195 protein-coding genes, 4 tRNA genes and 5 pseudogenes (1 of these 204 cut by a window edge) are annotated in these 230,083 nt (G+C 72.2%); 116 read left to right on the top strand and 88 right to left on the bottom strand.

Annotated elements, in window-relative coordinates:
- Together OG370_RS16635 and OG370_RS16630 are read right to left on the bottom strand one after the other, a co-directional pair.
- Window positions 1-370, bottom strand: partial view of a carbohydrate ABC transporter permease gene (locus tag OG370_RS16635; protein WP_328464993.1) — the start only. The gene continues 527 nt to the left of window position 1, outside the view; 370 of the gene's 897 nt are visible here — the first part of the coding sequence; it begins with the start codon at window positions 368-370; its stop codon lies beyond the left edge, outside the window.
- An 11-nt stretch (window positions 371-381) separates the two neighbouring features.
- Window positions 382-1,356, bottom strand: a complete 975-nt coding sequence (locus tag OG370_RS16630) for a carbohydrate ABC transporter permease (protein ID WP_328464992.1) — start codon at window positions 1,354-1,356, stop codon at window positions 382-384.
- A 466-nt stretch (window positions 1,357-1,822) separates the two neighbouring features.
- Here OG370_RS16630 and OG370_RS16625 point away from each other — a divergent pair, with 466 nt between their 5' ends.
- The 4 genes from OG370_RS16625 to OG370_RS16610 all read left to right on the top strand — a co-directional run bounded on the left by OG370_RS16625 (window position 1,823) and on the right by OG370_RS16610 (window position 4,506).
- Complete coding sequence (locus OG370_RS16625; protein ID WP_328464990.1) at window positions 1,823-2,083, top strand: DeoR family transcriptional regulator; 261 nt, start codon at window positions 1,823-1,825, stop codon at window positions 2,081-2,083.
- A gap of 206 nt (window positions 2,084-2,289) precedes the next feature.
- Window positions 2,290-2,700 carry a GntR family transcriptional regulator gene (locus OG370_RS16620; protein WP_328474175.1) on the top strand — a complete coding sequence of 137 codons (411 nt, stop codon included), beginning with the start codon at window positions 2,290-2,292 and terminating at the stop codon, window positions 2,698-2,700.
- A complete protein-coding gene (locus OG370_RS16615; protein ID WP_328464988.1) occupies window positions 2,678-3,592 on the top strand; it encodes an ABC transporter ATP-binding protein in 915 nt (304 codons plus the stop codon). The genes OG370_RS16620 and OG370_RS16615 overlap by 23 nt, the downstream gene beginning before the upstream one ends.
- Window positions 3,589-4,506 (top strand): hypothetical protein, encoded by a 918-nt coding sequence (locus OG370_RS16610; RefSeq protein WP_328464987.1) that lies wholly within the window; start codon window positions 3,589-3,591, stop codon window positions 4,504-4,506. Before OG370_RS16615 ends, OG370_RS16610 begins: the two co-directional genes overlap by 4 nt.
- Window positions 4,507-4,649: 143 nt before the next feature.
- On the opposite strand, the gene OG370_RS16605 is transcribed toward OG370_RS16610, so the two are convergent.
- Both OG370_RS16605 and OG370_RS41490 read right to left on the bottom strand, forming a co-directional pair.
- Window positions 4,650-5,219 carry a 2-deoxy-5-keto-D-gluconate 6-phosphate aldolase domain-containing protein gene (locus OG370_RS16605; protein WP_328474173.1) on the bottom strand — a complete coding sequence of 190 codons (570 nt, stop codon included), beginning with the start codon at window positions 5,217-5,219 and terminating at the stop codon, window positions 4,650-4,652.
- Between the two features lie 64 nt (window positions 5,220-5,283).
- A pseudogene (locus OG370_RS41490) lies at window positions 5,284-5,637 on the bottom strand (2-deoxy-5-keto-D-gluconate 6-phosphate aldolase domain-containing protein); the annotation flags it as partial.
- 183 nt (window positions 5,638-5,820) lie between these two features.
- On the opposite strand from OG370_RS41490, the gene OG370_RS41485 reads away from it, so the two are divergent.
- The 3 genes from OG370_RS41485 to OG370_RS16590 all read left to right on the top strand — a co-directional run bounded on the left by OG370_RS41485 (window position 5,821) and on the right by OG370_RS16590 (window position 7,221).
- On the top strand, window positions 5,821-6,045 hold the full coding sequence (locus OG370_RS41485; protein ID WP_443060687.1) for a hypothetical protein: 225 nt from the start codon (window positions 5,821-5,823) through the stop codon (window positions 6,043-6,045).
- Between the two features lie 167 nt (window positions 6,046-6,212).
- Window positions 6,213-6,467 (top strand): hypothetical protein, encoded by a 255-nt coding sequence (locus tag OG370_RS16595; protein WP_328464985.1) that lies wholly within the window; start codon window positions 6,213-6,215, stop codon window positions 6,465-6,467.
- A 136-nt stretch (window positions 6,468-6,603) separates the two neighbouring features.
- Window positions 6,604-7,221 (top strand): cupin domain-containing protein, encoded by a 618-nt coding sequence (locus OG370_RS16590; RefSeq protein WP_328464984.1) that lies wholly within the window; start codon window positions 6,604-6,606, stop codon window positions 7,219-7,221.
- A 165-nt stretch (window positions 7,222-7,386) separates the two neighbouring features.
- Here OG370_RS16590 and OG370_RS16585 read toward each other — a convergent pair whose 3' ends face one another.
- The 6 genes and pseudogenes from OG370_RS16585 to OG370_RS16560 all read right to left on the bottom strand — a co-directional run bounded on the left by OG370_RS16585 (window position 7,387) and on the right by OG370_RS16560 (window position 11,608).
- A complete protein-coding gene (locus OG370_RS16585; protein ID WP_328464982.1) occupies window positions 7,387-7,725 on the bottom strand; it encodes a hypothetical protein in 339 nt (112 codons plus the stop codon).
- Between the two features lie 27 nt (window positions 7,726-7,752).
- Window positions 7,753-8,640, bottom strand: a pseudogene (locus OG370_RS16580) (cytochrome c oxidase subunit I); the annotation flags it as partial.
- Window positions 8,641-9,060: 420 nt separating this feature from the next.
- Window positions 9,061-9,801, bottom strand: a complete 741-nt coding sequence (locus OG370_RS16575; RefSeq protein WP_328464980.1) for a PIG-L deacetylase family protein — start codon at window positions 9,799-9,801, stop codon at window positions 9,061-9,063.
- A gap of 29 nt (window positions 9,802-9,830) precedes the next feature.
- Entirely contained in the window at window positions 9,831-10,814 is a 984-nt protein-coding gene (locus OG370_RS16570) for a glyoxalase (protein WP_328464978.1), read from the bottom strand.
- 167 nt (window positions 10,815-10,981) lie between these two features.
- Window positions 10,982-11,392 (bottom strand): annotated as a pseudogene (locus OG370_RS16565) (isochorismatase family protein); the annotation flags it as partial.
- 12 nt (window positions 11,393-11,404) lie between these two features.
- The gene (locus tag OG370_RS16560; RefSeq protein ID WP_328464977.1) at window positions 11,405-11,608 is read right to left on the bottom strand and encodes a hypothetical protein; all 204 of its coding nucleotides are present in this window, start codon (window positions 11,606-11,608) and stop codon (window positions 11,405-11,407) included.
- Window positions 11,609-11,833: 225 nt separating this feature from the next.
- On the opposite strand from OG370_RS16560, the gene OG370_RS16555 reads away from it, so the two are divergent.
- Window positions 11,834-12,331 (top strand): MarR family winged helix-turn-helix transcriptional regulator, encoded by a 498-nt coding sequence (locus OG370_RS16555; protein WP_328464976.1) that lies wholly within the window; start codon window positions 11,834-11,836, stop codon window positions 12,329-12,331.
- A gap of 308 nt (window positions 12,332-12,639) precedes the next feature.
- Here the strand turns inward: OG370_RS16555 and OG370_RS16550 are convergent.
- The 6 genes from OG370_RS16550 to paaA form a co-directional block, all read right to left on the bottom strand.
- A tRNA-Arg gene (locus OG370_RS16550) sits at window positions 12,640-12,712 on the bottom strand.
- Window positions 12,713-12,900: 188 nt separating this feature from the next.
- Window positions 12,901-14,022, bottom strand: coding sequence for a 1,2-phenylacetyl-CoA epoxidase subunit PaaE (gene paaE / locus OG370_RS16545; protein ID WP_328464975.1), 1,122 nt, complete (start codon window positions 14,020-14,022; stop codon window positions 12,901-12,903).
- Window positions 14,022-14,543 (bottom strand): 1,2-phenylacetyl-CoA epoxidase subunit PaaD, encoded by a 522-nt coding sequence (gene paaD, locus OG370_RS16540; protein WP_328464973.1) that lies wholly within the window; start codon window positions 14,541-14,543, stop codon window positions 14,022-14,024. The genes paaE and paaD overlap by 1 nt, the downstream gene beginning before the upstream one ends.
- Entirely contained in the window at window positions 14,537-15,451 is a 915-nt protein-coding gene (paaC, locus tag OG370_RS16535; RefSeq protein ID WP_328464972.1) for a 1,2-phenylacetyl-CoA epoxidase subunit PaaC, read from the bottom strand. The genes paaD and paaC overlap by 7 nt, the downstream gene beginning before the upstream one ends.
- 26 nt (window positions 15,452-15,477) lie before the next feature.
- Window positions 15,478-15,744, bottom strand: coding sequence for a 1,2-phenylacetyl-CoA epoxidase subunit PaaB (paaB, locus tag OG370_RS16530; protein WP_328474171.1), 267 nt, complete (start codon window positions 15,742-15,744; stop codon window positions 15,478-15,480).
- Between the two features lie 98 nt (window positions 15,745-15,842).
- On the bottom strand, window positions 15,843-16,877 hold the full coding sequence (paaA, locus tag OG370_RS16525) for a 1,2-phenylacetyl-CoA epoxidase subunit PaaA (protein WP_328464970.1): 1,035 nt from the start codon (window positions 16,875-16,877) through the stop codon (window positions 15,843-15,845).
- Window positions 16,878-17,194: 317 nt separating this feature from the next.
- Here paaA and OG370_RS16520 point away from each other — a divergent pair, with 317 nt between their 5' ends.
- Window positions 17,195-18,322, top strand: coding sequence for an LLM class flavin-dependent oxidoreductase (locus OG370_RS16520; protein WP_328464969.1), 1,128 nt, complete (start codon window positions 17,195-17,197; stop codon window positions 18,320-18,322).
- On the top strand, window positions 18,319-18,972 hold the full coding sequence (locus tag OG370_RS16515) for an FMN reductase (protein ID WP_328464968.1): 654 nt from the start codon (window positions 18,319-18,321) through the stop codon (window positions 18,970-18,972). The genes OG370_RS16520 and OG370_RS16515 overlap by 4 nt, the downstream gene beginning before the upstream one ends.
- Before the next feature lie 86 nt (window positions 18,973-19,058).
- Here OG370_RS16515 and OG370_RS16510 read toward each other — a convergent pair whose 3' ends face one another.
- On the bottom strand, window positions 19,059-20,357 hold the full coding sequence (locus tag OG370_RS16510) for a hypothetical protein (protein ID WP_328464966.1): 1,299 nt from the start codon (window positions 20,355-20,357) through the stop codon (window positions 19,059-19,061).
- 850 nt (window positions 20,358-21,207) lie between these two features.
- Between OG370_RS16510 and OG370_RS16505 the strand changes: the two genes are divergently transcribed.
- Complete coding sequence (locus OG370_RS16505; RefSeq protein ID WP_328464964.1) at window positions 21,208-22,737, top strand: MFS transporter; 1,530 nt, start codon at window positions 21,208-21,210, stop codon at window positions 22,735-22,737.
- A gap of 111 nt (window positions 22,738-22,848) precedes the next feature.
- Window positions 22,849-23,673 carry an ABC transporter ATP-binding protein gene (locus OG370_RS16500; protein ID WP_328464963.1) on the top strand — a complete coding sequence of 275 codons (825 nt, stop codon included), beginning with the start codon at window positions 22,849-22,851 and terminating at the stop codon, window positions 23,671-23,673.
- A gap of 96 nt (window positions 23,674-23,769) precedes the next feature.
- Here the strand turns inward: OG370_RS16500 and OG370_RS16495 are convergent, their stop codons facing one another.
- A complete protein-coding gene (locus OG370_RS16495) occupies window positions 23,770-24,246 on the bottom strand; it encodes a MarR family winged helix-turn-helix transcriptional regulator (RefSeq protein ID WP_328464962.1) in 477 nt (158 codons plus the stop codon).
- A 202-nt stretch (window positions 24,247-24,448) separates the two neighbouring features.
- Here OG370_RS16495 and OG370_RS16490 point away from each other — a divergent pair, with 202 nt between their 5' ends.
- Window positions 24,449-25,102 carry a TetR/AcrR family transcriptional regulator gene (locus tag OG370_RS16490; RefSeq protein WP_328464961.1) on the top strand — a complete coding sequence of 218 codons (654 nt, stop codon included), beginning with the start codon at window positions 24,449-24,451 and terminating at the stop codon, window positions 25,100-25,102.
- Between the two features lie 241 nt (window positions 25,103-25,343).
- Window positions 25,344-26,852: an MFS transporter gene (locus OG370_RS16485; RefSeq protein WP_328464959.1), complete on the top strand. Its 1,509-nt coding sequence runs from the start codon at window positions 25,344-25,346 to the stop codon at window positions 26,850-26,852.
- 245 nt (window positions 26,853-27,097) lie between these two features.
- Here OG370_RS16485 and OG370_RS16480 read toward each other — a convergent pair whose 3' ends face one another.
- Together OG370_RS16480 and OG370_RS16475 are read right to left on the bottom strand one after the other, a co-directional pair.
- Window positions 27,098-27,883, bottom strand: coding sequence for a dioxygenase family protein (locus OG370_RS16480; protein ID WP_328464958.1), 786 nt, complete (start codon window positions 27,881-27,883; stop codon window positions 27,098-27,100).
- 110 nt (window positions 27,884-27,993) lie between these two features.
- Entirely contained in the window at window positions 27,994-28,503 is a 510-nt protein-coding gene (locus OG370_RS16475; protein WP_443060686.1) for a GNAT family N-acetyltransferase, read from the bottom strand.
- A gap of 217 nt (window positions 28,504-28,720) precedes the next feature.
- Between OG370_RS16475 and OG370_RS16470 the strand changes: the two genes are divergently transcribed.
- Window positions 28,721-29,716, top strand: coding sequence for a sigma-70 family RNA polymerase sigma factor (locus tag OG370_RS16470; protein ID WP_328464954.1), 996 nt, complete (start codon window positions 28,721-28,723; stop codon window positions 29,714-29,716).
- Between the two features lie 116 nt (window positions 29,717-29,832).
- Complete coding sequence (locus OG370_RS16465) at window positions 29,833-30,600, top strand: VIT1/CCC1 transporter family protein (RefSeq protein WP_328464952.1); 768 nt, start codon at window positions 29,833-29,835, stop codon at window positions 30,598-30,600.
- Between the two features lie 117 nt (window positions 30,601-30,717).
- Here OG370_RS16465 and OG370_RS16460 read toward each other — a convergent pair whose 3' ends face one another.
- Entirely contained in the window at window positions 30,718-31,854 is a 1,137-nt protein-coding gene (locus OG370_RS16460; protein WP_328474169.1) for a PLP-dependent cysteine synthase family protein, read from the bottom strand.
- Between the two features lie 131 nt (window positions 31,855-31,985).
- Between OG370_RS16460 and OG370_RS16455 the strand changes: the two genes are divergently transcribed.
- Entirely contained in the window at window positions 31,986-32,234 is a 249-nt protein-coding gene (locus OG370_RS16455; RefSeq protein ID WP_328464951.1) for a hypothetical protein, read from the top strand.
- Between the two features lie 58 nt (window positions 32,235-32,292).
- Here the strand turns inward: OG370_RS16455 and OG370_RS16450 are convergent, their stop codons facing one another.
- The 5 genes from OG370_RS16450 to OG370_RS16430 form a co-directional block, all read right to left on the bottom strand.
- Window positions 32,293-32,640 carry a hypothetical protein gene (locus OG370_RS16450; RefSeq protein ID WP_328464949.1) on the bottom strand — a complete coding sequence of 116 codons (348 nt, stop codon included), beginning with the start codon at window positions 32,638-32,640 and terminating at the stop codon, window positions 32,293-32,295.
- Between the two features lie 844 nt (window positions 32,641-33,484).
- Window positions 33,485-34,339 (bottom strand): S-methyl-5'-thioadenosine phosphorylase, encoded by an 855-nt coding sequence (locus tag OG370_RS16445; RefSeq protein WP_328464947.1) that lies wholly within the window; start codon window positions 34,337-34,339, stop codon window positions 33,485-33,487.
- A gap of 104 nt (window positions 34,340-34,443) precedes the next feature.
- Window positions 34,444-34,758, bottom strand: a complete 315-nt coding sequence (locus OG370_RS16440) for an FmdB family zinc ribbon protein (RefSeq protein WP_328464945.1) — start codon at window positions 34,756-34,758, stop codon at window positions 34,444-34,446.
- Window positions 34,759-34,824: 66 nt separating this feature from the next.
- On the bottom strand, window positions 34,825-35,991 hold the full coding sequence (locus OG370_RS16435) for an MFS transporter (protein WP_443060685.1): 1,167 nt from the start codon (window positions 35,989-35,991) through the stop codon (window positions 34,825-34,827).
- 376 nt (window positions 35,992-36,367) lie between these two features.
- On the bottom strand, window positions 36,368-37,861 hold the full coding sequence (locus OG370_RS16430; protein ID WP_328474165.1) for a potassium/proton antiporter: 1,494 nt from the start codon (window positions 37,859-37,861) through the stop codon (window positions 36,368-36,370).
- 179 nt (window positions 37,862-38,040) lie between these two features.
- On the opposite strand from OG370_RS16430, the gene OG370_RS16425 reads away from it, so the two are divergent.
- Complete coding sequence (locus OG370_RS16425) at window positions 38,041-40,782, top strand: penicillin acylase family protein (protein ID WP_328464943.1); 2,742 nt, start codon at window positions 38,041-38,043, stop codon at window positions 40,780-40,782.
- Here OG370_RS16425 and OG370_RS16420 read toward each other — a convergent pair.
- Window positions 40,772-41,386 carry a 5-formyltetrahydrofolate cyclo-ligase gene (locus OG370_RS16420; protein ID WP_328464941.1) on the bottom strand — a complete coding sequence of 205 codons (615 nt, stop codon included), beginning with the start codon at window positions 41,384-41,386 and terminating at the stop codon, window positions 40,772-40,774. The two genes, OG370_RS16425 and OG370_RS16420, sit on opposite strands and share 11 nt — an antisense overlap.
- An 81-nt stretch (window positions 41,387-41,467) precedes the next feature.
- Here OG370_RS16420 and galU point away from each other — a divergent pair, with 81 nt between their 5' ends.
- The 9 genes and pseudogenes from galU to OG370_RS16375 all read left to right on the top strand — a co-directional run bounded on the left by galU (window position 41,468) and on the right by OG370_RS16375 (window position 49,070).
- Window positions 41,468-42,376, top strand: a complete 909-nt coding sequence (gene galU, locus OG370_RS16415) for a UTP--glucose-1-phosphate uridylyltransferase GalU (protein ID WP_328464939.1) — start codon at window positions 41,468-41,470, stop codon at window positions 42,374-42,376.
- Window positions 42,373-43,695, top strand: coding sequence for a molybdotransferase-like divisome protein Glp (glp, locus tag OG370_RS16410; protein WP_328464937.1), 1,323 nt, complete (start codon window positions 42,373-42,375; stop codon window positions 43,693-43,695). The genes galU and glp overlap by 4 nt, the downstream gene beginning before the upstream one ends.
- 88 nt (window positions 43,696-43,783) lie before the next feature.
- On the top strand, window positions 43,784-44,266 hold the full coding sequence (moaC, locus tag OG370_RS16405; RefSeq protein ID WP_328464935.1) for a cyclic pyranopterin monophosphate synthase MoaC: 483 nt from the start codon (window positions 43,784-43,786) through the stop codon (window positions 44,264-44,266).
- Window positions 44,263-44,829, top strand: coding sequence for a MogA/MoaB family molybdenum cofactor biosynthesis protein (locus OG370_RS16400; protein WP_328464933.1), 567 nt, complete (start codon window positions 44,263-44,265; stop codon window positions 44,827-44,829). Before moaC ends, OG370_RS16400 begins: the two co-directional genes overlap by 4 nt.
- Complete coding sequence (locus OG370_RS16395; protein WP_328474163.1) at window positions 44,826-45,446, top strand: GNAT family N-acetyltransferase; 621 nt, start codon at window positions 44,826-44,828, stop codon at window positions 45,444-45,446. The genes OG370_RS16400 and OG370_RS16395 overlap by 4 nt, the downstream gene beginning before the upstream one ends.
- A gap of 128 nt (window positions 45,447-45,574) precedes the next feature.
- A complete protein-coding gene (gene sepX, locus OG370_RS16390; protein ID WP_328464931.1) occupies window positions 45,575-46,660 on the top strand; it encodes a divisome protein SepX/GlpR in 1,086 nt (361 codons plus the stop codon).
- A 70-nt stretch (window positions 46,661-46,730) separates the two neighbouring features.
- A tRNA-Ala gene (locus OG370_RS16385) sits at window positions 46,731-46,804 on the top strand.
- A gap of 1,050 nt (window positions 46,805-47,854) precedes the next feature.
- On the top strand, window positions 47,855-48,085 hold the full coding sequence (locus OG370_RS16380; RefSeq protein ID WP_328464929.1) for an eCIS core domain-containing protein: 231 nt from the start codon (window positions 47,855-47,857) through the stop codon (window positions 48,083-48,085).
- Window positions 48,086-48,138: 53 nt separating this feature from the next.
- Window positions 48,139-49,070: pseudogene (locus OG370_RS16375) on the top strand (IS5 family transposase).
- A 90-nt stretch (window positions 49,071-49,160) separates the two neighbouring features.
- On the opposite strand, the gene OG370_RS16370 reads toward OG370_RS16375, so the two are convergent.
- Window positions 49,161-49,601, bottom strand: a complete 441-nt coding sequence (locus OG370_RS16370) for a hypothetical protein (RefSeq protein WP_328464927.1) — start codon at window positions 49,599-49,601, stop codon at window positions 49,161-49,163.
- Window positions 49,602-49,631: 30 nt separating this feature from the next.
- Window positions 49,632-50,201, bottom strand: a complete 570-nt coding sequence (locus OG370_RS16365; protein ID WP_328464925.1) for a hypothetical protein — start codon at window positions 50,199-50,201, stop codon at window positions 49,632-49,634.
- An 840-nt stretch (window positions 50,202-51,041) separates the two neighbouring features.
- Here OG370_RS16365 and OG370_RS16360 point away from each other — a divergent pair.
- From OG370_RS16360 to OG370_RS16345, 4 genes are all read left to right on the top strand, one after another.
- Window positions 51,042-51,914: a putative RNA methyltransferase gene (locus tag OG370_RS16360; RefSeq protein ID WP_328464923.1), complete on the top strand. Its 873-nt coding sequence runs from the start codon at window positions 51,042-51,044 to the stop codon at window positions 51,912-51,914.
- 183 nt (window positions 51,915-52,097) lie between these two features.
- Complete coding sequence (locus OG370_RS16355) at window positions 52,098-52,733, top strand: GTP cyclohydrolase II (protein ID WP_328464921.1); 636 nt, start codon at window positions 52,098-52,100, stop codon at window positions 52,731-52,733.
- 261 nt (window positions 52,734-52,994) lie between these two features.
- Entirely contained in the window at window positions 52,995-53,594 is a 600-nt protein-coding gene (locus OG370_RS16350; RefSeq protein ID WP_328474161.1) for a TetR/AcrR family transcriptional regulator, read from the top strand.
- A 192-nt stretch (window positions 53,595-53,786) separates the two neighbouring features.
- A complete protein-coding gene (locus OG370_RS16345) occupies window positions 53,787-56,006 on the top strand; it encodes an MMPL family transporter (protein ID WP_328464919.1) in 2,220 nt (739 codons plus the stop codon).
- A gap of 112 nt (window positions 56,007-56,118) precedes the next feature.
- Here the strand turns inward: OG370_RS16345 and OG370_RS16340 are convergent, their stop codons facing one another.
- From OG370_RS16340 to OG370_RS16320, 5 genes are all read right to left on the bottom strand, one after another.
- On the bottom strand, window positions 56,119-56,643 hold the full coding sequence (locus tag OG370_RS16340) for a methylated-DNA--[protein]-cysteine S-methyltransferase (protein ID WP_443060684.1): 525 nt from the start codon (window positions 56,641-56,643) through the stop codon (window positions 56,119-56,121).
- The gene (locus OG370_RS16335; protein ID WP_328464915.1) at window positions 56,640-58,175 is read right to left on the bottom strand and encodes an AlkA N-terminal domain-containing protein; all 1,536 of its coding nucleotides are present in this window, start codon (window positions 58,173-58,175) and stop codon (window positions 56,640-56,642) included. The genes OG370_RS16340 and OG370_RS16335 overlap by 4 nt, the downstream gene beginning before the upstream one ends.
- A 166-nt stretch (window positions 58,176-58,341) precedes the next feature.
- Window positions 58,342-58,659: a GNAT family N-acetyltransferase gene (locus OG370_RS16330; protein WP_328464913.1), complete on the bottom strand. Its 318-nt coding sequence runs from the start codon at window positions 58,657-58,659 to the stop codon at window positions 58,342-58,344.
- The gene (locus OG370_RS16325; protein WP_328464911.1) at window positions 58,656-58,922 is read right to left on the bottom strand and encodes a DUF2630 family protein; all 267 of its coding nucleotides are present in this window, start codon (window positions 58,920-58,922) and stop codon (window positions 58,656-58,658) included. Before OG370_RS16325 ends, OG370_RS16330 begins: the two co-directional genes overlap by 4 nt.
- 71 nt (window positions 58,923-58,993) lie before the next feature.
- Entirely contained in the window at window positions 58,994-59,869 is an 876-nt protein-coding gene (locus tag OG370_RS16320) for a MerR family transcriptional regulator (RefSeq protein ID WP_443060683.1), read from the bottom strand.
- Window positions 59,870-60,092: 223 nt separating this feature from the next.
- Here OG370_RS16320 and OG370_RS16315 point away from each other — a divergent pair, with 223 nt between their 5' ends.
- The 4 genes from OG370_RS16315 to OG370_RS16300 all read left to right on the top strand — a co-directional run bounded on the left by OG370_RS16315 (window position 60,093) and on the right by OG370_RS16300 (window position 63,812).
- On the top strand, window positions 60,093-61,616 hold the full coding sequence (locus OG370_RS16315) for a flavin-containing monooxygenase (RefSeq protein ID WP_328474157.1): 1,524 nt from the start codon (window positions 60,093-60,095) through the stop codon (window positions 61,614-61,616).
- On the top strand, window positions 61,613-62,581 hold the full coding sequence (locus OG370_RS16310) for an alpha/beta fold hydrolase (RefSeq protein ID WP_328464909.1): 969 nt from the start codon (window positions 61,613-61,615) through the stop codon (window positions 62,579-62,581). The genes OG370_RS16315 and OG370_RS16310 overlap by 4 nt, the downstream gene beginning before the upstream one ends.
- Window positions 62,578-63,480 carry an SDR family oxidoreductase gene (locus OG370_RS16305; protein WP_328464907.1) on the top strand — a complete coding sequence of 301 codons (903 nt, stop codon included), beginning with the start codon at window positions 62,578-62,580 and terminating at the stop codon, window positions 63,478-63,480. Before OG370_RS16310 ends, OG370_RS16305 begins: the two co-directional genes overlap by 4 nt.
- A gap of 107 nt (window positions 63,481-63,587) precedes the next feature.
- Window positions 63,588-63,812, top strand: coding sequence for a hypothetical protein (locus tag OG370_RS16300; protein WP_328464905.1), 225 nt, complete (start codon window positions 63,588-63,590; stop codon window positions 63,810-63,812).
- Between the two features lie 237 nt (window positions 63,813-64,049).
- Here OG370_RS16300 and OG370_RS16295 read toward each other — a convergent pair whose 3' ends face one another.
- Window positions 64,050-67,718: a S41 family peptidase gene (locus OG370_RS16295; protein WP_328464903.1), complete on the bottom strand. Its 3,669-nt coding sequence runs from the start codon at window positions 67,716-67,718 to the stop codon at window positions 64,050-64,052.
- Window positions 67,719-67,903: 185 nt separating this feature from the next.
- Window positions 67,904-69,592, bottom strand: coding sequence for an FAD-binding dehydrogenase (locus tag OG370_RS16290; RefSeq protein WP_328464900.1), 1,689 nt, complete (start codon window positions 69,590-69,592; stop codon window positions 67,904-67,906).
- A gap of 693 nt (window positions 69,593-70,285) precedes the next feature.
- On the opposite strand from OG370_RS16290, the gene OG370_RS16285 reads away from it, so the two are divergent.
- The 3 genes from OG370_RS16285 (at window position 70,286) to OG370_RS16275 (ending at window position 74,342) form a co-directional block, all read left to right on the top strand.
- Window positions 70,286-72,064 (top strand): glycoside hydrolase family 6 protein, encoded by a 1,779-nt coding sequence (locus OG370_RS16285; RefSeq protein WP_328464898.1) that lies wholly within the window; start codon window positions 70,286-70,288, stop codon window positions 72,062-72,064.
- Between the two features lie 174 nt (window positions 72,065-72,238).
- Window positions 72,239-73,549: a serine hydrolase domain-containing protein gene (locus tag OG370_RS16280; protein ID WP_328464896.1), complete on the top strand. Its 1,311-nt coding sequence runs from the start codon at window positions 72,239-72,241 to the stop codon at window positions 73,547-73,549.
- A 4-nt stretch (window positions 73,550-73,553) separates the two neighbouring features.
- Window positions 73,554-74,342 (top strand): SDR family NAD(P)-dependent oxidoreductase, encoded by a 789-nt coding sequence (locus OG370_RS16275; RefSeq protein ID WP_328464894.1) that lies wholly within the window; start codon window positions 73,554-73,556, stop codon window positions 74,340-74,342.
- A 117-nt stretch (window positions 74,343-74,459) separates the two neighbouring features.
- Here OG370_RS16275 and OG370_RS16270 read toward each other — a convergent pair whose 3' ends face one another.
- Complete coding sequence (locus OG370_RS16270; RefSeq protein WP_443060870.1) at window positions 74,460-76,169, bottom strand: dolichyl-phosphate-mannose--protein mannosyltransferase; 1,710 nt, start codon at window positions 76,167-76,169, stop codon at window positions 74,460-74,462.
- Window positions 76,170-76,541: 372 nt separating this feature from the next.
- Here OG370_RS16270 and rsmI point away from each other — a divergent pair, with 372 nt between their 5' ends.
- The 11 genes from rsmI (at window position 76,542) to galK (ending at window position 89,505) form a co-directional block, all read left to right on the top strand.
- Window positions 76,542-77,408 (top strand): 16S rRNA (cytidine(1402)-2'-O)-methyltransferase, encoded by an 867-nt coding sequence (gene rsmI, locus OG370_RS16265; protein WP_328474155.1) that lies wholly within the window; start codon window positions 76,542-76,544, stop codon window positions 77,406-77,408.
- A gap of 300 nt (window positions 77,409-77,708) precedes the next feature.
- Window positions 77,709-78,134, top strand: coding sequence for a hypothetical protein (locus OG370_RS16260; protein ID WP_443060682.1), 426 nt, complete (start codon window positions 77,709-77,711; stop codon window positions 78,132-78,134).
- 107 nt (window positions 78,135-78,241) lie between these two features.
- Entirely contained in the window at window positions 78,242-79,126 is an 885-nt protein-coding gene (locus OG370_RS16255) for a TatD family hydrolase (protein ID WP_328464890.1), read from the top strand.
- 47 nt (window positions 79,127-79,173) lie between these two features.
- Entirely contained in the window at window positions 79,174-80,043 is an 870-nt protein-coding gene (gene rsmA / locus OG370_RS16250; protein WP_328464888.1) for a 16S rRNA (adenine(1518)-N(6)/adenine(1519)-N(6))-dimethyltransferase RsmA, read from the top strand.
- A 78-nt stretch (window positions 80,044-80,121) separates the two neighbouring features.
- The gene (locus OG370_RS16245; protein ID WP_328474151.1) at window positions 80,122-81,042 is read left to right on the top strand and encodes a 4-(cytidine 5'-diphospho)-2-C-methyl-D-erythritol kinase; all 921 of its coding nucleotides are present in this window, start codon (window positions 80,122-80,124) and stop codon (window positions 81,040-81,042) included.
- Between the two features lie 257 nt (window positions 81,043-81,299).
- Window positions 81,300-83,141, top strand: a complete 1,842-nt coding sequence (locus OG370_RS16240) for an ABC-F family ATP-binding cassette domain-containing protein (protein WP_328464886.1) — start codon at window positions 81,300-81,302, stop codon at window positions 83,139-83,141.
- A gap of 168 nt (window positions 83,142-83,309) precedes the next feature.
- Window positions 83,310-85,058: an outer membrane protein assembly factor BamB family protein gene (locus OG370_RS16235; protein ID WP_328464884.1), complete on the top strand. Its 1,749-nt coding sequence runs from the start codon at window positions 83,310-83,312 to the stop codon at window positions 85,056-85,058.
- 240 nt (window positions 85,059-85,298) lie between these two features.
- Window positions 85,299-85,976, top strand: a complete 678-nt coding sequence (locus OG370_RS16230; RefSeq protein ID WP_328464882.1) for a helix-turn-helix transcriptional regulator — start codon at window positions 85,299-85,301, stop codon at window positions 85,974-85,976.
- A 351-nt stretch (window positions 85,977-86,327) separates the two neighbouring features.
- Window positions 86,328-87,371: a galactose-1-phosphate uridylyltransferase gene (galT, locus tag OG370_RS16225; protein WP_328464880.1), complete on the top strand. Its 1,044-nt coding sequence runs from the start codon at window positions 86,328-86,330 to the stop codon at window positions 87,369-87,371.
- The gene (galE, locus tag OG370_RS16220) at window positions 87,368-88,366 is read left to right on the top strand and encodes a UDP-glucose 4-epimerase GalE (RefSeq protein ID WP_328464878.1); all 999 of its coding nucleotides are present in this window, start codon (window positions 87,368-87,370) and stop codon (window positions 88,364-88,366) included. Before galT ends, galE begins: the two co-directional genes overlap by 4 nt.
- Window positions 88,363-89,505 carry a galactokinase gene (galK, locus tag OG370_RS16215; protein WP_328464876.1) on the top strand — a complete coding sequence of 381 codons (1,143 nt, stop codon included), beginning with the start codon at window positions 88,363-88,365 and terminating at the stop codon, window positions 89,503-89,505. Before galE ends, galK begins: the two co-directional genes overlap by 4 nt.
- A 68-nt stretch (window positions 89,506-89,573) precedes the next feature.
- Here galK and OG370_RS16210 read toward each other — a convergent pair whose 3' ends face one another.
- From OG370_RS16210 to OG370_RS16200, 3 genes are all read right to left on the bottom strand, one after another.
- A complete protein-coding gene (locus OG370_RS16210) occupies window positions 89,574-90,041 on the bottom strand; it encodes a hypothetical protein (protein WP_328464874.1) in 468 nt (155 codons plus the stop codon).
- Window positions 90,042-90,160: 119 nt separating this feature from the next.
- The gene (locus OG370_RS16205) at window positions 90,161-90,763 is read right to left on the bottom strand and encodes a TetR/AcrR family transcriptional regulator (protein WP_328474149.1); all 603 of its coding nucleotides are present in this window, start codon (window positions 90,761-90,763) and stop codon (window positions 90,161-90,163) included.
- A gap of 88 nt (window positions 90,764-90,851) precedes the next feature.
- Window positions 90,852-91,856, bottom strand: a complete 1,005-nt coding sequence (locus tag OG370_RS16200; RefSeq protein ID WP_328464872.1) for an acyl-CoA desaturase — start codon at window positions 91,854-91,856, stop codon at window positions 90,852-90,854.
- A gap of 289 nt (window positions 91,857-92,145) precedes the next feature.
- Between OG370_RS16200 and OG370_RS16195 the strand changes: the two genes are divergently transcribed.
- The 6 genes from OG370_RS16195 to OG370_RS16170 all read left to right on the top strand — a co-directional run bounded on the left by OG370_RS16195 (window position 92,146) and on the right by OG370_RS16170 (window position 97,049).
- Window positions 92,146-92,217, top strand: a tRNA-Gln gene (locus tag OG370_RS16195).
- A gap of 80 nt (window positions 92,218-92,297) precedes the next feature.
- Complete coding sequence (glmU, locus tag OG370_RS16190) at window positions 92,298-93,761, top strand: bifunctional UDP-N-acetylglucosamine diphosphorylase/glucosamine-1-phosphate N-acetyltransferase GlmU (protein WP_328464870.1); 1,464 nt, start codon at window positions 92,298-92,300, stop codon at window positions 93,759-93,761.
- A 145-nt stretch (window positions 93,762-93,906) separates the two neighbouring features.
- Window positions 93,907-94,884, top strand: coding sequence for a ribose-phosphate diphosphokinase (locus tag OG370_RS16185; RefSeq protein WP_328464868.1), 978 nt, complete (start codon window positions 93,907-93,909; stop codon window positions 94,882-94,884).
- Window positions 94,885-95,096: 212 nt separating this feature from the next.
- Window positions 95,097-95,714, top strand: a complete 618-nt coding sequence (locus OG370_RS16180) for a 50S ribosomal protein L25/general stress protein Ctc (protein WP_328464866.1) — start codon at window positions 95,097-95,099, stop codon at window positions 95,712-95,714.
- Between the two features lie 156 nt (window positions 95,715-95,870).
- Window positions 95,871-96,464, top strand: coding sequence for an aminoacyl-tRNA hydrolase (gene pth, locus OG370_RS16175; RefSeq protein WP_328464864.1), 594 nt, complete (start codon window positions 95,871-95,873; stop codon window positions 96,462-96,464).
- 93 nt (window positions 96,465-96,557) lie between these two features.
- On the top strand, window positions 96,558-97,049 hold the full coding sequence (locus OG370_RS16170) for a hypothetical protein (RefSeq protein WP_328464862.1): 492 nt from the start codon (window positions 96,558-96,560) through the stop codon (window positions 97,047-97,049).
- A 117-nt stretch (window positions 97,050-97,166) separates the two neighbouring features.
- Here the strand turns inward: OG370_RS16170 and OG370_RS16165 are convergent, their stop codons facing one another.
- Together OG370_RS16165 and OG370_RS16160 are read right to left on the bottom strand one after the other, a co-directional pair.
- Window positions 97,167-97,532, bottom strand: coding sequence for a VOC family protein (locus OG370_RS16165; RefSeq protein WP_328464860.1), 366 nt, complete (start codon window positions 97,530-97,532; stop codon window positions 97,167-97,169).
- Entirely contained in the window at window positions 97,529-98,368 is an 840-nt protein-coding gene (locus OG370_RS16160; protein ID WP_328464858.1) for a trans-aconitate 2-methyltransferase, read from the bottom strand. The genes OG370_RS16165 and OG370_RS16160 overlap by 4 nt, the downstream gene beginning before the upstream one ends.
- A 132-nt stretch (window positions 98,369-98,500) precedes the next feature.
- Here OG370_RS16160 and OG370_RS16155 point away from each other — a divergent pair, with 132 nt between their 5' ends.
- Window positions 98,501-98,998 carry a MarR family winged helix-turn-helix transcriptional regulator gene (locus OG370_RS16155; RefSeq protein ID WP_328464856.1) on the top strand — a complete coding sequence of 166 codons (498 nt, stop codon included), beginning with the start codon at window positions 98,501-98,503 and terminating at the stop codon, window positions 98,996-98,998.
- On the opposite strand, the gene OG370_RS16150 is transcribed toward OG370_RS16155, so the two are convergent.
- Both OG370_RS16150 and ppc read right to left on the bottom strand, forming a co-directional pair.
- The gene (locus OG370_RS16150) at window positions 98,966-99,760 is read right to left on the bottom strand and encodes a response regulator transcription factor (protein WP_328464854.1); all 795 of its coding nucleotides are present in this window, start codon (window positions 99,758-99,760) and stop codon (window positions 98,966-98,968) included. The genes OG370_RS16155 and OG370_RS16150 overlap by 33 nt on opposite strands.
- Window positions 99,761-100,183: 423 nt before the next feature.
- Window positions 100,184-102,916: a phosphoenolpyruvate carboxylase gene (gene ppc, locus OG370_RS16145; protein ID WP_328464852.1), complete on the bottom strand. Its 2,733-nt coding sequence runs from the start codon at window positions 102,914-102,916 to the stop codon at window positions 100,184-100,186.
- Between the two features lie 198 nt (window positions 102,917-103,114).
- Between ppc and OG370_RS16140 the strand changes: the two genes are divergently transcribed.
- Window positions 103,115-104,485, top strand: coding sequence for a sensor histidine kinase (locus OG370_RS16140; RefSeq protein WP_328464850.1), 1,371 nt, complete (start codon window positions 103,115-103,117; stop codon window positions 104,483-104,485).
- 129 nt (window positions 104,486-104,614) lie between these two features.
- On the opposite strand, the gene OG370_RS16135 is transcribed toward OG370_RS16140, so the two are convergent.
- The 5 genes from OG370_RS16135 to OG370_RS16115 all read right to left on the bottom strand — a co-directional run bounded on the left by OG370_RS16135 (window position 104,615) and on the right by OG370_RS16115 (window position 111,398).
- Window positions 104,615-105,517 (bottom strand): DivIVA domain-containing protein, encoded by a 903-nt coding sequence (locus tag OG370_RS16135; RefSeq protein ID WP_328464848.1) that lies wholly within the window; start codon window positions 105,515-105,517, stop codon window positions 104,615-104,617.
- A gap of 176 nt (window positions 105,518-105,693) precedes the next feature.
- Window positions 105,694-108,336 (bottom strand): SUKH-4 family immunity protein, encoded by a 2,643-nt coding sequence (locus OG370_RS16130; RefSeq protein ID WP_328464847.1) that lies wholly within the window; start codon window positions 108,334-108,336, stop codon window positions 105,694-105,696.
- Between the two features lie 8 nt (window positions 108,337-108,344).
- Window positions 108,345-109,355 (bottom strand): SMI1/KNR4 family protein, encoded by a 1,011-nt coding sequence (locus tag OG370_RS16125; protein ID WP_328464846.1) that lies wholly within the window; start codon window positions 109,353-109,355, stop codon window positions 108,345-108,347.
- Window positions 109,356-109,535: 180 nt separating this feature from the next.
- On the bottom strand, window positions 109,536-110,219 hold the full coding sequence (locus tag OG370_RS16120) for a hypothetical protein (RefSeq protein ID WP_328464845.1): 684 nt from the start codon (window positions 110,217-110,219) through the stop codon (window positions 109,536-109,538).
- A gap of 288 nt (window positions 110,220-110,507) precedes the next feature.
- The gene (locus OG370_RS16115; RefSeq protein WP_328464843.1) at window positions 110,508-111,398 is read right to left on the bottom strand and encodes a hypothetical protein; all 891 of its coding nucleotides are present in this window, start codon (window positions 111,396-111,398) and stop codon (window positions 110,508-110,510) included.
- Between the two features lie 329 nt (window positions 111,399-111,727).
- Here OG370_RS16115 and OG370_RS16110 point away from each other — a divergent pair, with 329 nt between their 5' ends.
- Both OG370_RS16110 and OG370_RS16105 read left to right on the top strand, forming a co-directional pair.
- Window positions 111,728-112,237 (top strand): YwqJ-related putative deaminase, encoded by a 510-nt coding sequence (locus tag OG370_RS16110; protein WP_328464841.1) that lies wholly within the window; start codon window positions 111,728-111,730, stop codon window positions 112,235-112,237.
- Complete coding sequence (locus tag OG370_RS16105; protein WP_328464839.1) at window positions 112,234-112,731, top strand: SUKH-3 domain-containing protein; 498 nt, start codon at window positions 112,234-112,236, stop codon at window positions 112,729-112,731. Before OG370_RS16110 ends, OG370_RS16105 begins: the two co-directional genes overlap by 4 nt.
- Before the next feature lie 153 nt (window positions 112,732-112,884).
- On the opposite strand, the gene OG370_RS16100 is transcribed toward OG370_RS16105, so the two are convergent.
- Window positions 112,885-113,640 (bottom strand): SDR family NAD(P)-dependent oxidoreductase, encoded by a 756-nt coding sequence (locus OG370_RS16100; RefSeq protein WP_328464837.1) that lies wholly within the window; start codon window positions 113,638-113,640, stop codon window positions 112,885-112,887.
- Between the two features lie 204 nt (window positions 113,641-113,844).
- On the opposite strand from OG370_RS16100, the gene OG370_RS16095 reads away from it, so the two are divergent.
- The 3 genes from OG370_RS16095 to OG370_RS16085 all read left to right on the top strand — a co-directional run bounded on the left by OG370_RS16095 (window position 113,845) and on the right by OG370_RS16085 (window position 118,129).
- The gene (locus OG370_RS16095; protein ID WP_328464835.1) at window positions 113,845-114,450 is read left to right on the top strand and encodes a TetR/AcrR family transcriptional regulator; all 606 of its coding nucleotides are present in this window, start codon (window positions 113,845-113,847) and stop codon (window positions 114,448-114,450) included.
- 335 nt (window positions 114,451-114,785) lie between these two features.
- Window positions 114,786-115,562: an ABC transporter ATP-binding protein gene (locus OG370_RS16090; protein ID WP_328464833.1), complete on the top strand. Its 777-nt coding sequence runs from the start codon at window positions 114,786-114,788 to the stop codon at window positions 115,560-115,562.
- Entirely contained in the window at window positions 115,559-118,129 is a 2,571-nt protein-coding gene (locus OG370_RS16085; protein WP_328464831.1) for an ABC transporter permease, read from the top strand. The genes OG370_RS16090 and OG370_RS16085 overlap by 4 nt, the downstream gene beginning before the upstream one ends.
- A 158-nt stretch (window positions 118,130-118,287) precedes the next feature.
- On the opposite strand, the gene OG370_RS16080 is transcribed toward OG370_RS16085, so the two are convergent.
- Window positions 118,288-121,515, bottom strand: a complete 3,228-nt coding sequence (locus OG370_RS16080) for an N-acetylmuramoyl-L-alanine amidase (protein WP_328464829.1) — start codon at window positions 121,513-121,515, stop codon at window positions 118,288-118,290.
- A 224-nt stretch (window positions 121,516-121,739) separates the two neighbouring features.
- Here OG370_RS16080 and mfd point away from each other — a divergent pair, with 224 nt between their 5' ends.
- Window positions 121,740-125,336, top strand: coding sequence for a transcription-repair coupling factor (gene mfd / locus OG370_RS16075; protein ID WP_328464827.1), 3,597 nt, complete (start codon window positions 121,740-121,742; stop codon window positions 125,334-125,336).
- Window positions 125,337-125,425: 89 nt separating this feature from the next.
- Here mfd and OG370_RS16070 read toward each other — a convergent pair whose 3' ends face one another.
- Window positions 125,426-127,108, bottom strand: coding sequence for a DUF2079 domain-containing protein (locus OG370_RS16070; protein ID WP_328464825.1), 1,683 nt, complete (start codon window positions 127,106-127,108; stop codon window positions 125,426-125,428).
- A 380-nt stretch (window positions 127,109-127,488) separates the two neighbouring features.
- Between OG370_RS16070 and OG370_RS16065 the strand changes: the two genes are divergently transcribed.
- The 6 genes from OG370_RS16065 (at window position 127,489) to OG370_RS16040 (ending at window position 133,347) form a co-directional block, all read left to right on the top strand.
- Window positions 127,489-128,244, top strand: coding sequence for a hypothetical protein (locus OG370_RS16065; RefSeq protein ID WP_328464823.1), 756 nt, complete (start codon window positions 127,489-127,491; stop codon window positions 128,242-128,244).
- The gene (locus tag OG370_RS16060; protein ID WP_328464821.1) at window positions 128,241-129,773 is read left to right on the top strand and encodes a serine/threonine-protein kinase; all 1,533 of its coding nucleotides are present in this window, start codon (window positions 128,241-128,243) and stop codon (window positions 129,771-129,773) included. The genes OG370_RS16065 and OG370_RS16060 overlap by 4 nt, the downstream gene beginning before the upstream one ends.
- A gap of 69 nt (window positions 129,774-129,842) precedes the next feature.
- Complete coding sequence (locus OG370_RS16055) at window positions 129,843-130,583, top strand: HNH endonuclease family protein (RefSeq protein ID WP_328464819.1); 741 nt, start codon at window positions 129,843-129,845, stop codon at window positions 130,581-130,583.
- Window positions 130,584-130,750: 167 nt separating this feature from the next.
- Window positions 130,751-131,428, top strand: coding sequence for a SurA N-terminal domain-containing protein (locus OG370_RS16050; RefSeq protein WP_328464817.1), 678 nt, complete (start codon window positions 130,751-130,753; stop codon window positions 131,426-131,428).
- Between the two features lie 132 nt (window positions 131,429-131,560).
- Window positions 131,561-132,646 (top strand): nucleoside triphosphate pyrophosphohydrolase, encoded by a 1,086-nt coding sequence (locus tag OG370_RS16045; protein WP_328464815.1) that lies wholly within the window; start codon window positions 131,561-131,563, stop codon window positions 132,644-132,646.
- A gap of 5 nt (window positions 132,647-132,651) precedes the next feature.
- The gene (locus OG370_RS16040) at window positions 132,652-133,347 is read left to right on the top strand and encodes an endonuclease V (RefSeq protein WP_328464813.1); all 696 of its coding nucleotides are present in this window, start codon (window positions 132,652-132,654) and stop codon (window positions 133,345-133,347) included.
- A gap of 13 nt (window positions 133,348-133,360) precedes the next feature.
- Here the strand turns inward: OG370_RS16040 and OG370_RS16035 are convergent, their stop codons facing one another.
- A complete protein-coding gene (locus OG370_RS16035) occupies window positions 133,361-133,999 on the bottom strand; it encodes a Uma2 family endonuclease (protein WP_328464812.1) in 639 nt (212 codons plus the stop codon).
- A 168-nt stretch (window positions 134,000-134,167) separates the two neighbouring features.
- Here OG370_RS16035 and OG370_RS16030 point away from each other — a divergent pair, with 168 nt between their 5' ends.
- The 9 genes from OG370_RS16030 (at window position 134,168) to OG370_RS15990 (ending at window position 144,374) form a co-directional block, all read left to right on the top strand.
- Window positions 134,168-135,460, top strand: a complete 1,293-nt coding sequence (locus tag OG370_RS16030; RefSeq protein ID WP_328464810.1) for a cytochrome P450 family protein — start codon at window positions 134,168-134,170, stop codon at window positions 135,458-135,460.
- Window positions 135,461-135,631: 171 nt separating this feature from the next.
- On the top strand, window positions 135,632-136,678 hold the full coding sequence (locus OG370_RS16025) for a transglycosylase family protein (protein ID WP_328464808.1): 1,047 nt from the start codon (window positions 135,632-135,634) through the stop codon (window positions 136,676-136,678).
- A gap of 504 nt (window positions 136,679-137,182) precedes the next feature.
- Window positions 137,183-137,890: a transglycosylase family protein gene (locus tag OG370_RS16020; protein WP_328464806.1), complete on the top strand. Its 708-nt coding sequence runs from the start codon at window positions 137,183-137,185 to the stop codon at window positions 137,888-137,890.
- A gap of 198 nt (window positions 137,891-138,088) precedes the next feature.
- Window positions 138,089-139,369 carry a phosphopyruvate hydratase gene (gene eno / locus OG370_RS16015; protein ID WP_202234004.1) on the top strand — a complete coding sequence of 427 codons (1,281 nt, stop codon included), beginning with the start codon at window positions 138,089-138,091 and terminating at the stop codon, window positions 139,367-139,369.
- Window positions 139,370-139,544: 175 nt separating this feature from the next.
- Entirely contained in the window at window positions 139,545-140,054 is a 510-nt protein-coding gene (locus tag OG370_RS16010) for an FtsB family cell division protein (RefSeq protein WP_328464799.1), read from the top strand.
- Between the two features lie 104 nt (window positions 140,055-140,158).
- Window positions 140,159-140,674, top strand: a complete 516-nt coding sequence (locus OG370_RS16005) for a DUF501 domain-containing protein (RefSeq protein ID WP_328464797.1) — start codon at window positions 140,159-140,161, stop codon at window positions 140,672-140,674.
- Window positions 140,671-141,624 (top strand): Ppx/GppA phosphatase family protein, encoded by a 954-nt coding sequence (locus tag OG370_RS16000; RefSeq protein ID WP_328464795.1) that lies wholly within the window; start codon window positions 140,671-140,673, stop codon window positions 141,622-141,624. Before OG370_RS16005 ends, OG370_RS16000 begins: the two co-directional genes overlap by 4 nt.
- 310 nt (window positions 141,625-141,934) lie before the next feature.
- Window positions 141,935-143,155 carry an acetyl-CoA C-acetyltransferase gene (locus OG370_RS15995; RefSeq protein WP_328464793.1) on the top strand — a complete coding sequence of 407 codons (1,221 nt, stop codon included), beginning with the start codon at window positions 141,935-141,937 and terminating at the stop codon, window positions 143,153-143,155.
- A gap of 340 nt (window positions 143,156-143,495) precedes the next feature.
- A complete protein-coding gene (locus OG370_RS15990) occupies window positions 143,496-144,374 on the top strand; it encodes a hypothetical protein (RefSeq protein ID WP_328464791.1) in 879 nt (292 codons plus the stop codon).
- A 63-nt stretch (window positions 144,375-144,437) separates the two neighbouring features.
- On the opposite strand, the gene OG370_RS15985 is transcribed toward OG370_RS15990, so the two are convergent.
- Window positions 144,438-144,764, bottom strand: coding sequence for a hypothetical protein (locus OG370_RS15985; RefSeq protein ID WP_328464789.1), 327 nt, complete (start codon window positions 144,762-144,764; stop codon window positions 144,438-144,440).
- 134 nt (window positions 144,765-144,898) lie between these two features.
- On the opposite strand from OG370_RS15985, the gene OG370_RS15980 reads away from it, so the two are divergent.
- The gene (locus OG370_RS15980; RefSeq protein WP_328464787.1) at window positions 144,899-145,132 is read left to right on the top strand and encodes a DUF4287 domain-containing protein; all 234 of its coding nucleotides are present in this window, start codon (window positions 144,899-144,901) and stop codon (window positions 145,130-145,132) included.
- Between the two features lie 74 nt (window positions 145,133-145,206).
- Here OG370_RS15980 and OG370_RS15975 read toward each other — a convergent pair whose 3' ends face one another.
- Both OG370_RS15975 and OG370_RS15970 read right to left on the bottom strand, forming a co-directional pair.
- Complete coding sequence (locus OG370_RS15975; RefSeq protein ID WP_328464785.1) at window positions 145,207-145,995, bottom strand: Bax inhibitor-1/YccA family protein; 789 nt, start codon at window positions 145,993-145,995, stop codon at window positions 145,207-145,209.
- A 118-nt stretch (window positions 145,996-146,113) separates the two neighbouring features.
- On the bottom strand, window positions 146,114-148,129 hold the full coding sequence (locus tag OG370_RS15970; RefSeq protein WP_328464783.1) for a tetratricopeptide repeat protein: 2,016 nt from the start codon (window positions 148,127-148,129) through the stop codon (window positions 146,114-146,116).
- 341 nt (window positions 148,130-148,470) lie between these two features.
- Here OG370_RS15970 and OG370_RS15965 point away from each other — a divergent pair, with 341 nt between their 5' ends.
- A complete protein-coding gene (locus tag OG370_RS15965) occupies window positions 148,471-149,343 on the top strand; it encodes a bifunctional DNA primase/polymerase (protein WP_328464781.1) in 873 nt (290 codons plus the stop codon).
- A 38-nt stretch (window positions 149,344-149,381) separates the two neighbouring features.
- Here OG370_RS15965 and OG370_RS15960 read toward each other — a convergent pair whose 3' ends face one another.
- From OG370_RS15960 to OG370_RS15930, 7 genes and pseudogenes are all read right to left on the bottom strand, one after another.
- A complete protein-coding gene (locus tag OG370_RS15960) occupies window positions 149,382-150,116 on the bottom strand; it encodes a hypothetical protein (RefSeq protein WP_328474898.1) in 735 nt (244 codons plus the stop codon).
- A gap of 108 nt (window positions 150,117-150,224) precedes the next feature.
- A pseudogene (locus OG370_RS15955) lies at window positions 150,225-150,371 on the bottom strand (helix-turn-helix domain-containing protein); the annotation flags it as partial.
- A gap of 6 nt (window positions 150,372-150,377) precedes the next feature.
- Window positions 150,378-150,908 (bottom strand): NUDIX hydrolase, encoded by a 531-nt coding sequence (locus OG370_RS15950; protein WP_328464779.1) that lies wholly within the window; start codon window positions 150,906-150,908, stop codon window positions 150,378-150,380.
- A 373-nt stretch (window positions 150,909-151,281) separates the two neighbouring features.
- A tRNA-Leu gene (locus OG370_RS15945) sits at window positions 151,282-151,367 on the bottom strand.
- Window positions 151,368-151,591: 224 nt separating this feature from the next.
- Window positions 151,592-153,055: a cyclopropane-fatty-acyl-phospholipid synthase family protein gene (locus tag OG370_RS15940; protein ID WP_328464777.1), complete on the bottom strand. Its 1,464-nt coding sequence runs from the start codon at window positions 153,053-153,055 to the stop codon at window positions 151,592-151,594.
- A 358-nt stretch (window positions 153,056-153,413) separates the two neighbouring features.
- The gene (locus OG370_RS15935; RefSeq protein WP_328464775.1) at window positions 153,414-154,823 is read right to left on the bottom strand and encodes an NAD(P)/FAD-dependent oxidoreductase; all 1,410 of its coding nucleotides are present in this window, start codon (window positions 154,821-154,823) and stop codon (window positions 153,414-153,416) included.
- A 518-nt stretch (window positions 154,824-155,341) separates the two neighbouring features.
- A complete protein-coding gene (locus tag OG370_RS15930; RefSeq protein WP_328474147.1) occupies window positions 155,342-156,403 on the bottom strand; it encodes an SGNH/GDSL hydrolase family protein in 1,062 nt (353 codons plus the stop codon).
- A gap of 236 nt (window positions 156,404-156,639) precedes the next feature.
- Here OG370_RS15930 and OG370_RS15925 point away from each other — a divergent pair, with 236 nt between their 5' ends.
- A complete protein-coding gene (locus OG370_RS15925) occupies window positions 156,640-158,028 on the top strand; it encodes a cystathionine beta-synthase (protein ID WP_328464773.1) in 1,389 nt (462 codons plus the stop codon).
- Window positions 158,029-158,464: 436 nt separating this feature from the next.
- Here the strand turns inward: OG370_RS15925 and OG370_RS15920 are convergent, their stop codons facing one another.
- Window positions 158,465-158,884 (bottom strand): hypothetical protein, encoded by a 420-nt coding sequence (locus OG370_RS15920; protein WP_328464771.1) that lies wholly within the window; start codon window positions 158,882-158,884, stop codon window positions 158,465-158,467.
- Window positions 158,885-158,973: 89 nt separating this feature from the next.
- On the opposite strand from OG370_RS15920, the gene OG370_RS15915 reads away from it, so the two are divergent.
- The 4 genes from OG370_RS15915 to OG370_RS15900 all read left to right on the top strand — a co-directional run bounded on the left by OG370_RS15915 (window position 158,974) and on the right by OG370_RS15900 (window position 164,557).
- Window positions 158,974-160,332, top strand: coding sequence for an acyl-CoA synthetase (locus tag OG370_RS15915; RefSeq protein ID WP_328464769.1), 1,359 nt, complete (start codon window positions 158,974-158,976; stop codon window positions 160,330-160,332).
- 219 nt (window positions 160,333-160,551) lie between these two features.
- Complete coding sequence (locus tag OG370_RS15910; RefSeq protein ID WP_328464767.1) at window positions 160,552-162,735, top strand: MMPL family transporter; 2,184 nt, start codon at window positions 160,552-160,554, stop codon at window positions 162,733-162,735.
- A 233-nt stretch (window positions 162,736-162,968) separates the two neighbouring features.
- Window positions 162,969-163,460: a hypothetical protein gene (locus OG370_RS15905; RefSeq protein ID WP_328464765.1), complete on the top strand. Its 492-nt coding sequence runs from the start codon at window positions 162,969-162,971 to the stop codon at window positions 163,458-163,460.
- 65 nt (window positions 163,461-163,525) lie between these two features.
- Window positions 163,526-164,557 (top strand): MurR/RpiR family transcriptional regulator, encoded by a 1,032-nt coding sequence (locus tag OG370_RS15900; protein ID WP_443060681.1) that lies wholly within the window; start codon window positions 163,526-163,528, stop codon window positions 164,555-164,557.
- 91 nt (window positions 164,558-164,648) lie between these two features.
- Here the strand turns inward: OG370_RS15900 and OG370_RS15895 are convergent, their stop codons facing one another.
- Window positions 164,649-166,271 carry an LPXTG cell wall anchor domain-containing protein gene (locus tag OG370_RS15895; protein ID WP_328464761.1) on the bottom strand — a complete coding sequence of 541 codons (1,623 nt, stop codon included), beginning with the start codon at window positions 166,269-166,271 and terminating at the stop codon, window positions 164,649-164,651.
- Window positions 166,272-166,479: 208 nt separating this feature from the next.
- Here OG370_RS15895 and OG370_RS15890 point away from each other — a divergent pair, with 208 nt between their 5' ends.
- On the top strand, window positions 166,480-167,022 hold the full coding sequence (locus OG370_RS15890) for a hypothetical protein (RefSeq protein ID WP_328464759.1): 543 nt from the start codon (window positions 166,480-166,482) through the stop codon (window positions 167,020-167,022).
- 30 nt (window positions 167,023-167,052) lie between these two features.
- Here OG370_RS15890 and OG370_RS15885 read toward each other — a convergent pair whose 3' ends face one another.
- Window positions 167,053-168,399, bottom strand: coding sequence for a diaminopimelate decarboxylase (locus tag OG370_RS15885; protein WP_443060680.1), 1,347 nt, complete (start codon window positions 168,397-168,399; stop codon window positions 167,053-167,055).
- A gap of 153 nt (window positions 168,400-168,552) precedes the next feature.
- On the opposite strand from OG370_RS15885, the gene hutU reads away from it, so the two are divergent.
- The 4 genes from hutU (at window position 168,553) to hutI (ending at window position 174,315) form a co-directional block, all read left to right on the top strand.
- Window positions 168,553-170,217: a urocanate hydratase gene (hutU, locus tag OG370_RS15880; RefSeq protein WP_328464755.1), complete on the top strand. Its 1,665-nt coding sequence runs from the start codon at window positions 168,553-168,555 to the stop codon at window positions 170,215-170,217.
- A 107-nt stretch (window positions 170,218-170,324) separates the two neighbouring features.
- The gene (locus OG370_RS15875) at window positions 170,325-171,524 is read left to right on the top strand and encodes an allantoate amidohydrolase (protein ID WP_328474145.1); all 1,200 of its coding nucleotides are present in this window, start codon (window positions 170,325-170,327) and stop codon (window positions 171,522-171,524) included.
- On the top strand, window positions 171,515-172,918 hold the full coding sequence (locus OG370_RS15870; protein ID WP_328464753.1) for a formimidoylglutamate deiminase: 1,404 nt from the start codon (window positions 171,515-171,517) through the stop codon (window positions 172,916-172,918). The genes OG370_RS15875 and OG370_RS15870 overlap by 10 nt, the downstream gene beginning before the upstream one ends.
- A gap of 200 nt (window positions 172,919-173,118) precedes the next feature.
- A complete protein-coding gene (gene hutI, locus OG370_RS15865; protein ID WP_328464751.1) occupies window positions 173,119-174,315 on the top strand; it encodes an imidazolonepropionase in 1,197 nt (398 codons plus the stop codon).
- Window positions 174,316-174,400: 85 nt separating this feature from the next.
- On the opposite strand, the gene OG370_RS15860 is transcribed toward hutI, so the two are convergent.
- Window positions 174,401-174,982 (bottom strand): TetR/AcrR family transcriptional regulator, encoded by a 582-nt coding sequence (locus tag OG370_RS15860; protein ID WP_328464749.1) that lies wholly within the window; start codon window positions 174,980-174,982, stop codon window positions 174,401-174,403.
- Between the two features lie 218 nt (window positions 174,983-175,200).
- Here OG370_RS15860 and OG370_RS15855 point away from each other — a divergent pair, with 218 nt between their 5' ends.
- Window positions 175,201-177,507, top strand: coding sequence for an MMPL family transporter (locus OG370_RS15855; RefSeq protein WP_328464747.1), 2,307 nt, complete (start codon window positions 175,201-175,203; stop codon window positions 177,505-177,507).
- A gap of 66 nt (window positions 177,508-177,573) precedes the next feature.
- Here OG370_RS15855 and OG370_RS15850 read toward each other — a convergent pair whose 3' ends face one another.
- On the bottom strand, window positions 177,574-177,939 hold the full coding sequence (locus OG370_RS15850; RefSeq protein WP_328464745.1) for a DoxX family protein: 366 nt from the start codon (window positions 177,937-177,939) through the stop codon (window positions 177,574-177,576).
- Between the two features lie 130 nt (window positions 177,940-178,069).
- Between OG370_RS15850 and OG370_RS15845 the strand changes: the two genes are divergently transcribed.
- Complete coding sequence (locus OG370_RS15845) at window positions 178,070-178,447, top strand: winged helix-turn-helix transcriptional regulator (RefSeq protein ID WP_328464743.1); 378 nt, start codon at window positions 178,070-178,072, stop codon at window positions 178,445-178,447.
- Window positions 178,448-178,501: 54 nt separating this feature from the next.
- Here OG370_RS15845 and OG370_RS15840 read toward each other — a convergent pair whose 3' ends face one another.
- A complete protein-coding gene (locus tag OG370_RS15840; RefSeq protein WP_328474143.1) occupies window positions 178,502-179,425 on the bottom strand; it encodes an RNA polymerase sigma factor SigF in 924 nt (307 codons plus the stop codon).
- Between the two features lie 261 nt (window positions 179,426-179,686).
- Here OG370_RS15840 and OG370_RS15835 point away from each other — a divergent pair, with 261 nt between their 5' ends.
- A complete protein-coding gene (locus OG370_RS15835; RefSeq protein ID WP_328464741.1) occupies window positions 179,687-180,055 on the top strand; it encodes an STAS domain-containing protein in 369 nt (122 codons plus the stop codon).
- 142 nt (window positions 180,056-180,197) lie between these two features.
- Complete coding sequence (locus tag OG370_RS15830; protein WP_328464739.1) at window positions 180,198-180,701, top strand: ATP-binding protein; 504 nt, start codon at window positions 180,198-180,200, stop codon at window positions 180,699-180,701.
- Window positions 180,702-180,780: 79 nt separating this feature from the next.
- Here the strand turns inward: OG370_RS15830 and pdxR are convergent, their stop codons facing one another.
- Window positions 180,781-182,283, bottom strand: coding sequence for a MocR-like pyridoxine biosynthesis transcription factor PdxR (gene pdxR / locus OG370_RS15825; RefSeq protein ID WP_328464737.1), 1,503 nt, complete (start codon window positions 182,281-182,283; stop codon window positions 180,781-180,783).
- Window positions 182,284-182,329: 46 nt separating this feature from the next.
- On the opposite strand from pdxR, the gene OG370_RS15820 reads away from it, so the two are divergent.
- Window positions 182,330-182,890, top strand: coding sequence for a carboxymuconolactone decarboxylase family protein (locus tag OG370_RS15820; RefSeq protein ID WP_328464735.1), 561 nt, complete (start codon window positions 182,330-182,332; stop codon window positions 182,888-182,890).
- A 143-nt stretch (window positions 182,891-183,033) separates the two neighbouring features.
- Here the strand turns inward: OG370_RS15820 and OG370_RS15815 are convergent, their stop codons facing one another.
- The 3 genes from OG370_RS15815 to OG370_RS15805 all read right to left on the bottom strand — a co-directional run bounded on the left by OG370_RS15815 (window position 183,034) and on the right by OG370_RS15805 (window position 185,973).
- Window positions 183,034-184,221, bottom strand: a complete 1,188-nt coding sequence (locus OG370_RS15815; protein ID WP_328464733.1) for a dipeptidase — start codon at window positions 184,219-184,221, stop codon at window positions 183,034-183,036.
- Between the two features lie 74 nt (window positions 184,222-184,295).
- Complete coding sequence (gene purE, locus OG370_RS15810; protein ID WP_328464731.1) at window positions 184,296-184,829, bottom strand: 5-(carboxyamino)imidazole ribonucleotide mutase; 534 nt, start codon at window positions 184,827-184,829, stop codon at window positions 184,296-184,298.
- Window positions 184,822-185,973: a 5-(carboxyamino)imidazole ribonucleotide synthase gene (locus tag OG370_RS15805; RefSeq protein WP_443060679.1), complete on the bottom strand. Its 1,152-nt coding sequence runs from the start codon at window positions 185,971-185,973 to the stop codon at window positions 184,822-184,824. The genes purE and OG370_RS15805 overlap by 8 nt, the downstream gene beginning before the upstream one ends.
- Window positions 185,974-186,168: 195 nt before the next feature.
- Here OG370_RS15805 and OG370_RS15800 point away from each other — a divergent pair, with 195 nt between their 5' ends.
- The gene (locus tag OG370_RS15800) at window positions 186,169-186,708 is read left to right on the top strand and encodes a GtrA family protein (protein WP_328464729.1); all 540 of its coding nucleotides are present in this window, start codon (window positions 186,169-186,171) and stop codon (window positions 186,706-186,708) included.
- A gap of 62 nt (window positions 186,709-186,770) precedes the next feature.
- Here the strand turns inward: OG370_RS15800 and OG370_RS15795 are convergent, their stop codons facing one another.
- The 4 genes from OG370_RS15795 to OG370_RS15780 form a co-directional block, all read right to left on the bottom strand.
- Window positions 186,771-188,039, bottom strand: a complete 1,269-nt coding sequence (locus OG370_RS15795; RefSeq protein WP_328464727.1) for an ATP-binding protein — start codon at window positions 188,037-188,039, stop codon at window positions 186,771-186,773.
- Window positions 188,040-188,051: 12 nt separating this feature from the next.
- On the bottom strand, window positions 188,052-188,726 hold the full coding sequence (locus tag OG370_RS15790; RefSeq protein WP_093784848.1) for a response regulator transcription factor: 675 nt from the start codon (window positions 188,724-188,726) through the stop codon (window positions 188,052-188,054).
- A gap of 67 nt (window positions 188,727-188,793) precedes the next feature.
- On the bottom strand, window positions 188,794-189,909 hold the full coding sequence (locus tag OG370_RS15785) for a lysylphosphatidylglycerol synthase transmembrane domain-containing protein (RefSeq protein ID WP_328464723.1): 1,116 nt from the start codon (window positions 189,907-189,909) through the stop codon (window positions 188,794-188,796).
- 206 nt (window positions 189,910-190,115) lie between these two features.
- The gene (locus OG370_RS15780; protein WP_328464721.1) at window positions 190,116-190,484 is read right to left on the bottom strand and encodes a VOC family protein; all 369 of its coding nucleotides are present in this window, start codon (window positions 190,482-190,484) and stop codon (window positions 190,116-190,118) included.
- A gap of 156 nt (window positions 190,485-190,640) precedes the next feature.
- Between OG370_RS15780 and OG370_RS15775 the strand changes: the two genes are divergently transcribed.
- Entirely contained in the window at window positions 190,641-191,198 is a 558-nt protein-coding gene (locus OG370_RS15775) for a CGNR zinc finger domain-containing protein (RefSeq protein WP_328464719.1), read from the top strand.
- 111 nt (window positions 191,199-191,309) lie between these two features.
- On the opposite strand, the gene OG370_RS15770 is transcribed toward OG370_RS15775, so the two are convergent.
- Window positions 191,310-192,650: a UDP-glucose dehydrogenase family protein gene (locus OG370_RS15770; protein ID WP_328464717.1), complete on the bottom strand. Its 1,341-nt coding sequence runs from the start codon at window positions 192,648-192,650 to the stop codon at window positions 191,310-191,312.
- Between the two features lie 333 nt (window positions 192,651-192,983).
- On the opposite strand from OG370_RS15770, the gene OG370_RS15765 reads away from it, so the two are divergent.
- From OG370_RS15765 to OG370_RS15750, 4 genes are all read left to right on the top strand, one after another.
- Window positions 192,984-193,994, top strand: coding sequence for an LCP family protein (locus tag OG370_RS15765; protein ID WP_328464715.1), 1,011 nt, complete (start codon window positions 192,984-192,986; stop codon window positions 193,992-193,994).
- 136 nt (window positions 193,995-194,130) lie between these two features.
- A complete protein-coding gene (locus OG370_RS15760; protein ID WP_328464713.1) occupies window positions 194,131-195,294 on the top strand; it encodes an acyl-CoA dehydrogenase family protein in 1,164 nt (387 codons plus the stop codon).
- Window positions 195,295-195,643: 349 nt separating this feature from the next.
- Window positions 195,644-196,294: an LAETG motif-containing sortase-dependent surface protein gene (locus OG370_RS15755; protein WP_328464711.1), complete on the top strand. Its 651-nt coding sequence runs from the start codon at window positions 195,644-195,646 to the stop codon at window positions 196,292-196,294.
- Between the two features lie 144 nt (window positions 196,295-196,438).
- On the top strand, window positions 196,439-196,861 hold the full coding sequence (locus tag OG370_RS15750; RefSeq protein ID WP_328464709.1) for a hypothetical protein: 423 nt from the start codon (window positions 196,439-196,441) through the stop codon (window positions 196,859-196,861).
- A 71-nt stretch (window positions 196,862-196,932) separates the two neighbouring features.
- On the opposite strand, the gene OG370_RS15745 is transcribed toward OG370_RS15750, so the two are convergent.
- Window positions 196,933-198,141, bottom strand: coding sequence for an LCP family protein (locus OG370_RS15745; protein WP_328464707.1), 1,209 nt, complete (start codon window positions 198,139-198,141; stop codon window positions 196,933-196,935).
- A gap of 237 nt (window positions 198,142-198,378) precedes the next feature.
- Here OG370_RS15745 and OG370_RS15740 point away from each other — a divergent pair, with 237 nt between their 5' ends.
- Entirely contained in the window at window positions 198,379-198,861 is a 483-nt protein-coding gene (locus OG370_RS15740) for an acyl-CoA thioesterase (RefSeq protein WP_328474139.1), read from the top strand.
- Between the two features lie 84 nt (window positions 198,862-198,945).
- On the opposite strand, the gene OG370_RS15735 is transcribed toward OG370_RS15740, so the two are convergent.
- The gene (locus OG370_RS15735; RefSeq protein ID WP_443060869.1) at window positions 198,946-200,421 is read right to left on the bottom strand and encodes an LCP family protein; all 1,476 of its coding nucleotides are present in this window, start codon (window positions 200,419-200,421) and stop codon (window positions 198,946-198,948) included.
- Window positions 200,422-200,873: 452 nt separating this feature from the next.
- On the opposite strand from OG370_RS15735, the gene OG370_RS15730 reads away from it, so the two are divergent.
- Entirely contained in the window at window positions 200,874-201,923 is a 1,050-nt protein-coding gene (locus OG370_RS15730) for a glycosyltransferase family 2 protein (protein ID WP_328464703.1), read from the top strand.
- Window positions 201,924-202,033: 110 nt separating this feature from the next.
- Here the strand turns inward: OG370_RS15730 and OG370_RS15725 are convergent, their stop codons facing one another.
- From OG370_RS15725 to OG370_RS15710, 4 genes are all read right to left on the bottom strand, one after another.
- Complete coding sequence (locus tag OG370_RS15725; protein WP_328464701.1) at window positions 202,034-203,947, bottom strand: LCP family protein; 1,914 nt, start codon at window positions 203,945-203,947, stop codon at window positions 202,034-202,036.
- Between the two features lie 476 nt (window positions 203,948-204,423).
- Window positions 204,424-206,160, bottom strand: a complete 1,737-nt coding sequence (locus OG370_RS15720; protein ID WP_328464699.1) for an LCP family protein — start codon at window positions 206,158-206,160, stop codon at window positions 204,424-204,426.
- A gap of 48 nt (window positions 206,161-206,208) precedes the next feature.
- Window positions 206,209-207,783 carry an LCP family protein gene (locus OG370_RS15715; protein ID WP_328464697.1) on the bottom strand — a complete coding sequence of 525 codons (1,575 nt, stop codon included), beginning with the start codon at window positions 207,781-207,783 and terminating at the stop codon, window positions 206,209-206,211.
- Window positions 207,784-207,978: 195 nt separating this feature from the next.
- Window positions 207,979-208,746 (bottom strand): TIGR03089 family protein, encoded by a 768-nt coding sequence (locus OG370_RS15710; RefSeq protein WP_328464695.1) that lies wholly within the window; start codon window positions 208,744-208,746, stop codon window positions 207,979-207,981.
- A gap of 127 nt (window positions 208,747-208,873) precedes the next feature.
- Here OG370_RS15710 and OG370_RS15705 point away from each other — a divergent pair, with 127 nt between their 5' ends.
- Window positions 208,874-210,010 carry an NDP-sugar synthase gene (locus tag OG370_RS15705; protein ID WP_328464693.1) on the top strand — a complete coding sequence of 379 codons (1,137 nt, stop codon included), beginning with the start codon at window positions 208,874-208,876 and terminating at the stop codon, window positions 210,008-210,010.
- Between the two features lie 116 nt (window positions 210,011-210,126).
- A complete protein-coding gene (locus OG370_RS15700) occupies window positions 210,127-211,116 on the top strand; it encodes a DNA-3-methyladenine glycosylase family protein (protein WP_443060678.1) in 990 nt (329 codons plus the stop codon).
- A gap of 50 nt (window positions 211,117-211,166) precedes the next feature.
- Here the strand turns inward: OG370_RS15700 and OG370_RS15695 are convergent, their stop codons facing one another.
- The 3 genes from OG370_RS15695 to OG370_RS15685 are packed head-to-tail and all read right to left on the bottom strand — an operon-like array spanning window position 211,167 to window position 214,041.
- Window positions 211,167-212,537 carry a coenzyme F420-0:L-glutamate ligase gene (locus tag OG370_RS15695; protein WP_328464691.1) on the bottom strand — a complete coding sequence of 457 codons (1,371 nt, stop codon included), beginning with the start codon at window positions 212,535-212,537 and terminating at the stop codon, window positions 211,167-211,169.
- Window positions 212,534-213,490, bottom strand: coding sequence for a 2-phospho-L-lactate transferase (gene cofD / locus OG370_RS15690; protein WP_328464689.1), 957 nt, complete (start codon window positions 213,488-213,490; stop codon window positions 212,534-212,536). The genes OG370_RS15695 and cofD overlap by 4 nt, the downstream gene beginning before the upstream one ends.
- A 50-nt stretch (window positions 213,491-213,540) precedes the next feature.
- Window positions 213,541-214,041, bottom strand: a complete 501-nt coding sequence (locus OG370_RS15685) for a cysteine dioxygenase (protein ID WP_328464687.1) — start codon at window positions 214,039-214,041, stop codon at window positions 213,541-213,543.
- Window positions 214,042-214,721: 680 nt separating this feature from the next.
- On the opposite strand from OG370_RS15685, the gene OG370_RS15680 reads away from it, so the two are divergent.
- From OG370_RS15680 to OG370_RS15670, 3 genes are all read left to right on the top strand, one after another.
- On the top strand, window positions 214,722-214,985 hold the full coding sequence (locus OG370_RS15680; protein WP_031519519.1) for a WhiB family transcriptional regulator: 264 nt from the start codon (window positions 214,722-214,724) through the stop codon (window positions 214,983-214,985).
- A gap of 233 nt (window positions 214,986-215,218) precedes the next feature.
- Window positions 215,219-219,226, top strand: coding sequence for a glycosyltransferase (locus tag OG370_RS15675; RefSeq protein ID WP_328464684.1), 4,008 nt, complete (start codon window positions 215,219-215,221; stop codon window positions 219,224-219,226).
- Window positions 219,223-220,692 (top strand): DUF5719 family protein, encoded by a 1,470-nt coding sequence (locus tag OG370_RS15670; protein WP_328464682.1) that lies wholly within the window; start codon window positions 219,223-219,225, stop codon window positions 220,690-220,692. The genes OG370_RS15675 and OG370_RS15670 overlap by 4 nt, the downstream gene beginning before the upstream one ends.
- Window positions 220,693-220,853: 161 nt before the next feature.
- Here the strand turns inward: OG370_RS15670 and OG370_RS15665 are convergent, their stop codons facing one another.
- A complete protein-coding gene (locus OG370_RS15665; RefSeq protein ID WP_328464680.1) occupies window positions 220,854-221,306 on the bottom strand; it encodes a metallopeptidase family protein in 453 nt (150 codons plus the stop codon).
- 338 nt (window positions 221,307-221,644) lie between these two features.
- Between OG370_RS15665 and OG370_RS15660 the strand changes: the two genes are divergently transcribed.
- The 8 genes from OG370_RS15660 (at window position 221,645) to OG370_RS15625 (ending at window position 229,867) form a co-directional block, all read left to right on the top strand.
- Window positions 221,645-222,070: a DUF3499 domain-containing protein gene (locus OG370_RS15660; protein ID WP_328474135.1), complete on the top strand. Its 426-nt coding sequence runs from the start codon at window positions 221,645-221,647 to the stop codon at window positions 222,068-222,070.
- Between the two features lie 76 nt (window positions 222,071-222,146).
- Complete coding sequence (locus tag OG370_RS15655; protein WP_328464678.1) at window positions 222,147-223,532, top strand: phosphomannomutase/phosphoglucomutase; 1,386 nt, start codon at window positions 222,147-222,149, stop codon at window positions 223,530-223,532.
- A 248-nt stretch (window positions 223,533-223,780) separates the two neighbouring features.
- Window positions 223,781-223,960, top strand: a complete 180-nt coding sequence (locus OG370_RS15650) for a Trm112 family protein (RefSeq protein WP_328464676.1) — start codon at window positions 223,781-223,783, stop codon at window positions 223,958-223,960.
- Between the two features lie 36 nt (window positions 223,961-223,996).
- A complete protein-coding gene (locus tag OG370_RS15645) occupies window positions 223,997-225,136 on the top strand; it encodes an SIS domain-containing protein (RefSeq protein WP_328474133.1) in 1,140 nt (379 codons plus the stop codon).
- Window positions 225,137-225,141: 5 nt separating this feature from the next.
- The gene (gene manA, locus OG370_RS15640; protein WP_328464674.1) at window positions 225,142-226,368 is read left to right on the top strand and encodes a mannose-6-phosphate isomerase, class I; all 1,227 of its coding nucleotides are present in this window, start codon (window positions 225,142-225,144) and stop codon (window positions 226,366-226,368) included.
- Window positions 226,369-226,500: 132 nt separating this feature from the next.
- Window positions 226,501-227,460, top strand: coding sequence for a cation diffusion facilitator family transporter (locus OG370_RS15635; RefSeq protein WP_328464672.1), 960 nt, complete (start codon window positions 226,501-226,503; stop codon window positions 227,458-227,460).
- A 229-nt stretch (window positions 227,461-227,689) separates the two neighbouring features.
- The gene (gene ahcY / locus OG370_RS15630) at window positions 227,690-229,141 is read left to right on the top strand and encodes an adenosylhomocysteinase (protein ID WP_328464670.1); all 1,452 of its coding nucleotides are present in this window, start codon (window positions 227,690-227,692) and stop codon (window positions 229,139-229,141) included.
- A 111-nt stretch (window positions 229,142-229,252) separates the two neighbouring features.
- A complete protein-coding gene (locus tag OG370_RS15625) occupies window positions 229,253-229,867 on the top strand; it encodes a hypothetical protein (protein ID WP_328464668.1) in 615 nt (204 codons plus the stop codon).
- The last annotated feature ends 216 nt before the right edge of the window (window positions 229,868-230,083 follow it).

The raw sequence follows: 230,083 nt of genomic DNA, 5'->3' as shown, positions 1-230,083 counted from the left end.
GGCCCCGGAAGCGCAGCCGGGCGAGCGCGTAGCCGGCCATGGCGCAGCAGAACGTCTGGACGGTCGCGATCAGCGCGCAGTAGATCAGGGAGTTGCGCAGGTAGAGCAGGAAGTTCAGTTGGGCGCCCGACCCGCCGGCGGCCTGGTTCTGGGCCAGGCTGGTCAGGCCGATCACCCGCTTGAAGTTGATCAGCGTGGGGTGGTGCGGCCACAACCCGGAGTTGTCGGCGAGCAGTTGGTGGGCCGGGGTGAGCGCGGTGCGCAGCATCCAGTAGAATGGGAACACCGTGACCAGCAGGGCCAGGATCAGCACGGCCCAGGCGAGGGTACGTCCGGTGGGCAGGCGCGGGGAGAGGGAGCGGCGGGGCATCGTCGGGACTCCTAGGCCAGGTCCGAGCGCGATGCGCGCAGCAGCCGCATCTGCACCATGGTCAGCACGCCGAGGATGAGGACCAGCGTCATCGCGACCGCGCTGGCGTAGCCCATTTCGAAGTGTTTGAAGGCCAGTTCGTAGATGTAGTAGTAGATGACGCGGGTGGAGTTGACCGGGCCGCCGGGACTGGGCGTGATCGCGACCGTGTCGAAGATCTGGAACGAGCCGATCACCGACACGACCAGCACCAGCGCGAGGACCGGCCGGATCAGCGGCAGGGTGAGCCGGAAGAACATCCTGATCTCGCCGGCGCCGTCCAGCAGCGCGGCCTCGTAGATCGGGTCGGGGATCTGGAGCATGCCCGCGTACAGCAGCAGCGCGGTGTAACCGGTGTAGGCCCAGGTGTTGGTGAGCGCGATCGTCGGCATCGACCAGGTGGTCGAGGAGAACCAGCCGTGCGTGCCGACGCCGACCGAGCTCAGCACGTGGTTGACCAGTCCGAGGTCGGCGTCGAACAGCCACAGGAAGAGCAGCCCCACGGTGACGTTCGGCACCAGCCAGGGCAGCAGCAGCATCACGCGGATGGCCACCGACCGGGTCAGCCGGAACATCAGCCCCGCCAGCACCACCGCCAGCACCGTCTGCGAGCCGACGTTGAGGACCACGTAGTAGGCGCTGACCTTCAGCGAGTTCCAGAACAGCGGATCGTGCAGCAGCGTCGAGTAGTTGGCCGCGCCCACGCCGTGCGGAGCGGAGAGCAGGTTGTAGTCGGTCGTGGAGAAGTACGCGCCGCGGATCGCCGGGTACACGTAGAACACCGCGAAGCCGAGCAGCACCGGCGCCAGGAACAGCAGCGCGACGGGTCCGTCCCCGCGTCGCCGGGGGCCGGGCCGCGGTCGGTGCCCCGTACGGTCCCGGGCTTCGGCTCGCGCCTCTCGCGCTGTTCCCGCCCGTTCGCGGGTCTGCGACGCACCACCGGCCACGGAGACTCCTTCAGTACGACTTTCCATAACTTTCTCTTCTCATCGCTTGGAGAGAAGTAACGACCTTCGGCCCGGCGTTGTCAAGGCTCTCGTCGGCAACGATCGCCGAAGTTCCGGTGCGGCGGAGGGGTTTGCCGGGATCGGGGTGAACGGCGGGGGAGCGGCGCCGCGGTCACGGGGGCGGCGCCGGCCGGATCGGTTCTGGCAGGCGTCCGAGCTGGCACTTTGTCGGTGCGTCAATGTTCTTGGCGGCAGCGCTAGTTCGCGGGGGCTGCGGGCGGACGACCGGCGGTGGGGTGGGCGTGCGCACGCGGGCGGGCGCCGCCTTCCAAGGGCCCGGGGGTGGGTCCCTTCGGGGTGGCCTCATGTCCGCATCGGAAGGCCTCGCCGACCCTTGACTTTCTAAAACTTTCCATCGATGCTCCCTGCGAGGCGTTTGCCCCGTCCCCGGATGAGAGTCGAGCCGATGCCAGAACAGCGCGCCGCGGCCCTGGCCGGCGGCCAGATCCACCCCGTCCCCGACGCACCGGCGCACGCCCGCGGCGCGCTGCTGCCGATCCAGCGCAAGCGCGCCATCCTGGCCATCCTGGCCGCCGATCGTGCGGTCGAGACCGCGCGCCTGGCCGCGCGCTTCGGCGTCTCGACCGTCACCATCCGGCGCGACCTCGGGCAGCTCCACGAGGAGGGGCGGCTGGAACGGGTCCGCGGCGGGGGCCGGCCGCGCTGACCGTACGGCGCCCCCTCGCCGCCGCCCCCGCCACGGTCCCACCGCCGTCCACGCCGCCGACCCGCCGACGTCCACGCCACCGCCCACCGCTGCCCCGCCACCGCCCCACCACCGCGCTCGCGCAACCGTGAGGTGCCGTTTGACGTGCGCGGAAGGCCCGTGCATGATTCCACTACTTGATTAGTGGAATGAGGGGTGCGGTGGCGATGTTCGCCTTCCGGATCGACCGGCAGAGCGGGGTCGCCAGCTACCTGCAGATCGTCCAGCAGGTCCAGCAGGCCCTGCGGTTGGGCCTCCTGGAGCCGGGCGACCGCCTGCCCACCGCCCGCGCGGTGGTCGAGGCGACCGCGCTGAACCCCAACACCGTGCTCAAGGCGTACCGCGCACTCGAGTCCCAGGGCCTGGTCGAAACCCGACGCAGGCACGGGACGTTCGTGGTGGGCACCCTCGGCGCCTCAGGCGCCGACTCACCCTGGCGGGCCGAACTCGCCGAGGTGGCCGCACGTGCCCATGCGGCCGGACTGGAACGCGACGACCTCGCCGCGCTGTTCGCCGCCGTACTCGACGATCTCCATCCACCGAAGGATTCCGGCCTTGTTCCCCACCAGCAGCGCTGACCCGGCGCTCACCGCGCGCGGCGTCACCAAGAGATATCGGCGCAGAGGCCCGGACGCGCTCGGCGGTTGCACCTTCAGCATCCCGGCCGGCGCCGTCTGCGCCCTCGTCGGACCCAACGGCGCGGGCAAGTCGACCCTGCTGGAGATCGCGGCCGGGTTCGAGCAGCCCGGCGCCGGCACCGTCGAGATCTTCGGGAAGCCGGCCAGGGCCGGCCATCCGCGAGTCTCCTACCTGGCCCAGGACCGGCCGTTGTTCCCCCGGCTCACCGCCGCGGACACCCTGCGCTTCGGCGCGCTCGCCAACAGCGCCAACTGGGACCGCGAGCTGGCCGAGCGGGTCGCCGACCTGGCGCGCTACGACCGCGACGACCGGATACGTGACCTGTCCGGCGGCGCGCGCGCCCGGATCGCGCTGGCCGTCGCCCTCGGCAAGCGCGCCGACCTGCTGCTGCTGGACGAGCCGATGGCGGAGGTGGACGTGCTCTCCCGCCGGGAGCTGATGGGCCTGCTGCTGGCCCACGCCGCCGAGACGGGCGGCACCGTGGTGATGTCCTCGCACATCATCTCCGACCTCGCCGACACCTGCGACCACCTGCTGTTGCTCGACCGCGGCCGGGCCCGCCTCTGCGGCGACATCGACGACCTCACCGCGTCCCACGCGATGGTCACCTACTCCGGGGGCGCCGATCGGCTCGCCGGCCACACCGTCGTCGAGTCCCGCCCGGCCGGCCGCGGCACCAGCGCGCTGATCCGCCCGGGAGCCGCGATCCCCGCCGACTGGGAGGTCCGGCAGCCCACGCTGGAGGAACTGGTGCTGGCCCACCTCGCCGCCCCGGACGCCCCCGACCTCGTACTCGCCCAGCAGCCCCACCCCGAGGAGTCCGCCGCGTGAGCGCCGCCACCGACACCGTGACGATGACCAAGTCCCGCCCCCGTGGGGAGCGGTGGCCGCTCACCCGGATCGTCTCGCGCCAGATGTGGCCCGTGGCCGCCCTGCTCCTGCTGGTCGCGCTGCGCATCGGCGCCTACCTGGTGTTCCACTACTTCGGCTGGTCCCACGCCGTGCACCTGCGCGCACGCATCGGCAAGCAGGAGTACGACTTCGGGCGGCACCCGGGCGACGCGCACGTCCGGACCGCCCAACTGCTCCAGGACGGCGCGCGCCTCGCCTTCCAGCCGGCCCTGTACGCCGCGGCGCTCACCGGTGTGGTCACCGGCCGCGAATGGCAGTCCCGCCGGGTCGCCCTCACCCTCGCGCAGTCCGTCTCCGCGCGGCGCTGGTTCGCCGCCCGCTGGGCCGGGCTGGCCGCGGTGGTCCTGGTCCTGGTCCTGCCGCTGGTGGTGCTGTACCGGCACAGCACCGTGCACGCCGTCCACCTCGACCTGCTGACCCACGGAATCGACCGGCACACCGCCTACTTCACCATCGGCCCGGTCACCGTCGCCTACGTGCTGCTCGGCGTCGCCGCCGGCGCCCTGACCGGAACCGTGCTGCGCCGCACCGTGCCCGCGCTGATCGCCGCACCCGCGCTGACCTGGCTGCTGACCGCCCTGCTGGTGCGCTCGCGGGTGGCACTGCTGATCGACTTCCCGGCCTGGTCGCGGGTCGGCGGATGGCACGCCGGCGGTGTGCTCGGCCTGCAGTTCTACGACGTGCTCCCGCAGGACACCTTCCTCGTCGACTCCCTGAAGCCGGGAGACTACTGGCCTTACCAGATCGCCCAGAGCGCGGTCGTGCTCGCGGTGGCGGCCGTGCTGACCTGGGCTGCGCTGCGCGTCCTGCGCCGCCGTACCGCGGGGTCCTGACCGCGCGGCCGCCGGGCCGGGCCGGACACATGCCGTCGAGTGCCCGGTCCGCCCGCCGCTCGGCGGAGCCGGTCACAGGGTCCGGCGGACTCCGCGCTGCCGCTCGATGTCCCCCGTGGCGGCCGGTCGTCGGCTGCCCGCTGTCACCAGAACCGGCCGCTGGTGCCGGGCAGTTCGCCGTCGCGTGCCATCAGGTAGCAGCGGGCGAAGTCGAGGTAGTTGGCGGTGATCCGCCGGCGGGCCTCACGGGCGGTGGAGCGGTGCCGCAGGTGTGCGTGCAGCGGGTCCCACCAGATGCTGCGGCCGATCGCGAACCCGACGAACCCGGCGACGGATGCCGCGACCTTCAGCCAGTGATCGAGCCGGTCGTGCGGTGCGTGCCGCCCGAGCACGATGCACTCGGCGTTGCGGCCGCCTCGGCGGGCGGCGGCCGGCACGGCCTCGGTGTCCTCGTGGCGTTCGAGTCCTTCGATCTTCCAGATCGCCGGCTGCACGCCGTGGTCCTGCAGGTACTCGATGACGGCGACCGTGAGGCCGGGGCGGATCTCGGCGTCGTACCGGTCGGTGTCGTCGCCCACGGCCTGCCGGTCGGAGTCGCTCGCCGGGACGAGCAGTTCCAGGATCAGCGGCCGGCCGGCGTCCTCGGCCCAGGAGGAGACCTGGGCCAGGTCGGCGGCCTGCTGGGCGCGACGGCCCGGGTCGAACCCCGGGATTGTCGCGGACCAGGACCTTCGCGTGGTCGGCGGGAAAGAACTCCGTATGCCGCCGCCACTGCTCGCCGTAGGCGAACTCGAACCAGTCGCTCCCGCTGGCCTCGATCGGCACGGACAGGTTGATCGCGCCGTCCGAGCGGCTCGCGAGTTCGACGACCGCCGCGCCGTACTGCCCGTCGATGAGGATGCCGGGCTGCGGGCCGGCCGGGAGTTCGCCCGCGGCGTCCAGCAGGGCCTGGTAGATCAGGAGCTTGTCGGCGCTGATCCGGGCCGCCTGAGCCGGTTCGGGGGGCCCGCCGAGCTGGTAGAGGTCCCGTTCCAGGCTGTTCCTGTGATCCGCCGCGAGAATGAGCAGCGCCTTCCCGTCGGGCGTGGCCGCTGCCGATTTCTCCGGCTCGGCGAGAGGAACGTCGGACATGGTGACCTCCCTGCGGCGGATCGCGATCGGCTACGCCACGGCGATGGGGCCGCTCGCCATCGCCCCGACGCTTTCGGCGGCGTTCGGTGCCGGCTTCCTGGCGGGCGTGGCACCATCTTCTTCCTGTCCACCGGCAACGCCACCGTCCAGCTCGCCTCCAACTCCCGTTACCGGGGGCGGGTGATGGCCCTGTGGTCGATCGCGCTCGTCGGCAGTACCCCGATCGGGGCCCCGATCATCGGCGCCGTCTCCCAGGGGCTCGACCCGCGCGTCGGCGTCGCTCTCGGCGCGCTCTCCTGCCTGGCCGCGGCAGCCGTCGGCCGCACCCCGCGGGCCCAGCGGCCGCCACGGGGCGCCGCGGCGACGATGACAGCTCCCGCACCAACCCGGCGGCCCTGGCGCAGGTGACGGCGCGGTGACGCGTCGGTGATCCGATCGTCCCAGGCTCTTCGTAGTGCCCCGGTACTCCGGTGCCGGGGGACGGCACACGCGACGAGAGGGGAAACCGTGTTCGCCCACCACTCCGCGTCCTCCCGGTCGTCCTGCCGGTATGCGGAACGCATGCCGTCGGGTCGATGCGGACGTTTCGGCCACTTCAGCCCCTTCGGCTCCTCCGGCCGATTCCGGCGCCCCTCCACTCCCTCCTTTCGCGCTGGATCTACGACGCGATCCTGCTGTCCGCCGTCGTGCTGGCGGCAACACAGCACGTGCTGGCCCGAGGAGCGGTCGTCGCCGCCTTCCTCGTCTACCGCGTCGCCGCCCGCCTGGTCATCCGTGGCTGGCGCACGCTGTCCGCACCCGGCCGCCCGGGCGCGGAGCCGCGTCGGTGACGGCCGGACGTGACTCCGCACCCACCCCGTCGACCACCCCGTGGACCGTCCACTGCCCGCACTGCCCGCACTGCCCGCACTGCCCGCACTGCCCGCACTGCCTGCACCGCCTGCACTCCCTGAAAGGACTTCCGTCATGACCCAGACCACCCGGTGCAGCACACCGCAGCCCATCCGTGACGGTCAAGGCGGCGCCGACCCCGGCCCCCGCAACACCCTCATGGACCTGCAGAACCCGGACGTCCTGGTCCCCCCGGCAACCGACGCCGGCACCATGCCCAGCCTGAAGTACCCCTTCGGCCAAGCCCACATGCGCCTGGACGCCGGTGGCTGGGCCCGCGAGGTCACCCAACGCGAACTGCCCATCGCCACCACCCTCGCCGGCGTCAACATGCGCCTCGAGCCCGGCGGCATCAGGGAACTCCACTGGCACCCCAACAACGACGAATGGCAGTACTACATCTCCGGCCAGGGCCGCATGGGCGTCTTCGCCAACTCCGGTCACAACCGCACCTACGACTTCCAGCCCGGCGACGTCGGCTACGTCCCCTTCGCCATGGGCCACTACATCGAGAACACCGGCGACACCCCCCTGAAAATGCTCGAGTTGTTCCGCGCACCCCGCTTCGAAGACGTCAGCCTCGCCCAATGGATGGCACCCACCCCGCGTGAACTCGTCCAGCACCACCTCAAAGTCGGCGACAACGTCATGAACTCCCTCCGCCGCGAGAAGCAGCCCATCTTCCGCCCCTGAACAACACAGGGGCGAACCCCAAGGGGTGAACGACAAGGGAAGCGACTGAACACCCCGCGCACCCCGTACACCCCGCCTCCGGCGACCGGACCCACCACCCGGCCGCCGGGCCGCCCCGTGCCGGTACCCTCGCCGCCCGAACGGACCTGCCCGGCAAGCCGGTTGTCACCGCAGCTTGAGCGCGAGCGTGCCGACGCCGGCGAGCAGGAACGTGCCGGTGGCCGTCACCGCCACGCAGCGCGCTTTGAGCCGCAGGTAGCGTTCCGCGTACTCGGCCCGCAGTTCGGCGGCGCGATCGCAGATCCGCTGGAACATCGCGTGCGCGGCGGCGGTGCGCTCGACGACGTAGACCCGCTCGACCTCCTCGCGCTGGGCGGTGGTGAGCCAGGGCAACTGGTCAGTGAAGGAGCGGGCCTGGCTGCGGGCCCGCTCCACCTCCGCGTGGCCCATGAGGTATCCCTCGATCCGCCACAGCCCGTGGTCGTCGTTCTTGTCCGGCTGCATGGGCGTGCCTTCGGTGGTCGGCGCGGGTTATCCGCGGCTGTCGCCGGAGGCGGCGGCTGTCGACGTGCGGGGGCGGTGGGCCTCGTCGTCGGCGGCAGCGATCTCCGGGTGGTGCAGGTCGAACGCGGGGGATTCGGAGCGCATCCGGGGCAGGGTGAGGAAGTTGTGCCGCGGCGGCGGGCAGGAGGTCGCCCACTCCATGGAACGGCCGTATCCCCAGGGGTCGTCGACCTCGACCTTCTTGCCGTACTTCGCGGTCTTCCAGACGTTGTAGAGGAACGGCAGCATCGACAGGCCGAGCAGGAACGAGCCGATCGTGGAGACCGTGTTCAGCGTGGTGAAGCCGTCGGCCGCGAGGTAGTCCGGGTAGCGCCGCGGCATTCCGATGACACCCAGCCAGTGCTGGACCAGGAAAGTGCCGTGGAAGCCGAAGAACAGCGTCCAGAAGGTGATCTTCCCGAGCCGCTCGTCGAGCATCTTGCCGGTCATCTTCGGCCACCAGAAGTGGAATCCGGCGAACATCGCGAACACCACCGTGCCGAAGACCACGTGGTGGAAGTGCGCGACCACGAAGTACGAGTCCGAGACGTGGAAGTCCAGCGGCGGCGCCGCGAGGATGACACCGGTCAGCCCGCCGAAGAGAAACGTGATCAGGAAGCCGATGGACCACAGCATCGGCGTCTCGAAACTCAGCGAGCCCTTCCACATGGTGCCGACCCAGTTGAAGAACTTCACCCCGGTCGGTACCGCGATCAGGAAGGTCATGCAGGAGAAGAACGGCAGCAACACGGCCCCGGTGACGTACATATGGTGTGCCCACACCGTCACCGAGAGGGCGGCGATCGAGATCGTCGCGGCGGCCAGCCCGATGTAGCCGAACATCGGCGTGCGAGCGAACACCGGGATGATCTCGGAATCGCACGCCAACTCGGCGTCCCTCCCGACCACCCCGCGGTCGCCATCTGCGGCGGCGCCATCGGCAATGCACTCGGCGTGTACATCGGCGCGGTTGCCAAGGAAGGCCCCGACGAGAACCTGCGCCGCTGGTTCCTCGACCTTCTCACCGCGACGCTCCGCGACGCGGGCTCACCGACCTGACGCCGCAGTCGACCTGACGCCGCAGCCGCCATGCCGGCGCGGGCTGCCTGCCGGACACCACCGGGCTCGGTGCCGCCTTCGGTCCGCATGCGCCCGCGGGCGGACGGCCCATCCCGCAGACCGTCGAGCCGGGCCCGGACCCGACCGCCAACGTGGACGGAAATCCTGCCCAGATGACGGCTGACGTGGGCCCGGCACCGCCGGCCGAGCGGACCTGAGCGCTGCAGTCGCCCGTGGTCAGCCCAGCCGGAGGACCTCGAAGGCTGACGCGTAGGTCACGCCCAGCCGGCTCCCGGCCGTCCGGCCGGACGACTCCAGGAATCCCTCGGCGTCGGCCATGTCCCCGCCCAGCCCGGCAAGGTAGGTCCGGTGTGCTTTGAGCGAGGCGACACCGCTCGCGAAGTGGCCGGTGATGTCGACCGCGTGCGCTGCCTCCGGCGAGCCCGCCGCGAGGACCATGCGAACGCCGTTCCAGGAGGGGTGGCCCTCGTCGGCGAGTTCCCGGAACACCCAGCCGTTGCCCGCGTCCCTGACACCGTCGAGCACCGCGCGGCCGACGGCGATGTGGTCGGCCTGGTTGGGAAACGACCCGCCGTAGGTGTCCCGGAAGTTCGTGGTGATCACGACCTCGGGCCGATGCCGGCGGACGCAGCGGGCGATGTCGCGGCGCAGCGGCAGCCCGTACTCGACCACGCCGTCAGGGTGGCCGAGGAACTCCACCACGTCGACGCCCACCAGCGCCGCCGACGCGATCTGCTCGGCCTCCCGAAGGGGGCCGCACTCGGCTGGGTCGAGGGAGGCGATCCCGGCCTCGCCGCTGGTGACCATGACGTAGACGACCGTCTTGCCCTGCGCCGTCCAGCGGGCCGCGGCCGCGGCCGCACCGTACTCCATGTCGTCCGGGTGGGCGACGATCGCCAGGGCGGTGTGCCAGTCCTCGTCGATCGGTTGGTGGCGCGTCGGCGCCTGCTCGGCCATCTGTTCCCGTCCTGTCGAAGTCCTGCTGGTCAGCGCAGGGTGCCGTCGTGGATTTCGGTGACGAAGCCTCCGGGGAAGCGGACCATGGCGCTGTGCCCGCCCTGACCGGCGTACGGGCCCCACAGGACGGTGGCGCCGTTGGCCCGGGCCTTGGCCAGGGTGGCGGTCAGGTCCGGCACGTCGATGCCGCTGACCTCGCCCCCGAAGGGGTAGTTGAAGTAGCCGTCCTTGGTCGAGATGACGACGGTGTTGCCGTACGCCGAGGTGATCGCGATGCGGTGGTAGGTGGTGCCCGGCTTGTCGATCTGGGCGCCGTCGGCGTGCGGGTCGTCCAGGACGACGCGGCCCTTGGTGAAGGCCAGGTAGGACTTCAGGAAGGCGGGGAGGGTGTCGCCGGGAACGTAGACCCGGTTGTCGGGCACCGTCGTCAGAGCCGGGAAGGGGTCGGGCGACAGCGTGGTCTCGTGCCAGAGCTGCGTGTCGATGCCACCGGGGAACTGGATGACGCTGTCGTGGCCGATCGGGTCGGGGAGGGTCGCGACCAGCGAGCCGGCTCCGGCCGCCTGGGCCTGCCGGGTTGCCGCGGCGGTGTCGGTGACGCCCCACCCGGTGCGTTCCTGGCCGAAGGGGTAGGGCACGGGGGTCGTGAAGTCGAACACCGAGAGCAGGGCCACGGGCGAGAAGACCTGGGTGGCCGGGGCGGAGCTGGGCGTGGGGGTGAGCTGCGTGGTGAACGGTTTGACGTAGCTGCCGCCGAACGTGCCCACCCAGCTCTTGGCGAAGGCTTCCAGCTGTCCCGGCTGCACGTAGACGTGGACGGCGCTGTACTGCGGGCCCAGTGCCACGGCCTTGGCCGGCGCCGCGACCCCCGAGGACTCCGGGGCCGCATGGGCCGGGGTGTGGGCGGAGGCCGCGGTCGATCCCGGGGCTCCCAGCACCCCCGCGAGGACCGCCGTGGCTGCGGCGCCCACCGAGATGATCCTGCCGTGCCTGCCGTATGACCTGACTCTCATGTCTGACCTTCCTAGTGGATGGGGGAACCCCGGCAGCGCGGACCGGTGGCAGCTGCCGGGGCACCCAAGCGGGTGGCTGATCGTGCTTGCCCTCAGGTCACCGCCGCGCCTCCCGCGCCGGTGCGCGTCGGAGGGGCGGCGGCCGGTGTGGGGGCGGCCTGTGGGCCTTATGCCTGGTAGGCGGCGGAGATCTGGCCGACCAGGACGGCGAACGGCATGTCGAGGGCGGCATAGAGGGCGCCGGACTCGGGAGCGGCGTTGTCGGCCAAGGCCTCGACCATGAGGGTGGCGTAGTCGCTGACCATGACGCCCGCCTGCTGCATCCGCAGCAGTCCGGCTTCCCGCTTGGTCCGGCTGAAGGTGCCGGAGGCGTCCACGGTGACGTACGCGTCGTACCCTGCGGCCGTCGCGGAGATCGCGGGCAGTGCCGCGCACACCTCCAGCGACACCCCGGCGATGATCAACTTCTGCCGGCCGGTGGCCTCGACGGCCTCGCGGACCCGGTCGTCGTGCCAGGCGTTGACCGTGCTGCGGTCAATGATCTTCTGCCCGGCGGGCAGCGCTTCGACCAGTTCGGGAGTGGTCGGCCCTCACATGCTGTCGGCCGCGGTGGTGGTGACGACCAGCGGGATGTCCAACACGGTTGCTGCCCGGGCCAGTGCCACCACGTTGTGCTTCAACTCGCCGACCGGGATGTCCCGGACGCCGGACAGAAGGCCCACCTGGTGGTCCACCAGCACGACGGCGGCGTTCTCCCTGGTGATCGACTCCTGGAACTTGCTGCGCTCGCTCATCATCCGCTCCTTCAGGGTTGGGCCGTGGTTCTCATTGGTCACCAAAATTGATAGTCAAACTTGGTGACTACTTTGACGCTATGCCTCGTCCCCCTGGGGTGCAAGCAATGGTCGGGAAGGGCAGCCCGGAATCCGGGGCGACGTCCGGGCCCACCGCGGGCGGACATCGCTAGAATCGCTGGTCACACACCACGGTGGCGGACGAGCGCCACGACGGGAGAGACGTTGACAGGACACCCGGCCCCCGAACCGGACCTCGGCGTGCTCGCCGCCCGGGTCCTGTTGTCCGTTCAGCGCGAGCTGTTCACCACGCTCGCCGAGCAGGGTTTCGACGACATCCACCCCCGCACCGGTGCCGTCCTCGCCCACCTGTGTGCCGACGGCATCCGCGCCAGCGAACTCGCCCGCGCCTCCGGACAGCACAAGCAGGTCATCGGCACCCTCATCGACGACCTCGAACGCATGGGCTACGTCGAACGCAAACCCGATCCCGCGGACCGCCGTGCCAAGCTGATCTACCCCACCGAGCGCGGCCTGCTCCAGATGGAGGCGGCCGCCTCCATCATGCGCGCCATCGAGGAGCGCCACGCGGCGGCACTGGGCGCGCAGGAGTACGCCGCCTTCAAGGCCGCCCTCCATCGTGTGGCCGAACTCCAGCGCGAGACCCAGCGCAACAGTCAAGGCAGCGGGACGTCAACAGGGCAGCCGAGCGACCCCATGTGAAGAGCAACTCGCCTCCGCCGAGGCCACGTTGCAGCACCCCAAGCTTGCCCGCGAGACCGCGCCGGACCCCCGCCGTCGGGTGCGTAGCCGCCGAACAGGCCCACATGGCGCTTGGCTTGAGGGATTCCACCGCTCTCGGGTGACCACGTGTGAGCGGGGGTCCGCGTGGAACTCCCGGACCTGCTCCAGCCCGGCGGCGGCCATCGCCGCCCGGGAGGCGGCGCCGGCCGCAGCCATGGCGTGGGCCCAAGATTGCGTAATCGACTGTCGGGCCGACAAAGATGCAGGTCAGAACTGGTCTGACGTTGTGCCCCAGGCAGGATTCGAACCTGCGACACCGGCTTTAGGAGAGCCGTGCTCTATCCCCTGAGCTACTGGGGCGGGGATGTGCGCACCACCGAAGTGGTGCGGTGACACTGTACCGGTTGCCGGCGGGTCGCCGCGGAGCCGTACGGACCTCGCGGTGCGCCTCGCGGTACGGGACCGCGCGGGCAGCCGGCCGCGCGGGGGCGGGGCCGGGCGTACGGCGGGGGTGGGCCCGTACGGCAGGGGCGGCTCGCTCCCGCGGATCAGGCGTCGTAGTCGACGGTGAGCGTGTCCGACGCGGGGAAGGACTGGCAGGTCAGCACGTAGCCGGCGTCGACCTCGGCGGGTTCGAGGGCGAAGTTGCGGCGCATGTCGGCCCGGCCCTCGGTGATCTTGGCGCGGCAGGTGCCGCAGACGCCGCCCTTGCAGGCGAAGGGCAGGTCGGGGCGGGTGCGTTGGGCGCCGTCGAGCAGCGTCGTGCCGATGGGCAGGGCGGTGGTCGTGGTGCGGCCGTCGAGGATGAGGGTGACCTGGCTGACCGGGCCCTCGACGGTGTCGTCCGCGTGGCGCAGGGGCGTGATCGGCTCGTCGTCGGCGAAGAACAGCTCCTGGTGGACGCGCTCGTCGGGTATGCGCAGCCGCGCGAGCAGGTCCCGGGCGTCGGTGACCATGCCGTGCGGGCCGCACAGCCACCAGTGGTCGACGCTCGGCACGTCGACCAGGCCGTCGATGAGCGCGGCGAGCCGGTCCGCGTCCAGGCGCCCGGACAGCAGTTCCGCCTCGCGCGGCTCTCGCGACAGCACGTGCCCTATCTGGAACCGCGCCGGGTGGACGTCCTTCAGGTCGGCCAGCTCGTCGGCGAACATCACCGTGTCGCTGCGGCGGTTGCCGTAGAAGAGGGTGACCTGCGAGACGGCGTCGGCGGCGAGCACGGACTCGGCGATGGACAGCATCGGGGTGATGCCCGAGCCGGCGGCGATGAGCACATGATGCCCCGGAGTGCCGAGGTCGGGGGTGAACGCCCCGCTGGGCGCCATCACCTCGACCCTGTCGTCAGGGCGCAGGTCGTTCACCAGCCACGAGGAGAACAGCCCGTCGGGCACGACGCGTACCCCTATACGGGGCGCCTCGCCCGCGGGCGAGCAGATCGAGTAGGAGCGGCGCTCGTCGCGCCCGTCCACCATCCGCCGCAGGGTCAGCGACTGCCCGGGCCGGTGGGCGAACTCCTCGGCCAGCTCGGCGGGTACGTCGAAACCGACGGTCACGGCGTCCTCGCACAGCGGCCGCACCTCGCTCACCCGCAGGGAGTGGAACGCGGGTCGCCGCCGCGCGCGTACGGTCCCGCCCGCCGTGTCGGCGGCGGCCGTGCCGGTGGTGGGGGCCATCACAACTCCTTGACGTGCTCGAAGGGTTCCAGGCAGCCGCGGCAGCGCCACAGCGAACGGCAGGCGGTCGCCGAGAAGCGCGACGTCTGTTCGGTGTCGGTGCTGCCGCAGCGCGGACAAGGGACGGCCTGCCGGGTGGCGCCGAGTACCAGCGGCACCGGCCCTGCCGCCCTGCGCGGCGCCGGGCCGGGTGGCGCGATGCCGTGCTCGCGCAGCTTGCGCCGGCCTTCGGGGCTGATCCGGTCGGTGCTCCACGGCGGGTCGAGCACCGTGCGGATCTCGACATGCGCGAACCCGGCCGCGTGCAGCCGCGCCGCCACGTCGGCCCGCATCTCCGCCAGTGCGGGGCAGCCCGAGTACGTGGGTGTGAGGCTGGCGACCACCGTGCCGTCCGGCGTGGTGCGCACCTCGCGCAGCACCCCGAGATCGGCGAGGGTGAGCATCGGCAGCTCGGGGTCGGGGGCCTCCGCCGCGATCCTGCGGGCCCGCTGCTCGTCGAGGCGGGTGGGTGCGGTCACCATGTCGCCTCCGGGTGGGCGCGGGCCACGCTCTGCAACTCCTCCAGCAGCGGGGCCAGATGTTCGGTGTGCTCGCCGTGCCGGCCCCGGTACGGTGCCGCGGGCCGCTCGGGCAGGTCGAGCCCGGCAGCCACCACCACCTGCCGCAGTACGCCCAGCGTCTCCTCGCGTACGGGGCCGGAGATCTGTACGGCGTCGGCATCGGCGGCCGGGGCGGCCGGGGCGCCTCGGACGGCGGTGCCGGTCGCGGCGAGGACTTCCTCGACGTACGGCGCGAGGTCCTCCAGGGCGGCGCGCATCCGGCGGTGCGACTCCTCGGTGCCGTCGCCGAGCCGCACCACCCAGTCGGCGGCGTACTGCCGGTGGTAGGTCAGCTCGGGCACCGCCTTGGCCGCGATCGCGGCGAGCACCGGGTCGGGGCCGGCGGCGAGGCAGCCGAGCAGCGCGAGCCGCCAGGTCGCCAGGACCAGCAGCCGGGCGACGGTGAACGCGAAATCCCCGTTGGGCAGTTCGGCGAGCGCCACGTTGCGGAAGTCGCCGGGATCGCGGAAGTAGGCGTACGCGTCCTCGCCGCGGTCGGTGCCGTCGACCTGGCCGCAGCGCGCGTACAGCATCCGGGCCTGGCCGAGCAGGTCGAGGCCGATGTTCGCGAGCGCGACCTCCTCCTCCAGCTCCGGAGCCCTGGTGCACCACTCGGCCAGGCGCTGGGCGGCGACCAGTGCGTCGTCGCCCAGGGCGAGGCAGACCGCGGCGAGTTCGGCCGCGTCCACGCCGTCGGGCAGCGTGGTGTCGACGCCGTGCAGCGGGTCGGCGAAGCCGGTGCCGAACGCCCAGCGGGTGTCCGTGTCGCCGTGCTCCTCGGTCAGGGAGAGGTAGACGTGGTCGTCGTCGGCCGTCTCGGTGCGGTCCATGCGGTCTGCCTCCTTTCGGGTGCGCTTCAGATGTGGGGGACGTCGTCGGGGATGTCGTAGAACGTCGGGTGGCGGTAGACCTTGTCGGCGCTCGGCGCGAAGAACGGGTCCTTCTCGTCGGGGGTGGACGCGGCGATGTGCGAGGAACGGACCACCCAGATCGACACCCCTTCGTTGCGACGGGTGTAGAGGTCACGGGCGTGCGTGAGCGCCATCCTGTCGTCGGCGGCGTGCAGCGATCCGACATGGACGTGGTTCAGCCCGCGCTTGCCCCGCACGAACACCTCGTACAGCGGCCAGTCGCCCTTGCCGGCGGGCGCCGCACCGGCGGCTTCGCCGGGCCCGCCGGAGCCGGAGCCGCTGTCGACGCCGTTGCCGTTGTCCGTGCCGCTCATGCTGCTGCCCCTTCGCGTTTCGTCCCCGCGGCCGCCCGCTCGGCCCGCTCGGCCTGCTTCGCCGCGTGGGCGGCGGCCGCCTCGCGTACCCAGGCCCCTTCCTCATGCGCGGCCGCGCGGCGCTCGATCCGCTCGGTGTTGCACGGTCCGTTGCCGGCTATCACCCGCTGCAACTCCGACCAGTCGGGCGTGCCGAAGTCGTGCCGCCCGCGCTCCTCGTTCCACCGCAACTGCGGGTCGGGCAGGGTGACGCCGAGCTTCTCCGCCTGGGGGACGGTCATGTCGACGAACCGCTGGCGCAGCTCGTCGTTGCTGTGCCGCTTGATCTTCCACGCCATGGAGGCGGCCGAGTTGGGCGAGTCGCCGTCGGGCGGCCCGAACATCATCAGCGAAGGCCACCACCAGCGGTCCACCGCGTCCTGCACCATGGCGCGCTGCGCCTGCGTCCCGCGCATCATCGTCAGCAGCAGCTCGTAGCCCTGGCGCTGGTGGAAGGACTCCTCCTTGCAGATCCGCACCATCGACCGCGCGTAGGGACCGTACGAACTGCGGCACAGCGGCACCTGGTTGCAGATCGCCGCGCCGTCCACGAACCAGCCGATCACCCCGACGTCGGCGAACGTGGGGGTCGGGTAGTTGAAGATCGACGAGTACTTCTGCCGGCCGGAGATCAGCCGCCCGGTCAGGTCCGCCCGGTCGGCGCCGAGGGTCTCGGCCGCGGAGTACAGATACAGCCCGTGGCCGGCCTCGTCCTGCACCTTCGCGAACAGGATCGCCTTGCGTCGCAGCGACGGCGCTCTCGTGATCCACTCACCCTCGGGCTGCATGCCGATGATCTCCGAGTGCGCGTGCTGCGCGATCTGCCGGACCAGCGTCCGGCGATACCCCTCGGGCATCCAGTCGCGCGGCTCGATCCGCTGATCCCTGTCGATCGTCGCGTCGAAGCCGGCCTGGAACCGCCGGCCCTCGGGGTCCCGGTCCCGGTCCCGGCCTTCGTCCTGGTCCGCGGCGCGCGCGGGTCCTGCGGTCATCGCTGCCTCCCAACCGACCATTCGTTCGGTTCGAGTCTCGCTGATTCCGGCGGCCCGCGCAAGCACGGGAGGGCGGACCTGTGGACAACTGCGGAGCTGTGGACAACCGCGGGAGTCGGCCGCGGCGGGTGGCGGTGGCGGGGGCGGGGGCGGCTGGAGCCTAGGCGCGGAGCGGTGGCCGGGTGGCGCGGCCGGCGGGCAAACGGGCCCGGCGGGCCGGCGGGCCGGCCGTGGGGGTGGGGGCGGCGGGGAATAGCGCGCTGTGGTGGAATGTTCGTGTGGTTGAACAATCAACCAGATGGGACGGTGGGACAGAGATGCAGTTCGGAATCTTCACGGTCGGCGACGTCACGACCGACCCGACCACGGGCCGTACGCCGAGCGAGCACGACCGGATCAAGGCGATGGTCGCGATCGCGTCGAAGGCCGAGGAGGTCGGGCTGGACGTCTTCGCGACCGGCGAGCACCACAACCCGCCGTTCGTGCCGTCCTCCCCGACCACCATGCTCGGCTACATCGCCGCGCGGACCGATCATCTGATCCTGTCCACGTCCACCACCCTCATCACGACCAACGACCCGGTGAAGATCGCTGAGGACTTCGCGATGCTCCAGCACCTCGCCGGCGGCCGCGTCGACCTGATGATGGGGCGGGGAAACACCGGCCCGGTCTACCCGTGGTTCGGCAAGGACATCCGCCAGGGCATCCCGCTCGCGGTCGAGAACTACGCACTGCTGCACAAGCTGTGGCGCGAGGAGTCCGTGGACTGGGCCGGCCGCTTCCGCACCCCGCTGCAGTCCTTCACCGCCACGCCCAGGCCGCTGGACGGCGTGCCCCCGTTCGTCTGGCACGGCTCCATCCGCAGCCCGGAGATCGCCGAGCAGGCCGCGTACTACGGCGACGGTTTCTTCGCGAACAACATCTTCTGGCCCAAGGACCACTTCAAGCGGCTGATCGGCCTGTACCGCGACCGCTTCGCCCACTACGGACACGGCACGCCCGAGCAGGCGATCGTCGGCCTGGGCGGTCAGGTGTTCATGCGGAAGAACTCGCAGGACGCGGTGCGCGAGTTCCGCCCGTACTTCGACAACGCGCCCGTCTACGGGCACGGCCCGTCCCTCGAGGAGTTCACCGAGCAGACACCGCTCACCGTCGGCTCGCCGCAGGAGGTCATCGACAAGACGCTGACCTTCCGCGAGTCCTTCGGCGACTACCAGCGGCAGCTCTTCCTGATGGACCACGCGGGCCTGCCGCTGAAGACGGTCCTCGAACAGCTCGACATCCTCGGCGAGCACGTCGTTCCCGTGCTGCGCGAGGAGTTCGCCAAGGGGCGCCCGGCACAGGTTCCGGACGGCCCCACCCACGACGCGCTGGTCGCACGCCGCGACCAGGGCGGCCAGGACCCTGCCGGCGCCCCGGCCGACACCCAGGAGGTGCGGGCATGACGAAGCAACTGGTCGTGGTCACCGCGGGCCTCGGCAAGCCGTCGTCGACCCGGCTGCTCGCCGACCGCCTGGCGGCCGCCACCGCGCGGCACGCCGACGTCGACGTCCAGGTGATCGAGCTGCGCGAACTCGCCACCGACATCGCGCAGAACATGGTCACCGGCTTCCCCTCGCCGCCACTGAGCGACGCCGTCGAAGCCGTTACCTCCGCCGACGGTCTGATCGCCGTCACCCCGGTGTTCACCGGCTCCTACAGCGGACTGTTCAAGTCGTTCTTCGACGTCATCGACAAGGACGCCCTCACCGGCCTGCCCGTGCTGGCCGCGGCGACCGGCGGAACCGCCCGGCACTCCCTGGTGCTCGAGCACGCGATGCGGCCCCTGTTCGCCTACCTGCGGGCAGTGGTCGTACCCACCGCGGTGTACGCCGCCTCCGAGGACTGGGCGTCGGACGGCGACGGCGCACTGGCCGCCCGCGTCGACCGTGCCGCGGCCGAACTCGCCGCGCTCCTGGGTGCCCGTCCCGGCCGGCCGCTGCACCCGGCCGACGGGACGGAGCACCTGGGGGAGCCGCGGGAGCCGGCCCGGGCGGACGGCATGGAAGTGGTGCCGTTCGCGCAGCAGCTCGCCGCGCTCGCCGTGGAAGGTTGACGTCTTCGGACGGAAGATGACGCGCGTCTTCGAAAGGGTGACTTCTCCGGCGGCGGGTTGACGGCGGAAGGCCACGAAGGCGCGCGCTAAGGGGCGGTGGCCTTCGGGCCGCTTCCGCGACGGCGGTCGTCCAGGAACTCGACGACCGCCAGCGCCGCGAGCGCCGCAAGCGCGATCCAGAAGATGACCATCCCGGTCGGGTACGACCACAGGAGAAGGACGACCACCGCCACCAGGACCACCAACCAGTGCAGCAGGTGGCGATACCGGTGCACCCACGGCCCCACCGGCCCCAACGACACCCCTGTGGCATCCCTGGCCGCCGCGAGCCCCGACTCCCACGCCGACCTGACCCGCGCCGCCCACCGCCCGGCCCCGCTCAGCCACGCGCCGAGGGCCACGACCACCCCCAACACGATCACCGTGCGCACCGTCTCCCGCAGAAAGTGCACGATCTGGTCGTAGACCACGCCCGCCGCCCGCTCGTCGACGTCCGTCGGAAGGTGGTCCAGGTAGACGATCCGGAAGACCGTCAGGCCGATCCCCAGCACCGCCGCCCCCGCGGCGATCGCCAGCGCCGCGGTCACCAGCGCCCGCCGCCGGCGTGCCGCCAGCAGCACCCCGACGCCGGCCAGCAGCACGGTGACCACGGGCAGCCAGTTCCCGGCCAGTTGCAGCACCCGGAACCCCGTTCTAGCCCGTTTGACGTCATCCGACTCCAGCAGCGTGAAGTCCGTGTGCACCGGCGGAATGTGCGACGCCACCGTCAGCCCGCGGTCCACCAGCCGCTGCTTGACCTGCTCGACGACCGGCGCCAGGTCGAGCGTCACCGCGTCACCGTTGATCCGCACCGCGCTGTCGCTGTTCCCGGTGAGCGCGCCGATGAAAGCGGCGTGCGTGCGGCGGTTGAGCTGCGTCCACAGGGTCTTGAAGGCGTCGCTCGCCACGAAGGAGGCGACCGTCTGGTGCACGAGGTCCCTGATGCCTTGGGTGATCGGACCGCCCAACGCGCCCAACGCCGCCTTGACGCCGGGCCGCTTGTCCGGCGCCACCTGCGACAGCAGGGTGTCGATGTCGATCCGCCGCATGACCGCATCAGTGACGGTGGTGGCCACTGCCGCCTGGACTTCGGGTTTCGACGCCAGTGGCCCGACCGTACGCACATAGCGGTCGGTGTTCGCCATGTCGTCCGCCACCCACACGGCGACCGCGCTCAGCGGCGCCAGCAGCGCGGCCAGGATGATCAGGACGGCTGACAGCGCCGACCGCAGCCTGTGGCGCGCGGGGCGACCTGCGCGCAGGGCGTCGAGTTCCGCCCGCTCCCCGGAGCCGAGCGGTGCCTGGCTCGCGCCTTCGGAGTGCGTGCCGTCCGCGTCGCCGGCCATCCGCACCCTCCCCTCGCCACCTCGCCGAACCGCTCGGGCACTCCGTCCCTCCGACCCCAGAAAACGGCCTCGGCGCACGCACCGCGCGCGGTGTTAGTGCGTACGTGAACAGCCGCGGTCGTTTCACGTGCGGGTGACCGTCGATCACGCGGATCTGCTGATCGGCGGACCATCGCACCGGCGCACGGCAACCCGGGAGCGCCGTACACCGCCGTGCGCCGATGTGCTCATCGGGCCGCGCCATCCGGGTGACACGGCGTTAGCCGCACGGAGCCCTCGGATAAAGATCGTTTTGTCGGTGCCGCACACCCGGTGAAGCACGGGTCGCGTGGCGGTCGGTCACACGAAGGGCACGCCGGTGGACGTTCGTCTGCTGCTCAGGGCACGCAGGGCTGTGACAGGACCGGCCCCGTCGAGCGGCACCGCGGGCCGCCCGCCCGCCGTGCCGCCGGCTCGCAACCCGCTCGCGCGCCCCGCCGACCACCGCGCGGCCGACCGCTCCGTGACCGTCATCGCCTCCCGGGACGGTCGCCCGATGGCGGTCGCGGGTGATCTCCGGTTCCCCGCACCGGCACCAGGCGGCGAATCCGGGGACGGAGGATCTGCCCCCACGCCCGGGACGGGGCCCGGGCGCGGGCGGCCCCCCGAATCCGCTCCGCCCCTCACCGCACCCGCGCCGCCGCCCACCTGACGCGAGCCGCGCGCAAGGGCCGGTCCCCGGACCACGAGTCGGAGGACCGGCCCTGCAGACCTGGGCGCGGTGGCGCTCCCACGTGGCAGCCCTTCCGACCTGCGCCTAGCGTGGGACCGACCTCGGGGGGTGCGCCACTCGCGCTAAGGAGACCACCTCATGGCCCGTGGCACCCAGGGAACCTCTGCGGGCTCGGACGTGGGCAGCGGCACGAAACGGCCTCGGCGTCCGAGCGTCGTCGACTCCTCGAACCACCGCTGGTGGGTGCTGGGCGTCGTCGCCCTGGCCCAGTTGATGGTCGTCCTGGACGCGACCATCGTGAACATCGCGCTGCCCTCCGCCCAGACCGCACTGGGCTTCAGCAACGGCAACCGGCAGTGGATCGTCACCGCCTACGCGCTCGCGTTCGGCTCCCTGCTGCTGCTGGGCGGCCGGCTCGCCGACCTGATCGGGCGCAAGAGGACGTTCCTGATCGGTCTGATCGGTTTCGCCGTCGCGTCGGCCATCGGCGGTGGCGCGCCGAGCTTCGAAGTGCTGGTCGCGGCCCGCGCCCTGCAGGGCATGTTCGGGGCGCTGCTCGCCCCCGCGGCTCTGTCGCTGCTGACGACGACGTTCACCGACCCCGGAGAGCGCGCGAAGGCGTTCGGCATCTACGGCGCCATCGCCGGTGCGGGCGGCGCGGTCGGCCTGCTCCTCGGCGGCCTGCTCACCGAGTACCTGAACTGGCGCTGGTGCCTGTACGTCAACCTGATCTTCGCCGTCATCGCCTTCATCGGCGGCATGCGCCTGCTGCGCGCGGGGACCCAGCCCGACCGACCCACCCTCGACCTGCCCGGCGCGATCCTGGTCTCCGGCGGTCTGTTCTGCATCGTCTACGGCTTCTCGAACGCCGAACGCCACCCGTGGAGCGCCCCGAGCACCTGGGGTTTCCTGCTCGTCGGGGTCGTGCTCCTCGTCGCCTTCGTGTGGTGGCAGGGGCGGGCACGCCAACCGCTGCTGCCGCTGCGCGTGGTGGGCGACCGCGACCGGGGTGCGTCGTTCCTCGCGATGTTCATCTCGGGCGCGGGCATGTTCGGCGTGTTCCTGTTCCTGACCTACTACCTGCAACGGACGCTGCTGTACTCGCCGGTGAAGACCGGCCTGGCGTTCCTGCCGATGGTCGCCGTCATCATGATCGTGTCAGTGACCACGACGAACCTCCTCGTGCCGCGCTACGGCGCGAAGCCGATCGTCCCGACCGGCATGCTGCTGTCCGCCGGCGCGATGGCGTGGCTGACGGCGCTCGACCGCAACAGCACCTACGCGGCCCATGTGCTGCCCCCGCTGCTCGTCCTGGGTGTGGGCCTGGGCATGATCTTCGCCACCGGTATGAACCTCGCCACGGCGGGCGTCAAACCCCGCGACGCGGGCGTGGCCTCGGCGATGGTGAACACCTCGCAGCAGGTCGGCGGCTCCATCGGCACATCACTGTTCAACACCCTGGCCACCAGCGCCGCGACCCGATACGCGGCGGGCAAGCCGCCGTCCGCCGCGGTCGCCGCCCAGGCGCAGTTGCACAGCTACTCGGTCGCGTACTGGTGGGCCTCCGGGTTCTTCGCCGTCGGTTTCGTGGTCACCTTGCTGCTGTACCGGCGTGGTGTGCCTGCGAGCCTGTCGGACCCGACCGCCCAGGGCGGCGCCGCGATGTGAACCGGGCGGCTGGGCCGGCGGCCGCCTGCCGATGCACGTGCCGCGACGCGGCGGTATCCACATCGCGGAATGCCCGTGCGGGCAGTTGGTGCCTACAGCTAGCGTTTCGCCATGGCAGCGAACGGCAAGGACACGACCGGTCCCACGCAGCCGGTGGTCGCGGCTCTCGACGCGGTCAGCGTTCGCCGGTACACCACCGGCCAGGTCATCCTCGACGACATCGACTGGACCGTGCGCTCCGGTGAGCACTGGGCACTGCTGGGCGCCAACGGTGCCGGCAAGACGACCATGCTCCGGTTGATCGGCGCCCTCATGCACCCGACGACCGGTTCGGTCGAGGTGCTCGGCCACCGTCTGGGCCGCGTCGACATGCGAGAGCTGCGCGCCCACATAGGTCTGGTGTCCTCCGCGCAGAAGGTCCCGCGGGACGCGACGGCGCACACCATCGTGCTGACCGGCCACACCGGCACCGTGCAGCCGCTGTGGCGCAAGTACGACGACGAGGTGCGGGAGCGTGCACAGGCCTTGCTGGCCGAGTTGGAGATCAAGGAACTCGCCGACCGCGCCTTCGGCGTGTGCTCCGGCGGTCAGCGGGCGCGCATCCTGGTGGCGCGGGCGCTGATGGCCGACCCGTCGCTGCTGCTGCTCGACGAACCGTTCAACGCGCTCGACCTGCCCTCCCGCGAGGACCTCATCGACGCCATGCACCGGCTCGCGACCATCCGCACCGCCCTGGCCACGATCACCGTCACGCACCACCTGGAGGAGCTGTCACCGGCCATCGGGCACGTGCTGCTCCTCAAGGAGGGCCGGGTGCTCACCGCGGGTCCCGCCGGGGACGTCCTCACCGCGGAGCGGATGAGCGAGTGCTTCGGCCGGCCGATCGAGGTCAGCCGGCACGAAGGCCGGTGGCTGGCCCGCTCAGGGCGTCGCTGACGGCCTGCTGGACCCGAGAGGCTCCCGGAGGTCGAATTCGGGACGAAAGCGCCGCAGACGGCCGCTCGGCGGCTTGTGGCGGGGTCGGCTGCGCGCTCAGCGGAGCCAGGGCAGGTCCGCGCCCTGCGGGTGGTGCAGGCCGTCGGCGATGATCCGGGAGATCTCCCCGAGCTGCTCGGTCTGCTCCGGGCTGAGCCGTTCGAAGATCGCCGTGCGAACCGCGGTGACGTGCCCGGACGCGGTGCGCACCAGCTCTTCGTATCCGGCGTCGGTCAGCACCGCGAGCTGCCCGCGGCGGTCGGAGGGGCAGTTCTCGCGGCGCAGCCAGCCGTTGCCCTCCAGGCGCGCGACGGCGTGCGAGAGCCGGGAGCGGGTGATTTTGGTCCGCTCGGCGAGATCGGTCATCCTCATCCGGCGCTGGGGCGTCTCGGAGAGCGCGCTGAGCAGTGCGTAGTACATGTGCGGCATGCCCGCGTCCCGTTGGAGCTGGCGGTCGAGATGGTCCTCCAGCAGGGTCGTGGCCTGCAGGAAGGCCCGCCAGGTCGCCTGCTCGTCTTCGGTCAGCCACTTCATGGGCCCATCGTAGGGCCCCTCATTGAAGCTTCAATAAAAACGGATCATCGGATGTGACGCGCATCACTTATACGCGGGAAATATCCGGGGATCGACTCCCCGTTTAACCCTGCGTACGGAAACGGGGAGACCCTCCGCTTCGCCACCGGCCCTCCCGGGCCCACCAGACACCGGCACCCAGACCGCCGAAAGGAGCTTGGTCGTGACGCTCGACATCGGCACCGCCGCCAAGCCGCGCACCGCGAGGCTGCGTGCGGACGCCACCCGCAACCGCGAGCGGATCGTCGAAGCCGCCCGCGAGGCGATCGTGGAGTTCGGCCCCGACGTTCCCCTGGACGAAGTGGCGCGTCGCGCCGGCGTCGGCAACGCCACGCTGTACCGCCACTTCACGGACCGCACCGAACTGGTCCGCCAGGTCGCCCTGTCGGTGATGGCCCGTACCGCGCAGCGCGCCGAGGACGCACTCGCCGAGGAGCCCGACGCCCTCTCGGCACTCCAGCGGTTCGCCTTCGAGGCCGCTGAAGAACGCATCGGCGCCCTGTGTCCCATGCTGTCAACCGCGTTCGACCGCGCCGAGCCCGCGGTGGACCACGAAGCACGCCGCATGGAACGCGCGATCACCGCGATCATGGACCTGGCCCAGTGCTCCGGCCAGATACGCGGCGACATCGCGGTCGGCGACCTCATGGTCGCGCTGACACAGCTCACCCGGCCGCTGCCGGGCACCGGCTGCATCGGCTTCGACCGCTTCATGCGACGGCACCTGCAACTCTTCCTCGACGGACTGCGCGCCCCCGCGCGGTCGACGCTCGAGGGGACCGCCGCGACCCTGGAGGATCTGCAAGGCTGCCATTAACCGTTCGCTCGTCACCCCGGGCGGGTATTAGCGTGGGCGACTTCGCCGCGCCGTCGATCACTCCACGGATCGCGACCCGCACGCAACGGCCGACCAGTACGGCGGCTGACCGGCGCCACAGAAGACCGCTCGTCTCCCCCGTGCGCCGGAACCGGGTTGAGGACGCCCATCCCACCCGGACCACTTGCTGACACACGTCCCCACGTCCTGTCACTCCGCAACTCGTTTTGTGAGACCACACATGCCTGAACAGCTCCAACCTGATCCGAAGCGCTGGACAGCGCTCATATTCATCGCGCTCGCCCAGCTGATGGTCGTGCTCGACGCGACCGTCGTGAACATCGCACTGCCATCCGCCCAGAAGGCGCTGGGCATCTCCGACGGCAACCGCCAGTGGGTCATCACCGCCTACACCCTGGCCTTCGGCGGCCTGCTCCTGTTCGGTGGCCGCATCGCCGACCTGTGGGGACGCAAGAACGCGTTCGTCGTCGGCCTGCTCGGTTTCGCGGCCGCCTCCGCCATCGGCGGCGCGGCGGTCAACCCGGCGATGCTCTACGGCGCCCGCGCCCTGCAGGGTGCCTTCGGCGCGCTGCTCGCGCCCGCCGCCCTGTCGCTGCTCGCGGTCATGTTCACCGACGCCAGGGAACGCGCGAAGGCGTTCGGCGTCTACGGCGCCATCGCCGGCGCCGGCGCGGCCGTCGGCCTCATCCTCGGCGGCGTCCTCACCCAGTACCTGAACTGGCGCTGGGTGCTCTTCGTCAACATCGCGTTCGCCGTGGTCGCCGTCATCGGTGCCGTCACGTACATCCACGAGCCCGCCAAGGGCCGCAACCGCAACCGCCTCGACACCCCGGGTGTGGTCCTCGCAAGCGCCGGCCTGATCGCCCTGGTCTACGGCTTCAGCCGCGCCGAGGCCGACGGCTGGACCTCCAGCATGACGATCGGCCTGTTCGTCGCCTCCGTGGTGCTGCTGGGCTCGTTCGCCTACGTCGAGGCGCGCGTCCGCAGCCCCCTGCTGCCGCTGCGCGTCGTCACCGACCGAAACCGCGGCGGTATCTACCTCTCGCTGGGTCTCGCCGTCATCGGCATGTTCGGCCTGTTCCTGTTCCTGACCTACTACCTCCAGCAGGTCAAGGACTACTCGGCGCTCAAGTCCGGCTTCGCCTTCCTGCCGATGGTCGGCGGCATGATCGTGGGCTCCACCCAGATCGGTGCGCGACTGATGCTGCGGGTCCGCCCGCGGCTGCTGATGGCGCCCGGCTTCCTGGTCGCCGCGATCGGCATGGCCATCCTCGCCCAGATCAAGGTCGACTCCAGCTACGCCGAGGTGCTGCTGCCCGGCCTGGTCCTCATGGGCCTGGGCATGGGTACGGCGTTCATGCCGGCCATGAGCCTGGCGACATACGGGGTGCGGCCGGAGGACGCCGGTGTCGCGTCCGCCATGGTCAACACCTCGCAGCAGGTCGGCGGCTCCATCGGCACCGCGCTGCTGAACACCCTGGCGGCCAGCGCGACCACCTCCTGGGCCGCCAGCCACATGCACAGTGCGGCTGACAAGACGAACCCGCTGCTGATCAACGAGGGCGCGGTCCACGGCTACTCCGTCGCCATCTACGTGGCGATGGGCATCCTGCTCGCGGCCTCGGCCATCGCGTTCACCTTCCTGAACGCCGGTGTCCAGAACACGGGCACCCGTGCCGACGGCGACGACTCCCTCGAGGACATCGCCATCCCGGTCGTCGCACACTGACGATCGACCGCCGCGCCCCAGGCGCCGACGCGTAAACGGCAGGTCCCCGTCGCCCCGGGTTTTCCCGGATGCGACGGGGACCTGCCGTTCGTGTCCGCCGTGTCCGCCTCGGTGCCGGCCTTGCTCGACGAGGCACCGAAGCCGGAGCCGTTCGACCCGCAAGCCCGGCACCGAGGCCGCCCCGGCCGGTACGGCCAGGCCCTTCGCGATACGTCGAATCCGCAGGGGTATGCGCGTCTTGCTGTTCAGCCGAACTGGACGGAACGCTTGGCCAGCCCCATCCAGAAGCCGTCGATGATGCTGCGCTGACCGCCGATCTCGGACTCGGCGGCGCCGAGCGTGACGAACAACGGCGCGAAATGCTCGGTACGCGGATGCGCCAGCCGCCCCGAAGGGGAGGCGTGCTCGAAGTCCAGCAGCCCGTCGATGTCCTGGGCTCCCAGAGCCCGATGCCCCCAGTCGTCGAACTCGGTCGACCAACTCGGCGGCCCGTCGCCCGCATGCCGCAGTGCCGCCAGGTTGTGCGTGAAGAAGCCGCTGCCGACGATCAGCACGCCCTCATCACGCAGTGGCGCGAGCCTGCGCCCGATCTCCATCAGCTGCTGCGGCTCCAGTGTCGGCATCGACACCTGGAGCACCGGGATGTCGGCAGCCGGGAACATCTCCACCAGCGGCACGTACGCCCCATGGTCCAGGCCGCGCTCAGGGACGTCCTGCACCGGCCGCCCGGCGCCGCGCAGCAACTTGCGCACATCCTCGGCGAGTGCCGGGGCGCCAGGGGCGTCGTACGTCACCTGGTAGTAGTGCTCGGGGAAACCCCAGAAGTCGTACACCAGGGGCACGCGGCCGGTGGCGCCGATCGCCAGAGGCGCCTCCTCCCAGTGCGCCGAGACGATCAGGATCGCCTTCGGACGGGGCAGAGCAGCCGCCCAGGCGGCGAGTTCCCCCGGCCACACGGGGTCGTCCGCCAGCGGCGGCGCGCCGTGCGAGAGATAGAGCGCGGGCATGCGCTCCGGTGCCGCCGTGGTCATCGCGCCTCCTTGAAGTTTCAACCGTATGCCTTGACGGTATCCCATGAGATTGAAACTTCAAAGAGTCGTCTCGGGTGGTCCGCGCCCTGGAGGCCTGGTAGGGCGCGATGTCAGGCGAGCCGCTTCTCGAACCACGCCACGTCGTGGTACTCACCGAACTTGCGGCCCACCTCCTCGTACAGCCCGACCTGCCGGAACCCGAACCGCTCATGGATGCGCACCGACGCGTCATTCGGGAGAGTGACGCCCGCGTACGCCCGGTGGACGTCCTCGGCTGCCAGTGCTTCGAAAAGCCGCTCGTAAAGCAGAGTCCCGATGCCGCGCCCGCCGACATCGGACGCCAGGTAGACGCTGGTCTCCACCGACGTCGCGTACGCGGCCTTCGGACGGAACGCGCTACTGGTCGCATAACCGAGAACCCGCCCGTCCGAACCGGGTATCCGAGCAACCATCAGCCGATGAGGGCCGTCTTCCGGATGGGAGAGCAGCCACGGACGGCGTTCGCCGGGCGTGAGGGGAGTGACGTCGAACGTGACAGCCGTCTCGCGGACGTAGTGGTTGTAGATGTCCGTCAGGGCTGCCAGATCGGCCTCGCCGCCGGGGTCGACCTGCACGTTCATACGATCTGCCACCATGTGGCCTCTCTGTGTGGCGGAACAGGGTACTGCATGATCATAAAAAACAGGTGACGACTTGGGAATTGTGTCCGTATTCCAGTCGTTATCCAGAACGGATGGGGCAGCCGCAGAACTAAGGAAGCCGCACACGGCGGAAGCCGACGAAGCGACCGTACCGATCCGACAAACAGACCGACCGCACCTTCGAAAGGGAGCACGCATGGCAACCCGTGCCGTCGCCCGTCGTCACGCAGGCGGGACCAGCAGCGTTCGCGCCGCAGGCGGGGAAGTCGCCGACCGCGACCTCGTCGGCATGTACCTGGACGAGATCGCGCGCACACCGCTGCTCGACGCCGCCAGGGAGGTTGAGCTCTCCCGCGACATCGAAGCAGGCGTCTATGCGGAGCGCATACTCACCGCCGACGCCGAACTGCCCGCGTCCGCGGGCAGCGACGCCAAGCGCGAGGAACTCGAAGCGCTCGTCGCCGCAGGCGAACGCGCCAAGGACATCTTCATCCGCTCCAACCTGCGCCTGGTCGTCGCCGTCGCCCGACGCTACCCGCGCAGCGGTCTGCCGCTGCTCGACCTGATCCAGGAGGGGAACGCCGGCTTGGTCCGCGCCGTCGAGAAGTTCGACTACGCCAAGGGCTTCAAGTTCTCCACCTACGCGACCTGGTGGATTCGCCAGGCCATCACACGCTCCATCGCCGACCAGTCCCGCACCATCCGGCTGCCCGTCCACCTCGTCGAGGAACTCGGCAGGATTCGCCGTGTCCAGCGCGAATTCAACCGTGAGAACGGCCGAGACGCCGAACCCTCCGAGATCGCCACCGAACTCGGCTCCACCCCCGAGCGCGTCTCCGACGTCCTGGATTGGGCCCGCGACCCGGTCTCGCTCAACATGTCGGTCGACGCCGAAGGCGAGACGGAATTCGGTGACCTCGTCGAAGACGGCGCCGCACCCTCCCCGGAGGACTCGGTCCTCGTCATGTTGCGCCGCGAGGAACTCGACGGCCTCATCGACCGCCTCGACGACCGCACCGCGTCCATCATCCGGGCCCGCTACGGCATCGTGGACGGCCGCGAACGCACCCTCACCGAGGTCGGTAAGGAACACGGCCTCACTCGCGAACGCATCCGCCAGATCGAAAAGCACGCCCTCGCCGACCTCAAGCGCATGGCCCGCGCCACCGGCCTGGACTACGAAGCGGCATAACCCACCGCCACGCAACCCGTGGCCCCAAGACCCGAGCCCCGGTGCATCCCCCCCCGCGCCGGGGTTCGGCCTGTCCTGCCACCGCCTGCAGGGCGCGGAATGAGACGCTGCCTGGCATGAGCGACGACCGCGCCGGCAACAGCGACAGACCCGACGCACGTGACCTGGCGGACCACCCCGGGGAACGCCCCGACGAGCCGCACCACAACGGCCTCGGCACCCGCCTGAACTGGCTGCGTGCCGCCGTCCTCGGCGCCAACGACGGCGTGGTCTCCACCGCCGGCATCGTCGTCGGCGTCGCCGGAGCCACCGACTCCCGCTCCGCGCTCCTCACCGCCGGACTAGCCGGACTGCTCGCCGGCTCCCTGTCGATGGCCGCCGGCGAGTACGTCTCCGTCAGCACTCAGCGCGACTCCGAGCAGGCCGCCCTCGCCGTCGAACGCGAAGAACTCGCCGCCACCCCCCAAGCCGAACTCGCCGAACTCACCGGCCTGCTCGAAGAACAAGGCATCACCCACGAACTCGCCCATGAGGTCGCCAAGCAACTCACCGCCCGCGACGCCCTGGGCGCCCACGCCCGTGTCGAGCTCGGCATCGACCCGAACGAACTCGCCAACCCCTGGCACGCCGCCTGGGCGAGCTTCGTCTCCTTCACGGCCGGCGCCTTGCTGCCGCTGCTCGCCATCGTGCTGCCACCCCACGGCTGGCGCCTGGCTGTCACCGTCGTGTCCGTGCTCGTCGCGCTCGTCACATGCGGTCGGGTCAGTGCCCTTCTCGGCAACGCCCCGGTACGCCCAGCCGTCGTCCGTAACGTCGCAGGCGGCGTCATCGCGATGGCCGTCACCTACGCCGTCGGCACGCTCCTTGGCGCCACCGGGGTCTGAGGCAGATCCGGCCCACACTCAGGAACCGGCGAACGCTGCCTCCGGATCACCAGATGACGAAGGAGACCAGTACAGCACGCAGAAGAGGGCGGTGCGGCCCATCCGGAGCTGCCCCGCTTACGGCCCCTCCAGTCGCCCGGTGGCCAGGAACCGCTCCAGACACTCCAGATACGGCGCGATGTCCAGTCCCTGCTCCAGCAGCCACGCGTCCGCGTAGTACTTCTCCACGTACCGCTCGCCCGGATCGCACAGCAGCCCGACGACGCTGCCACGCTCGCCGCGCTCACGCATCTCGGAGATGATCCGGAACGCCGCCCACAGGCCGGTTCCCGTCGATGCCCCCGCCCGCCGTCCCAGCAGCTTTGCCAGGACGCGGACGGCGGCGACCGAGGCCGCGTCCGGTACTCGCATCATCCGGTCGATCGCACCCGGCACGAAACTCGGCTCCACCCGCTGCCGGCCGATCCCTTCGATCCGCGAACCCGTCGCGGTCGTCGCGCTCGGGTCGTTGTCCCGCCAGCCCGGGAAGAACGCCGAGTTCTCCGGATCGGCCACGCAGATACCCGTCGTCGCCTGCGCGTAGCGCACGTATCGGGCCAGAGTCGCCGAGGTGCCCCCCGTCCCGGCCGTCGCCACGATCCAGGTCGGGATCGGATGGCGTTCCGCGGCCATCTGCCTGAAGATCGACTCCGCGATGTTGTTGTTGCCCCGCCAGTCCGTCGCCCGCTCCGCGTACGTGAACTGGTCCATATAGTGGCCGCCGGTCTCCTTGGCCAACCGGGCAGCCGCCTCGTACACCTCGCTCGGATTGTCGACCAGATGACATCGGCCGCCCTGGAACTCGATCAACTCCACCTTCGCCCGTACCGTTCCGCGGGCCATCACAGCCACAAAGGGGACACCGATCAGACGGGCGAAGTACGCCTCCGAGACCGCCGTCGACCCGCTCGAAGCCTCGATCACCGGGCGCCCCGGCCTGATCCATCCGTTGCACAGGGCGTAGAGGAACAGTGAGCGGGCCAGCCGGTGCTTGAGCGAGCCCGTCGGATGGGTCGACTCGTCCTTCAGATAGAGGTCGACGCCCCAGTCCGCCGGGAGCGGAACTGACAGCAAATGGGTATCGGCGGACCTGTTGGCGTCGGCATGGACCTTCGCCACAGCAGTGCTCAACCAGCGACGGTACGCGTGGTCGCTTCGGTCGAGGTCCAGTACCTGCACGAGTCCGCTTGCGGGCGGTGGCGCTGGGGACGGCATCGGCTTCGGGGTGTCCATGAGGCCAGGTATATCCGGCCGGGTGCCTCAAACGGACACTTGGGGTATCTCCGTACACCTTCTTGGGTGGGGACGGCTCCCACGAGCCCTGTGCGGCGCCGTACCCTGGTGCCATGACCACAGGTGACGAGACCGGACGCGAGCCCGCGACATCGGGCCCGGGACCCTCCGTCCGCCCCACCACGGGCGGCCGGCCTTCGGTCGGGGTGCCGTCCTCCGCGGCTGCCGGGTTGGTCTTCGACGACCCGCTCGACCGGCCTGCGGCCGATGACACCGACCGGGTCTGGGGCGATTCCCCTTCGGGAGGGGCGGACGACGACTTCACGCGGTTCCTCAACGAGAAGCCACCGCACCACATCTGAAGCAGGTCCCGGCCGCCGACCCTGTCACCGTTCCCACGGACCGCGTTCGCCGCACCGATCAACTGTCGGCACCAGCGCTGCGAGCGGCGGTCACGTCCCTGACGTCCCTCAGCGGCACGGTCTCGTCGCCCTTGCCGTTCACCATGCACGGCCTTGTGCGACAGGACGAGTGCCCAGCGGGGTCCGTCATACCGAATGCACCGACGAGCGGACCGATGAACTCGCCCGCCGCCGAGTTCGCGATATTGCTGAACACGGCACCGGTGAGCGCCACGACGATGAGACCGATCATATTGCCGCGTGTGAGGAGTTCCTTGGACCTGGCCGGCAGGTTCGGATTGCCCTTGCCGCACAGTGTTGTGCGTCTCCTCGGCTCCCGCTGCGGCGGATTGATGTGTGCCGTCATGAGGGGTGCTGGGGCCCGTGGCAGTCCGATTGCTTTTCGTGAGCGGGTGGTTCAGCACAGCGTCACCCCCAGGGGCGACGTCGCGGCGGCTCCGGACAGTGCCGCGGCCGTGCGACGCGGCACGGCCAGCACGATCAGCGCGCCGCCACTCGTACCGGCGTTCTCAGGCGCTACGGGACTCGCCTGCCGAAGCTGAGCGGGACTTGGCGGTACCGACACCACGGCGACACTCGAAGCCACCACCCGGGCACCGGCGAGCACATCCACATGCGTACCCGGGCGCAGCAGAGCTACCGTTTCCGGATCGGCGATCCTTACTGGTGCCTTCACCAGCCGCGTCTCGGGATTCGTACGCGACGCGGGGGTGGTCGGGGAGGTCCGCGCGGTCGCGCGGGGTGCCGCCCGTTCGCGCCGTGGCGCAGCGCCGTGTGCCGAGGCGACCGCAACGACCGCTGCCACCAAGGCCAACCCGGTGGCAAGGTGCCGCCGTCTACGTCGAATGGCCGCACCGAGCCTTCCTCCGCCTCGTCCGCCTGCGCGGATGGGCGGGAAGACCGGCACCGCGATGCGAGGCGGTGTGTACGACTCGGGCGTGCTTGATGCCGATCCGGGGTGCGGCCCGGCGGGAACGCAGGATGCGGAAGACATGGGGGGATTGGGGAAATTCATGCTCGAACACCGCCCGACGTGGAGGAAAGGCCGACCGCAATCAGTCGGCGTATCCACGGTGACGCATTTCCCGCAACATCGTTCGAGTACCTGTGGACAACCGGTACCCTGTGGATAACCGGTCGCCTAGCAGGGGGAAAATTATTCTGCTCGTTGACTTATCGGGTCGGTGTCGCTAAGGAAGTTTGATGCCGGGTTCCTGGCCGCCCAGCGGGTTGACACACAGGCAGTTCCGTTCGCTGTCGGCGGGCAGCGCTCCGACCACATCGAAGAGGACGTCGCGCATCCTCCCGACATTGGCGGCGAACACCTCGAGCACCTCCTCGTGCGAGACGCCGTCACCGGTGTCCGCGCCCGCATCCAAGTCGGTAACCAGCGTCAACGACGTGTAGCAGAGCCCGAGTTCCCGGGCGAGGACGGCTTCGGGGTGCCCGGTCATCCCCACGACCGACCATCCCTGCGCGGCGTGCCATAGGGATTCCGCGCGAGTGGAGAACCGAGGCCCTTCCACGACGACCAACGTCCCCCCGTCCACGGCGTCCCAGCCGCCGGCCCGCGCAGTGCTGATCGCGGCGCTCCGGCCGACAGGGCAGTAGGGGTCGGCGAAGGTCACATGAACCACATTGGGTGCCTGCCCGTCGGCTCGGGTCTCGCCGTCGAAGTAGGTCTGGACGCGGCCTTTCGTCCGATCGACCAGCTGGTCGGGGATGAGGAGGGTGCCCGGACCGAACTGCGCGTGCAAGCCGCCGACCGCGCACGGTCCGAGGACCTGGCGCGCGCCGACCGACGCGAGCGCCCACAGATTGGCGCGGTAGTTGATCCTGTGCGGGGGCAGATGATGCTTGCGGCCGTGTCGCGGCAGGAATGCCACCCGGCGTCCGGCGACCTCGCCGATGAACAGGGAGTCGCTGGGAGCGCCGTAAGGAGTATCGACAGTGACTTCTGTCACATCGTCAAGAAACGAGTAGAACCCCGATCCCCCGATGACGCCGATTTCGGCCTGTGCCTGCGCGCCGCTGCTCTCCACCATGTGGATCAGCCTAATCGGCGGCCGGAGACACGACGAACCCCTGCTGTAGGGACAGCAGGGGTTCGTAAGGTCTTGGAGTGTCGGGCCGGGGGCGAACGTGCGGGTCAGGCGGCCGACGTGCTGCTCGACGACGAGGAGGTGCCTGACGTCGTCGTGCTGCTCGAACTCGACGATTTGCTGCTTTCGGTGGACTTGGTGTCCGAACCGCCGCTCTTGGGCGCCGGGGTGCTACTCGACGACGAGCCGCGGCTGTCGGTCCGATAGAAACCGGAGCCCTTGAAGACCACGCCCACCGCCGAGAAGACCTTGCGCAGCCGTCCGGCGCAGTTGGGGCACTCAGTCAGCGCGTCATCGCTGAACTTCTGCACCGCCTCTAGGGCCTCGCCGCACTCGGTGCACTGGTACTGGTACGTCGGCACTTGCTCCTCCTGGCACTCTCACTTGTTGAGTGCTAACGACGCTCAATAGTGCAGTATTTCCCGCCGTCAGTCCACTGAGACCGGCGGACGGTGACCGATCCCACCTGCCACGCCCGCTCCCGAGGGAGCGGGCACCAGTCGGCCGCGGAGCCCGACGAGCACCACCAGTGCCAGCGATGTGCCCACCAGCGGCACCATGAAACCGGCCGACGAGCCTCGCGCGTCGGTGAGCAGACCTGCCACCGTCACCGCTATCGCCTGCCCGAACGCGACGGCCCCGGTCAGCCACGTGAACGCCTCGGTTCGGGCCGTTCGCGGCACCAGGGCGTCGACAAGCGAGTACCCGGTCACGATCGTGGGGGCGATGAACAGACCTGCGATCAGCGGAAGCACACTCAACAGGGCGAGGGAGTGAGCGGCCCACAGGGGCGCGCAGGCCACCGTGAGGCCCATATAGGCGGCGAGCAGCCGGGTGCGGGGCGCATGGCGCCAGGAGACGGCGCCGTAGACCGCACCGGCCACCATGTTGCCGGCCGCGAACGTGCCGTAGAGCACGCCGTTGAGCCCCGGCCTGCCGACTTCCTGCGTAAACGCGGCGAGCGACACCTGCATGCCGCCGAACACTGCCCCGACGCCCAGAAACGCGACGGCCAAGGCACGCACCCCCGGCAGCGACAAGGCGGAGGCGTGCGCCCTTCCCTCGCTTGCCGACGCTTGGTGCGGATGCGGCTCGGATCGTCGTTGGGCCGCGAAGAGCATGCCGCCGACGAGGGTCAGCGCGGCTTCTGCGACCAGCCCCGCCGCCGGGTGGACCGCTGTGCACAGAGCCGTCGCGATGACGGGACCCACCACGAAGGTGAGCTCGTCGGTCACCGACTCGAAGGCGGCGGCGGTCTGCATGAGGGGCGACAGCGGATCGTCCAGCGCGACAGCCCAGCGCGACCGCACCATGGGCCCGACCTGAGGGACGGTGGCGCCCGCCGGCACGGCCGTCGAGAGGAGCGCCCACGCCGGTGCCCCGGACACGGCCAGCACCACCACTGCCGTGACGGACAGCGCGTGCAGGACAACTCCCGGGAGCAGGACCGCGCGCTGCCCGTAGCGGTCGGCGAGCCGGCCGCCCTGCGGCGCGCACAGCGCACTCGCCGCCCCCGTGATGGCCGCCGCTGCACCCGCCATCCCGTAGGAACCGGTCGCGTGCCTCACCAGCAGCACCATGCTGATGGTGAGCATCGCGAACGGTTGCCGCGCGGCGAGGCCGGGCAGGACGAACGCCCAGGCGCCGGGGGTGCGCAGGAGGCTGCGATACCCCGGGCTGCGAGCTTCTCCGTCCGGCTGCGCGCCCGAGGCGGTGGAACCTGGCGCCTGTGGCGCCGGTCGGGGAGGCGAGGAGGGCAGGGGGGAAGGCGAAGAGGTGGGCACCTTGGATGCCACGGTCCGGACTTTCTGCCGCCTGGTGACGCGTACACGTGCCTTTGGCCGCGCTCGCGCCGAGGACCGTCCGCTCAGCGCGGATCACCGCGCCGGTCCTGCGTCAGGCAGGGGTCGTACTCGACTAATACCGGCTCATCATACGTAAACCTCACCTCGTGTCCGCCACCCGAAGCCATCAGCCGCCGCTCAGCCAGCCCGCCAGCTTGCCGCCGCGCCCGACGGCACGAAGCCTGTCCTCCGTGGCGTCACGTACCGGATCGGTGGTCACGACGAGTAGCTCGTCCCCCCTGCGCAGCATCGTCGCCGGCAGCGGCACGAAGCTCTTGCCGTCGCGCACCACGAGCGTCACAGCAGCGCCCTGCGGCAGTCGCAGCTCGCCGACCTCGACGCCGTGCATCTTGGAGCCGCCCGGGATCGCGACGGAAAGCAGGTGCCCTTGCAGCCGTTCCAGGGGCGCGGACTCGATGCCCAGGTCGGCGGTCCCGGCGCCGTCGACGTCGCCCAGGTGCAAGTGCCGTGCCATCCAGGGCAGCGTCGGTCCCTGCACCAAGGTGTAGATGATCACAAGGACGAAGACGATGTTGAAGATCCGTTTGCTGTCCGTGACATCGGCGACCATGGGGATGGTCGCCAGGACGATGGGCACCGCCCCCCTCAGGCCAGCCCACGACATCAGCGCCTGGTCGCGCCATGGGACGCGGAACGGCACCAGGCTGACGACGACCGACGCGGGGCGGGCGACCAGCGTCAGGAAGAGCCCGATGACGATGGCGGGCACTATGTCGTCGCCCAGCTCGTGCGGAGTCACCAGGAGCCCGAGTAGCACGAACAAACCGATCTGTGCGATCCACCCCAGCCCTTCTGCGAAGCCGCGGGTCGCGGGGCGGTGCGGCAGCTTGGCGTTGCCCAGGATGAGCGAGGCAAGGTAGACGGCCAGGAAGCCGGAGCCGTGCGCCATGGCGCCGGCCGCGTAGGCGGCCACCGCGATGGCCATGACGGCGATCGGGTACAGGCCGGACGCGGGCAGAGCGACGTGCTTGAGGGCGTACGCGCCGAACCAGCCCACCGTGAGGCCGATGGCGGCGCCGATCACCAGTTCCAGCGCAATCTCGCCGAGCAGTTGGTACCAGTGGTCGATGGGTCCGGCCGCGGAGAACGCCACCACGAGGATCACCACCGGGGCGTCGTTGAACCCCGACTCGGCCTCCAGGACGCCGGTCACCCGGTTGGGGAGCGAGATGTTCCGCAGCACCGAGAACACGGCGGCGGCGTCCGTCGACGACACCACCGCGCCGATGATCAGCGCCTGACGCCAGCCGAGGCCGACCAGGTAGTGTGCTGCGCCGGCGGTGATGAACACGCTCGCCAGCAGGCCGACGGTGGCCAGGACGGCGGCCGCCGGAACCACGGGTTTGATCTCGTGCCACTTCGTGCCGAGGCCGCCCTCGGCGAGGATCACCACCAGCGCCGCGTAGCCCAGCACTTGGGTGAGCTGAACATCGTCAAAGGTGAAGCCGAACAGGCCGTCCTGTCCGATAATCACGCCGATGCCGAGGTAGATGAGGAGCGTCGGAAGCCCGCTGCGTGAGGCGAGCCGCACGGCGACCACAGCGACCAGGAGGACCGAGGCGCCGATCAGCAGGATCTCGTTCAGGTGGTGGACAGTCAGGGGCCCGATCCTTTCAACTTCATTGCCTTACCTAACAATTTACCCTCCCTTGACGTTCCTCGGTCCACTGCATGGTCACCTGGACGCCGCGTCTCCCGGCCACAAGCCGTACGCCTATGGTTGCCCTTGCACAATCAGCACTTGATCATCCGGTCCACCCTGCCCCTCGAAGGACAGCGATGCCCGCACGGAAGAAGTCCCGCCGCCTACGCCTCATCGTGATTGCGGTCGTGCTCCTGCTCGTGGCGGGCCTCGGCTACGGGTCGTACTGGAGCGTCAGCACGGTGCGCGCCTCCTTCCCGCAGACGTCGGGCTCCTTGAAGCTCAAGGGCCTGTCCGCGCCGGTCGACGTCGACCGGGATGCCAACGGCATCCCGCAGATCTACGCCGACACCCCCGACGACCTCTTCCGCGCCCAGGGCTACGTCCAGGCGCAGGACCGCTTCTACGAGATGGACGTGCGCCGTCACCTCACCTCCGGGCGGCTGTCGGAGATGTTCGGCAAGAGCGAGGTCGAGACCGACGCCTTCCTGCGCACTCTGAACTGGCACGGCATCGCGCAGACGGAGTACGACACCGAGCTCGACTCCTCCACGAAGGAGTACCTGCGCGCGTACACCGACGGCGTCAACGCGTACCTGAAGGACCACAGCGGTGCCTCGCTGTCGGTGGAGTACGCCGCGTTGTCCTTGAGCAACAACTACAAGCCGGAGCCCTGGACGCCCGTCGACTCGGTCGCATGGCTGAAGGCCATGGCGTGGGACCTGCGCGACAACATGCAGGACGAGATCGACCGCACCTTGATGACGAGTCGACTCAGCCAGGCGCAGATCAAGCAGCTCTATCCCGACTACCCCTACAGTCGCAATCAGCCGATCGTCGAGGCGGGTACGGTCGACCCGACCACCAAGGTGTACAAGCCTGCGGGTTCGGCCGACTCGCAGAGCAACGCCGGCTCGAGCGACCCGCAGGGTCTCAGCAGCACCGTTGACACCCAGCTTGCCGGGATTTCTCAGATCATCGACCAGATGCCCACGCTGCTCGGTCCGACCGGCAGCGGCATCGGATCGAACTCCTGGGTGGTGTCCGGTCAGTACACGACAACGGGCAAGCCGCTGCTCGCCAACGATCCGCACCTCGCGCCGCAGTTGCCCTCCGTCTGGTACCAGATGGGTCTGCACTGCCGCACGGTGAGCAAGTCGTGTCCCTACGACGTCACGGGATTCACCTTCTCCGGCATGCCCGGTGTGATCATCGGCCACAACCAGGATATTGCCTGGGGTATGACCAACCTGGGTGCCGATGTGACCGACCTCTACCTGGAGAAGGTCACCGCGAAGACGTACCTGCGCGACGGCAAGCAGGTGCCGTTCACGACCAGGCGCGAGACGATCAAGGTCGCCGGCGGCAAGCCCCGTACGATCACCGTCCGCGAGACGAACAACGGACCGGTGATCTCCGACCGTAGCGACGAACTGCGCACCGTCGGAGAGACCGCGCCCGTCACCGATCCGCCAGGGGGCGTCAACGGCGGTTACGCGGTCGCTCTGAACTGGACCGCGCTGCAGCCATCGAAGACCATGGACGCCGTCTTCGAGCTCGACAGGGCGACGGACTTCACCCAGTTCCGCGCGGCGGCTGCGGACTTCGCCGTGCCGTCGCAGAACCTCATCTACGCCGACACCAAGGGCAACATCGGCTACCAGGCGCCAGGCAAGGTCCCGATCCGCGCCACGGGCGACGACGGCACCTATCCCGTACCCGGCTGGGACTCGCACTACGACTGGAAGAAGTACATCCCCTTCAAGTCGATGCCGTACGAGTACAACCCGCCGAGCGGCTACATCGTCACCGCGAACCAGGCCGTCATCGACCAGAGCAAGTACCCGTACCTGCTGACGAACGACTGGGACTACGGCACCCGCAGTCAGCGCATCAACGACCTCATCGCGTCCAAGATCAAGGACGGCGGCAAGATCTCCATGGACGACATGCAGTCCATGCAGAACGACGACAGCAGCGAGATCGCCAAACTGCTCGTGCCGTACCTGTTGAAGATCAACATCAAGAATGACAAGGGCAGTTATGTGCGCGACGCACAAAAGCTGCTCGAAGGATGGGACTACAACCAGGATTCGGACTCGGCGGCGGCCGCCTATTTCAACGCGGTGTGGCGGAACGTCCTGAAGCTGGCGTTCGGCAACAAGCTGCCCAAGGAGCTACGTCCCAAGGGCCAGTGTCTGAGGGTGCCGCCCGTGGGGGAGACCGGTCCGGTCGACGACCTCGACGGCAAGCCCAAGACGATCGAGGAGTGCGGCGAGCGGGACGCCGACGAGGCGCAGCCCGACGGCGGCGACCGCTGGTTCGAGGTGGTCCGCAACATCCTCCAGCAGCCCGACAGCCAGTGGTGGACGATGTCCACGACCGCGTTCTTCGGCGTCGACCAGAACGCGGCCCACCACAGTGACCGCGACCAGCTGCTCGAGCAGGCCATGAAGGACGCTCGCTACGAACTGACCGCAAAGCTCGGCAAGGACATAGACACCTGGAGCTGGGGCCGGCTCCACAAGCTGGACCTGAAGAACCAGACGCTGGGCACCGACGGCCCCGGTGTCCTGAAGTGGATGCTCAACCGCGGCCCCTGGCAGCTCAGCGGTGGCGAGGCGGCCGTCGACGCCACCGGCTGGAACGCGGCCGGCGGGTACGACGTCGAGTGGGTGCCCTCCATGCGGATGATCGTCAACCTCCAGGACTTCGACAAGTCCCGCTGGATCAACCTCACTGGCGCCTCAGGACACGCCTACAACGCTCACTACACCGACCAGACGAGCCTGTGGGCCGCGGGGAAGCTCCTGCCCTGGTACTTCTCCGACAAGCGCGTCGACAAGGCGACAAAGGCGAAGATGGCGCTCACCCCGTAGCTGTGCCGCCGGGGTGACGGAAGGGGCGCACACCCTCGGGAGTGACGGCGGCGTCGACGAGGTGGTCGTGCGGTTCACGCGGAACCGTGTCGACCACCTCGTGCGCGTACAGGAGCACCGCGAGCGCGGGATGCGTCCCGGCCGCGGACAGGCGCTCCAGCACCCGGTCGTAGGAGCCGCCGCCGCGGCCCAGGCGCACACCGTGGCGGTCGACGGCGAGCCCGGGCAGCAGCACCGCGCTCGCATCGGTGACCGCCTGTGGTCCCAGGCGCTCGCCGGTGGGCTCCAGGAGGCCGCGGGAGGTACGTTCAAGGCTGCCAGGGCCGTCGTAGCCGGCCCAGTCGAGGTCGTTGTCGGCCTGAAGCACCGGAAGCAGTACGCGCGTGCCGTCGGCGTGCAGGGCGTCGATCAGATCATGCGTTCCAGGCTCAGTGCCCATGGACGCGTAGGCGGCCACCGTCCCGGCCCTTGCCAGCGGCGCCCAGTCACGTACCCTCTGCACCAGCGCCGCGCTCGCCGCCTGGCGTTCATCCGCGGTCAACGCGCGCCTGGCCTCCAGGAGCTGTACCCGCAACTCGGCCTTGCGCGTTCGAACCCCGCTCATACCATGCCCAAGCATTGTGTATAAGCCATAATCCACCCGTTCTTCATCTTCTCCACATTCTTCGCCGCTATGGTGCACGGCATGACGAGTACACGTACACGGATCTCCAAGGCTGTCATCCCGGCGGCGGGGCTGGGCACCAGGTTCCTGCCGGCCACCAAGGCCACTCCCAAGGAGATGCTGCCGGTGGTCGACAAGCCGGCGATCCAGTACGTGGTCGAGGAAGCGGTCGCGGCGCAGTTGTCGGATGTGCTGATGGTCACCGGACGCAACAAGCGACCGCTGGAGGACCATTTCGACCGCAACTACGAGCTTGAGGAAGCCCTCCGCCGCAAGGGTGACGAGTCCCGGCTCGCCAAGGTTCGCGAGTCGAGTGACCTCGCCACCATGCACTACGTGCGCCAGGGCGACCCCAAGGGCCTGGGGCACGCCGTGTTGTGCGCCGAACCGCACGTCGGTGACCAGCCGTTCGCGGTACTGCTCGGCGACGACCTCATCGACCCGCGCGACCCGCTGCTGTCGCGGATGATCGCCGTCCAGGAGGAGTACGGGGGGAGCGTCGTGGCGCTCATGGAGGTCGAGCCGGCCAGCATCCATCTGTACGGGTCGGCCGCCATAGTGCCCACTACTTACTCCGATGTCGTGCGTGTCACCGACCTGGTCGAGAAGCCCGAGACCTCACAGGCGCCTTCCTTCTACGCCGTCATCGGACGCTACGTGCTCGACCCCGGGGTCTTCGAGGTGCTCAAGAAGACCCAGCCGGGCCAAGGCGGTGAGATCCAGCTCACCGACGCCCTGCGCGAGTTGGCCCACCAGGAGACTGACGGCGGCCCTGTCCACGGCGTCGTCTTCACCGGGCGCCGCTACGACACCGGCGACCGCGGCGACTACCTGCGTGCGATTGTCCGACTGGCATGCGAACGTGAAGACCTGGGGCCCGATTTCAGGACCTGGCTGCGTTCGTACGTCAATGAGGAGATGCAAGAGTGAGTCACGACGTCGATCGTTTGTGGTCCGTCACCGAACACCTGGACAACATCCTGGGGCAGCTCTCCCCTCTGGACCCGATCGACCTGCAACTCCTCGACGCCCAAGGGTGCGTACTGGTCGAGGACGTCACGGTGCCGACCTCCCTGCCACCGTTCCCGAACAGCTCCATGGACGGTTACGCCGTCCGGGTCGCCGACACCAAGGCCGCGACCACCGACCACCCCGCCGTACTCGACGTGATCGGCGACATCGCCGCCGGCAGCAGCGAGCCACCCACCGTGAGGCCCGGTCAGGCCGCCCGCATCATGACCGGAGCCCCGCTTCCCCCCGGCGCCGAGGCCGTCGTCCCCGTCGAGTGGACCGACGGTGGCACAGGCGGTGGGCCGGCCCGCTCCATGGCGTCCTTCGGTGACGACCCCGGGGGCGCCGGCGGTGAGGTGCGCGTGCACAAGGCTCCGGAGACCGGGCAGTTCGTACGGGCCCGCGGCAGTGATGTCACCGCGGGCGAGTTGGCACTCGCCGCGGGCACCGTGCTCGGCGCGCCCCAGATCGGACTGCTGGCCGCGATCGGCCGCGGTACGGTCACCGTCCGACCGCGCCCCCGGGTCGTGGTCGTCTCCACCGGCAGCGAATTGGCCCAGCCAGGTGAGGAACTGGGCCCGGGCCGTATCCACGACTCCAACAGCTTCGCCCTCACCGCCGCGGCCAAGGCCGCCGGCGCCATCGCGTACCGGGTCGGCGCGGTCGCCGACGAGGTCGAGACGCTGCGCGCCACCATCGAGGACCAGCTCATCCGCGCGGACATCATCGTCACCAGCGGGGGAGTCAGCGTCGGTGCCTACGACGTCGTCAAGGAGGCGCTGTCGTCACTGGGCGGATCGTTCGGCGAGGACGCGGAGGAGGCCGCCGGGTATGTCGACTTCCGCACACTCGCGATGCAGCCGGGCAAGCCGCAGGGCTTCGGGCGGATCGGCCCCGAGCACACACCGCTGCTGGCGTTGCCGGGCAACCCGGTGAGCGCGTATGTGTCGTTCGAGATGTTCGTACGACCGGTCATCCGCACACTCATGGGCGCGGGTGACGTGCATCGGCGGGTCGTACAAGCCGCGTGCACCACCGCGATCGAGGATTCGCCGGACGGCAGGCGGCAGTTCCTGCGCGCGCAGTACGACAAGCGGTCCCGTACCGTCACCCCTGTGGGTGGCGCCGCTTCCCACCTGGTCAAGGCCCTTGCGCACGCTGATTCACTGATCGTCGTACCGGAGGCCGTCACCTCGCTCTCCGCGGGCAGCGAAGTCGACGTGGTCGTGCTGGACTAGCACCCGGCATCCCGGCTCGCGGGCCAGCGCGCCACGCCCGGTCGCAGGCCGGTACGGTGTCTGCCCAAGCGACCGCACCGGGAGAACGATGAGCAGCGCGCAGCAGCACCTCACCCACGTAGACGAGGCAGGCGCAGCCCGCATGGTCGACGTCTCCGCGAAGGACGTCACCGCACGTACCGCGCGTGCCACCGGGCGCGTCCTGGTGGCTCCCCGTGTCGTCGAACTCCTACGCGCCGACGGCCTGCCCAAGGGCGACGCGCTCGCGGTCGCGCGGGTCGCCGGCATCATGGGCGCCAAGCGCACGCCTGACCTCATCCCGCTGTGTCACCCGCTGTCGCTGTCCGGTGTGAAGATCGACCTGGCGGTCACCGATCAGGCGGTCGAGATCACCGCGACGGTCAGGACGACCGACCGCACGGGGGTCGAGATGGAGGCGCTGACCGCTGTCGCAGTCGCTGCGCTCACCGTTGTCGACATGGTCAAGGCCGTCGACAAGGGTGCCGTCGTCACCGATGTGCGGGTCGAGGAGAAGACCGGCGGTAAGTCCGGCGACTGGCGGCGGCCATGACCGCGCCCAGCGGCGGCCGACCACCGGGCCCGCCGCGCGCCCTGGCGGTCACCGCGTCCAACCGGGCCTCCGCGGGGGTGTACGAGGACCGCGGCGGCCCGCTGATCGTTGCCGCGCTGGCCGAGTGGGGCTTCGCCGTGGACGGCCCCCGGGTCGTCCCGGACGGGGAGCCCGTGCGTAAGGCGCTCATCGCGGCGGTCGACGCGGGCTACGACGTCGTGGTCACCACCGGCGGCACCGGGATCTCACCGACCGACCGCACCCCCGAGGTCACCCGGGCGGTGCTCGACTACGAGGTGCCGGGCATCGCAGAGGCGATCCGTGCGGCAGGCGGGCGGAAAGTGCCCACTGCGGCGCTGTCCCGTGGTGTCGCGGGGGTCGCCGGCCGCACCCTGGTGGTGAACCTTCCCGGATCGACCGGCGGGGTGAAGGACGGCCTTGCCGTACTCGCGCCGATCGTCGTCCATGCTGTCGATCAGATCCGCGGCGGCGATCACCCGAAAGAGCAGTCGGATCGTCACTCGGACGATGATCCGCAATCCGTCACTGGGAGACCGAGCTGAACGGGTCCTGGCCGGCCGAGTTGGTGGACGGTGACATCACCCTCCGCCCGATCCGGATGCGTGACCAGCGCGCATGGCGCGAGGTCAACCGGCGCAACCGCGACTGGTTGCGCCCCTGGGAGGCCACGGTGCCGCCCGCGCCGCCGGGGCAGGTCGTACAACGTCCCACATATCGTCAGATGGTCAGACATCTGCGCCGGGAGGCGAACGCCGGGCGCATGCTGCCGTTCGTCATCGACTACCAGGGGCGCCTCGCGGGTCAACTCACCGTCGCGGGAATCACCTGGGGCTCCATGTGCTCCGCGCACATCGGCTACTGGGTGGATGAGGCGGTCGCCGGCCGGGGAGTGATGCCCACATCCGTCGCGCTCGCCGTGGACCACTGCTTCCGGCGGGTCGGGCTGCACCGGGTGGAGGTCTGCATTCGCCCCGAGAACGGGCCCAGCCGCCGGGTCGCCGAAAAGCTCGGCTTCCGCGAGGAGGGGCTTCGTCCGCGCTATCTGCATATCGACGGCGGATGGCGCGACCACCTCGTCTACGCGCTCACCGCGGAAGAAGTGCCCGACGGACTCGTCGGCCGATGGCGGCAGGCAAGGCCGGGCACGCCTCAGAAATAAGACTATTGTTCGAAAGTAAAGCTCATCGCGCGTTCATCGCACAAAAATCTCGACGTATCAGCCAGATCGTGCGACACACCGGGCCGAATTGCCAATGGCGTGTCTCGATCGCCCCTACCGTGTAGCACGTGAGCAGTAGCGGCCTCATCTACGCAGTCATCGTCGGGGCCTGGGCTGCCTACCTGGTGCCGATGTGGCTCCGTAGGCAGGACGAGCTCAACGAAGCGCGTCCGACGGAACGCTTCAGCACCGCCATCCGGCTGCTGTCCGGGCGGGCGGCGATGGAGCGGCGCGTCGCCAAGGCGCGCGGTGAGACCGTTGACCCCGCCGCCGACGCACCGGACGACGACGCCGACCCGGACGAACCGGACGCGTCAGTCGACGTCCGGGGGCTGGCCGTGCCCGCGACCGAGGTACGGCGCCCCGCGGCACGCCCGGCGCCCACCGCCCAGGCTGCCAGCTCCCGGGACGCGGGCAACCAGCGAGCCCAGTTGCTCGCCCGGCGCCGCCGCACCACCACCACGCTCTTCCTCGCCTTCACCATCGGCGCCATCGCCGCGGCCGTCGGGGGCGTCGCGCTGCTCTGGGTCCCCGCCATCCCTGCGGTCCTGCTGACCGTCTACATCGGTCAGATGCGCCGCCAGGAGCGCCGACGCTACGAGGTCCGCCTCGACCAGCGGCGCGCCGCCGAGGCCGCGCGCCGCCTCAGGGCCCCTCGGCCGGCCGCTCCGGCGGCCGAGCGCGGTCGCGACCGTGACGAGCGCCCGGCGCCCGCCCCCGCTGCCCAGGGTGCCCGCCCGACGCCCTCTGCCGCGCCTGCGCCGTCGCCCCGCTCCGCCGACCGCCGCGCCCTGGTCGAGCAGACCGACCACGCCGAGTGGGTCGACCAGCAGCGCGCGCAGCAGTCCGCCGACGACGGCTGGGCGCCCGTACCGGTGCCGCTGCCCACCTATGTGACTGCCCCTGTCGCCCCTCGCACGTCCGGGGGCGTCGACCTCGGCGCACCCGACACCTGGAGTTCGGCCCGCTCCGGTACGACGCCCGGCGATTCCGCGGCGGCGCGCGAGCAGCGTGACCGCCGCGACGCCCCGCAACCCCGGGAGGCGGCCGAGCCGCGCGAGCAGCAGCCGCCGGCGCGCCGCCCGCGCACCACGCGGACCCCGCTGTTCGACCAGTACGCCGACCCCGACCGCCCTCGCGCCGCCAACGAGTGAGCCTGGTGAACCAGCCGATATCAGGTTCACGACCACCCTCCCGGGGATGCTAGAGTTTTCCTCGTTGCAAGGGCCTGTGGCGCAGTCCGGTAGCGCACCTCGTTCGCATCGAGGGGGTCAGGGGTTCGAATCCCCTCAGGTCCACAACACGACTGTTCTCGATTTACCTCGGGAAGAGTTCAATGAGATCCCGCCCGGTCATGGCGACCAGGCGGGATTTTGGCGTCTGCGGGGGCTGAACGCCGCGGCATCCGGACGCGGCGGCGTCGGACCTGATCGCCTGGTCGCCCGATTGCTTTCGGCTCGGAGTTCCGCGGCGCTCCGGAACCACTTCGCATCAGGGGAGCAAGGGGGCGGATGGTGGGCCCCGCGGATGACCACCCGGGCACGGGTGCGGCTGGGCCGGATACGCAGGAGCGGAAGGGCGACAGCTCGCGCACGGCCTGGGGATGGATCACGGAGTTCATCCTGGAGTTCGTCGGCGAGGGCATACTGCAGCTCCTCGCCGGCCTTCTGCTCGCGGGAGTCGCGACCGGGGTCTACTGGGGATGGCAGCACAGTGCTGTGCTCACCTCGGGGGCCATCGCGGTTCTGGTCGTCGCTGTCGCCGCCGTGGCAGCCGCCTGGCGGCATCCGGCCCCGCTACGGGTTCGTCGGCTGGGCGTCGCTCTGGTGACGGTCCTTGGCCTCCTTGCCCTGTTGTTCCTCCTGTACGGCACGAACTGCGGCTGTCTCTCTCGGGTCGTTCGCAGCCGGCCGGTACGTCGAGGTCGGTGGTGTGAGCAGGGGGACGCCGAAGTGGGGTGACCTCCTGGTGGCAAGCCCGTGCTCGTCATCCGCGCGCCGCGTGGGTACCTGCGAGGGCACCGTGCTCTGCCCTTCTCGCCCTCCCGCGCGAGCCGGGCACCGGTATATGCATGGAACTGCCCGTCTGTGCCGTGACAAGCGACTTGACTCATGCGTGCCCACGAGAGTGACAAGACGCCGCAAGCGGCCGTACGCCGTGGGGCGGCCGGTCGAGCGGCATCGCGACCCTCACTTCCAGCGGCTCTCCAACCTGGAGGCTTGGACGGGGCCTCGCTCCTTGCCCTGCAACGCACCGTGGGCAACGCCGCGGTGGCTGGGATGCTGGAGCAGGCCCAGCATGCCCACTCGGGCAGCCGCGGACACCAATCCGCCGCCTCGGCTCCGGCAGTGCAGCGTTCGTCCTTCGACGAGGTGCTCCGTACCTCGGGCACGCCCTTGGCCGAGCCGGTCAGGCGGGACATGGAGGCGCGGATCGGAGCGGACTTCTCCGACGTGCGGCTGCACACAGGAATCACCGCCCAGCGGTCCGCAAGCGAGATCGGCGCCCGCGCCTACACCATGGGCAATCACGTGGTCATCGGCGACGGCGGCGCCGACCGGCACACCCTCACCCACTAGGACCTGTCCGGTCGATCATGTGACTACTCCGCGCCCGTGTCGTTGATGTGGACATGGGGCGGGGTGATCTCACGGATGCCGAGTGGGAACGGTTGCGGCCGTTCCTGCCGGTCAGTAACGGTCGTTGCGGCAGGTGGCGGGACCACCGGCAGGTGATCGACGGGATTCTGCACCGAGTGCGGACCGGCGTGCAGTGGCGTGACCTGCCCGAACGGTTCGGGCCCTGGAAGACAGTCTATGAACGCCACCGGCTGTGGTCGGCCGACGGGACGTGGGAGCGTCTGCTCCAGCAGGTCCAGGCCGCAGCCGACGCGGCAGGTGAGATCGACTGGGACATCTCAGTCGACTCAACCATCGTTCGTGCGCATCAGCATGCGGCGGGCGCCCGCACCGACCCGCCGCCGGCGCCCGGCTCAAAGGGGGCCGAAAGGCCAGAACACCAGGACGAGACGCCGTGGCAGAGCCTGCAAGGCCGGCTGGTGGAGGTGGTGCGAGAGGTGAAGGCCTTGGCCGCTCGCGCGGCGGCTTCACCACAAAAATCCACCTGAGCGCGGACGGCCGCTGCCGCCCACTTTCCTTGATCGTCACACCCGGCCAGCGGGCGGACTGCACGCAGTTCAAACCGGTGCTGGAGAAGATCCGCGTCCCGAGGTCCGGGCCGGGCAGGCCCCGCAAGAAGCCGGACAGCGTCGCCGCCGACAAGGCATACAGCAACGGACCGTGCCGCGAGTACCTGCGACACCGGGGCATCCGGCACACGATCCCGGAGAAGACCGACAGCCAGGCCTCCCGCCTGCGCAAAGGCTCACACGGCGGGAGGCCACCTCGCTTCAATGCGGAGCGGTACAAGAAACGAAACACCGTCGAACGGGCTATCAACCGGTTGAAGCAACACCGGGCGGTAGCCACCCGCTACGACAAGCGCCATTATGTCTACCTCGGCACCGCCACTGCGGCAGCTCTCACGATCTGGCTCCGCACATGATCGACGGGAATGCTCAGTGTCACTGATCCGGCAACGTGCCGCGCTGCCGTAGTCGAGGGTCTGCACCTCACAACAGCGATCGAACCGCCGCTATGCGGGGCGAAGAACGGGATCGATCTCTGCCAGGCTCGCATGCAACCGACGGGCCCCCTGGGCAACACGATCGTCGGTGTCGCCCGACATCTCGTCGCAGATCCGTAGCGCCTCGTCCAGATCGTCCGAGAAGATGCTGAAGACATCGACGATCGCGGTGTGGATGTAATCGGCGTGGTTGTCGTTGGCGACTGCCAGTGCGGACGCGACTATCGTCAGTCCGACCCTGTCCTTTCGTCGAAGCAAGCCCTCTGCGGTCCGCCGGGTGACGAAGGTGTCACCACGGTCGAGCACAAGGTCCAGCAATAGCTCTACGGCCTCCGGCATCTCGGCGAACCCTGCCAGGCTGTGACCGGCATCCGCCCGGTCACGCCAGTCATCGCTTCGCCCGAGTTCGCCAAGCGTCACGACCACCGCACGCCGCAGGTCACTGTCCACGGATTCGCCCGCCTCTTCCCACGATTCCGGTCAAAATATCACCGAGGCGCCTTCCCGGATGATCGCCAGGACAGGTCCTAGTTGAGAGTCGTCCACCAGCGGCAGTGCTCGGTCGCGGGGACCGACAACGGCCAGGGCCTGAAGATCTCGTCCCCGACCGACCACTTCGAACGGGAGGCCGAGGCCAACGCGACCAGGGTGCTGGCCAGTTCGGCACCTGTGCAGCGGGCGGTCGGCAGCGCGACGGCCGGACATCCCGACGAGCCGGCCGTCCAGCGAACCATCGGCTACGAGAAGGGCAAGTGGTCGCAGGAGAACCTCCCGCCGGACCGCTTCGCCGAACGACTCGCCAAGGCGGCGGGCGAGTTGGAGGGAGTTCACTTCGCCATCCCGTATCGCAAGCTGTTCAAGGAGCTGGAGAAGGCATCCATCAGGGTCGAGATCGACGATGAGACGAGCTTCGCGGGCGCGCGCGCCAAGTTCGCCATCGACGATCAGACCGCGGAGGGCGGCGTGCTGCGGAAATCGCGGCCCGCTGACGACGCGTCGCCTCGCGAACTGCGCGAGTTCGCCGCAACCGTGACCCATGAGATGCAGCATGCCCTCGACTCCGTCACACGTCGCTTCAAGTCCCAGACCCCCGCGCTGACGATGAAGGAGCGGTGGATCTGCTCGGAACTGCGGGCCTTTCGGGGGCAAGGCCGCGGCGGCGCTCAAGCTCGCCATCGGGGACAGCTACCTCAAGAGCCAGGGCAAACTCTCCGCGATCCTCAAGGACGTCAAGGAGGACCGACTCTCTTCCGAACGCAAACGACTCGCCCTGGAGTTCCACTTCATGGACAGCCACGCACACGCCGGGTCCCCGGCCCTGTCCGTCTACGGGACCACGGCCGCCATCAAGGACAGCGAGCTCCTGAACCGCCTCGCCGGCTACTTGAGGGTCTACAAGCTGGTTGCGGGTTCTCCGACCAACGAGACCGCGCTGACGTGGTTGTCCGAGAATCCGACTGTCGAGCAGAAGGGCGTTCTGGAGGGCGTCGCCCTGTTCCACCAGCAGCGCCCCCCAACCCGAGTAGGGCATCCGGCGACGGCCTTGCCGGCGTGTGGCGTCGTGTGCGCCGCCCTGGGGCAGCGGTTCGTACGTGTAGCGCCGGGGGATGGCGGCGCTACACGTACGAGGGGAACAGGCCGAGAAGCCCCTCCAGTGGCCCGCCCGAAGCCCGTAGGCGGCCGTCTGCGGCGACGGCGCCGTCGGGTGGGGAAAACCCGCTCGGGTCGACCGTGTGGCCGTACGGGGCGATTCTGAGGCTGTCGGCGGTATGTGATCCCTGTCGGACATTCGCCGACCGCGTGCCGCCTATCCTGCACCGGAGGACGACTGCAGCCCGCAGTCGCAAACCGCAATCCCAATCGACGCCGAGCAATGCCGAGGAACAGAGCATGCCCCCAACCGCGTTCGAGGACGGCGACCCGCGCCGCCGGCTCCTGGACGTCCTTCGCTGCCCCCTGTGCGGTGACGGTCTCCACGCCTCGGCGGGCGCTCTGCGGTGCGGCAGGCGGCACACCTTCGACATCGCGCGCCAGGGGTACGTCAGCCTCCTGACGGGTGACATGCGGGCCGGAACGGCCGACACCGCAGAGATGGTCGGTGCCCGTGACGCGTTCCTGAGCGCGGGGCACTACGCGCCGTTGGCCCGCGCGGTGGCCGAGGCCGCCGACCGCTGGTGCGAGGCGGGGGGCGCCGTTCTGGACGCGGGCGCCGGTACCGGCTACTACCTTGCCGCCGCCCTGGACGCGGTGCCCGAGGCGGTCGGGCTCGGCGTGGACGTCTCCAAGTTCGCACTGCGCCGCGCGGCGCGGGCACATCCGCGGGCGCTCGCCGCCGTATGGGACGTGTGGCGTGACCTCCCGGTGCAGTCGGAGTCGATGGACGTCGTGCTGAACGTCTTCGCTCCGCGCAACGGACCCGAGTTCCGGCGTGTCCTGCGTCCGGACGGTGCGCTTGTGGTGGTCACCCCGACCCCGCGGCACCTGGCCGAGCTGCGGAGCGCCGCGGGCCTGCTGACCGTTGACGCGGCGAAGGAGGAGCGGCTCTCCCGTACGCTCGACGCTCACTTCCGGCCCGAGCGCGCCGATGCGCTGGAACTGGAGTACGGCTTGCGGCTGACACCCCAGGAGGCGAACGACCTCGTGTCCATGGGGCCGTCGGCCCGCCACGTCGACGCCGCGGAACTGGGCCGACGTATCGGGGCCATGGGTGACCCGGTCGAGACGAGCGCATCCTTCGCCGTGGCGGTCTACCGGCCCAGGTGACGTGCTGCGGCGCGCTGGGCCGCCTCCTGGGTGCATCCCGACATCAATGATCGCGCCGCCCGCCTCGTCGCGTGGCTCCACCCCGTGGGCGGCGCCGCCGTGTGACCCGACCCACGTGATCCGGGGGAAATAAACCGCGACCCGGAGGAGCTTGAGGTTTCAAGATCTTACGAGGGAGTGGCGATGACGGTTGACGCTGGTGCGGCTGTGGCCGCCGCCAAGGTCCGTACGAGGGTGCGTGTTCCGCTTCGGTTCTCCGACGGGTGGGGGACGACCGCCGATGTGTACACGTTCACCGGTCTGGTGGACGGAAAGGAGCATCTGGCGTTGGGCATCGGCGACTACCGCACCGGCGGCGTGCCGCTGGTGCGGCCGCACTCGGAGTGCATGACAGGTGACGTGTTCGGCTCCGAGCGGTGCGACTGCGGGCCGCAGTTGAGGGAGTCGGTGGAGCGGATCGCCGCCACCGGCGGCTACTTGCTCTACCTGCGGCAGGAGGGGCGCGGCATCGGGCTCTACGCGAAGCTCGACGCCTACGCCCTTCAGGACGACGGCCTCGACACCTATGAGGCGAACCTCGCCCTCGGCCGCGGGGAGGACGAGCGTGACTACACCGCCGCCGCGCAGATGCTCATCGCCCTGGGCGTCGGGAGCGCCCGGCTGCTGACCAACAACCCGGACAAGGCGCGGCAGCTCGACGCCCTGGGTGTCGAGGTCGTCGAGCGGGTGCCGACCGCCGTCCACGTCTCGGCGTCGAACGTCAGCTACTTGCGGGCGAAGGTCGAGCGCACCGGGCACACCATCGCACTGCCGGCGTGACGGTCTTGGTGGTCGGTCCCTGACGTGGGTGAATGCGACGAGCGCGCTCGGGTGTGCGGCGCCAGGGGTGCCGGATCGAAATCACCTGATGGGGGCTTGACGGTTGCCTGGCGGAGACGTGATACGGCCCACGATCGAAACGGTGGCGTTTCGATCGTGGGCCGTTTACGCTCTTAGGTGTACGACATCGTTTCGAAGCGTATCCATACGGTGCGGTGAGTCCGTATGATCGGCGCGACCGTCAGACAGGGAGGAGAGGGCATGTCGCCGGAAACCGGTACTTCTACGCGGCGCAGTCGCCTGACTCCCGAGCGCGAGCGGGAACTGTACGAGGCTGTGGTCGACCTGCTGCGCGAGGTCGGCTACGAGGCATTGACCATGGACGCTGTCGCCGCCCGTACCCGCTCCAGCAAGGCCACCCTCTACCGCCAGTGGAAGGGCAAGCCGGAACTGGTCGCCACGGCGCTTCGGCAGTGCAAGCCGATTTCCCTCGCGGACATCGACACCGGGTCCCTCGCGGGCGACCTCCACGAGCTCGTGCGGCTGCACGACGAGACCGAGGTCAAGCGCGACCAGGAGCTGATGCGCGGGCTGTCGCATGCCGCGTTCCAGAACATCGACCTGTTCCGCGCCCTGCGCGAGCTGCTCATCGAGCCGGAACTGGTCAGCTTCGCCGAACTGGTGCAGCGCGCGGTGGACCGCGGTGAGCTGGCTGCGGACAACCCGGCGCGGGACTTCGTGCCGCACATGCTGTTCGGGGGGGCGCTGACCCGCCCGATCATCGAAGGCATCGACCCCGATCCGGAATACAGCCACAGATACATCGACGCGGTGGTCGTCCCCGCGCTCGGCCTGTCCTGAACACAGCGACCCGATGATCGGTCCGGTCGGCCGGATCGGTTCGTCCGGCCGCTGATCCGACCGCGTCCGCACCAGCGAACCTTTCCGTACCGCCACATCAGCACACCACTCTCCACCTGACACGCCGCTCTCGTCGTCGGGCTGGTTCCTCACGCCCATGTCCGCCCCCTCCTGACGGGAGCCCATGCCTCCATGGCCACATTCCTCTACAAGCTGGGCCGGTTCTCCTTCCGGCAGCGGCGCTACGTAGTCCTGTTGTGGGTGGCGCTGCTCGCCCTCGCGGGCGTCGGCGCCGCGACCGCGCGATCCGCGCCGGCCGACAACTTCACCGTCCCGGGTACCGAGGCGCAGCAGGCGTTCGACCTGCTCCACGAGCGCTTCCCCGGCACCAATGCCGACGGCGCATCCGCGCGCATGGTCTTCCAGGCGCCCAACGGGCAGAAGATCACCGCTGGGCCGAACAAGGCGGCGGTCGAGAAGGTCGTCACCGATCTGAAGAACAGCCCGCAGAAGGCGACGGTCGCGGACCCGTTCACTGCGGACGCGGTCAGCAAGGACGGCACCACCGCGTACGCATCTGTCAGCTATGTCGCCAAGTCGACAGAGGTCACCGACGCGACCCACACCGCGATCGAGGACGCGGCGCAGCACGGCCGTGACGCAGGGTTGACCGTCGAGACGGGTGGCACCGCGCTCCAGGCGTCGCCCGAGACCGGTAACAGTGAGGTCATAGGCGTCGGCATAGCGGCGGTCGTGCTTTTGATCACGTTCAGTTCGCTGGTCGCTGCCGGCCTGCCACTCCTGACCGCGATCATGGGCGTCGGCGTCGGCATCGCGTCGATCACCGCCCTGGCGACGACCCTCGGCCTGTCGAGCACGTCGTCGACCCTTGCATCGATGATCGGACTGGCAGTCGGCATCGACTACGCGCTGTTCATCGTCTCGCGCCACCGCCATGAGCTCATGGAGGGCCGAGACGGCGAGGACGCGGCGGGGCGCGCGGTCGGTACGGCCGGGTCGGCCGTGGTGTTCGCCGGGCTCACCGTGCTGATCGCGCTGGCGGGCCTGGCGGTGGTCAACATCCCGATGCTTACCAAGATGGGCCTGGCGGCGGCCGCGACGGTCGCGCTTGCCGTGCTCATCGCGCTCACGCTCATCCCCGCGCTGCTCGGCTTCGCCGGCCCCAAGGTGCTCACCCGCAAGGTGCGCAAGGGGCGCGCCAAGCCGACGGACAAGCCGAACATGGGCACGCGCTGGGCGCGGCTGGTAGTGCGGCGCCGGGTGCCGTTCCTGGTTGCCGCGGTCGTGGCGCTGGGTCTTGCGGCCATCCCGATGAGCCGGATGGAACTCGGGCTGCCCGACGACGGTTCGCAGCCCGTCAGCACCACCCAGCGCAAGGCGTACGACATGCTGTCGGACGGCTTCGGACCGGGCTTCAACGGGCCGTTGACGGTGGTCGTCGACGCTGCGCACAGCAAGCAGCCGAAGTCGGCCGCCCAGGACGTCAAGCGGACCATCGCCGGCTTCGCGGACGTCAAGACGGTGACCGGGCCCGCGTTCAACCCGAAGGGTGACACGGCGACCCTCACCGTGGTGCCCGCGTCGAAGCCGAGCAGCACACAGACCGAGGACCTGGTGCACACCATCCGCGGCCATGCGGGTGACTTCACCGACTCCACGGGCGCCAAGGTGCTCGTCACCGGTACCACCGCGATGAACATCGACGTCTCGCAGCGGCTGAACGACGCCCTGCTGCCGTACCTGGCGCTGGTCGTGGGGCTGGCGTTCCTGCTGCTGATGGTTGTGTTCCGGTCGGTGCTGGTGCCGTTGAAGGCGGCGCTCGGCTTCCTGCTGTCGGTGCTCGCGGCGCTCGGCGCGGTGGTGGCGGTCTTCCAGTGGGGTTGGCTGTCCGGTCTGATGGGCGTTCAGCAGACTGGTCCGATCATGAGCATGATGCCGATCTTCATGGTCGGTGTGGTCTTCGGACTGGCCATGGACTACGAGGTGTTCCTGGTCACCCGGATGCGTGAGGCGTACGTACACGGCGAGTCGCCGCGTCAGGCGGTCGTGACCGGCTTCACCCATGGTGCGCGGGTGGTGTCCGCGGCCGCGGTCATCATGATCAGTGTGTTCGCCGGGTTCATCGGATCATCGGAATCGATGATCAAGATGATGGGCTTCGGACTTGCGATCGCGGTCGCGTTCGACGCGTTCGTCGTCAGGATGACGATCGTGCCGGCGGTGCTCGCGCTGCTGGGGAAGTCCGCGTGGTGGCTGCCGCGCTGGCTGGACCGCGCACTGCCCAACGTCGACGTCGAGGGAGAGCAGTTGCGCAAGAACCTCGCCGAGCGGCCGAGTCTCGTTGCGTCCTCGGACGAGGACGAGGAGGACCTGGAGGGCATGCGGGTCTGACAGCCGCCGCTGTCGTAGCGCAGTAGGTGCAGGGCCCCGGCCGGTCGTGGTGACGGCCGGGGCCCGCGCGTCCAAGTGTCGAGGCCGCGGCATGTCACCCGCGCGGGTGACGTCACGTCAGGGTCGGTTGATGTGCACCGCGTTCGAGGTCGAGCAGCCACTGCTTGCGGGCGAGGCCGCCGCCGTATCCGGTGAGGCTGCCGTCGGCGCCGACGACACGGTGGCAGGGGACGATGATGCCGATCGGGTTCTTGCCGTTGGCCAGGCCGACCGCGCGGGAGGCGCTGGGGCGCCCCATCTCCGCGGCGAGTTCGCCGTAGGTGACGGTCTCGCCGTACGGGATGTCGCACAGTGCCGCCCACACGCGCTTCTGGAACGGCGTGCCGAACATGTGCAGGGCGAGGTCGAAAGAGCTGAGTTCGCCGTCAAAGTAGGCGGCGAGTTGTTCCTGGGCGCGGTCGAAGGCGGGCAGGCCGGCGCGCGGGCCGAAGCTCGCCAGGGGCGGGAGGTGCCGCTGGTCGGTCATGTAGAGGCCGCTGAGTTCACCCTCCCGGGCGACCAGCGTGAGGGGGCCGCAAGGGCTGTCGACCACGGTGTGGACGGCCGACGCCTTCCTGGTCGTCGTCATGGTGCTCATGGTGCGGTGCCTTCCGGAACTGAAGTGGCGCGGTCGTCGGAGGGTTTGACGGCCGGGTGGTCGTCGTCCGGGAGCACGTTGATCGGATGATCGCCCGTCGCCCACAGGTACTGCGTCGCGTATGCGCGCCAGGGCTGCCAGGCGGCGGCGTGACGGGTCAGCGCGGCCGGGGTGGTGGGCAGGCCGAGGTCGCGGGCCGCGTATCTGACACCGAGGTCGGTGGGCAGGAACGCGTCCGGGTCGCCGAGCGCGCGCATGGCGATGGTCTCCACGGTCCACGGCCCGAAGCCTGGAAGGGCCGTGAGCCGGGCCCTGGCGCGCTGCCAGTCGCTGCCGACGTCCAGGTCGAGTTCGCCGTCCACCAGGGCGCGCAGCAGCGCTGCGAGGGTGTCCTTGCGGGTCTGCGGCATCGCCAGTGACGCGGGGGCGCGCTCGATGAGCGTCTCAGGCGAGGGGAACAGGCGGGTGAGGCCGCCGCTCGGGTCCGCGACGGGCTCCCCGTACGCCGCCACCAGGCGCCCCGCGTGGGTGCGCGCCGCGGACGTCGAGATCTGCTGGCCGAGCACCGCGCGCACTGCGAACTCCGGCCCGTCGGCGACCCGCGGCACCCTGCGTCCCGGTGCTTTGGCCACCAGGGGCGCCAGCACCGGGTCGCAGGACAGGAGCGCGTCCACGGCGAGCGGGTCGGCGTCCAGGTCCAGCAGGCGCCGGCAGCGGCTGATCGCCTGCCCCAGGTCACGCCAGTCGGTCAGCGACAGCCGGCAGCCGACGTGGTCCGGTCCCGGTCGCAGCGACACCGTGCCGGGGCCGTTGGGCAGCCGCAGCGTGCGCCGGTACGCGCCGCCGCGCCACTCCTCGACACCTGGGACGGCGGTGGCCGCGAGGTGGCCGAAGAGGTTGTCCGGGTTGAGCGGGCGGCGGAACGGCAGCCGCAGCGCTATCGAGCCCACGGCGGCGGCCGGGCGGCCCTTGGCGACCCTGGCGCGCAAGTCGCCCGGGGCCAGGGCGAACACCTCCCGCACGGTGTCGTTGAAGGTGCGGATGCTGGCGAAACCGGCCGCGAACGCCACCTCGCCCATCGGCATGGAGGTCGTCTCGATGAGCAGCCGCGCCGTCTGCGCGCGCTGGGCCCTGGCCAGTGCCAGGGGCCCGGTGCCCAGTTCGGCGAGCAGCTGGCGCTCGACTTGCCGCGCGCTGTAGCCGAGCCGGGATGCCAGGCCCGGTACGCCCTCCCGGTCGACCACGCCGTCGCCGATCAGCCGCACGGCCCGGGCCACGAGGTCGGCGCGCTCGTTCCACTGCGGCGAGCCGGGGCTGGCGTCGGGGCGGCATCGCTTGCAGGCACGGAACCCGGCCTGCTGGGCGGCTGCCGCGCTCGGGTAGAAGGTCATGTTCTCGACCTTCGGCGGCACGACCGGGCAGCTCGGCCGGCAGTAGATACGCGTGGTCAGCACCGCGGTGAAGAACCACCCGTCGAAACGGGAGTCCTTCGACTGCACGGCCCGCACGCAGGCGTCGAAGTCCGTATGCACCTGACCAGTGTCGCGCCTCGTCACAGCGTCGGTCTGGCGAGAATCCGACACGGACCTCGGTGCGGACGGCACGGACACTGCGACGGAAGCCAGCCTTTGTCCGTGGGTGCCGGGTGCCGGGTGCCGGCCTGGCATCCATGGACGCGTGGCCCGACATCCAGGGTGCCTAGTCCGTCACCTTGCTGTCAGGTGCGTAGCGCAGGTCCTCGTAATCGGGGTGCTTGCTGATCCACTCGTCGATGAAGGGGCAGATCGCCAGGACGCCGAGCCCGCGGGCACGGGCGTCGTCGAGGGCGGCGCGGGCCAGCGCCGAGCCGATTCCGCGGCCTTCGTAGCCCTCCTGCACCTCGGTGTGGACGAACGCGATCAGCACGTCGCCACGCAGGTAGGCGGCGAAGCCCGCCAGGTCGCCGTCCGTGCGGGCTTCGTAGCGCTGCGCGGCGGGGGCGTCGACGACGGTGAGGTCGTCGGGGGTGGGGCTCACGAACGGTAGCCCTCAACGGTCGAGGAGGGCCGTACGCGGGCGCCTCCCGGGTCCTCGCCGGCCTCGGACAGGGCGCGGCGCTGGCGCAGCAGGTCCCAGCACTGGTCGAGTTCGCGCTCCAGGGCGGCGAGGCGTTCGCGCTGGTCGCCACCCTCGTCGTCGCCTCCCGCGAGCAGGTCCCGCAGGGCCTTCTCGTCGGAGACCATCGCACTGATGCGACCCAGGATGGCATGTTCGGCGTTGGCGTCTTGAGGCTGTTGCACGGGGCACCTCCCGATCGATGGGCCGTTTCCACTCTCTCAGGTCGTACGGAACGACGCGCGCGGGGCGAGGGTCAGGGTTCCGGCGTGAGGGGAGGCGGGCACGGCCGCTGCGGCCGCTCGTCGCCGGCGGGGCCGGGAGTCGCGTCGGCGTCGTGGTCGTGCGCGGTGCCGGGGGCGTCGCCATGGGTGGCGGGGGGAGGGTCTGTGTGGCTTCGCATCCAGGTGTCGATCTCGGCGCGCACCTTGCGGTCCATGGCGAGTGACATCTCCGCGTCGACGATGTTCTTGGCCAGCGGGCGCAGCCGGTGCAGGGACTCGGCGATCCGGTGGGCGTCGCCGGGTGTCAGCCCGGTCAGGTCGCCCATGACGTGGGACTTGATGACCTGGGTGAACAGGTCGGCCATCGCGTCGACGTGGTTGCGTACCTCCCGGCCCGCGGCCAGGACCGCGGACAGCGGCACGCCTTCGCGCACGAGCGCGGCGGAGGCGTCCAGCAGGCGGCGGCTGACGTGCACGACCTGCTCGCCGTCGACCGCGATGTAGCCGATCTCCAGGGAGTCGGTGAGGTTCTCGGGGCTTATGTCCTCGCCGAAGTAATCGGCGAGCTCCTGGGGGCTGAGCCTTACCGGGGTCTCCTCGGACCAGGGGATGGCGAGTGCGCCTTCCAGTCCGAGCAGTTCGGCGACACCGTCGAGGGTGCGGCCCTGTTCCCAGGCCGCGATCAGCTCGGCGATGCCGCCCAGGGTGTGGCCGCGCTCCAGGAGGGCGGAGATGGTGCGCAGCCGCGCGAGGTGGTCCTCGGAATACCACGCGATCCGTCCTTCGCGGCGCGGGGGCGGGAGCAGGCGCCTTTCGCGGTAGAACCGCAGTGTCCTGACGGGGATGCCGGCTGCTTCGGCCAGTTCCTCGACGCGGTACTCGCGCGGCACGGTCGCGTTGTCGTCCACGTCGCCAGCCTAGGGGGTGCAGAAATCCTTCCTCGCGGCCGACCGGGGTGCTCCGCTGGGGGCGCGCTCGTCGCGCGTGCACCGGGGGCGGCGGCGGGCGCTTGCGGGCGTGGCGGGCGGCCGAAATCCGGACCTACCCCTACCGGAGGTAACGCCCGGTGCCTTACAGTCCGACTGTGCCAGTGATTGCTGGCACAGTCGAGAGAAGCGGGAAGGCGGTGCCATGGACGACGACATCGAACACGTGCGGGTGGCGGTGATCGGGTCCGGCTTCGGCGGCCTAGGGGCCGCGGTGAGGCTGCGGCGGGAAGGGATCACCGACTTCGTGATCCTCGAGCGCGCGGATGCGGTCGGCGGCACCTGGCGCGACAACAGCTACCCGGGCTGCGCCTGCGACGTGCCCTCCCACCTCTACTCGTTCTCGTTCGCACCGAACCCCGACTGGCCGCGCGCCTTCTCCGGCCAGGAGCACATCCGCGCGTACCTCGAACGGGTCGCCGACACCTTCGGGTTGCGGCCGCACCTGCGCTTCGGCGCCGAGGTGCTCCAGGCGCGCTGGAACGCCGAGGCGCGGCACTGGCATCTGACGACGGCCGTCGGCGAACTGACCGCCGATGTGGTGGTCTCCGCGACCGGGCCGCTGTCCGACCCGAAGATCCCGGACGTGCCGGGGATCGAGGACTTTCCTGGGCGGGTGTTCCACTCCTCGCGCTGGGAGCACGACTTCGACCTCAAGGGCAAGCGCGTCGCCATGGTAGGCACCGGGGCGTCGGCGATCCAGATCGTGCCGTCGATCCAGCCGGAGGTCGGGAAGCTGACGGTCATCCAGCGCACCCCGCCGTGGGTGATGCCACGGGTGGACCGGCCGATAGGCTCGGCGGAGCGGTGGTTGCACGGCACTGTGCCCGGCACCGCGAAGTTGCGGCGCGGCGCGCTGTGGCTGATCCGGGAGTTCCAGGTCGGCGCGTTCGTCAAGCAGCCGAAACTGATGAAGGCGGCCGAGCGGATCGCACGCGGCCACCTGAGGCGGTCCGTCAAGGACCCTGGGCTGCGGGCTCGCCTCACACCGGACTACACCATCGGATGCAAGCGCATTCTGTTGTCCAACACCTACTATCCGGCGCTCTCGCAACCCAACACCGAGGTCGTCACCTCGGCGCTCAGCGAGGTGCGCGGCTCATCGGTGGTGACGGCTGACGGTACCGAGCGCGAGGTCGACGCGATCATCTTCGGCACCGGGTTCCATGTCACCGACATGCCGATCGGCGATCGGGTCATCGGATCGGACGGCCGCAGTCTCAGCGAGCACTGGAAGAGCGGCATGGCTGCGCTGCGCGGCTGCGCCGTCGACGGCTTCCCGAATCTTCTGTTCATCATCGGACCGAACACCGGCCTCGGGAACAGCTCGATGATCCTGATGATCGAATCATCACTCAACTATGTCGCCGACTACCTGCGCACCCTGGAGCGTTCCGGTGCCGCGGCCTTGGACGCCAAGCCGGCGGCGGTCGCCGCGTGGAACGAGGAGATGCAGCGCCGCGCCTCGCGCACCGTGTGGAACACCGGCGGCTGCAAGAGCTGGTACCTGGACGCCAACGGCCGCAACACCACGGCGTGGCCCGGCACCACCGCCGAGTTCCGGCGCGCCACCAGGCAGTTGAAGCTCTCCGAATACAACCTGCTGGCCCCCGCGGGCCAGTCGTCCGTCGAGTCCGTGACCGGGCCGGCCGCAAAGGTGGCGTCATGACCGCGACATACGAGGCTGTGCAGCCGCGCAGGGCGCTGACCGCGGTCTCCGCGGACGGCACGCGCCTGAACGTGGAGAAGTACGGCCGCACCGACGCTCCGACAGTCGTACTGGTGCATGGGTGGACGTGCTCGACGCTGTTCTGGGCGCCGATGGTGCGGGCCCTGTCATCGGATTTCCGGTTGATCGCCTACGACCAGCGCGGCCATGGTCTGAGTGCGGCGCCCGCCACCCGCAAGGGTTACAGCACGGCCATAATGGCCGATGATCTGCAGGCCGTACTGGAGGCCGTGCTGCCCGAGGGTGAACGCGCGCTGCTCGTCGGTCACTCCATGGGCGGTATGACGATCATGGCGGCCGCCGAACGGCAGTTCGTGCGCGACCGTACCGCCGCCGTGCTGCTGGTGAGTACCGGAGCCAGCCGGCTGATCGGGTCGACGCAGGTGCTGCCGCCGCGACTGAGCGCCCGGTGGCTGCGGCGGGTGCTGCACCGCCAGATCCTCGTCTCGAGCCTGCCGCTGGGCCCGGTCACGCCGATGGCCAAGGCGGTGTTGAAGTACGGGGTGATGGGCCCGGATTCGACACCCGAACAGGTGGATTTCTGCGCTCGGATCGTGCACGCCTGCCGGGCGCGGCCGCGTTCCGCGTGGGGCAAGGTGCAGGCCGTCCTGGACCTGGACGCCGAAGTGGCCGTGCTCACCGCGCCCACCGCGGTCGTCGTCGGAACAGTCGACAAATTGACTCCCAAGGTGCACTCGCACCGCATCGCCGCTGCGCTGCCGCACTGCGTCGGACTGACCGAACTGCCCGGCCGCGGTCACATGACGCCGGTCGAGGACACGCCCGCCGTCGAGGCGCTGATACGCACCCTGGCGGCTGATCATCTGGCGCGGGGTGACGCGGGATCGGAAGGTACGACAAGCGGTGGGGCCGCGACGGCCGGCGAACAGGAGAAGAGCGCATGAGCGGATCATCGTTGGACGGCCGGGTCGTGGTGGTCACGGGTGCGGCTCGCGGTGTCGGTGAGCTGCTCGCCCGCAAACTCGCCGCGCGCGGCGCCCGGCTGGCCCTGGTCGGCCTCGAACCCGATGAACTGAAGAACGTCGCCGCGTCGCTGGGCGGCGAGGCGGCCAGTTGGACCGCCGACGTCACCGACCGGGCGGCGATGGCCGAGGTGGCCGCCGACGTGCGCGCGCGCTTCGGGAGGATCGACGTCGCCGTCGCCAACGCCGGTGTCGCCACCGGCGGGCCGTTCCTCGAATCGGACCCCGACGCCTTCGATCGGGTGATCCAGGTCAACCTGCTGGGCAGCGTCTCGACCGCAAGGGCGTTCCTGCCGGCGCTCGTTGACTCGCACGGCTATTTTCTACAGATCGCATCGCTGGCCGCGATCACCCCCGCGCCCCTGATGGCCGCGTACTGCGCGAGCAAGTCGGGTGTCGAGGCGTTCGCGCACAGCCTGCGCGCCGAGATGGGCCCCAAGGGCGTCAAGGTGGGCGTCGGCTACCTCAGTTGGACCGACACCGACATGGTGCGCGGCGCCGACGAGGACGACGCGCTGCGGGCCATGCGCGCGCGACTGCCGTGGCCGACCAACCGAACGTACCCGCTGGAACCGGCGGTCGAGCGGATCGTCGCCGGGATCGTACGACGATCGCCTCATGTGTACGCGCAGTGGTGGCTGCGCGGCATGCAGCCGGTGCGCGGCTACCTGCCGTCGGTCATCGGCGGCGCGCTGGGGCAGCGGGAGATGCGCCGGGCCGCGCCGGCACTGGCCCGGGCGGCCGGGGTGCGGCGCGGCCTGGTGGGCAGGGGAGGCGCTGCGGACGAGTCGGCGCGGACCTCCGCAAATCACGCTCCGTAGCTGTAATCGCTTGCTGACCTGGGGTTATTGTCCCAGGATGCGGGGGGTGTCCGGCCATGTAAGTCTTGTCGAGGCCCCATCCCCACAAAACTCCAGGAGGAGTAGCCATGGGCGCTTTCGATCAGTTCAAGGACAAGGCCGAGGACTATGCCGAGCAGGCCAAGGGCGCGCAGGGCGACAAGCGGAACAAGTCCGCTGCCGCCCAGAACCCCGAGCAGGCCCAGCGCGGCATGCAGCAGGAGGGGCAGGAGCGTCGTTCCGACCTCGAGGACCAGGCGTCGCGTCGCATGGGCCGCGAGTCCGAGGACGACAACCAGGACGACTGGGCCTGACGTCCGCTTGAGCTGACCTCGGCGTCGCGCATCGCGCGGACACCGAGAACGCCGTGACACGGAAGGGGCGCCCCTGCGGGCGCCCCTTCTGCGTGCCCTGCGGCGGCCGTTGAGCCCGGACGCCGACCCCCGCGCCCATGGCGGCGGACCGCCACCAAGGAAGCGAAGGCCGTGCAACCCGGACCTGGCGGCGCCCCGTCGGTGCTCCTTGGTGCCGCCCGGCGCTCCTAGGCGCTCCTAGGCGCGCGGAGGAAGCGGCGGGCGGGCGCGGTTGGGACGTGAGGACAGGTCGGGCGGTACCGCTGCGGGGTGTTCGCCGAGCAGGGACAGCGCCTCGCGTACGGCGACGGCGAGTTGGCCGTGCCTGCCCTCGGCCCAGTCCAGCGGCGTGCGCAGGCACTCGATGTCGGGCGCGACGCCATGGTTCTCGACGGACCAGCCGTAGGCGTCGAACCAGGCGGCGTTCATCGGGACGGTGATGACCGTGTTGTCACCCAGGCGGTGACGGCCGGTCATACCGACCACGCCGCCCCAGGTGCGCAGGCCGACCACCGGGCCGAGCCGCAGCAGCTTGAAGGCCGCGGTGATCATGTCGCCGTCGGACGACGTGGCCTCGTCGGCGACCGCGACCACCGGGCCGCGGGGGGCGTTGCCGGCGTAGGAGACGGGCTGCGCGTTGCGCGTGACGTCCCAACCGAGCACCGTACGGGTGAGCTTCTCGATGACCAGCTCGCTGATGTTGCCGCCGGCGTTGCCGCGCACATCCACCAGCAGGGCGTCGTAGGCGACTTCCTTGCGCAGGTCGCGGTTGAACTGCGCCCAGCCCGAGCCGCCCATGTCGGGGATGTGCAGGTAGCCGCAGCGGCCGCCGCTCAGGTGCCGGACGACGCTGCGCCGCTTGGCCACCCAGTGCTGGTAGCGCAGCGGCCGTTCGTCGACCAGGGGCACCACGGCGATCCGGCGGGGCGCGCCGCGGCCGCCGGGCGGGGTGAAGGTCAGTTCCACGGTGGTGCCGCCCGCGCCCGACAGCAGCGGGTACGGGCCCGCTTGCGGGTCGACGCGGCGGCCGTCGATGTGGGTGAGGATCGCGCCCTCGCGGATGCCGGTGCCGGCCAGTGGCGAGCGCGCCTTGGAGTCGGACGACTCGCCGGGCAGGATACGGGCGACGGTCCAGGTGCCGTCCTTGTTGTGCTGGAAGTCGGCGCCCAGCAGGCCGATGGGGCGCTGGTAGTGCGGCGGGCCCTCGTTGCGGCGGGCGGGCTGCACGTAAGCGTGCGAGGTGCCCAGTTCGCCGAGCACCTCGCGCAGCAGGTCGGCGAACTCGTCGGGGGTGGCGACGTGTTCGACCAGGGGCCGGTACTGGTCGAGGATCGCCGGCCAGTCCACGCCGCACATGTCGGGCGCCCAGAAGTAGTCGCGGATGAGGCGGCCGGCCTCCGCGTACGACTGGCGCCACTCGGCGGTCGGTTCCACCTCGTGCAGGATGCGGCGCATGTCGACGTAGACGGTGGAGTCGTCGTCGCCGCGCTCGGTGGCGGGCAGGACGGCGAGTTCGCCCTCGTCGAAGACGGCCAGCCGCAGGCCGTCGCCGCTGACGGCGTACCAGTCCATGTGGCGGACGAGTTCGGTGCGCTTGGACTTGCCGAGGTTGAAGTGCTCCAGGGTGGGGCGGGCCGACGGGTCGGTCGGGTTGACGAACGTCTCGCCGAGCGCACCGGAGATCGGCCACCGCAGCCACACCAGACCGCCCTGTACGGGCTCCAGAGCGCTGTACTTGGACGCGGCCACCGGGAAGGGCGTCACCCTGCTGGGAAGCCCCTCAGCCTCCACCACGACCGGTCCGTCGCCGCCGCCCTCGCCCGGGTCCAGACCGGTGCCGACCGGGCTGCCGTCGACCCGCAGCGCGAACGGTGACGGCGTGGCGGAGTTGAGCGGCACCAGGTACGGGCGGCAGCCCAGCGGGAAGGACAGGTCGCCGGTGTGGACGTCGTACACCGGGTCGAAGCCGCGCCATGACAAGAAGGCCAGGTAGCGGCCGTCCCGGGTGAAGACGGGCTGCTCGTCCTCGAAACGGCCGTTGGTGACGTCGATGATCGTATGGTCGGCGAGCCGGGCGATCTTGATGGAACGCAGCGAGCGTCCGACGCCAGGGTGCGACCAGGTCAGCCACGCCGAGTCGGGGGAGAAGGCGAGGTTGCGGACCGGGCCGTTGGTGGAGCGGACAAGCTCGTCGACCGCGCCGGTCACCACGGGTGGGCGGGGCGGGCCGTACTCGTCGTCGGTGTCGCCTTCGCCGGTGGCGACGAGCAGCAGCCGACCGTCGTGGGAGGCGACGGCGAGGACGGCGCCGTCGGGCGAGGAGACCATCTCGGTGACGCGGCCCAGACGCCCGACGGCCAGCCGCGCGTGGGGGGTGTCGGGCGCGTCGCCGAACGGGCTCGGGTGGGTGGCACCACCGGTACCGCGGTGTCGCCCGCCGCCCCTGCCGCCGCCTTCGCCGTCTGCCTCCTCCTGACCGTCGTCCGGGCCGTCGTCGCTGCTGCCAGGGGCGTACGACTGGGAGTTCGCGTCACCCGCGCGGGTGACCTCGCCTGGCGTCACATCCGCGCCCGCCGGCCCACTCGTACGGGTGAGGTCGCTGGTCCAGCGGACCGGCCCGCCGATGGTGCGCCCGCCGACCGGGACGACGTCGACATCGGCGTCCGCGTCGGCGGGGGCGCCGGCCCGCGGGACGAAGGCGAGTTCGGCGGTGAAGTCGCCGGGAACGTCACCCGCGCCCTCGGGGCCGCGGGTCAGCGCCCGGGAGGCGCGCCCCGGCAGATGGGCGAGTTCGATGCCGTCCTCGCCCTCGCCGTCGGTGACATAGGCGACCAGACCGGTGTCGCCGAGCATCTCCGGCAGGCGCACCCGGGCACCGGGGACATCGCTGATGGTGCGGGCCGGGCCGTCGCGGTGGGTGAGCCAGTACAGGCTGCCGCGTACGCAGACGGCACTGGCGCGGCCGGTGCCGTCCATGGCCAGGCCGTCGAGGTTCGCGGCGGCCGGCACCTGGTAGGGGCGGCGCCCGCTGCGCGGTCCGCCGAGGCGGACGTCCAGGCGTCGGGGCTCGGCATCGGCGGCCAGGTCGTCGACGAGCCACAGGGAGCCCGCGCACTGGTAGACGACACGGTTGCCGTCGGTGGCGGCGGAGCGCGCGTAGAAGTCGGCGTGGTCGGTGTGGCGGCGCAGGTCGCTGCCGTCGGGACGGCAGGAGTACAGGTTGCCGATGCCCTCGTGGTCGGAGAGGAACGCGATGCGGCCTGCGACGAACATCGGGGAGGCCAGATGGCCGTCGAGATCGGGCACGAGCCGCTCGCCGTGCAGCCACAGGCGGCCGGTGGCGCCGCCGCGGTAGCGCTTCCAGGCGTGCGGTTCGTGCGGCGGGGTGCCGGTGAGCAGCAGGGTGCGGCGCTCCCCGTCGTCGCAGTCGTGCACGGCGATGTCGGAGACCGGCCCCCAGGGCAACGGACCGCCGGGCTCGTGCTCGGTCGGCACGCTGTGTGCCCAGGTGTGGTAGGCGAACGGCTGCCCGTGCGACGACACCGCCAGGATGTCGCCGTCCGGCGTCCAGGAGCACACCCGGGTGTCGGAACTGCCCCAGAACGTCAGCCGCCGCGGGGCGCCTCCGTCCACGGGGACGACGTACACCTCGGGGTCAAGGCTCCGCCAGGTGGTGAAGGCGATGGAGGTGCCGTCGGGCGAGAGGCGGGGGACCCCCACTCTCGTGCGGTCGGCGGTCACCCGCCAGGCGCGGCCGGGCGGGGCGCCCGGTGGCCCGAGCGGGGCCACCCAGATGTCGTCCTCCGCGGCGAAGCAGAGCAGGTCGCCGTGCAGGTGCGGGAACCGGAGGTACGCGCCGTCGCTCACCCCACCCATGGTTCGGGGCGCCCGCGGGACGGGCAACTTTTCACGCCGTCGCACGCCCCCGGGCTGCTTCCGTACGCCCCGCGCCGGGTATGCGGGAGCGGGGGCGTACGGAGGCAGTGGCGGGGCCCGCACCTGAAGTAGGCACGCACGCCTGCGTGCCGCGCGCTGTGCATGCCTACGCGTGCCTACGACGTGGCGCGGGCCGCCGCGCGTCCCGCCGTACGGCCCGAGAACAGGCAGCCGCCGAGGAACGTGCCCTCCAACGAGCGGTAGCCGTGCATGCCGCCGCCGCCGAAGCCGGCCGCCTCGCCGGCCGCGTACAGGCCCGCCAGGGGCGCGCCGCGGCCGCCGGCGCCCTCGTCGCCGCCGGGAGCGGTTCCGGCCAGCACACGGCCGTCCAGGTCCGTTTCCAGGCCGCCCAGCGACTTGCGGGTGAGGATGTTGAGCCGGACCGCGATCAGCGGGCCGGCCTTCGGGTCGAGCAGGCGGTGCGGGGAGGCTGTGCGCACCAGCTTGTCGCCGATGTAGTTGCGGGCGCCGCGGATCGCGGTCACCTGGAGGTCCTTGGTGTAGGTGTTGGCGATCTCCCGGTCGCGGGCCTCGATCTCGCCGCGCAGCGCGGCCTCGTCGATGAGCCCGTCGCCGGTGACCGCGTTCATGCCGCGCACCAGGGCGCTGAGGTCGCGCTCGACCACGAAGTCGACGCCGTGCTGCTTGAACGCCTCGACCGGCCCCGGGGCGCCGGGCAGCACCCGCTTGAGCACTTCACGCACGCTCTTGCCGGTCAGGTCCGGGTTCTGTTCGGAGCCCGACAGCGCGAACTCCTTCTCGATGATCTTCTGGGTGAGGACGAACCACGTGTACTCGTGCCCGGTGCCCATGATGTGTTCCAGGGTGCCGAGCGTGTCGAAGCCGGGGAAGTACGGTACGGGCAGCCGCTTGCCGGTCGCGTCGAGCCACAGGGACGACGGGCCGGGCAGGATGCGGATGCCGTGCCGGGCCCAGATCGGATTCCAGTTCTCGATGCCCTCGGTGTAGTGCCACATGCGGTCGCCGTTGATCAGACGACCGCCCGCCGCCTCGGCGACGCCCAGCATCAGGCCGTCGACGTGGGCGGGGACTCCGGACAGCAGCTTGGCCGGCGGGGTGCCCAGGCGCTCGGGCCAGGCGGCGCGCACCAGGTCGTGGTTGCCGCCGATGCCTCCGGATGTGACCACCACGGCCTGCGCGCGCAGTTCGAAGGCACCCGTCACCTCACGGGAACTGGCCACGCCGCGCGGTACGCCACTGGGCGCCAGCACCTCGCCGGACACACCGTCCACGGCGCCGCCGGTCTTGGTCAGGGCCGTTACCCGGTGCCGGAAGCGCAACTCGACGCGGCCGCCGGCGACCGCGTCGCGTACCCGCTGCTCGAAGGGTGCGACGACGCCCGGGCCGGTGCCCCAGGTGATGTGGAAGCGCGGCACCGAGTTGCCGGGGCCGGTCGCGAGGAAGCCGCCGCGTTCGGCCCAGCCGACCACCGGGAAGACCCGCAGGCCGCGTTCGTGCAGCCAGGCGCGCTTCTCACCGGCGGCGAAGTGCACGTACGCCTCCGCCCAGCGGCGCGGCCAGTGGTCCTCGGGGCGGTCGAAGCCGGCGGTGCCGAGCCAGTCCTGCCAGGCCAGGTCCGCGCTGTCCTTGATCCGCATCCGGCGCTGCTCAGGAGAGTCGACGAAGAACAGCCCGCCGAACGACCAGAACGCCTGGCCGCCCAGCGACGTCTCCGGCTCCTGGTCGACGAGGATCACCTTGCGACCCGCCTCGGCCAGTTCCACCGTGGCGACCAGCCCGGCCAACCCCGCGCCCACCACCACGACGTCCGCGTCCAGCGCCATCGACCCGCTCCCTCGGTCATCCTTACTCGCCGGTAGAAACCTTAGGGCAGCACGTTACGCGAGCGCGCTCCCGCGGTCAGGGGTTGTGGCGAACCCGGCTTCGAGGCTCCTCGGGCGGGCGGCCCGGACGTATCCGCGACCGGCTGACGCGCACCCCGGATCGGCGACAGAGGGTGACGGGCGGCGGGAGCCGCGGGGCAGGAGAGCGGCGGGCGGGATACGTACGACGCGTGTGCCTCGGCGGCATGCGACGCCTCGGTGTTGACGGCGACGTGATGGCACGCGCCGGGCACATGATGTGCCTGCGAACCCACTCGTTCAGGTGACCTGACGACCTGTCCGCCGGCGCCCGCGACCTCACCCGTACGGCCGCGGGCGCCCGATCGTCCTGCTGCCTGACGGCTCGTCAATCAGCGGTTCTGTAAATCTATTGACGGGACGTCAACGATCTCTCCTGCGGTCCATGCGGCGGCATCCGGCTCGCGCCCTGCGGCGGCGTGCCGTGACCTGGGCGACGATCGGCACCTGTGTCCTCGTCGTGTTTCAAGCATTGACAGGAGCGGGGCGGCTCCCCACTATGGGAGCGCTCCCACGTTAAGAGCGTGTAACTCCACACCGCACCAACGGCACCACCTCCCATGACCTTTCGACGGAGCTTCGAAGGTCCATCCCCCCAATGGAGGTCGTTCGCACATGGCAGTTCCGATAATCCGACGCAGAACCGCCGCACTGGCCGCAGGGGCGCTCGTCGTCGCCTCCGGCGCGGTCGCGGCCGCGTTGAGCAGTACCACCGCCCAGGCCGCGTCCAGCGCCTGCACAGTCGACTACACCGTGTCGTCCCAGTGGGACAGCGGCTTCACCGCGTCCGTGACGGTCACCAACAACGGCGCGGCGACCACCAGCTGGAAGGTCGGCTGGTCGTTCGCCGGCAACCAGAAGGTGACGCAGGGCTGGAGCGCCGACATCAGCCAGTCCGGCTCGGGCGTCACCGCGTCCAGCCTCTCCTACAACGGCACGCTGGCGTCCGGCGGAAGCGTCGACTTCGGCTTCAACGGCTCCTACAGCGGGGCCAACGCGGTTCCCACGGCGTTCACCCTCAACGGCGTCGCGTGCGGTGCCGCGGGCGGCGACGACGGCGGCACCACGGGCGGCGGGACCACCACCCCGCCGACGACTCCCCCCACCACACCCCCGACCACCCCGCCGAGCGGCGGCGACGGCCAGCGGGTGGACAACCCGTACGTGGGCGCGAAGGGATACGTCAACCCGGAGTGGTCGTCCGAGGCGTCCGCTGACGGCGGCGCCGCGATCGCGGACGAGTCGACCGCGGTCTGGCTGGACCGGATCGCCGCGATCAACGGCGTCGACGGCGCGATGGGCCTCAAGGACCATCTCGACGAGGCGGTCGCCCAGGCCAACGGCCAGCCGCTGACCGTGGAGTTCGTCATCTACGACCTGCCCGGCCGCGACTGCGCCGCGCTCGCCTCCAACGGCGAGCTGGGCCCTGACGACCTGTCGACGTACGAGACGCAGTACATCGACCCGATCGCGTCGATCATGTCGGACCCGGCGTACGCGAACCTGCGGATCGTCAACATCATCGAACCGGACTCGCTGCCGAACATCGTCACCAACGCCAGCGGCGAGGCGGGTTCCACCGCCGCCTGCGCGACGATGAAGCAGAACGGCAACTACGAGAAGGGCGTCGGCTACGCGCTCGCCAAGCTCGGCGCGCTGTCCAACACCTACAACTACATCGACGCCGGTCACCACGCGTGGCTCGGCTGGGACAGCAACTTCGTCCCCGCCGCGCAGGAGTTCCTGAAGGCCGCCACCACCAGTGGCGCCACCGTCCACGACGTACAGGGCTTCATCACCAACACGGCGAACTACAGCGCCACCGTGGAGCCCAACTTCAAGGTGACCGACAACGTCAACGGCACCACGGTGCGGCAGTCCAAGTGGGTCGACTGGAACAACTACGTCGACGAGCAGTCCTACGCCACCGCGCTGCGCACCGAACTGGTCAGCGTCGGCTTCGACAGCACCATCGGCATGCTGATCGACACCGGCCGCAACGGCTGGGGCGGTACCTCCCGGCCCACCGCCCCCGGCGCCACCACCAGCGTGGACACCTACGTCGACGGCGGCCGGATCGACCGGCGCATCCACGCCGGGAACTGGTGCAACCAGTCCGGTGCCGGCATCGGCGAGCGCCCGACCGCGGCCCCGGCCGCGGGACTGGACGCCTACGTGTGGATCAAGCCTCCCGGCGAGTCGGACGGTTCGAGCAAGGCCATCGCCAACGACGAGGGCAAGGGCTTCGACCAGATGTGCGACCCGACCTACGGCGGCAACGCGCGAAACGGCAACAACCCGACCGGCGCGCTGCCGGACTCGCCGCTCGCGGGCCACTGGTTCTCGGCGCAGTTCCACCAGCTCCTGCAGAACGCGTACCCGCCGCTGTCGTAGCACCTGGCAGGTAGGCAGCGGAATCCCCCCACCGGGCCCGTGACGGGGCCGCTCCCGGGTCACCACGACCGGGACGGTCCCGCTACGGGCCCGCCGCGTGCCCTCGCCCGCCGGTTCGTACGATCGGGGAGTACGGGGACGGGTGGGGGCGGGTGTTTCGGGAGGCGGCAGAAGATGAGCGGCGAGGGCGGCGGCATCCGCGATGCAGGCGGCGGCGACCGTGCCGCGGAAGGCGCGGAAGGCGCGGGCGGTTCGGGCGGTGTCGTGGTGCACGGGACGGTCGCGGACGGCTGGGAGCCGGTGCGGGACGCCTTCGCGGACAACTTCCTGCGGCGCGGGGACGTCGGGGCGGCCGTGGCGCTCCACCACGAGGGCCGGCCGGTGGTGGACCTGTGGGCCGGGCGCACCGGCTTCGACGGCGGCGGGCCGTGGGAAGGGCGGACCGCGCAGGTCGTCAGGTCGGCGGGCAAGGGGGTGGCGGCGGTGTGCCTGCTGCTGCTCCACCAGCGCGGGCAGCTGGACCTCGACGCGCCCGTGGCCACGTACTGGGCCGAGTTCAAGGCGGCGGGCAAGGACCGGGTGACGGTGCGGGACGTGTTGGCGCACCGGGCCGGGGTGCCCGCGCTGGACACACCGCTCACCCCGCGGGAGGCGGTCGACGGCGTGTCGGGGCCGCGGGCGGTGGCCGCGCAGGCGCCGCTGTTCGTGCCGGGACGCGAGCACGGGTACCACGCGCAGACCTTCAGCTGGCTGGTCGGGGAACTGGTGCTGCGGGTCTCCGGTCGGACTGTCGGACAGTACGTCGCCGAGGAGGTCGCCGGGCCGCTCGGCCTCGACCTGTGGCTGGGGCTGCCCGCGGACCAGGAGCACCGGGTCGGCCGGATCGGGCCTGTCGCCACGCCTGAACCGCCCGCGTCCGGCGGGCTGCGGGCCCGTCCCAAGCGCACCGTGCAGGACGCCTACGCCGACCCCGCGTCGCTGACCACCCGGGCTTTCGCCGCGATCACCCCGCTGCCGGACGAGAACGACCCCGGCTACCGGGCCGGGCAGCTGGCGGGTTCCGGCACGATCGCGACCGCGCGGTCGCTGGCGCGCTGCTACGCGGCGCTGGTCGGCGACGTCGAGCGGGGCGAGCAGGCCCGTGACGTCGAGCAGGGCGGGCCCGTGGCAGCGAGCCAGGGCGGGGGCCGGCGGCTGTTCGCGCCCGGCACGCTGGCGGCCGCGCGCACCGTGGAGGCGGACGGGCCCGACCGGGTGCTGGTGGTCAACACCCGTTTCGGGCTGGGCTTCATGCTGCACGGTCCGGCCTCGCCGCTGCTGGCCGCGGGTTCGTTCGGGCATCCGGGGCGCGGTGGGTCGCTGGGGTTCGCCGATCCCGAGGCCGGGATCGGCTTCGCGTACGTCACCAACGGGATGCAGCGCAATGTGACCGCGGATGCGCGTGCACAAGCTCTGGTCAGGGCTGTTCGGCAGTGCCTACGCTGACCGGATGACTGAACGCTTCGACGGCTACGGCGTGGTGGTGACGGGGGCGGCCCGTGGGATCGGTGAGGCGACGGCGCGCAGGTTCGCCGCCGAGGGCGCGGGGGTGCTGATCGCCGATCTGGACGGGGTGGCGGCTTCGCGTACGGCCGCCGCGATCCGGGCGGACGGCGGCCGGGCGGAGGCAGTGCGCTGCGATGTGGCGGAACGGGCGTCGGTGGACGCGGCGATCGCCCGCGCGGTGGATGTGTTCGGCACGCTGGACGTGCTGGTCAACAACGCCTACTCCTGCGGCGAGCACCACGACGACTTCACCCTGGAGAGTGACGAGGAGTGGCAGCGCGACCTGGATGTCACCCTCAGCGGTGCGATGAGATGCTCGCGCGCCGCTCTTCCCCATCTGATGAACGCACCGCGCCGACGTGGCGCGATCGTCAACATCGGTTCGGTCAACGGGTTGTCGTACTTCGGCAACCACTCCTACAGCGCGGCGAAGGCGGGCCTGGTCTCGCTCACCCGCACCCTCGCGGTGCACGCGGCGCCGGACGGGGTGCGCGTCAACCTCGTGGCGCCCGGCACGATCCGCACCCCGGCATGGGCCGGCCGCGAGGAGATCCTCACGAAGGCCGCCGGGTCGTATCCGCTGGGGCGGATCGGCGAGCCCACCGACATCGCGGCGGCCGTCGCGTTCCTGGCGTCGCGGGACGCCGCCTGGATCACCGGGGTCACCTTGCCGGTGGACGGCGGGATTCTGAACAGCAATTCGGGTTTCACGGACGCGTTGGCGGCTGAGTGAGGCGAGGCCGGCCGCACACCTCCTGAAGACCTCAGGTCCCCACGTCCTCATGTCCTGAAGTCCTCAGGTCCTGCTGAGGACCTCAGGATCCGAGGCCATCCGCCTACCGGGCGCCGGTCAGATCCACGAATCCAGCCACATCCTGGCCTGCCAGGAGTGGTAGGGGATCGTCATCCCTGTGTAGATCGGGAAGAAGTAGATGAAGTTCCAGATGATGAGCAGCACCAGGGTGCCCGCGCCCACCGCGCCCCACATACGTCTGCTCTCGGTGGCCTCGCGTGGACCGAGGAAGGCGCCGATCATCATGGTGACGGCCAGGCACAGGTAGGGCACGAAGGCGACCGCGTAGAAGTAGAAGATCGTGCGGTCCTGGTAGTGGAACCAGGGGAGCAGGCCGGCGCCGGCCGCGCAGAGGATGGCGCCCGCCCGCCAGTCGCGCCGGGCGATCCACCGGTAGAGCAGGTAGACCAGGGCGAAGCAGGCCGACCACCACAGCAGCGGGGTGCCCAGGGCGAGGATCTCGCGGGCGCAGCCCTCGGAGGCGGTGCAGCCGTCCTGCCCGTACTTGGGCGACTCGAAGTAGTACGAGACCGGCCGCCCGAGGACCAGCCAGCTCCAGGGGTTGGACTCGTACGGGTGGTAGGTGTGCAGGCCGATGTTGAACTTGTAGACGTCGTGTTCGTAGTGCCACAGGCTGCGAAGGGGCGCCGGGATGAAGGACCAGAAGCCGCCGCGGCCGTCCGCCCAGTGCCGGTCGTAGGCGTCGCTGGACATGAACCAGCCGGTCCAGGTGATCAGGTAGGTCACCACGGCGACCGGCAGCATCGTCAGCACCGACCAGCCGAGATCCTTGCGCAGGACGGCCAGGTACGGGCTGCGGGAGCCGGCGACGCGCCGTGAGCCGATGTCCCACAGCACCGTCAGGATCATGAAGAAGGCCAGGAAGTACATGCCGTTCCACTTGCTGGAAGCGGCGAGGCCCAGGAGGACGGCGGCGGCGATGCGCCAGGGGCGCCAGCCCATGCCCTGGCGGGAGGCGGTGGCGTCGTCGGGCCCGGCGAAACCGTCCTCACCGACCGGCAGGGCGGCCGCGAGGCGGCCTCTGGCCCAGTCGCGGTCGACCAGCAGGCAGCCGAACGCGGCGAGTGCGAAGAACATGATGACGAGGTCGAGCAGCGCGATCCGGCTCATCACGAACTCGAGGCCGTCCACGGCCATCAGGGTGCCCGCGATGCAGCCGAGCGCGGTGGAGCGGAACAGCCGGCGGCCGATCCGGCAGAGCATGAGCACCGCCAGGGTGCCGAGCACGGCCATCATGAAGCGCCAGCCGAAGGGGTTCAGCCCGAAGATCCACTCGCCGAACCCGATGATCCACTTGCCGGTGGGCGGGTGCACGACGTAGCTGCCGACCTTGGACAGCGGGATGACCTGCGGGTGCGCGAGGATCTCCGGGTTGGAGATCTTGCCGTCCGGCCACGTGCCCTCGTAGCCGTACTTGATCATCGACCAGGCGTCCTTGGCGTAGTACGTCTCGTCGAAGACGACATCGCGCGGGCTGCCCAGGCGCCAGAAGCGCAGGCCGCCCGCGAGGACGGCGACCATGATCGGGCCGAGCCAGCCGGACCACTTCGCGGCCAGGTGGGCGAGGCGCGGGCCGAGGCCGAGCATCTGCCAGATCCTGGTGCCGGGTTCGGGAAACGGCGGGACCAGGCGTTCGCGGGTGTCGGTCCGGGGCGGTTCGACGTGCCCGAAACCGCGCAGCCGCCGCGCCCACGCGCTCGGCTCCGCCTGTGCCCGGACGCCCTCTGGGGCACGGTCCTGCGCCACGGTCTCACTCGTCACCGGCCCATCGTAGGGAAAGCGTCTGAGATTGCGATGAGCTGTCCGCACCCGGGGCGGCTTTGTCCGGTAATCCGAGCGCGGAGCCGGCCCTCGGGCCGCGCCTAGACTCAAGCCGTGACCAGCTCATCCGAAGATCCGTCCGACCGCACGGCCCGGCACACGTCCCAGCAGGCGGCCCGGCAAGCGGAGCGGAACGTGGCCGACGACACGGTCGCCGACGGCACGGGCCGCGACGCGCTCGACGCCGAGCTGGACGACGCCGAGCCCGACGAAACCGGTGACGCCACCGCGAACGGCACCGCGAACGTCGCGACGAACGGCACCGCACCCGCGCCCCTCGCATACGACCCGTCCGCGGTGCGGACGGTACCCGCGGGAGAGGGCCTGCTCGTGCTGGCGGGCACGCCGATCGGGGACGTCGCGGACGCGCCGCCGCGGCTGGCCGCCGAGCTGGCCGCGGCCGACGTGGTGGCCGCCGAGGACACCAGGCGGCTGCGCCGGCTGACACAGGCGCTGGGCGTGGAGCCGGCCGGGCGCGTGGTGTCGTACTTCGAGGGGAACGAGGCGGCCCGCACCGGGGAACTCGCCGACGCGCTGCAGGGCGGCGCCCGGGTGGTGCTGGTGACGGACGCGGGCATGCCGTCGGTGTCCGACCCGGGCTACCGTCTGGTGGCCGCCGCGGTGGAGCGCGGGGTGCGGGTGACGGCGGTGCCGGGGCCGTCGGCGGTGCTGACCGCGCTGGCGGTGTCGGGCCTGCCGGTGGACCGGTTCTGCTTCGAGGGGTTCCTGCCGCGCAAGCCGGGGGAGCGGCTGGCCCGGCTCAGGGAGGTCGCGGCCGACCGCCGCACGCTCGTGTACTTCGAGGCGCCGCACCGTATCGACGACACCCTGGCCGCCATGGCGGAGGTGTTCGGCGCCGAGCGGCGGGCGGCGGTGTGCCGGGAGCTGACCAAGACGTACGAGGAGGTACGGCGCGGCCCGCTGGAGGAGCTCGCGCGCTGGGCCGCCGAACGGGTGAGGGGCGAGATCACCGTGGTGGTTGAGGGCGCCCCGGCGCCGGTGGCGGGGGACGTGGCACCGGAGGAGCTGGCCCGGCGGGTGGCGGTACGGGAGGAGGCGGGGGAGCGGCGCAAGGAGGCGATCGCGGCGGTCGCGGTGGAGGCGGGGGTGCCGAAGCGGGACGTGTTCGACGCGGTGGTGGCGGCGAAGCACGGGAAGGCGTGAGGACCACCCGGAAGGCGTGAGGCGGCCGGAAGCCTCCCCGCCGTCGCTTGCCGTGCCGCGCCGTCACCTCCGTCCCCCGCAGTTCCCGCGCTTCCGGCCGTGACCGGCGCGAACTTCGGCCCGCCCGCGAGGGCGGACATAAACGTGGTGCAGGGCAAAGCAATATCGCCGATCTCCCACATACGCCCCAAATCTGGCCCAAGTCTCTCCCTGGTGTGCTGCGGGAGGGGCGGGCGGGGCGTTCGCTGGTGGTGGGAAGTCCCGGTCGGACAAGGCGTCCGTAGGGCCGCAGGAGCTGCCATGAGCGAGACCGTCGGAAGCGGACGTACGGCGACGGGGGCGAGCACGAGTGCGGGACACCCGGTGCCACCCGGTGCTTCCGCGTACAACGTCAGGGAGGCGTACTCCTTCGCGTGCATGAACTGCGGGCACGGCTGGGAGCAGGCGTACGAGATAGAGCACCGTGTCGACACCTCGGGTCGCCCCTATGTCACGTACCTGGCCGACGGCACCCCGGTCCCCTCGCCGCTGACCCGTCCCAACTGCGGGAACTGCGGCGGCCACCTGGTGCGCATCATGCGCTCCGGGCAGGTCGACGAGGTGGTGTCGCGGTGGCACGCGCCGCGGCCGCCGCACGCCGAGCCGCACGCGCACCACTGGTCGGTGCTCGGGCTGCTGCACCGCAGGCACGGCGGACCCGGCACACCCGCAGGACCCGCGGTCTGACGGGACCCGGTGGACCCCACCCGGGTCCACCGGGCAGGTGACGGGCCCCGCGGGGGACCGCCGGCCGCGTGACGGGCCCGGTCGCGCCGATCCCTAGGATCGGACCCATGCCGACGAAGCCGACGAAGAAGAGCGCCGAGCCCGCACCCGCCCCGCAGCCGTTGCGCGTCCCGGTCGCCGACTCGCACACCCACCTGGACATGCAGTCCGGCACGGTCGAGGAGGCGCTGGCGGCGGCAGCGGCGGTCGGGGTGCACACCCTCATCCAGGTCGGCTGCGACCTGGAGGGCTCGCGCTGGGCGGCGCGGACCGCGGCGGAATACGACGCGATCTGGGCGGCGGTGGCGCTGCACCCCAACGAGGCGCCCAGGATCGTGCACGGCGACCCCGACCACTGGTCACGCCAGGGCGACCGGGAACCGGGCGGGATGGCCGCGCTGGAGGCGGCGATCGACGAGATCGACGCGCTGGCCGCGCTGCCGCAGGTGCGGGGCGTGGGGGAGACCGGCCTCGACTACTTCCGCACCGGGCCGGGCGGCGCGCAGGCCCAGGCGCACTCCTTCCGGCGGCACATCGCGATCGCCAAGCGGCACGGCAAGGCGCTGGTCATCCACGACCGGGACGCGCACGAGGACGTGCTGCGCATCCTGCTGGAGGAGGGCGCGCCCGACACCGTGCTCTTCCACTGCTTCTCCGGGGACGCGGCCATGGCGAAGCTGTGCGCCGAGCGCGGCTACTACCTGTCCTTCGCCGGGAACGTCAGCTACAAGTCGGCGCAGAACCTGCGGGACGCGGTGGCGGCCGCTCCGCTGGACCGGCTGCTGGTGGAGACGGACGCGCCCTTCCTCACCCCGGTGCCGCACCGGGGGCGGCCCAACGCGCCCTACCTGATCCCGGTGACGCTGCGGGCGATGGCCGCGGCCAGGGGCGAGGACGAGGACACCCTGGCGGCGGCGGTGGCGCGGAACACGGCGCGGGTCTTCGGGTACTGACCGGCGGCTGGTAGGAGCCGGTGCGGGCGGCGGATAGCCTTGCGGGTGTGAGTACGACAGACCCCGACGCGCCCGGCGCCCTGCTCGGACCGGCCGACGTGCGCGCGCTGGCCGCCGCGCTGGGGGTGCGGCCGACCAAGCAGCGCGGCCAGAACTTCGTGATCGACGCGAACACCGTACGGCGGATCGTGCGCACCGCGGAGGTCGGGCCGGACGACGTGGTAGCCGAGGTCGGGCCGGGGCTCGGGTCGCTGACGCTGGCGCTGCTGGAGACCGCGGACCGGGTCACCGCGATCGAGATCGACGACGTGCTCGCCGCGGCCCTGCCCGCGACCGTGGCCGCGCGGCTGCCGGAGCGGGCCGACCGGTTCGCGCTGGTGCACAGCGACGCGATGGCGGTGACCGCACTGCCCGGCCCGGCGCCGACCGCGCTCGTCGCGAACCTCCCCTACAACGTGGCCGTGCCGGTGCTGCTGCACATGCTCGCGACCTTCCCGACCATCGAGCGGACCCTGGTGATGGTGCAGGCCGAGGTGGCCGACCGGCTGGCCGCGGCGCCCGGCAACAAGGTGTACGGGGTGCCGTCGGTGAAGGCGAACTGGTACGCGCGGGTGCGGCGCGCGGGCTCGATCGGGCGCAACGTCTTCTGGCCCGCTCCGAACGTCGACTCCGGCCTGGTGTCGCTGGTGCGGCGCGACCCGCCGAAGACCACGGCGACCCGGGCCGAGGTGTTCGCGGCCGTCGACGCGGCGTTCGCGCAGCGCCGCAAGACGCTGCGGGCCGCGCTGGCCGGGTGGGCCGGGTCGGCGGCGGCCGCCGAGGCGGCGCTGGTCGCCGCGGGGGTGTCGCCGCAGGCGCGGGGCGAGGCGCTGACGGTGGAGGAGTTCGCGGCGATCGCCGAGCACCGGCCGGTGTGACGATCCCACCGGCCGCGGGGCGGGCGGACGAACCGGAAGAACGCAGAGACGAACGTCGTACGAACCGAGGAGAATCTGATCGTGACCGCCGTGACCGTACGTGTGCCCGCCAAGGTCAATGTGCAGCTCGCTGTCGGCGGGCGGCGGCCGGACGGGTTCCATGACCTGGCGAACGTGTTCCTCGCGGTGGGATTGTACGACCATGTGACGGCCAGGTCCGCGGATGAGCTGACGATCACCGCGGAGGGGCGGGATGTCGCCGGCATCCCGCTGGACCGTACGAACCTGGCCGCGCGGGCCGCGGTCGCGCTCGCCGAGCACCACGGCATCGAGCCCCGCGTGCACCTGCACATCGCCAAGGACATCCCGGTGGCCGGGGGGATGGCGGGCGGCAGCGCCGACGGGGCGGGCGCGCTGCTCGCGTGCGACGCGCTGTGGGGACTGGGCACGCCGATGGCGGAACTGCTGCGGATCGCCGGGGAGCTGGGCAGCGATGTGCCGTTCCCGCTGCTCGGCGGGGCCGCGCTCGGGGTGGGGCGCGGGGAGCGGCTCACCGCGCTGGAGGTCAGCGGTGCGTTCCACTGGGTGTTCGCGCTGGCCGACGGCGGGCTGTCCACGCCCGAGGTGTACCGCGAGTGCGACCGGCTCCGCCGGGAGAGCGGGGCGGGCGACCTGGCGGGCGAGGTGGCCGAGCCCGCGGCCGACCCGGCGCTGGTGGCCGCGCTGGCGGACGGGGACGCCCACGCGCTGGCCCGGGTGCTGGTGAACGACCTCCAGGAAGCGGCGCTGTCCCTGCGTCCCAGCCTGGCTGACACCGTTGCCGCGGGGCTCGGGGCGGGGGCGCTGGCCGGGATCGTCTCCGGGTCCGGGCCGACCGTCGCCTTCCTCGCCGCCGAGGAGGAGGGCGCCGCCAAGATCGCGGACGTGCTCGGCGATTGTTCGAGGGTCGCGGTCGCACCCGCCGCCGGAGCCACCGTCCTTCCGCAAGCCGACCGGTAACCCCTCCCGTCACCGTCCTCACGCCATCTGCCACCCGCCTGCCACCCCGACCGTCACCTCACCCGCCACCCCTCCCGGGGGGCCCGCCTCACCCGCACATCACCGCGGCGCGGACGCTCCCCCGGCCCGCCGCCTCACCCCGCCGCCCCACCGGCGTCCCACCTCCCTCCGCTCCCCGCCGCCGGCGGCCGCCCCGCCCCGTTTACCCTTGAACCCGTCCCCCACGACAACCCCCGTCCCCCAAGAGAGAGCCGTCCGTGGCCGTCAACCTCGTCAATGTCGAAAGCGTCAGCAAGACCTACGGGACGCGCATGCTGCTCGAAGGGGTGTCGCTCGGGGTGTCCGAGGGGGACCGGATCGGGGTGGTCGGGCGGAACGGCGACGGGAAGACGACGCTGGTGCGGATGCTGGCCCGGCTGGAGGACCCGGACGCGGGGCGCGTGACGCAGCAGGGCGGCCTGCGGTTGGGCGTGCTGACGCAGGGCGACTCGCTGGACCCGGCCGCGACCGTCCGGCAGGAGATCGTCGGGGACCGCCCGGACCACGACTGGGCCGGGGACGCGCGGATCAGGGACGTGCTGACCGGGCTGTTCGGGGCGCTGGACCTGCCCGGCTTCGACCGTGGCCTGGACACCGTGATCGGCCCGCTGTCCGGCGGCGAGCGGCGCCGTATCGCGCTGGCGAAGCTGCTGATCGGCGAGCAGGACCTGATCGTGCTCGACGAGCCCACCAACCACCTGGACGTGGAAGGCATCTCGTGGCTGGCCGGCCATCTGCGCGCGCGCCGCGCCGCGTTGGTCTGCGTCACTCACGACCGCTGGTTCCTGGACCAGGTCTGCACGCGGATGTGGGACGTGCAGCGCGGCACCGTCTACGAGTACGAAGGCGGCTACAGCGACTACGTGTTCGCGCGCGCCGAGCGGGAGCGGATCGCCGCCACCGAGGAGGCCAAGCGGCAGAACCTGATGCGCAAGGAGCTGGCGTGGCTGCGCCGCGGCGCCCCGGCCCGCACCTCCAAGCCGCGGTTCCGGATCGAGGCGGCCAACGCCCTGATCGAGGACGTGCCGCCGCCGCGCGACAGCGCCGAGCTGATGAAGTTCGCGAACTCCCGGCTCGGCAAGACCGTGTTCGAGCTGGAGGACGTGACGATCACCGCGGGCCCCAAGACGCTGCTGGAGCACATCACCTGGCAGCTCGGCCCGGGCGACCGGATCGGCCTGGTCGGGGTGAACGGCGCCGGCAAGACGTCGCTGCTGCGGGCTCTGGGCGAGGCGGCCGCAAGCGACGGGGAGCGGCAGCCCGCACACGGCCGGGTCGTGGTGGGCCGGACCGTCAAACTCGCCTACCTCTCCCAGGAGGTGGCCGAACTCGCCCCCACGCAGCGGGTGCTGGAGGCCGTGGAGTCGGTACGGCAGCGGGTCGACCTCGGCAAGGGCCGGGAGCTGACCGCGGGCCAGCTCTGCGAGAAGTTCGGCTTCGGCAAGGAGAAGCAGTGGACACCGGTCGGCGACCTGTCCGGCGGTGAGCGCCGCAGGCTGCAGATCCTGCGGCTGCTGATGGACGAGCCCAACGTCCTCTTCCTCGACGAGCCGACCAACGACCTCGACATCGAGACGCTGACCCAGCTGGAGGACCTGCTCGACGGCTGGCCCGGCTCGATGCTGGTGATCAGCCACGACCGCTACTTCCTGGAGCGCACCACCGACCGGGTGTTCGCGCTGCTCGGCGACCGGACCCTGCGGATGCTGCCGCGCGGCGTGGACGAGTACCTGGAGCGCAGGCACGCGCTCGTCGCTGCCGCCGCGCCGCCCTCCGCCGCCCAGAAGCCGGCGAAGTCGGCCCAGCGGACCGCCGACGGCGCGAACTCCGGCCCGGGCGGCGCCGGAGCCCGCGACACGCGTGCCGCGAAGAAGGAACTCCAGCGCGTGGAGCGGCGGTTGGACAAGGTCGGCGAGCGCGAGGGCGAACTGCACGCCAGGATCGCCGAGCACGCCACCGACTTCGAGAAAGTCGCCGCCCTCGACGCGGAGTTGCGCGCGCTGCGCGAGGAGCGCGAGGACCTGGAGACGCGCTGGCTGGAGCTGGCCGAGGACGCGTAGCGGGGCCCGGCGGCGGCGTGCCGGGGGCACCGGCGGGCGCGCTGGTGGGGGACGTGTAGCGGGCCGGTAACGGAACAGCGGCGGCCCGGGGAGTCAAGTGGGGCGGGTGATAGAAAGAGTCTCCGCTCGCCCGAACTCCATTCGCCCGGCCCGAAGAAGGACCAGCTGATGTCGCAGCCGCCCCCGCCCCCCGGAAACCCGCCCCCGTACGGTGGCGCCGGCGGAGCTGTGCCGCCGCCCCCTTCGCAGCCGGACAACCCGTACGCCTCTCCGCCGCCCCCGGGCCAGAACCCGTACGCGGCCCCGACCCAGCCCGCGTTCCCCCAGCAGCAGCCCCAACAGCCGCCGCAGCAGCCCCCGTCGGCGCCCGCGCCCGGCTACGGCTACCCCGGCCCGCAGCCGCCGCAACCCGGGCAGGGCTACGCGCAGCCCGGATACGGCCAGCAGCAGTACGGCCAGACGCCGCCGCCCGCCGGACCGTACGGCTACCCGCAGCAGGCGCCCGCCCCGCAGTACGGCCAGCAGCCCCCCTACGGCGGTCAACCGCCCTACGGACAGCCGGGCATACCCGGTGGCGGCGGGTCGAAGAACAAGCTGGTGATCATCGTGGCGGCCGTGGTGGCCGCGGTGCTGGTGATCGGCGGCGGCGTGTACTTCGCGACCAAGGGCGGCGGCAAGGACGATCCGAAGCCGCAGGCCAACTCCGGTGGCACCAGCGGCGGTCCGAGCACCGCCGCGCACAAGTCCCAGCTGGACTTCAAGTGGGACAAGGACGCCGACACCGTCGCGGAGAAGGACAACCTGAAGGACGAGCTGGGTGTCTGGTTCACCGACAAGTACGTGGTGAAGAACCAGATCAACCAGGTGGTCGGGTACGACATCGGCACCGGCGCGCAGGCGTGGGCGATCCCGGCGGCCGCCGGCTCGGACTGCACCGCGGCGCGCGACGCGTACCACGACATGACCGCGATCCAGTACGGCGCCGACTGCGGCAAGATCATGGCGATCGACCTGGCCTCGGGCAAGATGCTGTGGACCGCGCAACTCCCCGGCGGCGACAGCTCGCCGAGCTACCGCGACGCCGAGATGGCGGTCAGCGGGGACTCGGTCGGCATCACCTGGGGCGAGGGCTCGGCCGGCTACCAGCTCAGCGCGCAGAAGACGTTGTGGCAGTCCGGCGACGGCGACAGCGGCGACAACTGCAGGGACGACGGGTACGCCGGCGGCGCGCAGTTCGTGGCCGTCCTCGACTGCGGTTACGACACCTCCTACAAGGTGCAGGTGGTCGATCCCGCCAAGGCCGGTGCCGCGAAGTGGACCTGGGCCGCGCCGGAGGGCCTGCGGGTGACGGCGGTGGTCTCCACCGACCCGGTGGTGGTGCTGCTCGGCACCCAGGACACGATCTACACCGACGTGGCGTCGCTGGTCGACGGCCGGTTGCAGTCGCGGGTGTCGCTGGGCACCAAGAAGTACCGGATCGACGACGACGGCATCGAGGTGCAGTCCGTGCACGACGTGCTGGTCGACAAGGACACCGTCTACCTGACGCTGGCCGGCGACACCGCGGGCGAGGGCAAGGTGCTCAGCGGCATCGTGGCCTTCAACCTCTCGGACGGCAAGCAGAAGTGGGTCGCCAAGCCGACCGACAACTACGACATCACCGGCATCGGCTTCCAGGACGGCAAGGTGCTCGGGTACGAGGCGCCGTCGTACGACAAGCCGGGCAAGCTCGTCACCCTCGATCCGGGCGACGGCACGATGACCACCTACGCGACGCTCGGGTCCGACGCGTACAACAAGCTGGACTCCTTCGGGGACGAGCGCTACATGGTGTGGCACGACAACGTCCTCTACCTGGCCTCGAAGACCGTCTACGCGGGCGAGACCGGGCAGAAGTACCTGGTGGCGTACGGCTGATCGCGTGTCGGCCCGGAACGCACCGGGCGCTCCGGGGATACCGGGCGCACCGGGCGATCCGATCGTGGGACCGTGGCACGTTTCCACCGGTAGGGACGCGCTCGGCGCCGGGAAGCGGGTAATTTCGCGGCGAGCGCGTGCTTGCGCCCGCAGGCGCGGTTGGGACCGGTCCGGTCGCGGTATGGACTGGGGACCGGTACCGGCGGCCGTCGGGCCGCAGGGGGATGGGGGAGACCCGAGATGGGTGTACGGCTCGTCGTGGTCGACGACCACCGGCTGCTCGCCGAGGCGCTGGCTTCGGCGCTGAGGCTGCGCGGGCACCGCGTGCTGGCGGCCGCGGCGCCCGCCGCGGGCGCGGCCGAACTGGTGCTCAACAGGACGCCGGAGGTGTGCCTGTTCGGTACCGCCGCGCCCGCCGAGCCCGGCGCGTTCGACACGGTGGCGCGGATCAAGCGGGAGCGGCCCGCGGTGGCCGTGGTGGTGCTCGGGCCGGTGCCCGACCCGCGCGGGATCGCCGCTGCCTTCGCGGCCGGCGCGTCCGGGTATGTCCGGCACGACGAGCGGATCGAGGGCGTCGAGCGGGCCATGGCCAAGGCCAGGACCGGCGAGGTCGCGGTGGCCCAGCAACTGCTGCAGGGCGCCTTCGCCGAGCTGCTCAACCCGGCCCGGCAGCCCGACGACGAGGGGGCCCGGCTGCTGGACATGCTCACCCCGCGCGAGGTCGAGGTGCTGGTGCGGGTCGCCGAGGGCGAGGACACCCGGGTGATCGCGGCCGGGATGCGGATCGCGCCGAGCACCGCCCGCACCCATGTGCAGCGGGTGCTGATGAAGCTGGGCGTGGGCTCCCGGCTGGAGGCGGCGGCGCTCGCGGCCCGTACCGGGCTGCTGGAGCGGGCGGCCGGAGAGCCGACGCGATGAGCGAGGGGCGCCCCTGACCGCCCGGGGCACCCGTTTCCGAACGGTCCGAGGGACCGCCCGTGCCCGGGCGGTCCCTCGCGCCGTTGTCCCCCCGGGGTTTCGCCCGGGTGGGGGTGTCCCCGGCGAGGCTCCGGGGGAGTGCTCCCGCGCCCCGTTGCGTCGTGGTCTGTTCGGCTTTGTTTGGTTGTGCCCCGCTGCGGTCGGGCGCGGTTCCGTACGGCCTGATCCCCCATCGTGACCAAGCTATGTGACTTCGTAGGCCCCCGGCATTGACTGTTCTGTTGCGTTGTGATTCATTGTGTGCGGTTCTGTTGGAAGCGTGTTGAGTGATCGTGGTGTGAGGTGCCGTAGGTGAAGAAGACGCCGACCCGGCTCGCGGACGGCCGTGAGCTGATCTACTACGACTCAGCCGACGCCGTGGTCCGCGACGCGAGCGATCCCCGCCCGCTCGAACCGGTGGCCACCACCACCGAGACGCGTTTCGACCGGCTGCTCGGCGACAGCGTGGCGGTCGCCTCGCACCGGCAGGGCCGTACGTACCATCCGCCGGCCGACCAGTGCCCGCTGTGTCCCTCGCGCGAGGGGCGGCAGACCGAGATCCCGGCCGCGGACTACGAGGTCGTCGTCTTCGAGAACCGCTTCCCCTCGCTCACCGGCGACAAGGGCCGCTGCGAGGTGGTCTGCTTCACCTCCGACCACGACGCGTCCTTCGCGAGCCTCACCCCGCAGGCCGCCCGCCTGGTGCTCGACGCGTGGACCGACCGCACCCGTGAGCTGTCCCAGCTGCCCGGCGTCGTCCAGGTCTTCCCGTTCGAGAACCGGGGCAAGGAGATCGGCGTCACCCTCGGCCACCCGCACGGGCAGATCTACGGGTACCCGTTCACCACCCCGCGCACCGCGCTGATGCTGCGCTCGCTCGCCGAGCACCGCGCGGCCACCGGCCGCAACCTCTTCGACGACGTGCTCGCCGACGAGCGCGCCGACGGCAGCCGGATCGTGCTGGCCGGCGAGCACTGGACGGCGTTCGTCCCGTACGCGGCGCACTGGCCGTACGAAGTGCACCTCTACCCCAACCGCCGGGTGCCCGACCTGCTCGGCCTCGACGAGGACGCCCGGGCGGAGTTCCCGCACGTCTACCTGGAGCTGCTGCGCCGCTTCGACCGGATCTTCGGTCCCGACCAGCCGCCGACCCCGTACATCTCCGGCTGGCACCAGGCGCCCTTCACCGCGGCCGACCGCCGGGAGTTCGCCCTCCACCTGGAGCTTTTCACCATTCGGCGCGCGTCGGGCAAGCTGAAGTTCCTCGCGGGTTCCGAATCCGGCATGGGCGTGTTCGTCAACGACGTGCCTCCGGAGGCCGCGGCGCTGCGACTGCGAGAGGTGGCCACGAAGTGACCGAAACCACCGGGTCCCCCGGACGTAAGAAGCTGCTGGTCACCGGCGGTGCCGGATACGTCGGCGGCGTCGTGGCGGCGCATCTGGTCGAGGCCGGCCACCAGGTGACCGTGCTGGACGACCTGTCCACCGGCGTACGCGAAGGGGTGCCCGCGGGCGCCGAGTTCGTCGAGGGCCGGGTCCAGGACGCCGGCAAGGTGCTCGACGGCTCCTACCACGCGGTGCTGCACTTCGCCGCGTCCTCCCAGGTCGCCGAGTCCGTCGCGAACCCGGAGAAGTACTGGCGCAACAACGTGGCCGGCACCCTCGAACTGCTCGCCGCCATGCGCACCGCGGGCGTGGGCACGCTGGTCTTCTCCTCCACCGCCGCCACCTACGGCGAGCCCGCCACGGTGCCGATCACCGAGGACGCGCCGACCGCCCCCACCAACCCCTACGGCGCCACCAAGCTGGCCGTCGACCACATGATCAGCGGGGAGTGCGCCGCCCACGGCCTGGCCGCGGTCTCGCTGCGCTACTTCAACGTTGCCGGCGCCTACGGTGCGCACGGCGAGCGCCACGACCCCGAGTCGCACCTCATCCCGCTGGTCCTCCAGGTCGCCCAGGGCCGCCGCCCGTCGATCGCCGTCTACGGCGAGGACTACCCGACGCCCGACGGCACCTGCCTGCGCGACTACATCCACGTCGCCGACCTCGCCGAGGCCCACCTGCTGGCCCTCGACAAGGCCCAGGCCGGCGAGCACCTCATCTGCAACCTGGGCAACGGCAACGGCTTCTCCGTCCGCGAGGTCATCGAAACCGTCCGCCAGGTCACCGGGCACCCGATCCCGGCCACCTCGCAGCCGCGCCGCCCCGGCGACCCCGCGGTGCTGGTCGCCTCCGCGGACCGGGCCCGCGAGCGGCTGGGCTGGCAGCCGTCCCGCACCGACCTGGCCGGCATCGTCCGTGACGCCTGGAACTTCGCTCGATCGCTCGGGGAGGGCGACATACGATGACTGACGACTCCGCATTCGAGGCCGCGTTCAAGGACGTCTTCGGGCGCGCCCCCGAAGGCGCGTGGGCGGCGCCCGGCCGGGTCAACCTGATCGGCGAGCACACCGACTACAACGACGGCCTCGCGATGCCGTTCGCGCTGCCGCACGTCACCCGCGCGGCCGTCGCCCGGCGCGACGACGGGCTGCTGCGGCTGCACTCGGCGGACATGGACGACGGCACCGTCGAACTCTCGATCGCCGACCTCGCCCCCGGCACCACACCCGGCTGGGTCCGCTACCCGGCCGCCGTGCTGTGGTCGCTGCGGCAGGCCGGCCACGACATCGGCGGCGCCGACCTGCTCTACGACAGCACCGTCCCGGTCGGCGGCGGGCTGTCCTCCTCCGCGGCGCTCCAGGTCGTCACCGCCCTCGCGCTGACCGAACTGCACGGCGTGCACGGCATGTCCCGGCAGGACCTCGCCCTGCTCTGCCAGTCCTCGGAGAACACCTACGTCGGCGCGCCGGTCGGCGTCATGGACCAGACCGCCTCGGCCTGCTGCACCGACGGCCACGCCCTCCACCTCGACGTGCGCGGCCTCACCCAGCGGCAGGTGCCGCTCGACCTGGGCGCCGCGGGGCTGGCGATGCTGGCGGTCGACACCCGCGTCAAGCACGCGCACTCCGACGGCGCCTACGGCGAGCGCCGGAGTGGCTGCGAGGCCGCCGCCGCCGCGCTCGGTCTGCCCGCGCTGCGCGACGTGCCCTTCGACGGCCTGGCCGACGCCCTCGCCGCCCTCCCCGACGACCGGCTGCGCCGGCTGACCCGGCATGTCGTCACCGAGAACCGCCGGGTCGAGGAGGTGCTCGCGCTGTGCGACGCCGGCCGGGTCCGCGAGATCGGCCCGGTGCTGACCGCGGGACACGTCTCGCTGCGCGACGACTTCCAGGTCTCCTGCCCGGAACTCGACCTCGTGGTGGACACCGCGCTGGCCGCGGGCGCGCTCGGCGCCCGGATGACCGGCGGCGGCTTCGGCGGCTCGGCGATCGTGCTGCTCGAAGCGGGCGACCTGGACAGGATCACGCAGGCGGTGGCGGCGGCGCTCCCGCAGTCCCGGCACTTCACGATCGCCCCCTCGGCGGGTGCCCGCCGCCTCTGGTAGGCACGCGGCGCCTGCGGGGCACACAGGGACACGGGCGGCGCCGGGAGCACCGGCGCCGCCCGCCGCCGTCAGCGCACCAGCGGCGCCGCCCGGGAGACGAACTCCTCTATGGCCCGGCGGGCCGACTCGTCGCGCGTGTCGTGCTCCCGCTGGTCCGCCGCGTTCGACAGGTCCCAGGCGGACCGGTAGGCCCGCTCCGCGGCGAGGACCACGTCGGGTGCGTCGGTGACCAACTTCACCCGGTACAGCGCCTGCCGGGCCGCGGTCCGCAGCCGGTGCGCCTCGTCGCGCACCCGCGGATACGCCTCGCCGTCGGGGCGCTCCGCCCGGACGTACCAGCGGGTGGCCTGACCGTGGCGGTACTCCTCGACCGCGGCGGCGTATCCGCTGTACGTCGCCACGCGCTCCTTGCGGAGTTCCTCGGCCCGTGCGAACAGCTCGCTGCGGCCGGCCGCGAGGCGCTGGAAGGCGTAGGTGAGCACCGAACCCAGCAGCGTGCCGGCGACCGCCACGGCACTCGTCCAGACAGCTTCCACGGCACCAGTCGACCACACGCCCGCGGTGTACGGGGCGGGTTCCCGGACTGGTTCCGCACGGGTCCAGCACGGGTTCCGGCCCGGCCCCGGACCGGCTCTGAACGGGCTCCGCCGCCAGGTCAGTTCTTGCGGTGGCCGATCAGCCGGGGCTGCTGCTCCAGGCCGGACAGGCCGTTCCAGCTCAGGTTCACCAGATGCGCGGCGACCTCGGCCTTCGGCGGGCGGCGGGCGTCCAGCCACCACTGGCCGGTCAGCGCGACCATGCCGACCAGCGCCTGCGCGTACAGCGGGGCGAGGTTGGGGTCGAAGCCGCGCTGCTCGAACTCGTGGCCCAGGATGTCCTCGACCTGGGTGGCGATGTCGCTGATCAGGGAGGCGAAGGTGCCGGTGGACTGGGCGACGGGGGAGTCCCGGACCAGGACCCGGAACCCGTCGGTGTACTGCTCGATGTAGTCCAGCAGGGCGAAGGCGGCCTGCTCCAGGAGTTCGCGGGGGTGGCCGCCGGTGAGTGCGCCGGTCACCATGTCGAGCAGGCGGCGCATCTCACGGTCGACGACGACGGCGTAGAGCCCCTCCTTGCCGCCGAAGTGCTCGTAGACGACGGGTTTGGACACCCCCGCCTGGTGCGCGATCTCCTCCACCGACGTGCCCTCGTAGCCGCGCTCGGCAAAGAGCACCCGGCCCACGTCGAGGAGTTGTTCGCGTCTTTCCTTGCCGGTCATCCGGACCCGCCGGATGCGCCGCGCGCTCGGGCCCGCCGGGGCGGAGGACTGCCGGGCTCTTCCGTCTTCGCCGTCGCTCACCGGCCCATCATGCCGCTTCGTCGACGTCCTGCCGGTTGCTCTCCTGGCGGCGGGCGGCGATCCGGGCGGCGTCCGGCCAGCGGACGTCGGAGGCCCAGCCGGCGAGCTCGAACCAGCGGATCAGGCGGGCACTGGAGTCGACCTGGCCGCGCAGCACGCCGTGCCGGGCGGAGGTGGGGTCGGCGTGGTGGAGGTTGTGCCACGACTCGCCGCAGGACAGCACCGCCAGCCACCACACGTTGCCCGAGCGGTCCCGGGACTTGAACGGCCGCTTGCCGACCGCGTGGCAGATCGAGTTGATCGACCAGGTCACGTGGTGCAGCAGTGCCACCCGGACGAGTGACCCCCAGAAGAACGCGGTGAAGGCGCCGTACCAGGACATCGTGGCCAGGCCGCCGACCAGCGGCGGGATCAGCAGGGAGATCGCCGTCCACAGCCAGAAGTCACGGGAGATCCGGCGGATCGCCGGGTCCTTGATCAGGTCCGGCGCGTACTTCTGCTGCGGGGTCTGCTCCTCGTCGAAGAGCCAGCCCATGTGCGCCCACCACAGGCCCTTCATGAGGGCGGGCAGGGTCTCGCCGTATCGCCACGGGCTGTGCGGGTCGCCCTCGGCGTCGCTGAACTTGTGGTGCCGGCGGTGGTCGGCGACCCAGCGCACGATGGGGCCCTCGACGGCCATCGAGCCGGCGATGGCGAGCGCGATCTTCAGCGGGCGCTTGGCCTTGAACGAGCCGTGGGTGAAGTGCCGGTGGAAGCCGATGGTGATGCCGTGGCAGCCGAGGAAGTACATGACGACCATCAGGCCGACGTCCAGCCAGCTCATCCCCCGTCCCCAGGCCAGCGGCACCGCCGCGGCGAGCGCCACGAAGGGGATGCAGATGAAGAGCAGCAGGGAGATCTGCTCGATCGATCGCTTGCTCTCGCCGCCGCGGGTGGCACTTGGCACCGGCGATCCCTGTCCTGAGGACCCGGGTTCCCGGGACTCGGTGATCACGTCCGTCTGTGTGGTCATGTGCGTCCCTTGAGGAGAGGAGGGGACCGAAATGGGCTGATGGGAAAGCTGATGGGAAAGTCACTTGCACGGCGCAGGGGCCGTGTGCCGCACAACCTACGCCTCCGTAAGTATTGCAGCGGCGTCCGGCGGGCGACAGGACCAGTCGGGTAAGGGTCACCTTCCCTTGCGGGTGTCGTTCGAGTGGATCTTTACCCCGCAACGGCGTCGCGTCCACCCCGTGTCGTACGGCATGATGGTTTCGTCCGGCATGAAGGGCCCCGACGACGGGTCCCGCAGGTCGAGTTGATCCGCCGTGGTGTAATTGGCAGCACTGGGGCTTTTGGTGCCTTAAGTCCGGGTTCGAGTCCTGGCGGCGGAGCGGATCGGGAGAAGAACCCCCACCCTCGGTAAGCTGCGGTTGTCCAGCACCCGAAGCCCCGAAGCCGAGGAGTCTCCCGCGTGAGCCCCAACCGCCCGGCTGCCGTCGTCATCCTCGCCGCGGGTGAGGGCACCCGCATGAAGTCGGCCACCCCGAAGATCCTGCATCCGATCTGCGGCCGCTCGCTGATCGGCCACGCCGTCGCCGCGGCCCGCGCGCTGGACCCCGAGCACCTGGTGGTGGTCGTCGGACACGGCCGCGAGCAGGTCACCGCGCACCTCGCCGAGCAGGACCCGAAGGCGCTGACGGCCGTGCAGGAGGAGCAGCTCGGCACCGGCCACGCGGTGCGCGTCGGCCTGGCGGAGCTGAACCGGCGCGGCGCGGCCCTGGACGGCACCGTCGTGGTGACCTACGGCGACGTGCCGCTGCTGACCACGCAGACGCTGGCCGCGTTCACCGCCGCGCACCGCGCCGAGGGCAACGCGGTCACCGTCCTGACCGCCCAGGTGCCCGACCCGACCGGCTACGGGCGGATCGTGCGCGGCTCCGACGGCCAGGTCACCGCGATCGTCGAGCAGAAGGACGCCGGCGACGCGCTGCGGGCGGTCAAGGAGATCAACTCCGGGGTGTACGCCTACGACGGGCGGCTGCTCGCCGAGGCGCTGGGCAAGCTCACCACCGACAACGCGCAGGGCGAGGAGTACCTCACCGACACCCTGGCGATCCTGCGCGACGGCGGCCACCGGGTGGGCGCGTACGTCGCCGCGGACCACCACGAGATCGCCGGCGTCAACGACCGGGTGCAGCTCGCGCAGGCCCGCCGGGCGCTCAACGACCGGCTGCTGGAGCGGGCGATGCTGGCCGGCGCCACCATCGTGGACCCCGCCACCACCTGGCTGGACGTCACCGTCACCGTCGAGCCCGACGCGCTGGTGCACCCCAACACGCAGCTGCTCGGCGCCACCAGCATCGCGGCGGGCGCCGAGGTGGGCCCGGAGTGCACGCTCACCGACACCTCGGTGGGGCCGGGCGCCCGGGTCTCGCACGCCGTCGCCGACCACGCCGAGATCGGCGAGCAGGCGTCCGTCGGTCCGTACGCGTATCTGAGGCCGGGCGCGCGGCTGGGCGCGAAGGCCAAGGCCGGCACCTACGTCGAGATGAAGAACGCCTCGATCGGCGAGGGCACCAAGGTGCCGCACCTGAGCTACGTGGGCGACGCGACCATCGGCGACCACACCAACATCGGCGCCGCCACCGTCTTCGTGAACTACGACGGCGAGACCAAGCACCACACCGTCATCGGCAGCTACTGCAAGACCGGCGCGGACAACATGTTCGTCGCCCCCCGGGTGATCGGCGACGGCGTCTACACCGCGGCCGGCTCGGTGATCACCAAGGACGTGCCGTCGGGGTCGCTGGCCGTCGCCCGCGGCCAGCAGCGCAACATCGAGGGCTGGGTGGCCCGCAAGCGGCCCGGCAGTGCCGCTGCGCAGGCGGCCGAACGCGCACAGCAGCAGGGTGACGAGACCGACGCGCCGGAGTGAGTGAGGGTCGTCTCATCGGCCGGACGTGAGGTGCACAGGTGCGCCGGATGGGGCGTACCGTGTGTGGTGCACACAATTCCGCCAGCCCGCCCGACTTCGGGCGACGCTGTGCCGAACACCAGTCGAACACCAAGGAGACGGTGCAGTGACCGGGATCAAGACGACCGGTGAGAAGAAGCTGATGCTCTTCTCCGGCCGCGCCCACCCCGATCTGGCGGAGGCGGTGGCATACGAGCTGGGTGTAGAGCTCGTCCCCACCCGTGCTTTCGACTTCGCCAACGGCGAGATCTATGTGCGGTTCGAGGAGTCGGCCCGCGGCGCCGACTGCTTCCTGATGCAGAGCCACACCAGCCCCATCAACCAGTGGATCATGGAACAGCTCATCATGGTCGACGCTCTCAAGCGGGCCTCCGCGCGGAGCATCACCGTGATCGTGCCGTTCTACGGCTACGCCCGGCAGGACAAGAAGCACCGCGGCCGCGAGCCGATCTCGGCCCGGCTGATGGCCGACCTGTTCAAGACCGCGGGCGCCGAGCGCATCCTCACCGTCGACCTGCACACCGACCAGATCCAGGGCTTCTTCGACGGCCCGGTGGACCACATGGTCGCGCTGCCGGTCCTGGCGGACTACGTCGGCGCGAAGGTGGACCGGGCCAAGCTCACCGTGGTCTCCCCGGACGCCGGCCGGGTCCGGGTCGCCGACCGCTGGTGCGACCGGCTGGGCGCGCCACTGGCGATCGTGCACAAGCGCCGCGACCCCGACGTCGCCAACCAGGTGAAGGTCCACGAGGTGGTCGGCGACGTCAAGGGCCGGGTGTGCGTGCTGGTCGACGACATGATCGACACCGGCGGCACCATCTGCGCCGCGGCGGACGCGCTGTTCGCCAACGGCGCGGAGGACGTCATCGTCACCGCCACGCACGGGGTGCTCTCCGGGCCCGCCGCGGACCGGCTGAAGAACTCCAAGGTCAGCGAGTTCGTCTTCACCGACACGCTGCCGACGCCGGCGGAGACCGACCTCGACAAGATCACGGTGCTGTCGATGGCGCCGACCATCGCGAACGCGGTGCGCGAGGTCTTCGAGGACGGTTCGGTCACCAAGCTCTTCGAGGACGCGCACTGACCGGGCGCTTGAGCTGACAGGGCGCCCCAGGCCGCCCGCCGCACGGATTTCGTTCCGGGCCCTTCCCACGGTTACGCTGTCGAGGTTGCTCGGCGAGGGAAGGGCCCGGACGTACGTCCGCAGCACCTCCGTTATCGACGCGCTCCTCGTGAAGGATCGGCCCGTCGCGGCCGGGCGACCGTACTGCCCACCATTACGAGGAGCCGATTCCCATGGCTGAAGTGAAGATCCCCGCCCAGGTGCGCACCGAGTTCGGCAAGGGTGCCGCCCGCCGGGTGCGCCGCGCCAACCAGGTCCCCGCGGTCGTGTACGGCCACGGCGCCGACCCCCGGCACGTCACGGTCCCCGGCCACGAGCTGCTGCTCGCGCTGCGCACCCCGAACGTGCTGATCTCGCTGGACATCGACGGCGCGTCCGAGCTGGTCATCCCCAAGGCGGTGCAGCGCGACCCGCTGAAGGGCTTCATCGAGCACATCGACCTGCTGTCCGTGAAGCGCGGCGAGAAGGTCACCGTCGAGGTGCCGGTCTCCGCCGAGGGCGAGCTGGCCCCGGGCGGCAACCTGCTGGAGCACGTGCTCAACACGCTGTCGGTCGAGGCCGAGGCGACCCACATCCCCGAGGCGTTCACGGTCTCCGTCGAGGGTCTGGAGGCGGGCGCGTCCATCCTGGCGAAGGACGTCGAGCTGCCCAAGGGCACCACGCTGGTCACCGAGGAGGACGCCGTGGTGATCCAGGTCGTCTCCGCGCAGGCCGAGGCCGAGGAGCCCGCCGAGGGTGAGGGCGAGGCCGCCGCCGAGGCGCCCGCCGCGGACGCCTCCGACGAGAGCTGAACCAGAACGCGCCGGCCGCCGTCGTACCTCCGGGTGCGGCGGCGGCCGTTTGCGCGGTGCGGCGGTCGTACGCGGCGGGCGCGTGTAAGGACCGCCGGCCAGGATGTGCGCCCCTTACGGTTCTACGGTGTACGGCGACTGCTTTCGGAGACGTGGATGAGCGACAGCACAGGGCCCTGGATGGTGGTGGGCCTGGGCAACCCGGGGCCGGAGTACGCCGGCAACCGGCACAACATCGGGTTCATGGTGGCCGACCTGCTCGCCGAGCGGATGGGCGGGAAGTTCAAGCGGGCCCACAAGGCGCAGGCGCAGGTGGTCGAGGGGCGGATCGGGCCGCCCGGCCCGGCGAGCGCGCGGGTGGTGCTGGCCAAGCCGATGTCGTACATGAACCTCTCGGGCGGGCCGGTCACCGCGCTGAAGGAGTTCTACAAGGTGCCGACCGACCGGATCATCGCGGTCCACGACGAGTTGGACATCGACTTCCCCACCCTGCGGCTCAAGCTCGGCGGCGGCGACAACGGCCACAACGGGCTGAAGTCCATCACGAAGTCGCTCGGCGCCGAGTACCTGCGGGTGCGGGCCGGGATCGGCCGGCCGCCCGGGCGGATGGACGTGGCGGCGTTCGTGCTCAAGGACTTCTCCTCGGCCGAGCGCAAGGAACTGGAGTGGTTCGTGGACCGGGCCGCCGACGCCGTCGAGGCGCTGGTCACCGGCGGGCTGGAGCGGGCGCAGAGCAGCTACAACGGCTGACCGGCTCTGGCAACGGCTGACCGGCCTGGCCGCGACTGCCGTAAGGGGCCCGCAGGTTGACCCGGTGGCATGCGATGGCCAAAGATCGCCCGCATGGCAACTGGGAGCGGTGACCGCGGTGCCGCGCAGGCGGGCGGGCTGGTGCAGTTCGCCCGGGTGGTGGGCGTGGGGGCGGTGGCGGCACTGATCCTGGTGTCCGGCGCGTGGGGTTCGTGGCGCGACGCGCAGTACGTGGTGATCGGCAAGGGCCATGACCACGGCACCGTACGGCTGGTGGCGTGCGGCGACACGGACTGCACCGGGCCGTTCGCGCCGCACGGCGACGCGCTTCCCCGCGCGAAGGTCACCGTCAGCCTCCCGGTGCGTCACCACGTGGGGGACTCCGTCGGGGTGGTGCTCAAGCCCGGTACGGACACCGGGGTGCGCGACGGGATGGGCGGGCTGCTCTTCGGGTTCGTGCCCTTGGGCGGGGCGCTGCTGCTGGCGGCGGTCGTGGTCGCGCTGGGGCTGCGGCTGCCGCGCGTCGCGTGGACCCTCGCGGTGGCGGGCGCGGCGCTGCTGGGCGGTGCGTTCCTGACGTTGTGAGCCCGGCCCGCCGAGGTGCGGCGAGCCGGGCAGGTGGTGCGGTGGTGACGGTAGTACGGCGATGCCGGTGCTGCCGGTGGTCGTACGACCGGATCGTGGCAGGGGCGTACGGTCGGATCAGATGGTGGTCGGCTCCAGGAACTCCAGCCGGTTGCCGACCGGGTCCTCGCAGTAGAAGCGCAGGTGGCCGGGCAGGTCGTAGTCCCATACGACCGTCGTGCCCTCGGCCTGGAGCCCCTTGGCGAAGCCGTGGATGCCGTTGACGCGCAGGCCCGGGTGGGCCTTGCGGGCGGGGCGGAACTGCTCCTCGATGCCCAGGTGCAGCACCGCGGTGCCGGCCGCGAACCAGCAGCCGCCGCGGCCCGCGAGCACCGGCGGCTTGGTCAGTTCGGCCATGCCGAGGACGCCGGTGTAGAAGGCGCGCAGCTCCGGCTCGCTGCCGGGCGGTGCGGCGAGCTGGACGTGGTCGAGGCCGGCGATCACGACGTGGCCCCGGCGGGCGCAGCGGCGGTGCGGGCGATCGCGAAGATCCGGCGGAACGGGAAGACCGTGCCGTGCGGCCCCACCGGGTACGCCTTGCGGAGCAGGTCGCGGTACTGCCCGACGAACTCCCGGGCGGCCACCGGGTCGCCCTCCAGCGCGGTGAGCACCGGGCGCAGCGCGGTGCCCTTCGTCCAGTCCAGCACCGGGTCCTCGCCCTGCAGCAACTGGACGTAGGTGGACTCCCAGACGTCGACGCCGGTGCAGCCCAGCTCGGTCAGGCGCTCCAGGTAGTCGGCGGGGGAGAGGATGTGCACGTAGCGGCGGCCGTGGCCCGCCAGGCGGGCGCGCCAGTGGGGGGTGTCGCACAACTCGGCGAGCAGGGCGTGGCTGGGGGCGTTGAAGTTGCCGGGCACCTGGAAGGCGAGGACGCCGCCGGGGGCGATGTGCTCCAGCCAGGACGGGAAGCGGTCGGCGTGTCCGGGCACCCACTGCAGCGCGGCGTTGGACACGATCAGGTCGAAGGGCTCGTCGGGGGTCCACACCGCCGCGTCGGCCTTCCGGAAGTCCAGTTCCCCGCCGCCGGAGGTGGGGCCGGCGTGCTCGCGTGCCGCGTCGAGCATGTCGGCCGAGCTGTCGTAGCCGGTGATGTGTGCGCCGGGCCAGCGGTCGGCGAGCCGCGCCGTGACGTTGCCCGGGCCGCAGCCGATGTCGGCGATCCGGGGCGTGTCGCCGCCGGGCAGTTCGGTGATCCGGGTGAGGAGGTCGAGGAAGGGGCGGGTGCGATGGGTGGAGTGCCGGAGATACTGGTGCGGGTCCCACGTCGGCGCTGCTGGCATCGTTCGTACTCCCTGGGTGCTACGGAGTCGGCGAAAACGGAGGGCGAGGTTCTGCCCTTCACCTTCAGCCTGCTCCCAGAGATATCTTGATGTCAAGAGACTTCATGTCGACAGACCTACTACACTGATCCCATGGAGGACGAGGTCGACCGGCTGGTCGCTGCATGGCGCCGAGAGCGCCCCGACCTCGACGTGGAGCCGCTCGAAGTGCTCAGCCGGGTCAGCAGGCTCGCCCGGCACCTGGACCGGGCCCGCCGGATCGCCTTCGCCGAGCACGGCCTGGAGCCGTGGGAGTTCGACGTGCTCACCGCGCTGCGCCGGGCCGGCGAGCCGTACCAGCTCTCACCCGGCCAGCTCCTCACCCAGACCCTCGTCACCTCCGGGACCATGACCAACCGCATCGACCGGCTCGCCAAGAAGCGGCTGGTGGAGCGGCAGCCCGACCCCAGCGACCGGCGCGGCGTGCTGGTCCGGCTCACCCCGCAGGGCCAGGACCGCGCCGACCAGTCGCTGGCCGGGCTGCTCGCCCAGGAGCGGGCCATCCTGGGCGAGCTGACCGACCGGCAGCGCACCGAACTCGCGGGGCTGCTGCGGCAGCTAACCGCGCCGTTCGACAACGTCCCCGGCTGACGGCAGCAGTTCCACCGGGCCCACCCCGGCCCGCCGGGCCAGCGCGACCGCCGCGAGCGTGGAGTGCACCCCGAGCTTGCCCAGCACGTTCTGCATGTGGGTGCGGACGGTGTGCGGGGACAGGAACAGTCGCTCCGCGACCGCCTTGCGGCCGAGTCCGGCCACCATGCAGCGCAGCACCTCCTGCTCGCGCGGCGTCAGCGACTCCACCAGCTGCTCGCTCTCGGTACGGTGCCGGCGCGCCGCGGTCAGCTCCCGCAGCACCCCGGTCAGCAGCGCCGGCGGCAGATGCGTCTCGTCGCGCAGCACCCCGCGGACCACCGCGAGCAGCCGCGACAGCGAGCAGTCCTTGGCGACCCAGCCGGACGCGCCGGCCTGCAGAGCCCGCGCGGCGCGCACCGGGTCGTCCCGCTCGGCGAGCACCACGGTACGGGTGCCCGGGTAGGCGGCCCTGATCCGCTCCACCAGCGCGAGACCGTCCAGCACCGGGTCGCGCGGCTCCAGCGGGCGCGGCTGCGACGGCAGCGCGGGCGGTACCGCGGCCAGCGTCACCGGCGGACGCGGCCCGGCGCCCAGGTCGGCGTCGACCAGCAGGACGTCGTAGCGGCGGCCGTCGGCGGCCGCGCGGTCGAGGCAGCGCTGCGCGGCGGAGCCGCTGCCCGCCGCGGACACGTCGACGTCGGGCTCGGCCGCGAGGGCGGCCGCGAGCGACTCGGCGAAGATGCGATGGTCGTCGACGACGAGGACCCGGATACGACCCACGGACACCACTCCCGATTCACGGCACTCCCCCAGTGGCGATGGGGCGTCCGCCTCGCTTGGAGCCCGGCACCGGGCAGGGACCGCCGTCCTTGCCCAGGCGCCGGACCCCGTGCGTCTCGCCCCCTGATGGACGCCGGCCCCCACCGGCGTCGTGGAAAAAGAGTAGGTGCTCGGCCGGACAATGGAGCCACCTTGGCCGAACTTCCCGGCCTGGATTTTACCGACGTGCGCCGCCGACGGGCCGGGTGCCGCCGCTGGTGGCGGACCCGAAGCGGAACCGCCGGCCAGATCCCCCTCGGCTGCCCACCCGTCCTTCTCACGCGGGCGCCCCGCGCAGGTTCCCCGCGCGCATCGCCCGCGGGTTCCCCGTCGCACGTTCCCCGCGCCGCCGGGTGGCGACGCGGGGAACGTGCGGGTGCGGTGTCAGCCCGTGTTGCGCAGACCCGCGGCCACACCGTTGACCGTCAGCAGCAGGGCGCGGGCCAGCAGCGGGTCCGGCTCCTCACCGCGGGCGGCCGCTTCGCGCTGCCGGGCGAGCAGCGTCACCTGGAGGTAGGAGATCGGGTCCAGGTACTGGTCGCGGATGTGGAAGGTCTGCGCCAGCACCGGGCTGGCGGCGAGCAGTTCGGACTCGCCGGTGATCCGCAGCACCTCGCGCACGGTCAGCTCGTGCTCCGCCTCGATCGTGGCGAAGACGTGCTTCAGCTCGTCGGGCACCAGGGTGTCGACGTAGTGGCGGGCGATCCGCAGGTCGGTCTTGGCCAGCGTCATCTCGACGTTGGACAGGAAGTTGCGGAAGAAGTGCCACTGGCCGTGCGCCTCCTCGATCACCGAGTCCAGGCCGGCCTCACGCGCCGCCTTCAGCCCGGAGCCGACGCCGAACCAGCCGGGCACGATCTGCCGGGACTGGGTCCAGCCGAAGACCCACGGGATGGCACGCAGGCCGTCCAGGCCCGCGCCGGAGTCCGGCCGGCGGGACGGACGCGAGCCCAGGTGCAGCTCGCCGAGCTGGTCGACCGGGGTGGAGGCGAAGAAGTACTTCGGCAGGTCCGGGTCCTCGACCAGTTCGCGGTAGGCGCAGTGCGCGGCCTCGGAGATGATCTCCATCGCCGAGTCCCAGCGCGCCAGCGCCTCGTCGGACTGCCGCGGCGCGGTGTGCAGCGCGGACGCCTGGAGGGTGGCCGCGACCGTCAGTTCGAGGTTCTCCCGGGCGAGCGAGGGGATCAGGTACTTGTCCGAGATCACCTCGCCCTGCTCGGTCACCTTGATCTCGCCCTCCAGGGTGCCCCACGGCTGCGCGAGGATCGCGGTGTGCGAGGGGCCGCCGCCGCGGCCGACGGTGCCGCCGCGGCCGTGGAAGAGCCGCAGCCGCACCCCGTGCCGGTGCGCGACGTCGCGCAGCCGGCGCTGCGCGCGGTGGATCTCCCACTGCGAGGTGGTGATGCCGCCGAACTTCGAGGAGTCGGAGTAGCCGAGCATGACCTCCTGCACGTCGCCGCGCAGCGACACCAGCCGCCGGTAGGAGGGGTCGGAGAGCATCTCGTCGAGCAGCTTGTCGGCGATCTTCAGCTCGTCGGTGGTCTCCAGCAGCGGCACGATGCCGATCTTCGCGACCCCGGCGTGCAGGTCGATCAGCCCGGCCTCGCGGGCCAGCACCGCCGCGGCGAACACGTCGTCGGAGCCCAGGCACATGGAGATGATGTACGACTCCACGACCTCCGGGCCGAACCGCTCGAACGCCTCGCGGATGGTGTGGAAGACGCCGAGCGTCTTCGCGCCCGCGGCGTCCAGCGGCGCCGGGCTCGGGGCCAGCGGGCGGCGCGAGCGCAGCTCCTTCGCGAGCAGCTTGCGGCGGTAGTCGCGCGGCATGTCCGAGTACCGCCAGGACTCCTCGCCGAGCCGGTCGAAGAGCTGGCCGAGCGCGTGGTGGTGCGCCTCGGCGTGCTCGCGCACGTCCATGGTGGCCAGTTGCAGGCCGAACGCGGCGAGCGTGCGGATCGTCCGGTCGGTGCGGCCGTCGGCGATCAGACCGCCGCGGTGGGCGCGCAGCGAGTCCTGGATCAGCTGCAGGTCGGTCAGCAGCTCGGTGCTGCCCAGGTAGTCCCGGCCGGGGACGTGCGGAGTGCCACCGGCCAGCCGCTCACGGGTGTTGACCAGCTTCTGCCGGACGCAGGTGGCCTTCAGCCGGTAGGGCTCCTCGGCGTTCAGCCGCTTGTAGCGGGGGCTGATCTCCGGCAGCGCCACCAGGTCGTCGGAGAGCGAGTCCAGCAGCTCCTGGCTCGCGCCGGAGTTGCGGATGGAGTTCGACAGCGCGCCGCGCAGGAAGTCGACCAGCTCCAGCGCGTCGGTGATGCCGTGCTCGTGCTGGAGGATCAGCACGTCCCAGGTCACCTCGGGTGTGACGTTGGGGTTGCCGTCGCGGTCGCCGCCGATCCAGGTGCCGAAGGTCAGCGGGCGGGTCTGCGGCGGCAGCGGCACCCCGACCCGCTCCAGCTCCGCGGCCAGGTCCTCCAGGACGTCGCCGACCGCGCCGGCGTGCAGCTCGTCGAGGTAGTAGATCGCGTTGCGGGCCTCGTCGGCCGGCTCGGGGCGGACCACCCGCAGCTCGTCGGTCTGCCACAGCAGGTCGATGTTCTCGGCCAGCCGCAGGTCCGCGCGCCGCCGGTCGCCGGAGGAGACCGGGGTCTGGTCCAGCAGCTCGGCGATCCGGCGCAGCTTGTTCAGCACCGAGCGGCGGGCCGCCTCGGTGGGGTGCGCGGTGAAGACCGGCCGCACGTTGAGGTTCTGCACGCTCTCCCGCACGTGTACGGGGTCGCCGTCCTTGAGCAGGTCGGCGGTCTGGGCCAGCAGGCTGCCCTCGTTGGCCCGGCGGGAGCGCAGGTCGCGGCCGCGGTGCACCTGCTCGGTGACGTTGGCCAGGTGGAAGTAGGTGGAGAAGGCGCGGACCAGCTTCGCCGCGGTCTCCAGGTCGGTCTCGCCGAGCAGTGCGGCGGCGGCCTCGCCGTCGCTGCGGGTCAGTGCGCGTACCTTCTCGACCAGGTCGAGGAGTTCCTGGCCCTCTTGCCGGACGAGGGTGCCGCCCAGCAGTTCGCCCAGGCGTCGGATATCGGCTCGCAGGGCGGTGCTGCTGTCCGGTGGGGTGTCGGCGCTGCTCACAGGTGCGGCTCCTTGTGCAGTGGGATGGGCGACGGCTTGGGAGACGAGTGGGTACGAACTCGGGTACGGGGACTCGCGGACCGCGCTGTCCGACCGGTCCAGGATAGGTCGGGGGCCGCGCGGCGAGACGCCCGGCCCAACAGACGGACACCAGGACGGGCCGTTCCCGTGCTCCGGGTACCGCCTACGCTGGACGGCATGAGTACGACGGGGGCGCGCGTACCGGACGAGGAGGCCGACGCGGCACACGCGCGGTCCTGGTCCGGCCTGTGGTGGTGGACGAGGCGGCGAAGTGTCGCGCTGGACGTGTCGCTGGCGGCGGCCTCGGCGCTGGAGGCGTCCTTCGAGGGCGCCACGTTCGCGGCGAGGATCGGGATCGTCAGCGGACTGGGCGCGCTGATCGGGTTGCTGGTGGGCGCGATGCTGGTGCTGCGCCGGCGCTGGCCGATCGCGGTGGTGCTGGTCGCGATCGCGGTCACCCCCGCGCAGACCGGCCTCATCCTGTCCATGGTGGGCTTCTACACCCTGGCCGCGTCCGAGGTGCCGCGCCGGCTGACGGCGCTGTTCGCCGGGATGAGCGGCCTGGGCACCATGCTCGTCGCCTTCGTGAGCATCGAGTCCAGCGTGCGGCACTCCAGCAGCCGGCTCGGGCTGCCGCTGGTGCTGGCCATCTCGATCCTGGTCGCCTTCGGCCTCACCGCGCCGCCGGTGCTGTTCGGGCTGTACGTACGAGCCCGCCGCCGGCTGGTGGAGAGCCTGCGGGACCGGGCCGACGGGCTGGAGCGCGAGCTGGAGCTGCTGGCGGAGAAGGCGCTGGAGCGGGCCGAGCGGGCGCGGGCGGCCGAGCGGGCCCGGATCGCCCGGGAGATGCACGACGTGGTCGCGCACCGGGTGAGCCTGATGGTCGTGCACGCGGCCGCGCTGAAGGCGGTGGCGCTGAAGGACCCGGCCAAGGCGTCGGCCAGCGCGGAACTGCTGGGGGACATGGGGCGGCAGGCGCTCACCGAGCTGCGGCAGATGCTCGGGGTGCTGCGTTCGGCCTCGGGTACGGGGACGGGGGATGCGGCGCCTCGGGCGAAGTACGCGGGTGGCGCGGCGGACCCGGCGGCCGGCGAGGCGGGGGTCGATGCCGCGGTCGAGGCAGGGGCCGAGGCGGGGCTCGGCCACGAGCCCGACGCCGGGCCGAGCCTGGCGGAGCTGGCGCAGCTCGTACAGGAGTCGCGGGCGGCCGGGATGGGGGTCGAGCTGGCCGTCGAGGGCGAGCAGCGGCCGTGCGGGCGGCGGATCGAGGCGACCGTCTACCGCGTGGTGCAGGAGGCGCTCACGAACGTGCGCAAGCACGCGGTCGGGGCGAAGGCGCAGGTGCGGCTCGCCTACCGCGAGGCCGAGGTGGCCGTCCTCATCGTCAACGGCCCGGCCGAGGCGGTGGTCGCCACGGCGCTGCCGAGCGGCGGGCACGGGCTCACCGGGATGCGGGAGCGGGTCACCGCCCATGGCGGCGGGTTCGCCGCCGGCCCCACTCCCGACGGCGGCTTCCGCGTCTCCGCCATGGTCCCGACGGCGCCCTGACCCCCGGGGCACCCCGCAAGGGGCGCGTGGGCGCGAACAACCCTCCAACGGCAGGTGCTCCCCGAACCGGCAGAACGGGGCACCCCGGTGGGCCAGGGGGCGCCCCACGCGTCAGCGGCGCCGCACGCGTCAGGGGCGCCCGGTCAACTCCGAGAGCGTGGCCTTGATGTGCGCGAGGTGCGCCCGCACCTCGTCCCGGTGCATCTCGTGCTCCCGCAGCACCCGCTCCGCGTCCCGCCGCACCCTCTCCTCATGGGTGCGCGCCTCCGCGATCAACGCGTCGGCCCGCGCGTCGGCCTCGGCCTGCTGGTCGCGCAGCGCCGCCTCCGCGTCGGCCCGCTCCTGCTGCGCCTGCGCCAGCCGGCGTTCCGCGTCGGCGAGCAGCCCGGACAGCCGGCCGTCGACCACGGCCTGCTGCTCGGCGAGTTCCTGCTCCAGGCTCTCGACCCGCTCGCGCTGCTCCGCGTCGACGGCGGCCCGGTCCCGGTCGACCTGCTGCTGCATCGCGTCGAGCGCGGCGCCGGCCTCGCCCCGTACGGAGTCGGCCTCGGCGCGGGCGGCGCCGAGGATCTCCGCGGCGCGCCCGCACGCCTCGTCCAGTACGTGCTGGGCCTGGTCCTCGGCGGCGGAGAGCCGTGCGGACGCGGCCGCGCGGGCCTCGTCCTGGAGGGTGCGGCGGGCGGTGTCAGCGGCGTCCCGGGCGTACTGCGCCTCGACCTCGGCGCGTTCGCGTACCGCGGCGGCCTCGTCCTCGACCATCTGGAGCAGTTCCTGCGCGCCGGCGCCGAGCCGGGCGAAGTCGGTCGGACCGAGCGCCTCGACCTGCTGCCGCAGGGAGGTGCACTCGGCGTCCATCTCGTTGGCGAGCACCGTCAGCCGGGCGGCCCGCTCCCAGGCCGCGTCCCGGTCCTCGGACAACTCGTCCAGGAAGCGGTCGACCTGGTCCGGCCGGTAGCCGCGCCCGCGCGCCGCACCGAACCTCTCCCGTGCCTCCGGCTGCGTCTGCGTCGATGCGGACGTATCACTGCTCATGGCCACTGCCCCTCGCGACGTCGGGCCGTTCCCGTGTTCCCATTTATCGCTTATGCCCGAATTGTACGAGCCTCGACACTCCGACTGTCTCCTACCCCGGAAACACGGACGGGCCGAGCGGAAGACGCAGCTTCCACCCGGCCCGCACGAAACGGCCGCACATCCGTACGGTCCGCCTACAGCAGCCCGTCCCACATCTGCTCGACCAGCACCGACCACCAGTTGTCGGGCGAGGCGATCGCGGCCGGGTCCTGCGCGGCCAGTTGGGCCTGGAAGTCCACCGTCCAGTGCCCGGCCTGCTCCGGCGTCAACCCGATCCGCAGCCGCCACATCCGGCCCAGCAGCGCCATGCAGCGGGCGAACTCCGGCAGGCTGGAGTTGACGAACTGCGGCTGCGCCGGCTGCCCGCCCGGCCCGGCCTCCAGCGGCACCGCGACGATGTGCGCGGTGCCGTACTGCACGCACAGCTGGCGGCCGAAGTCGTTGCCCATCACGAGGTACGACCCGGCGTCCGCGGCCGGCTGCACCCCGCGCTGCGCGGCCAGTTCGGCGAGCGTGGGCACCGGCTGACCGGGCTGGGCCTGCGCCCAGAAGAACGGCGAGAAGTCGACCGGCAGCCCCGACCACACCAGCGTCTGGGCCACGATGTCCGGCACGCCCTGCCGGGACACGGCCCGCTGCTCGAACCTGAACACGCCCTGCGGCCCGAACGCGCTCGCCACCTCCTGGCCGATCACGTCGAGACCGACCGGCGGCACTCGCAGCACGCTGTGCGGATCGGGCATCGGCACCCGCTGCGGCTGCGGCCGGGCCGGGGCGCCGGCCACCTGGTGCAGCTCGCCCTGGTGGGTGAGCAGGTGCTGGACGCCCTGCCGGCGGCCGGCGTGGTCGCGGCCGTACGGCGCGGTGTGGCTGATCCGCACCTGCGGCCAGGTCTCCCGGATCATCCGGGTGCAGTAGCCGCCGGGCAGATCGCAGGACTCCAGCTCGGTGTGGAGTTCGAGCACCTGCTCCGGACGGATGCCCAGCGAGCGCAACTCGTGCAGGATCTGCCACTCCGGGTGCGGGGTGCCCGGCGCCGACCGCCGGATGAGCTGCTGCTCGCTGCCGTCCTGGCCGCGGTAGCGCAGCACCGCCATGTAGCCGGGGCCGACCGTGGGCACCGCTCCGCCCTGCGGGTAGCCGTATCCGGGCGGCGCGGGCGGAGCCATCGCCGGCCCGCCCATGCCGGGTGGCGGCGGGGGCGGGGTGCCCATGCCGGGCGGCGGCATGCCGGGTCCGGCGAGCATGGTGGCCGCGTAGTGCGGGTCGTTGGCCGCGGGCGGCGGGGTGCCGGCGCCGGGGGGCGGGGGCGGGGTGCCCATCCCCGGGGGCGGCGGCGGAGCTCCTGCTCCGGGCGGCGGCGGGGGCGGGGTGCCCATGCCGGGCGGGGGCAGGGTGGGTCCGGCGAGCATGGTGGCCGCGTAGTGCGGGTCGTTGGCCGCGGGCGGCGGGGTGCCGGCGCCGGGCGGCGGAGGCGGCGGGGTGCCCGCGCCGGGCGGGGGCGTGCCCATGTACGGGGGCGGCGGGGGAGGGCCGCCCGCGCCGGGACCGGGCGGGGGCGTGCCGGGTCCGGCGAGCATGGTGGCCGCGTAGTGCGGGTCGTTGCCCGCGGGCGGCGGGGTGCCCGCGCCGGGTACGGGCGGACCGGAATACGGCGGCGGGGGCGGGGTGCCCTGAGCCGAACCCTGCCCGAGGCCCTGACCCTGGCCCTGGCCCGGTGCCTGGCCCTGGTTCGGCTGCCGGCCGATGTCGGCGGGGCCGGGGCCCACGGGCGCGGCCGGACCGGCCGGACCGCCCGCGCTGCCCGGCGGCGGCAGCGGAACCGCCGGACCGCCGGGCGGCGGGTACTCGGAACCGCCGATCGTGTGCGGCACCCCGGGCCGGGCCGGGGGTGCCGGCTGCTGTTGCTGTTGCTGCGGTGCGGGCCCGGTGCGGGGCAGCGAACTCCCCCCGGACAGCAGCTCGGTCCTGGCCTCCGCGCCCGTCGCCGGCTCCTCGGCCTGGTCCGTGTCGCTGATCGGCGGGGCGAAGACGGTCGCCGGCACCGGGACGGACTGCCCCTCGCCGGAGTCGCTCACCGTCTTCCCGGCCCAACTGCCGCCGCCCGAGCTCTGCGAGGGCACCGAGCCGGGCCGCCGGTAGTCGATGCCGCCCGAGGCGGAACCCGCGGGGCCCTGCGCGCCGCCGCCCGCCGATCCGGCGGACCCGGACCCGGAGCCGGCCGCCGCCGCTGCCTGCTGCCCGTCCGGCTGCTCGGCCGCGCCCGGACGGGAGGCGCCGCTGTCGCCGGGGCGCCGGTAGTCGATACGGCCGCCGGTCGAGGGCGCCGGCTCCCCGGCCGCCGGGGCGTCACCCGCCGCGGGAGCGGGAACCGGGGGCTGCTCGGCGGCGGACGGGCGGCGGTCCGGGATGCCCATCCGGTCGGCGGCGTCCTGGAGCCACTGCGGGGGGCTGAGCAGGAACGAGGTCGCTTCGAGGTCGAGTCGCTGGGGCGGCTCGGGCGCCGCGTCATCGGGCACCGGGCCGTACTCCTCCTCGTAGCGGCGAATGAGTTCGCCGATGGGCAGGGCGGGCCACAAGGTGGCGTCGCCGCTGTCACGGGCGATCACCACCCGGACCGACCCCTCGTCGGAGGACGGGCCGTCCTCCCGGGCCTCGGACCACACCACGAAGCCCAGGTCGAACTCACGGACCCGGATCTCCCGGGTCTCGTACGCGGGGACGTCCGCGTTCACCCAGCGCTCCGCGCGCTCCTGCGCCTGCGCGAAAGTGACCATGTGCTGTCTCATCCCTCCACGGCTACGGCGTCGGCGAAGCCGCCGTCGACCATCAGATTCGCGACCGTGTCCAACTCGGGTGGATTGCCGGCCAGTCGCAGCAGGAACTCGTCGAACGAGTCGCCGCAGGGCAGCAGCAGGTCGGCCACCCGGTCCGCCGGGGTGTCCCACCCGTCGCCGTCGCGCGCGTCGTCGTAACCGCAGAACCAGACGGAGCCGGTGCCCTCGCCCTTCACCCGGACCACGAGGAGGCCGCCTTGGACGTAGCCGATCGCGAGGTAGTCCTTGGTGAGGTGGTCGCGCAGGCACTTGTTGACGTACACCAGGTCGTTGACCGCCGCGTCGTCGCGGACGGTGAAGAACGGCTGGTCCAGCAGCAGGCCGAGGCCGGGGTCGAGGGCGACGCCCTGGGGGGCGCAGCCGCCGGCCGCCTTCAGGAACGCGCGGTACGCGCCGGGCAGGCGGTACCCCAACTCCTCCTCCACGTCGCGGACCTGCTGCTCGGTGACCGCGACCGGCTCCTTGGGCAGCCCGAAGTGCACGGGGCGGGTTTCCTGGAGCGGGCGGGTGCCGCGCTTGGTGTGGTCGGCCACCGAGGTGGCCAGCCCGCCGTGGTGCCGCAGCAGCGACTTGACCTCGACCGGCACCAACTCCAGCCGGCGGCTGCCGCGGACGTGGTGCCAGGTCCAGCCGTGCGGGGTGGCCACCGGCAGCAGGTTGCCCCACAGTTCGTGTCCGGCCGCGTGCAGGGCGGCGTTCGCCGAGACGTAGTCCGTCAGGCGCAGTTCGTCCACGCCGAAGCCCTCCGGAGGCTCGGCTATCTCCGCCGCCGCGCGGGCGTACGGCGAGAAGTCGGGGTAGCCCTCGTCGTCCACCCACACGCCTTGCGGGTGGCGGGCGGCCCGGACCGGGTCGGGAAAGTGCACGACCTGTCCGGCGTAGGCCGCGTTCGGTGGCGCGGCCTGCGCGGCGGCTACGGGTCCGGGAGGTGATCCCAGCCCTTGCGGGCCTGTGGTCATGGCGGTTGCCCCCTGCTGCGTCTGAGCTGATGACGACAGCCTAGGGGGTCCGGCAAGAGCCGCGCGGGTCCCGTCCTCGTCCCTGTGGACAACTCGGCCACCGCCATCCGGATCGCCCCGATCGGCCCCGGATCGGCCCGGTTTCGCGCCGGCTCCCACCCGCCGCGGCCGGTACGGGTCTCAGCTCCTGCCCGCCGCGGCCCGCAACTTGGCGACCTGCTTGCTGGCGATCGCCGGCCGCAGCGACGCGGTCTTGTGGTCGGCGCGGACGGTCTCGAAGGCGGCGGTGGAGTCGCCGACCCGGACGACGGTGACCAGCGCCACCCCGGAGGCCCCGAGGGCGGGGTCGGTGACGGTGTAGGTGACCCGCTGGTCGCCGTAGGTGCCGGCGGTATCGGCGGGCCCGGTGGACGGGTCGACGCTCTTGACCGTGAACTGCGACGTCCGGCCGTTGCGCGTGACCTTGTAGCCGGGGCAGTGGGCGATCGCGGTGGACAGCTGGTCGAGGACCTGCTTCGCGCGGCCGGCCGGATACGACGCCACGACCTCCAGCGAGATCGTCTTGGCGCCCGCGTCCTTGGCGGCGGTGTCGGTGACCAGCGCGCCGGTGTAGACGGTGCGGACCAGCTTCGGCTTGAGGCTCCACTGGTCGGCCACCGGCTGGCACGCGGCGGGGTCGGTGGTCTGCTCGTCGCCCAGGAGTTGGCTCGTGCTGGTCGCGGGCACCACCTTGAGGTGGTCGAGGTCCTTCGCCGTGATCACCGAGCGGGTCAGCTTCCGGGACGCCGCGCTGCCGCTGTCCTTGCTCTTCCCGCCGCCCCCGCAGGCCGCGGTGAGCGCAAGCGCGGGCAGCAGTACGGCCACTGCCAGCACCTTGCGGCTACCGGTCGGTAGGCGACGGCCTGCGCGTATCCGCATCGATGAGTACCCCTGTGTCGTGTGCGGGCCCGGCTGCGCGGCGCCGCCCCTGCCCGCGTGCCGCGTCCGGTCCGGAGCGTCCCGGCCCGGCCCTCGCGGGCGTGGGCCCGCTGCCGCGCGACTCTACGGCACCGGGCCCGCCCTGCCTCCTATGGCACTGCTCACAACACGATCACCACACGGTCACGGTGACGCACTCCTCCTCTCCGGCCGCCGTCCCGTGCGCGGCGCCGCTCACTTCCGCGCGGCCAGGGCCGCCCGCAGCTTCCGGTCCTCCTTGCGGGCGACCTCCAACGGCACCTGCCCGGCGCCCCCTTCGGCCTTCGTCGACAGGTAGGAGGTCACGGTGTCGCCGGTGCGCACCACCGTCACCAGGGCCGCGCCGGTCTTCTTGTCCGCGGTGTCGGTCATGACGTACGCCACCGACTCGTCGCCGACCTTCACCACCGGGCCCTTCCCGACCCGGAAGGGCGTGCGGGTGCCGTTCTGGTCGCGGGCCTCGAACGCGGTGCAGGTGGCGAGCGCGCCCTTGATCGCGGCCATCACCTTCCGCGCGTCGCCCGGGGCGTGGCTGGCGATCAGCATCCGGTCGATCTCGTCCGGGGCCGCGCCGGCGGTGGGGGTGGCCTCGGCGAAAGTGGCGCCGACCGAGGCCATCCGGTGGATCGCGGGCTGCGAGCTGCTGACGTCGGCCAGCGGCCGGCACTCGGGCTTGTCGGCGACCAGCACCGGCCGGCCGCTGGTGTCGTCCTGCGCGCCCAGGTCGTCGGGGTCGAAGCCCCCGGCCGGTGCGGTGGTCGCGGTGCCGTCGTCGGTCTGCGTCATCTCGATCACCCAGCCGGGCACGTCATGGTCGGTGACGAGCGCGCGGGAGAGCTGGGCCACGCTCAGCGGCGCCTTGCCGGCGTCGGCGGACGCCTGGGCCGCGGAACGCCCGCCGCCCTTGCCGCCGTCGGCGTCGGTGGAACCTGAGGAGCCGGACGAGCAGCCGGCCGCCAGCAGCAGCGCGGGCAGCACGGCGAGGGCGGCGGCGCGGGCCCGGGCGCGTGGGGGACGCCGCAGGCGGGGAACACGTCGTACACGGCGGGTGCTCGGGGCGTCCGCGTCTCTTCGGGCACGGTGCATGGGGTCACGTTCCCTGGGTCGTGTGTGTGGGGGGATCGGCGCCGGCTCGCGGCGCCGATCCGATCCTCCCGGTCGCGAACGGCCCCGTAAACGGCGCGCGGTGACGCTGTGACCGCGCTGTGTGCCGGCGGCCGGCCGGTGAACGGCGGCAGATGTGCGCGCTGCGTGTCCATGGCGCCGACGTAACGTCACAAGACGGTGACATGGCCCACACGGGAAGGTCGCCACACCGCGTTCCGCTTCCCCATCGGATGGCCTGTTTGGCACTCTGATTCGGCATACGGGGGAGCTGCCGCCTTGGGCGGATGGATGACGGAACGGGGCAGGATATGACAACTCGCCTACCAGCGGCGGACACCGCCGACCCGAGGCTGAGCTGGAGCGCTGCCCGCGACCCGCTGGAGCCCCCGGTGCTGCGGCACCGCAGGGACGGCATCCTGCCCGCGATCGCGGCCGCGCTGTCCATCCGCGACGAGGTGCTGACCTGCACCGGCGCCAAGGGGGAGCAGCCGCCCGTGCTCCACCCGATCGTGCAGGAGTTCCTGGACGCGCTGCCGGTCGCCCAGCGCGAGCGGTTCACCGGGCGGTGCCCCGAACCGGTGCTGATTTCACGTCACCTGACGGCGGTGGAGGCGACCCGCGGCAAGCGGGCCTCGCGCCGCCCGCTCACCCAGGGCGAGGCCCGCAAGGCGCTTCGCGGCGCCAAGCTCACCGCGCGCCGGATACGCGAGGACGGCGACCCCGCGCACGGCGCCTACGCGCCGCCCTGCCGCTCCTGCGCGCCGCTGCTCGCGCACTTCGGGGTGCGGCCGTTCGACCCCGGCGTGGGGCGGGCGTGAGCGCGGGCACGGCCGGCGGCACGCGCTTCCCGGTGGGCGTCGACGCCGCGCTGCGGGCGGCCGGGTGGCAGCCGGGCCGCTGGGACATCAAGCAGGCCGAGGAGTGGGCGGACCGGCTGCGCGGGCACCTGTCGCCGGGCGGCCACCAGCACGCGGTCTTCCCGGCCGCCGTCGAGGCGTGGGCGGAGTTCGGCGGTCTGACCATCCCCCCGGTGTCCGGGCCGGGCCGGCAGGTCGCGCCCGCTCCGGTCGTCGTCGACCCGCTGCGCGGCCTGCACCTGGCCCGCACCTTCGGCGACCTCGGGCGCGCCCTGGAGACCGAGATCAGCCCGATCGGCGAGGAGTCCGGGTCCGGCGCGCTGCTGGCGATCGACCCCGACGGCAGGGTCTACGCGGTCGACCACACCGGCGACTGGTACGTCGGCGCGGACATCGACCGCGCGCTGGCCGCACTGCTCGGCGGGGTCCGCCCGGTCCGCCTCACCATGAGCTGAGCCGCCCCGAGCAAGGCGCCCCGCCCTGTAGGGCGGCCCGAGCAAGGCGCCCCGCCCCGTAAGGCGGCCGCCCGGCCCGGCCGCATGCCCCGCCCGCAAGTCCGCCCGGTCCGCCGCGCCCTCCGCCCCTACCGCTCACACCGCTCACACCGCTCACACCGCCGTGAACCCGCCGTCCACCGGCAGGATCGCCCCGTGGATGTGCGACGCCTCGTCGCAGGCGAGGAAGGCCACCGCGGCGGCCACCTCGTCCAGGCGGCCGAGACGCCCCGAGGGAGTGGTCGCCAGGAGCGGCCCGAGCTGGTCCGCGTTGGCGATGTTCTCCTCGGTCGCGGTCGGGCCGGGGGCGACCGCGTTGACCCGTACGCCGCGCGGACCGTACTCCGCCGCCCAGGACTTGGTCAGGGAGTGCACCGCGGCCTTGGTCATGCTGTAGAGGGCGGAGTTGGCCCAGCCGCTCGTGCCGCTGATGGAGCCCATGTTGATCACGACGCCGCTGCCGCGCTCGGCCATCGCGGGCACCAGCGCGCCGGTGAGCTGGAAGGCGGACTTCACGCTGACCGCGTAGGCGGCGTCCAGGGTCGCCTCGTCCACCTCGGCGGTCGGGCGCGGTTCGAGCAGCAGCGCCGCGTTGTTGACCAGGATGTCCAGGCGGCCGCCGACCGCGGCCAGGGTCGCGTCCGCGAGGCCGCGTACGGCCGCGCCGCCCGCCGCGAGGTCGGCCGGCACGAACACCGCCCGGCCACCGGCCGCCTCGATCTCCTCCGCCACCGCCTCGCCGCGTTCGGCCCGCCGGCCACTGACCACGACCAGTGCGCCCTGGGCGGCAAGGGTGCGGGCGACCTGCGCCCCGATGCCCGATGTCGAGCCCGTGACCAGGGCGGTCCTGCCGTCGAATCGCCGTTCCATGACTGTCGTCCTCCTGGGTGCTGCCCTCGACTGGTGTCTCCGGTGGCACGCGGTGCTGCGGCGCGCCACCCGGTGCCACCCGTCGCGCGACCTCGGCGTTCTCCCGACGCCTGGTCGTGCTCCCCGGTGGCACGGCCGAGCGTGGCACCCAGAAAGTGGACCAGCAAGTCCAGAAAATGTGCCGAGGTGTGCGACGCTGGGGGCATGACGCAGCAGCCGGTCGGGTTCACCGCGAAGGGCCGGGCCACCCGGCAGCGCATCGTCGAGGGCGCCGCCGCCGAGATCCGCGCCCGGGGCGCGGTCGCCACCACCCTGGACGACGTCTGCCGGGTGACCGCGACCAGCAAGAGCCAGCTCTTCCACTACTTCCCCGGCGGCCGGGAGCAGTTGATGTACGCCGTCGCGGAATACGAGGCGGACCGGGTGCTGCTGGACCAGGAGCCGTACCTGAGCGACCTGACCTCCTGGGCGGCCTGGGACGCGTGGCGCGACGCCGTGCTCGCCCGCTACCGCCAGCAGGGCACGACGTGCCCGCTGGGGGCCCTGATGACCCAGTTGAGCCGCACCACGCCCGCCTCGCGCGAGGTGACCGCGCGGCTGCTCGAACAGTGGCAGCGCAAGATCACCGACGGCGTGCTGGCGATGCGCGACCAGGGCGCGGTCGCGCCGGGCGTCGACGCCGGGCAGGCGGCCGCGGCGCTGCTCGCCGGCATCCAGGGCGGGGTGTCGATCCTGCTGCAGACCGGCCGGCTCACCCACCTCGAAGCCGCGCTCGACGTGGGCATCTCGGGGCTGCGCGCGGGTGCCTGACGGCACGTCGGCCGGGGCCGCCGACCGCCGACCCTGAGCCGCGTCTCCGACCGTGGTACCAGACCCCTAGGGGGAGACACCTACTTTCGGCGCCCACCGGTTCGTACCGGCGGATGACGATCGGCTGCCGGGCGGTGCCTACGGTCATAGGGCGGGATGGAACCGCTCACCCGCACCTCGGAGGTGGGGATAGCCCCACCCCCGATCCGGAGACCTGCCCCATCGTCAGGTGCGGCACACTCCGGCAGGCTCATGGACACAAGGGCGATCGGCGCCCCGCACGCACGCGGTCACGTACGACGACACCACCACGGGAGACAGAAGTGACGACGGCTATGACGGTTCCCACAGCCGGGGGCAGCGGAGAACGTACGGCCGTTGCCGCCGCAGGACGCTCGGTGACCAAGGCGTACGGCTCGGGCGAGACCCGGGTGGTCGCGCTGGACGCGGTGGACGTGGACATCGCCCGCGGGCGCTTCACCGCGATCATGGGCCCCTCCGGCTCCGGCAAGTCGACCCTCATGCACTGCCTGGCCGGTCTCGACACGGTCAGCGAGGGCCGGATCTGGATCGGCGGGACCGAGATCACCCACCTCAAGGACAAGAAGCTCACCCAGCTGCGCCGGGACAAGATCGGCTTCATCTTCCAGTCGTTCAACCTGCTGCCGACGCTGAACGCGGCGGAGAACATCACGCTGCCGATGGACATCGCCGGCCGCAAGGTCGACCGCGAGTGGATGGACCGCGTGGTGGAGACCGTCGGCCTGGCCGGCCGGCTCAAGCACCGCCCGACCCAGCTCTCCGGCGGCCAGCAGCAGCGCGTCGCGGTGGCCCGGGCGCTGGCCGCCCGGCCGGAGATCATCTTCGGCGACGAGCCGACCGGCAACCTGGACTCCCGGGCCGGCGCCGAGGTGCTCGGCTTCCTGCGCCGCTCGGTCGACGAGCTCGGCCAGACCATCGTGATGGTCACCCACGACCCGGTCGCCGCCTCCTACGCCGACCGCGTGCTCTATCTCGCCGACGGCCGGATCGTCGACGAGATGGTCAGCCCGACCGCCGAGTCGGTGCTGGAGCGGATGAAGTCCTTCGACGGTCGCGGGAGGACCTCGTGACCGTCTTCAAGACGTCGGTGCGCAACTTCTTCGCGCACAAGGGCCGCATGGCCCTGTCCGGGGTCGCGGTGCTGCTGTCGGTGGCGTTCATCTGCGGCACCCTGGTCTTCACCGACACCATGACCGCCACCTTCGACCGGCTCTTCGGCAACACCGCCTCCGACGTCACCGTCAGCGCCAAGGAGGTGAAGAACGAGCAGGCCACCGGCATCCCGGACACCCTGCCCGCCTCGCTGCAGGCCACGTTGGCGCACGTGAACGGCGTCGTCTCCTCGGTGCCCGACGTCACCAGCCAGGACGTCACCGTCGCCGACGCGCACAACGACAAGATCAGCCCGTCCTCCGGCGCGCCGACCGTCGTCAGCAACTGGGACTCCACCGAGACCAAGGCGGTGAAGCTCACCTCCGGCCACCTGCCCACCTCGGACACCGACGCCGTGATCGACGCGGACACCGCCAAGGCGAAGCACCTGAAGATCGGTGACACGCTGCGGGTCATCGCGCAGCCCGGCGACTTCAAGGTCACCCTCAGCGGCATCGTCACCTTCAAGTCGACCAACCCCGGCGCCGCCGTGGTCTACGTGGACACCGCCGTCGCGCAGTCCAAGCTGCTCGGCCGCGCCGACGCCTACACCGGCTACGGCCTGACGGCCGCCAAGGGTGTCTCCGACGAGCAGCTCAAGGCGAACGTGAAGGCGGCGATCGGCGGCCACTACACGGTCGACACCGCGAAGGAGACCACGAAGAAGCAGGAGGACGACCTCGGCGGCTTCCTGAACTTCATGAAGTACGCGATGCTCGGCTTCGCCGGGATCGCGGTCCTGGTCGGCATCTTCCTGATCGTCAACACCTTCTCCATGCTGGTCGCCCAGCGCACCCGGGAGATCGGCCTGATGCGGGCGCTCGGCTCCAGCCGCCGCCAGGTCAACCGGTCGGTGCTGATCGAGGCGGTGATGCTCGGCGTCAGCGGCTCCGTGGTCGGCATCGGCGGCGGCATCGGCCTGGCCATCGGGCTGATGAAGCTGATGGGCAAGGCCGGTCTGAAGCTGGACAGTTCCGAGCTGACCATCAAGGCCACCACCCCGATCGTCGGCCTCGTCATCGGCGTCGTCGTCACCGTGGTCTCCGCGTACATCCCCGCCCGCCGGGCCGGGAAGATCTCCCCGATGGCCGCGCTGCGCGACGCCGGCACCCCGGCCGACGCCAGGGCCGGACGGATCAGGGCCGCGATCGGCGTGCTGGTCTGCGCCGCGGGCGTGCTCGCCCTGGTCGCGGCATCCCAGTCGGACAAGGCGTCCTCCGGCGGCGGGATGCTCGGTATCGGCGTGCTGCTCTCGCTGGTCGGCTTCGTCATCGTCGGCCCGCTGCTCGCCGGCGTGGTGGTCCGCGCGGTCAGCGCCGTGGTGCTGCGGTTCTTCGGCCCGATCGGCCGGCTCGCCGAGCGCAACGCGCTGCGCAACCCGCGGCGCACCGGCGCCACCGCCTCCGCGCTGATGATCGGCCTGGCGCTGGTGGCCGGCATGTCGGTGGTCGGCTCGTCCATGGTGGCCTCCGCCAACGACCAGCTCGACAAGTCCGTGGGCGCGGACTTCATCATCGAGGTCGGCAGCAACGGCTCGCAGCCGATCACCCCGGCCGCCGCCAAGGCGATCAGGTCGGCGTCGGACCTGGACCACATCACCGACTACACGATCGTCAACGGCACCATGACCACGCCGTCCGGCAAGAAGATCAAGGGCCAGCTCAGCGCCGCCGACAGCACGTACACCCAGGACGTGCAGCTGGCGACCACGCAGGGCAAGCTGTCCGACGCCTACGGCAAGGACGCGATGTCCGTGCCGGAGCAGTTCGCCAAGGACAACCACGTCAAGGTCGGGGACACCATGACCGTGGCGCTGGTCGGCGGGCGCACCGCGCACCTGAAGATCGCCGCGGTCACCAAGGGCGGCACCGCCCTGGAGAACGGCACCCTGTTCACCAGCATCGACACCGCGCGGACCTACCTGCCGGCGGACAAGATACCCGGTGACTTCCTGATGTTCGCCAAGGCCGCCGACGGCAAGGAGAAGGAGGCGTACGCCTCCCTGAAGGCCGCGACGCACGACTACCCGCAGATCGACGTGCGCGACCAGGCCGACTACAAGCACCTGATCAAGGACCAGGTCAACCAGCTGCTCTACATGATCTACGCGCTGCTGGCGCTGGCGATCATCGTGGCGGTGCTCGGCGTGGTCAACACCCTGGCGCTGTCGGTGGTGGAGCGGACCCGGGAGATCGGCCTGATGCGGGCGATCGGCACCTCCCGGCGCCAACTGCGGCGGATGATCCGGCTGGAGTCGGTGGTCATCTCGCTCTTCGGCGCGCTGGTCGGCCTCGCGCTCGGCCTGGGCTGGGGTTCGGCCGCCCAGCAGGTGCTCGCCTCCCAGGGGTTGCAGATCCTGCGCATCCCGTGGAGCACGATCGTGATCGTCTTCGTCGCCTCCGCGGTCGTCGGTCTGCTGGCCGCGCTCCTGCCGGCCTTCCGGGCCGCGCGGATGAACGTACTGAACGCGATCGCCACCGACTAGGAAGGCGGCCCGGCCGGACCCCGGGCGGCGGACGGGCCGTTCCCCGGCCCGCACGTGACACGGCGGCCCCGGATGCGCAGGACTTCTGCGCTCCGGGGCCGCCGCGTCATGTGCCCCGCGCACGCCGCCCGCAGCGGGCGGCGTGCGCGTTCCGGCGTCTAGGACGTGAAGTAGCCGGTGATGTCCGCCAGCAGGTTGACGCTGCCGGCCGAGTTGTAGAAGTCGACCTTGCCGTCGACCACCGGGACCACCACCAGGTTCGGGATGGTCTGCCCGGTCGGGAAGTTGAGGCTGGAGGTGTTCGGCCGCGTGGTGCTGTCGGGGTAGACGATGACGTGGCCGGTGGTGGTCGGGCTGACCGCGGTGACGTTCATGACCACCGCCGTCACCCCGCTCGCGGGCAGGCCGCCGTGGCCGGTGAGCGGCAGGGTGACGGTCTTGCCGCCGCCGACCGCGCCCTTGACGCCGCCGGTGCCGTTGCGGGTGTCCATCAGCCGCGTCGGCCCGGTGGAGTGGAAGAGCGAACCGCTCGCCGCGTAGTAGCCGGTGACGTCGGCGAGCAGGTTGACGCTGCCGGCCGAGTTGTAGAAGTCGACCTTGCCGTTGACCACCGGCACCGTCACCAGGTTCGGAATGGTGGTCTTCGCCGGGAAGTTGAGGCTGGAGGTGTCCGGCTGGGTGGTGCCGTCGGGGTAGACGATCAGGTGGCCGGTGGCGGTCGGGCTGACCGCGGTGACGTTCATGACCACCGCCGTGACCCCGGTGTCGGGGATGCCGGTGGTGCCGCCGGTGACCTGGAGCGAGACCGTCTGACCCGCCGTCACCGGACCGGTCACCCCGCCGGTGCCGTCACGCGTGTCCATCAGCCGCTCGGGGCCGACCGGATCGAACCGCGACCCGCTGCTGGACGAGGTGTAGTAGCCGGTGACGTCGGCGAGCAGGTTGACGCTGCCGGCCGAGTTGTAGAAGTCCACCTTGCCGTTGACCACCGGCACCACGACCAGGTTCGCGATCGTGCGGCCCGCGGGGAAGTTGAGGCTGGACGTGTTCGGCTGGGTGGTGCCGTCGGGGTAGACGATGACGTGGCCGGTGGCGGTCGGGCTGACCGCGGTGACGTTCATGACCACGCCGGTCACACCGCTGCTGGGCACCCCGCCCTTGCCCGCGACCTGCAGGCTGATCGTCTTGCCCGCGCCGACAGCGCCCTTGGTGACGCCGGTGCCGTTGCGGGTGTCCATGATCCGGGTCGGGCCCGCCGCGGTGAACGTCCCGGCCGGCGGAACCACCGCCGAACCCGCCGTGACGTCGCTCGCCTTGACGAAGCCGAGCCGGTGGTTGAACCGGATCGGGTAGTAGACGGTCGTGCCCACCACCCGCGTCTGGTCGCCCGGCGCGCTCTGGTCGATGTTCTTGGCGTAGTAGTAGTCGGCGTTCACCGGGTCGTCGGCGACGTACGACTGGCCGGCCGGGATCGTGTAGCCCAGCGGCGCCACGATCTGGGTGTCCTCGCTCGCCACCCCGGCGATCACCGACGGGTACGCGGACGCCTCCGGGTAGGCCCGGCCGTACACCGGGACCGCGCTGCTGCCGGCCGGTGTGACCACATGGCGCGCGGTGTTGCCGTTCGCGACCGCGAACCGCCCGCCCGGGTTGGAGAACCACGCCTTCTGGCCGCCGTACCAGATCGCCGTCCAGTCGCCCTGGACGCCGGCCACGACGAACGACTGCCCGGCGACCGCCTTGTCGGTGACGTCGGCGGCCTGCGTGGTGCCGTTGGCGACCTTGTTGGCCGCCATCACCGAGTCGCCGATCAGCGCGGCCGACGAGGACGGCGAGGTGCGCAGGTAGACGAAGCTGGTCGGCTGCGCGGCGCACGGGTTGGAACTGCAACCGGTGACCGTCGGCTCGTTCGCCGAGGTGAACGGCGGGTCGATGGTGATCTCGCCGCCCACCACCGGGGTGCCGCCGCCACCGGGAGTGGCGCCGAGCAGGTCCAGGTAGTGCGACCAGTTCCAGTACGGGCCCGGGTCCCAGTGCATGCTGGTGAGCTGCGCGGTCTGCGGCGAGGGCACGTCGTCGTGGCCGAGGATGTGCTGCCGGTCGAGCGGCACGTCGAACCGGTTCGCCAGGTAGCGCACCAGCGCCGCCGACGACTCGTAGAGCGACTCGCTGTACCAGGACGCGCCGGAGATCGCGATGCCCTCGTGCTCGATGCCGATCGAGTGCGCGTTGATGTAGTAGTTGCCGGCGTGCCAGGCCACGTTCTTGGTCTGCACGACCTGGGTGACCAGCCCGTCGGAGGAGCGCACGATGTAGTGCGGGGTGGCGTACTGTGTCGGGTCCTGGAATATGCCCAGCGCGCTGCTGTAGCTGCCCTCGGTGTCGTGGATGACGATGTACTTGATGGAGTTGCCGTCGGCCGGGCGGTTCGCCAGGTCGTAGCTGCCGTACTTCGACTTGTCGTTCGGGTCGGTCTGCTTGTAGGCGGCCGGCACGTAGTTGCACGTCAGGCCGGACGGGCACTCGGGCGTCGGGTTCGCGGCGGGGGTGGCGGTACCGGCCGCGCCGGCCTTCGTCTCCTGCGCGGCCTCCGCGGTCGCCGAGGGCAGGCCGAGGTCCTTCAGGGCCGAGGTCCTGGGCGCCACGGCCGGCTCGGCCGCGAGCGTGACCAGCTGGCCGTCGGCGGTGGTGCGCGAGGCCCCGGCCCGCAGCGTGGTGTAGACGCGGTCCGCGTACTGCCCGGCGCCCTGGGCGTCGGTGGACTGGCTGAAGCGGGCCACGGCGCCGTACCAGGCGCCCGGGTCGGCCGGCAGGGAGCCGGCCAGCTGCTTCTCGTAGTGCGCGAGCAGCGCGGCGCCGCCCCGGACGCTCTGCAGCGGGTCGCTGCGCAGGCGCGCCTGCGACGTCCCGGTCAGCGCGGCCGCCGCGTCCAGCGTGCGGTAGGCGGCGGTCGGGCCGACGGGAGTCGGTGCGGCGGTGGCGCGCGGCGCGGCCGGGGCGGCGCTGCCGCCCTCGCCGCGCTGGCCGCTGTCCGGCGCGGTGCCCGCGGCCCGCAGGGCGGCGGTGTCCACATGGGTCAGGCCCATGACGTTGTAGTTGCCGGTGGTGCTGGGTGCTCCGGCGTGCGTGTCCCACAGCGACTGGTGGTAGGCCACCGCCATGAGCAGGCCCTCGGGCACGTGGAACTCCTTCGCGGCGCTCGCGAAGTCCCCCTGCAGCGTGTCGCGCGCGGTGCCGGCTGTGCTGCCCGCGGCGCTCGCGCCGCTCCTGGCCGGTGCGGCCTGCGCCACACCCGTCCAGGACAGTGCGCCCGCGACGACGGCCGCCACCGCCACCGTCCACGCTCTGCGCGGCCCCCCGTGGCGCCCCTGATCTGCCTCTCTCAAGGCCCCTCCCCACAATCCTCGGTTGCCGGGGCCCGGTGTGCCGGGCCCGAAGCTGGCAACGTAGCAGCACGCTCCCCGGGCGAGGAGGCGCCAGGAGCGGTCCGGCGGTGGCTGTCACCGGTACGTCGTACGCTGGACGTACCCCCGGCCCGTGCGACGTGTCGGGCGCTTCGCGTTGCTCTGCCCACTTCTTTCGGGCCCACTTCTTTCGGGACGGAACCCTGATGAGTCTGAACGGTCTGGTCGACGTCGTCGTCGAGGACGCCGCTCTCGCCGAGGCGGTCGAGTCCGCCGCCGCGGGCAACCGCCCGCAGGTGGACCTGGTCGGTCCGCCCGCCGCGCGCCCCCTGGTGGTCGCCGCGCTGGCCGCCCGCGCGCGCCGTACGGTGCTCGCGGTCACCGCCACCGGCCGCGAGGCCGAGGACCTGGCCGCGGCGCTGCGCTCCCTGCTGCCGCCGGACACGGTGGCGGAGTACCCGTCGTGGGAGACGCTGCCGCACGAGCGGCTGTCCCCGCGCAGCGACACCGTGGGGCGGCGGCTGGCGGTGCTGCGCAGGCTGGCCCATCCGCACGCCGACGACGTGGTGGCCGGCCCGGTCCAGGTGGTGGTCGCGCCGATCAGGTCGGTGCTCCAGCCGCAGGTCAAGGGGCTCGGCGACCTGGAGCCGGTGTCCTTGCGCAGCGGTGGCAGCGCGGATCTGGACGCCGTGGTCGACGGACTGGCGTCGGCCGCGTACGCCCGGGTGGAGCTGGTCGAGAAGCGCGGCGAGTTCGCGGTGCGCGGCGGCATCCTCGACGTCTTCCCACCCACCGAGGAGCACCCGCTGCGGGTGGAGTTCTGGGGCGACGAGGTCGAGGAGATCCGCTACTTCAAGGTCGCCGACCAGCGCTCCCTGGAAGTCGCCGAGCACGGCCTGTGGGCGCCGCCCTGCCGCGAGCTGCTGCTGACCGAGCAGGTCAGGGCCCGGGCGGCGGCCTTGGCGGCCGAGCACCCCGAGCTGGACGAGCTGCTGGGCAAGATCGCCGAGGGCATCGCGGTCGAGGGCATGGAGTCGCTGGCCCCGGTGCTGGTCGACGACATGGAGCTGCTGCTCGACGTGCTGCCGGCCGGTTCGATGGCGGTGGTCTGCGATCCGGAGCGGGTCCGCACCCGGGCCGCGGACCTGGTGGCGACCTCCCGGGAGTTCCTGGAGGCGTCCTGGGCGGCCTCGGCGGGCGGGGGCTCCGCGCCGATCGACCTGGGCGCCGCCTCCCTGTGGTCCATCGCCGACATCCGGGAGCACGCCCGCCGCCTCGGCACCCCGTGGTGGTCGGTGAGCCCGTTCGCCGCCGACGAGCAGGGCGCCGCGCCCGCCGGACCGTACGACGAGCGCCCGTCGCTCGGGCCCGAGCTGGAGTTCGGCGACACCCTGCGGCTGGGCATGCACGCCCCCGAGCTGTACCGCGGCGACACCGCCCGCGCGCTCGCCGACACCAAGGGCTGGCTCGCCGAGGGCTGGCGCACGCTCTACGTCACCGAGGGCCACGGCCCGGCCGCGCGGCTGGTGGAGGTGCTGGGCGGCGAGGGCATCGCGGCCCGGCTGGACCCGGAGCTGACCGACCCGGCCGTGCTGGCGCCCTCCGTGGTGCACGTGGCGACCGGCTCGCTGGAACACGGCTTCGTGGACGCCGCGCTGAAGCTCGCGGTGCTCACCGAGACCGACCTGTCCGGGCAGCGCTCCACCGCCAAGGACATGGGCCGGATGCCGTCGCGGCGCCGCAAGACCATCGACCCGCTCACCCTCACCGGCGGCGACTACATCGTGCACGAGCAGCACGGCGTCGGCCGCTATGTGGAGATGGTGCAGCGCACCGTCCAGGGCGCCACCCGCGAGTACCTCGTGGTGGAGTACGCCCCGGCCAAGCGCGGCCAGCCCGGCGACCGGCTCTTCGTCCCCACCGACCAGCTCGAACAGGTCACCAAGTACGTGGGCGGCGAGGCCCCCTCGCTGCACCGGCTCGGCGGCGCGGACTGGACCAAGACCAAGGCGCGCGCGAAGAAGGCGGTCAAGGAGATCGCCGCCGACCTGATCCGGCTGTACTCCGCGCGGATGGCCGCGCCCGGCCACACCTTCGGCCCCGACACGCCCTGGCAGCGCGAGCTGGAGGACGCCTTCCCGTACGCGGAGACGCCCGACCAGCTGACCACCATCGCCGAGGTCAAGTCGGACATGGAGAAGTCCGTGCCGATGGACCGGCTGATCTGCGGCGACGTCGGGTACGGCAAGACCGAGATCGCGGTGCGCGCCGCGTTCAAGGCGGTCCAGGACGGCAAGCAGGTGGCGGTCCTGGTACCGACCACCCTGCTGGTGCAGCAGCACATGGGCACCTTCGCCGAGCGGTACTCCCAGTTCCCGGTGAACGTCCGCGCGCTGTCGAGGTTCCAGACCGACGGCGAGGCGAAGGCGGTCCTGGAGGGACTGCGAGAGGGCTCCGTCGACCTGGTGATCGGCACCCACCGGCTCTTCTCGTCGGAGACGAAGTTCAAGGACCTCGGCCTGGTCATCGTCGACGAGGAGCAGCGCTTCGGCGTCGAGCACAAGGAGCAGCTCAAGAAGCTGCGCGCCAACGTCGACGTGCTCACCATGTCCGCGACGCCGATCCCGCGCACGCTGGAGATGGCGGTCACCGGCATCCGCGAGATGTCCACCATCACCACCCCGCCCGAGGAGCGCCACCCGGTGCTGACGTTCGTCGGCCCGTACGAGGAGAAGCAGATCGGCGCCGCCATCCGCCGCGAACTGCTGCGCGAGGGCCAGGTGTTCTACATCCACAACCGGGTGGAGTCCATCGACCGCGCCGCGGCGCGGCTGCGCGCCATCGTGCCGGAGGCGCGGATCGCCACCGCGCACGGGCAGATGGGGGAGTCGCAGCTCGAACAGGTGGTGGTGGACTTCTGGGAGAAGCGGTTCGACGTGCTGGTGTCCACCACGATCGTGGAGTCCGGCATCGACATCGCCAACGCCAACACCCTCATCGTCGAGCGCGGCGACACCTTCGGGCTGTCCCAGCTCCACCAGTTGCGCGGCCGGGTGGGCCGCTCCCGCGAGCGCGGCTACGCGTACTTCCTGTACCCGCCGGAGAAGCCGCTCACCGAGACCGCGCACGAGCGGCTGGCCACCATCGCCCAGCACACCGAGATGGGCGCGGGCATGTACGTCGCGATGAAGGACCTGGAGATCCGCGGCGCGGGCAACCTGCTCGGCGGCGAGCAGTCCGGGCACATCGCGGGGGTCGGCTTCGACCTGTACATGCGGATGGTCGGCGAGGCCGTCGCGGACTACCGCAACGCGCTGGAGAGCGGCGGCGAGCCGGAGGAGGAGCTGCTGGACGTGAAGATCGAGCTGCCGGTCGACGCGCACGTCCCGCACGACTACGCGCCCGGCGAGCGGCTGCGGCTCCAGGCGTACCGGTCGATCGCCGCCGCGAACAGCGAGGAGGACATCGCCGCGGTGCGCGAGGAGCTGGCCGACCGCTACGGCAAGCTGCCCGAGCCGGTGGAGAACCTGCTGCTGGTGGCCGCGTTGCGGATACTGGCTCGCAAGGTCGGCGTCGGCGACATCACCCTCCAGGGCGGCAACGTCCGCTTCGGACCGGTCGAGTTGCGCGAGTCCCAGGAGCTGCGGCTCGGCCGGATCTACCCGCGCTCGGTGATCAGGCACGCCACGAAGCAGGTGCTGGTGCCGCGCCCGGCGACCGCCCGGATCGGCGGGAAGCCGGTGGTGGGCCGTGAACTGCTCCAGTGGACCGCGGAGTTCCTGACCACGGTGCTCGACAACTAGGCACGAGGCAGCCGGCTGCCCGGCTGCACGAGGCGCCCGCGGTACGGCGGGCGCCTCGGCGTTGTACCGGCCCGTTCCACCGGCTCGCCCTACCGGCCGCCCGATGTGAGGTGGAGCACCACATATCCCTGGTTGTCGGCGACCATGCTGTACGTGGCGGCCGGGTGCAGCTGCTTGGCGTACGTCACCGGGTCGCCGGCCCAGCCGGATGTGTTGTCGATCGCGATGTACTGCGGGGTGACGCCCTGGGTGTCGCCGACCCAGTACACGGTGGTGCGGTGCACCAGGTGGCTGATCGGGCCGACGTTCGCCTCCACCGTGGCGCCGTCGGGGATCTCGTCGAGGGTGTGCTCGATCGCCTTGGTGCGGGCGTCGACCTTGTAGGTGGCCGAGTGGCTGAGCGACGCCAGGGGGAGGGTCAAGGTCAGCGCCAGGGCGGCGCCGGCCGCGGCCGCGGGCAGCCCGGAGGCGTAGGAGCGCAGCCAGGGGCGCGGGCTGCGCCGGGAGGTCACGGCGGCGTCCACGAGGGCGAGCATGACCACCGGCATCAGCACCGCGCTGTAGTGCCAGTCGGTGCCCCAGTAGTGGTCGTCGTGCGAGACGAACCGCCAGCCGATGGTGGGCAGCGCGGCGAGGATCAGCGGGGAGCGCAGGGCGAGCAGCCCGGTGGTGGGCAGCAGAATCCACAGCAGGGTATGGGCCGCGGTGTCGAACGGGATGTGCCCGGGCATCGGGGCGCCGTTGCCGTTCAGCTTGTTCCAGTAGTCGTACCCGCCGGTCTTGTTGAACGCCGGGATGATCACGGCGAAGGCGAGCGCGGACATGGCGACCCCGAAGCCGGCCAGGCCGATCGCCCAGGGGCCGAAGCGCAGGGCGTCGGACAGCCGCTCGCCGTGGGCGCCGTGACCGGTGCGGCCGTCGCCCTCGGTGCCGGGGTCGGTGGCGGAATCGGTGCCGGCGGTGGCGGAACCGGTGCCGGACTCCGCGGCGTGCTCGCCCGGCGCCGCGCCGGTGTCCGTGCCGTAGTCCGTGTCGGCGCGCGCCGCGTCCACCGCTTCGGCGCCCTGCGTCTCCCGGGTGCGCCACCACACGATCACACCGATCGCGGCGGCCGTGACACCCATGTCCTCCTTGACGAAGACCAGCGGAACCGCCCACCACATCGCCGCCACCCAGCGCTTGCGCAGCACCGCCTCCAGGGAGAAGGCCAGCAGCGGCATCGCGAACGCGATCTCGTGGAAGTCGAACTGGACGGCCTTCTGCACGCCCCACGACAGCGCGTAGGCCACCCCGATCGCGAGCCCGCGGCCCCGCCCGAGCAGTAGCCCGGCGACCCGGGTCACCGGGATCACCGACACCGCGAACAGCAGCGCCTGGGCGACCAGCAGCGTCACCGGGGTCGGGAAGACCCGGTAGAAGGGCGCGATCAGCGCGGTGATCGGGCTGAAGTGGTCGCCGAGGATGTTGAACCCCGGGCCCTTGAGGTCCGCGACCGGCGCGTGCAGGTGGGCGTAGGACTTGATCGCCTGCTCGAAGATGCCCAGGTCCCAGGACATCGTGAGCAACTGCCGGTAGCGGGTCACCGACAGCGCGGTGTAGGCGGCGAAGAAGACGACCGCGAGCACGTAGGGGTCCGCGTCGGCGCCGAACCTGCGCAACCGCAGCCCGGTGCCGCCGGCCCCGCCGGCGGCCTTCGCCGCGCCCGCACCCGCCACGGCATCGGCGCCGGCGTCGGCCTCCTGCGCCGGGATGACGGCCTCGGCCCTGTCCATCGTCGTCCTCCAGCGGAAGCGGGGTCGGGGTCTGCCGGAAAAGATACGGGACGACGCTGTGCCGGCGGGACCCCGCGCGGCACCGGCACCGACCGGGTGCCGCGAACGGTCCCCGCCCCGGCGGCCGCGGGCGAAGGCGAGGACTGTGCGGGGAGGGTGCGTGGACGGTCCGCGGACGCCGGGTCGCGCCGGGGAACCGGGCAGGCCGAAATAGTTGTCCACAGGTCCGGGGTGAGCGGGGGACGGCCGCGCTCTGCGGCCGATACGCTCACAGGGTGTTCGCCGATGGGTGGGCGCGGGCACCCGCGGTGTCCGTGTGGCGGCGGACGTCGAGCAGAGACCGCCCGCCGTCCGTGGCCCGACGACCCAGGAGCACCCACATGTACGGCCCAGGTCCGGTGACGCAGGGGCCCAAGCCCGCACACCCCACGACTGCCGTCGTGCTGCGGGTGATCCTCACCGTGCTGCCGGTGGTCACCCTGGGCTTCCTCGCGTGGTGCTCGATGCTGTACCTGGCGGTGCTGCGCAAGCGCACCTCCGACTGGCTGATGCTGGCCGTCGCGGTCGGCATGGCCGTGATCGCCGTGGTCTGCTTCGGGCTGTCCGACGACGACAACGACTGGCAGGCCAACACGGGCGGCACCCTCATCCTGATCTGCATGTTCGGCGGCGCGGTGTACTTCCTGGTCGCCGACATCCTCAGGTACCGCACCGGCCGCCAGGGGTGGCCCGCCGCGCCCGGCTACCCGCAGCCGAACCCGTACGCCACCGGCTACGGCACCGGCGGCCCGATGGTGCCCCCGCCGCACCAGGGCTACCCGGCCCCGCGGCAGTACCCCGGTCCGGCCGCCCAACCGGCCCCGATGCAGGGCGCGCCGAACATACCGAGCATGCCCAGCGTGCCGAACGCGCCGGTGAACCAAGGCCCGTCCACCCCGTCCACCCCGTCGCCCTCCCGCCCGGCCACCCCGCCGCCGGTGAACCGTCCCGCCACCCCGACCCCCGTGCCCCGTCCCACCCCGCCGCCGGCCCCCCGCATCGACCAGGTCCGGGCCGAACTCGACGAGCTGAGCGACTTCCTGCGCAAGGAGCGCGGCGACAGCCAGGACAGCGGTGAGGGCGAGGGGGCCAGGTGACCGGTCGGCTCATCGCCGGGCGGTACGAACTGGCCGCGATCATCGGCCAGGGCGGCATGGGGCAGGTGTGGACCGCGTACGACCGGCGGCTGGACCGCAGGGTCGCGGTGAAGCTGCTGCGCCCCGACAAGGTCGCCGGCGGGGAGAACGTGGACGAGCTGCGGCAGCGCTTCGACCGCGAGTGCCGGGTCACCGCCCAGGTCGACCACCCCGGCCTGGTCACCGTGCACGACGCGGGCGCCGACGGCGACGAGCTGTATCTGGTGATGCAGTACGTGGAGGGCAGCGACCTCGGCGACCACCTGGCCGCGCACACGCCCTACCCGTGGCCGTGGGCGGTCGCCGTCGGCGCGCAGTTGTGCGCCGCGCTGTCGGCCGTGCACGCCGTCCCGATCGTCCACCGCGACCTCAAGCCGCGCAACGTGATGATCAGGACCGACGGCACCGTCACCGTGCTCGACCTGGGTGTCGCGTCCGTGATGGACACCGACACCACCCGGCTCACCCACACCGGCTCGCCGATCGGCAGCCCCGCGTACATGGCGCCCGAGCAGGCGATGGGCGGCGCCATCGGCCCGCGCACCGACCTGTACGCCCTGGGCGTGGTGCTGCACGAACTGCTCGGCGGCGAGGTGCCGTTCGGGGCGCCGACGGCGCTCGGCGTGCTGCACGGCCACCTGTACGAGCCGCCGACGCCGCTGCGCCGCATACGCCCCCAGGTGCCCGAGCCGCTGGAGGCCCTGGTGCTGCGGCTGCTGGCGAAGGACCCGCAGGACCGCCCGGAGGACGCGCAGGACGCCTTCCGGCAGCTCGTCGCCCTGGTGCCGCCCGGCGGGCCCCGCTCCGCGCCGCTCGGCCCGATGGACCCCACCCGGCCGTTCCTGCGCCCGCACGCCCCCTGGCCGGACAAGCCCGCGCCCGCGCCGCTGCCCGAACGCCCCGCCTACCCGCCGGCGGTGAACTCCGCGGGCCCCGACCTGGCCGCAGCCGTCGACGAGGTGCGCCGGCTGCTGGCCGCGGGCCGGATCACCCAGGCCGTGGACGTGCTCGGCGGGCTGCTGCCGGCCGCCGCCGAGAAGCACGGCGAGCACTCCCCGGTGCTGCGCAGCCTGCGCAAGCAGTACGCCGCCACCTTGATGGAGGACGGCCAGTACCGCCGCGCGCTGCCCGAACTGCGCCGGCTGTCCGAGGAGTTCGCCTCCCAGTACGGCGGCGCGGACCGGCAGGCCCTGCAGTACCGCTACGAAGCGACGCAGTGCCTGGAGCAGTTGGGCGACACCACCTCCGCGCTGTCCGAATACCGCGTTCTGCTGCCCTACTTCGAGCGCTGGGCCGCCACCGACCCCGGGCCGCCGCTGGAGATCCGGCGCCGGATCGGGCACCTGCTGCTGTCCGTCGGCGACCGGCACGCGGCCCGCGACGTGCTGACCCGCCTGCTCTACGACGCCGAGCGGGTGCGCGGACTCCACCACCCCTTCCCGGCGGAAGTGCGCCGTACGCTCGCCTGGTTGGGGCAGGTTCAGGGGTAGGACCTGCCGTTCGGCAGGGCGGGAGGGGCGGGTGGCGCCCCGGACGAGCGAACTTCCGAGGTGTGATCGATGGGCATACGCAGGACGCGGGCGCTGGCCTGCACGGCGGTACTGGCCGCGACGCTGGGCGTCGCCGGGTGCAAGGACACCAGCCTGGGCGCGGACCCCACCAGCAGCGCGAGCAGCGGTGCCGGCACCGCTGCCACCGGCGGCGATCCGGGCGCCACCCCGAGCGCCGCCCACGGCAGCGCGCTGGCCGCCGCGAACGCCCTGAAGGTCAAGGGCCGTGCCCCGAAGACCGGTTACTCCCGCGACCGGTTCGGCCCCGCCTGGGCCGACGTGGACCACAACCACTGCGACACCCGCGACGACATACTGCAGCGCGACCTCACCAAGAAGACGTACCGGGCCGGCACCAAGGACTGCGTTATCACCGGCGGCACCCTCGCCGACCCGTACACCGGCACGCGGATCGTCTACAAGCGCGGCGCCAGCAAGGTCGACATCGACCACGCCGTGGCCCTGTCCGACGCCTGGCAGAAGGGCGCCCAGCAGTGGTCCAAGGACCGCCGTGAGGACTTCGCCAACGACCCGCTGAACCTGCTCGCCGTCGACTCCTCCACCAACCGCCGCAAGAGCGACGGCGACACCGCCACCTGGCTGCCCCCGAACACGTCGTTCCGCTGCTCCTACGTGGCCCGCCAGGTCGCCGTGAAGAAGAAGTACGGCCTTTCGGTCACCTCCGCCGAGCAGGCCGCCATGCGCAAGGTGCTGAACACCTGCCCGAAGCAGCCGCTTCCCACCGGCTGACCGGCCGCAACCCTCCCGGCCCGGATCACGTTGTGCAGAGTGCTGGATATCGGCCGCCGTTGGTCAATATCCTCGTGCTCGATCATCCATCACGCCAGGAACGCGAGACGCGAGACGCGAGGAGAACATCCCCGCTGTTCCCCGCCATCACCCGCCGGGAGGCACCCATGGTCCGCCGCCGTACCGCCGTCTCCACCGCCGCAGTCGCACTGCTGCTGGCCTCGCCCGCACTGACCGCGTGCGGGTCGGGGCCCAACCGCACGGGCGCGGCCGCGGTGGTCGGCGACCAGCGGATCGCCATGTCGACCGTGCAGGCGCGCGTCTCGGACCTGCGGACGGCCGCGAACGGCAACCCGCAGGCCGCGCAGGCGGTGTCCGGCGCCACCCAGCTGCCGACCCAGGTGCTCAACGTGATCGTGCAGACCCAGGTGGTGGACAAGGCGCTCGCCGACAAGGGGCTGACGGTGTCCGCGGGCGAGGTGCAGCGGGAGTACGACGCCGAGGTGCAGCAGCTCGCCGGCGGCTCCCAGAAGAGCTACGAGGCCGGCATGCTCGCGCAGTACGGCACGCCGCCCGACCAGATCAACAGCTACCTGCACGAGAAGATCGCGATCACGAAGATCATCGCGGCGCTCGGGTACCAGCCGGGCAGCGACGGCGGCGAGAAGGCGCTGGAGGACTACATGGTGCAGACCGCCAAGTCGCTCCATGTGCACATCAACCCGCGGTACGGCGTCTGGGACGGCAAGAGCGCGTCCATCGGCAAGGTCAAGGACCCGTGGGTGATCGACAAGACCCCGGTGACGAGCCCCGACGACACCGCCGCGCCCACCGACGTCGCCTGAGCGCCTCGCCGGACCTGAGCGCTCCGCCGGACCCTGACCGCCTCGTCGCCCGCCCGCCCGCGCCCGGCCGCCCGCCCCGTCGATCGCCGGGCGGGTGATCGCCGGGCCGGCGGCGCGCGGTACGTTCGAGGGGTGACCGAAGAACCCGCCGCCGTGCCCCCCGGGCGCCTGGTGCTGCTCACCATGAGCCACCGGGTCGCGCCCGGCCTGCTCTCCTGGCCCGCGTGGCAGGTGCTGCGCGAGGCCGACCGCGTGCTGTGCGCGGACCCGGACCACCCGCAGCTGCCCTACCTGCGGCAGGCCGGTGTCACCGTCGAGACGGCGGCGCCGACCGGGCAGCAGCTGGTGGACGCCACCGCGGGCGGCCGCACCGTGGTGTACCTGCCGCCGGACGCCGGCGCGGACCCGGCCGTCACCGACGAGCTGGCCCGGCTGGGCGGCTCCGGCCGGGTCGCGATGCCCGAACTGGAGCTGCTGCCGGGGTCGTACGACCTGCCCGGCGCGCGACTGCTCGACCTGGTGCGGGTGATGGACCGGATCAGGGCCGAGTGCCCGTGGAGCAGCACCCGCACCCACGAGGACCTCGCCGCGTACGGCATCGAGGAGATGTACGAACTGGTCGAGGCGATCGAGGAGGGCGACCGGACCGCCGTCCGCGAGGAGTTGGGCGACGTGCTGCTCCAGGTGGTCTTCCACGCGGCCATCGCCGAGGGCGACCCGGAGGAGCCGTACGGCATCGACGACGTCGCCGCGGGCCTGATCACCAAGCTGATCCACCGCCACCCGCACATCTTCGGCGACGAGCAGGCCCGGACCCCGGAGGAGGTCCGCGCGATCTGGCTGCGGCGCAAGGGCGCCGAGAAGGCCCGGGAGTCCGTCACCGAGGGCGTCCCGGTCGCTGCCCCCGCCCTCGCGCTCGCGGCGAAGCTCGCCGGCCGCGCGCGGGCCGCGGGACTCCCGCTGCCCGCCGGCCCGGCCGCGCCCGGTGCCGGCGACGAGACCGCGCTCGGCGACCACCTGCTCGCGGAGGCCGCCGCCGCGCAGTCCGCCGGCATCGACCCGGAGCGCGCGCTGCGGCAGGCCGCACGCCGCTACCGGGCCGCGACGAAGGCCGCGGAGGCGCGTCGCGCGGCGCGGACCGGTACCGGTACCGGTCCGTCGGGCGACGCGGACACCGACGCCTCCGACACCACCGGCCGTACCGTGGAAGGCGGTTGACGCCGGTGCGGCTGGACGTCCCCTATGCCTGGCCGGCCGGCGAGGACGAAGCCCTCGCCCTCCAGGAGCGGCTGCGGCCGCTCGCCGACCACCGCGGCCCCGGGCCGGCCGCGCCCCGCCTGGTCGCGGGCCTCGACGTCGCCTACGCCGGCGACGGGCGCGGCACCGGCGACCTGGTCGCGGCCGCCGTCGTGGTGATCGACACGGCGACCCTCGGCGTGGTCGAGCGCGCGACCGCCGCCGCGACCACCGCCTTCCCGTACGTTCCGGGCCTGTTCGCCTTCCGCGAGCTGCCCGCCCTGGTCGCCGCGCTGCGCAAGCTGACGACCACCCCCGACCTGCTGCTCTGCGACGGGCACGGCCGCTCCCACCCGCGCCGCTTCGGCCTCGCCTGCCACCTCGGGGTGCTCACCGGCCTGCCGACCGCGGGCGTCGCCAAGACCCCCTTCACCGGCCGGCACGACCCGGCCGCCCTCGGCCCGGACCGCGGCGACCACGCCGACCTGGTGGACGACGGCGAGGTGGTCGGCCGCGCGCTGCGCACCCAGAGCCGCGTCAAGCCGGTCTACGTCTCCACCGGTCATCTGATCGACCTGCCGACCGCCTGCGCCCGTGTCCTGGACCTGTCCCCGCGCTACCGCCTCCCCGAGACCACCCGCCAGTCCGACCACCTCAGCAGGGAGGCCCTGGCCGCCGGCTGATCGGGGCTCGGGATCAGGAACCCTGTGTCGGTTCCCCACCGGGGCGGCCGCGGCGGAGCTTGGTCAGATCGGCGTCGACGACAAAGGGGGCCGCGACCTTCAGCCGCTCGTGGTGGATACCGGTGATCGCGTACGAACCTGCGGCGGGGTCGATCTCGTAGACGTACACCACGGGTGCGCCGTCGTTCTCCTCCACCCGCCAGAAGTGGCGGATGCCGGCCTTCGCGTACTTTCTCGGCTTGACGTCGCGGTCGCGACGCACGGACTCGGGCGAGACGACCTCGATCGCCAGGACGATCTGTGACGGATCGAACGACGTCTGCCGCATCCGGTCCAGGGCAGAGTAGGGCACGACCATCAGGTCCGGTTCCGGCCGGTCCTGCTCATCTAGCGTGACAGTCATCTCCCGGACCACGTCGTACTCTTCCGGCGCCTGGTCCAGCAGCGTAGTTTCCAGGAGCCGCAATACGGCCATGTGGAAGTAAGTCTGCGGACTCATGAAAAACAGCCCTCCGTCGATCATCTCGGTGTGTGCCGGGAGGCCCGGAATGCGGTCCAGGTCGTCCGCGGTCCACCCACCGGGCGGCGGCAGAGGCCAGGTGGGGCCCGTGCCCTGATCGCCTTCGGCTGCGGTGCTCATCAGCGCTCCCATGCGACGGATTTTGGCGCGTACGGAAAGCGTACCCAGGCCGGACGACGATCCCTCACCCGAAAGGGTGAACCGAGCCCGCCGGGACCGCGCTGACCAGGGGAAACGTTGCCCCGGTGGCATCGTCCGCCCGGGCCCGGCGCGGACGAGGGCGCCCGGTACGGTCAGGGGGTGACCGACCTACCCCCGCCGCCGAACGGCACGCCCCCGGCGCAGCCGGAACTGTTCTCCTGGGAGTTCGCCACCGACCCCTACCCCGCGTACGCGTGGCTGCGCGAGCACGCGCCCGTGCGGTGGACGACGCTGCCCAGCGGCGTCGGGGCGTGGCTCGTGACGCGGTACGCCGACGCGCGGCAGGCGCTGGCCGACGGGCGGCTGAGCAAGAACCCGGTGCACCACGCGGGGGAGTCGGCCGCGAAAGGGAGGACCGGCATCCCGGGGGAGCGGACCGCGGAACTGACGACGCATCTGCTGAACATCGACCCGCCCGACCACACCCGGCTGCGCCGCCTGGTGTCGAAGGCGTTCACGCCGCGTACGGTCGCGGTCTTCGAGCCGCGGGTACGCGAGTTGACGGACGGTTTCATCGACGCGTTCGCGGGCCGGGGCGAGGCGGACCTCATCCACGAGTTCGCCTTCCCGCTGCCGATCTACGCCATCTGCGACCTGCTCGGGGTGCCGAGGCAGGACCAGGACGACTTCCGGGACTGGGCCGGGATGATGGTGCGTCACGCCGTGCCGGGCCAGGGTGGCGGGCCGCGCGGTGGGGTGGCCCGGGCGGTGAAGAAGATGCGGGCGTATCTCGTCGAGTTGATCCACCGCAAGCGCGGCGACCTCGGCGACGACCTGATCTCGGGGCTGATCCGGGCGAGTGACCACGGCGAGCACCTGACGGAGAACGAGGCCGCCGCGATGGCCTTCATCCTGCTCTTCGCCGGCTTCGAGACCACCGTCAACCTGATCGGCAACGGGGTGCACACCCTGCTGGCCCACCCCGCGCAGCGCGACGCCCTCCAGGAGTCGCTGTCGGCCGGTGACAGCACGCTGCTGGAGTCCGCGGTCGAGGAACTGCTGCGCTACGACGGCCCGGTGGAGATGGCGACCTGGCGGTACGCCACCGGGCCGCTGGAGATCGGCGGCCGGCCGATCGCGGCCGGGGACCCCGTGCTGGTGGTGCTGGCCGCGGCTGACCGCGATCCGGCCAGGTTCGCCGCGCCGGACACCCCGGACCTCGCCCGCCGCGACAACCCGCATCTCGGCTACGGGCACGGCATCCACTACTGCCTGGGCGCGCCGCTCGCGCGGCTGGAGGCGAGGACCGCGTTCGCCGCGCTGCTGACCCGCCTGCCGGACCTGCGGCTGGCCGTGGAACCGGCCGAACTGCGCTGGCGCGGTGGCCTGATCATGCGTGGACTGCGTACCCTGCCGGTGGAGTTCACCGCCGAGGCGCCGCCCGTCAGGTGACGCGGCGTCAGCACCGTGATCGCGACGTGATGATCGCTACACCGACTTGTGACGCACTGGCCAAGCCCGCTACGTTCTGCGGTCAACGCAAGGCGTGTACCGCGTGGCCCATGGCACGACGCGTGGCAGGGCCCACGGAAATGGCTTAGGGCTTGAACGAAAGGCGACCGCATGCTCTCGTCCGGTAACGGCCGGCACCGACGCCCCCGGCAGGCCCCGGCGGCAGTGGTGACCGTGGCGACCGCCGCCGCGACAGGCGTCGGTATCGCGCTCCCCCTGATCAGCGCCGGCTCGGCCCAGGCGGCCGACGCGACCACCTGGGACAAGGTGGCGGCATGCGAGACCGGCGGTGTGTGGGGCGCGAACACCGACAACGGCTTCTTCGGAGGTCTGGCGATCACCCAGGACACCTGGGACCAGTACGGCGGCGACACGTACGCCAAGCGGCCCGACCTCGCGACCCGGGCGCAGCAGATCACCGTCGCCCAGAAGATCCTCACCGACCTCGGCCCCAACGCGTGGCCGGGCTGCGAGCTCACCACCGGGCTGCTCATCGACACCGCGACGCCGGACGTCGACCCGACCGCCACGCCGGCGCCCGACCCGTCGGGCCCCACCGGCATCCAGCCGACTTCCGGTGCGACCACCGCGCCGTCCGACTCCGGCACGCCCACCACGTCGCCGACCACGCCGACCGGCTCGGGCACCCCGACCGCGGGCACGCCGACCGACCCGGGCACGCCCACCACCGGCACCCCGAGCACGCCGCCGTCCGGCTCCGGCACGCCCACCACGTCGCCGACGACGCCGACCGGCTCGGGCACCCCGACCGCGGGCACGCCGACCGACCCGGGCACGCCCACCACCGGCTCCGGCCGGCACGGGAAGCCGTACGACCCGACCGACGACGAACTGGCCGCCCAGGACCGGGCCACCAGGACCGAGGTCTTCTCGACCGCCGACCCCACCCCCGCCTCCGACGGCGCGAACGGCAGCGGCAGCCAGGGCGCCCACCGGGCCGAACCGTCCACCGGGCAGCCCGCCGAGGGCAAGAGCAGCACCGACGGTTACGAGGTCGGCTCCGGCGACTCGCTCTCCGGCATCGCCGCCGCGCACCACGTCGCCGGCGGCTGGCACCAGCTCTACGAGACCAACCACGCCCTCATCGGCAACGACCCCAACCTCATCAAACCAGGACAGATCCTCAACCTCGGCTGAGCGGAAGGCGCGTGGCGGCCGGAAGACAAACCGGACGTATCAACTCCCGGCCGCCGCCGCCGATGTGACAAGGGTCTCGCGGCCTCGTTCGGCCGTTCGATCGTCAACTCGCGAATGCCACCCTCCCGACCTGCGCCGATATCCACCCGCCGAGCGTGAGCGCGCAGTTGGAGCCCACCGCCGGAATGTTTGAAGAACCCGGTGCGGTGTGCTTAACGTCTAACCGCTCGCCACAGCGGGCCCCGTTCGGAGCGGAACGCCGAGTCCTGCCGCCGCCCCACGGGAACAGTCGACGCGAAAGCGCCGCAGGCAGGAGCGGGGGACCCAAGGTCTTCCGCCGGACCAGCCGCACGCCGCGGCGACGGACAGCAACCGTCGCGGCCACCGCGGCAGCACGGTCCGGCTCGGGGTGAAGCCGAATCGCCGCCTGAGGCGGCGCGGCCGGGCAACTCACGTCCGAACCCGACAGCTCACCTCGTAGGCGTCGGTGAGGGCTATAACAACATGGGTAAGCACCGTCGTGCCTCGAAGAGGTTTGTCCGCATCGCCACGCTCGCCGGAGTCGCCGGCACCGCGATCACCGTTCCGCTGATCGCCAGCACGTCCGCCTCCGCCGCCTCCGTCGCCACCTGGGACGCGGTCGCCCAGTGCGAGTCCGGTGGCAACTGGTCCATCAACACCGGCAACGGCTACTACGGCGGCCTGCAGTTCTCGCAGTCCAGCTGGGAGGGTGCGGGCGGTCTGCAGTACGCCCCGCGCGCCGACCTGGCCACCAAGGACCAGCAGATCGCGATCGCCGAGAAGCTGCTCGCCATGCAGGGCCCGGGTGCCTGGTCCTGCGCGTCGGCCGGCGGCCTGACCTCCGGTGGCCCGTCCCCGGACATCAACCCGTCCGGCTCGTCGTCCTCGTCGTCCTCCTCCTCGTCGTCGAGCACGCCGTCCACCCCGGCCGCGTCCGCTCCCTCGAAGTCGACGTCGACCAGCACGCACACCGGCACCTCGCAGAGCAGCCGCAGCACCACCCGGCACGCCGCGCCGACCAGCATCCCCAAGGGCGACGGCGAGTACACCGTGGTCAAGGGCGACAGCCTCTCCAAGATCGCGGCCGAGCACCACGTGTCCGGCGGCTGGCACAAGCTGTTCTCGCTCAACCACGACATCGTCAAGGACGCCGACCTGATCTACCCGGGCCAGCACCTGCACCTGAGCTGAACACCGGGTAACACCGGAACGAAGGTCCCCACCGCCCCGGCCGGGCGCGCGCACCGAACCGCGCGCGCCCGGCCGGCGCGTTTCCGCGGGACCGCGGCCGCCGGCCGTCTCAGCGGTCGGGCCTTCCGCCAACGCGGGTGGGGAAGCCGGTTAGGCTCGTCCTGATAAAGACGAGAAGACATCTCAGAAGGAGACAACGTGCCGTCCATCGACGTCGTCGTAGCCAGGGAAATCCTCGACTCGCGAGGCAACCCCACCGTCGAGGTCGAGGTCGGCCTCGACGACGGCAGCACCGGCCGCGCCGCGGTCCCGTCCGGCGCCTCCACCGGCGCCTTCGAGGCCCTCGAACTGCGTGACGGCGAGAGCGACCGCTACCAGGGCAAGGGCGTGCGCAAGGCGGTCCTGTCGGTCAGCGACCAGATCGGCCCCGAGCTGGTCGGGTACGACGCGACCGAGCAGCGCCTCATCGACCAGGCGATGCTCGACCTGGACGCCACCCCGGACAAGTCCTCGCTCGGCGCCAACGCCATCCTCGGCGTGTCGCTGGCCGTCGCGCACGCCGCCTCCGAGGCGTCCGACCTGCCGCTCTTCCGCTACCTCGGCGGCCCGAACGCGCACGTGCTGCCGGTCCCGATGATGAACATCCTCAACGGCGGCTCGCACGCGGACTCCAACGTCGACATCCAGGAGTTCATGATCGCCCCGATCGGCGCCGAGTCCTTCTCGGAGGCCGTCCGCTGGGGTGCCGAGGTCTACCACACCCTCAAGGGCGTGCTGAAGTCCCGCGGGCTGTCCACCGGCCTCGGCGACGAGGGCGGCTTCGCGCCGAACCTCGGCTCCAACCGCGAGGCCCTCGACCTCATCGTCGAGGCGATCAAGCAGGCCGGCTACGCGCCCGGCCAGGACGTCGCGCTCGCGCTCGACGTGGCCGCGTCCGAGTTCTACAAGGACGGCAAGTACCAGTTCGAGGGCGGCGAGAAGTCGGCCGCCGAGATGACCGAGTACTACGAGGACCTGGTCGCCTCCTACCCGCTGGTCTCCATCGAGGACCCGCTGTTCGAGGACGACTGGGACGGCTGGAAGGTGCTCACCGACCGGCTCGGCGCGAAGGTGCAGATCGTCGGCGACGACCTGTTCGTCACCAACCCCGAGCGCCTGCAGAAGGGCATCGACCACGACACGGCCAACGCGCTGCTGGTGAAGGTGAACCAGATCGGCTCGCTGACCGAGACGCTGGACGCCGTCGAGCTGGCCCAGCGCAACGGCTACAAGTGCATGATGTCGCACCGCTCCGGCGAGACCGAGGACGTCACCATCGCCGACCTCGCCGTCGCCACCAACTGCGGCCAGATCAAGACCGGCGCCCCGGCCCGCTCCGAGCGCGTCGCGAAGTACAACCAGCTGCTGCGGATCGAGGAGATCCTGGACGACGCCGCGGTCTACGCCGGCCGCAGCGCCTTCCCGCGCTTCAAGGGCTGAACGCCGCCGCCGACGGCCGCCGACGGCCGCTGAGGGCCCCCGGGCCCCAGGCGGCCGTCCACCGCTCGGCGGCTGACGTCCCGTCAGCCTGCGGACGTCCCCGCACCCGGTCCCGTACCGTGGGGCGGGGACGTACGCATCTGACCGTCAGCAGGACGGCGAGGGGAGTCACGGCGTGGGGTCGGACCGCTTCTCTGACCGCTTCACCACCTCGGCCCGGCTCAAGGCCATCGGCCAGGAGGCGCAGGCGCGCGTCTACCGTGCCGCGGCCCGGCGGCCGGTGCGGCGCAACAAGCTCACCGGGCGCGCGGCGCTGCTGGCGCTGGTGCTGTGCGCGCTCGTGGTCGCGCTCGCCTACCCGACCCGGCAGTACATCGCCCAGCGCTCCGACATCGCCGACCAGCGCCGCGCCGCGCAGCAGGCGAAACGGAAGGTCGAGCAGCTGCGCGAGGAGAAGGCCCGCTGGCAGGACCCGGACTACGTCCGCACCCAGGCCCGCGCGCACCTGCACCTCGTGCTGCCGGGCGAGACCGGCTACTCGGTCGCGGGCAGCGCCGGCACCGGCGACCCCGACCCCGCCGCAGAGCGCCGCGCCACCGACGAGGCCGCCGCGCACCGCCCGTGGTACGACAACATGTGGGACGGCGTCGACCAGGCCGACGCGGCAGCGGCCCCCCGGCGCTGACCGCCGAAGCCCCCGCGGGCCCCGGCCCGCGGTCCCGCTCCGCCCCGCCGCCCGTCCCGACCCCCGCCGCCCGAACTCCCGCACACCGCAAAGCAGAACGGCTCATGGACACCACCCCGGAACAGACCCCGCCCACCGAGTCCGACATCGCCGCCGTGCGCGCGCAGCTCGGCCGCGAGCCGCGCGGGCTGCGCGCCGTCGCGCACCGATGCCCCTGCGGCAACCCGGACGTCGTCGAGACCGCGCCCCGGCTGGAGGACGGCAGTCCCTTCCCGACGACGTACTACCTCACCTGCCCGCGCGCGGCCTCCGCGATCGGCACCCTGGAGGCGGAGGGCGTGATGAAGCGGATGACCGCCCGGCTCGCCGAGGACGAGGAGCTGGCCGCCGCCTACCGCGCCGCCCACGAGGACTACCTCGCCCGCCGCGACGCCATCGAGGTGCTGCCCGGCTTCCCCAGTGCGGGCGGGATGCCCGACCGCGTCAAGTGCCTGCACGTGCTCGCCGCCCACTCGCTGGCCGCGGGCCCGGGCGTCAACCCGCTCGGCGACGAGACGCTCGCGCTGCTGCCCGAGTGGTGGGCCAAGGGCCCCTGCACCGGTGAGGGGACCGCCAAGTGACGGTACGGGTGGCCGCGATCGACTGTGGCACGAACTCGATCCGGCTGCTGGTCGCCGACGTCGACCCGGCCACGGGCGGCCTCACCGACCTGGACCGGCGGATGCGGATCGTCCGGCTCGGGCAGGGCGTGGACCGCACCGGCCGGCTCGCCCCGGAGGCGCTGGAGCGCACCTTCGCGGCCTGCCGGGAGTACGCCGAGGTGATCGGCGCGCACGGGGTGGCGCCGGAGCACATCCGCTTCGTGGCCACCTCCGCGTCGCGCGACGCGGAGAACCGCGACGACTTCGTGAACGGTGTCGTCGCCCTCCTCGGGGTGCGCCCCGAGGTGATCTCCGGCGCCCAGGAGGCGGAGTACTCCTTCACCGGCGCCACCCGCGAACTGACCGGCGCCCCCGACCTGGCCGCGCCCTACCTGGTGGTGGACATCGGCGGCGGCTCCACCGAGTTCGTGCTGGGCGACCGCGAGGTGACCGCCGCCCGCTCGGTCGACATCGGCTGCGTGCGGATGACCGAGCGCCATCTGCTGGTGGACGGCGCGGTGGTGGACCCGCCGACCCCCGAGCGGGTCGCCGCGATCATCGCCGACATCGACGCGGCCCTCGACCAGGCGGCCGCCGACGTCCCCCTCGACCGGGCCTGCACCCTGGTCGGCCTGGCCGGTTCGGTCACCACGATCTCCGCGATCGCCCAGGACCTGCCCGCCTACGACCCGGCCGCGATCCACCACTCCCGGGTCCCGGTCGAGCGGGTCCGCGAGATCACCGGCCGGCTGCTGGCCGCCACCCACGCCGAGCGCGCCGCGATCCCGTCGATGCACGAGGGCCGGGTCGACGTGATCGCCTCGGGCGCCCTGGTGCTGCTGCGCATCATGGAGCGCACCGGCGCGAAGGAGGTCGTGGTGAGCGAGCACGACATCCTCGACGGCATCGCGTTCGCGGCGGCGGGTTGAGCGAGCGGAGCGGATCGAGCGGGTTGAGCGTTGATCGGGTTCAGCGTTGATCGGGTTCAGCGTTGATCGGGTTCAGCGTTGATCGGGTTCAGCGGGTCGGGCGGGTTGAGCGGGGCGAAAACGGGTATGGCGTAGGCGTCCGCGGGTAAGCAAGCGCTCAGAAAGTATCCCGCATCACAGCGGCGGCCTGGTGACGCGCTCCGCTACGTGCGGGTAACTTCCCAGGGGGCCCGGCGACGGCCCCACGCCGCGCCGGCCGGCGCCGCACCTGCCGGCCGGCGGTCCCGCCGCCTCGAAGAGGAGTGTCGCGATGCCCGAAGCCGTCATCGTCTCAGCCGCCCGTTCGCCCATCGGGCGTGCCTTCAAGGGCTCGCTGAAGGAACTGCGCCCGGACGACCTGGCCGCCACCATCATCAGGACCGCGCTGGAGAAGGTGCCGCAGCTCGACCCGCGCGACATCGAGGACCTGATGCTCGGCTGCGGCCTGCCCGGCGGCGAGCAGGGCTTCAACATGGCCCGGATCGTGGCCGTGCGGCTGGGCATGGACCACCTGCCGGGCTGCACCGTCACCCGCTACTGCTCCTCGTCGCTGCAGACCACGCGGATGGCGCTGCACGCCATCAAGGCGGGCGAGGGCGACGTGTTCGTGTCGGCGGGCGTGGAGATGGTCTCGCGCTTCACCAAGGGCAACTCCGACAGCCTGCCCGACACGATGAACCCGCTCTTCGACGAGGCGCGGGCGCGTACCGAGAAGCGCGCCGAAGAGGGTGGCGGGCAGTGGCACGACCCGCGCGAGGACGGGGCGGTGCCCGACGCGTACATCGCGATGGGCCAGACGGCCGAGAACCTGGCGGCGCTGAAGGGCATCAGCCGCCAGGAGCAGGACGAGTTCGGCGTCCGCTCGCAGAACCTCGCGGAGGAGGCGCTCAAGAACGGCTTCTGGGAGCGCGAGATCACCCCGGTGACGCTGCCGGACGGCACCGTGGTCGCCAAGGACGACGGGCCGCGCGCGGGCGTCACCATGGAGGGCGTGGCGGGTCTGAAGCCCGTCTTCCGCCCCGACGGCACCGTGACGGCCGGCAACTGCTGCCCGCTCAACGACGGCGCCGCCGCCCTGGTGATCATGTCCGACACCAAGGCGCGCGAGCTCGGCGTCACCCCGCTGGCCCGGGTGGTCTCCACCGGCGTCTCCGGGCTGTCCCCGGAGATCATGGGCTACGGCCCGGTGGAGGCGTCCAAGCAGGCGCTCAAGCGGGCGGGCATGGCCATCGGCGACATCGACCTGGTGGAGATCAACGAGGCGTTCGCCGCGCAGGTCATCCCCTCCTACCGGGACCTGGGCATCGACCTCGACCGGCTGAACGTCAACGGCGGCGCGATCGCGGTCGGCCACCCCTTCGGCATGACCGGCGCCCGGATCACCGGCACGCTCCTCAACAGCCTTCAGTTCCACGACAAGCAGTTCGGCCTGGAGACGATGTGCGTCGGCGGCGGCCAGGGCATGGCGATGGTGATCGAGCGGCTCAGCTGAGCCGAGCCGAAGCGAGCCGAGCTGAGCTGAAGCGAGCCGAACCGGGCTGAACCGGGCTGAGCTGGGCCTTGTCACGGCGCGCGATGACGCGACTTCTTTGTGTACGCAGTGTGACGTAAGTCGCAATCAAATTGCCCCCGGGACGTGATTTTCCCGGGGGCGTTCGCGTTTTCCCAGGTCAGATCGGGTGTTACGGAACCAGGCAAGGGGGCAGACCTGTTCAATTCATGACGTTCCGCACTGCAAAGGCCAGGGGTTTACCGGCAGAGTGAGTGAGGGGGAAGTTTCGCCCACCGTCCTGGTGGGCATTGCTCGGGTCGCATCAGTCGGGAGTAGCTCAGTGAGTGTGAACTTCACCGTCCTGCTGGTCGCCGCGGGACTCGCCGCGGCCGCGGGCGCCGCCGCCCTGCTCACCGCCCGCGGCACCCGCCGCGAACTGTCCGCCCTGCGCCGCGATCTGGGCGGGCTGAGCGTTCCCGGGCCCCGGGACAGCGCGGGTGACATCCGCACCGCCGTCGCCGAGGCGCTCGCCGACGAGCGCGAGCGCGAACTGGCCGAGGCGCGCGCCTTCTGGGCCGAGCAGGAGGCCCGGGAGAGCGCCGGTGACACCGGACTGCCGCGCGGCCCCTACGGCGCGTCCAGCGGCGGTCCTGGCGCCCTGGCGGACGATCCCGCCGACCTCGCCGGCCACCGCGACTACGAAGTCCCGCCGGTGCTGCCCTACCTGCCCCGGCAGGCCGACTTCGCCGGGATCGAGCCCGGCGGCCCGGACGCCGTCGCCTTCGAGGCGGCTCTCGACGCCGCCGCCGACCCCGAGGCCCCGGACGCCCCCGAGACCGCGCGCCCCGACGCCACCCGCCCCGCGCCCGGCGCGATCCCGCACCCCTCGGGCCCGGACTTCGCGCCCTCCCCGGTGGTCGCCTCCCCGGACCAGACCGCGGACCGCCTCTCCGACCTCGCCGACGGACGTATTCCGCTGTCCGACGTCCGGCCCGGCCCGCTCGGCACCCTCGACGTCTACGTCTTCGCCGACGGCACCACGCTCTGCATGACCCCGGGGCACCGCGAGACCGCCCTCAAGCTCAGCGAGGCCCTCGACCGCGGCGAGGTCCCCGTGCTGCGCGGCGGCTCCGCGATAGCCGGCGCCTACGCCCTGACCTTCGCGTGCGGCGACGAGGCCGTGTACGTGCTCGCCGACCGCGTGGTGGCGTCGCTGTAACGCCCGGGCCCGGCCGGCACCGGGCCTGCGACGCCCCCGCGGGCGCCGCGAACGCCCAAGGGGTCAGCCGATGCTCTTCGCGGCCCGTGCCACCCGCTCCAGCGCCTCCGTCACGACCGCGGCAGCCCTGTCGGGCTCGACCGAGCCGAGGGCCATCGCCAAGTCATGGCCGGCGACCGCGAGTTGATCGCCCACGATGAACATCCCGTCGTTCGGCATGCGGTGCGGCGCGCGGTCCGGGAACTCCAGGGTCTCCGCCTGGACGGCCAGCCAGCGCGCCAACTCCAGTGCCTCGGCGGCCGCTCCGCCCTGGAGCCTGCGTTGCGGGAGCGACCGCAGCCGCCCGGCGAGACGGTCGACGGCGGTGTGCAGCGCGGTGCGATCGGACATGACCGCGACCCTACCCGCGCGCCCGGCGCACCCGCGCGGTGCGGCTTCGCACCGATATCCGCACGCCCGGGATGGTTGCCAACGAACGACCTCTCGGGCACGGTGGGGTGACCGGACCGCACACCGGAGGCGCCATGTACCCCACGCACATCTCCGACGAAACCCACCGGAACCTGATCGACCGCATCCCGCACTGCACCGGCCGCGAGGTCAGCGAGTGGCTGCGCGACCTCGCCGACGGACCCTCCCTCCTCCGCTTCGACGAACGCGTGAGCTGGCTGCGCAGCGAGCACGCCCTGTCCTACGGCCACGCCAAGGCCCTCGTCCACGAGTACGACCTGCGCCGGGCCAGGCGCAACCTCCTGTAGCGGCTGGCCCGGACTCCGCCTGGGTCCGTCCGGACCCCGCCTGACTCCGTCCGGCTCGGTCCGGTTCCGTCCGCTCAGTCGCGCAGGATGGAGATCAGGCGCAGGAGTTCGAGGTAGATCCACACCAGGGACAGCGTCAGGCCGAACGCGGCGAGCCAGGCGTGCTGTTGCGGTACTCCGTGCCGGATTCCGTCCTCGACCTGCTGGAAGTCCAGCGAGAGGAAGAAGGCGCCGAGGAGGATGCCGAGCACGCAGAAGGCGATGCCGAGCCCGCCGGTGTGAATCCCCAGCGTGTCGCCGCCGCCGAAGGCGGAGAAGAGCAGGTTGACCACGATCGCGATCAGGAAGGCGACCGAGACCGCCAGCCCGATCCTGCGGTAGCGCGCGGTGACCCGGATGAGGCGGGTCCGGTAGGCGAGCAGCATGCCGCAGAAGACCGCCACGGTGCCGAGCACCGCCTGGACCGGAGCGCCCTGCCACGCCTCGTTGTAGGTGCGGCTGAGGACGCCGAGGAAGACGCCTTCGAAGAGGGCGTAGCCGATGATCAGGGCGGGCGACGGCGTCCGCTTGAACGACTGCACCATCGCGAGCACGAACGCGATGACCGCGGCGCCGATCGCGAGGCCGTACCGCTCGGGCAGCGCGAACCAGCCGAGCAGCACGCCGAGTACGACCATGCCGAGGGTCGCCGCGGTGCGGGTGACGACGTCGCCCATCGTCATCCGGCCGGTCCGCGCGGCCCCGGCGGAGGGGCGGGCGTACATCGTCTCCAGCTGTGCGGCCGTCAGGTCCCGCGGCTGCTGGGAGGCTCCGCCGCCCTCGGTGAAGCCGCGGCCGGTCAGCACGGGGTTGCTGCTCTTCATCACGGTCCTCCGATGCCGCGCGCTGCGGCTGCCCCCAGGGTAGGTGCAGGTCAAAAGGGCCGCATGGCGGCGGAGAAGGGGTGGAGGCGGGGCCGACACGGGGCGGGGCCGGTGCGGTTCAGCGCCGCCGGCGGCGGAAGAGACCCCTGCGGGCGGGCCGCGGCGGCGGGCCGGCGGGTTGTCCGGGCGCGGCCGGCGGCGGGTCGGATGCGGTGCCCGCGTGCGTGCCTGACCCCGCGTCCGTGGCCGCAGTCGATTCCGAGGCCGCGTCCGTACCCGTATCCGAGTCCGTGCCCGTGCTGTCGGGCTCCTGCTCGGCGCGCCCGATCGCGGCGAGCAGGTCGCGGGCCAGGTCCGTATAGGTCGCGTCCAGCCACGGGCACAGCAGCACCAGGCGGCACAGGGAGCCCAGCACGGTGACCTCGCGGGTGCGGTACGCCTTCGCCGCGGCGAGCATCCGCTCGGTGATCCGCAGCCCGACGTCCTCGCGCACGGAAGGGTCGACCCAGGCGGTGGCCACCATCGCGAAGGAGGCCGTCTCGGCGAGCCAGTCCTCGGGGCCGTCGAGCAGGTCGAGCAGCACCGAGCGGCGCATCGACCGCGGCCACGGCTCGTCGGTGCGGTGGTGGGCGACCCCGAGGCAGGCGAAGGTCTGCACCGCGCGGACCCACAGCTCCGGGCGGTACGCCCGCAGGTGGCGGCCCTGCTCGTCGTCGGGCGGCTCGGGCGGGTGGACCATGACGCCGAGCAGGTCCGCCAGCGGCAGGCCGGACAGCCGCACCCCGTGGTCGTAGGCGGCCGGGATGTGCGGCCAGGACGCTGCCGCGGTGTCCCGTACCAGCCGCGCGGCCTCGGGGGAGGGCGGGGGCACGGCCGGGTGGGCGATCAGGCCGTCGTACGCCCACAGGGTGCGGCCGACCGCGCCGACCGGCTCGCGCGGGTCGGGGTCGCCGACCGAGCGGCCGGCCACCTCGCCGTTGGGGAAGGACATCAGGAAGGTGAGCACCGCGCTGGGTGGCTCGATCATCGACGCGGTGAGCTGCACCTGCCGGCCGCGGGCGGCGTCCGCGTCCGGGCTGCGCAGGAGCTGGTGCAGCACGTTGACGGTGGCCTCGGTGGCGCCCGCCACCACGCCGAGCCACGGCTGCCACTCGCTGTGCCGGGCCAGCACGGTCGCCGCGTAGGAGTGGTCGGGGTGCGCGCGCAGGTGGTCGGCGAGGGCCAGCAGGTGGGCGGCGTCGCCGTCGGCGGCGTACCGGACCCCGAAGACGGCCGGGCCCGCCTGCGGGTCGTCCGGGCGCGCCGCGGCGGCCCGTTCGGCCCACGGCAGGCCCTGCGCGGCCCGCCCGGTGGAGGCGTACAGCTCGGCGATGTCGACCATCAAGGACAGGTCGGTGGCGTCCCTGGCGATCTCCTCGCGCCATACCCGCAGCGCGTCGTCGGGCCGCCCGGCCGCCCGCAGCGCGTAGCCGAGCATGATGCTGGGGATGTGGTCCGGCTGGAGCCGGTGCGCCCGCTCGGCCCAGGCCACGGCCTGGTCGGTGGCGCCGATCCGGCGGGCGAGCGCCGAGCCGATCGCGGCCAGCCGCGCGTCGTCCGGGTGCTGTTCGACCACGGCGGCGACGAGTTCGTGGAAGGGCGCTATCGCCTCGCGGCCCGGTTCCGGCAGCGGGTCGGGCAGCGCGGTGACCATGTGCGCCAGCGCCTGGGTCACCACGTCGGCCGACAGCAGCCCGGGCAGCGCCTCCTGGCCGAGCCAGGCGACATGCGCCCACGGGTGGTCGTACCGGGCCCGGATCGCGCCCGCGATCAGCAGCACCGCCTCGCCCCACTCCTCGCAGGCGGCGAGCAGGTGCGCACGGCAGACCACCGCGCCGACGAACGACCGGTCCGGCGGGAAGAACACCAGGGCCGCGGCCGGTCCGCCGGCCCGCCCGGCCAGTTCGGTGAGCGCCGCGTGCGCGTCGGGCAGCCGCGGATCGGCGGCGAACGCGCTGCCCAGGTGGTCGGCGGCGTGCGTCAGGTCGCCGCCGTCCATGATCAGCCGGGCCAGTGCCACCTCGCCCTCCGCGGCCAGGCGTTCCGCTCCGTCGTCCCGGTTCGGGTCCGTGCCGTGCGTGTGCCGTTCGTCCATCTGCCCCCACCCCTCGGTCCCGCGTGGGCCGCACCCGGCCGGCGTCCCGGGCCGCGCCATCGGCGGCGCCCCCCGGCGTCGCCCCGTGCGGTGTCCCGGGCGGTCCTCCGGCCGGTGCGCGCCGACGATGCCGCCAGTGCCGACGGTATTACCCGAGCGCCGCGCCGCGGCACCGGGGTGATGGCACCGTGACCCGCGGTACGGCGACCAGGGGCCCGTATCGCCGGCGCGGACCGGGCCCGTGTCGCCGACACGACCGGTATGAGGTGGACGCCGGCGGCCGGGCGCGGTATCACTGAGGGGTGGAGACGAACACGCGTTCGAACATCAGGGAGCAGGCCATGCCACGCCCCGACCACATCCGCGCCCTGCACACGGCGCTGCTGACCGCCCTGCGCGGACTGCCGGTCTTCCCGCTGTCCCGCACGAAACTCCCCGCCGTCCGCTCCCCGCACCGCGACGAGCCCCGGGCCACCGACTGCCGCGGTGCCTGCGGCCGCCCCGGCCACGGCGTGCACGACGCGACCACCGACCCCGACCGCATCCGCGCCCTGTTCGCCCTCGCGCCCTGGGCGACGGGTTACGGCATCGCGTGCGGCCGCGCCCCGCACCACCTCGTGGGCCTCGACCTCGACGTCAAGCACGGCACGGACGGCATGGCCGCGCTGCACGCCCTCGCCGAGCGGCACGACTTCGCCGTGCCGCGGACCGTCACCGTCCTCACCCCCAGTGGCGGCCGCCACCTGTGGCTGACCGCGCCCGGCCCGGTGCCCAACTCGGCCGGCCGGCTCGCCCCCGGCATCGACATACGCGGCGCCGGCGGCTACGTCGTCGGCCCCGGCTCCCGCACCGTCGCCGGCCACTACCTCCTGGAACCCGGTACCGCGCAGCACCCGCTGGCACCCGCGCCGCGCGCACTGCTCCTGCTGGCCGCCCCGCCCGAGCCGCCGCCCGGCCGAGAGCCCGCCCCGCCGGCCCCGCGCCATCCGGCCGAGAAGCGCGCCGCGGCCCTGATCCGATTCGTCCTCGACTCCCAGGAGGGCGAGCGCAACGGCCGTCTGTTCTGGGCGGCTTGCCGCGCCTACGACGCCGGCCTCGGCGACGCGCTGGCCCCGGCGCTGGTGACGGCCGCGGTCCACACGGGCCTGAGCGAACGCGAGGCGGCGGCCACCGTCGCCTCCGCGGGCCGGCTGCGCGCGTCGGCGGAGCCGTAAGGCAAGCGTCCGTGGAGCCGTAGGGCAGGCCTTCGGCGCTAGGCCAGCCGGGACCTGCGGTGGTCCGGGAAGCGGTCGGCGTCCGGGTCGAGGAAGTCGATCAGGTTCATGAGCGCGATCTGCAGCGCCACGAGCCGGGGGTGCGGCTCGGTACGGGAGGCCAGCCGGCGGACGCTGTCCGACAGCGGCTCGAACCACGACGCGAAGTCAGGGTCGGTGTCCAGGCGCCGGCAGAACTCCGCGTACCCCAGGCACTGGTCGTCGCCGCCACTGGTCAGCAGTTCTCCGAGGGCCCGCTGGTCGCTCCGGAATATCCGGAAGTGGGGGTCGTCGTAGCCGTCGCTGTTGAGCACGTTGCTGATCGCCGTCAGATGCCGGACGACGGTCCGGGAGCTCTCCCGGTTGCCCAGGTCCAGGAACTGGATACGGCGCCGCAGCAACTCCACCTGACCGAGGTACTCGCCCGCGACGTGCAGAGTGCTCCGGAGCGCGTAGTCGCGATCGCGGTCGTGGCCGTGCGTGTAGTAGACGTTCAGGAAATCCCTGTCCACGATGTTGAACAGGCGCGACTGGAAGTCGAACGCCGCCCACAGCAGCGGATCTCGGCGCTGGCTCATCAGGTCCTGGTGCTCGGCGAGCTTCGACTGCGCCGCGCCCTGCTGCTCCAACTGCGCCGCGAGCACGGTCTGTTTCCGGCTGAACCGGGCGCTGACCAGGATGCTTGACAGGGCGACCACCCCGGAGAGCGAGGCCACCACCAGCTCGGTGTTCATACGCCAGGACGCTAGCGCTGCCCACGACCACCGTGAAAGGGGCGGCGCGAACGCCCTGGGGGGCCTTACGACGCGACCAGGCCGGAACCCGAGAAGCGCCGGGGTGCGTACCCTCAAGGAGCGGGCGAGCGCGTGATAGGTCTCCGGCCGCCCGGTGCGCCCACGTTCCAACCTCATGACCACGCCCACACTGAGGCCGGAACGTTCGGCAAGACCCTCCTGCGTGAGGCCGCGTCGTAGCCGGGCCGCGATCACCGTCGGCTAGCGCATCGCGAGCAGCCTCAGGAGACCTGTCACCGCGACACCCGCGACGATCTCCCGCCGGTCGATCATGTCCGTGACCGCGTCGAGGTGATGCCACTCGATCCGGTCCGCCTCGTGCGTATCAATCGGGTCCGCGACCCGCACACCGTCCCGCGCGAGGAAGACGTGATGCCGGGCGTCGCTCATGCCGCCGATGGGCTCGTTGTAGGCCAGCGGCTCCAGTAGGCCCGGATCGACCCGATACCCGGTCTCCTCCAGAACCTCGCGGGCCGCGGCGTCCGGCAGCGCCTCGCCGTTCTCCACGATGCCGCTCGGGATCTCCCAGCTCCACGAGCCCGTGGCAAAGCGGTGCCGCCACATCAGGAGCACTTCGTCGTCACGGAGCAGGACGGTGGCGGCCACCGGCGCGAACTTCACGAGGTGGTGCTCGTACCGCTCAAGGCCGGGCGGTTCGACGTCGACCAGGTCCAGGCTCACCCAGGGACTCGTGTAGATCGTGCGGGTCCCGTGGACCGTCCACTCGCTCACCGCACCTCCGGACGCCGCCGCAGTGATCACGTCAGCCTGTCACAGGCCGTGACCCTCGCCCACCCCCAGGCTGCTCACCCTGTGAGTGAAGACGACTGCCCCACACGGCGGTTGGGGAACGGTCGCCTGACCGGACGCGACCCGAGGCTCCCGTGCCGGGCATGCGCCAGGGCCCCGGGCTTGGTGAGACAGCTTGCCCTTCACCCACCCCGTCGGCCGCGGCTGCCCAGCTTCGCTGACCTGGTCCCGGAATGCCTCGGGGGCGGTCTCAACGAGGAAGCGTCCGTGCCGCCGGGGCCCCGTGGGGCCCCGCAGCGCCAGATGGTGTCGCCCGATGCCGGCCGTTCTCACTGGTGGAGGGACCAGCGAGAGATGGTGCCCGGAGCCGGACTTGAACCGGCACGCCCTCAAAGGGCAGCGAGGTTTAAGCTCGCCGTGTCTGCGTTCCACCATCCGGGCCGGCGGGGCGCAGAGAAAAGCGTATCCGGGTTGAGAGTCGTGAACAGGGCGCCTAAGTGGCCATGTTGTCTTATTTTAGGGGTTACTGACGTGCGGTCAGGGCGCCGCCCGCGGTCTCGTCGCACCACAGGCGGCATCCCAGCAGCATCAGACCTCACGCACAAGTGACGTGAAATCGCTCTCCGCAACCGGAGTTCGGGCTTGTCGAACGGCTGTCGAACGCGTCACGACAGCCACGCCGAGCGGGTGGCGGGCAGCCCGGCCCGGCCGACCGGGTCGGTGCGCACCGCCATCACCTGGTTGACGCCGATGCGGTTGCGTTCGAAGGACAGCGCGGACGCGGCCATGTAGAGCCGCCACACCCGGGCCCGGCCGGCGCTGGTCGCGGCGACCGCCTCCTTCCAGTGCGCCTCCAGGTTCGCCACCCAGGTGCGCAGGGTGCGCCCGTAGTGCTCGCGCAGCGCCTCCACGTCGCGCACCTCGAAGCCCGCCTCCTCCAGTCGGCCCACCGTGGTGCCGACCGGGGAGAGTTCGCCGTCGGGGAAGACGTAGCGGTCGATGAACTCGTCGATCCGGTACTCCTCCTCGCTGCGCAGCGGGCGGCGGGCGATCTGGTGGTTCAGCAGCCGGCCGCCCGGCTTGAGGAGGGCGTACAGCGTCCGCGCGTACTCCAGGTAGCGCTCGCTGCCGACGTGCTCGGCCATCCCGATCGACGAGATCGCGTCGTACGGGCCGTCCTTGACGTCGCGGTAGTCCTGCACCCGGATCTCGATACGGTCGGCGAGCCCGGCCTCCGCGATCCGCTTGCGGGCGAAGGCGGCCTGCTCCACGGACAGCGTGATCCCGGTGGCCCGCACTCCGTAGTGCCGGGCCGCGTGCAGCACCATGGAGCCCCAGCCGCAGCCGACATCCAGCAGCCGCTGTCCCTCCTGCAGCCCCAACTTGCGGCAGACCAGGTCGAGTTTGGCGTACTGCGCCTGTTCCAGGGAGATCCCGGCGGCGCCGACCGGATCGGTGCCCTCGGCGGACGCGCCGGCCACCGACTCCGCGGTCGCGGCCGCCGCGGCCCGCCTGCGCGCGGTGTCGGCGCTGACCTGGTCGCCCGCCTCGTCGCCCGCCTCGGCGGCGCCGAGGCCGGAATCGGCCCACAGCGCGCACGAGTAGACCATGGACGGGCCGAGCACGATCTCGTAGAAGGCGTTCCCCACGTCGTAGTGGTGGGCGATCGCCTCCTTGTCGCGGCGCTTGGTGTGCGCGAGACCGGTGCGGCGGCGCACCTCCTCGGGCGGCGCGGAGGGCGGCAGCCCGGCGCCGGCCAGGGACAGCACGCTGCGGATCAGCCGGTAGGTCGCCGGGTCGCGCAGGGCGACCGCGGCCTGGCGTACGACCTCGCCGCGGCCGGCCGCCGGGTCGGGTTCGCCGCGCTCCCAGATCAGCCCGGAGAGCGTGTCGAGCGCGGTGTAGAGGTCGCCGTCGACGTCGAGGTCGCCGGCCACCCACGCTCTGGCCAGGCCGAGTTCGCCCGGCCGCCACAGCAACCGGCGCAGTGCCCGGCGCTTCCTGAAGACGAGTGCGGGTGCGCCGACCGGTCCCGCCTCACTGCCGTCCCAAGCGCGCACGCGCAACGGGAACGGGCCGGGAAGAACGTGCTCGGCGATGTCGAGGATGCGATGAGCCGCGTCAACCATGGATCTGAGCGTACGACTGAAAATCGCACTTGAGGCGCCTGACGCGGAAATCTACGTTGCGGATACACGCAGTTGGGCCGGAAGAGGTGGAATGCCCCTCTGCCGGGCACGTCGCCGCCCGTCGGGAGGGGTGCTGTGCGCCGGCCGGCCGGGCATACGGAACGGGGCCGTGAGGGGCATGGGCGGGGATGCGCGGCGCGGGGTGCGCGGCAGGGCGTACGGCACGGACCCGGGCGGGTGCGCGGAACCGCGTACGGCCCGGGCGTGCCAAGGGAGTTCGCGCGGGCACGCCGAAGGGCGCCCGCACCACGGATGGCGGGCGCCCTTCGAACCGCGCTTCTGCTCCTGCCGAGCCCTGCTAGGAGGCGACCTTCTCCGCGTCGGTGGCACCCTTGGCCGCGCCGGCCCCGGTGCTACCGGTGCTCTTCTCGGCGGCGGGCGCCGGGATCGGCCGCGCTGCCTCGTAGAACTCCTCGCGGGGGTTCTCGATCGCGCCGAGCGAGACGACCTCGCGCTTGAGGAACATGCCGAGCGTCCAGTCGGCGAAGACCCGGATCTTGCGGTTCCAGGTCGGCACGGCGAGGCCGTGGTAGCCGCGGTGCATGTACCAGGCGAGCCGGCCCTTGAGCTTGATCTTGGTCTTGCCGACCACGATCATCGCGACGCCCTTGTGGAGGCCCAGGCCCGCGACCGCGCCCTTGTTGGCGTGCTTGTAGTCCTGCTGCGGGAAGCCGCGCATCCCGGAGACCACGTTGTCGCCGAGCACCTTCGCCTGGCGCAGCGCGTGCTGGGCGTTCGGCGGGCACCAGGCGCCCTCGCCCGCGGCGAGGTCCGGCACCTGGGCGTTGTCGCCCGCGGCCCAGATGTAGTCGGTGCCCTGCACCTGGAGGGTGGGCGCGGTGTCCACGTGACCGCGCGGGCCCAGCGGCAGGCCGAACTTGGCCAGCGCCGGGTTCGGCTTCACACCGGCGGTCCACACGATGGTGGAGGCGTCGACCTCGAGCCCGTTGGCGAGCACCACGTGCTTGTCGACGCAGCTCTTCATGGAAGTGCTGAGGTAGACCTCGATACCGCGCTCCTGGAGGTGTTCCAGGCCCCACTTGCCGAGCTGCGGGCCCACCTCGGGGAGGATCTTGTCGGCGGCGTCCACGAGGATGAAGCGCATGTCCTCGCGCTTGACGTTCGGGTAGTACTTGGCCGCGTCGCGGGCCATGTCCTCGACCTCGCCGATGGTCTCCGCGCCGGCGAAGCCGCCGCCGACGAAGACGAAGGTGAGCGCCTTGCGGCGGATCTCCTCGTCGGTGGTGGAGTCGGCCTTGTCGAGCTGCTCCAGGACGTGGTTGCGCAGACCGATCGCCTCCTCCACGCCCTTCATCCCGATGCCGTTCTCGGCCAGACCCGGGATGGGGAAGGTGCGGGAGACCGCGCCGAGCGCGATCACCAGGTAGTCGAAGGGCAGCTCGTACGACTCACCGACCAGCGGCTCGACCGCAGCGACCTTGCGGTCCTGGTCGATGGTCGTGACCCGCCCGGTGAGCACCTCGACCCCGGGCAGCACGCGTCGCAGCGGGACGACGACATGCCGCGGGGAGATGCTGCCTGCTGCGGTTTCGGGAAGGAAGGGCTGGTACGTCATGTACGAGCGCGGGTCGACAACCGTGACGGTCGCCTCGCCGTACCGCATCTTCTTCATGATGCGGCGCGCCGCGTACAGGCCGACGTAACCGCCGCCTACTACGAGAATCCGTGGACGCTCCGTGGTGCTCATGGTTCGAGTATCCAACACGTCCGGGGGTGTACCTCGTGAGCCCCTTCACAAGGGTATGGACACCCTCTGCTACACTGCGCACCTTCACGGCCCGGGGTGGCGCGGAAACCGAGCGCCCAGGGCGGCCACCAGCCGTTATACACGTCGCTGAGCAGCGTCGATCGCCGGCCCGTCCACTGTCGTTCTCCCCTCCGCAACGCCCCGGAAACACGGATGGCCCAGGGATTCAGGGGGATTTGGGGCCCAGGGGGCCGGAAAGTTGACCCACTGGGCGGGAACTTCATGTGAAGAGTTTCACAAAGGATTCCGCGTGCCCATGATCCGGACGGGCCGGCACCCCGTCCGGCGCGCTCACCAGGGAAGTTCGCGGTCTCAACTGAGCGCGCGGGCCCGCCTCCAGGGTGCCTGAGCGGCGCGTAAGCCCCGGCCTCCAGGGTGCCGGGGCTTACCGGGGCTACCGGACACGGGCCGGCTCGGCCGTAGGGCGTCGTCACGGCGCCCGCGCGGGCCGGGCGCGGTCACGCGCCGCGTCGGGCCGCGCCCTCGGCCGAGGTCTCGGCCGCGTCCCCGCTGTCGTCCTGCGGATGCTCCTGCTCCACCAGGCGCCGCCGGCGCCGCTTCATCAGCGCCCACCGCCCGCGCGGGCCTGCCGAGACGGCATGCGCGGCCGCCACCTCGGTGCCGGCCTCCGACGCCGCCTCGGCCGCCGCCTCGGCGACCGGCAGGAAGCCCTCGCCGCGCCGTGCGTCCGGCCGCTCGTCGGCCTCCGGCCACAGTCCGAGCGAGGCACACAGCGTCGGCAGGATCGCCATCGCCGCCGTCGCGTAACCCTCCGCCGAGGGATGGAAGTTGTCCGGCCCGAACAACTCGCGCGGCCGTGCCTCGAACTCCGGGCCCAGCAGGTCGCCGAGCGAGACCGTACGCCCGCCCAGGTCCACCACCGCGATGGTCTGCGCCGCCGCGAGCTGCCGGCTGGCGCGCCGGGCCAGCCACCGCAGCGGCTGGTAGACCGGCTCCACCGAACCCAGGTCGGGACAGGTGCCGACCACCACCTGGCTGCCGGCGTCGCGCAGCCGCCGTACCGCGTCGGACAGCAGCCGCACCGAGGTGGACAGCGGCATCCGGCGGGTCACGTCATTGGCGCCGATCATGATCACGGCGACTTCGGGCGGCGGCAGCGTGGAGTCCAGCAGCAGCGAGACCTGCCGGTCCAGGTCGTCGGACTGGGCGCCGGGCAGCGCCACGTTCATCAGCTTCACCGGCCGCTCCGCCACCGCCGCGAGCCCCGAGGCGAGCAGCGCCCCCGGGGTTTCCCGGGCCCGCCGCACCCCCTGTCCCGCCGCGGTGGAATCGCCCAGAAAGCCCAACCGGAGCGGAGCCTCGTCCGTACGGTGGGCGAACGCCGACCCGTACCGGCCGTCGGCCCGCGGCGGTACGTCGTCCGACCCGCCGACCATCCGCTTGGCCAGCCGTGCCTCCGTCAGCAGCAGCCCCACCGCGGCCCCGCTCAGCAGGCTGATTCCGCCACCGCCGAACGCCGCCGCGGTCGCGATCCGCCGTGCCACCCTCGCCCTGGACATCATCGAGTCGGCCACCTCCCTGGACTATCCGGACACCACCATGCGCCACCGCGCACACACGTTCCCCCGCCACACGCCGAAGACCGGGCACCGACCCGCCGCGACGCACGCCACGCGTGACATCCCTTTCCCACGTCAACGTGACACCCCTACCCACGTCAACGCCGACCGCAGCGTCCGCGTTTCCACCAGGCTCTAACCTGGTGCCACCATCTCGGAGAACCCGGAGACACACGGTGCAGTTTCACGACTCGATGATCAGCCTCGTCGGCAACACCCCGCTGGTGAGGCTCAACAGCGTGACCGCGGGGATCAAGGCGACCGTCCTCGCGAAGGTCGAGTACTTCAACCCCGGAGGCTCGGTCAAGGACCGCATCGCCCTGCGGATGATCGAAGCCGCGGAGGAGAGCGGTGAACTGCGTCCGGGCGGCACCATCGTGGAGCCGACCTCCGGCAACACCGGAGTCGGCCTGGCGATGGTCGCGCAGCGCAAGGGCTACCACTGCGTCTTCGTCTGCCCGGACAAGGTCTCGGCGGACAAGATCAACGTCATGCGCGCCTACGGTGCCGAGGTCGTGGTCTGCCCGACCGCCGTCGACCCCAGTCACCCCGACTCGTACTACAACGTGTCCGACCGGCTGGTGCGCGAGACGCCGAACGCCTGGAAGCCGGACCAGTACAGCAACCCGAACAATCCGCTGTCGCACTACCACTCCACCGGTCCCGAGCTGTGGAAGCAGACCGAGGGCCGGATCACCCACTTCGTGGCCGGCGTCGGTACCGGCGGCACCATCTCCGGCACCGGCCGCTACCTCAAGGACGCCAGCGACGGCCGGGTGAAGGTGATCGGCGCCGATCCGGAAGGGTCCGTCTACAGCGGCGGCTCCGGGCGCCCGTACCTGGTCGAGGGCGTCGGTGAGGACTTCTGGCCGACCGCCTACGACCGCGAGGTGGCCGACGACATCGTGGCCGTCTCCGACAAGGACTCCTTCCAGATGACCCGTCGGCTCGCCCGCGAGGAGGGCCTGCTGGTCGGCGGTTCCTGCGGCATGGCGGTCGTCGCGGCGCTGGAGGTCGCGGCCCGGCTCGGCCCGGACGACGTGGTCGTGGTGCTGCTGCCCGACAGCGGCCGCGGCTACCTCTCGAAGATCTTCAGCGACGAGTGGATGAGCTCGCACGGCTTCCTCGACGAGAACGAGGGCGAGCCGCGGGTCGTCGACGTGCTCGCGCACAAGGACGGCGGACTGCCCAACCTCGTGCACATGCACCCGGACGAGACGGTCGGGCAGGCGATCGAGGTGCTGCGCGAGTACGGCGTCTCGCAGATGCCCGTGGTCAAGCCCGGCGCCGGGCACCCCGACGTCATGGCGGCCGAGGTGATCGGCTCGGTGGTCGAGCGCGAACTGCTGCACGCGCTGTTCACCAAGCGCGCCGCCCTGGACGACCCGCTCGACAAGCACCTGTGCCCGCCGCTGCCGCAGGTCGGCTCCGGGGAGCGGGTCGGCGACCTGATGACGGTGCTGGAGAACGCGGACGCGGCGATCGTGCTGGTGGAGGGGAAGCCGACGAACGTCGTGAGCCGGCAGGACCTGCTCGCCTTCCTCGCCGGTCACGGCGGTTCCTGAGGGGTTGCGCGCATCGGGTGGCGCCGGTGCGCGCCGCTCGGGCCGCGCATTCCGCGAACTGGTACGCCCGCGACACGTCCACGCAGCACGCGCTTAACACGGGTCCGGCAGATTGGGCGATGTCGAAAGCGCGGCCGGTTCGCCCGGCCGCATCGGCACCCAAGTGGCGCCAAGGCTTCCGGAGCGGCTCCCGGACTCCATGGTGACCCTGGACGCGCAGGCCCGGCCCTGACCCGGCACGCGTCCCGGCGAGGACCGCCGTCGTCCCGCCCCCCGGGCAGCAATGCCCCGGGGGTGCGGCGGTCCTCGCCCCATTTTTTTTGGGCTCGCTCGCCTCTTTTTCGCTCGCTCGCGACCCGGGGGAAGGGGCGCCCTCAGAGCGAGGTCTTCCGGGTGGAGGATCACGGTCGTTCGTGGCCGGGGAGCCGTGGGGTGCTCAGGACCAGTCGTCGCGGTCGGGGTGGCGGTCCTTGGAGAAGAAGCTGCCCATGCCCTGGGCGAGGTTGACCGCGACGATGCCCGCCCAGCTGATCAGGAGCCCGGTGGTGCCCGCGTTGACCGCGCCGATCGCGGAGAGCGGGATCGCGGCGATCATCGTGAACCCCGCGAAGCCGTAACGGGCGAAGCGGGGGTTGCTCTGGGGCGGTCCGATCGGGCGGCGGTCGGCGCGCGCCGACGACGTCTGCTGCTGGGCCAGCTCGCGGCGCACCCGCTGCTCGACGCGGCTGTCCACGCGCTCGGCCACCTTCTCCATGAACGAGTCGACCAGTTCCGACTCGTATTCCTCGCCGAGTGTCTTGCGCGCCTGCAAGGTGGCGGCGAGTTCCTTCTTCAGTTCCGGGTCGCGGGCGTCCATAGGGCAACCGTAGGAGGCGCGGCGCTTGGGCGACACTGGGGCTAACCCCCGGTTTTCCTGGGGGCGGGCTGCCCAGTAGGAGGATTCCCATGGCATCGGTGCCGCTGCTCACCGCCTTGCACGGAGGGTCGGACCGTCCGGACGCACTGCGGGTCGACGGCAGGGCGTGCAGTTACGAGGAGTTGCTGGGCGCCGCGGGGGCGGTCGCCCGGCGGGTGTCGGGGCGGGAGGCGTTCGCGGTGGAGGCCGGCGCGTCGCTGGAGACGGTGGCGGCCGTGGTGGGCGGGCTGCTCGCCGGGGTGCCGGTGGTGCCGGTCGCCCCGGACGCGGGACCGGACGAACGGGCGCACGTCCTGCGGGACTCCGGCGCGGAACTGCTCCCCGTGGACTTCGCGGAGCGCGCCGACTTCAGCGCGGCGGTCGATGACGCGGGGGAGCCGGACGCGGGCGGCGGGCGGCCGGCGCTGGTGCTCTACACGTCGGGGACGACCGGCCCGCCCAAGGGCGTCATGCTCTCCCGCGCCGCGATCGCCGAGGACCTGGACGCGTTGGCGCGGGCGTGGGAGTGGACGGCGGACGACACCCTGGTGCACGGGCTGCCGCTGTTCCACGTGCACGGCCTGGTGCTCGGCGTGCTCGGCGCGCTGCGGGTCGGCAGCCGCCTGGTGCACACCGGCCGCCCCACCCCGGCGGCGTACGCGGCGGCCGGCGGCAGCCTCTACTTCGGCGTGCCCACTGTGTGGCACCGGGTGGCGCGCGAGGAGGCGGCGGCCCGCGCGCTGTCCGGGGCGCGGCTGCTGGTGTCGGGGAGCGCGCCGCTGCCCTCTCCGGTCTTCGCCTCGCTGGCCGAGTTGACCGGGCACGAGCCGGTCGAGCGCTACGGCATGACAGAGACGCTGATCACCGTCTCCGCCCGGGCGGACGGCCCGCGCGCCCCGGGTGCCGTCGGTGTCCCGCTGCCCGGGATCGCCACCAGGATCGCCGAGTCCGCCGACGGCATCGGCGAACTCCAGCTCACCGGCCCCACCCTCTTCGACGGCTACCTCGGCCGCCCGGAGGCGACCGCGGCGGCGTACACCGACGACGGCTGGTTCCGTACCGGCGACATCGCGGCGATCGATCCGGACGGCACGCACCGGATCGTCGGCCGTGCGTCCACCGACCTGATCAAGTCCGGCGGTTACCGGATCGGCGCGGGCGAGGTGGAGAACGCGCTGCTCGCCCACCCCGCGGTGCGCGAGGCGGCGGTGGTCGGCGCGCCGCACACCGACCTGGGGCAGGAGATCGTCGCGTACGTGGTCGCCGACGGGGTGAGCGCGAGTGAACTCACCGACTTCGTCGCCTCGCGCCTTTCGGTGCACAAGCGGCCGCGGCAGGTCCGTTTCCTCGGTGAACTGCCGCGCAACGCGATGGGAAAGCCGCAAAAACGGTTGCTCCCGCCGCTGTGATCGGGGTAGTCATACCGGGTCCTTCTGCTCGCGCGGCTGCGTCGCGCAGGAGTTGCCCGGGGGTGGTGGTTTGCCCCTTGCCGGGCGGCAAGTAAGATCTGGGTCACAACCCACCCATATGAAAATCTCCGGCCGGCGCGCGCGCCGTTCGGGTCGCCGATGCCCGGGAACCGCTCCAAAGGGTGGCGGTGATACGTCCTGCCATGGAGGCAGCACCGCATGTTCCACCGCATCGGACGCGCAGTCGTCCGCCATCCCGTATGGACGATCGTCGCGTGGCTCGTCGCCGCCGTCGCGATCGTCGCTACTGCGCCGAGCCTGCCGTCCAACAGCGACGAGAGCAGCTTCCTGCCCAGTAGTTACCAGTCGATCAAGGCGATGGACCTCCAGGAGAAGGCGTTCCCCTCGGCCTTCACCCCGTCGGCGATCGTCCTCTACCAGCGGAGCGACAACGCGCCGCTGACCGCGGCCGACAAGGCCGACATCACCAAGATCACCACCGCCCTGGACGGCAAGCACATCGACCAGGTGCAGAAGGTCGTCGCGGGCACGGAGTCCAAGGACGGCAAGTACGACACGGCCTATGTCCAGATGGACAAGAAGTCCCAGGGGCAGCCGAAGCAGGCCGACGCGGCGAAGGCGCTGCGCACGGACTCCAAGGACCTTGCCAAGGGCACCCATCTGAAGGTCCAGGTCGGCGGTCAGGCCGCGCAGAACCTCGACCAGCAGGACGCGGGCAACACCTCCGACGCCGTCGCGCTGATCGGCTCGCTGCTCATCATCATCATCACGCTGCTGATCATCTTCCGGTCCCCGCTGATCGCGATCATGCCGCTGGTGATCCTGATGGGCCTGGTGTTCACCACGTCCAACGGCCTGATCGCCTACGCCACCAAGCTCTTCGGCCTGCAGGCCAACAGCTCGATCTCCGCGCTGCTGATCGTGGTGGTGCTCGGCGTCGGCACGGACTACTTCCTGTTCCTCATGTTCCGCTACCGAGAACGGCTGCGGGCGGGTGACGAACCCAAGGAAGCGATGATCAACAGCGTCACCAGGGTCGGTGAGGCGATCGCCTCGGCGGCCGGTGCGGTGATCATCTCCTTCCTGGCGCTGGCCCTGTCCACCCTGGGCTTCCTCACCCAGTTGGGCCCGGCGCTCGCCATCCTGGTCGCGGTCACACTGATCGCAGGTCTCACGCTCTTCCCGGCGATCTGCTCGCTCATCCCGCCGAAGGCACTGTTCTGGCCGGGCAAGAAGTGGCACCTGGAGCCGTCCGGCACCCGCTTCACCTCGATCGGCCGGATGCTCGGCCGCCGGTCCGGCCTGGTCGCCATCGTCTCCGGCCTGGTGATGCTGCTGCTGGCGCTCGGCACCCTCGGCTACAAGGCCGACTACGACCTCGCCTCCGGGTCCATCCCCAAGACCAAGGAGTCGATGGTTGTCCAGGACAGCATGCAGAAGGCGTACTCCGCCGGTGCTGCCGATCCGACCTCGGTCTTCCTCACCAGCACCGACGGCAAGCCGCTGAACGGTGTCGACTTCACCGCGTACAAGGACAAGCTGAGCCAGGCCGACGGCGTCGCCAGCGCGACCTTCGACCAGAGCACCGGGCTGAACAAGGACCACACCACGGCCCTGTTCAACCTGACGCTGAAGTACTCCGGTGCGAGCGACAAGGCCATCGCGGCGGTCGGTGACGTCCGCACGGCCGCCAAGAACAACGCTCCGCCGGGAACCGAGGCGGTGGTCGGCGGCACGTCCTCGATCTACCGGGACATCAACGCGGCCGTGAACCACGACTACCGCACGGTCTTCCCGGTGGCCGCGATCCTGATCATGGTGATCCTGGGGTTGCTGCTGCGCAGCATCGTCGCGCCCTGGTACCTGATCGCCTCGGTGGCCCTCGGGTTCGGAGCGACGCTCGGTGCCACCGTGCTGATCTTCGGCCGCGGCAGCGGGCTGATCTTCATGCTGCCGATCATCATGTATCTGTTCGTGGTGGCGATCGGAACGGACTACAACATCCTGATGATCGCCCGGCTCAGGGAGGAGGCCCGCGAGGGCCGCGAGCCACGCGAGGCCGCCGCGGAGGCGCTGCGGCACGCGGGTCCGACGATCGCCTCGGCCGGGTTCATCCTGGCGGCGACCTTCGCCACCCTGATGCTGTCCGGGAACTCGTTCCTCACCGAGATGGGCTTCGCGATCGCCTTCGGCATCGTGGTCGCGGCCTTCGTGATGGCGATGTTCTTCACGCCGAGCCTCACCGCGCTGATCGGGCACGCCGCTTGGTGGCCGGGTCACGCGGACCGCGCCGTCGGCTCGGACGACGCCGGTGTGGTCGCCGCGGGCGCCGGCGGGGGCTCGTACGACGCGCCGGAGCTGGACGAGACCGGGCGGCGGTAGGCAGCGCCGAGCGGAAGTTATCCACAGGGGCCGGACGGGTGGGAACACCTGTCCGGCCCTTCGGCTACGCTGACACCGTCACGGATTGATTGCGGAGCGTGAGCGGATTCGGGCTCTTCGCTGCGCGGGCTGACGGTTTGTCGTACGGGGCCGGCGCCGGGGCGGGCGGGTGTTCGGGCGGTCCGGCGGGCCAACGGGTGGATCGATGTGCGGAGTTGCCGGGGGAGGCTGAAATGGCGGGGGAGCGGGGAATGGAGCGGGTCGCGGCGCCGGAGTGGCGGCCGCTGGAGGTGGAGTTGCCGTCGGCGCGGTGGCGGCGGCGGGTACTGGCGGCGCCGGGGCTCGCGCTGCTCGGAGTGGCGCTGCTGGTGGCCGGCGTGTGGCTGGACGACCGGAAGGGCCGGCGGGAGGAGGCGCTCTGTCACCAACTGGGCGTGCCCTGGACGCAGTTCCTGGTGGGCTACGCGGCGCTGCTGTGCGGGGTGGCGGCGTCGGTGCTGTGCGTGCTGTTCTTCCGCACGGCGGCGCGGGCGGGCGTGCGGGGTGCCGAGTCCTGGCAGGGCACGCTCGCGCTGTGCATATGCGTCGCCAACGCGGTGGCGCTGCTCATCGAGGTGGTCGCGGTCTACGGAGTGCACGCCGAGGCCGCCGATCCGTACTGGCGGTGCTCGGGAGCGCCCGCGCTTGCCGGACTGCATACATTCATGCAGAGTCATGTCCTGTGAATAGACTGGTCGGCGGGGCCCCTGGGCTGCCCCGGCCGGGCGGTTCGGACCAGGGACGGACGGGCATGGGCAGTGCTGACGGGGCGGACAAGGCTGACGGAGCCGGCGGCGGTGCCGGGGCGGACCGTGCGGGCGCCGCGAACGGCGTGAACGGCGTTAACGACGCGGGCGAGGGTAATGACGCCGGCGCCGGCAGCGATGCCGGTGGCGTGAACGGCGCGAGCGGGAGCGACACGGGTGGTAGCGCCGCGGGCAGGAGCGCGGGGAGCGGTGCGTCCGCGCGGCTGCTGAAGCTCTTCGAGGCGCACCGGCTGACCCCGACCCAGCGGCGCATCGCGCACTGCCTGGTGCGCCAGGCGGACGAGGCGGCCTTCCTGTCCAGCGTGGAGGTCGCCGAACTCGCCGGGGTCAGCCAGCCGTCGGTGACCCGGTTCGCGGTCGCCCTCGGTTTCGACGGGTACCCGGCGCTGCGCAAGCACCTGCGCGAGGTGGCGCCGGCGCCCGATCCGGCCGGCGCGACCTCGTACAACGAGTACCAGCAGGCGGTGCACGCGGAGATCGAGAACCTGCGGCACCTGGTCGAGCTGCTGGCCGACCCGGAGCCGGTGGCCAGGGCGGGGGCGGTGCTGGCCGGGTCCAGGCCGCTGCCGGTGCTGGGGCTGCGGGCGGCGGGCGCCCAGGCGTGCGGGTTCGCGTACTTCGCGGCGAAGGTGCACCCCGATGTGCGGCTGCTGGACGAGGGCGGCACCATGCTCGCCGACCGGATCGACGCCGCGGTCCGGGCGGGCGCGAGCGCCCTGCTGTGCTTCGCGCTGCCCCGGCACCCGCGGGAGGTGGCCGACGCGCTCGGCTACGCGCGGGCGGCCGGGCTGACCGTGGTGACCGTCGCGGACAGCGCGTTCGCACCGGTGGCCGCGCACAGCGACCTGCTGCTGCCCGCCGCCGTCGGCACCGGGCTGGCCTTCGACACGGCGTGCGCGCCGATGCTGCTGGGCCGGGTGCTGCTGGAGTCGATGTGCGACGACCTGCCGGACGCGCAGGCGCGGTTGGAGGAGTTCGACGCGCATGCCGCGGCCCGCGGGGTGTTCATGGAGTGAACGCCCCCGCGGGCCGCGGGTGGTGCTGGTGCTGGTGTCGGTGTCGCTGGTCTGCTGGGTTCTGCTGGTGCGCGGAGCGTGGCCGCCCCGGTCAGGCGCCGGTGTTCGTGCGGCGGGTCCTGCGGCTGTGGGCGAGGGCGAAGGCCGCGGCGCCGAAGGCGAGGGCGGCCGCACCCAGCCAGGTGAGCAGCTGCGTGCCGTTGCCGCCGGTCGAGGCGAGCGTGCCGGTGGAGCCGGAGGTGCCGGAGCTTCCGCCGGCCGTGCTGCCGGCGCCGGTCTGGGTGGAGAGGTGGTTGCCGCCCGAAGTGCCGCCCGTGCTGGTGGTGCCGGCCGAGGACGTCGGGGTGGCCGTCGCGCCGCCCTTGACGTGGACGGTCACCGCGGCGGTGTTGTTCGTCAAGTCGGGGTCGAAGGGCAGCTTGCTGTCGTAGACGGTGGTGGCCCGGACCGCGCCCGTGGCGAGCGCGGGCGCGTCGGCGTCGATCCGCAGGGTGAACGGCATCTTCACGGTCGCACCGACCCGCAGCGGCGGGTTGACCCAGCAGATGTACTTGGGCGCCCCGAGCTCCTTGCCGCTGGGGCCGCCCTCTCCCCACGTGTAGCAGGGCTTGGGGATCTTCACCACGGTGGTGCCCTTGGGGACGTCGAACATGACGCCGAGCTGGTCGTCGGTGGTCTCGATGTCCACGATGGCCGGGCCCTTGTTCCGCATCGACGCGACGACCTGCACCGTGTCGCCGGGCTTGCCGCTGACGGTGTCCCCGCCGGCCGCGAGGTCCGCGGTGTTGTCGGTGTCGATCGTCCAGTCGGAGGTGTTCATCTCGCCGCTGGGGGCCGTGCCGTCCGGCACGAGCGAGAGCACCGGGCCGTCCGCGCGGGTGTTGTTGCCGGTCGGCGTGCCCGGCTTCGGGCTGACCTGGAAGCGGACCAGGTCCCACAGCGCGCCGCTGGTCACGTCGATGCCCACCGGGGCGGAGAGCCGGTACTTCTTGCCGGGCTCGATGGTGGTGGCGAAGTGGCAGACCGCGTTGTTGTTCAGCGTCGGAAAGCCGTTGTCGATGGTCTGCTTGCTGTAGACGCAGTTGGAGAAGTGCTGCGCGTAGCCGAGCCCCTCGGTGGTGGTCACCCGCAGGTCGGCGCCGTCCGCCGGGAGCTGCCCGGTGTTCGCGATGGTGAGGGGCGCGTCGAGGCTGTCGCCCGGCTTGGCGTGGTCGACCTTGGTCGGCTCGTTGACCACCAGCCCGACCGCGCCGACGGTGACCCGCACGGTGAGAGGGGTGATCGTCGCGTTGTCCGCGGTGCCGGACAGGACCGCGGTGCCCGTGGTGCCCAGCGCGGCGCCCGGCTTGGCGTGGAGGTCGACCAGCCCGCCTGTGCCGCCGACGCCCAGCTCGGCGCTCTTCCAGGTGACGGTGTCGTCCGGGTACCCGTCGTCGGCGGTGATGAAGGAGCTGATCCCGGAGAGGTCCAGCGAGACGACCACGTTCGTGACGGTCGGGCCGTTCTTCGGCGGGGCGAGCGCCCAACTGATCTGCGGCGGGTCCCCCGAGTTGTCCGGCTGCGGCACCCCCACGCTGGTCTTCTGTATCTGAAATGCCAGGGTGGGCCCGTCGGCCGCGTGCGCGGGCGCCTGCACCGCGGCGGCGCCGAGCAGCGCGACCGCGAGGGCGGTCAGCGCGGCGGCCGAACGGCGCCAGTTGAGGAGCGGAATCACGGGATCTTCCCCCAAGTCCCTTGGAGCATGGCGGTGGTACGGAACACCCCTTGCGACCCTCGGCCCCGGCAAAAGGTTGTGCTCAGCGGAATGACATCTGGTTTAACGAAAATCTGAGAATCGCGAAGTAGTCTCCCTCCCCAGCGCTTGGCCGGCGCCGCCGTACTACCGGGACGGCGGGCCGGGACGACGACGGAGGGAGCGCGACGTGGTGCGCGGGGCCTACACATTGGCGCGGGTGGCGGTGACGGTGCGGGTGGCGGCGGTCTGGCTGTGGTGGCTGGGCGTGATCGCCGCGGTGCCGGGCACCGCCGTGACGTTCAGCCCGACCGGCCGCCGGATCGGCGTGCTGGCCGGTGCCGCGCTGTTCATCATCGCCGCGGTGACGGCCTTCCTCGTCCGCGGCCGCCGGCACGCCGAACGTGCCAAGGCCGCCTCGCGTGCGGCGAAGTCCGTCTTCCTCCAGGACCGCAGGGTCACCGCCCGGGCGTGGCTGCGCCGCCGCCGCTGGTGGCTGCTGCTGGTGTTCGTGGTCGCCGCCGCCGCGAACGTCGTCCTGCCCTGCGCGGCGGGCATGCTCCTCGGGGGCGTCGGCGCCGGGCTGTGGCTGCGGTCCCGCCGGGTCGCCCGCATCGAGCGCTCCCACGACGCCCTGCTGTGGTTCCGTCCCGACGGCGACCCCGCGCTCTACCAGCTCACGGGGATCGCCGCCGGCGACGCGGCTCCCGGGGGCGGCAGGCGCCGCCCCTGACCCCGGGGCCGCCGCGTCGCCCCTCCGTCCTTACGACCGCAACCGCAGGGACGGGAATCCGGCACCGCTCTCCGCGAGAAGCTCCTCCTGGGTCTGCGCCGCCCGCACGGGCGAGAACGCGACCGCGCCGTCGGGCAGGACGCAGTACCCGTACACCGCGGGGCGGGGCAGGGAGTTGTAGGCGAAGTGGTTGGAGAAGTAGTACGCACCGGTGTCGAGCAGCGCCACATGGTCGCCCGCCTCCAGCAGCGGCAGGGCGCGCCCCTTGGCGACGAGGTCGCCGGCGAAGCAGCACGGGCCGGCCACGTCCTGGACCACCGGCTCGCCCGTCTTCTCCGCGCCCTCGGCGTCGAGCGCGAGCACGCGGATCGGCCAGGAGTCGGGCACGAACACCGTACGGGTGGCCACCTGGGCGCCGGCGTGGGTGACGGCGATCGGCCGCCCGCCGGCGGACTTCGCGTACTCCACCCGCGCCAGCACCGTGCCGTTCTTGGCGAGCAGGGAGCGGCCGAACTCCGTGACGATGCCGTAGCGCCCGTCGAAGAGCCCGGGGATCTCGGCGCGCAGCAGGTCGGCGTAGTCGGCGAAGGACGGCACCGTCGCGTCGGAGCCGAAGTTCACCGGCAGGCCGCCGCCGATGTCGAGCGCGGTGACCTGCTGCCGTCCGGCGGCGGCGTTGATCCGCTCGGCCAGCTCGTAGGCCGCCCGCACCCCGGCGACCATCAGTTCCAGCGGCACGCCTTGTGAACCGGTGTGGGTGTGCAGCCGGTTGAGCCACGGCCGCCGCGCGTACGCGTCCAGGACCCACTCCAGTGCGCCCGGGTCGCGCAGCGCCACGCCGAACTTGGAGGTGGCGGTGGCCGTGCTCATCGCCCCGATGCTGCCGCCGCCGACCTGCGGGTTGACCCGGAGGCCGACGGGCGAGGCGACGGGCGAGTCGGCGGGCGCCGACTCGCGCAGCCGGTCGATCCGGGCCAGCTCCTCGGGGTTGTCGGCGTTGACCGCGATACCGAGTTCGAGCGCCTCGCGCAGTTCGGCGAGAGTCTTGGCGGGGGAGTCCAGCACGGTCCGCTCCGCCGGGATGCCGGCCGCGCGGGCCAGCGCGAGCTCGCCCGGGCTGGCCACCTCCGCGCCCAGCCCGCACTCGGCGAGCAGCCCGAGCACCGGCACGAGCGAGGCGGCCTTCACCGCGAAGGTATGAGTCACGGTCACACCAGGGGTGGCGAACGCGGCATGCAGGGCCGTCGCCGAGGCGGCGATGCCCGCGATGTCCAGCAACCCGACCACCGGTTCGGCCTCCCCGGCCAGCCCCTGCTCCACCGCGGCCCGCAGCGCGTGCCCCCGCCGTATCCCCAGCTCATCCGTCATGCCCGCCATCCCACCACCTTCCCGCGCGGGACTTCCACCCGGGTCCTGTTGACTAGAGGTATTCATCAGACGAGGATGTGAATATCTTGCTACGGGTGCGCCGCCCGGCGGCGCGCGCACCGTCTTCCGCCACCACGCCGCCACCACGAGGAGGCTTGCCCGATGACCGGACCGAGGCCGGTACGCGCACCGCGCGGCACGGAACTGAGCGCCCAGGGTTGGCAACAGGAAGCCGCGCTGCGGATGCTCCAGAACAACCTGGACCCCGAGGTCGCCGAGCACCCCGACAAGCTCGTCGTCTACGGCGGCACCGGCAAGGCCGCCCGCGACTGGAACTCCTTCGACGCCATGGTGCGCACCCTGCGCGGCCTGAAGCAGGACGAGACCATGCTCGTCCAGTCCGGCCGCCCGGTCGGCGTCATGCAGACCCACGAGTGGGCGCCCCGGGTGCTGATCGCCAACTCCAACCTGGTCGGCGACTGGGCCAACTGGGAGGAGTTCCGCCGCCTCGAAGCCCTCGGCCTGACCATGTACGGGCAGATGACCGCGGGTTCGTGGATCTACATCGGCACCCAGGGCATCCTCCAGGGCACCTACGAGACCTTCGCCGCCGTCGCCGCCAAGCGGTTCGGCGGCAGCCTGGCCGGCACCATCACCCTCACCGCCGGCCTCGGCGGCATGGGCGGCGCCCAGCCGCTCGCGGTCACCATGAACGGCGGCGTGGTGATCTGCGTCGACTGCGACCCGCGCGCCATCGACCGCCGGATCGAGCACCGCTACCTCGACGTGCGCGCCGACTCCCTCGACCACGCGCTGCGCCTGGCCACCGAGGCCCGCGACGCCCGCCGCCCGCTGTCCATCGGCGTCCTGGGCAACGCCGCCGAGGTCGTGCCGCGACTGCTCGCCATGGGCGCCCCTATCGACGTGGTCACCGACCAGACCTCCGCACACGACCCGCTCGCCTACCTCCCGCTCGGCATGGACTTCGCCGACATGGCCGACTACACGGCCGAGAAGCCCGCCGACTTCACCCAGCGGGCCCGCGAGTCCATGGCCCGGCACGTGGAGGCGATGGTCGGCTTCCAGGACGCCGGCGCCGAGGTCTTCGACTACGGCAACTCCATCCGCGGCGAGGCCAAACTCGCCGGATACGAGCGGGCGTTCGCCTTCCCCGGCTTCGTGCCCGCCTACATCCGCCCGCTGTTCTGCGAGGGCAAGGGTCCCTTCCGCTGGGCCGCCCTGTCCGGCGACCCCGCCGACATCCACCACACCGACCGGGCGATCCTCGACCTGTTCCCCGAGAACGAGTCGCTGGCCCGCTGGATCAAGCTGGCCGGCGAACGCGTCCACTTCCAGGGCCTGCCCGCCCGCATCTGCTGGCTCGGCTACGGCGAACGGGACCGCGCCGGCGAGCGGTTCAACGAGATGGTCGCCGACGGCACCCTCAAGGCGCCCGTCGTCATCGGCCGCGACCACCTCGACGCCGGCTCCGTCGCCTCCCCTTACCGGGAGACCGAGGGCATGCTCGACGGCTCCGACGCCATCGCCGACTGGCCGCTGCTCAACGCCATGGTCAACGTCGCCTCGGGCGCGTCCTGGGTCTCCATCCACCACGGCGGCGGCGTCGGCATCGGCCGCAGCATCCACGCCGGGCAGGTCACCGTCGCCGACGGCACGCCGCTCGCCGCGGAGAAGATCCGCCGGGTGCTCACCAACGACCCCGGGATGGGCGTCATCCGCCACGTGGACGCCGGATACGACCGCGCCGAGGAAGTGGCCCAGGAGCGGGGCGTGCGGGTGCCCATGCGGGAAGGCGACGCCACATGAGCGACGCCGCGCAGAGCCCGGAGGACCGGCGCCGGCCCGCCGCGACGCCAGGGCGGCGACGTGACCCGGCCGCGGAGCCGCCGGTGCGGGCCCCCGGGTTCCAGACGATGTGGCGGGAGCTGGCCGCGGTCGGCCGCGACGCCGGCAGCGGCGGCTACCGCCGCTACGCCTGGACACCCGCCGACACCGACTGCCGCGCCTGGTTCCGCGAGCAGGCCGGCGTCCGCGGCCTGGACTACGAACTCGACCGCAACGGCAACCAGTGGGCCTGGCTCGGCGACCCCGCGGCCGGCGACGCCGTGGTCACCGGCTCGCACCTGGACTCCGTGCCCGACGGCGGCGCCTTCGACGGCCCGCTCGGCGTCGTCTCCGCGTTCGCCGCGATCGACGAGCTGCGCGCGCGGGGCGCCGCGCCGCGCCGGCCGCTCGCGGTGGTGAACTTCGGCGACGAGGAGGGCGCCCGCTTCGGTCTGGCCTGCGTCGGCTCCCGGCTGACCGCGGGCCGGCTCACCGCCGAGGCCGCGCGCGAACTGCGCGACGCCGACGGTGTGACGCTCGCCCGCGCGATGGAGCGGGCCGGACACGACCCCGACGCCATCGGCGCCGACCCCGAACGCCTCGCCCGCGTCGGCGCGTTCGTCGAACTGCACGTGGAGCAGGGCCGCGCCCTCGACCTCGGCGGCCACCCGGTCGGCGTGGCCTCCGCGATCTGGCCGCACGGCCGCTGGCGCTTCGACTTCCGCGGCGAGGCCAACCACGCGGGCACCACCCGGCTGGAGGACCGGCACGACCCGATGCTGACCTACGCCGGCACGGTGCTCGCCGCCCGCGAACAGGCCCGGCTGGCCGGCGCGCTCGCCACCTTCGGCAAGGTCGCCGTGGAACCGGGCGGCGTCAACGCCATCGCCTCCCTGGTCCGCGGCTGGCTCGACTCCCGCGCCGCCGACGCGGAGACCCTCGCCGCGGTCGTGGCCGGGATCGAGCGGGCCGCCAGGGACAGCGGTGCCCGCGACGGCGTCGCCGTCGACGTGGTCCGCGAGTCCTTCACCCCGGAGGTCGAGTTCGCGCACGCCTTGCGCGACCGGCTCGCCGCGCTGCTCGGCGCGGACACGACGCCCGCCCCGGTGCTGCCGACCGGCGCGGGACACGACGCCGGAATCCTCGCCACGGCGGTGCCGACCGCCATGCTGTTCGTACGCAACCCCACCGGCGTCTCGCACTCGCCGGCGGAGTTCGCGGCCGAGGACGACTGCGCCGCGGGCGTCACCGCGCTCGCCGACGTACTGGAGGAGCTCGCGTGCCGGTGACGTACTGGCTGGAGCACGCCTGGCTGGACCCGCTGGTCGAGCCAGGCGTGCTGCTGACCGCCGACGGCGGCCGGATCATCGAGGTCCGCACCGGCGCCGCCACCCCGCCGCCGGGCGCCACCGTGCTGCGCGGCCTGACCGTGCCGGGCCTGGCCAACGCGCACAGCCACGCCTTCCACCGCGCGCTGCGCGGCACCGCCCAGGCCGGCGGCGAACCCGACACGCCCCCGTCGGGGCGGAGCGACCCGGCGGTCGGCGCTCTTCGTCCGCCGACCTCGTTCTGGACCTGGCGCGAGACCATGTACGCCACCGCCCTGCACCTCACCCCCGACTCCTACTTCGACCTGGCCCGCGCGGTCTACGCCGAGATGGCGCTCGCGGGCATCACCTGCGTCGGCGAGTTCCACTACCTGCACCACCAGCCGGACGGCACCGCGTACGCCGACCCCAACGCGATGGGCGAGGCACTGATCGCGGCCGCCGCCGCAGCGGGCATCCGGATCACCCTGCTGGACACCGCCTACCTGCGCGGCGGCCTGACGGCGGACGGCTACCTCCCGCTGGAAGGCGTGCAGCGGCGCTTCGGCGACGGCACGGCCGACCGGTGGTACGACCGCTGGTCGCGGCTCCGGGGCGGCGAGCACGCCAGGATCGGCGCGGCCCTGCACTCCGTGCGGGCCTTCTCCGACCGCGACGGCTACACCGCCTTCGCGGAGCGCACCAGGGACGTGCCGGTCCACGTGCACCTGTCCGAGCAGCCCGCCGAGAACGAGGCGTGCCTGGCCGTGCACGGCCGCACCCCGGCCCGACTGCTCGCCGACGCGGGCCTGTGGGGGCGGAACACCACCGCGGTGCACGCCACCCACCTCACCGACGACGACATCGCGGTGCTCGGCGGGGCCCGCACCACGGTGTGCATGTGCCCCACCACCGAGCGCGACCTCGCCGACGGGATCGGCCCCGCGCCCGCGCTTCAGCGGGCCGGCAGTCCGCTGACCCTGGGCAGCGACAGCCACGCCGTGGTGGACCTGCTGGAGGAGGCCCGCGCGATGGAGCTGAACGAGCGGCTGCGCACCCGGACCCGCGGCCACTGGTCCGCCGCCGATCTGCTGCGCGCGGCCACCGCCGACGGCCACGCCTGCCTCGGCTGGCCCGAGGCGGGCCGCCTTGAGCGGGGCGCGCTCGCCGACTTCACCACGATCGCGCTGGACTCGGTCCGTACCGCGGGGCCGCCGCCCCGGCTCGGCGCCGAGACCGCGGTATTCGCGGCGACCGCGGCGGACGTCCGGCACACGGTGGTGGCGGGCCGTCAGGTCGTGGCGGACGGACGGCACCTGCTCGTGCCGGACGTGGCGGGTGCGCTGGCCACCGCGATCGCCGCCGTGCGCGGCTGAAGGCGGGGCGCGCGCGTGCGAAGCCCGTCCGGCCGTCGCCCGCCGAGCCGCCATCCCGACCCGCGGGGACACCGGAACCCGCCGGTCGCGGCCGCGCCGCGGAGGACCCCCGTGCCCCCGCGAAACGGCCCCGAACCCCGGCGGGCGCCCACGCCACCGCGGGCGCCCACGCCCGCGCGAGCACCACGAAGGAGCAGGCCATGACGGTCAGCACGGCCATCACCGACATCGGCAGCCTGATCACCAACGACCCCTCCCTCACCAGCGCGGACAACCCTCTCGGCCTGATCCAGGACGCCGCCGTCGTCATCGAGGGCGACCGCGTCGTCTGGACCGGTGCTTCCAGCAAAGCACCCACCACTGACAATCGGGTCGACGCCGGCGGCCGCGCACTGCTGCCCGGGTTCGTGGACTCCCACGCGCACCTGGTCTTCGCGGGCGATCGCGGCGCGGAGTTCGCCGCGCGGATGTCCGGGCGCCCGTACAGCGCGGGCGGCATCCGCACCACCGTGGCGGCCACCCGGGCCGCCTCCGACGCCGAACTCGCCCGCAACCTCGCCCGCTACCTCGCCGAGGCCCGGCGGCAGGGCACCACCACGGTCGAGGTCAAGTCCGGCTACGGCCTCACCGTCCACGACGAGGCCCGCGCGCTGCGGATCGCCGCCGAGCAGACCCCGGAGACCACCTACCTCGGCGCCCACGTCGTCGCCCCCGAGTACGCCGACGACCCGGCCGGGTACGTCGCCCTCGTCACCGGCCCGATGCTCGACGCGTGCGCGCCCCACGCCCGCTGGGTGGACGTGTTCTGCGAGCGGGGCGCCTTCGACGGCGACCAGGCGCGCGCGGTGCTCGAAGCGGGGCTCGCCCGCGGCCTGACCCCGCGCGTGCACGCCAACCAACTCGGCCACGGCCCGGGGGTCCTGCTCGCCGTCGAACTCGGCGCCGCCTCGGCCGACCACTGCACCCACCTCACGGACGCCGACGTGGACGCCCTCGCGAGCGGCGGGACCGTCGCCACGCTGCTGCCCGGCGCCGAGTTCTCCACCCGCGCCGCCTACCCCGACGCCCGGCGCCTCCTCGACGCGGGCGCGACCGTCGCGCTGTCCACCGACTGTAACCCCGGATCGTCGTTCACGTCCTCGATGGCCTTCTGTGTCGCCGTCGCCGTCCGCGACATGGGCATGACCCCCGACGAGGCGGTCCGCGCGGCCACCCACGGCGGCGCGCGCGCCCTGCGCCGTACCGACGTCGGGACGGTCGCCCCCGGCGCCCGGGCCGACCTCCACCTGCTGGACGCACCCACCCATGTGCACCTCGCCTACCGGCCCGGGGTCCCGCTCACCGCGGCGGTGTGGCAGGCGGGCGAGCGGGTCCGCCCGGACCAGCCGCTGCTGTGACCGCGTGCCGGTGCCGTGACCGTACGGCGGCGGACCGGCTGCGTGCCGGTGCCGTGACCGTACGCCCCCGCGCGCGACCGGGGGCTCAGGCCCTGGCGGGCGGCACCCGCAGGATGCGCAGCAGGGTCGAGGTGAGGGCCTCGCGCAGTTCGCGGTCGGTGAGGTCCATCAGCTCGGCCAGGCAGTCCGGCACGGTGAACACCGCGTTGTAGGCGAGCCGTTCGGCGCCGCTGGGCTGCTCGCCGAAGAGCAGGTGGAGGCCGCGCTCGCGCATCGTGAGCACCTGGGTCTTCTCCGGGTGCACGGGCCGCTCGGGGTCGGTGGAGGCCATCACCATGTTCTGCCGGTTGGCGACGAGGAAGTCCACGAAGCCGTGCACCACGTGCTCGATCCTGGCCCGCCGGCCGCGCAGCGCCGCCGCTTCGTCCAGCAGCGTGCCCATCCGCTCGATGCCGGGCATCAGGGCCGCGTGCAGGATGTCGTTCTTCGCCCGGAAGTGGTAGTAGACGGCCGCCTTCGTCAGACCCAGCTCGTCGGCGATCATCTGGAGCGAGGTCGCGCTGTAGCCGAGTTCGGAGAAGAGCCGCTGGGCCGTGTCGAGGATCTGCTGCCGTGTCTGCTCGGCCTGCGCCGCGCGACTGGTCAGGCCCTTGGCCGACGTCGCCATGGCTGCGTTCCTCCTTCGTCCCCCTTGAGTCCGCAGCATACAAGCCACCGGACCCGTCGTCACCAGATCGCACACCGAGGTGCCGACCTGCCGCCGGACCGGCCGCTCCACCTGCGCGCCCGCGTCGGCCGGCTGATCGCGGCATGACGATTTCACCGGCCTCCGGCTGGTGAATCACCTGCCGCTGGCCAGTCATTCACTTGACGAGCGGCTAGTGAATGCTTAGCGTCGTCGAGCAGGTCGGCAACCGCGCCGACCTGCCGTTCGGATGTACGGGAGACGTGGGGAAGTCACTTATGTCCAGCTATCTGTACCGCCTCGCCCGCTTCTCCTACCGGCGACGCGTCCTCGTTCTCGTGCTGTGGCTGGTGGCCGCGATCGCCGCCGTCACGATCGCCCAGGTGAGCGGCGGCAAGACCAACGACGACTTCACGATCCCGGGCACCGAGGCGCAGAAGGCGTCCGACGTGCTGAGCGCCAAGCTCCCCGCCTTCAGCGGCGGGCAGAGCACCATCGTCTTCGCGGCCAAGAAGGGCGCCACGCTGACCACGCCCGCCGCCCGGGACGAGATCCGTACGGCGATGACCAAGCTGTCGTCCGTGCCGCAGGTGTCGAAGTCCGTGGACCCGTTCACCGGGCGCCTGGTCTCCAAGGACGGCCGGATCGCCCTCGGCCAGGTCCAGTGGACCGCGAAGCCACCGGACGTCAAGGACGCCAATCTCGACGCCATGCAGGACGCGATGAAGCCGGTGCGCGCCGCCGGCCTGCAGGTCGAATACAACGGCAGCGTCTTCCCGGGCTGGCGTTTCGAGGTCTCCGAGACGCCTGAACTGATCGGCCTGGTGATCGCGTTCGGGATTCTCATGGTCACCTTCGGCGCGTTCGCCGCCGCCGGCATGCCGATCATCAGCGCGATCATCGGGGTGATCACCACCCTGATGGGCGTCACGGCGGCGGCCTCGGTCATCACCATCGCCTCCGCCTCCACCACCGTCGCCCTGATGCTCGGGCTGTCCTGCGGTATCGACTACGGCCTGTTCATCCTGTCCCGGCACCGCGCCAACCTGCTGCGCGGCGTGCCGCCGGAGGAGTCCGTGCCACTGGCGATGGGTACCGCGGGCAGCTCGGTGGTCTTCGCCGCGCTCACGGTGATCATCGCGCTGTGCGGGCTGACCGTGGTCGGCATCCCGTTCCTGACCGTCATGGGCCTGGCCGCGGCCGCCTCGGTCCTGGTGGCGCTCCTCATCGCGCTCACCCTGCTGCCCGCGCTGCTCGGCTTCGCCGGGCGCCGGGTGGCCCGCTTCAGCCGGCTGCCGAAGTTCGGCGCGCACGCCGAGCGGGTGGCCCGCCGCACCGCCGCCGACCCGAACAGCACCGCGGGCGCCGGCTGGTCGCGGTTCGTCGTACGCCACCGGGTGCTGGTCACCGTCGTCGGCGTGGTGCTGCTCGGCGTGCTGGCGATCCCCGCCACGAGCATCCGGCTCGGTCTGCCGTCCGGCGCCTCGCAGCCGACCGACAACACCCAGCGCAAGGCGTACGACCTGACCACCGAGGGCTTCGGCGCCGGCTTCAACGGCGCGCTGCTGATCGTCGCCCAGGACGTCTCCTCGCCGTCGGACACGCTGAAGATCTCCGCCGCGCTCGGCCGGCAGGCGGACGTCGTCCAGGTCACCCCGATCGCCGCGCAGAACGGCGTGGCGCTGATCCGGGTGATCCCGAAGTCCGGGCCGAACGACTCCGCCACGCAGGACCTGGTGCACACCCTGCGCGACAACCGGACGACGATCGAGTCCGGCACCGGCGCGCACATCCTCGTCGGCGGCACCACGGCGTCCAACATCGACGTGTCCGCGAAGCTCTCCAGCGCGCTGCCGGTCTTCCTGATCGCCGTCGTCGGCCTGGCGTTCGTCCTGCTGACCTTCGCCTTCCGGACCATCCTGGTGCCGCTGAAGTCGATCGTCGGCTTCCTGCTGTCGATGGCCGCCGCGCTCGGCGCCCAGGTGGCGGTCTTCCAGTGGGGCTGGGGCCGGCACCTGCTGGGCATCACCCCGAGCGAGACGATCAGCTTCCTGCCGATCATCATGCTCGCGATCATCTTCGGACTGTCCAGCGACTACGAGGTGTTCGTCGTCTCGCGGATCAAGGAGGAGTTCACCCGGCACGGCGACGCCCGCGCGGCCGTGCAGCGCGGCACCGCGCTGTCGGCCCGGGTGGTCACCGCGGCCGCGCTGATCATGTTCTCGATCTTCGTGGCCTTCATGTTCACCAGCAATCCGACCATCCAGGCGATCGGCTTCAGCTTCGCGGTCGGCGTGTTCCTCGACGCCTTCGTGGTGCGGCTGACCCTGGTCCCCGCGGTGATGGCCCTCATCGGCGGGCGGATCTGGTACCACCCGAAGTGGTTCGGCCGCTGGGTGCCCGACTCGGACATCGAGGGGCAGCGCCTCGAAAAGCGGCTGGCCGACGGGGACTTCGGCGCCGAGGCGGCGAAGGCGGCGGAGAAGTCGAACGTGGCGGGCCGGTAGCGGCAGGCGCGCGCGGACGTGCGGGTGGCCGGCCGTCCGCGCGCCCGCCGGGCACCTGGCCGGCGGTCAGAGCAGGGACGTGCCCAGCCACACGGCCACCGCGGCCGGCACCAGCAGGGCGATGTTCAGCCCGATCTCCTTGACCTCGCCGCGCGACAGGTGCAGCGCCATGCCGCCGATCTGCACCAGGACCAGGCCGCCCGCGGCCGCGACCGCGAGCCCGACCGCTATGCCGGTCAACGGCGGCAGCACGAGCCCGAGCGCGCCGAGCACCTCCAGGGCGCCGATCGCCCTGACCCGCGGCATGGGCACCTGGTCGACCCAGCCCATCATCGGCCGCAGCCGCTCCTGGTCCTGCAGGAGCTTCTTGCCGCCCGCGTAGGCGTAGAACACGGCCAGCAGCACGGCGACGACCCAGTACGCGACATGCACGGCGACTCCCAATGGTTACGAACCGTAAGTTGCCTCATCATGTGTCACTGTCGGGAGGTCCACAAAAGGCACACGCGTGTGCTCTACGCACAGCGGATGTGCCCTACGGCGACACGCACAGGGGGCCGTCATGGCGCGGTACGAGCACACCTGCATGATCCGGGGCGACGGCGGCCGGGCGATCCGCGCGATCCTGGACCGGATCTGCGACAAGTGGACGATGCTGGTCGTGGCCACGCTCGACGACGGGCGGATGCGCTTCACCGAACTGCACCAGCACATCCCCGGCATCTCGCAGCGGATGCTCACCTTGACGCTGCGCAACCTGGAGCGGGACGGGCTGGTCTCCCGCACCGCCTACGCGGAGGTCCCGCCGCGCGTCGAGTACGAACTCACCGTCCTGGGCAAGAGCCTCATCCCGCCCGCGCTGACGCTCGCGAGCTGGGCCGTCGAGCACAACGAGGAGATCGAGACGAGCAGGTCCGAGTACGGCAACCGGCCCCGCTGACCACCCCGACGGGGGCGTTCTGCGGGGCCGGTGGCCCGCCGGGGCGGGCGGGTCCTAGTCCTCGACCAGCAGGCCGCGGCGCAGCCGGGCGAGGGTGCGGCTGAGCAGGCGGGAGACGTGCATCTGGGAGATGCCCAGCTCCTCGCCGATCTCGGACTGGGTGAGGTTGCCGACGAAGCGCAGCGAGAGGATGGTCCGGTCCCGGGCCGGCAGCTTGGCGATCAGCGGCCTCAGCGACTCGATGTACTCGACGCCTTCGAGGTCGTGGTCCTCGTAGCCGATCCGGTCGGCGAGCGCGCCCTCGGGGTCGTCCTCGGTGGGCTGGGCGTCCAGCGAGCTGGCGGTGTACGCGTTGCTCGCCGCCATGCCCTCGATCACCTCGTGGTCGGGCAGGTCGAGCCGGTCGGCCAGTTCGCGCACCGTCGGACTGCGGTCGAGCTGCTGGGCCAGCTCGTCGCCGGCCTTGGCGAGGTCCAGCCGCAGCTCCTGGAGCCGTCGCGGCACCCGCACCGACCACGAGGTGTCGCGGAAGAACCGCTTGATCTCGCCGACGATGGTGGGCATCGCGAAGGTCGGGAACTCCACCCCGCGGGCCAGCTCGAAGCGGTCGATCGCCTTGATCAGGCCGATCGTGCCGACCTGGACGATGTCCTCCATCGGCTCGCTGCGGCTGCGGAACCGGGAGGCGGCGAACTTCACCAGCGCGAGGTTCAGCTCGACGAGCGTGTTGCGGACGTAGCTGTACTCGCCGGTGCCCTCCTCCAGGGACTGGAGGCGGCCGAAGAGCGTCTTGGACAGCGCCCGCGCGTCCACCGGGCCGATCTCGTCGTAGGGCGGGATCTCGGGCAGATCGTCGAGTTCGAGGCCGTGGTGTTCGAGGCCGTGGTGTTCGACGTCGGCGTGGTCGTGCTCGCCGTGGTCGAGATCGGCGTGTTCGTGGCCGATGTGTGCCGCCTCGTGCGTCTCCTCGCCGAGCATCCCCTCCCAGCGGGTGGGGAAGCCCCCCTGTCGCTCCTGGTCCTGATCCGGGCCGAGCCGGGGTGTCATGCGCTCATCCCTCTCTTGCGGCGCGGGTGTCTTTCCTCTGCCGTACTTCAGCCCTACCGCCATCCGGCGGTGTCCCGCAAGTCCGGGGGCTTGCCGGATCGACTACCGCGCGCACCCGGGAACGCGTAGGGTCGGCCTCGCGTCACCCGGGGGCGCAGGGTGTGTGACCAGGGACGCAGCGAGGGAGAGCAGATGGACCACGAGGCGGTGGGCACCGCCGGTCTCGGCCGGCTGCACGTCGAGGTGGGGCAGCAGGGCAGCAGTACCGTTTTCACCCCGTCGGGAGAGCTCGACCACCACACCGCCGACCTCCTCGCCGAGCCGATGACCGCGGCCGTCGACGGGGGCGCGATCCGTCTGGTGGTGGACTGCTCGGGCCTGGAGTTCTGCGACTCCACCGGGCTCAACGTCCTGCTCGGGGCGCGGCTCCAGGTCGAGGCGCGTGGGGGCGCGGTGCACCTGGCAGCCATGCGGCCGACGGTCGCACGGGTATTCGAGATCACCGGCGCAGACGCGGTGTTCACCGTGCACGAAACGCTCGACCAGGCACTTCAGGAGTAGCGGGGTCGGGGACGGGGGCAAGCTGCATGAGAGGAACCAGCCGGATCGCACGCGCATTGGTCACCTGTGGCGCGTGTTCCCGGAGATCGACCGGGCAGAAGACAGTTCGGACCCAGCCGGACATCCGTGAGGTGAGGCCAAGATGAGCACCACCCGGCCGTACGCCGCGGGTGACCACGCCCCCGACGCGGGCGACGGCGACGGCGAGAGCGAGTCGGACGTGGATCTGCGGGCGCCGGAGCCGGTACGGCGGCTGGCGCTTTCCGGGGAGAGCGGGATCGTGCCGCGCGCCAGGGACTTCACCCGCCAGGCGCTGCGCGACTGGGGCTGGCTGCCCGGGTCCACCGCCGACCGCAAGGCCGCCGCCGAGGACGTGCTGCTGGTCGTCTCCGAACTGGTCACCAACGCGTGCCTGCACGCCGGGGGGCCCGAGGAGCTGCGACTGCTGCGCAACGGCAAGGCGCTGCGCCTGGAGGTCGTCGACGGCGGCAGCGGCGAGCCCGCGCCGCGCTCCCCGCACCGCGCGGGCCGTCCCGGCGGCCACGGCATGTTCATCGTGCAGCGGCTCTGCCTGGACTGGGGCGTGGTCCGCGACGGCGAGCGCCCGGGCAAGACCGTGTGGGCGGAGCTGGCGGCTCCGCAGTAGCCGTCTCCGCGCCGCAGCGGGCGGGGGCAAGGACGGAACGGTGGTCCCGACCGCGGCCGGCGCTCGGAGGGCCGCCGCGCTACGGCCTGGTCAGCGCGGCCATGAGCGCGTCCAGCGCCGCCGGGTACGCCCCCTCGCCCGGCGTGCCGTAGCCGATGATCAGACCCTGCGGGCGGTCCGCCGCCGCTGACGGCCGCGCGGGTCCCTGCTCGCGCGGCCCCTCCTCGTGCGGTCCGTCGCTCTCGTGCCAGTGGTCGCCCAGCGTGCCCACCGCCAGCCCCAGCCGCTCCGCGCGCCGCCGGATCTGGGCCTCCGCCGGTTCGCCCGGTGGCAGGGTCAGCAGGGCGTGCAGGCCCGCAGCGATCCCGTCCAGGCCGTACGGCCCGCCCTCGCCGCCTTCGGGCCCCGTGCCGTACGCCCGCCGCAGCCGCGCCACCAGCAGGTCGCGGCGCCGGCGGTAGCGCAGCCGGCCGGCCCGCACCTGGCGGTCGTAGCCGTGGTCGCGGATCAGCTCGGCGAGGGTGAGCTGGCCCAGCGCGCCGGTGTGGAAGTCGCTGTGCAGCTTCTCCTCGGCGACAGGCGCCACCAACCGCGGCGGAAGCACCATCCAGCCCAGCCGCAGCGCCGGGCCGAGCGTCTTGGAGGCGGTGCCGACGTACACCACGTGGTCGGGCGCGGTGCCCTGGAGGGCGCCCACCGGCTGGCGGTCGTACCGGAACTCCCCGTCGTAGTCGTCCTCGACCACCAGGCCGCCGGTCTCCCGTGCCCAGGCGGTCAGCGCATGGCGGCGCGAGGGGTGCAGGGTCACGCCCGTCGGGTACTGGTGCGCGGGGGTGACCACGACCGCGTCCACCGCGCCCGCGCCCATGGCGAGCCGGTGGGTGCGCGCGCCGAGTTCGTCGGTGGGCAGCGGGACCACCCGGCCGCCGGCCCGCCGGACCACCTCGCGGTGGAAGGGCAGCCCCGGGTCCTCCATGGCGACCGTGCGCGCCGTGACCCGCACCAGCAGCGCGAGCGCCTGGACGTATCCCGAGGTGACGATGATCCGCCCGGGCTCCGCGACCACCCCGCGGGTCCGCCCCAGGTACTCCGCCAGCGCCGTCCGCAGCTCGATCCGGCCGCGCGGGTCGCCGTAGTCGTACGCGGCCGAGGGAGCCGCGCCCAGGGCCCGCCGGGTCGCCCGCATCCAGGCGGCGGTGGGGAAGGAGGTCACGTCGGGGCTGCCGGGCCGCAGGTCGTGGCGGGGTACGGGGGCAGGGCCGCCGCCGTCGCCCGGGTGGGCGGCCGGCGGTCCGGGCCGGTCGGCGACCACGGTGCCCGAGCCCTGCCGCGCGTCGAGGTAGCCCTCGGCCACGAGCTGGTCGTACGCGGCCTTGACGGTGCCGCGCGCCACCCCGGTGTCGGCGGCGAGCCGGCGGGTGGACGGCAGGCGCGCGCCCGGGGCGAGCCGGCCGTCGCGGACCGCGCCGCGCAGTGCCCGCTCCAGCGCGGCGCGGCGGCCGCCCTGCCCCGGGCCGGTCGGCAGGTCGAGGTGCAGGTCCACACCTGCGGCATCCGTCGAAGTGGGCCAGGATTCGCGCATGGAAATGGATCTTATCCGCGGTCCATTCCGGTTCTAGGTTCGCCTTGTGAGCAACGACATCAGCACCGCGAAGACCACCGAGCCCGCCACCGACTCCGCTTCCGCCACCGACTCCGCTCCCGGGAGCGGCAGCGCGGCCGACGCCCGCGTCGTGCCGCCGGTCCGGTGCGCCGTCGACACCCTCGCCCCGCACATCAACCGCGCCATGAACGCCCTGGACGCCGCCTCCCGCAAGGTCGGCCTGGAGGCCCCGTTGCTCGAACTCGTCCGGACCCGCGCCTCGCAACTCAACGGCTGCGCCTACTGCGTCGACACCCACACCAAGGACGCCCGCTCGGGCGGCGAGAGCGAGCAGCGGCTCCACGCGCTCGCGGTCTGGCGGGAGACGCCGTTCTTCACCACCCGCGAACGGGCCGCCCTCGCCCTGACCGAGGCGGCCACCCGCCTGACCGACGGCTCGGTGTCCGACACCGTCGTGGACGAGGCGGCGGAGCACTTCGGCCCCACCGAACTGGCCGAGCTGCTGTGGACGATCACCGTGATCAACGCCTGGAACCGGCTCGGCGCGGTGGCCCGCCCCTGGCCGCTGGCCGTGAGCGGCGCCTGAACGGGCGGGAACGCGCGGGTGCGGACGGGAGGGGCGGAACGGAGCAGGGGACCGCTCCGACGCTCCCGTAGGCCGCCCTCCGCCGGCCGCGCCTGCCGGCCTCCGCCGCTCTCCGCGCCGTCCCGTGGGTCGTGGGTCGCGGGTCAGCCGTCGAGCTGCCCGATCGTCGCCGCCGACGGCCCCCGCTCGGCGCGCAGCCCGGCCGCCGCCGACTCCGCGTCGCGCAGCACCCGTACGGCGTTGTGCCAGGTGAGCTTGGCGATGTCGGCGTCGGACCAGTTGCGGTCGAGCAGTTCGGCGATCAGGTGCGGGTAGCCGGCCACGTCGGAGAGGTCGGTGGGGGTGAAGGCGGTGCCGTCGTAGTCGCCGCCGATGCCGAGGTGGTCGACGCCGGCCACCTCGCGCATGTGGTCGAGGTGGTCGGCGACCGTGGCCGCGGTGGCGGTCGGACGGGGGTGGGCGGCCTCGAAGGCGTGCTGCACGGCCATGCCGGCCGGGGTGGTGTCCAGCGGGTGCAGGCCGTGGGCGCGCATGTTCGCGTCCGCCTCCAGGGTCCACTCGATCGCGGCAGGCAGGATGAACTTCGGCACGAACGTGGCCATCGCCACACCGCCGTTGCCCGGCAGCAGCGCGAGCACGTCGTCGGGGATGTTCCGCGGGTGGTCGCAGACGGCGCGGGACGAGGAGTGCGAGAAGAGCACCGGCGCCTGCGCCACCCGCAGCGCGGCGCGCATGGTGTCGGCGGAGACGTGCGAGAGGTCCACCAGCATGCCCAGCCGGTTCATCTCGCGGACCACCTCTTCGCCGAAGGCGGTCAGCCCGTGCGCGGCGGGCTCGTCGGTCGCGGAGTCCGCCCAGGGGGTGTTGTCGTTGTGGGTGAGCGTCATGTACCGCACGCCCAGCGCGTACAGGGCGCGCAGCGCGGCCAGCGAGCAGTCGATGGAGTGCCCGCCCTCGGCGCCCATCAGGGAGGCGATCCGGCCCGAGGCGCGCGCCGCCTCCATGTCGTCGGCGCTGGTCGCCAGGTACAGGTCGTCGGGGTAGCGCTCGGCCAGCCGGTGCACCACGTCGATCTGTTCGAGGGTCGCGGTGAGCGCCGCGCCGCCCTTGAGCGACACCGACACGTACACCGACCAGAACTGCGCGCCCACCCCGCCGGCCCGCAGCCGCGGCAGGTCGGTGTGGGTGCGGGCGGTCTGGTCGGCGGCCAGGTCGAACCGGTCCAGGTCGTACGCGACCTGCTCGCGCAGCGCCCACGGAAGGTCGTTGTGGCCGTCCACCACGGGGTGGGCGGCCAGCAGGTCACGGGCGCGGTCGAGGAGGCGGTCCACGGCAGTACTCCAGGTGCGTGCGGCGGTGCGCACCCCTGGGGGCGCGCACCGCGACGGGTCGTCGGTCCGCGCGGCTACCGGGCGAAGCCGAAGCCCGCGGTCCCCTTCACCTTCGCACGCAGCCGGTTGCCCTTCTCCGTCGCCTGCTCGGTCAGCGACGTCTGGAACTCGCTCATCCGGGTGCGCAACTGCGCGTCATGGGCGGCCAGGATGCGGACGGCCAGCAGCCCGGCGTTGCGCGCGCCGGCCACCGACACCGTGGCGACCGGGACGCCGGCCGGCATCTGCACGATCGACAGCAGCGAGTCCATGCCGTCCAGGTACTTCAGCGGCACCGGCACGCCGATCACCGGCAGCGGGGTGACGGAGGCGAGCATGCCCGGCAGGTGGGCGGCACCGCCCGCGCCCGCGATCAGCGCCTTGAGGCCGCGGTCGGCGGCCTGCTCGCCGTAGGCGATCATCTCGTGCACCATCCGGTGCGCGGAGACGACGTCGACCTCGTAGGGCACCGAGAACTCGTCCAGCGCCTCCGCGGCGGCCTCCATCACCGGCCAGTCGGAGTCGGAGCCCATCACGATGCCGACGAGGGGGGACGGCGCTTCACTCATCGATGGTTCCTCGCAGGTAGCCGGCCGCGTGGCTCGCGCGCTCGCGCACGTCGGCCAGGTCGTCGCCGTAGGTGTTGACATGGCCGACCTTGCGGCCGGGCTTCACGTCCTTGCCGTACATGTGGATCTTCAGGCCCGGGTCGCGGGCCATGCAGTGCAGGTACGCCGGGTACATGTCGGGGTAGTCGCCGCCCAGGACGTTGGCCATCACCGTCCAGGGCGCGCGGGGGCGCGGGTCGCCGAGCGGCAGGTCGAGCACGGCGCGCAGGTGGTTGGCGAACTGCGAGGTGGCCGCGCCGTCCATGGTCCAGTGGCCGCTGTTGTGCGGGCGCATCGCGAGTTCGTTGACGAGCACCGCCGGGGTGCCGTCGGGCCCGCGCACCTCGAACAGCTCGACCGCCAGGTGCCCGACCACGCCCAGCTCGTGGGCGATGGTCAGCGCCAGCCGCTGGGCGCTCGTGGACAGCTCGTCCGGCAGCCCGGGCGCGGGGGCGATCACGGTGTCGCAGACGCCGTCCACCTGGATCGACTCGACCACCGGGTACGCCACCGCCTGGCCGTGCGGCGAGCGCACCACGTTGGCGGCCAGCTCCCGGACGAAGTCCACCTTCTCCTCGGCCAGGACCGGCACCCCGGCCTTGAACGGCTCGGCGGCATCGGCCCCGGACCGTACGATCCACACGCCCTTGCCGTCGTATCCGCCGCGGGCGGTCTTCAGCACGACCGGGAAGCCGGTGCCCTCCTCGGCGAACCGCACCACGTCGTCGGGGTCGGCCACGACCCGGTTGCGCGGGCAGGGCACGCCGATCTCGGCGAGCCGGCGGCGCATGACCGCCTTGTCCTGGGCGTGCACCAGGGCGTCGGGGCCGGGCCGCACCGCGATGCCGTCGGCCTCCAGGGCGCGCAGGTGCTCGGTGGGCACCTGTTCGTGGTCGAAGGTGATCACGTCGCAGCCCGCGGCGAAGGCACGCAGGGTGTCGAGGTCCCGGTAGTCACCGACGGTCACGTCGGCCACCACCTGGGCGGCGGAGTCCTGGGGGGTGTCGCTGAGCAGCCGGAACCGGATGCCGAGCGGGATACCCGCTTCGTGGGTCATGCGGGCGAGCTGGCCGCCGCCGACCATGCCGACTACGGGGAATGTCACGATGTGTGTCCTGCCGGTGGTACGGGGCTGGGCACTGTCCAGGATATCCGCCGGGCGCCGGACGGAACTCACCGCCTTCGACGGCCGTCTTCCCCTGCGAGGCGACTAGGCTGTGGTCGGTACGCCGCCCCCGGCACTCCGACCCCACCAGGAAGCCGAGCAACCAGACCCCGACAGACAGGCCCCACGGACACCATGAGCGGACTGCGCGCACTGCGTTCGAAGCTGGCCCTGCTCTACCGCGAGATCGCCAAGTTCGGTGTGGTCGGCGCGGCGGGTGTGCTGGTCAACATCGGCGTGTTCAACCTGGTCAGGCACAACAGCGGGTTGCAGACGGTACGAGCCAGCATCGTCGCCACCATGGTGTCGATCGTCTTCAACTACGTCGGCTTCCGGTACTTCACCTACCGCGACCGTGACCGGGCGGGCCGTACCAAGGAGCTCAGCCTCTTCCTGTTCTTCAGCGCCATCGGCCTGGTGATCGAGAACGGCGTGCTCTACACCGCGACCTACGGCTTCGGCTGGGACACCCAGCTGCAGAGCAACGTGTTCAAGTTCGCCGGTATCGGCGTGGCCACGCTCTTCCGGTTCTGGTCGTACCGCACCTGGGTGTTCCGCACGCTGCCGGCCCGCGAGGCGGTGGAGCAGGCGGAGTCCTTTCTCACCGCGGCCGAGCGCGCGGAGGCGGACAGGGCCGGCAAGCGGAAGCGGCAGGCCGCCGACCGGATCGGCTGACCGATGACCTGCTGGGCGATGACCTGCCGGGCTGATGACCGGATCGGCGGGGACCTGCTCGGCTAGCCGACGACCTGCTCGCGCGGGGGCGGCGGGGCGATCTCCTGGGCCAGGAACAGCGCGAAGACCGGCGGCCGCTGCTGGAGCAGTTCCAGCCGTCCGCCGTCCGCCTCGGCGAGGTCGCGGGCCACCGCGAGGCCGAGGCCGGTGGAGTTGCGGCCGCTGACCGTACGTTCGAAGACCCGGGCGCCCAGGTCCGGCGGCACCCCCGAGCCGTCGTCCGAGACCTCGACCACCGCCTGGTTGCCGGTCACCCGGGTGTGCAGGGCGAGGGTGCCCGCGCCGTGCATCAGCGAGTTCTCGATCAGGGTGGCGAGCACCTGCGCCACCGCGCCCGGTGTGCCGACCGCGCGCAGCCCGCGGGTGCCGGACAGCTGCACGGCGCGCCCCTCGTTCTGGTAGGCGGGCCGCCACTCCTCGATCTGCTGCCGGATCACCTCGTCGAGGTCGAAGTCGACCGCGGAACCGCTGCGCGGGTCGCGCGAGTTGGTCAGCAGCCGCTGGACGACGTCGGTGAGGCGCTCGACCTGGCCGAGCGCGATGGCCGCCTCCTCCTTCACCGCCTCGCGGTCGTCGGCGGTGGCCACGATCTCCTCCAGCCGCATCGACAGCGCGGTCAGCGGGGTGCGCAACTGGTGCGAGGCGTCGGCGGCGAGCCGCCGCTCGGCGGTGAGCATCCGGCCGATCCGCTCGGCGCTGGCGTCCAGGACGTCCGCGATCCGGTCGAGTTCCGGCACTCCGTAGCGGCGGTGCCGGGGCCGCGGGTCGCCGGAGCCGAGGCGTTCCGCGGTCTCGGCGAGGTCGGTGAGCGGGCTGGCCAGCCGCCGGGCCTGGCGCACCGCGAGGGCGACCGCGGCCAGCACCGCGAGCAGCGCCACCGCGAGGATCACCAGCAGGGTGCGGCCGATCTGCCGGCTGACCGTGGAGCGCGCCTCCTCGACGGTGACGGACTCGCCGTGGTCGCCGCGCTGGGTCGACTTCAGGACGGCGCCCGAGGGGCGGTCGCCGAGCCGGACCTCGGGGTGGCCGGGCACCCGGACGGTCGCGTAGCGGTTGTCGGCGATCTGCCGGTCCAGGCCCTTGGCGTCGACCGACTCACCGGCCAGGATGCGGTTCTCCACGATCCCGGTGAGCCGGACCGCCTCGGACTGCACTCCGTCCTGGGCGCTGCTCTGGATGGTCCTGGCCTCCACGATGACCAGGGAGATGCCGAAGACGGCGATCACCACGAGCACCACGGCCAGCGTGGAGGAGATCAGGCGGCGGCGCATCGAGCGGGCGGGTCAGTTCTTCTCGAAGCGGAAGCCGACCCCGCGGACGGTGGCGATGTAGCGCGGGTTGGCCGCGTCGTCGCCGAGCTTCTTGCGCAGCCACGAGATGTGCATGTCCAGGGTCTTGGTCGACGACCACCAGGTGGTGTCCCACACCTCGCGCATCAGCTGCTCGCGGGTGACCACCCGGCCGGCGTCCCTGACCAGCACCCGCAGCAGGTCGAACTCCTTGGCGGTGAGCTGGAGTTCGTCGTCGCCCATCCAGGCGCGGTGCGACTCGACGTCGATCCGCACCCCGTGCGTGGAGGGCTGGGCGGGCTCGGTGGTGCCGCGCCGCAGCAAGGCGCGGACCCGGGCGAGCAGTTCGGCGAGGCGGAACGGCTTGGTGACGTAGTCGTCGGCGCCGGCGTCCAGGCCGACCACGGTGTCCACCTCGTCGGCGCGGGCGGTGAGCACCAGCACCGGGAAGGTGTGGCCCTCCGTGCGGATACGGCGGCATACGTCGAGACCGTCCATGCCGGGCAGGCCCAGGTCGAGCACCACCAGGTCGACAGCGCCGAGCAGCGCGGTCTCCAATGCGGTGGGTCCGTCCTCGCGCACCTCGACCTCGTACCCCTCGCGGCGCAGGGCGCGTGCGAGCGGTTCCGAGATGGATGCGTCGTCCTCGGCGAGAAGTACGCGGGTCATGGGCTTGATGGTAGTCCGCGCCGGACCGTACCGGCCCGGTGGTACGCAGACCCCGTTCGACGGCCGGTCACAGCACCTTGCGGCGGATCAGTGCGCTGAGCGTCAAGGTCGCGGGCAGCAGCGGCAGCCAGACGCTGGTGATGCGGAACGCGAGCACCGCCGATGCGGCGGTCTCGGTGGGGGAACCCGCGGCGACCAGGGCGAGCGCGAGGGCGGCGTCGACCGAGCCGATTCCGCCGGGGGTGGGCACCAGGGCGGCCGCGCAGGTGGCGGCGAGGTAGGCGAGCGCCACGTGCACCGGCGCGACCGGCAGGCCGAGCGCCCGCGCGACCGCGGCCATCGAGCAGGCCTGGAGCAGCGGGAAGACCAGCGAGCCGCCCCACAGGGCCAGCGCGCGGCCGGGCCGGGCGTGCAGGGCGCGGGCGTCGGCGAGCGCGGCACCGACGAACCCGGCCACCGCGCGCCGCAGCGGCCGGACCAGGACCAGGGTGAGGACGGCCGCGGCCACGGTGGCGGCCGCCGCCGCGGCCAGCAGCAGGACGCCGGTTCCGTCCGGCAGCAGGCCCCCGGCGTGCAGGGCGTGCGGGTAGGCGGCGAGCAGCACCAGCAACAGGCCCACGCGGCAGGCGGACTCGGCGAGCGAGTACAGCGCCAGGGCGGCCGTGGAGCGGGCCAGCGGCACGCCGTTGACGCGCAGGAAACGGAGGTTGACCGCGCTGGCGCCGAGCCCGGCGGGGGCGAGTTGGCCGGCGGCGGTCGCGGCGAACTGGGTGGCCAGCAGCCGGCCGCGCGGCAGGGGCTCCAGGACGGAGCCCTGGCGGGCGACGGCGTTGGCGACGTAGCCGAGCCCGGTGCCCGCGAGTGCGGCCAGCAGCCAGCCGGGGTCGGCGTCGACCATGTCGTGCAGGCCCGACGCCATCAAGGAGCGGTGCAGGGCCACCCACACGGCCACCAGGACCGCGGGCACGAGTCCGGCGAGGGTGCGCAGCGGCAGGCGCCGCCACAGGGGCGCCTGGGCGGGCCTGCGGGGGCCGGTGGCGGCGTCCGGGGCCGGGGAGGTGTCCGGCGCCGCGCCGGGCTCTGTGCCGGGTGCCGTGCCGGGGCCGGGCTCGGCGTCGGTCGCGGTCCGGGTGCGCGCGCGGGTGCGCGGCCGGAGCCGGGTCCTGGCCGGCGTCCGCAGCATCGCCCTCGCCCCCGCCCCGCCTGTCGCCGCCTGTCGGGCGCGACCGGGCGGCCCCCCCTGGGGCAGCATCGCGGGGCCGGGATACGGCGGGGATACGCGCAGGCCACGGATGGGACACGTCCTGGCGTCGGCCGGACCCGCGCGCCGCCCGCCCGGAGATGGCGGACTCCCCTCCTCCGGGCGGGCCCGCCCGGAGGGCTACGGGGTCAGCAGGCGCACAGGCAGAAGGGGTGCCCCGCCGGGTCCGCGTACACCCGCCAGTTGCGCGCCCCGTCCTGGTCGCCCTCCAGCAAGGCCGCGCCCAGGCCGAGCACATGCCGCTCGGCCGCGTCGAACTCCGCGCGCGGCACGGCGATGTCGAGGTGGAACTGCTGGGGCCGCTCCGGGTCGGGCCAGGCCGGCGGCCGGTGGTCGGGGGCGAGTTGGAAGGACAGCCGCTGGCCGCCCTCGCGGTTGAGGTCGACCCAGGTCTTGTCCTCGGCGTCGACGGTGCCGCCGACCAGTTCCGCGTAGAAGGCGGCGAGCGAGACGGGGTCGGGGCAGTCGAGGACGACAGCGCCGAGGGTGCCGATCATGCGGGCTCCTTGGAGGTGGGCGGGTACCCGGAAGGCGTCGCGTGCGCACCTGCGCGGGCTGTGTTACCTGTGAACGGCATCCGCCGGTAACAGTTACTCCATGATGGGGGAGCAGTGGTAACGACGCAAGGGTGATTCGGCAGTAACGTTGCGAGGGTGGAACAGCCCGGAGACCGTCATGCCGCACCCGAGCCGCTGCGGCTGGTGCAGGACCTGGTCAACACCGTCGACCTGGAGGACGAGGCGGACGAGCTGGACAGCCCCGAGGCGCTGATCGCCTGGGTGCGCGGGCGCGGTGTCGACCCGGGCCCCGAGGGTTTCGACCGGGCCGGGCTCGACGCGGTCCTGGTGCTCCGGGAGGCGCTGCGGGACGCCTGCTCCGCGCACGCGGGCACCGACATCCCCCCGGACTCGCTGGCCGCGCTCGACGGGTTGCTGGCCGCCGCCCCGCTGCGGCTCGCGATCGACCCGCTGGGCGCCGCCACGGTGCTCCCGGCGCCCGCGCCCGGCGGTGTCGCCGCCCTCACCGCGCGGGTGGCCGCGGTGATCGCCGAGGCCACCGCGGACGGCACCTGGCAGCGCATGAAGGCGTGCGCCGCGGACACCTGCCGCTGGGTCTACTACGACCGCAGCCCGGCGGGCCGCAGCCGCTGGTGCTCGATGGCGATCTGCGGCAGCCGGGCGAAGATGCGGGCGTACCGCAGCAGGAAGTGACCGGCGGGCGCCGCGGGTCGGCGGCGCGTGTTCGTGCGTACGGACCCGCGCGCCCTGGAGTTCGGTAAGGCCCGCGCTCCTGGAGGTCGGGTCTTACCGGATCAGGTCGCGCTACGCGTTCGGGCGGCCCATCGCACGGTAGGTCCAGCCGGCCTTCCGCCACAGCTCGGCGTCGAGCGCGTTGCGCCCGTCGAGGATGTGCCGCTGCCCGGTCACCTCGGCCAGCCGCGCCGGGTCCAGCTCGCGGAACTCCCGCCACTCGGTGAGGTGCAGGACGATGTCGGCGCCCCGGACCGCGTCCACGGCGCTGGGGGCGTAGCCGAGGGTCGGGAAGAGCCGCCGGGCGTTCTCCATGCCCTTGGGGTCGTAGACGGTGACCTGGCCGCCCTGGAGGTGGATCTGGCCCGCGACATTGAGGGCGGGAGAGTCGCGCACGTCGTCGGAGTCGGGCTTGAACGCGGCGCCGAGCACCGCGATCCGGCGGCCGAGGAAGCTCCCGCCCAGCGCCTCGCGGGCCCAGTCCACCATGTGGGTGCGGCGCCGCATGTTCACCGAGTCGACCTCGCGCAGGAAGGTCAGCGCCTGGTCGGCGCCCAACTCGCCGGCCCGGGCCATGAACGCGCGGATGTCCTTGGGCAGGCAGCCGCCGCCGAAGCCGATCCCGGCCCGCAGGAACTTGTGGCCGATCCGGTCGTCGTGCCCTATGGCCTGGGCGAGCACCGCGACGTCGCCGCCGGCGGCCTCGCACACCTCGGCCATGGCGTTGATGAAGGAGATCTTGGTGGCGAGGAAGGCGTTCGCGGCGGTCTTCACAAGCTCGGCCGTCGGGTAGTCCGCGACGATGAACGGCGTCTCTTCTGCGAGCGGCCCGGCGTAAACCTCCCGCAGGAGTGACTCCGCGTGCTCGCTCGCCACGCCGACCACGATCCGGTCCGGGTGCAGGGTGTCCTGCACCGCGAAGCCCTCCCGCAGGAACTCGGGGTTCCAGGCCAGCTCGACGTCCTCGCCGGCCGGCGCCAGGTCGCTCAGCATCCCGGCCAGCCGGGCCGCGCTGCCCACCGGCACCGTGGACTTGCCCACCACCAGCGCGGGCCGCCGCAGATGCGGGGCGAGCAGGGAGAGAGCGCTGTCCACGTAACTCATGTCGCAGCCGTACTCGCCCTGCTTCTGCGGGGTGTTGACGCAGACGAAGTGCACGTCGCCGAAGTCGGCCACCTCCTGCCACGAGGTGGTGAAGCGCAGCCGTCCGCTGGAGCCGTCGATCCCGGCCACGTGCTTGGCCAGCAGGTCCTCCAGGCCCGGCTCGTACATGGGCACCCGGCCCTGCGCCAGCATGGCGACCTTGCCCTCGTCGATGTCGAGGCCGAGCACCTCGAATCCCAGCTCGGCCATGGCGGCGGCATGGGTGGCGCCGAGGTAACCGGTGCCGATGACGGTGAGCTTCAGAGGCATGCGCCGAAGCATAGTCGGCACCGGCTGGGCCGAATCCAGCGTGGGGACAGGGCCAGAGGGACACAATGCGTGCATAGGGCCACAGGTCTACCGGGTGGGGGTGCGTCCATGGCGGACGAGGGTGGAGCGGACGGCACGAACGAGGGTGGCGAGGGTCCGGCCGGCCCTCCCGACGAGCCCGTGGGTCCCGCATGCGATGAAGCCGCGCGCGCCGAAGCCGCACCTGCTGAACCCGCACCTGCTGAACCCGCACCTGCTGAAGCCGAACCCGGACCCGCCGCCCTCGCCCCCTTACCCGACCGTCGCTCCCGGCGCCGGCGCCGTACCCGCCGGGTGCTCTACGCCGCCCTGAGCCTGCTGTGCGCGGGCGTCCTGCTGATCGTCGGCACCGGCTACTGGGCGTACCACCACTACACCGGCCGGGTGCAGCGCATCCCCAACGCCTTCCCCACCGATGTGCCGGAGTCCGCGCTGCCGCAGCCGTCCAAGGGCGGCAGCCAGACCTTTCTGCTGGTCGGCCTGGACGCGCGGTCCGACCTGCCCACCACCGGCAAGGGCGCCAAGGCCCCGGAGTGGAAGCCCGGCGCCCAGCGCAGCGACACGATGATGCTGGTGCACATACCCGCGAACCACAAGAACGCGTATGTCGTCTCGCTGCCCCGCGACTCCTGGGTGAGCATCCCCGGTCACGGCAAGGCCAAGCTGAACGCCGCCTTCTCCTGGGGCGGGCCGCCGCTGCTGATCGACACCGTGCAGCGCATGACCAAGGTGAGGATCGACCACCTGATGGTGATCGACTGGAGCGGGTTCAAGAAGCTCACCGACGCGATCGGCGGGGTGGACATCACCGTCGACAAGACCGTCTCGCGCCGCAACGGCCCCGGCGGGGTGTGGACCGCCGGCACCCACCACATGGACGGCGCCGAGGCGCTGGACTACGTCCGCGAACGCTACGGCCTGCCGCGCGGCGACCTCGACCGCACCCACCGCCAGCAGAACTTCCTGCGCGCGGTGCTCGCCAAGATGCTCTCCACCGGCACCTTCACCAACCCGCTCAAGCTCAAGCGCACCCTCGACCAGGTCACCTCGGTGGTCAGCTTCGACGACAAGCTCTCCGACAGCGACCTGCGCGGCCTGGTGTGGAACATGCACGGGGTGCGCTCGAAGGACATGTCGTTCATGAACGCGCCGGTCGCGGGCTTCGACACCATCGACAAGCAGTCGGTGGTGCTGCTCGACCCCAACGCCTCGGCCGAGCTGTGGGAGGCGATGCGCAACGACACCATGGCGCACTACATGGCGACCGCCGACGGCGTCGACACGCTCGGCAAGAACGTGTCCTGATCCGCCCGGCCCGGGTGTCGCCGATGTCACGCGAGGGCAAGGATCACCCGCGCGGGCCCGTTGGCACCCGCCCTCCCGCGACCGTAGGGTGACGGGGTTACTGAACAGTAGCGAACACACTCGGGAGTGAGACTTCATGGCCGCAGCAGCCGACTTCGACCTGTTCCGGACCTCCGAGGAGCACGAGATGCTCCGTGATGCCGTCCGGTCGATGGCCGAGGCCAAGATCGCGCCGTTCGCCGCGGAGGTCGATGAGCAGGGCCGTTTTCCGCAGGAGGCGCGGGATGCGCTGGAGGCGAACGACCTGCACGCGATCCATGTTCCTGAGGCGTATGACGGTTCGGGGGCGGACGCGTTGTCGACGGTGATCGTGATCGAGGAGGTGGCGCGGGTGTGTGCGTCGTCCTCGCTGATCCCGGCGGTCAACAAGCTGGGGTCGATGCCGGTGCAGCTGTCGGGGTCGGAGGAGTTGAAGGCGAAGTACCTGGGGGCGCTGGCCCGCAAGGAGGGCATGTTCTCCTACGCGCTGTCGGAGCCGGAGGCGGGTTCGGACGCGGCGGGGATGAAGACCCGCGCGGTGCGCGACGGCGACGGGTTCGTCCTCAACGGCGTCAAGCGCTGGATCACCAACGCGGGTGTCTCGCGGTTCTACACGGTGATGGCCGTGACCGACCCCGACAAGCGCTCCAAGGGCATCTCGGCGTTCGTGGTCGAGAAGGACGACGAGGGCGTGTCCTTCGGCGCCCCGGAGAAGAAGCTCGGCATCAAGGGCTCCCCGACCCGCGAGGTCTACTTCGACAACGTCCGCATCCCCGCCGACCGGATGATCGGCGCGGAGGGCACCGGCTTCGCCACCGCGATGAAGACCCTGGACCACACCCGCGTCACCATCGCCGCCCAGGCCCTGGGCATCGCCCAGGGCGCCCTGGACTACGCCAAGGGATACGTCCAGGAACGCAAGCAGTTCGGCAAGGCCATCGCCGAGTTCCAGGGCATCCAGTTCATGCTCGCCGACATGGCCATGAAACTGGAAGCCGCCCGCCAGCTCACCTACGCCGCCGCCGCCAAGTCCGAACGCTCCGACCCCGACCTGACCTTCTTCGGCGCCGCCGCCAAGTGCTACGCCTCCGACGCCGCCATGGAGATCACCACCGACGCGGTCCAACTCCTGGGCGGCTACGGCTACACCCGCGACTACCCCGTCGAACGCATGATGCGCGACGCCAAGATCACCCAGATCTACGAGGGCACCAACCAGGTCCAGCGCATCGTGATGGCCCGTCAGCTCCTCAAGGGCTGAACCCGGTGGCTCCCGGCCGCGGCCGGGAGCCACCGACGGTGTCCCCCGGGGCTCCGGGTGCAATTGCGGCGTGACGTCGAAGCCGGCGTCCGGCGCGTGCGGTTCCGCTACGTCTCAACTCTGTAATAAACGCACACGGAGCCGTGACCGGCTGGGCGAACTTTGGGTGGTTGGAAAGGTTTAGCGGGGGATTTGCAATCAATTGACAAGCAACCGCAGACACTTGTAGAGCTGTGTGGGCCATCAGCAGCGACGGGGGGCGTACGCCACTCGCTGGATGGCCATCCGCGCTTCTGCTCCGAATCTGTGAAGGGCAAACGTGTCCATATCCCGCCGCACCTCTCTCACGGTGCGTTCCGTAGGCGTTGCCTCCGCCGCAGCCGCTCTCGCGCTGGGCGTCGCAGGCACCGCGTCAGCTTGTAACATCGGCGATTTCTCGCTCACCGGTTCCGTCACCTGCGACCAGCCGAGCGGCAAGGGCGTCATCACCGTCCACGACACCGACGGCAGCCGCCCGGTCACGATCACGGTCAAGGACGACAGCGGCAAGCAGGTCGCCCAGCAGCCGTACAACGACCGGAGCAGTGACTTCGCCATCTCGGTCCCGTGGGCCGCCGGCACGCACTACCAGGTGCTCGCGTCCGTCGCGAACCACTTCGACAACCAGGCCATCGGCAACGGCGTCACCCTGCCGAACACCGAGTGCGGCGCCAGCAGCACCCCGACCGCCTCCCCGTCGGACTCCCCGACGACCCCGGCGGGCTCCGTGCCGTCGACCTCGCCGACCAGTGAGGCGCCGTCCGCCAGCCCGACCGCCGCGGCCAGCACGTCGGCCGCCGCCGTGGCCGACACCAGCTCCCCGTCGCCCAGCGGCAACCTCGCCGAGACCGGTGGCGGCAGCAACACCGGGATGATCGCGGGCATCGCGGGCGCCCTGGTGGTCGTCGGCGGTGGCGCCGTCTTCGGTCTGCGCCGTCGCGCGGCTTCCGCGCGCCACTGACCCTCGGGCTCGTCACGGGTTCGTCTCAACGACGTTCCCAGCATGTCCCCGACAGGTTCGAGGACGGTACGCTGCGACGCCGCCGCCGGTTCGCCGGTGGCGGCGTCGTCGCATGTCAGCACGTCCAAAAAATGGGGGCACGTCATGGCCATTCGCAAGTCCACCATGCAGGAGCAGGTGGCGCAGGCCATCGCGGAGATCAATCCGGGCGACCGGCCGATCGCCACGATCCACGTCCAGACCGGTCCGAGCCCGTGGTTGATCGCCGCCATCGGTGCCATGGGCACGCTGTTCGTGAAGTACTACTTCGTCACGGTCACCGAGCAGGCCGTGGTCTTCCACAAGGCGAGCCGGATGAGCGCCCGCCCCAAGGAACTCGTGGCGGCGATACCGCGGCAGGAGGCGGCCCGCCTGATCAGCGAGGTCCACCGCAACACGATGTGGAGCTCGCTGAAGTTCCAGCTCCCCGGCCAGGAGAAGCCGACCCGGCTGAACGTCGCGCGCTACTGGCGCAACGAGCTCGACCAGTGGGTGCCGGCGGCGACCGGGATGCCCGTCGCCCAGTGAACGACCGCGGCCCCGGCCCCCGCCAGGCGGGAGCCGGGGCCGCGGTGCGCGTGCCCGGGAGTGCGGTCCGGTCAGCCTGCGCTGACCTTCTGGTCCTGCTGCAGCTCGCTGAAGAGCTGGCCCGCCTTCGTCTTGTCCCACAGCACCGAGTCGCCGTCCCCGGTCTCGTAGTTGGCGTTGGCTATCGGCACCGTCAGCTGGTTGCCCTTGCCGCCGCTGACGCTCTTCATCGCGAAGAACATGTGCGCCAGGTCGAGCAGGCTCATGTTCTTGTCCACCACCAGGGTGTCCAGGCCGGAGCCGATCACCGGGTAGAGCTTGAACGGGTTGAGGATGGTGGACGGCGACGCCGCCTGGTGCGCCAGCGTGGCGAGGAACTGCTGCTGGTGCTTCATCCGGCCCAGGTCCTGGTCCGCCTCCTGGTGCCGCTCGCGGACGTAGGCGAGGGACTCCTTGCCGTTGACCTTCTGGCAGCCCTTCTTGAGGTCCGCGCCCGACGCCTTGTCCTTCAACGGCGAGTCCAGGCACAGCTGCACCCCGCCGAGGGCGTTGACCAGGTTCACGAAGCCGGAGAAGCCGATCTCCGCGTAGTGGTCGATGTGGATGCCCGTGTCGTGCTCGACGGTACGGGTCAGCAGCTCCGGGCCGCCGTCCGCGTACGCCTTGTTGAGCTTGTGCGTGGAGGCCGGGTACTGCTTCTTGGTCTCCTTGCCGTAGAACGACGGGATCGTCACGTAGGAGTCGCGCGGCAGGCTCAGCATGGTGGTGCCGTTGCTGCCGGTGTGCAGGATCATCATCGAGTCGGTGCGCTGGCCGGAGTCGGAGCCGGTGTGCAGCTCCTTCTCCTGGGCCTTGGACAGACCCTCGCGGCTGTCGGAGCCCACGATCAGGTAGTTGGTGCCCTTGCCCTTGGCGGGCGCGCCCTGCTCGTTGTTGATGGCGCTCAGGTCGACCTGGCGGCGCACCTTGGAGTCGGCCCAGAAGTACGTGGAGACCGACACCACGAGCAGCACCACGACCAGGCCGAGCGCGGTGTAGCCGAGCTTCTTGCGGGTGCTCCAGCGCGGTCCGCGCGGTCCGCGCCCGCCCGGCCCGCCGGTGCCCGGCGGCCCGTAGCCGTCACCGGAGCCGCCGCCCGGCTGCGGGCTCGGCTGCGGCCGCCGCGCCTGCTGCGGCGGGACCCCGCCGTGGGCAGCGGCGGCACGGCGCGGCGACAGTTCTGGGGGCAGCGGAGGCTCGGCGAGCCTGCGCCGCTCGGTGTCATCGCTCCTACCGTTCATGTCCGCCAGTGTGCCCGGACCCGGCGGGGGACCCGCAATCACCGGCGGTTCTGTAGCAGATCCGATGCATTCGGCCACCGGCCGCAGCACATCCGCGACAGACGCATACAGGACCGCGACACATTTCACGGCGGACTTACAGTTGGGGACGTGATCGACTCATCCGCCACCCCGGAACCGCTGCCCACCCCGCAGGTCCCGGTCCTCCCGGGCAAGCCCACCTCCGCTTCCCGCATCATGCTCTCGCACATCATGAGCGCCCATGACACGAACCTGCTGGGCACCGTGCACGGCGGCGTCGTGATGAAACTGGTGGACGACGCGGCGGGCGCCGTCGCGGGCCGGCACTCCGAGGGCCCGGCGGTGACCGGCGCCATGGACGAGATGGCCTTCCTCGCACCGGTCAGGGTCGGCGACCTGCTCAAGGTCAAGGCCCAGGTGAACTGGACCGGGAAGACCTCCATGGAGGTCGGGGTACGGGTGGTCGCCGAGCGGTGGAACCAGGCCGGCCCCGGCGAGCAGGTCGCCAGCGCCTACCTGGTCTTCGTGGCCGTCGACGCCGACGGCAAGCCGCGGCCGGTGCCGCCGCTGCTCCCCGAGACCGACCGGGACCGGGGCCGCTGGCAGGAGGCCCAGATCCGCCGCACCCACCGGCTGGCCCGCCGCCGGGCGATCCTGGAGCTACGCCGCGAGCGGGCCGCGGAGGGCCTGGACGGGTAGCGCCGGCCGGACGGACAGCGGCAGCGGGACGGACGGCTCCGGCCGGGCAGACAGCGGTAGCCGGGCAGGCCGCTCGGCGACGGTTCAGCAGCCCACCACGTCGCTGGTCTCCCCGCTGCCCGCGGGCTGCGGCGCGGGCTGCGGCGCCTGCGCGGTCACCGGCCGCACCGTGCGGCCCTTGAAGTCCATGCCGAGGGTGACCCGCATCACCGGTCCCTGCCCCTTCGCCTGGACCAGCTGCGCGCCGGGCAGCGCGGCGGCCAGCGACTTCGCCGAGCGGTCCCACCGGGGGTCGTACCGGATGGTGGTGTGCCGGACGTGCCGGTCGGCGGTGACGGGCAGCCCCGGGGTGGCGAAGCCGGTCGCGTGCAGCGCCTTCTGCGCGGTGCCGGCCAGGCCGTTCACCCCGGTGGCGTTCGCGACCTGCACGCTGATCGAGCCGGGGGCGACATCGACCTTGACCGCCTTGGCGGAGGAGGCGCCCGACGTCGCGCCCGCGGCACCGGAAGACCCGGAGGAGCCGGACGATCGGGAGTGCCTCGACGACCCCGACGCGGCGTGGTGCGCCGTCAGCGGCTGGTCGGCGCGGATCGCCGCCCACAGCTTGCCGGCCTTGTCGGTGTCCCACTTCACCGTGGAACCGACGCCGGGCACGTTGTAGTTCAGGTTGCTCAGCGGCACCGACTCGAACTCCGAGGACTCGGAGGTGAAGCCCTTCATGCTGCGGGCCAGCGAGATCAGGTCGGTCGGCTCCAGTCCCTCGTCGGCGCGGACCGAGCCCAGCACGGTGCTCGCCACCTTCTCCAGCTTCATCGGGTTCGTCAGGGTGCCGCCCGAGGTGATCTTGTGGACGACCTGGGCCACGAACTGCTGCTGGCGCCGCATCCGCCCGAGGTCGGAGTCGGCGTCGATGTGCCGGGAGCGTACGTACTGCAGCGCCTCCCCACCGTTGAGCGTCGTGGTGCCCACCGGCAGGTCCAGGCCGCTGTAGGAGTCCTTCAGCGGGCGGGTGGTGCAGACCGGGACGCCGCCGAGCACGTCCACGGTCTTCATGAAGCTGACGAAGTCGACCTCCAGGTAGTGGTCGATGTGCACGCCGGTCAGCTTCTCGACGGTGCTGACGGTGAGTTGGGGCCCGCCGTCGGCGTACGCCTCGTTGATCTTCGCCGGGTGGGTCGGGACCAGCGGCTTCCCGCCGGCCGAGGTGGCGGTCGCGGTGGCCGTCGCGGTGGCGGCCGCGGGCGCCGGGCCGCCGGGCCTCGCCGTACCGCTGCCGTGCTGCTCCGGCGCCTTGGCGTTCGGCGCGGCGCCCCGCCGCTTCGCCAGTACGGCCGCGGGCCCCACGTCCGGCAGTTGCACGTACGTGTCGCGGGGGATGCTCACCACGCTCGCGCGCTGCCGGTCCTGCGAGAGGTGCACCAGCATGATCGTGTCCGTGCAGTGGCAGGGCGCGCCGCCGAGGTGGTACTGCTTCTTCTCCGCCGGGTTCAGGCCGTCCCGGCCGTCGGTGCCGACGAGCAGGAAGTTGGTGCCCTTGCTGTCTCCCGGGCGGTCCTGCATGCCGCCGAAGGCGTCCACCCGGTTGATCGCGCCGTTCAGCCCGGCCACCACCGCGTGGCCGACCCCGCTGGCGGTGATCACCAGCAGTGCCACCCCGCCCGCGATCCGGGTGCTGAGCCGGACCGGCGGGCGCGGGCGCGGCCGCCGTCCGCCCGCGGGCCGCCGCCGCGCCGCGCCGCGGGCCGGTGCCGGGACCTGCGCCGGAGCCGGAGCCGGAGCCGGAGCCGGAGCCGGTGCCGGGACCGGGGGGCGGACCGCGGAGGGCGACTGGCGGCTTCGGGTGGGCGGCACGGGCGACCTCCGAACAGGGCGGTGCAGCCGTCGCGATGCGGGCAGGACGACGCACTGCGACACAGCGGCTGCGTACAGACCCGTTCAGGCTAGGGACAAATAGGACTGTCAGTCCTCACCCCACGCGCTGGTGTCCCCCGTTAGCGGTAACGTTTGCCGGGATGAACGCCGTCGCCCCCGCCTCGCTCCCGGCGGTCTCCGTGATCATGCCGGTGCTCGACGAAGAGCGTCACCTGCGCGATTCCGTCCGGCACATCCTGGAGCAGGACTACCCGGGCGAGCTCGAAGTCGTCATCGCGCTCGGCCCGTCCGCGGACCGCACCGACGCGATCGCCGCGGAGCTGGTCGCGGAGGACCCCCGGGTGCATACGGTGCCCAACCCCGCCGGCCGCACCCCCGCCGCGCTCAACGCGGCGATCAGGGCGTCCCGGCACCCGGTCGTGGTCCGCGTCGACGGCCACGGCATGCTCTCGCCGGACTACATCGCCACCGCCGTCCGCCTGCTGGAGGAGACCGGCGCGGCGAACGTCGGCGGGCTCATGCACGCGGAGGGCGAGAACGACTGGGAGCGCGCGGTCGCCGCCGCCATGACGTCGAAGATCGGCGTCGGCAACGCGGCCTTCCACACCGGCGGGGCCGCCGCCCCCGCCGACACCGTCTACCTCGGCGTCTTCCGCCGCGAGGTGCTGGAGCGGCAGGGCGGCTACAACGTGGAGTTCGTCCGCGCCCAGGACTGGGAGCTGAACTACCGCATCCGCGAGGCCGGCCACCTCATCTGGTTCTCGCCCGAACTGCGGGTCTCCTACCGGCCCCGGCCCAGCGTGCGCACCCTCGCCAGGCAGTACAGGGACTACGGCCGCTGGCGCCGCGTGGTGACCCGCTACCACCGCGGCTCGGTGAACCTGCGCTACCTCGCCGCCCCGGCGGCCCTGCTGGCCAACGCGGCCGGCATCGTCGTCGGCGCCGCCCTCACCCCGTGGGCCCTGGCCGTCCCGGCCGCGTACGTCGTCGGCATCACCGCCGGTTCGCTGCCGGCCGGGCGCGGCCTGCCGGTCGGCGCCCGGCTGCGGGTCCCGCTCGCGCTGGCCACCATGCACACGTGCTGGGGCTTCGGCTTCCTCACCAGCCCGCGCTCGCTGGCCCGCCGGGTCATCGCCAGCCGCCGCCCCGCGGTGACCGACCCCGCACGCACCGCGCCGGCCGACGTGTAGCCGTCGCCCACCGCGCCAGCAGTACGGCGAGGGCCCACCGGAGAAGTTCCGGTGGGCCCTCGCCGCTTCGCCCGCCGTATCCGCGCCGCTCGCCGTATCCGCGCCGGCGGTCAGAACTGGTAGGTCGGCAGGATGTCCATGCAGCCCTTGGTGTCGGCGCCGTTGATCACATCGGCGTCGTCGGGCACGGAGCCCGCCTTCGGCAGCGTCTTGCTGTAGTCGGTGCCGCTCTTCCAGTCCGAGCCGATCGTCAGGGTGATCGTCTGCACGTCGGAGGACGCCTTGACGTTGTTCGAGGGGATCTTCAGCGCCTTCGCCACGGACAGCGCGTCGGACTTGCTCTGCGCGCCGCCGCTGGACGGGTAGTTCAGCACGGTGCTCTCCCGGGGCGCGGTGTTCTGGCTCGCCTCGGTCTTGGTGAAGCCGGCGGTGCCGAGCGTCTGGGCGATCGAGCCGGCGCGGCCCGGGGTCGCCACGCCGTCCGCGCTTCCCGCGGTGCCGTTGACCACGGTGACCGGGATGCTCGCCGCGGCCTCGGCCGCCGGGCCCGACGGCGCCGACGTGCTCGGCTTGGGCGACGCGGTGCTGGTCTTCGCCTTGCCGTTGGCGTCCATCGCCACGTCGTTGCGCAGCAGCGACCAGACCGTGGCGGCGCTCGGCGCCGGCAGGTAGTGCGCGTCGGGGGCCTCCGGGTCGGCGATGCGCGGCATGGTCGCCATCGTGATCCGGTCCGGCGGGATCGTCTTGAGCTGCATCCCGAGGTCGTAGAGCTTCTTCGGGGTGCCGATCTCGGAGGACACCTCGAACGCGGACATCGCGGTGGTGGCGATCTTGTTGAGCTTCGCCGGGTCGGTGAAGAGGTTCTGGCTGCGCAGCTTGCGGATCAGCGAACTCATGTACATGTGCTGGGCCTTCGAGCGGCCCGCGTCGCTGCCGAAAGCGTGCCGGGTGCGCAGCCACTGGAGCGCCTGGTTGCCCTTGACGGTGTGGGTGCCCTTGGTCAGGTGCAGGTGCGAGCCGCCGGGCTGGGCCGCGGTCGGGTGGTCGTCGACGTTCTCCTTGACGCAGACGTCGACGCCGCCGACCACGTCGGCCATCTTCACCACGCCGGCGAAGTCGATGGTCAGCCAGTGGTCGATGTAGAGGCCGGTGAGGTTCTGCACCGTGGCCAGCGTGCAGCCCGCGCCGCCCCGGCCGAGCGACTCGTTGATGATGGCGTTCTTCTTCGCGTACACCTGGTGCGTCTTGGGGTCGGTGCACTCGGGGATGTCCACCCGGGTGTCGCGCGGGATGCTGACCACCGACATGTTGCTGCGGTCGGCCGACAGGTGCGCGATCATGATCACGTCGGCTCGGGCGCCGGTCGCGTCGGCGGCGCCGCCGAGCTTCGCGTCCTCGGGATCGTCGCGCGTGTCCGAGCCCAGGATGAGGATGTTCATCGGCGTCTGGCCGGCCGAGTTCGCCTTGGACTTGGCGACGGTGGTCTTGCCGCTGCTGCGCTCGCCCTTGCGGATCTTGCCGGCGAGGTACTCGTAGTAGCCGTAGGCCGCGCCCGCGGAACCGAGGACGGCCACCGCGACCGCGATCGCCACCCAGCGGATGACCTTGCGCTTGCGGCTCTTGGCCTTGCGCCGCCCGCCGCGCCGGTGGCCGCCGCCCTGACCGGCCGCGCCGGTGCCGTCACCGGAACTGCCGGAGTCGCCGGGTCCGCCGGGTCCGCCCGGACCTCCCGGTCCGCCGGAGCCCGAACCGCCGCCGATCCCGTCGCCGGCGCCGTCCGCGCCGCCGCCGCGCTCGGTCGGGTACCCGGCCGAACGCGGCCCGGGTATCGCGCCGTCGTGCAGCGGCGGCTCCGCGGCCGGGGCGAAGTCGTTCTCGTAGGGTGCGTACGGCGGGCCGCCGGGAGGCCGGCCCTGGCGGAGGTCCTGCGGGTACCCCTCGTGGTAGGAGCCCTGGTCCCACTCCGGGCCGCCGGGGTTGGAAGCGGCCCCGTATCCGGGCCCTCCCGCCCTGCCGTCGCGCATGGGGACTCCTCCACTGTCACCGGTGGCTGTGCCAGCCGTCATCCTGTCTTCGCCGTCTGCTGCTCAGACCGTCTTTTCAGACCGTCCTCATGTCAGACGGTCAGGCACCGGCCATAGTTGCAACCCGGTGCCTGTGACTTGCTGTGACCTCTCACGCCGTGCGCCGCGCCGCCTGGTCCCCCCGGGCGGCCGCGCGCGTGACGCACCGTACACACCGTGTGCGCCGGCCGGACGCGACCAGCGGGCACTTCGTGTACCGCGGGCACCGCACATCCCCCACCACCGGCGAGGCCGCGCCCTCGCGGCCGACGCCGACGGTCGGCGTAACGCTGCCGATGTCGGGTGATGCTTTCACACCGGTCCTCCGGAGCCCATGGGCACCGGGCACCCGAAACGCCCGCCGGCTCGCCGCGTCGCCGTCAACGGGGTTGCGGGACCGGACACATGGGTGATCACCGGACAATCGGGAGTGTGACCTATCCCACGCAGGTGGTGTCGTCCGCGGTGATCGACTTCAGGCCCTTGGGCGGGGTGGCGGGCAACCCGATGGGGGTGCCGGGCGCGGTGTAGTCCGCGCCCAGGGTGAGCGACATGTACGTGAGCGGCGGCACGTCCTTGGTGCCCTCGATCAGGGCCGAGGCGGGCAGGCCCATCATCGCGGCGAGCGAGCGGGCCTGGTCGGCCTGGTTGGGGGCGTACCGCAGGGTCGTCTTCGCGGGGTGCTGCGAGGAGTCGCCGCCGTTGGCGGAGCGGTTGACGCCCTCGTCGTTCTGCAGCCAGGCGAGCACGTCCTGGGAGGCGCCGAAGGTGCCGGTGCCGTTGTAGACCGTCACCCGCGTGTCGTGCGGGGTGGCCTTGGCGCCGACGAGCTTGGGGTCGGTCCTGACCGGGCCGCGCGACAGCGAGATGTCCTGCTTGACCACGTCGAACAGCTGCGTCGACTTCGCCTTGTCGAGGACGACCGTGTGGTGGGTGCCGTCGGCCGGGTTGTCCTTCACCGGCAACTCGGCGAACGTGAAGTGCTTCCCGTCGACCTTGCCGAACTCCCCGGCCAGGTCGTCCAGTGCGCTGACGCTGCCGATGGGGGTGTCCACGGTCAGCAGGCTCGCCGCCGTGGTGGCCAGCGCGGTGAGCTTCTTCGGATCGGTCAGGGTCGCGCCCGAGGTGGCGGTACGGAACAGCGCGGCCAGGAACTGCTCCTGCACCTGCACCCTGGCCAGGTCGCCGCCGGCGGGCACACCCGACGAGCCGGGCAGTTCCCGCTCGGCGCGCACCAGCGCCAGCGCCTGCGCGCCGGCCACCTTCTGCTTGCCCGCGCCCAGCGACAGACCGGACGCCGGGTCGCGCAGCGGCTCCTTGAGGCACATCTCCACGCCGCCGAGCGCCGTGGTCAGCTTCCGCACCGCCGCGAAGTCCACCATCAGGAAGTGGTCCACCCGCACCCCGGTGAGCTGCGTGACCAGCCGCATCGCGCAGCCGGGGTCGCGCCCGGCGAGCACCGTGGAGAACCGCTGCCCGCTCGCGCCCTTCACCACCGTGTCGCCCACCGGGCACTCGGGCACATCGGTGACCAGGTTGGGCGGGATGCTCACCGCGGTGGCGTTGCTGCGGTCGGCCGACAGGTGCAGCAGCACCGCGGTGTCGGCCTGCCCGGTCGCGGCCGCGGTGCCGTGCTCGTGGCCGAGGCCGGCCCGGCTGTCGGTGCCCAGCACCAGTACGTTCATCTGCCCGGTGGTGGAGAAGGCCGCGCTGCCCGCGTTGCCGACGTCCACGGCGTGGACCACGGTGCCGGAGCGGTGGAAGGCGACGTAGCCGCCGATCCCGCCGGCGACGACCGCGAGGCCGATGGTGCCGGCCGTCCACAGCATCGCCTTGCTCCTGCGCTGCTTGGGCTTGCGGCGGCTCGGGGCGCCCCCGGTCGCGGTTCCGCTCGCGGCCCCGTGCGCGCGCCGGGCGCCCCGGCCGGAGGGGGCCCGGCGGCTGCCCGGGGCGCGCGGGGTGGCGGGCGCAGTGGCGGGCGGCGGTACGGCGGCGGGCGCCACGGGAGCGGCCTGAGCGGCGGAGGCGGCCGGCGCTTCCTGCGGAGATACGGAGCCGGTTGCGGGCGGGTCCGCCGACTCGGCCGGTTCCAGCCGCAGTTGGTAGGTGCCCGTGACCGGGTCGAGCACCCACTGGTCCGCCGGGTCGACGTACCCGGAGCCTTGCGTGTCCACGGTCGCTCGGGACCTCCATCCGCAGTGGCCGGAGCGCCCTACCTTAGTTCATCGGCCTCCGCCGCAGATGTCTCGGTCGGCCGTCGTCCCCTTGAACGTCAAGGTGTTCGAAGGGGTGCCCGAGGGCGTGTTCGACGGGGGGCCCGAGGTGGTGCCCGACGGGGTTCCGGACGGGTCGGGGGTGCCCGGGGCCGTGCTGGAGCCGCCGCTGGAACTGCCGTGGGAACCGCTGCTCTTGCCGTCGTCGCTCACCCGCACCGGCTGGTCGGCGCGCACCGCGGCGAAGAGGTTGTCGGCGTCGGGCTGCACCAGCTGGTCGCGGTTGCGGTCTTTGACGTACTGCTCGACGGGCGTGGTGACGAAGTGGATCGCGCCGGTGGGGATCTTCTGCAGGCGCTGCGCGAGCGAGTACAGCTCGCTGAGCGAGTTGAGGCCGGGGTCGGCGGTCAGCGAGTGGGTGGCCGCGTTCAGCAGCGGGTACACCTTCCCCGGGTTGAGCAGCACCCCGTTGCTCTGCACTTTCTTGATCAGCGACGCGAGGAAGTCCTGCTGGCGGCTGATCCGTTCGGTGTCGCTGCCGTCACCGATGCCGTGCCGGACCCGTACGTAGCCCAGCGCCTGCTCGCCGTTGAGCTTGTGCTTGCCGGCGGACAGGTGGAGGCGCGAGTAGCTGTCGTCGATCGGCTCCGGCGTGCAGATCTCGACGCCGTCGACCGCGTTCACCATGTTCTTGAAGCCGCTGAAGTCCACGATCAGGTGGTGGTCGACCCGCACCCCGGTCAGCTCCTCGACCGCGCGGATCGTGCAGGCCGCGCCGCCGAACTGGAAGGCCCAGTTGAACTGTTCGAACGCCGGGCTGACCGTGCTGCCGTCGGGCTTGGTGCACTTCGGCACGTGCATCATCAGGTCGCGCGGGATGCTCAACGCGGTGGCGTTGCTGCGGTCGGCCGACAGGTGCAGCAGGATCGTGGTGTCCGAGCGCTGCCCGCTGTCCTTGCCGTACTTCGCGTTGGCGCCGTTGCGGATGTCCGAGCCGATCAGCAGGATGTTCTCGGTCGAGGCGGGGCCCTCGGGCGGGCGCTGCGACGCCTGCGCCCTCAGCTCGTTCTCGGTCACCGTGTCGGTGGTGATGTTGCCGTTGAGCTGCTGGTAGACGTACCAGACGCCACCCGCGCAGGCCAGCACGAGGACGGCGGTACTGATCGCGACGACCTTCAGCCAGCGGAAGCGGCGCCTGGGGGCGGGGGCGGCGGGGGTATCCGCCTCGGCCGCGGCGACTGCCGTCTCCGGGGTGCCGGGGGAGTCCTCGGCGGTCGCCGAGTTCGATATGTCGGGTATCTCGGGGGCGTTCGGTACGTCCGGGGGGCCCGGCTCTTTCGGGGAGTCCGCGGTGCCCTCGGCGGTCGGCTCGGCGACGGGCGCGGTTGCCGAACCCGGCGCGTCCTCGCCCGTGTCCGAGATCTCGCCCGTATCCGAACCCTTGTCGGCGTCGGAGCCGTCGTCCGCGTCGGGGCCCTCGGAGTCCGTGTCGCTCTCGTCCGCTGCGTCGGCCGCCTCCGTCGCGGAGCCGTCCGCCGCGTCGGCGGCGGAGTCGTCCTGCGGTGGCTCTGCTGGCGTGGTCACGTCGTGCCCGTCCCTCGGTCAGGGGCCCGGCGGATCGCGCCGGGCGTCATCAGTCGCCGGGGGATCGGACCCGAGTACCCGCACGGCATTCGTTCAGACTGTCGAAACGCCTCAAGGGTTGCCCAGGGCACCCATTATGTGCGGGAGTTGAGGAAGTTCTCATGCAGGATCGACACCCGCGCGATCAGCGGGCGCTCAGACGGTGTCCGGCACTGCCGTGTGGGTGACCCGCTCCGCGTCCTTGCGGCGGGCCAGCCCGTCGGCCGGCAACTGGTCGAGGTGGCGGCACAGGACGACGGAGGACTCGGCGGCGAGCGGCGCCAACAGGCCCGCGGCCAGGCCGTTCCAGCCGTCGTACGGCAGCCCGGACAGCAGCCGCGAGCCAGGTGACAGCTCCAGCACGTCGGCCTCGGAACGCGCCCTGGCCACCACCTCGCCGCCGGTCAGCACCTCGCCGCCCGGGAGTTCGAGCGCCGGGTCCTCCGGACCCACCGGCACGTACGGCACGAACCGGTCGCCCTGGCCCGGCACTTCGACCGCGTAGTCCGCGAACCCCCGCGGCGGCTGCGGGAACCGCCCGCCGAGCGGCCGCAGCGCCAGCGCCATCCGCTCGCCGCCGCAGCTCTCCGCCTCCGCCAGCGTGTCCGGGCCGCTCACCACCAGGTCCGCGTCCGCGGGGTCGCCGCCGGGCACCGCGACCACGCCGGTGGAGAACGCGGCCAGCAGCCACACCGCGGTCTGCCAGTGCGCGGGGAGCAGCAGCGCCACCCGGTCGCCGGGCTCGGCGCCGAGGCCGTCCTGGAGCAGGTTCGCGGTCTTCGCCACCCAGTTGGCGAACGTTGCCACCGACAACTCGACCCGCTCACCGGTCGCATCGTCGTAGAACGTGATCAACGGGCGGCCCGGGTCGGCGCGCAGCGCGTCGGCGAGCAGTCCGGCGGGAGTCAGTGCGCTGGAGGTCACGCCGGTCAGGCTACCTGGGAAGATCCGCGGCGCCGCGCGGTGCGCCCGTCGGACGGGGTGGCGAAACGGTTGACGAGTTATCAGATGATGGTTTATCGGGTTTACCGCTTATGCCACTATCGTTCCCATGCGAGCACACCCCGCCTCCGCGGCCGGTACAGCCGATCCGACCCAACGTCCCGCCACCGAGGCGATCCTGCTGGTCGGCGGCAAGGGCACCAGACTGCGCCCGCTCACCGTACACACCCCCAAGCCGATGGTCCCGGCCGCGGGGGTCCCGTTCCTCACCCACCAGCTGGCCCGGGCCCGCGCCGCCGGTGTCGAGCACATCGTGATGGCCACGTCCTACCTGGCCGAGGTCTTCGAACCGCACTTCGGCGACGGCTCCGCGCTCGGCCTGCACCTGGAGTACGTCACCGAGACCGATCCGCTCGGCACCGGCGGCGCCCTGCGCAACGTCGCCCACCGGCTGCACTCCGCGCCCGATGAACCGGTCCTCGTCTTCAACGGCGACATCCTCACCGGCCTGGACATCCGCGCCCTCGTCACCGCCCACCGCACCCACCGCGCCGACGTGTCGCTGCACCTCACCCGCGTCGACGACCCGCGTGCCTTCGGCCTGGTCCCCACCGACCCCGACGGCCGTGTCACCGCGTTCCTCGAGAAGCCGCAGACGCCCGAGGAGATCGTCACCGACCAGATCAACGCCGGCGCCTACGTCTTCACCCGCGCCCTGCTCGACGCGATTCCCGCCGGGCGCCCGGTCTCCGTCGAACGCGAGACCTTCCCCGGACTGCTCGCCGACGGCGCCCACCTGCACGGCATGGTCGACTCCACCTACTGGCTCGACCTCGGCACCCCGGAAGCCTTCGTACGCGGCTCCGCCGATCTCGTCCTCGGCCTCGCCCCCTCGCCCGCCGTCCCCGGCCGCCGCGGCGAACACCTCGTCCTGCCCGGCGCGGTCGTCGCCGACGACGCCAAACTCTTCGGCGGCACCTGTGTCGCCCCCGGCGCCGTCATCGGCTCCGGCGCCCTCGTCGAGGGCAGCGCCATCCTGTCCGGCGCCCACATCGCCCCCGGCGCGGTGATCCGCGACAGCCTCGTCGGCGCCAACGCCCGCGTCGGCTCCCGTACGGTCCTCGTCGGCGCGGTGATCGGCGACAACGCCGACGTCGGCGCCGACAACGAACTCCTCCGCGGCGCCCGCGTCTGGTGCGACGCCCGCCTTCCCGCGGCCGGCATCCGCTTCTCCTCCGACCAGTAGCCCGACCAGTAGCCCGACAAGGCGACCCGACACGGCAAGCGGCCGCCGGGGCCGGCCCGGGGCGAACCGTGACGTTCGCGGCGGGGCTCCCCGGCGGCGCGCTATACCCTTCCGGGGTGCCCGAAGAGACCGCGCCCCCGCGGGCGGCCGCCGCGCAGGCGACCGCCCCGACGCAGCCGCCCTCCCCGGCGCCGGGCCGTACGCGTACGTGGGTGCCCCCGGCCCCGCTCGACGTACGCCGCACCCTCATGCCGCTGCGCCGTGGCGGCGGCGACCCCGCCTTCCGCATCGCCCCCGACGGCACGGTGTGGCGGGCCAGCCGTACCCCCGCCGGTCCCGGCACCCTGCGACTGACCGGCAGCCCGGCCGCGATCGAGGGCACGGCCTGGGGCCCGGGCGCCCAGTGGCTGCTCGACGGCCTCCCCGCGCTCCTCGGCGCCGACGACGACCCGTCCGCCTTCGTACCGCGGCACCGCATCGTGCACGCCGCCCACCGGCGGCACCCCGGACTGCGGCTGACCCGCACCGGCCTTGTGCTGGAATCGCTGATCCCGTCCGTACTGGAGCAGAAGGTCACCACGATCGAGGCGTACCGCGCCTGGCGGCTGCTCCTGCTCCAGCACGGCGAGGCCGCCCCGGGGCCGCAGGGCGCCGACATCCCGCGCGGCATGCGGGTCATGCCGGACCCGCGCGGCTGGGCCCGGGTGCCGTCGTGGGACTGGCGCGGCGCCGGCGTCGACAACAAGCGGGCCTCCGCCGTCCTGCGCGCGGTCCGCCTCGGCGCCCGCCTGGACTCCCTCGCCGACCGCCCGGCCGAGGACGCCGCCGCCCTGCTCCGTACGGTCCCCGGCATCGGGCCGTGGACGGCCGCGGAAACCCTCCAGCGCAGCCATGGCGCCCCCGACGCCGTCACCGTCGGCGACCTCCACCTGCCGCATCACATCGGCTACGCCCTCACCGGCGAACCGCGCTCCGACGACGAGACGATGCTGCGCCTGCTCGCCCCGTACGAAGGGCAGCGGCACCGCGCCACCCGGCTGATCCTGCTCGCCGCTCCCGGACCGCCCCGGCGCGCGCCGCGGATGGCGCCGCCCCGCCACCACTGAAGCCTGCACCGGCCGGCCAACGGGGACGGCCCGCCGCCCGCCCGGGGCGGTCAGCGCACCGCGAGGAACGGTTCGGCCGCGCGCTCGGCCCGGGGTGCGGGCGCCTCCGCCGGCCGGCCGATCGCGATCGTGCCGAGCGGGTCCCAGGAGGGCGGCAGGTCGAGGACCTCCCGCACCACATCGCGGCAGAACAGCGCAGAGGACACCCACGCCGACCCCAACTGCTCGCCGGCCAGGGCGACCAGGAAGTTCTGCACGCCGGCGCCACCGGAGACCAGGAACATCTCCCGCTCGGCCGTCGCCCGCCGCGCGTCCGGGTACGCGTGTGCGCCGCCCTCGGTGACCAGGCACGGCACCACCAGGTACGGCGCCTTGCGCAGCAAGTCGCCGCGCCGCAGCCGCTTGCCGACGCTCTGCTCCGAGAAGCCGTCCCCGCGCAGGTCCGCGGCCCAGGCGTCGCGCATCGCGTCCAGCAGCCGCACCCGCACCTGGGGCGTCTCCAGCAGCACGAACCGCCAGGGCGTGGTGTGGTGCGGGGCGGGCGCGGTCACCGCGAGGGCCACGGCCCGCCGTACGGCCGCGGGGTCCACGGGGGCGTCGGCGAACTCCCGTACGGTGCGGCGCAGCGACACCGCCTCCCGCACCGCCTCCGATGTGCCGAGCCGGAACATGTCGTTGGCGGCGACCCGGACCAGCGCCCGCGCCCCGATGTCGCCCGCGCCGCCGTCGTCCTGACCGCTGCCGTTGCCGTCCGCGGCGCCATCCGCTGGGGGCTCGGCCGGCAGCAGCACGCCGCCCAGGCCGCGCACCACCGCGACCGGCAGCCCCGTGGCCTTGCCCTTGACGAGGTCGCCGGCCGCGGCCAGTTCGTCCGCGGTCGCGGTGACCGTGACGCTCAGCGGGTTGCCGTGGGAGTCCTGGCCGCCGCGCAGATCGTCCAGCACTCGCACGCCGGCCGCGCCGATCGCCACGTCGGTGAGCCCTTCGCGCCAGGGCCGCCCGAAGGTGTCGGTGACGATGACGCCGACCCGCACTCCCAGCGCGTCGCGCAGCCCGTCCCGGATGGCGCGGGCCGACGCGTCGGGGTCCTCGGGCAGCAGGAGGACGGTGCCCGCGGGGGTGTTGGACGCGTCGACCCCGGCCGCGGCCATCACGAAGCCGTGCCGCGTCTCCACGATCCGGGTCGGCCCGCGACGGGCCACCAACCGCACCGCCTCGGCGTCGATCGCGGCCTCGCGGTCGTCCGCGTCCACCACGCGCCCCTCGGCCTTGCTGACGATCTTCGACGTGACCAGCAGCACATCGCCGTCGGCGAGGTCGGTGCCGGCCTCGGCGATCAACTTGGCGATGTCGGAACCCGGCTGCACCTCGCCGATCCCGGGCACCCCCAACACCTCGTAGCGGGGCGCTGGCGCGGTCATGCCCGCACCTCCTCGGCGAACGCGAGCGCTTCCCGCGCCATCCGCGTGGTCGCCTCCAGGTCCGTCATGAGCAACGGCACCGCCCGGCAGCGGATGCCGGCCGCCTCGACCTCCTCGACGGCGCCCGCGTCCACGGTGTCGACGAGCCACCCGTCCAGCAGCCCGCTGCCGTAGTGCGCCGCCACCGCCGCCGCGGTGGACTCGACGCCCACGGCGGCCAGCACCTTGTCGGCCATCCCGCGCACCGGCGCGTCACCGACGATGGGGGACAGGCCCACCACCGGCACCCCGGCCTCCGCGATGGCCTCCCGTACGCCGGGCACGGCCAGGATGGTGCCGACGCTGACCACCGGGTTGGACGGCGGGAAGACGATCACATCGGCGCTGCCGATCGCCTCCAGCACCCCGGGCGCGGGCTTCGCGCCCTCCGCGCCCACCGGCACCACCGCGTGCGCGGGCACCGAAGCGCGCAACCGCACCCAGTACTCCTGGAAGTGGATCGCCTTGCGCTCCCCGTCGACCTCGACGAGCACGTGCGTCTCGATCCTGTCGTCGGACATCGGGATCAGCCGCACCCCGGGCTTCCAGCGGGCGCACAGCGCCTCGGTGACCGCGCTGAGCGGGTAGCCGGCGCTGATCATCTGGCTGCGGACGATGTGCGTGGCGAAGTCCCGGTCGCCCAGCCCGAACCACTCGGGCCCGACGCCGTAGGCCGCGAGCTCCTCCTTGACCGCGAAGGTCTCGTCGGCCCGCCCCCAGCCCTGCTCCTCGTGGATGCCGCCGCCCAGGGTGTACATGACGGTGTCCAGGTCGGGACAGACCTTCAGCCCGAACAGGTGGATGTCGTCTCCGGTGTTGCCGATGACGGTGATGTCCGCCTCCGGCGCCGCTGCCTTGAGGCCGCGCAGGAAGCGCGCTCCTCCGATACCTCCGGCCAGAACCACGATTCGCATGGGCCCAGTCTGTCAGCCCCGCGACCGGGGACGCCGGGCCGTCCCGCCGGCTACGCCTGTGCGGGCGTGCGGGCGCCGGGCGTGCACGCGTACGGGGTCATCTCGGTCAGCCCGGGGAAGTACACGTGCAGGCTGACGGCGCCGTCCAGCGACTCGTTGACGACGTCGTGGACGTAGCCGGGGGCGAACACGCGCTGGTGACCGGGCGTCAGGGTGCGGCGGGTCTCGCCGCGGGCGGTCAGCGCGCGTTCGTGCAAGGTGCCGTCCAGGACGGTGAGCACGCCGCTGGAAAGGCCGTGGTCGTGCAGCCCGCTGCCCTGTCCGGGCAGCCAGCTCAGCAGCCACACCTCGTAGCCGGGGCCGGTTCGCAGGCGGGCGTACCAACGGGTGGTGGCGTCGTAGCGCACCTGCGGAGCCCACTGCGCGCGGTCGGCGGCGATGGAGCGGGCGAGCCCGGCGAACTCCGCGACGGTGCGGGGGTGTTGGGGCACCGGCGGGAGCAGGTGGGGCAGTTCGAGCGGGTCACCGGCGATCGAGACGTCGGAGTACATGGGGTGAGTTCCTCGGGGTGCGCATGATGCGGAAGGTGCCGGCGGCCGTGGCGGCCGGTCAGGGGATCAGCGACAGCGGGAGGAACAACAACAGCTCTGTGCGAGCGCGACGCAGCAGGACTCGCGGCGGCGAGTCCGGAAGGGCGCGTTGTGCTCGGCATGCATGACAGCAAGCAAAGCGGTCGGAGCGGCGGCCTGTCAACCGAATGTCCGAAATGCCCGACTGCTTTCACCTGATCCGGCAGGGTCGGGTGGTGAAAGGTTTGTGCGCGACGGGGTGCGGATAGGAGGTGGCGCATCCGCGCAGATCTGATGCGGATCGCCTTCCGGATCTGGGAGAACACGCCATCCCGGTATGACGTTGTGCTTCTGTGATCGAAATGTGATCCGCAACGCTTCACTCGAACGGACGGAACGTCGCCCGTCGCCGCAGCGTCTGACGGAACGTGAGCGTTTGGCCGTGGGGGCCACGGTTGACGGATGCGGTCGTTTAGGCCGATATCAACACTATCTGTCACTCCTTGGTTCAGCGGAGTGAATAACGGGCCCAATAGCAGATCTCGGCTTGACTGGCCCGGATCGGCACACTTGTAATTTCACTCGTGTCGTTCGGCCGGACCGCCGGACGTGGTCCGACGGCCAGGCACCATCACGGGGAAGCACGACAGACAGGGGCGCGCATGACCGAGCAGTTCCAGTTGCTGCTGGCTGAAGAGGCCGACGAGGAACTCGGCTGGCAGGAGCGCGCGCTGTGTGCGCAGACCGACCCCGAATCCTTTTTCCCCGAGAAGGGCGGCTCCACCCGCGAGGCGAAGAAGGTCTGCCTCGCCTGCGAAGTCCGCTCCGACTGCCTGGAGTACGCCCTCGCCAACGACGAGCGCTTCGGCATCTGGGGCGGCCTGTCCGAGCGGGAGCGCCGCCGGTTGAAGAAGGGCGTCGTCTGACCCCCGATCCCCGGCCGGCACCCCGCCGCCCACCCGGTTCCCGCCCTTCCGGGACCTCGCATCCGGCCCGTCTTCCGCGCCCTCCGGCACGGCAGGCGGGCCGCTGTTGTGCCCACACCCGGACGGCCGCGCCGTTGTGAGCCGTTAGTGTGGGGGGCCGTCCGAGATGCATGCCCCGCCAGTGGCGGGTTGATGCGTCCACCGCAGTCCAGCGAACCGGGGCCCGAACCTCGATGTCCGTGAACAGCCCAGCACCGGCCGTCCATCCGCCCGGTACCCCTGAGTTCCCGCGCCATGTCGTCACCGCCGTGCTCGTCGCGCACGACGGCGCGCGCTGGCTGCCCAAGGCCCTCCAGGGGCTGCTCGCGCAGGACCGTCCGGTCCAGGACGTCGTCGCCGCCGACACCGGCAGCGCCGACGACTCCGCCCGGCTGCTCGCCGAAGCCCTCGGCGACCAGCGGGTGCTGCACCTCGCCCGCCGCACCGGCTTCGGCGCCGCCGTCGAGGAGGCCGCCCGCTCCACCACACCCCTGACCGCGGACGACCTGCCCTACCTGCGCCGCCGCAGCGGCTGGGACCCCGTCAGCCGCACCTGGAACGACGACGCGTACGACGAGCCCGCCGAGCCGCAAGGCGACCCGATCCAGTGGCTGTGGCTGCTGCACGACGACTGCGAACCCGACCCCGGGGCGCTGGCCGCGCTGCTGCGCACCGCCGAGACCTCGCCGTCCGCCGCGATCATCGGCCCCAAGCTGCGCAGCTGGTACGACCGCCGCCAACTCCTGGAGACCGGCGTCTCCATCGCCCGCAGCGGACGCCGCTGGACCGGCCTGGAGCGCCGCGAGCAGGACCAGGGCCAGCACGACCAGGTCCGCCCCGTGCTGTCCGTCTCCTCCGCCGGCATGCTCGTGCGCCGCGACGTGTGGGAGGAACTCGGCGGCTTCGACCGGCGCCTGCCCCTCATGCGCGACGACGTCGACTTCTGCTGGCGCGCCCACGCCGCCGGCCACACCGTCCTGATCGCCCCCGACGCGGTGATGCGGCACGCCGAGGCCGCCTCCCGCGAACGCCGGCCCGTCGACTGCGCCGGCCGCTCCGCGGTCAACCCGCACCGCGTCGACAAGTCCGGCGCCGTCTACACCCTCCTGGCCAACACCCGCGGCCCGCTGCTGCCGTACGTCATGCTCCGCATCGTCGTCGGCACCCTGCTGCGCACCCTCGCCTACCTCGTCGGCAAGGTGCCCGGCCAGGCCGTCGACGAGATCGTCGGCCTGCTCGGCGTCCTGCTGCGTCCCGGCCGCGTACTCGCCGCCCGCCGCCGCCGAGGCCGCGGCGCCATACCGCCGTCCGAACTGCGCCCCCTGTTCCCGCCGCCCGGCGCGACCGTGCGCGCCACCGTCGACCAGGTCGTCAGCAACTTCGCCGGCCGCGCCGACGCCGCGACCGCTGCCGCCGGCCGCCATGGCGGCGCCGTCGAGTCCGGACCCGGGGACGAGGACGGCGACTTCCTGGAACTGGAGCAGTTCGGCCGGCTGAAACGGATCGCCCGCAAACCGGGGCCGGTGCTCTTCGCCGTCCTGCTCGTCGTCTCCCTGGCCGCCTGCCGCGGCCTGCTAGGCGGAGGAGCGCTGGCCGGCGGCGCCCTGCTCCCGGCCGACCCCGGCGCCTCCGACCTGTGGGACACCTACGCGGGCTCCTGGCACGCGCTCGGCAACGGCGGCACCCAGGCCGCGCCCCCGTACATCGCGGTCCTCGCGCTCTTCGCCACCGTGCTGTTCGGCTCCACCGGCCTGACCTTGACCCTGTTCCTGGTCGCCTCCGTGCCGCTGGCCGGCGTCACCGCCTACTTCGCCTCCCGGCCGCTGGTCGAGTCCCGCCTGCTGCGCGCCTGGGCGTCGGTCGCCTACGCCTTCCTGCCGGCCGCGACCGGCGCGCTGGCCGGCGGCCGCCTGGGCACCGCCGTCCTGGCGATCCTGCTGCCGCTCATGGCGCGTGCCGCGATCTCCTCCGCGGGCCTGCAACTGAGCGACTCCGCCATCGAGCGCGGCACCCGTCCCGGCTGGCGCGCCACCTGGGTGCTCGCCCTGATGCTCACCTTCACCACCGCGTTCACGCCCGTCACCTGGCCGATCGCCCTGGTGCTCGCCGCCGGAGCGATCGCCTGGCGCCTGGTGCGCGGACAGCAGCAGCTACTGGTGCCGCAGCTCCTGCGCTCCGCCGCCCTGGTCGTCACCCCGATGGTGCTCCTCGCTCCCTGGTCGCTGACCCTGCTCGCGCACCCCGGGCGCATGCTCAACGAGGCCGGCCTGGCGTACTCCACCAAGACCGCCTCCGGCCTCGACCTGCTCCTGCTCAGCCCCGGCGGCCCCAAGGCGTCCGGCGGCATCCTGCTGATCGGTGTGGTGCTGGCCGCCCTCGCCGCCCTGATGCGCGGCACCCGCCGCACCGCCATCGTCACCGCCTGGGCCGTCGCCCTGACCGGCCTGCTCTTCGCCGTCATCGAGAACGGCAAAGACTGGGCCGGTCCCGCCACCCTGGTCTACGGTCTCGCGCTGCTGGCCGCCGCCGCGATCGGCGCCGAGGGCGCCAACGAGCGGATCGCCGCCAGCGGTTTCGGCTGGCGCCAGCCGGTCGCCGCCCTGGTCGCCTTCGCCGCGGTCGCCGCCCCGCTGCTCGCCGCCTTCACCTGGGTCATCGACGGCGCCGACGGCCCGCTCAAGCGCGCCAACCCGCAGCAGGTGCCCGCGTTCGTCGCCGAGGAAGCAACCACCAGCGACCAGCCCCGCACCCTGGTGATCAGTGGCACCGAAGGCCACGTCGACTACGCTGTCGTGCGCGGCTCCGGCGCCCGGATAGGCGACGCGGAACTCGCCGCCGAGGCACCCCACGACCACGCCCTGGACACCGTGGTGGCCAACCTCGTCGCGGGGTCCGGCGCCGACCAGGGCAGCCGGCTCGCCGGATACGCGGTCCGCTACGTCCTGGCCCCCAAGGGCGCGCCCCACTCCTTCGGCCGCGTCCTCGACAGCACCCCCGGCCTGTCCCGGCTCAGCCAGTCGGACGGCACCGAGCTGTGGCAGGTCAACCAGAACGTCGCCCGCATCACCATCACCAGCAAGGGCGCCCAGCCCGTCAGCGTCCCCTCGGGCCGCATCCAGGCGCACACCAAGGTGCCCGCCGGCCCGACCGGCCGGGTGCTGCGCATCGCCGACACCGCCGGCCCCGGCTGGCACGCCACCCTCGACGGCTCCGCCCTCACCCCCGTCACGGTCGACGGCTGGGCGCAGGGCTTCGACCTGCCGGCCACCGGCGGCCGCCTGGACGTGACCTACAAGGAGCCGATCACCCACATCGGCTGGCTCGGTGTCCAGGCGCTCCTGCTGCTCGTCGTCGTCGTGCTCGCGCTGCCCGGCCGCCGTCAGGAGATCGACGACGACCTGCCCGACGCGGAGGGCGCCGTCACCGCCGACATCCCCGGCCAGGCCGCGGGCGAGGGCCGCCGCGCCCGCCGCCTGCAGGCAGCCGCGGACGCGGAGGCCGCCGAAGCCGCGCACGGGGCCACCGCGACCTCCGCCGCCGCGCCATCCCCCGCGTCGGTCGAGGAGCCCGATTCCCCGGACGCCCCCGCCGAACCCTTGCCGGTCCGCGTACCGCCCGCCCGGGAAGAGGCCCAGGAGGCCCAGGAAGCCGGTTACGACCAGCAGCCCGGCTATCCCGCCCCGGCCGGCGGCTACGACCCGTACGCGGCCCCTGAGGGCGCCGACGGCTACACGTACCAGGAGACCGGCTACCAGGAGGGCGGCTACCAAGAAGGCGGCTACCAAGAAGGCGGCTACCCGGACCCGTCCTACGCCCAGGGCGCCCCCGGCTGGGAGGGCGGGCAGCAGCCGTACCCGGCCGAGCCCGGGACGTACGACCAGCAGGCGTACGGCGACTCCTACGGCTACCCGGCGCAGCCCGGCTACGACCCCTACGCGTCGCAGCAGCCCGCCCAGGACGGCCAGGCGCCGTACGAACAGGGCTACGGCGAGCAGCAGCAGGAGTACGGCGAGCAGCAGGGCCAGGAAGGCCAGGGCGGCGGGCAGCAGCAGGGCCAGGACGGCCAGGGCGGCGGGCAGCAGCAGGGCCAGGACGGCCAGGGCGGCGGGCAGCAGCCGTACCCCGACCAGGCCGGCTACGCCGACCCCGCCCCGTACTACGCAGATGGCGACCAGCGCCGCGATGGGAGCGACTACCGGTGAACCGCAGCACCCTGTCCCTGGCCGGTGCCGTGGTCGCGCTCGCCGTCCTGACCGGCGCGGCCTCGATGACCGGCGGAGACGACTCGCACACCGCCCCTGCGGCGTCCGCGTCGCGCCTGCCGGTCCAGCGCAGCACCCTGCTGTGCCCCGAGCCGTCGACGTCGGAGTTCGCCGACACCACGTACACGTCCTTCACGCCGCCCGGCAGCGGTTCGGGCACCGGCGCGTCCGGCGGCGACGCCACGCTGCTGCCGGCCACCCCCAAACCCAAGGCGCTCAAGCCGCTCACCTCCACCGGCAAGCCCGTCACGTCGTCCACCGACAAGTCGGACTCGCCCGCCCTCATCGGCACGGCGAACGGCCCCCTGGCGCCCGGGTGGAGCGTGCAGCAGACGACCGTCGTGAGCGACGGCCCCGGCCGCGGCCTGCTCGGCACCTCGTGTGTCGCCCCCGACAGCGAGTTCTGGTTCCCCGGTGCCAGCACCCAGGACGGCCGCCAGGACTACGTCCACCTGGTCAACCCCGACGAGACCCCCGCCGTGGTGGATGTCGACCTGTACGGCAAGGACGGCCAGCTCAAGGGCTCGACCGGGGACGGCATCACGGTCCCGGGCAACAGCTCCAAGCCGGTGCTTCTGTCCACGCTCATCGCCGACAAGGTCCAGGACCTGACCGTGCACGTCGTCGCGCGCAGCGGCCGGGTCGGCGCGGCCGTGCAGGCCACCGACAACAAGGCCGGCACCGACTGGCTGCCGGCCGCCGCCCAGCCCGCCGGCGACCTCGTCATGCCGGGCATCCCCGCCGACGCCACCGACGTCCGCCTGATCGCCTATGCGCCCGGCTCCGACGACGCCGACCTGACGCTGAAGCTCGCCACCTCCACCGGCTCGATCACCCCGGCCGGCCACGAGACGCTGCACGTGAGGAGCGGCATGACCACGGCCGTCGACCTCGGGGACCTCACCAAGGGCGACGCCGGGTCCCTGGTCATCGGATCGAGCACCTCGCACTCCCCGGTACCGGTGGTGGCCGCGCTGCGGATCACCCGCGGCAAGGGCAGCAAGCAGGAGATCGCCTTCCTGCCCGCGACCAGCCCGATCGACCGGCAGGCGACCGTCGCCGACAACCGCGCCAAGGGCTCCACGCTCGCCCTGACCGCCACCGGCAAGGACGTCAGCGTGAAGATCACCTCCTCGGCGGGCTCCACCGCGGGCACCGGGGCCGGCAAGACGGTCACCGTCAAGGCGGGCTCGACCCTGTCCATGGCCCCCCCGGAGCCCTCCGGCCTCAAGGGCTCCTACGCGGTGACCGTGCAGCGGCTGTCCGGCGGGCAGTTGTACGCGTCACGGATGCTGGCGCTGCCGCTCGACGGGGTGCCGATGTTCACGATCCAGCCGATGCCGGACGACCAGGGGATGGTCGACGTGCCGCAGGCCGCATCCGACCTGCGCGTCCTTCAGCACTAGCGTCCTGGGGCGCCTGGCTCCCGGGGGTGCGTGACCGCCTTGGGCGCCTGGCCTCCGGGGGTGCGTGACGGCCTAGGGTGCTTGGCCTCCTGGGGCGCCTGGCGTCCTAGGGTTGCAGGCGCCGTCGTGCCGCCTTCGCACCCAGGGTGTGAAGGCGGCGCTCACTCCTCGCCGTATTTGGGGTCGACGTTCTCCGGCGACAGCCCCAGCAGCTCGGCGACCTGCTCGACGACGATCTCGTGCACCAGCAGCGCCCGCTCGTCGCGGCCCTTGGCGCGGATCTCCACCGGGCGGCGGTAGACCACGATCCGGCTCGGCCGGTCCTTCGCCGCGCCGATCAGCCGCCCGAGCGGCACCGGGTCGTCGTCGGACGGCGGAGTGTCCTGCGGCCAGGGAACGTCCTGCACGGCGAACTCCACGTCGGCCAGCTGCGGCCAGCGCCGCTCCAACCGGTCGGCGGCATCGCGCACCAGGTCGTCGAAGGCGTCGGCCCGGCTGAGCGCGAGCGGCACCTGCGGGGGCGCGATGGGCCCGCGCATGCCGCGGCCGTGGCGGTCGCGGTGCCGCGGCCGAGGCGCGGGCTGGGGCGGGGGAGTGGGGGCCGAACTGTCCATCAGCGTGAGCCTAGCCCCCGAGACGGGTACGCACAGCAGGGCGTCACCTCCACCCGCGCCCGGCCCGCCGTACGGGCGAGCCGCGCCCCGGCCGGGAGCCGCGTCTGCGACCGCGACAGTGACCGGTTACTGCCGGATACGTTTCCCGTTGGGACCGGATCGGGCCACAGAAGTGACGGATATCCGCCAGCCGGCATGCGAACCCGACGCACGTGACGACGGCGGCCAGAGCGTTACTCTCGGTATCCGCTTCTGGCGCTCCGACGGTTGCCGCAGGTCAGCCTCGTACATCCGGCGTAGCCGGCCCCGAACGGCGCCGAGCGACACGACCGGGTGACCTGGCGGAGAGTCGTCGCGGCCCGCTCAAGAGTGCGGTACCGTCCAACCTCGTGAGCCCTGTACGTCGCTGTTCGCGCACCGCTTGCGGCCGCCCCGCCGTCGCGACACTGACGTACGTCTACGCGGACTCCACAGCCGTGCTCGGCCCGCTGGCCACGTACGCCGAACCCCACTGCTACGACCTGTGCTCGGAGCACTCCGAGCGGCTCACCGCGCCGCGCGGCTGGGAGGTCGTCCGCCTGGCCACCGACACCGGCCCGGTCCGGCCCAGCGGCGACGACCTCGAAGCCCTCGCCAACGCGGTCAGGGAAGCGGCCCGCCCGCACGAACGCGGCCAGGGCGGTGCGGCCACCGCGCGCGACATCGACCCGGTGGAGGTCGCCCGGCGCGGGCACCTGCGGGTCCTGCGGTCACCGGACCAGTAGGCCCGCCGGCCCCGGACCGCGTCTCGGATAGGTTGTCCGGACCGGACCGCCCGGGACCGTAACGCAAAGGTGTGCAGTGCCCCAATCATCGGGTTCTTCGGCGTCACCCGACCTGTCGCAGATCATCAAGGCGTACGACATCCGCGGAGTCGTCCCCGACCAGTGGGACGAGCCGCTCGCCGAGGTCTTCGGCGCCGCTTTCGCCACGGTCACCGGCGCCACCGCCGTCGTCGTCGGCCACGACATGCGGCCTTCCTCGCCCGGGCTGTCCCACGCCTTCGCGCGTGGCGCCGCCTCCAGGGGCGCGGACGTGACCGAGATCGGCCTGTGCTCCACCGACGAGCTGTACTTCGCCAGCGGCCGTCTCGACCTGCCCGGCGCGATGTTCACCGCCAGCCACAACCCCGCCCGGTACAACGGCATCAAGATGTGCCGGGCCGGTGCCGCACCCGTCGGCCAGGACACCGGCCTCGCCGAGATCCGCGACCTGGCCGAGCAGTGGTCCGCGACCGGGCTGCCGGCCGGCGCCGCCACCCCGGGCACCATCACCACCCGCGACGTCCTCGGCGACTACGCGGGCTTCCTGCGCTCCCTGGTCGACCTGTCCGGCATCCGCCCGCTGAAGGTCGTCGTGGACGCGGGGAACGGGATGGGCGGCCACACTGTGCCGACCGTCCTGGACGGCCTGCCGATCGACCTGGTGCCGATGTACTTCGAGCTCGACGGCACCTTCCCCAACCACGAGGCCAACCCGCTCGACCCGAAGAACCTCGTCGACCTCCAGGAGAAGGTCCGCGAGACCGGCGCCGACCTCGGCCTCGCCTTCGACGGCGACGCGGACCGCTGCTTCGCGGTGGACGAACGCGGCGAACCCGTCTCCCCCTCGGCCGTCACCGCGCTGGTCGCCGCCCGCGAGCTGGCCAAGCACCCGGGCGCCGCCGTCATCCACAACCTGATCACCTCCCGCTCGGTGCCCGAGGTCATCGCCGAGCACGGCGGCACCGCGGTGCGTACCCGCGTCGGCCACTCCTTCATCAAGCAGCGGATGGCACAGACGGGCGCCGTCTTCGGTGGCGAGCACTCCGCGCACTACTACTTCCGCGAGTTCTGGAACGCCGACACGGGCATGCTCGCCGCGCTCCACCTGCTGGCCGCCCTCGGCTCCCAGGAGGGCTCGCTGTCCGCCCTCGTCGCCTCCTACGACCGCTACGCGGGCTCCGGCGAGATCAACAGCACCGTCGCCGACCAGGCCGGCCGCACCGCCGCCGTACGGGCCGCGTTCTCGGCGGAGGAGGGCGTCAGCTTCGACGAACTCGACGGCCTGACCGTCTCCACCCCCGACTGGTGGTTCAACCTGCGCGCGTCCAACACCGAGCCGCTGCTGCGGCTCAACGTCGAGGCCCGCGACGCCGCGACGGTCGGGCTCCTGCGCGACCGGGTGCTCGCCATCGTCCGCGGCTGACCGCGCTGTCCCCGCTGTCCTCGCCGGGCCGACAGGCCTGTACGGCGGCGCCGTTCGGCTGGTTGCCGGCAGGGACCGGGCGTCCGGGCGGCGCCGTACCGCGGCCCGGATGGGCCGCCCGGCACCCGGCCGCGCCCGGACGGGAGCCGGCAAGCGGGCGGGTCCGACCCGCCACCGGGCACGGCGATAGGCTGAACCCGCAGGCCGCAACGGCCCACGACCGCCGCAACCCGCACGGAGGACCCGCCATGCCGCTCGTCGAACCCAGCCTCCTGGAGATCCTTGCCTGCCCGGCCTGCCACGCGCCCCTGCGCGAGGACGACGCCGCGGCCGAACTCCTGTGCACCTCCGACACCTGTGGCCTGGCCTACCCCGTGCGCGACGACATCCCCGTGCTCCTCGTCGACGAGGCCCGCCGCCCCGCCTGACCCCAGGCCGTACCCGCACCCGACCGGGAGGTCGTGTTGTTCGACGAGTCGCTGTTGGAGGACCCCGACGCGCTCGCCCGCGCCGACGTCCACGGACTGCTGCGCGGCGTCGCCGCGGCCGGCGCACGGGTGCGCACCGCCCTGCGCCTCGCCGAGGAAGCGGGCTTGGCCGAACTGCGGCCCGACGGCCGTCCGCGGGCGCTGCTCATCGCGGGCAGCGGTCCCGAGGCCGCCGCCGTCGCCGACCTGTTCGCCGCGCTCGGCTCCGGTGCGGCCCCGGTCCAGTTGCTCACCCCGACCGGCCCCACGCCGGCGCAGGCCCGCTGGACCCTGCCCGGCTGGACCGGCCCCCTCGACCTGCTGCTCCTGCTCAGCGAGCACGGCACCGAGCAGGGCCTCACCGACCTCGTCGAGCAGGCGTACCGCCGCGGCTGCACCGCCGCCGCCGTCACCCCGGCCAGAGCCCCGCTGGCCGACGCCGTCGGACAGGTCCACGGCATCGCGCTGCCCTTCGCCGGTCCGGGCGGCGGCTTCGACTCCGCCGACGACGTCGCCCCGGCGACGACCGACACCGGCGCGTTCTGGGCACTGCTCACCCCGGTGCTGGCCCTCATCGGCCGGATCGGCCTGATCAGCGCATCCACCAGCGCCCTCCAGGCCGTCGCCGACCGGCTCGACGCGATCGCCGCCCGCTGCGGCCCGGCCGTCGCGACCTACAGCAACCCGGCCAAGACCCTCGCCGCCGAACTCGACGGCTCCCTGCCCCTGTTGTGGAGCCAGGGCCCGGTCGCCGCCGCCGGTGCGCGCCGCTTCGCGACCGTCCTCGCCACCCGCGCCGGTCGGCCCGCACTCGCCGCCGAACTGCCTGCCGCCCTCACCGCTCACGGCCCCCTGCAGGCCGGCGCCCACACCCTGGCCGGCGACCCCGACGACTTCTTCCGCGACCGGGTCGAGGACACCCAGGAACTGCGACTGCGCATCGTCCTGTTCCAGGAGGCCCCCGACCAGCCCGGCTCCGCGGCACCCGCCGCCCGCGAGCAGGCATACGCCCACGACACCCCGCTCAGCGAGATCACCGCTCCCGGCGGTGGCCCGCTCGACACCGCCGCAGAACTCCTCGCCCTCACCGACTTCGCCGCCGCGTACCTGGCTGTCGCCTCGACCGAGAGACCATGACCGGAATGAACCGCCTCACCAACACCATCCGCCCCTACGCCTGGGGCTCCACCACCGCCATCCCCGAACTCCTCGGCACCGCGCCCACCGGCGAGCCCCAAGCCGAACTGTGGATGGGCGCCCACCCCGGAGCCCCCTCCCGCATCGACCGCGGCCAGGGCCCCGTCGCCCTCGACGCCGTCATCGACGCGGACCCCACCGCGGAACTCGGCGAAGCAGCCGTCAAGCGCTTCGGCCCCCGCCTGCCCTTCCTGTTCAAGGTCCTCGCCGCCGGCGCGCCCCTCTCCCTCCAGGTCCACCCCGACCTCGCCCAGGCCGCGGCCGGTTACGCCGAGGAGGAGGCCCGCGGGATTCCCCTGGACGCCCCGCAGCGCAACTACAAGGACGCCAACCACAAGCCCGAGATGATCGTCGCGCTGTCGCCCTTCGACGGCCTGTGCGGCTTCCGCCGGCCCGCGGAGGGCGCCGACCTCATCGACGCCCTGGGTGTCCCCACCCTCACGCCCTACGTCGACATCCTGCGCGCCCACCCCGAGGACCGCGCCCTGCGCGAGGTCCTCGCGGCCGTCCTCGGCGCGGACCCCGCCGCCATGGCCGAGACCGTACGCGCCGCCACCGAGGCCGCCGCCCGCCTGGCAACGACCCCCGGCACCTCCCACGCCGCCGCCTACGCCGCCTACGCCAAGGCCGCCCACAGCTTCCCAGGCGACCGCGGCATCATCGCCGCGATGCTGCTCAACCACGTACGCCTCCAGCCCGGCGAAGCCCTCTACCTCGGTGCCGGCGTTCCGCACGCCTACCTCGACGGGCTCGGCGTCGAGATCATGGCCAACTCCGACAACGTCCTGCGCTGCGGCCTCACCCCCAAGCACATCGACGTACCCGAACTCCTGCGCATCGTCCGCTTCGAGGCCGGCGACCCGGGCGTGCTCCGTCCTGAGGCCGCGCCCGACGGCGAGGAGCTCTACCCGGCCCCCATCGACGAGTTCCGCCTCTCCCGCTACCTGCTCGCCCCCGGCGCCGACCCCCGCACACTGCCCGCCGGCACCCCGCAGATCCTGCTGTGCACCAGCGGCGAGATCCGCCTGCGCACCGTCGACGCCTCCCACGCCTCCTCCTCTCCTGCCGCCACCCTCACCCTCTCCCAGGGCGAATCCGCCTACGTCCCAGCCGGCGAACGCACCGAACTCACCGGCCAGGGAACCGTCTTCCGGGCGACCGTGACCGCGTAGCCCGCCTGACGCACCGCCAGACGACCGGGACACCGCCACAGGGCTCTGCGACAATGCCCGTCCGCACCCCCCCCGAACCGACGGGTTCCGAGCGCCCGCCGACCGAGCCGACCGAAAGGACACCCACCACCCATGAGCGCGTCAGGCGGAAGCAAGGCGATCATCGCGGCCCTCAGCGCCAACCTCGCGATCGCCGTCGCCAAGTTCGTCGCCTTCGCGTTCAGCGGCTCGTCCTCGATGCTCGCCGAAGGCGTGCACTCCGTGGCCGACTCCGGCAACCAGGCGCTCCTCCTCATCGGCGGCAAGAAGGCCAAGCGCGCCGCGAACGACGAACACCCCTTCGGCTACGGCCGCGAACGCTACGTCTACGCCTTCCTCGTCTCGATCGTCCTGTTCTCCGTCGGCGGCATGTTCGCCCTCTACGAGGGCTACGAGAAGATCAGCCACCCGCACCCCGTCGATCACTGGTACTGGCCGGTCGGCGTCCTGGTCTTCGCGATCCTCGCCGAGGGCTCCTCCTTCCGTACCGCGATGAAGGAGTCCAACCACACCCGCGGCGACCTGTCCTGGGCCGAGTTCATCCGCCGCGCCAAGGCACCCGAACTCCCCATCGTTCTGCTGGAGGACTTCGGCGCCCTGATCGGCCTCGTCCTCGCCCTGGCCGGCGTCGGTATCGCCCTCGCCACCGGCAGCGGCGTCTGGGACGGTATCGGCACCCTGTGCATCGGAACTCTCCTCATCTGCATCGCACTTGTCCTCGCCGCTGAGACCAAGTCCCTGCTGATCGGCGAAGGCGCCGGTCCTGAGGTCAGCGACCGCATCCGCACCGCCATCGCCGACGGGGACACCGTCACCGGTGTCATCCACATGCGCACCCTCCACCTCGGCCCGGAAGAACTCCTGGTCGCCGCGAAGATCGCCGTGGACCACGACGACACCGCCGTCCAGGTCGCCGCCGCCATTGACGCGGCCGAAGAACGTATCCGCGCCGCAGTGCCGATCGCCCGCGTCATCTATCTCGAACCCGACATCTACAGCGCGGCCGCCGCCGCGGCGGGCCCCGACCCCGACCAGACCCCCGGCGGCCGCTGACCGCGACCCCCTGCGGCAGAAGCGCCGTCCGGTGTAGATTCATACGTAGCCAGACGTCGCTGCTGATGGCGGTCGGGCGGTCATCGCACAACGACCGGCCGAGGGAGAGAGGGCCTCCGACGGATTGCGCTGCCACAAGGGGACAGGTGTGTCCGTAGTACTCGGAACGCCATGCCGCACGGCAGCGCCGTGTCCATGTCCACCTCGACCACCACGAGGAGCAGCCCGTATGACCACCACCGCCACCGACTTCAAGGTCGCGGACCTCTCCCTTGCCGCGTTCGGTCGCAAGGAGATCACCCTCGCCGAGCACGAGATGCCCGGCCTGATGTCCCTGCGCTCCGAGTACGCCGCCGCTCAGCCGCTGGCCGGCGCTCGCATCACCGGCTCGCTGCACATGACGGTGCAGACCGCCGTCCTCATCGAGACCCTCGTCGCCCTCGGCGCGCAGGTCCGCTGGGCATCCTGCAACATCTTCTCCACCCAGGACCACGCCGCGGCGGCCATCGCCGTAGGCCCCGAGGGCACCGCGGACAACCCGCAGGGTGTCCCCGTCTTCGCCTGGAAGGGCGAAAGCCTCGAAGAGTACTGGTGGTGCACGGAGCAGGCTCTGACCTGGCCGAACACCCCCACCGGCGGCCCCAACATGATCTTGGACGACGGCGGTGACGCCACGCTCCTGGTGCACAAGGGCGTCGAGTTCGAGAAGGCCGGCGCTGTCCCCGCCACCGCCGCTGACGACAGCGAGGAGTACGGCTACATCGTCGACCTGCTGCGCCGCACCATCTCCGCGAGCCCGCAGAAGTGGACCCAACTGGCCTCCGAGATCCGCGGCGTCACCGAGGAGACCACCACCGGCGTCCACCGCCTGTACGAGATGCAGCAGGAAGGCACGCTGCTCTTCCCGGCGATCAACGTCAACGACGCGGTCACCAAGTCGAAGTTCGACAACAAGTACGGCTGCCGCCACTCGCTGGTTGACGGCATCAACCGCGCCACCGACGTCCTCATCGGCGGCAAGGTCGCCGTGGTCTGCGGCTACGGCGATGTCGGCAAGGGCTGTGCCGAGTCGCTGCGCGGCCAGGGCGCCCGCGTCATCATCACCGAGATCGACCCGATCTGCGCGCTGCAGGCCGCGATGGACGGATACCAGGTCGCCACCCTCGATGACGTCGTCGAGACCGCCGACATCTTCGTCACCACCACCGGCAACCGCGACATCATCATGGCCTCCGACATGGCCCGGATGAAGCACCAGGCGATCGTCGGCAACATCGGCCACTTCGACAACGAGATCGACATGGCCGGTCTCGCCAAGATCCCCGGCATCGTCAAGGACGAGGTCAAGCCGCAGGTCCACACCTGGACCTTCTCCGAGGGCAAGACGCTGATCGTGCTCTCCGAGGGCCGCCTGCTGAACCTCGGCAACGCGACCGGCCACCCCTCCTTCGTGATGTCCAACTCCTTCACGGACCAGACCCTGGCCCAGATCGAGCTGTTCACGAAGCCCGAGGAGTACCCGATCGGCGTCTACGTGCTCCCGAAGCACCTCGACGAGAAGGTCGCCCGCCTCCACCTGGACGCGTTGGGCGTCAGGCTCACCACGCTCCGGCCCGAGCAGGCGTCCTACATCGGCGTCAAGGTCGAGGGCCCCTACAAGCCGGACCACTACCGCTACTGACCGGCGTAGTCGCGAGCCCGCGCGACTCACCCAGCGGCGAACAGATCCACCGCGCACCGGCCCCCGTCTCGCCTGCGAGGCGGGGGCCTTGCCAGACCCCGAAACCGGACGATGCCCCGCGGCCGCTACTCCTTCTACGACACGCATGACCACACTCCCCTGGGTGCAGAACACTTCCATTGCGCCACCGGCCCCTCCGGCTGGCGCTACACCGCGCAGACCACTACGCCCGAAGGCGCACACGCGGGATCGATCGACCTCACCATCGACGACCTCGGCCGTCCCATCCGCCTCGAGCTGCACGCCGCCGCATGGCAGGTCCGCGCAGCCGCGATCGACGGCGTCACCTGGGTCAGAACAGACCCGACCGGCGAGTACGCCCAAGAAGGCAACGCGCCCGCGCACGCGTTCACCGGTCTATCGCCGGCGTTCCTGATCGCCACCGCCCGGCTGCTCCGCCTCGAACCGGGCGCGCCGGCCACCCGCGTACGTCTCGTGTCATTCCAGGCCCCCGTCCTCGCACCGCTCACCGTCGACCAGTCCTGGTCGCTCCTCACAAGGACAGCACATTCCACGGACAGCGGTTTGCTGCCTGTGGATAACTTCCGCGTGGACGACCTGGCCACCGGCGATCAGTACGACGTCCACCTCGCCGGCGACGTGGTCCTGGCCGCGCCGGGCATCGAGCTGGAGGACCTCGACACGCCACCGTCCACCTTCGGCTGATTTGACGCGTGCCTGGGTCGGATGTAGGTTAGAACGGTTGTCGCGAGCCGGACTCGTCCGGGATGACGCGCGAGAACCTTGTCGCTTCGCTTGCCGAAGGCACCAACCCCCAGTCGAGAGAAATCTTGAGTCGGGCATCCGTGTCTCCGAAAGGCGGGTGGTAATTCCGACCGAAAAGCTTCTGCTAAGGTTGGAACACAACGAAGGGAAAGCCCG

Origin of the sequence: Streptomyces sp. NBC_00448 (assembly GCF_036014115.1) — a bacterium.
Taxonomy (GTDB): domain Bacteria; phylum Actinomycetota; class Actinomycetes; order Streptomycetales; family Streptomycetaceae; genus Actinacidiphila.
The sequence above is the reverse complement of the archived record's forward strand: the minus strand, read 5'-3'. Positions and strand labels throughout refer to the sequence as shown.

Bases quoted from the DNA above. Each gene is read 5' to 3' on its own strand.
- OG370_RS16160 (WP_328464858.1), bottom strand. From the start codon at position 98,368: ATGCCAGCAGCGCCGACGTGGGACCCGCACCAGTATCTCCGGCACTCC.
- OG370_RS16625 (WP_328464990.1), top strand. From the start codon at position 1,823: ATGCCAGAACAGCGCGCCGCGGCCCTGGCCGGCGGCCAGATCCACCCC.
- OG370_RS16255 (WP_328464890.1), top strand. From the start codon at position 78,242: ATGCCGACGAAGCCGACGAAGAAGAGCGCCGAGCCCGCACCCGCCCCG.
- OG370_RS15905 (WP_328464765.1), top strand. From the start codon at position 162,969: ATGGCGGGGGAGCGGGGAATGGAGCGGGTCGCGGCGCCGGAGTGGCGG.
- OG370_RS16305 (WP_328464907.1), top strand. From the start codon at position 62,578: ATGAGCGGATCATCGTTGGACGGCCGGGTCGTGGTGGTCACGGGTGCG.
- OG370_RS16520 (WP_328464969.1), top strand. From the start codon at position 17,195: ATGCAGTTCGGAATCTTCACGGTCGGCGACGTCACGACCGACCCGACC.
- OG370_RS15915 (WP_328464769.1), top strand. From the start codon at position 158,974: ATGGCATCGGTGCCGCTGCTCACCGCCTTGCACGGAGGGTCGGACCGT.
- OG370_RS15910 (WP_328464767.1), top strand. From the start codon at position 160,552: ATGTTCCACCGCATCGGACGCGCAGTCGTCCGCCATCCCGTATGGACG.
- OG370_RS16425 (WP_328464943.1), top strand. From the start codon at position 38,041: ATGCCCGCACGGAAGAAGTCCCGCCGCCTACGCCTCATCGTGATTGCG.
- OG370_RS16460 (WP_328474169.1), bottom strand. From the start codon at position 31,854: ATGCCGTCCCCAGCGCCACCGCCCGCAAGCGGACTCGTGCAGGTACTG.
- OG370_RS16070 (WP_328464825.1), bottom strand. From the start codon at position 127,108: ATGGACAGGGCCGAGGCCGTCATCCCGGCGCAGGAGGCCGACGCCGGC.
- OG370_RS15795 (WP_328464727.1), bottom strand. From the start codon at position 188,039: ATGCGCCGCCGCCTGATCTCCTCCACGCTGGCCGTGGTGCTCGTGGTG.
- OG370_RS16475 (WP_443060686.1), bottom strand. From the start codon at position 28,503: ATGAACGTGCAGGTCGACCCCGGCGGCGAGGCCGATCTGGCAGCCCTG.
- OG370_RS15995 (WP_328464793.1), top strand. From the start codon at position 141,935: ATGCCCGAAGCCGTCATCGTCTCAGCCGCCCGTTCGCCCATCGGGCGT.
- OG370_RS15780 (WP_328464721.1), bottom strand. From the start codon at position 190,484: ATGATCGGCACCCTCGGCGCTGTCGTCCTCGACTGCCCCGACCCCGTC.
- OG370_RS16260 (WP_443060682.1), top strand. From the start codon at position 77,709: ATGAGCGAGACCGTCGGAAGCGGACGTACGGCGACGGGGGCGAGCACG.
- OG370_RS15675 (WP_328464684.1), top strand. From the start codon at position 215,219: ATGTCCGTGAACAGCCCAGCACCGGCCGTCCATCCGCCCGGTACCCCT.
- OG370_RS15970 (WP_328464783.1), bottom strand. From the start codon at position 148,129: ATGGACGAACGGCACACGCACGGCACGGACCCGAACCGGGACGACGGA.
- OG370_RS15790 (WP_093784848.1), bottom strand. From the start codon at position 188,726: ATGACCCGCGTACTTCTCGCCGAGGACGACGCATCCATCTCGGAACCG.
- OG370_RS15885 (WP_443060680.1), bottom strand. From the start codon at position 168,399: ATGGCGGGCATGACGGATGAGCTGGGGATACGGCGGGGGCACGCGCTG.
- OG370_RS16515 (WP_328464968.1), top strand. From the start codon at position 18,319: ATGACGAAGCAACTGGTCGTGGTCACCGCGGGCCTCGGCAAGCCGTCG.
- OG370_RS16585 (WP_328464982.1), bottom strand. From the start codon at position 7,725: ATGCAGCCGGACAAGAACGACGACCACGGGCTGTGGCGGATCGAGGGA.
- OG370_RS16590 (WP_328464984.1), top strand. From the start codon at position 6,604: ATGACCCAGACCACCCGGTGCAGCACACCGCAGCCCATCCGTGACGGT.
- OG370_RS16315 (WP_328474157.1), top strand. From the start codon at position 60,093: ATGGACGACGACATCGAACACGTGCGGGTGGCGGTGATCGGGTCCGGC.
- OG370_RS15730 (WP_328464703.1), top strand. From the start codon at position 200,874: ATGAACGCCGTCGCCCCCGCCTCGCTCCCGGCGGTCTCCGTGATCATG.
- OG370_RS16280 (WP_328464896.1), top strand. From the start codon at position 72,239: ATGAGCGGCGAGGGCGGCGGCATCCGCGATGCAGGCGGCGGCGACCGT.
- moaC (WP_328464935.1), top strand. From the start codon at position 43,784: ATGAGCAGCGCGCAGCAGCACCTCACCCACGTAGACGAGGCAGGCGCA.
- OG370_RS15695 (WP_328464691.1), bottom strand. From the start codon at position 212,537: ATGACCGCGCCAGCGCCCCGCTACGAGGTGTTGGGGGTGCCCGGGATC.
- OG370_RS16025 (WP_328464808.1), top strand. From the start codon at position 135,632: ATGCTCTCGTCCGGTAACGGCCGGCACCGACGCCCCCGGCAGGCCCCG.
- OG370_RS16100 (WP_328464837.1), bottom strand. From the start codon at position 113,640: ATGGAACGGCGATTCGACGGCAGGACCGCCCTGGTCACGGGCTCGACA.
- OG370_RS16485 (WP_328464959.1), top strand. From the start codon at position 25,344: ATGCCTGAACAGCTCCAACCTGATCCGAAGCGCTGGACAGCGCTCATA.
- OG370_RS16235 (WP_328464884.1), top strand. From the start codon at position 83,310: ATGTCGCAGCCGCCCCCGCCCCCCGGAAACCCGCCCCCGTACGGTGGC.
- OG370_RS16365 (WP_328464925.1), bottom strand. From the start codon at position 50,201: ATGCTGCATCTCATGGGTCACGGTTGCGGCGAACTCGCGCAGTTCGCG.
- OG370_RS15900 (WP_443060681.1), top strand. From the start codon at position 163,526: ATGGGCAGTGCTGACGGGGCGGACAAGGCTGACGGAGCCGGCGGCGGT.
- OG370_RS16620 (WP_328474175.1), top strand. From the start codon at position 2,290: ATGTTCGCCTTCCGGATCGACCGGCAGAGCGGGGTCGCCAGCTACCTG.
- OG370_RS16020 (WP_328464806.1), top strand. From the start codon at position 137,183: ATGGGTAAGCACCGTCGTGCCTCGAAGAGGTTTGTCCGCATCGCCACG.
- OG370_RS16130 (WP_328464847.1), bottom strand. From the start codon at position 108,336: ATGGTCACTTTCGCGCAGGCGCAGGAGCGCGCGGAGCGCTGGGTGAAC.
- OG370_RS16275 (WP_328464894.1), top strand. From the start codon at position 73,554: ATGACTGAACGCTTCGACGGCTACGGCGTGGTGGTGACGGGGGCGGCC.
- OG370_RS15635 (WP_328464672.1), top strand. From the start codon at position 226,501: ATGAGCGCGTCAGGCGGAAGCAAGGCGATCATCGCGGCCCTCAGCGCC.
- OG370_RS15750 (WP_328464709.1), top strand. From the start codon at position 196,439: ATGGCCATTCGCAAGTCCACCATGCAGGAGCAGGTGGCGCAGGCCATC.
- galU (WP_328464939.1), top strand. From the start codon at position 41,468: ATGACGAGTACACGTACACGGATCTCCAAGGCTGTCATCCCGGCGGCG.
- OG370_RS15830 (WP_328464739.1), top strand. From the start codon at position 180,198: ATGAGCACCACCCGGCCGTACGCCGCGGGTGACCACGCCCCCGACGCG.
- OG370_RS15875 (WP_328474145.1), top strand. From the start codon at position 170,325: ATGTGGCGGGAGCTGGCCGCGGTCGGCCGCGACGCCGGCAGCGGCGGC.
- OG370_RS15785 (WP_328464723.1), bottom strand. From the start codon at position 189,909: ATGCTGCGGACGCCGGCCAGGACCCGGCTCCGGCCGCGCACCCGCGCG.
- OG370_RS15650 (WP_328464676.1), top strand. From the start codon at position 223,781: ATGCCGCTCGTCGAACCCAGCCTCCTGGAGATCCTTGCCTGCCCGGCC.
- OG370_RS16135 (WP_328464848.1), bottom strand. From the start codon at position 105,517: ATGAGCAGTGATACGTCCGCATCGACGCAGACGCAGCCGGAGGCACGG.
- OG370_RS15835 (WP_328464741.1), top strand. From the start codon at position 179,687: ATGGACCACGAGGCGGTGGGCACCGCCGGTCTCGGCCGGCTGCACGTC.
- OG370_RS16575 (WP_328464980.1), bottom strand. From the start codon at position 9,801: ATGGCCGAGCAGGCGCCGACGCGCCACCAACCGATCGACGAGGACTGG.
- purE (WP_328464731.1), bottom strand. From the start codon at position 184,829: ATGAGTGAAGCGCCGTCCCCCCTCGTCGGCATCGTGATGGGCTCCGAC.
- OG370_RS15855 (WP_328464747.1), top strand. From the start codon at position 175,201: ATGCTTAGCGTCGTCGAGCAGGTCGGCAACCGCGCCGACCTGCCGTTC.
- hutI (WP_328464751.1), top strand. From the start codon at position 173,119: ATGACGGTCAGCACGGCCATCACCGACATCGGCAGCCTGATCACCAAC.
- OG370_RS16455 (WP_328464951.1), top strand. From the start codon at position 31,986: ATGACCACAGGTGACGAGACCGGACGCGAGCCCGCGACATCGGGCCCG.
- OG370_RS16420 (WP_328464941.1), bottom strand. From the start codon at position 41,386: ATGAGCGGGGTTCGAACGCGCAAGGCCGAGTTGCGGGTACAGCTCCTG.
- OG370_RS15960 (WP_328474898.1), bottom strand. From the start codon at position 150,116: ATGAACACCGAGCTGGTGGTGGCCTCGCTCTCCGGGGTGGTCGCCCTG.
- OG370_RS15860 (WP_328464749.1), bottom strand. From the start codon at position 174,982: ATGGCGACGTCGGCCAAGGGCCTGACCAGTCGCGCGGCGCAGGCCGAG.
- OG370_RS16300 (WP_328464905.1), top strand. From the start codon at position 63,588: ATGGGCGCTTTCGATCAGTTCAAGGACAAGGCCGAGGACTATGCCGAG.
- OG370_RS16560 (WP_328464977.1), bottom strand. From the start codon at position 11,608: ATGAGCGAGCGCAGCAAGTTCCAGGAGTCGATCACCAGGGAGAACGCC.
- cofD (WP_328464689.1), bottom strand. From the start codon at position 213,490: ATGCGAATCGTGGTTCTGGCCGGAGGTATCGGAGGAGCGCGCTTCCTG.
- OG370_RS16450 (WP_328464949.1), bottom strand. From the start codon at position 32,640: ATGACGGCACACATCAATCCGCCGCAGCGGGAGCCGAGGAGACGCACA.
- OG370_RS16095 (WP_328464835.1), top strand. From the start codon at position 113,845: ATGACGCAGCAGCCGGTCGGGTTCACCGCGAAGGGCCGGGCCACCCGG.
- OG370_RS15725 (WP_328464701.1), bottom strand. From the start codon at position 203,947: ATGCGCGACGGCAGGGCGGGAGGGCCCGGATACGGGGCCGCTTCCAAC.
- OG370_RS16110 (WP_328464841.1), top strand. From the start codon at position 111,728: ATGACAACTCGCCTACCAGCGGCGGACACCGCCGACCCGAGGCTGAGC.
- OG370_RS15685 (WP_328464687.1), bottom strand. From the start codon at position 214,041: ATGTACTCCGACGTCTCGATCGCCGGTGACCCGCTCGAACTGCCCCAC.
- OG370_RS16435 (WP_443060685.1), bottom strand. From the start codon at position 35,991: ATGCTCACCATCAGCATGGTGCTGCTGGTGAGGCACGCGACCGGTTCC.
- OG370_RS16125 (WP_328464846.1), bottom strand. From the start codon at position 109,355: ATGACCACAGGCCCGCAAGGGCTGGGATCACCTCCCGGACCCGTAGCC.
- OG370_RS16500 (WP_328464963.1), top strand. From the start codon at position 22,849: ATGGCAGCGAACGGCAAGGACACGACCGGTCCCACGCAGCCGGTGGTC.
- OG370_RS16055 (WP_328464819.1), top strand. From the start codon at position 129,843: ATGGGCATACGCAGGACGCGGGCGCTGGCCTGCACGGCGGTACTGGCC.
- paaD (WP_328464973.1), bottom strand. From the start codon at position 14,543: ATGGTGACCGCACCCACCCGCCTCGACGAGCAGCGGGCCCGCAGGATC.
- OG370_RS16465 (WP_328464952.1), top strand. From the start codon at position 29,833: ATGAGCGACGACCGCGCCGGCAACAGCGACAGACCCGACGCACGTGAC.
- OG370_RS15625 (WP_328464668.1), top strand. From the start codon at position 229,253: ATGCCCCGCGGCCGCTACTCCTTCTACGACACGCATGACCACACTCCC.
- OG370_RS16495 (WP_328464962.1), bottom strand. From the start codon at position 24,246: ATGAAGTGGCTGACCGAAGACGAGCAGGCGACCTGGCGGGCCTTCCTG.
- OG370_RS15845 (WP_328464743.1), top strand. From the start codon at position 178,070: ATGGCGCGGTACGAGCACACCTGCATGATCCGGGGCGACGGCGGCCGG.
- OG370_RS15745 (WP_328464707.1), bottom strand. From the start codon at position 198,141: ATGAACGGTAGGAGCGATGACACCGAGCGGCGCAGGCTCGCCGAGCCT.
- paaE (WP_328464975.1), bottom strand. From the start codon at position 14,022: ATGGCCCCCACCACCGGCACGGCCGCCGCCGACACGGCGGGCGGGACC.
- OG370_RS16355 (WP_328464921.1), top strand. From the start codon at position 52,098: ATGACGGTTGACGCTGGTGCGGCTGTGGCCGCCGCCAAGGTCCGTACG.
- OG370_RS16285 (WP_328464898.1), top strand. From the start codon at position 70,286: ATGGCAGTTCCGATAATCCGACGCAGAACCGCCGCACTGGCCGCAGGG.
- OG370_RS15735 (WP_443060869.1), bottom strand. From the start codon at position 200,421: ATGCAGGACCGCCCGGGAGACAGCAAGGGCACCAACTTCCTGCTCGTC.
- OG370_RS16230 (WP_328464882.1), top strand. From the start codon at position 85,299: ATGGGTGTACGGCTCGTCGTGGTCGACGACCACCGGCTGCTCGCCGAG.
- OG370_RS15680 (WP_031519519.1), top strand. From the start codon at position 214,722: ATGACCGAGCAGTTCCAGTTGCTGCTGGCTGAAGAGGCCGACGAGGAA.
- OG370_RS15985 (WP_328464789.1), bottom strand. From the start codon at position 144,764: ATGTCCGATCGCACCGCGCTGCACACCGCCGTCGACCGTCTCGCCGGG.
- OG370_RS16155 (WP_328464856.1), top strand. From the start codon at position 98,501: ATGGAGGACGAGGTCGACCGGCTGGTCGCTGCATGGCGCCGAGAGCGC.
- OG370_RS15705 (WP_328464693.1), top strand. From the start codon at position 208,874: ATGCGAGCACACCCCGCCTCCGCGGCCGGTACAGCCGATCCGACCCAA.
- OG370_RS16310 (WP_328464909.1), top strand. From the start codon at position 61,613: ATGACCGCGACATACGAGGCTGTGCAGCCGCGCAGGGCGCTGACCGCG.
- OG370_RS16205 (WP_328474149.1), bottom strand. From the start codon at position 90,763: ATGACCGGCAAGGAAAGACGCGAACAACTCCTCGACGTGGGCCGGGTG.
- galK (WP_328464876.1), top strand. From the start codon at position 88,363: ATGACTGACGACTCCGCATTCGAGGCCGCGTTCAAGGACGTCTTCGGG.
- OG370_RS16480 (WP_328464958.1), bottom strand. From the start codon at position 27,883: ATGACCACGGCGGCACCGGAGCGCATGCCCGCGCTCTATCTCTCGCAC.
- OG370_RS16510 (WP_328464966.1), bottom strand. From the start codon at position 20,357: ATGGCCGGCGACGCGGACGGCACGCACTCCGAAGGCGCGAGCCAGGCA.
- OG370_RS16345 (WP_328464919.1), top strand. From the start codon at position 53,787: ATGGCCACATTCCTCTACAAGCTGGGCCGGTTCTCCTTCCGGCAGCGG.
- OG370_RS16340 (WP_443060684.1), bottom strand. From the start codon at position 56,643: ATGAGCACCATGACGACGACCAGGAAGGCGTCGGCCGTCCACACCGTG.
- OG370_RS16445 (WP_328464947.1), bottom strand. From the start codon at position 34,339: ATGGTGGAGAGCAGCGGCGCGCAGGCACAGGCCGAAATCGGCGTCATC.
- OG370_RS15930 (WP_328474147.1), bottom strand. From the start codon at position 156,403: ATGTCCAGGGCGAGGGTGGCACGGCGGATCGCGACCGCGGCGGCGTTC.
- OG370_RS16200 (WP_328464872.1), bottom strand. From the start codon at position 91,856: ATGACCACACAGACGGACGTGATCACCGAGTCCCGGGAACCCGGGTCC.
- pdxR (WP_328464737.1), bottom strand. From the start codon at position 182,283: ATGCGCGAATCCTGGCCCACTTCGACGGATGCCGCAGGTGTGGACCTG.
- manA (WP_328464674.1), top strand. From the start codon at position 225,142: ATGAACCGCCTCACCAACACCATCCGCCCCTACGCCTGGGGCTCCACC.
- OG370_RS16570 (WP_328464978.1), bottom strand. From the start codon at position 10,814: ATGAGAGTCAGGTCATACGGCAGGCACGGCAGGATCATCTCGGTGGGC.
- OG370_RS15920 (WP_328464771.1), bottom strand. From the start codon at position 158,884: ATGGACGCCCGCGACCCGGAACTGAAGAAGGAACTCGCCGCCACCTTG.
- paaC (WP_328464972.1), bottom strand. From the start codon at position 15,451: ATGGACCGCACCGAGACGGCCGACGACGACCACGTCTACCTCTCCCTG.
- OG370_RS15740 (WP_328474139.1), top strand. From the start codon at position 198,379: ATGCTCTCGCACATCATGAGCGCCCATGACACGAACCTGCTGGGCACC.
- OG370_RS16505 (WP_328464964.1), top strand. From the start codon at position 21,208: ATGGCCCGTGGCACCCAGGGAACCTCTGCGGGCTCGGACGTGGGCAGC.
- OG370_RS15940 (WP_328464777.1), bottom strand. From the start codon at position 153,055: ATGGTTGACGCGGCTCATCGCATCCTCGACATCGCCGAGCACGTTCTT.
- OG370_RS16115 (WP_328464843.1), bottom strand. From the start codon at position 111,398: ATGCACCGTGCCCGAAGAGACGCGGACGCCCCGAGCACCCGCCGTGTA.
- OG370_RS15770 (WP_328464717.1), bottom strand. From the start codon at position 192,650: ATGCCTCTGAAGCTCACCGTCATCGGCACCGGTTACCTCGGCGCCACC.
- hutU (WP_328464755.1), top strand. From the start codon at position 168,553: ATGACCGGACCGAGGCCGGTACGCGCACCGCGCGGCACGGAACTGAGC.
- OG370_RS15965 (WP_328464781.1), top strand. From the start codon at position 148,471: ATGCCACGCCCCGACCACATCCGCGCCCTGCACACGGCGCTGCTGACC.
- OG370_RS15980 (WP_328464787.1), top strand. From the start codon at position 144,899: ATGTACCCCACGCACATCTCCGACGAAACCCACCGGAACCTGATCGAC.
- OG370_RS16595 (WP_328464985.1), top strand. From the start codon at position 6,213: ATGCGGACGTTTCGGCCACTTCAGCCCCTTCGGCTCCTCCGGCCGATT.
- OG370_RS16360 (WP_328464923.1), top strand. From the start codon at position 51,042: ATGCCCCCAACCGCGTTCGAGGACGGCGACCCGCGCCGCCGGCTCCTG.
- mfd (WP_328464827.1), top strand. From the start codon at position 121,740: ATGAGTCTGAACGGTCTGGTCGACGTCGTCGTCGAGGACGCCGCTCTC.
- OG370_RS15665 (WP_328464680.1), bottom strand. From the start codon at position 221,306: ATGGACAGTTCGGCCCCCACTCCCCCGCCCCAGCCCGCGCCTCGGCCG.
- OG370_RS41485 (WP_443060687.1), top strand. From the start codon at position 5,821: ATGGCCCTGTGGTCGATCGCGCTCGTCGGCAGTACCCCGATCGGGGCC.
- OG370_RS16005 (WP_328464797.1), top strand. From the start codon at position 140,159: ATGGACACCACCCCGGAACAGACCCCGCCCACCGAGTCCGACATCGCC.
- OG370_RS16050 (WP_328464817.1), top strand. From the start codon at position 130,751: ATGGTCCGCCGCCGTACCGCCGTCTCCACCGCCGCAGTCGCACTGCTG.
- OG370_RS16290 (WP_328464900.1), bottom strand. From the start codon at position 69,592: ATGGCGCTGGACGCGGACGTCGTGGTGGTGGGCGCGGGGTTGGCCGGG.
- OG370_RS16090 (WP_328464833.1), top strand. From the start codon at position 114,786: ATGACGGTTCCCACAGCCGGGGGCAGCGGAGAACGTACGGCCGTTGCC.
- OG370_RS15760 (WP_328464713.1), top strand. From the start codon at position 194,131: ATGGCCGCAGCAGCCGACTTCGACCTGTTCCGGACCTCCGAGGAGCAC.
- pth (WP_328464864.1), top strand. From the start codon at position 95,871: ATGAGCGACAGCACAGGGCCCTGGATGGTGGTGGGCCTGGGCAACCCG.
- paaA (WP_328464970.1), bottom strand. From the start codon at position 16,877: ATGACCGCAGGACCCGCGCGCGCCGCGGACCAGGACGAAGGCCGGGAC.
- ahcY (WP_328464670.1), top strand. From the start codon at position 227,690: ATGACCACCACCGCCACCGACTTCAAGGTCGCGGACCTCTCCCTTGCC.
- OG370_RS15840 (WP_328474143.1), bottom strand. From the start codon at position 179,425: ATGCTCGGCGAGGAGACGCACGAGGCGGCACACATCGGCCACGAACAC.
- OG370_RS16035 (WP_328464812.1), bottom strand. From the start codon at position 133,999: ATGGGAGCGCTGATGAGCACCGCAGCCGAAGGCGATCAGGGCACGGGC.
- OG370_RS15975 (WP_328464785.1), bottom strand. From the start codon at position 145,995: ATGAAGAGCAGCAACCCCGTGCTGACCGGCCGCGGCTTCACCGAGGGC.
- OG370_RS16180 (WP_328464866.1), top strand. From the start codon at position 95,097: ATGGCTGAAGTGAAGATCCCCGCCCAGGTGCGCACCGAGTTCGGCAAG.
- OG370_RS16350 (WP_328474161.1), top strand. From the start codon at position 52,995: ATGTCGCCGGAAACCGGTACTTCTACGCGGCGCAGTCGCCTGACTCCC.
- OG370_RS16065 (WP_328464823.1), top strand. From the start codon at position 127,489: ATGTACGGCCCAGGTCCGGTGACGCAGGGGCCCAAGCCCGCACACCCC.
- OG370_RS15935 (WP_328464775.1), bottom strand. From the start codon at position 154,823: ATGAGCACCACGGAGCGTCCACGGATTCTCGTAGTAGGCGGCGGTTAC.
- OG370_RS16470 (WP_328464954.1), top strand. From the start codon at position 28,721: ATGGCAACCCGTGCCGTCGCCCGTCGTCACGCAGGCGGGACCAGCAGC.
- OG370_RS16170 (WP_328464862.1), top strand. From the start codon at position 96,558: ATGGCAACTGGGAGCGGTGACCGCGGTGCCGCGCAGGCGGGCGGGCTG.
- OG370_RS15800 (WP_328464729.1), top strand. From the start codon at position 186,169: ATGAGCGGACTGCGCGCACTGCGTTCGAAGCTGGCCCTGCTCTACCGC.
- OG370_RS16140 (WP_328464850.1), top strand. From the start codon at position 103,115: ATGAGTACGACGGGGGCGCGCGTACCGGACGAGGAGGCCGACGCGGCA.
- OG370_RS16400 (WP_328464933.1), top strand. From the start codon at position 44,263: ATGACCGCGCCCAGCGGCGGCCGACCACCGGGCCCGCCGCGCGCCCTG.